The 230686-nt window shown below is 47.4% G+C and carries 224 protein-coding genes, 2 tRNA genes and 1 pseudogene (2 of these 227 cut by a window edge); 52 read left to right on the forward strand and 175 right to left on the reverse strand.

The features are described 5' to 3' along the window. The 3 genes from MJX74_RS07530 to MJX74_RS07540 all read left to right on the forward strand — a co-directional run. On the forward strand, positions 1–365 hold the 3' portion of the coding sequence (locus MJX74_RS07530) for a CoA transferase subunit B (protein ID WP_240222174.1). Its footprint begins 295 nt before the window's first position; only the last 365 of its 660 coding nucleotides appear in the window; the start codon falls outside the window, past its left edge; it ends in the stop codon at positions 363–365. A gap of 117 nt (positions 366–482) precedes the next feature. Next, positions 483–932, forward strand: coding sequence for a type II RES/Xre toxin-antitoxin system antitoxin (gene parS, locus MJX74_RS07535; RefSeq protein WP_240222177.1), 450 nt, complete (start codon positions 483–485; stop codon positions 930–932). Next, positions 932–1393 carry an RES family NAD+ phosphorylase gene (locus tag MJX74_RS07540; protein ID WP_240222179.1) on the forward strand — a complete coding sequence of 154 codons (462 nt, stop codon included), beginning with the start codon at positions 932–934 and terminating at the stop codon, positions 1391–1393. The genes parS and MJX74_RS07540 overlap by 1 nt, the downstream gene beginning before the upstream one ends. Here MJX74_RS07540 and MJX74_RS07545 read toward each other — a convergent pair. Then, a complete protein-coding gene (locus MJX74_RS07545; RefSeq protein WP_240222181.1) occupies positions 1382–2263 on the reverse strand; it encodes an NAD(P)-dependent oxidoreductase in 882 nt (293 codons plus the stop codon). The genes MJX74_RS07540 and MJX74_RS07545 overlap by 12 nt on opposite strands. Before the next feature lie 86 nt (positions 2264–2349). On the opposite strand from MJX74_RS07545, the gene MJX74_RS07550 reads away from it, so the two are divergent. Then, positions 2350–2829 (forward strand): glutathione peroxidase, encoded by a 480-nt coding sequence (locus tag MJX74_RS07550; protein ID WP_240222183.1) that lies wholly within the window; start codon positions 2350–2352, stop codon positions 2827–2829. Between the two features lie 70 nt (positions 2830–2899). Then, positions 2900–3889 carry a 2-hydroxyacid dehydrogenase gene (locus MJX74_RS07555; protein ID WP_240222185.1) on the forward strand — a complete coding sequence of 330 codons (990 nt, stop codon included), beginning with the start codon at positions 2900–2902 and terminating at the stop codon, positions 3887–3889. Between the two features lie 51 nt (positions 3890–3940). On the opposite strand, the gene MJX74_RS07560 is transcribed toward MJX74_RS07555, so the two are convergent. The 3 genes from MJX74_RS07560 to MJX74_RS07570 form a co-directional block, all read right to left on the reverse strand. Further along, positions 3941–4330 (reverse strand): DUF2750 domain-containing protein, encoded by a 390-nt coding sequence (locus tag MJX74_RS07560; RefSeq protein ID WP_092791430.1) that lies wholly within the window; start codon positions 4328–4330, stop codon positions 3941–3943. Between the two features lie 72 nt (positions 4331–4402). Continuing rightward, a complete protein-coding gene (locus MJX74_RS07565; RefSeq protein ID WP_275692701.1) occupies positions 4403–4831 on the reverse strand; it encodes a YqaA family protein in 429 nt (142 codons plus the stop codon). A gap of 4 nt (positions 4832–4835) precedes the next feature. Further along, positions 4836–5255, reverse strand: a complete 420-nt coding sequence (locus MJX74_RS07570) for an MAPEG family protein (RefSeq protein WP_240222187.1) — start codon at positions 5253–5255, stop codon at positions 4836–4838. A 141-nt stretch (positions 5256–5396) separates the two neighbouring features. Between MJX74_RS07570 and MJX74_RS07575 the strand changes: the two genes are divergently transcribed. The 3 genes from MJX74_RS07575 (at position 5397) to MJX74_RS07585 (ending at position 8601) form a co-directional block, all read left to right on the forward strand. Beyond that, entirely contained in the window at positions 5397–5990 is a 594-nt protein-coding gene (locus tag MJX74_RS07575) for a thymidine kinase (RefSeq protein ID WP_240222189.1), read from the forward strand. A gap of 3 nt (positions 5991–5993) precedes the next feature. After that, entirely contained in the window at positions 5994–7013 is a 1020-nt protein-coding gene (locus tag MJX74_RS07580) for an MJ1255/VC2487 family glycosyltransferase (RefSeq protein ID WP_240222191.1), read from the forward strand. A gap of 73 nt (positions 7014–7086) precedes the next feature. After that, positions 7087–8601: a sensor domain-containing diguanylate cyclase gene (locus MJX74_RS07585; RefSeq protein ID WP_240222193.1), complete on the forward strand. Its 1515-nt coding sequence runs from the start codon at positions 7087–7089 to the stop codon at positions 8599–8601. A 53-nt stretch (positions 8602–8654) separates the two neighbouring features. On the opposite strand, the gene MJX74_RS07590 is transcribed toward MJX74_RS07585, so the two are convergent. The 48 genes from MJX74_RS07590 to wecB form a co-directional block, all read right to left on the reverse strand. Beyond that, complete coding sequence (locus MJX74_RS07590) at positions 8655–10763, reverse strand: YjbH domain-containing protein (protein WP_240222195.1); 2109 nt, start codon at positions 10761–10763, stop codon at positions 8655–8657. Further along, positions 10760–11503 carry a capsule biosynthesis GfcC family protein gene (locus MJX74_RS07595; protein WP_240222198.1) on the reverse strand — a complete coding sequence of 248 codons (744 nt, stop codon included), beginning with the start codon at positions 11501–11503 and terminating at the stop codon, positions 10760–10762. The genes MJX74_RS07590 and MJX74_RS07595 overlap by 4 nt, the downstream gene beginning before the upstream one ends. Beyond that, on the reverse strand, positions 11500–12213 hold the full coding sequence (locus MJX74_RS07600; RefSeq protein WP_240222200.1) for a YjbF family lipoprotein: 714 nt from the start codon (positions 12211–12213) through the stop codon (positions 11500–11502). The genes MJX74_RS07595 and MJX74_RS07600 overlap by 4 nt, the downstream gene beginning before the upstream one ends. Positions 12214–12298: 85 nt before the next feature. Next, on the reverse strand, positions 12299–12619 hold the full coding sequence (locus MJX74_RS07605) for a hypothetical protein (RefSeq protein WP_240222202.1): 321 nt from the start codon (positions 12617–12619) through the stop codon (positions 12299–12301). Between the two features lie 125 nt (positions 12620–12744). After that, the gene (locus tag MJX74_RS07610) at positions 12745–14730 is read right to left on the reverse strand and encodes a nucleoside-diphosphate sugar epimerase/dehydratase (protein WP_240222204.1); all 1986 of its coding nucleotides are present in this window, start codon (positions 14728–14730) and stop codon (positions 12745–12747) included. Positions 14731–14825: 95 nt separating this feature from the next. Continuing rightward, a complete protein-coding gene (gene galU / locus MJX74_RS07615; RefSeq protein ID WP_240222206.1) occupies positions 14826–15737 on the reverse strand; it encodes a UTP--glucose-1-phosphate uridylyltransferase GalU in 912 nt (303 codons plus the stop codon). A 75-nt stretch (positions 15738–15812) separates the two neighbouring features. Beyond that, on the reverse strand, positions 15813–16820 hold the full coding sequence (locus MJX74_RS07620; RefSeq protein ID WP_240222208.1) for an NAD-dependent epimerase: 1008 nt from the start codon (positions 16818–16820) through the stop codon (positions 15813–15815). 99 nt (positions 16821–16919) lie between these two features. Further along, positions 16920–18086: a nucleotide sugar dehydrogenase gene (locus MJX74_RS07625; protein WP_240222489.1), complete on the reverse strand. Its 1167-nt coding sequence runs from the start codon at positions 18084–18086 to the stop codon at positions 16920–16922. Positions 18087–18160: 74 nt separating this feature from the next. Further along, the gene (locus tag MJX74_RS07630; protein ID WP_338052267.1) at positions 18161–18355 is read right to left on the reverse strand and encodes an MBL fold metallo-hydrolase RNA specificity domain-containing protein; all 195 of its coding nucleotides are present in this window, start codon (positions 18353–18355) and stop codon (positions 18161–18163) included. A 120-nt stretch (positions 18356–18475) separates the two neighbouring features. After that, positions 18476–18730, reverse strand: a complete 255-nt coding sequence (locus MJX74_RS07635; protein WP_240222212.1) for a hypothetical protein — start codon at positions 18728–18730, stop codon at positions 18476–18478. A 63-nt stretch (positions 18731–18793) separates the two neighbouring features. Next, on the reverse strand, positions 18794–18940 hold the full coding sequence (locus tag MJX74_RS07640; RefSeq protein WP_240222214.1) for a hypothetical protein: 147 nt from the start codon (positions 18938–18940) through the stop codon (positions 18794–18796). Positions 18941–19113: 173 nt separating this feature from the next. Beyond that, complete coding sequence (locus MJX74_RS07645) at positions 19114–19665, reverse strand: sugar transferase (RefSeq protein ID WP_240222216.1); 552 nt, start codon at positions 19663–19665, stop codon at positions 19114–19116. Positions 19666–19700: 35 nt separating this feature from the next. Next, positions 19701–20147 carry a hypothetical protein gene (locus MJX74_RS07650; RefSeq protein ID WP_240222218.1) on the reverse strand — a complete coding sequence of 149 codons (447 nt, stop codon included), beginning with the start codon at positions 20145–20147 and terminating at the stop codon, positions 19701–19703. Then, entirely contained in the window at positions 20144–20431 is a 288-nt protein-coding gene (locus MJX74_RS07655) for a nucleotidyltransferase domain-containing protein (RefSeq protein WP_240222220.1), read from the reverse strand. Before MJX74_RS07655 ends, MJX74_RS07650 begins: the two co-directional genes overlap by 4 nt. A 105-nt stretch (positions 20432–20536) precedes the next feature. After that, a complete protein-coding gene (locus MJX74_RS07660) occupies positions 20537–21478 on the reverse strand; it encodes a UDP-glucose 4-epimerase family protein (RefSeq protein ID WP_240222222.1) in 942 nt (313 codons plus the stop codon). After that, on the reverse strand, positions 21471–22610 hold the full coding sequence (locus MJX74_RS07665; RefSeq protein ID WP_240222224.1) for a glycosyltransferase family 4 protein: 1140 nt from the start codon (positions 22608–22610) through the stop codon (positions 21471–21473). Before MJX74_RS07665 ends, MJX74_RS07660 begins: the two co-directional genes overlap by 8 nt. Beyond that, the gene (gene asnB / locus MJX74_RS07670; RefSeq protein ID WP_240222226.1) at positions 22607–24538 is read right to left on the reverse strand and encodes an asparagine synthase (glutamine-hydrolyzing); all 1932 of its coding nucleotides are present in this window, start codon (positions 24536–24538) and stop codon (positions 22607–22609) included. The genes MJX74_RS07665 and asnB (MJX74_RS07670) overlap by 4 nt, the downstream gene beginning before the upstream one ends. Before the next feature lie 21 nt (positions 24539–24559). Beyond that, on the reverse strand, positions 24560–25636 hold the full coding sequence (locus MJX74_RS07675) for a hypothetical protein (RefSeq protein WP_240222227.1): 1077 nt from the start codon (positions 25634–25636) through the stop codon (positions 24560–24562). A gap of 8 nt (positions 25637–25644) precedes the next feature. Then, entirely contained in the window at positions 25645–26763 is a 1119-nt protein-coding gene (locus tag MJX74_RS07680; protein ID WP_240222228.1) for a glycosyltransferase family 4 protein, read from the reverse strand. Between the two features lie 2 nt (positions 26764–26765). Continuing rightward, the gene (locus MJX74_RS07685; protein ID WP_240222229.1) at positions 26766–27884 is read right to left on the reverse strand and encodes a glycosyltransferase family 4 protein; all 1119 of its coding nucleotides are present in this window, start codon (positions 27882–27884) and stop codon (positions 26766–26768) included. A 1-nt stretch (position 27885) separates the two neighbouring features. Then, positions 27886–29061: an N-acetyl sugar amidotransferase gene (locus tag MJX74_RS07690; protein ID WP_275692702.1), complete on the reverse strand. Its 1176-nt coding sequence runs from the start codon at positions 29059–29061 to the stop codon at positions 27886–27888. Beyond that, complete coding sequence (locus MJX74_RS07695; protein WP_240222231.1) at positions 29061–29828, reverse strand: AglZ/HisF2 family acetamidino modification protein; 768 nt, start codon at positions 29826–29828, stop codon at positions 29061–29063. The genes MJX74_RS07690 and MJX74_RS07695 overlap by 1 nt, the downstream gene beginning before the upstream one ends. A 4-nt stretch (positions 29829–29832) precedes the next feature. Then, a complete protein-coding gene (gene hisH / locus MJX74_RS07700) occupies positions 29833–30444 on the reverse strand; it encodes an imidazole glycerol phosphate synthase subunit HisH (protein WP_240222232.1) in 612 nt (203 codons plus the stop codon). Positions 30445–30463: 19 nt separating this feature from the next. After that, complete coding sequence (gene asnB / locus MJX74_RS07705; RefSeq protein WP_240222234.1) at positions 30464–32368, reverse strand: asparagine synthase (glutamine-hydrolyzing); 1905 nt, start codon at positions 32366–32368, stop codon at positions 30464–30466. A 28-nt stretch (positions 32369–32396) separates the two neighbouring features. After that, positions 32397–33659, reverse strand: coding sequence for a hypothetical protein (locus tag MJX74_RS07710; protein WP_240222236.1), 1263 nt, complete (start codon positions 33657–33659; stop codon positions 32397–32399). Positions 33660–33675: 16 nt separating this feature from the next. Beyond that, positions 33676–34479, reverse strand: coding sequence for an SDR family oxidoreductase (locus MJX74_RS07715; RefSeq protein WP_240222238.1), 804 nt, complete (start codon positions 34477–34479; stop codon positions 33676–33678). 2 nt (positions 34480–34481) lie between these two features. Beyond that, positions 34482–35405 carry a Gfo/Idh/MocA family protein gene (locus tag MJX74_RS07720; RefSeq protein WP_240222240.1) on the reverse strand — a complete coding sequence of 308 codons (924 nt, stop codon included), beginning with the start codon at positions 35403–35405 and terminating at the stop codon, positions 34482–34484. Continuing rightward, on the reverse strand, positions 35399–36196 hold the full coding sequence (locus MJX74_RS07725) for an SDR family oxidoreductase (RefSeq protein ID WP_240222242.1): 798 nt from the start codon (positions 36194–36196) through the stop codon (positions 35399–35401). Before MJX74_RS07725 ends, MJX74_RS07720 begins: the two co-directional genes overlap by 7 nt. Further along, positions 36193–36894, reverse strand: coding sequence for an acylneuraminate cytidylyltransferase family protein (locus tag MJX74_RS07730; RefSeq protein ID WP_240222244.1), 702 nt, complete (start codon positions 36892–36894; stop codon positions 36193–36195). Before MJX74_RS07730 ends, MJX74_RS07725 begins: the two co-directional genes overlap by 4 nt. Further along, complete coding sequence (locus MJX74_RS07735; RefSeq protein ID WP_240222246.1) at positions 36887–37948, reverse strand: nucleotidyltransferase family protein; 1062 nt, start codon at positions 37946–37948, stop codon at positions 36887–36889. The genes MJX74_RS07730 and MJX74_RS07735 overlap by 8 nt, the downstream gene beginning before the upstream one ends. A gap of 11 nt (positions 37949–37959) precedes the next feature. Further along, complete coding sequence (locus MJX74_RS07740; RefSeq protein ID WP_240222248.1) at positions 37960–38592, reverse strand: acetyltransferase; 633 nt, start codon at positions 38590–38592, stop codon at positions 37960–37962. Beyond that, a complete protein-coding gene (neuB, locus tag MJX74_RS07745) occupies positions 38585–39658 on the reverse strand; it encodes an N-acetylneuraminate synthase (RefSeq protein WP_240222250.1) in 1074 nt (357 codons plus the stop codon). Before neuB ends, MJX74_RS07740 begins: the two co-directional genes overlap by 8 nt. 1 nt (position 39659) lies before the next feature. Then, the gene (neuC, locus tag MJX74_RS07750; RefSeq protein WP_240222252.1) at positions 39660–40823 is read right to left on the reverse strand and encodes a UDP-N-acetylglucosamine 2-epimerase; all 1164 of its coding nucleotides are present in this window, start codon (positions 40821–40823) and stop codon (positions 39660–39662) included. Beyond that, positions 40816–41964, reverse strand: a complete 1149-nt coding sequence (locus tag MJX74_RS07755) for a LegC family aminotransferase (protein ID WP_240222255.1) — start codon at positions 41962–41964, stop codon at positions 40816–40818. The genes neuC and MJX74_RS07755 overlap by 8 nt, the downstream gene beginning before the upstream one ends. 8 nt (positions 41965–41972) lie before the next feature. Next, positions 41973–43163: a UDP-N-acetylglucosamine 4,6-dehydratase gene (locus MJX74_RS07760; RefSeq protein ID WP_240222257.1), complete on the reverse strand. Its 1191-nt coding sequence runs from the start codon at positions 43161–43163 to the stop codon at positions 41973–41975. An 8-nt stretch (positions 43164–43171) separates the two neighbouring features. Continuing rightward, positions 43172–44470, reverse strand: coding sequence for a lipopolysaccharide biosynthesis protein (locus MJX74_RS07765; RefSeq protein ID WP_240222259.1), 1299 nt, complete (start codon positions 44468–44470; stop codon positions 43172–43174). Then, complete coding sequence (locus tag MJX74_RS07770; RefSeq protein ID WP_240222261.1) at positions 44457–45584, reverse strand: DegT/DnrJ/EryC1/StrS family aminotransferase; 1128 nt, start codon at positions 45582–45584, stop codon at positions 44457–44459. The genes MJX74_RS07765 and MJX74_RS07770 overlap by 14 nt, the downstream gene beginning before the upstream one ends. 1 nt (position 45585) lies before the next feature. Then, positions 45586–46167, reverse strand: a complete 582-nt coding sequence (gene wbpD, locus MJX74_RS07775; RefSeq protein ID WP_240222262.1) for an acyltransferase — start codon at positions 46165–46167, stop codon at positions 45586–45588. Between the two features lies 1 nt (position 46168). After that, positions 46169–47122, reverse strand: coding sequence for a Gfo/Idh/MocA family oxidoreductase (locus MJX74_RS07780; protein ID WP_240222264.1), 954 nt, complete (start codon positions 47120–47122; stop codon positions 46169–46171). Between the two features lie 17 nt (positions 47123–47139). Then, positions 47140–48417 (reverse strand): Vi polysaccharide biosynthesis UDP-N-acetylglucosamine C-6 dehydrogenase TviB, encoded by a 1278-nt coding sequence (gene tviB, locus MJX74_RS07785; protein ID WP_240222266.1) that lies wholly within the window; start codon positions 48415–48417, stop codon positions 47140–47142. Between the two features lie 18 nt (positions 48418–48435). Next, positions 48436–49356, reverse strand: coding sequence for a Wzz/FepE/Etk N-terminal domain-containing protein (locus MJX74_RS07790; protein WP_240222268.1), 921 nt, complete (start codon positions 49354–49356; stop codon positions 48436–48438). 129 nt (positions 49357–49485) lie between these two features. Then, positions 49486–52242 (reverse strand): SLBB domain-containing protein, encoded by a 2757-nt coding sequence (locus MJX74_RS07795; protein ID WP_240222270.1) that lies wholly within the window; start codon positions 52240–52242, stop codon positions 49486–49488. A 273-nt stretch (positions 52243–52515) separates the two neighbouring features. Then, positions 52516–53544 carry a dTDP-glucose 4,6-dehydratase gene (gene rfbB / locus MJX74_RS07800; RefSeq protein ID WP_240222271.1) on the reverse strand — a complete coding sequence of 343 codons (1029 nt, stop codon included), beginning with the start codon at positions 53542–53544 and terminating at the stop codon, positions 52516–52518. Next, the gene (gene rfbD, locus MJX74_RS07805; protein ID WP_240222272.1) at positions 53541–54404 is read right to left on the reverse strand and encodes a dTDP-4-dehydrorhamnose reductase; all 864 of its coding nucleotides are present in this window, start codon (positions 54402–54404) and stop codon (positions 53541–53543) included. The genes rfbB and rfbD overlap by 4 nt, the downstream gene beginning before the upstream one ends. Further along, positions 54401–54934 carry a dTDP-4-dehydrorhamnose 3,5-epimerase gene (gene rfbC, locus MJX74_RS07810; RefSeq protein WP_240222273.1) on the reverse strand — a complete coding sequence of 178 codons (534 nt, stop codon included), beginning with the start codon at positions 54932–54934 and terminating at the stop codon, positions 54401–54403. The genes rfbD and rfbC overlap by 4 nt, the downstream gene beginning before the upstream one ends. A 93-nt stretch (positions 54935–55027) precedes the next feature. Continuing rightward, a complete protein-coding gene (gene tviB, locus MJX74_RS07815; protein ID WP_240222274.1) occupies positions 55028–56305 on the reverse strand; it encodes a Vi polysaccharide biosynthesis UDP-N-acetylglucosamine C-6 dehydrogenase TviB in 1278 nt (425 codons plus the stop codon). 51 nt (positions 56306–56356) lie between these two features. Next, positions 56357–57361 carry an SDR family oxidoreductase gene (locus MJX74_RS07820; protein ID WP_240222275.1) on the reverse strand — a complete coding sequence of 335 codons (1005 nt, stop codon included), beginning with the start codon at positions 57359–57361 and terminating at the stop codon, positions 56357–56359. A 52-nt stretch (positions 57362–57413) separates the two neighbouring features. Continuing rightward, a complete protein-coding gene (wecB, locus tag MJX74_RS07825; protein WP_240222276.1) occupies positions 57414–58547 on the reverse strand; it encodes a non-hydrolyzing UDP-N-acetylglucosamine 2-epimerase in 1134 nt (377 codons plus the stop codon). 158 nt (positions 58548–58705) lie between these two features. Here wecB and MJX74_RS07830 point away from each other — a divergent pair, with 158 nt between their 5' ends. Together MJX74_RS07830 and MJX74_RS07835 are read left to right on the forward strand one after the other, a co-directional pair. After that, positions 58706–59014: a DUF6170 family protein gene (locus tag MJX74_RS07830; protein WP_240222278.1), complete on the forward strand. Its 309-nt coding sequence runs from the start codon at positions 58706–58708 to the stop codon at positions 59012–59014. A 140-nt stretch (positions 59015–59154) separates the two neighbouring features. Further along, on the forward strand, positions 59155–60711 hold the full coding sequence (locus tag MJX74_RS07835) for a peptide MFS transporter (RefSeq protein ID WP_240222280.1): 1557 nt from the start codon (positions 59155–59157) through the stop codon (positions 60709–60711). A gap of 78 nt (positions 60712–60789) precedes the next feature. Here the strand turns inward: MJX74_RS07835 and MJX74_RS07840 are convergent, their stop codons facing one another. Next, positions 60790–61113, reverse strand: coding sequence for a DUF440 family protein (locus MJX74_RS07840; RefSeq protein ID WP_240222282.1), 324 nt, complete (start codon positions 61111–61113; stop codon positions 60790–60792). Positions 61114–61391: 278 nt separating this feature from the next. Between MJX74_RS07840 and rlmA the strand changes: the two genes are divergently transcribed. The 5 genes from rlmA (at position 61392) to MJX74_RS07865 (ending at position 67956) form a co-directional block, all read left to right on the forward strand. After that, positions 61392–62195, forward strand: a complete 804-nt coding sequence (gene rlmA, locus MJX74_RS07845) for a 23S rRNA (guanine(745)-N(1))-methyltransferase (protein ID WP_240222285.1) — start codon at positions 61392–61394, stop codon at positions 62193–62195. Between the two features lie 373 nt (positions 62196–62568). Further along, positions 62569–65118 (forward strand): TonB-dependent receptor plug domain-containing protein, encoded by a 2550-nt coding sequence (locus MJX74_RS07850; protein ID WP_240222287.1) that lies wholly within the window; start codon positions 62569–62571, stop codon positions 65116–65118. A 126-nt stretch (positions 65119–65244) separates the two neighbouring features. After that, positions 65245–66837, forward strand: a complete 1593-nt coding sequence (locus MJX74_RS07855; RefSeq protein WP_275692703.1) for a flavin monoamine oxidase family protein — start codon at positions 65245–65247, stop codon at positions 66835–66837. Continuing rightward, entirely contained in the window at positions 66834–67448 is a 615-nt protein-coding gene (locus tag MJX74_RS07860) for a c-type cytochrome (RefSeq protein WP_240222289.1), read from the forward strand. Before MJX74_RS07855 ends, MJX74_RS07860 begins: the two co-directional genes overlap by 4 nt. A gap of 13 nt (positions 67449–67461) precedes the next feature. After that, positions 67462–67956: a RidA family protein gene (locus tag MJX74_RS07865; protein ID WP_240222291.1), complete on the forward strand. Its 495-nt coding sequence runs from the start codon at positions 67462–67464 to the stop codon at positions 67954–67956. A 58-nt stretch (positions 67957–68014) separates the two neighbouring features. On the opposite strand, the gene MJX74_RS07870 is transcribed toward MJX74_RS07865, so the two are convergent. The 5 genes from MJX74_RS07870 to MJX74_RS07890 form a co-directional block, all read right to left on the reverse strand. Continuing rightward, a complete protein-coding gene (locus MJX74_RS07870; protein ID WP_240222293.1) occupies positions 68015–69193 on the reverse strand; it encodes a serine hydrolase domain-containing protein in 1179 nt (392 codons plus the stop codon). Positions 69194–69233: 40 nt separating this feature from the next. Continuing rightward, positions 69234–71894: a S8 family peptidase gene (locus tag MJX74_RS07875; RefSeq protein ID WP_240222294.1), complete on the reverse strand. Its 2661-nt coding sequence runs from the start codon at positions 71892–71894 to the stop codon at positions 69234–69236. A gap of 91 nt (positions 71895–71985) precedes the next feature. Then, positions 71986–72597 (reverse strand): hypothetical protein, encoded by a 612-nt coding sequence (locus MJX74_RS07880; protein ID WP_240222295.1) that lies wholly within the window; start codon positions 72595–72597, stop codon positions 71986–71988. Further along, positions 72584–73159 carry an RNA polymerase sigma factor gene (locus MJX74_RS07885; RefSeq protein WP_240222296.1) on the reverse strand — a complete coding sequence of 192 codons (576 nt, stop codon included), beginning with the start codon at positions 73157–73159 and terminating at the stop codon, positions 72584–72586. The genes MJX74_RS07880 and MJX74_RS07885 overlap by 14 nt, the downstream gene beginning before the upstream one ends. Before the next feature lie 35 nt (positions 73160–73194). Beyond that, positions 73195–73821 (reverse strand): TonB family protein, encoded by a 627-nt coding sequence (locus tag MJX74_RS07890; protein WP_240222297.1) that lies wholly within the window; start codon positions 73819–73821, stop codon positions 73195–73197. 245 nt (positions 73822–74066) lie between these two features. On the opposite strand from MJX74_RS07890, the gene MJX74_RS07895 reads away from it, so the two are divergent. After that, entirely contained in the window at positions 74067–75605 is a 1539-nt protein-coding gene (locus MJX74_RS07895) for a methyl-accepting chemotaxis protein (protein WP_240222298.1), read from the forward strand. A gap of 42 nt (positions 75606–75647) precedes the next feature. On the opposite strand, the gene MJX74_RS07900 is transcribed toward MJX74_RS07895, so the two are convergent. From MJX74_RS07900 to ccmA, 10 genes are read right to left on the reverse strand one after another with little or no spacing between them, the layout of a single operon-like run. Next, positions 75648–76427 carry an MlaA family lipoprotein gene (locus MJX74_RS07900; RefSeq protein WP_240222299.1) on the reverse strand — a complete coding sequence of 260 codons (780 nt, stop codon included), beginning with the start codon at positions 76425–76427 and terminating at the stop codon, positions 75648–75650. Between the two features lies 1 nt (position 76428). Further along, on the reverse strand, positions 76429–77631 hold the full coding sequence (locus MJX74_RS07905; RefSeq protein WP_240222301.1) for a tetratricopeptide repeat protein: 1203 nt from the start codon (positions 77629–77631) through the stop codon (positions 76429–76431). Further along, entirely contained in the window at positions 77628–78086 is a 459-nt protein-coding gene (locus MJX74_RS07910) for a cytochrome c-type biogenesis protein (RefSeq protein WP_240222303.1), read from the reverse strand. Before MJX74_RS07910 ends, MJX74_RS07905 begins: the two co-directional genes overlap by 4 nt. Further along, entirely contained in the window at positions 78083–78655 is a 573-nt protein-coding gene (locus tag MJX74_RS07915) for a DsbE family thiol:disulfide interchange protein (RefSeq protein ID WP_068234666.1), read from the reverse strand. Before MJX74_RS07915 ends, MJX74_RS07910 begins: the two co-directional genes overlap by 4 nt. After that, positions 78648–80615: a heme lyase CcmF/NrfE family subunit gene (locus MJX74_RS07920; RefSeq protein ID WP_240222305.1), complete on the reverse strand. Its 1968-nt coding sequence runs from the start codon at positions 80613–80615 to the stop codon at positions 78648–78650. The genes MJX74_RS07915 and MJX74_RS07920 overlap by 8 nt, the downstream gene beginning before the upstream one ends. Beyond that, positions 80612–81097, reverse strand: coding sequence for a cytochrome c maturation protein CcmE (ccmE, locus tag MJX74_RS07925; protein ID WP_240222307.1), 486 nt, complete (start codon positions 81095–81097; stop codon positions 80612–80614). The genes MJX74_RS07920 and ccmE overlap by 4 nt, the downstream gene beginning before the upstream one ends. Next, on the reverse strand, positions 81097–81297 hold the full coding sequence (gene ccmD, locus MJX74_RS07930; RefSeq protein WP_240222309.1) for a heme exporter protein CcmD: 201 nt from the start codon (positions 81295–81297) through the stop codon (positions 81097–81099). The genes ccmE and ccmD overlap by 1 nt, the downstream gene beginning before the upstream one ends. A 2-nt stretch (positions 81298–81299) precedes the next feature. Then, positions 81300–82034 (reverse strand): heme ABC transporter permease, encoded by a 735-nt coding sequence (locus tag MJX74_RS07935; RefSeq protein ID WP_240222311.1) that lies wholly within the window; start codon positions 82032–82034, stop codon positions 81300–81302. A gap of 1 nt (position 82035) precedes the next feature. Continuing rightward, positions 82036–82701, reverse strand: a complete 666-nt coding sequence (ccmB, locus tag MJX74_RS07940; RefSeq protein WP_240222313.1) for a heme exporter protein CcmB — start codon at positions 82699–82701, stop codon at positions 82036–82038. Further along, positions 82695–83393, reverse strand: a complete 699-nt coding sequence (ccmA, locus tag MJX74_RS07945; RefSeq protein ID WP_240222315.1) for a cytochrome c biogenesis heme-transporting ATPase CcmA — start codon at positions 83391–83393, stop codon at positions 82695–82697. The genes ccmB and ccmA overlap by 7 nt, the downstream gene beginning before the upstream one ends. A 65-nt stretch (positions 83394–83458) precedes the next feature. Between ccmA and MJX74_RS07950 the strand changes: the two genes are divergently transcribed. Further along, positions 83459–85396: a flagellar hook-length control protein FliK gene (locus tag MJX74_RS07950; RefSeq protein WP_240222317.1), complete on the forward strand. Its 1938-nt coding sequence runs from the start codon at positions 83459–83461 to the stop codon at positions 85394–85396. Positions 85397–85405: 9 nt separating this feature from the next. Then, positions 85406–85720, forward strand: a complete 315-nt coding sequence (locus MJX74_RS07955) for an EscU/YscU/HrcU family type III secretion system export apparatus switch protein (protein WP_240222319.1) — start codon at positions 85406–85408, stop codon at positions 85718–85720. 13 nt (positions 85721–85733) lie between these two features. On the opposite strand, the gene MJX74_RS07960 is transcribed toward MJX74_RS07955, so the two are convergent. The 33 genes from MJX74_RS07960 to MJX74_RS08120 all read right to left on the reverse strand — a co-directional run bounded on the left by MJX74_RS07960 (position 85734) and on the right by MJX74_RS08120 (position 118013). Then, on the reverse strand, positions 85734–86165 hold the full coding sequence (locus tag MJX74_RS07960; RefSeq protein ID WP_240222321.1) for a DUF2802 domain-containing protein: 432 nt from the start codon (positions 86163–86165) through the stop codon (positions 85734–85736). Between the two features lies 1 nt (position 86166). Beyond that, positions 86167–86661 (reverse strand): chemotaxis protein CheW, encoded by a 495-nt coding sequence (locus tag MJX74_RS07965; protein ID WP_240222323.1) that lies wholly within the window; start codon positions 86659–86661, stop codon positions 86167–86169. A 30-nt stretch (positions 86662–86691) separates the two neighbouring features. Continuing rightward, positions 86692–87510, reverse strand: coding sequence for a chemotaxis protein CheW (locus tag MJX74_RS07970; RefSeq protein WP_240222324.1), 819 nt, complete (start codon positions 87508–87510; stop codon positions 86692–86694). Positions 87511–87513: 3 nt separating this feature from the next. After that, positions 87514–88290 carry a ParA family protein gene (locus MJX74_RS07975; protein WP_240222325.1) on the reverse strand — a complete coding sequence of 259 codons (777 nt, stop codon included), beginning with the start codon at positions 88288–88290 and terminating at the stop codon, positions 87514–87516. A 1-nt stretch (position 88291) separates the two neighbouring features. Continuing rightward, positions 88292–89281 (reverse strand): flagellar motor protein MotB, encoded by a 990-nt coding sequence (locus tag MJX74_RS07980; RefSeq protein WP_240222326.1) that lies wholly within the window; start codon positions 89279–89281, stop codon positions 88292–88294. A 5-nt stretch (positions 89282–89286) separates the two neighbouring features. Beyond that, complete coding sequence (locus MJX74_RS07985) at positions 89287–90030, reverse strand: flagellar motor protein (RefSeq protein WP_240222327.1); 744 nt, start codon at positions 90028–90030, stop codon at positions 89287–89289. Next, entirely contained in the window at positions 90023–91165 is a 1143-nt protein-coding gene (locus MJX74_RS07990; protein WP_240222328.1) for a protein-glutamate methylesterase/protein-glutamine glutaminase, read from the reverse strand. The genes MJX74_RS07985 and MJX74_RS07990 overlap by 8 nt, the downstream gene beginning before the upstream one ends. A gap of 12 nt (positions 91166–91177) precedes the next feature. Further along, entirely contained in the window at positions 91178–93322 is a 2145-nt protein-coding gene (locus MJX74_RS07995) for a chemotaxis protein CheA (RefSeq protein ID WP_240222329.1), read from the reverse strand. A gap of 15 nt (positions 93323–93337) precedes the next feature. Then, positions 93338–94090: a protein phosphatase CheZ gene (locus MJX74_RS08000; protein WP_240222330.1), complete on the reverse strand. Its 753-nt coding sequence runs from the start codon at positions 94088–94090 to the stop codon at positions 93338–93340. A gap of 25 nt (positions 94091–94115) precedes the next feature. Then, entirely contained in the window at positions 94116–94487 is a 372-nt protein-coding gene (gene cheY / locus MJX74_RS08005; protein WP_206109480.1) for a chemotaxis response regulator CheY, read from the reverse strand. Between the two features lie 52 nt (positions 94488–94539). Next, positions 94540–95259 carry an RNA polymerase sigma factor FliA gene (locus MJX74_RS08010; RefSeq protein ID WP_476748531.1) on the reverse strand — a complete coding sequence of 240 codons (720 nt, stop codon included), beginning with the start codon at positions 95257–95259 and terminating at the stop codon, positions 94540–94542. Then, complete coding sequence (locus MJX74_RS08015; protein WP_476748532.1) at positions 95256–96134, reverse strand: MinD/ParA family protein; 879 nt, start codon at positions 96132–96134, stop codon at positions 95256–95258. Before MJX74_RS08015 ends, MJX74_RS08010 begins: the two co-directional genes overlap by 4 nt. Further along, positions 96127–97512: a flagellar biosynthesis GTPase FlhF gene (gene flhF, locus MJX74_RS08020; RefSeq protein ID WP_240222332.1), complete on the reverse strand. Its 1386-nt coding sequence runs from the start codon at positions 97510–97512 to the stop codon at positions 96127–96129. Before flhF ends, MJX74_RS08015 begins: the two co-directional genes overlap by 8 nt. Before the next feature lie 10 nt (positions 97513–97522). Then, positions 97523–99625: a flagellar biosynthesis protein FlhA gene (gene flhA / locus MJX74_RS08025; RefSeq protein WP_240222334.1), complete on the reverse strand. Its 2103-nt coding sequence runs from the start codon at positions 99623–99625 to the stop codon at positions 97523–97525. A gap of 82 nt (positions 99626–99707) precedes the next feature. Further along, on the reverse strand, positions 99708–100835 hold the full coding sequence (flhB, locus tag MJX74_RS08030) for a flagellar biosynthesis protein FlhB (RefSeq protein ID WP_240222336.1): 1128 nt from the start codon (positions 100833–100835) through the stop codon (positions 99708–99710). A gap of 15 nt (positions 100836–100850) precedes the next feature. Further along, positions 100851–101624 carry a flagellar biosynthetic protein FliR gene (fliR, locus tag MJX74_RS08035; RefSeq protein ID WP_240222337.1) on the reverse strand — a complete coding sequence of 258 codons (774 nt, stop codon included), beginning with the start codon at positions 101622–101624 and terminating at the stop codon, positions 100851–100853. A gap of 6 nt (positions 101625–101630) precedes the next feature. Beyond that, the gene (fliQ, locus tag MJX74_RS08040; protein ID WP_240222339.1) at positions 101631–101900 is read right to left on the reverse strand and encodes a flagellar biosynthesis protein FliQ; all 270 of its coding nucleotides are present in this window, start codon (positions 101898–101900) and stop codon (positions 101631–101633) included. Beyond that, positions 101897–102643, reverse strand: a complete 747-nt coding sequence (fliP, locus tag MJX74_RS08045) for a flagellar type III secretion system pore protein FliP (RefSeq protein WP_240222341.1) — start codon at positions 102641–102643, stop codon at positions 101897–101899. Before fliP ends, fliQ begins: the two co-directional genes overlap by 4 nt. Before the next feature lie 8 nt (positions 102644–102651). Then, positions 102652–103164 carry a flagellar biosynthetic protein FliO gene (gene fliO, locus MJX74_RS08050; RefSeq protein WP_240222343.1) on the reverse strand — a complete coding sequence of 171 codons (513 nt, stop codon included), beginning with the start codon at positions 103162–103164 and terminating at the stop codon, positions 102652–102654. After that, positions 103164–103553, reverse strand: coding sequence for a flagellar motor switch protein FliN (gene fliN / locus MJX74_RS08055; protein WP_068234596.1), 390 nt, complete (start codon positions 103551–103553; stop codon positions 103164–103166). Before fliN ends, fliO begins: the two co-directional genes overlap by 1 nt. Positions 103554–103559: 6 nt before the next feature. Further along, positions 103560–104648, reverse strand: a complete 1089-nt coding sequence (fliM, locus tag MJX74_RS08060; RefSeq protein WP_068234595.1) for a flagellar motor switch protein FliM — start codon at positions 104646–104648, stop codon at positions 103560–103562. A gap of 12 nt (positions 104649–104660) precedes the next feature. Further along, positions 104661–105182 carry a flagellar basal body-associated protein FliL gene (gene fliL / locus MJX74_RS08065; RefSeq protein ID WP_240222345.1) on the reverse strand — a complete coding sequence of 174 codons (522 nt, stop codon included), beginning with the start codon at positions 105180–105182 and terminating at the stop codon, positions 104661–104663. 95 nt (positions 105183–105277) lie between these two features. After that, positions 105278–107068 carry a flagellar hook-length control protein FliK gene (locus tag MJX74_RS08070; protein ID WP_240222347.1) on the reverse strand — a complete coding sequence of 597 codons (1791 nt, stop codon included), beginning with the start codon at positions 107066–107068 and terminating at the stop codon, positions 105278–105280. Positions 107069–107219: 151 nt separating this feature from the next. Further along, positions 107220–107675 carry a flagellar export protein FliJ gene (gene fliJ / locus MJX74_RS08075; protein ID WP_240222349.1) on the reverse strand — a complete coding sequence of 152 codons (456 nt, stop codon included), beginning with the start codon at positions 107673–107675 and terminating at the stop codon, positions 107220–107222. Beyond that, the gene (gene fliI, locus MJX74_RS08080; protein ID WP_240222351.1) at positions 107675–109021 is read right to left on the reverse strand and encodes a flagellar protein export ATPase FliI; all 1347 of its coding nucleotides are present in this window, start codon (positions 109019–109021) and stop codon (positions 107675–107677) included. Before fliI ends, fliJ begins: the two co-directional genes overlap by 1 nt. 3 nt (positions 109022–109024) lie before the next feature. Continuing rightward, positions 109025–109849 (reverse strand): flagellar assembly protein FliH, encoded by an 825-nt coding sequence (fliH, locus tag MJX74_RS08085; protein WP_240222353.1) that lies wholly within the window; start codon positions 109847–109849, stop codon positions 109025–109027. Positions 109850–109866: 17 nt separating this feature from the next. Next, the gene (gene fliG / locus MJX74_RS08090) at positions 109867–110901 is read right to left on the reverse strand and encodes a flagellar motor switch protein FliG (protein WP_240222355.1); all 1035 of its coding nucleotides are present in this window, start codon (positions 110899–110901) and stop codon (positions 109867–109869) included. Beyond that, positions 110894–112591, reverse strand: a complete 1698-nt coding sequence (gene fliF, locus MJX74_RS08095; RefSeq protein WP_240222357.1) for a flagellar basal-body MS-ring/collar protein FliF — start codon at positions 112589–112591, stop codon at positions 110894–110896. Before fliF ends, fliG begins: the two co-directional genes overlap by 8 nt. Before the next feature lie 14 nt (positions 112592–112605). Beyond that, a complete protein-coding gene (gene fliE, locus MJX74_RS08100; protein ID WP_240222359.1) occupies positions 112606–112941 on the reverse strand; it encodes a flagellar hook-basal body complex protein FliE in 336 nt (111 codons plus the stop codon). A gap of 116 nt (positions 112942–113057) precedes the next feature. Next, on the reverse strand, positions 113058–114428 hold the full coding sequence (locus MJX74_RS08105) for a sigma-54-dependent transcriptional regulator (protein WP_240222361.1): 1371 nt from the start codon (positions 114426–114428) through the stop codon (positions 113058–113060). Between the two features lie 3 nt (positions 114429–114431). After that, complete coding sequence (locus MJX74_RS08110) at positions 114432–115535, reverse strand: sensor histidine kinase (RefSeq protein WP_240222362.1); 1104 nt, start codon at positions 115533–115535, stop codon at positions 114432–114434. A gap of 119 nt (positions 115536–115654) precedes the next feature. Next, positions 115655–117106: a sigma-54 dependent transcriptional regulator gene (locus MJX74_RS08115; RefSeq protein WP_240222363.1), complete on the reverse strand. Its 1452-nt coding sequence runs from the start codon at positions 117104–117106 to the stop codon at positions 115655–115657. Positions 117107–117218: 112 nt separating this feature from the next. Next, positions 117219–118013 carry a flagellin gene (locus MJX74_RS08120; RefSeq protein WP_240222364.1) on the reverse strand — a complete coding sequence of 265 codons (795 nt, stop codon included), beginning with the start codon at positions 118011–118013 and terminating at the stop codon, positions 117219–117221. A gap of 201 nt (positions 118014–118214) precedes the next feature. Here MJX74_RS08120 and pseB point away from each other — a divergent pair, with 201 nt between their 5' ends. The 9 genes from pseB to MJX74_RS08165 are packed head-to-tail and all read left to right on the forward strand — an operon-like array spanning position 118215 to position 125990. Continuing rightward, a complete protein-coding gene (pseB, locus tag MJX74_RS08125; RefSeq protein WP_240222365.1) occupies positions 118215–119216 on the forward strand; it encodes a UDP-N-acetylglucosamine 4,6-dehydratase (inverting) in 1002 nt (333 codons plus the stop codon). After that, positions 119213–120361, forward strand: a complete 1149-nt coding sequence (pseC, locus tag MJX74_RS08130; RefSeq protein ID WP_240222366.1) for a UDP-4-amino-4,6-dideoxy-N-acetyl-beta-L-altrosamine transaminase — start codon at positions 119213–119215, stop codon at positions 120359–120361. Before pseB ends, pseC begins: the two co-directional genes overlap by 4 nt. Continuing rightward, positions 120358–121053 (forward strand): pseudaminic acid cytidylyltransferase, encoded by a 696-nt coding sequence (gene pseF, locus MJX74_RS08135; protein ID WP_240222367.1) that lies wholly within the window; start codon positions 120358–120360, stop codon positions 121051–121053. The genes pseC and pseF overlap by 4 nt, the downstream gene beginning before the upstream one ends. A 1-nt stretch (position 121054) precedes the next feature. Continuing rightward, positions 121055–122095, forward strand: a complete 1041-nt coding sequence (pseG, locus tag MJX74_RS08140; protein WP_240222368.1) for a UDP-2,4-diacetamido-2,4,6-trideoxy-beta-L-altropyranose hydrolase — start codon at positions 121055–121057, stop codon at positions 122093–122095. Beyond that, entirely contained in the window at positions 122082–123131 is a 1050-nt protein-coding gene (pseI, locus tag MJX74_RS08145; protein WP_240222371.1) for a pseudaminic acid synthase, read from the forward strand. The genes pseG and pseI overlap by 14 nt, the downstream gene beginning before the upstream one ends. A 4-nt stretch (positions 123132–123135) precedes the next feature. Next, the gene (pseH, locus tag MJX74_RS08150) at positions 123136–123723 is read left to right on the forward strand and encodes a UDP-4-amino-4,6-dideoxy-N-acetyl-beta-L-altrosamine N-acetyltransferase (protein WP_240222373.1); all 588 of its coding nucleotides are present in this window, start codon (positions 123136–123138) and stop codon (positions 123721–123723) included. 11 nt (positions 123724–123734) lie between these two features. Then, positions 123735–123992, forward strand: a complete 258-nt coding sequence (locus tag MJX74_RS08155; RefSeq protein ID WP_240222376.1) for a phosphopantetheine-binding protein — start codon at positions 123735–123737, stop codon at positions 123990–123992. Positions 123993–123997: 5 nt separating this feature from the next. After that, positions 123998–125281 carry an AMP-binding protein gene (locus tag MJX74_RS08160; protein ID WP_240222378.1) on the forward strand — a complete coding sequence of 428 codons (1284 nt, stop codon included), beginning with the start codon at positions 123998–124000 and terminating at the stop codon, positions 125279–125281. After that, complete coding sequence (locus MJX74_RS08165) at positions 125274–125990, forward strand: SDR family NAD(P)-dependent oxidoreductase (RefSeq protein ID WP_240222380.1); 717 nt, start codon at positions 125274–125276, stop codon at positions 125988–125990. The genes MJX74_RS08160 and MJX74_RS08165 overlap by 8 nt, the downstream gene beginning before the upstream one ends. Positions 125991–126251: 261 nt before the next feature. Here MJX74_RS08165 and MJX74_RS08170 read toward each other — a convergent pair. The 37 genes and pseudogenes from MJX74_RS08170 to MJX74_RS08350 all read right to left on the reverse strand — a co-directional run bounded on the left by MJX74_RS08170 (position 126252) and on the right by MJX74_RS08350 (position 164115). Then, positions 126252–127404: pseudogene (locus MJX74_RS08170) on the reverse strand (IS3 family transposase). Between the two features lie 289 nt (positions 127405–127693). Further along, positions 127694–128719 (reverse strand): GDP-mannose 4,6-dehydratase, encoded by a 1026-nt coding sequence (gmd, locus tag MJX74_RS08175; protein ID WP_240222381.1) that lies wholly within the window; start codon positions 128717–128719, stop codon positions 127694–127696. Further along, positions 128713–129657 carry a glycosyltransferase family 2 protein gene (locus MJX74_RS08180; protein WP_240222382.1) on the reverse strand — a complete coding sequence of 315 codons (945 nt, stop codon included), beginning with the start codon at positions 129655–129657 and terminating at the stop codon, positions 128713–128715. Before MJX74_RS08180 ends, gmd begins: the two co-directional genes overlap by 7 nt. Beyond that, a complete protein-coding gene (locus MJX74_RS08185) occupies positions 129650–130612 on the reverse strand; it encodes a hypothetical protein (protein ID WP_240222383.1) in 963 nt (320 codons plus the stop codon). Before MJX74_RS08185 ends, MJX74_RS08180 begins: the two co-directional genes overlap by 8 nt. Positions 130613–130619: 7 nt before the next feature. Then, positions 130620–131390 carry a cephalosporin hydroxylase family protein gene (locus MJX74_RS08190; RefSeq protein WP_240222384.1) on the reverse strand — a complete coding sequence of 257 codons (771 nt, stop codon included), beginning with the start codon at positions 131388–131390 and terminating at the stop codon, positions 130620–130622. Then, positions 131387–132469, reverse strand: a complete 1083-nt coding sequence (locus MJX74_RS08195; RefSeq protein WP_240222385.1) for a class I SAM-dependent methyltransferase — start codon at positions 132467–132469, stop codon at positions 131387–131389. Before MJX74_RS08195 ends, MJX74_RS08190 begins: the two co-directional genes overlap by 4 nt. A 92-nt stretch (positions 132470–132561) precedes the next feature. Beyond that, complete coding sequence (locus MJX74_RS08200; RefSeq protein ID WP_240222386.1) at positions 132562–133443, reverse strand: NAD-dependent epimerase/dehydratase family protein; 882 nt, start codon at positions 133441–133443, stop codon at positions 132562–132564. Beyond that, the gene (locus tag MJX74_RS08205; protein ID WP_240222387.1) at positions 133440–134663 is read right to left on the reverse strand and encodes a class I SAM-dependent methyltransferase; all 1224 of its coding nucleotides are present in this window, start codon (positions 134661–134663) and stop codon (positions 133440–133442) included. The genes MJX74_RS08200 and MJX74_RS08205 overlap by 4 nt, the downstream gene beginning before the upstream one ends. Next, positions 134660–135223 carry a dTDP-4-dehydrorhamnose 3,5-epimerase family protein gene (locus MJX74_RS08210; protein WP_240222388.1) on the reverse strand — a complete coding sequence of 188 codons (564 nt, stop codon included), beginning with the start codon at positions 135221–135223 and terminating at the stop codon, positions 134660–134662. The genes MJX74_RS08205 and MJX74_RS08210 overlap by 4 nt, the downstream gene beginning before the upstream one ends. After that, positions 135208–136284: a CDP-glucose 4,6-dehydratase gene (rfbG, locus tag MJX74_RS08215; protein WP_240222389.1), complete on the reverse strand. Its 1077-nt coding sequence runs from the start codon at positions 136282–136284 to the stop codon at positions 135208–135210. Before rfbG ends, MJX74_RS08210 begins: the two co-directional genes overlap by 16 nt. Then, complete coding sequence (gene rfbF / locus MJX74_RS08220) at positions 136284–137051, reverse strand: glucose-1-phosphate cytidylyltransferase (RefSeq protein ID WP_240222390.1); 768 nt, start codon at positions 137049–137051, stop codon at positions 136284–136286. The genes rfbG and rfbF overlap by 1 nt, the downstream gene beginning before the upstream one ends. Positions 137052–137130: 79 nt before the next feature. Next, complete coding sequence (locus MJX74_RS08225; protein ID WP_240222391.1) at positions 137131–138327, reverse strand: glycosyltransferase family 2 protein; 1197 nt, start codon at positions 138325–138327, stop codon at positions 137131–137133. Next, a complete protein-coding gene (locus MJX74_RS08230) occupies positions 138324–139445 on the reverse strand; it encodes a class I SAM-dependent methyltransferase (RefSeq protein ID WP_240222392.1) in 1122 nt (373 codons plus the stop codon). The genes MJX74_RS08225 and MJX74_RS08230 overlap by 4 nt, the downstream gene beginning before the upstream one ends. Further along, positions 139438–140616 (reverse strand): capsular polysaccharide export protein, LipB/KpsS family, encoded by a 1179-nt coding sequence (locus MJX74_RS08235; protein WP_240222393.1) that lies wholly within the window; start codon positions 140614–140616, stop codon positions 139438–139440. The genes MJX74_RS08230 and MJX74_RS08235 overlap by 8 nt, the downstream gene beginning before the upstream one ends. Next, entirely contained in the window at positions 140613–141788 is a 1176-nt protein-coding gene (glf, locus tag MJX74_RS08240; RefSeq protein ID WP_240222394.1) for a UDP-galactopyranose mutase, read from the reverse strand. The genes MJX74_RS08235 and glf overlap by 4 nt, the downstream gene beginning before the upstream one ends. Next, positions 141785–142735, reverse strand: a complete 951-nt coding sequence (locus MJX74_RS08245) for a glycosyltransferase family 2 protein (protein ID WP_240222395.1) — start codon at positions 142733–142735, stop codon at positions 141785–141787. The genes glf and MJX74_RS08245 overlap by 4 nt, the downstream gene beginning before the upstream one ends. 76 nt (positions 142736–142811) lie before the next feature. After that, entirely contained in the window at positions 142812–145610 is a 2799-nt protein-coding gene (locus tag MJX74_RS08250) for a 6-hydroxymethylpterin diphosphokinase MptE-like protein (RefSeq protein WP_240222396.1), read from the reverse strand. A gap of 20 nt (positions 145611–145630) precedes the next feature. After that, positions 145631–145936: a hypothetical protein gene (locus MJX74_RS08255; protein ID WP_240222397.1), complete on the reverse strand. Its 306-nt coding sequence runs from the start codon at positions 145934–145936 to the stop codon at positions 145631–145633. Further along, positions 145936–146373 carry a flagellar export chaperone FliS gene (gene fliS / locus MJX74_RS08260; RefSeq protein ID WP_240222398.1) on the reverse strand — a complete coding sequence of 146 codons (438 nt, stop codon included), beginning with the start codon at positions 146371–146373 and terminating at the stop codon, positions 145936–145938. Before fliS ends, MJX74_RS08255 begins: the two co-directional genes overlap by 1 nt. Positions 146374–146395: 22 nt before the next feature. Further along, positions 146396–147856 (reverse strand): flagellar filament capping protein FliD, encoded by a 1461-nt coding sequence (gene fliD, locus MJX74_RS08265; protein WP_240222399.1) that lies wholly within the window; start codon positions 147854–147856, stop codon positions 146396–146398. Between the two features lie 8 nt (positions 147857–147864). Further along, positions 147865–148245 (reverse strand): flagellar protein FlaG, encoded by a 381-nt coding sequence (locus tag MJX74_RS08270; protein WP_240222400.1) that lies wholly within the window; start codon positions 148243–148245, stop codon positions 147865–147867. 68 nt (positions 148246–148313) lie between these two features. Beyond that, a complete protein-coding gene (locus MJX74_RS08275) occupies positions 148314–149174 on the reverse strand; it encodes a flagellin N-terminal helical domain-containing protein (protein WP_240222401.1) in 861 nt (286 codons plus the stop codon). 218 nt (positions 149175–149392) lie between these two features. Continuing rightward, entirely contained in the window at positions 149393–150220 is an 828-nt protein-coding gene (locus MJX74_RS08280; protein ID WP_240222402.1) for a flagellin N-terminal helical domain-containing protein, read from the reverse strand. A 156-nt stretch (positions 150221–150376) separates the two neighbouring features. Continuing rightward, positions 150377–151243, reverse strand: a complete 867-nt coding sequence (locus MJX74_RS08285; protein WP_240222403.1) for a flagellin N-terminal helical domain-containing protein — start codon at positions 151241–151243, stop codon at positions 150377–150379. 197 nt (positions 151244–151440) lie between these two features. Continuing rightward, positions 151441–152676, reverse strand: a complete 1236-nt coding sequence (gene flgL, locus MJX74_RS08290; protein ID WP_240222404.1) for a flagellar hook-associated protein FlgL — start codon at positions 152674–152676, stop codon at positions 151441–151443. A gap of 2 nt (positions 152677–152678) precedes the next feature. Beyond that, positions 152679–154703 (reverse strand): flagellar hook-associated protein FlgK, encoded by a 2025-nt coding sequence (gene flgK, locus MJX74_RS08295; protein ID WP_240222405.1) that lies wholly within the window; start codon positions 154701–154703, stop codon positions 152679–152681. A gap of 38 nt (positions 154704–154741) precedes the next feature. Continuing rightward, positions 154742–155767, reverse strand: coding sequence for a flagellar assembly peptidoglycan hydrolase FlgJ (gene flgJ, locus MJX74_RS08300; protein ID WP_240222406.1), 1026 nt, complete (start codon positions 155765–155767; stop codon positions 154742–154744). 1 nt (position 155768) lies between these two features. Continuing rightward, entirely contained in the window at positions 155769–156815 is a 1047-nt protein-coding gene (locus MJX74_RS08305) for a flagellar basal body P-ring protein FlgI (protein ID WP_231732099.1), read from the reverse strand. A gap of 61 nt (positions 156816–156876) precedes the next feature. Then, positions 156877–157554, reverse strand: a complete 678-nt coding sequence (flgH, locus tag MJX74_RS08310) for a flagellar basal body L-ring protein FlgH (protein ID WP_240222407.1) — start codon at positions 157552–157554, stop codon at positions 156877–156879. 12 nt (positions 157555–157566) lie between these two features. Beyond that, entirely contained in the window at positions 157567–158355 is a 789-nt protein-coding gene (gene flgG / locus MJX74_RS08315) for a flagellar basal-body rod protein FlgG (RefSeq protein ID WP_240222408.1), read from the reverse strand. A gap of 40 nt (positions 158356–158395) precedes the next feature. Next, positions 158396–159142, reverse strand: a complete 747-nt coding sequence (flgF, locus tag MJX74_RS08320; RefSeq protein ID WP_240222409.1) for a flagellar basal-body rod protein FlgF — start codon at positions 159140–159142, stop codon at positions 158396–158398. A 146-nt stretch (positions 159143–159288) separates the two neighbouring features. Beyond that, a complete protein-coding gene (gene flgE, locus MJX74_RS08325) occupies positions 159289–160641 on the reverse strand; it encodes a flagellar hook protein FlgE (RefSeq protein WP_275692704.1) in 1353 nt (450 codons plus the stop codon). Positions 160642–160660: 19 nt separating this feature from the next. Continuing rightward, positions 160661–161425, reverse strand: coding sequence for a flagellar hook assembly protein FlgD (locus tag MJX74_RS08330; RefSeq protein ID WP_240222410.1), 765 nt, complete (start codon positions 161423–161425; stop codon positions 160661–160663). 10 nt (positions 161426–161435) lie between these two features. Then, complete coding sequence (gene flgC, locus MJX74_RS08335) at positions 161436–161861, reverse strand: flagellar basal body rod protein FlgC (protein WP_240222411.1); 426 nt, start codon at positions 161859–161861, stop codon at positions 161436–161438. Positions 161862–161863: 2 nt separating this feature from the next. Continuing rightward, complete coding sequence (gene flgB, locus MJX74_RS08340; RefSeq protein WP_068234463.1) at positions 161864–162265, reverse strand: flagellar basal body rod protein FlgB; 402 nt, start codon at positions 162263–162265, stop codon at positions 161864–161866. A 72-nt stretch (positions 162266–162337) separates the two neighbouring features. After that, positions 162338–163171, reverse strand: a complete 834-nt coding sequence (locus tag MJX74_RS08345; protein WP_240222412.1) for a CheR family methyltransferase — start codon at positions 163169–163171, stop codon at positions 162338–162340. A gap of 14 nt (positions 163172–163185) precedes the next feature. Next, positions 163186–164115 carry a chemotaxis protein CheV gene (locus tag MJX74_RS08350; RefSeq protein ID WP_240222413.1) on the reverse strand — a complete coding sequence of 310 codons (930 nt, stop codon included), beginning with the start codon at positions 164113–164115 and terminating at the stop codon, positions 163186–163188. Positions 164116–164243: 128 nt separating this feature from the next. Between MJX74_RS08350 and flgA the strand changes: the two genes are divergently transcribed. The 3 genes from flgA to flgN all read left to right on the forward strand — a co-directional run bounded on the left by flgA (position 164244) and on the right by flgN (position 165782). Continuing rightward, positions 164244–164954 (forward strand): flagellar basal body P-ring formation chaperone FlgA, encoded by a 711-nt coding sequence (gene flgA / locus MJX74_RS08355; protein ID WP_240222414.1) that lies wholly within the window; start codon positions 164244–164246, stop codon positions 164952–164954. A gap of 76 nt (positions 164955–165030) precedes the next feature. Then, positions 165031–165351, forward strand: a complete 321-nt coding sequence (flgM, locus tag MJX74_RS08360; RefSeq protein WP_068234453.1) for a flagellar biosynthesis anti-sigma factor FlgM — start codon at positions 165031–165033, stop codon at positions 165349–165351. After that, a complete protein-coding gene (gene flgN, locus MJX74_RS08365) occupies positions 165348–165782 on the forward strand; it encodes a flagellar export chaperone FlgN (RefSeq protein ID WP_240222415.1) in 435 nt (144 codons plus the stop codon). The genes flgM and flgN overlap by 4 nt, the downstream gene beginning before the upstream one ends. A gap of 22 nt (positions 165783–165804) precedes the next feature. Here flgN and MJX74_RS08370 read toward each other — a convergent pair whose 3' ends face one another. Beyond that, positions 165805–166263, reverse strand: coding sequence for an LPP20 family lipoprotein (locus MJX74_RS08370; RefSeq protein ID WP_240222416.1), 459 nt, complete (start codon positions 166261–166263; stop codon positions 165805–165807). Positions 166264–166415: 152 nt separating this feature from the next. On the opposite strand from MJX74_RS08370, the gene MJX74_RS08375 reads away from it, so the two are divergent. From MJX74_RS08375 to MJX74_RS08385, 4 genes are all read left to right on the forward strand, one after another. Beyond that, entirely contained in the window at positions 166416–167555 is a 1140-nt protein-coding gene (locus MJX74_RS08375; RefSeq protein ID WP_240222417.1) for a flagellar assembly protein T N-terminal domain-containing protein, read from the forward strand. Positions 167556–167603: 48 nt separating this feature from the next. Further along, positions 167604–167678 (forward strand) — tRNA-Arg (locus MJX74_RS08380). Positions 167679–168439: 761 nt separating this feature from the next. Then, on the forward strand, positions 168440–168634 hold the full coding sequence (locus tag MJX74_RS21935; protein ID WP_420851391.1) for a helix-turn-helix transcriptional regulator: 195 nt from the start codon (positions 168440–168442) through the stop codon (positions 168632–168634). A gap of 88 nt (positions 168635–168722) precedes the next feature. Further along, the gene (locus MJX74_RS08385) at positions 168723–169103 is read left to right on the forward strand and encodes a hypothetical protein (protein WP_240222418.1); all 381 of its coding nucleotides are present in this window, start codon (positions 168723–168725) and stop codon (positions 169101–169103) included. Positions 169104–169426: 323 nt separating this feature from the next. Here the strand turns inward: MJX74_RS08385 and MJX74_RS08390 are convergent. Further along, a tRNA-Arg gene (locus MJX74_RS08390) sits at positions 169427–169501 on the reverse strand. Between the two features lie 81 nt (positions 169502–169582). Here MJX74_RS08390 and MJX74_RS08395 point away from each other — a divergent pair. Continuing rightward, entirely contained in the window at positions 169583–170497 is a 915-nt protein-coding gene (locus tag MJX74_RS08395; protein ID WP_240222419.1) for a pirin family protein, read from the forward strand. A gap of 69 nt (positions 170498–170566) precedes the next feature. On the opposite strand, the gene MJX74_RS08400 is transcribed toward MJX74_RS08395, so the two are convergent. The 9 genes from MJX74_RS08400 to rppH form a co-directional block, all read right to left on the reverse strand. Next, positions 170567–172597: a site-specific recombinase gene (locus MJX74_RS08400; RefSeq protein ID WP_240222420.1), complete on the reverse strand. Its 2031-nt coding sequence runs from the start codon at positions 172595–172597 to the stop codon at positions 170567–170569. Positions 172598–172680: 83 nt separating this feature from the next. Continuing rightward, positions 172681–173301 (reverse strand): FlgO family outer membrane protein, encoded by a 621-nt coding sequence (locus tag MJX74_RS08405; RefSeq protein WP_240222421.1) that lies wholly within the window; start codon positions 173299–173301, stop codon positions 172681–172683. Positions 173302–173372: 71 nt separating this feature from the next. Then, the gene (locus MJX74_RS08410) at positions 173373–174011 is read right to left on the reverse strand and encodes a FlgO family outer membrane protein (RefSeq protein ID WP_240222422.1); all 639 of its coding nucleotides are present in this window, start codon (positions 174009–174011) and stop codon (positions 173373–173375) included. Further along, positions 174008–174619 carry a FlgO family outer membrane protein gene (locus MJX74_RS08415; RefSeq protein WP_240222423.1) on the reverse strand — a complete coding sequence of 204 codons (612 nt, stop codon included), beginning with the start codon at positions 174617–174619 and terminating at the stop codon, positions 174008–174010. The genes MJX74_RS08410 and MJX74_RS08415 overlap by 4 nt, the downstream gene beginning before the upstream one ends. A gap of 72 nt (positions 174620–174691) precedes the next feature. Further along, positions 174692–175525 (reverse strand): thymidylate synthase, encoded by an 834-nt coding sequence (locus MJX74_RS08420; protein ID WP_240222424.1) that lies wholly within the window; start codon positions 175523–175525, stop codon positions 174692–174694. After that, positions 175522–176340, reverse strand: a complete 819-nt coding sequence (gene lgt / locus MJX74_RS08425; protein WP_240222425.1) for a prolipoprotein diacylglyceryl transferase — start codon at positions 176338–176340, stop codon at positions 175522–175524. Before lgt ends, MJX74_RS08420 begins: the two co-directional genes overlap by 4 nt. An 8-nt stretch (positions 176341–176348) precedes the next feature. Further along, positions 176349–177143, reverse strand: coding sequence for a sulfite exporter TauE/SafE family protein (locus MJX74_RS08430; protein ID WP_240222426.1), 795 nt, complete (start codon positions 177141–177143; stop codon positions 176349–176351). 63 nt (positions 177144–177206) lie between these two features. Then, complete coding sequence (gene ptsP / locus MJX74_RS08435) at positions 177207–179465, reverse strand: phosphoenolpyruvate--protein phosphotransferase (protein WP_240222427.1); 2259 nt, start codon at positions 179463–179465, stop codon at positions 177207–177209. A 35-nt stretch (positions 179466–179500) separates the two neighbouring features. Beyond that, entirely contained in the window at positions 179501–180004 is a 504-nt protein-coding gene (gene rppH, locus MJX74_RS08440; protein ID WP_068234366.1) for an RNA pyrophosphohydrolase, read from the reverse strand. A gap of 380 nt (positions 180005–180384) precedes the next feature. Between rppH and mutH the strand changes: the two genes are divergently transcribed. After that, positions 180385–181062 carry a DNA mismatch repair endonuclease MutH gene (gene mutH, locus MJX74_RS08445; protein ID WP_240222428.1) on the forward strand — a complete coding sequence of 226 codons (678 nt, stop codon included), beginning with the start codon at positions 180385–180387 and terminating at the stop codon, positions 181060–181062. A gap of 6 nt (positions 181063–181068) precedes the next feature. Here the strand turns inward: mutH and MJX74_RS08450 are convergent, their stop codons facing one another. Beyond that, positions 181069–181878: a substrate-binding periplasmic protein gene (locus MJX74_RS08450; RefSeq protein ID WP_240222429.1), complete on the reverse strand. Its 810-nt coding sequence runs from the start codon at positions 181876–181878 to the stop codon at positions 181069–181071. A 187-nt stretch (positions 181879–182065) separates the two neighbouring features. Next, positions 182066–183043: an HTH-type transcriptional regulator CysB gene (gene cysB / locus MJX74_RS08455; protein WP_240222430.1), complete on the reverse strand. Its 978-nt coding sequence runs from the start codon at positions 183041–183043 to the stop codon at positions 182066–182068. Positions 183044–183192: 149 nt separating this feature from the next. On the opposite strand from cysB, the gene MJX74_RS08460 reads away from it, so the two are divergent. After that, positions 183193–183885 (forward strand): sensor histidine kinase, encoded by a 693-nt coding sequence (locus MJX74_RS08460; RefSeq protein WP_240222431.1) that lies wholly within the window; start codon positions 183193–183195, stop codon positions 183883–183885. Between the two features lie 75 nt (positions 183886–183960). After that, entirely contained in the window at positions 183961–184725 is a 765-nt protein-coding gene (locus MJX74_RS08465) for a hypothetical protein (protein ID WP_240222432.1), read from the forward strand. A gap of 64 nt (positions 184726–184789) precedes the next feature. Here the strand turns inward: MJX74_RS08465 and topA are convergent, their stop codons facing one another. Beyond that, complete coding sequence (gene topA / locus MJX74_RS08470; protein WP_240222433.1) at positions 184790–187372, reverse strand: type I DNA topoisomerase; 2583 nt, start codon at positions 187370–187372, stop codon at positions 184790–184792. A gap of 224 nt (positions 187373–187596) precedes the next feature. Between topA and astB the strand changes: the two genes are divergently transcribed. After that, positions 187597–188940 (forward strand): N-succinylarginine dihydrolase, encoded by a 1344-nt coding sequence (gene astB / locus MJX74_RS08475; RefSeq protein WP_240222434.1) that lies wholly within the window; start codon positions 187597–187599, stop codon positions 188938–188940. 63 nt (positions 188941–189003) lie between these two features. On the opposite strand, the gene MJX74_RS08480 is transcribed toward astB, so the two are convergent. After that, positions 189004–190902, reverse strand: coding sequence for an Ig-like domain-containing protein (locus tag MJX74_RS08480; RefSeq protein ID WP_240222435.1), 1899 nt, complete (start codon positions 190900–190902; stop codon positions 189004–189006). Continuing rightward, entirely contained in the window at positions 190862–191245 is a 384-nt protein-coding gene (locus tag MJX74_RS08485; RefSeq protein ID WP_240222436.1) for a hypothetical protein, read from the reverse strand. Before MJX74_RS08485 ends, MJX74_RS08480 begins: the two co-directional genes overlap by 41 nt. A 174-nt stretch (positions 191246–191419) precedes the next feature. Here MJX74_RS08485 and MJX74_RS08490 point away from each other — a divergent pair, with 174 nt between their 5' ends. Continuing rightward, positions 191420–192754 carry a dicarboxylate/amino acid:cation symporter gene (locus MJX74_RS08490; RefSeq protein WP_240222437.1) on the forward strand — a complete coding sequence of 445 codons (1335 nt, stop codon included), beginning with the start codon at positions 191420–191422 and terminating at the stop codon, positions 192752–192754. A 53-nt stretch (positions 192755–192807) separates the two neighbouring features. Here the strand turns inward: MJX74_RS08490 and sohB are convergent, their stop codons facing one another. After that, positions 192808–193803 (reverse strand): protease SohB, encoded by a 996-nt coding sequence (gene sohB, locus MJX74_RS08495; protein ID WP_240222438.1) that lies wholly within the window; start codon positions 193801–193803, stop codon positions 192808–192810. A 95-nt stretch (positions 193804–193898) separates the two neighbouring features. Further along, complete coding sequence (locus MJX74_RS08500) at positions 193899–196256, reverse strand: VolA/Pla-1 family phospholipase (RefSeq protein ID WP_240222439.1); 2358 nt, start codon at positions 196254–196256, stop codon at positions 193899–193901. Positions 196257–196481: 225 nt separating this feature from the next. Between MJX74_RS08500 and MJX74_RS08505 the strand changes: the two genes are divergently transcribed. Next, positions 196482–197225, forward strand: a complete 744-nt coding sequence (locus MJX74_RS08505; RefSeq protein WP_240222440.1) for a YciK family oxidoreductase — start codon at positions 196482–196484, stop codon at positions 197223–197225. A 79-nt stretch (positions 197226–197304) separates the two neighbouring features. On the opposite strand, the gene MJX74_RS08510 is transcribed toward MJX74_RS08505, so the two are convergent. Together MJX74_RS08510 and MJX74_RS08515 are read right to left on the reverse strand one after the other, a co-directional pair. Next, on the reverse strand, positions 197305–198501 hold the full coding sequence (locus tag MJX74_RS08510) for an amino acid aminotransferase (RefSeq protein WP_240222441.1): 1197 nt from the start codon (positions 198499–198501) through the stop codon (positions 197305–197307). Positions 198502–198542: 41 nt separating this feature from the next. After that, the gene (locus MJX74_RS08515) at positions 198543–199253 is read right to left on the reverse strand and encodes a GAF domain-containing protein (protein ID WP_240222442.1); all 711 of its coding nucleotides are present in this window, start codon (positions 199251–199253) and stop codon (positions 198543–198545) included. Between the two features lie 157 nt (positions 199254–199410). Between MJX74_RS08515 and MJX74_RS08520 the strand changes: the two genes are divergently transcribed. After that, on the forward strand, positions 199411–199809 hold the full coding sequence (locus tag MJX74_RS08520) for an SUI1 family translation initiation factor (RefSeq protein ID WP_476748533.1): 399 nt from the start codon (positions 199411–199413) through the stop codon (positions 199807–199809). Positions 199810–200044: 235 nt separating this feature from the next. On the opposite strand, the gene MJX74_RS08525 is transcribed toward MJX74_RS08520, so the two are convergent. From MJX74_RS08525 to MJX74_RS08540, 4 genes are all read right to left on the reverse strand, one after another. After that, positions 200045–201727, reverse strand: a complete 1683-nt coding sequence (locus MJX74_RS08525; RefSeq protein ID WP_240222443.1) for a M28 family metallopeptidase — start codon at positions 201725–201727, stop codon at positions 200045–200047. A 66-nt stretch (positions 201728–201793) separates the two neighbouring features. Then, a complete protein-coding gene (locus MJX74_RS08530; protein ID WP_240222444.1) occupies positions 201794–203098 on the reverse strand; it encodes an amidohydrolase family protein in 1305 nt (434 codons plus the stop codon). 11 nt (positions 203099–203109) lie between these two features. Beyond that, the gene (locus MJX74_RS08535; protein ID WP_240222445.1) at positions 203110–206223 is read right to left on the reverse strand and encodes an amidohydrolase family protein; all 3114 of its coding nucleotides are present in this window, start codon (positions 206221–206223) and stop codon (positions 203110–203112) included. Positions 206224–206244: 21 nt separating this feature from the next. After that, a complete protein-coding gene (locus MJX74_RS08540) occupies positions 206245–209196 on the reverse strand; it encodes a bifunctional diguanylate cyclase/phosphodiesterase (RefSeq protein WP_240222446.1) in 2952 nt (983 codons plus the stop codon). Positions 209197–209305: 109 nt separating this feature from the next. On the opposite strand from MJX74_RS08540, the gene MJX74_RS08545 reads away from it, so the two are divergent. Next, the gene (locus tag MJX74_RS08545; protein WP_240222447.1) at positions 209306–209758 is read left to right on the forward strand and encodes a c-type cytochrome; all 453 of its coding nucleotides are present in this window, start codon (positions 209306–209308) and stop codon (positions 209756–209758) included. A 17-nt stretch (positions 209759–209775) separates the two neighbouring features. Here MJX74_RS08545 and MJX74_RS08550 read toward each other — a convergent pair whose 3' ends face one another. Then, the gene (locus tag MJX74_RS08550) at positions 209776–210426 is read right to left on the reverse strand and encodes a cytochrome b/b6 domain-containing protein (protein ID WP_240222448.1); all 651 of its coding nucleotides are present in this window, start codon (positions 210424–210426) and stop codon (positions 209776–209778) included. Between the two features lie 55 nt (positions 210427–210481). Here MJX74_RS08550 and MJX74_RS08555 point away from each other — a divergent pair, with 55 nt between their 5' ends. Together MJX74_RS08555 and MJX74_RS08560 are read left to right on the forward strand one after the other, a co-directional pair. Next, a complete protein-coding gene (locus MJX74_RS08555; RefSeq protein WP_240222449.1) occupies positions 210482–212833 on the forward strand; it encodes a penicillin acylase family protein in 2352 nt (783 codons plus the stop codon). Positions 212834–213012: 179 nt separating this feature from the next. Beyond that, entirely contained in the window at positions 213013–214167 is a 1155-nt protein-coding gene (locus MJX74_RS08560; RefSeq protein WP_068234305.1) for a chorismate mutase, read from the forward strand. A 28-nt stretch (positions 214168–214195) separates the two neighbouring features. Here the strand turns inward: MJX74_RS08560 and MJX74_RS08565 are convergent, their stop codons facing one another. The 4 genes from MJX74_RS08565 to MJX74_RS08580 all read right to left on the reverse strand — a co-directional run bounded on the left by MJX74_RS08565 (position 214196) and on the right by MJX74_RS08580 (position 217691). After that, a complete protein-coding gene (locus MJX74_RS08565; RefSeq protein WP_240222450.1) occupies positions 214196–214621 on the reverse strand; it encodes a potassium channel family protein in 426 nt (141 codons plus the stop codon). A 124-nt stretch (positions 214622–214745) separates the two neighbouring features. Next, positions 214746–215141, reverse strand: coding sequence for an SMU1112c/YaeR family gloxylase I-like metalloprotein (gloA2, locus tag MJX74_RS08570; protein WP_240222451.1), 396 nt, complete (start codon positions 215139–215141; stop codon positions 214746–214748). Between the two features lie 59 nt (positions 215142–215200). Next, positions 215201–216181, reverse strand: coding sequence for a tetratricopeptide repeat protein (locus tag MJX74_RS08575; RefSeq protein WP_240222452.1), 981 nt, complete (start codon positions 216179–216181; stop codon positions 215201–215203). Positions 216182–216284: 103 nt separating this feature from the next. Next, positions 216285–217691: an MBL fold metallo-hydrolase RNA specificity domain-containing protein gene (locus MJX74_RS08580; protein WP_240222453.1), complete on the reverse strand. Its 1407-nt coding sequence runs from the start codon at positions 217689–217691 to the stop codon at positions 216285–216287. A 162-nt stretch (positions 217692–217853) separates the two neighbouring features. Between MJX74_RS08580 and MJX74_RS08585 the strand changes: the two genes are divergently transcribed. From MJX74_RS08585 to MJX74_RS08605, 5 genes are all read left to right on the forward strand, one after another. Further along, positions 217854–218735 (forward strand): LOG family protein, encoded by an 882-nt coding sequence (locus MJX74_RS08585; protein ID WP_240222454.1) that lies wholly within the window; start codon positions 217854–217856, stop codon positions 218733–218735. A gap of 188 nt (positions 218736–218923) precedes the next feature. Then, positions 218924–219451, forward strand: coding sequence for a Csu type fimbrial protein (locus MJX74_RS08590; RefSeq protein ID WP_240222455.1), 528 nt, complete (start codon positions 218924–218926; stop codon positions 219449–219451). 36 nt (positions 219452–219487) lie between these two features. Beyond that, complete coding sequence (locus MJX74_RS08595; RefSeq protein WP_240222456.1) at positions 219488–220180, forward strand: fimbrial biogenesis chaperone; 693 nt, start codon at positions 219488–219490, stop codon at positions 220178–220180. 36 nt (positions 220181–220216) lie between these two features. Then, positions 220217–222481 (forward strand): fimbria/pilus outer membrane usher protein, encoded by a 2265-nt coding sequence (locus MJX74_RS08600; RefSeq protein ID WP_240222457.1) that lies wholly within the window; start codon positions 220217–220219, stop codon positions 222479–222481. Then, positions 222478–222948 (forward strand): Csu type fimbrial protein, encoded by a 471-nt coding sequence (locus tag MJX74_RS08605; RefSeq protein ID WP_240222458.1) that lies wholly within the window; start codon positions 222478–222480, stop codon positions 222946–222948. Before MJX74_RS08600 ends, MJX74_RS08605 begins: the two co-directional genes overlap by 4 nt. 28 nt (positions 222949–222976) lie before the next feature. Here MJX74_RS08605 and tyrA read toward each other — a convergent pair whose 3' ends face one another. The 8 genes from tyrA to ffh form a co-directional block, all read right to left on the reverse strand. Further along, positions 222977–224110 carry a bifunctional chorismate mutase/prephenate dehydrogenase gene (gene tyrA / locus MJX74_RS08610; protein ID WP_240222459.1) on the reverse strand — a complete coding sequence of 378 codons (1134 nt, stop codon included), beginning with the start codon at positions 224108–224110 and terminating at the stop codon, positions 222977–222979. 1 nt (position 224111) lies between these two features. Beyond that, positions 224112–225170 (reverse strand): 3-deoxy-7-phosphoheptulonate synthase, encoded by a 1059-nt coding sequence (locus MJX74_RS08615; RefSeq protein WP_240222460.1) that lies wholly within the window; start codon positions 225168–225170, stop codon positions 224112–224114. Between the two features lie 234 nt (positions 225171–225404). Continuing rightward, positions 225405–226019 carry a DNA-J related domain-containing protein gene (locus tag MJX74_RS08620; protein ID WP_240222461.1) on the reverse strand — a complete coding sequence of 205 codons (615 nt, stop codon included), beginning with the start codon at positions 226017–226019 and terminating at the stop codon, positions 225405–225407. Positions 226020–226077: 58 nt separating this feature from the next. Then, entirely contained in the window at positions 226078–226437 is a 360-nt protein-coding gene (gene rplS, locus MJX74_RS08625) for a 50S ribosomal protein L19 (protein ID WP_068234280.1), read from the reverse strand. 22 nt (positions 226438–226459) lie between these two features. Further along, positions 226460–227248 carry a tRNA (guanosine(37)-N1)-methyltransferase TrmD gene (gene trmD / locus MJX74_RS08630; protein ID WP_420851394.1) on the reverse strand — a complete coding sequence of 263 codons (789 nt, stop codon included), beginning with the start codon at positions 227246–227248 and terminating at the stop codon, positions 226460–226462. After that, a complete protein-coding gene (gene rimM, locus MJX74_RS08635) occupies positions 227248–227775 on the reverse strand; it encodes a ribosome maturation factor RimM (RefSeq protein WP_240222462.1) in 528 nt (175 codons plus the stop codon). Before rimM ends, trmD begins: the two co-directional genes overlap by 1 nt. Positions 227776–227805: 30 nt before the next feature. Further along, positions 227806–228057 (reverse strand): 30S ribosomal protein S16, encoded by a 252-nt coding sequence (gene rpsP / locus MJX74_RS08640; RefSeq protein WP_027671544.1) that lies wholly within the window; start codon positions 228055–228057, stop codon positions 227806–227808. Between the two features lie 193 nt (positions 228058–228250). Then, the gene (gene ffh / locus MJX74_RS08645) at positions 228251–229618 is read right to left on the reverse strand and encodes a signal recognition particle protein (protein WP_240222463.1); all 1368 of its coding nucleotides are present in this window, start codon (positions 229616–229618) and stop codon (positions 228251–228253) included. 149 nt (positions 229619–229767) lie between these two features. Between ffh and MJX74_RS08650 the strand changes: the two genes are divergently transcribed. Together MJX74_RS08650 and MJX74_RS08655 are read left to right on the forward strand one after the other, a co-directional pair. Continuing rightward, positions 229768–230574 (forward strand): cytochrome C assembly family protein, encoded by an 807-nt coding sequence (locus MJX74_RS08650; RefSeq protein WP_240222464.1) that lies wholly within the window; start codon positions 229768–229770, stop codon positions 230572–230574. A 65-nt stretch (positions 230575–230639) separates the two neighbouring features. After that, positions 230640–230686, forward strand: partial view of an HlyC/CorC family transporter gene (locus tag MJX74_RS08655; RefSeq protein WP_240222465.1) — the 5' portion only. Its footprint extends 1222 nt past the window's final position; 47 of the gene's 1269 nt are visible here — the first part of the coding sequence; its start codon is at positions 230640–230642; its stop codon lies off the right edge, out of view.

The following is a 230686-nucleotide window of genomic DNA, read 5'->3' on the forward strand; positions in this document are numbered from 1 at the left end:
TAACCGTACTGGGTGCGTTTGAAGTGGATCAAAACGGCAATATCGCCAGCTGGATGATCCCGGGCAAGCTGGTAAAAGGCATGGGCGGCGCGATGGACTTAGTCGCCGGTGCACAAAATATCGTTGTTACCATGACTCACGCCGATAAATACGGCAACAGCAAGCTGCTAACCGACTGCACCCTGCCACTAACCGGCGTAGGCTGCGTAAAGAAAATCGTTACCGACTTAGCCGTACTGGAAGTACGCAACGGCGCTTTCCACCTGCTGGAACGCGCTCCGGGCATTTCAGTTGAAGAAATTCAGCAAAAAACGGCTGGTAAGCTGGTTATCGAAGGCAACGTGCCGGAGATGGTGTTTAACTAAGTTGCCGCTTTAACCTGTAAAGGGCGCTAAGATTGTGACGATCTTAGCGCCCTTTTTTTGACCACATATAAATCATGTGATAGCATCAATTAATATCAATTGATGCAGAGGTGCACCATGACAGCATTAGTACGTGAGTTTACTCCTACACTCTATACAGTGCCCAATGTGTGGCAGCAGCTGGGTATTGCTGAGCGCGGGCCTAAACTATATCAGGCGCTGCATGAAGGATTTAGCTACAGCGTGTTTGATAAGTTGTCCCTGGTATCCATGTTAGATAAAAAGCAGTTGGCACAAATATGTCAGTTAGCGCCAGCTACATTGGCCAGGCGGGCAAAGCTGGGTAAGTTTACGCAGGAAGAAAGTGACCGGTTGCATCGTTTTGCTACCGTGCTGGTAGCTGCCAATGCCCTGTTCGATAAAGATATGGTAGCAACTAAACGTTGGCTTACTGAGCCGGTATACGGCCTTGGCGACAAAGCGCCGCTGGATATGCTGGCAACCTCTGCTGAAACGCAGGCGATATTAGATTTAATTGGCCGCTTAGAACACGGTGTGTTTGCCTGATGCAGTTGTATCGCTTAGTGCACCACAAATGGGCTGCACAAGCATTTGACGGCGAAGGAGCAAAACTTTATGGCGGCCGCTGGAACAGCAAAGGTCAGCTGTGTGTCTATACTGCAGGCTCTGAAGCCCTCTCCATACTGGAGATTTTGGTACATTTAAATAACCGTACAGCACTTAAACAGTACAGGCTATTTCAATTAACGATTGCCGCCGAAGAAGTATTATCGGTCAGTCCGGCGAATCTGCCACTGGGCTGGCAACAGCAACCAGCCAGCATCGACACCGCGCGTATTGGGGACAGCTGGCTGGCACAACAAGCCAGCCTGGCGTTATCTGTACCCAGTGTAATTGCACCACGCGAAAACAATATATTGCTTAATCCACAGCATTCGCATTTTAACCAATGTCTGGCAACACTTACCGAACTGGATTTTATGCCAGACCCACGCTTAACGCTTTAATCTGGCCAACAAGCTGGAGGTATCCCAGCGGCTGCCACCCATCTGCTGCACTTCACTGTAAAATTGATCCACCAAGGCCGTTAGCGGCAAATGGCTGCCGTTTTCGCGCGCTTCTGTCAGTGCTATGCCCAAATCTTTGCGCATCCAGTCTACCGCAAAACCAAAATCGTATTTACCTTCGAGCATGGTCAGCGAGCGGTTTTGCATCTGCCAGGAAGATGCTGCACCTTGTGAGATCACCTCCACCACGGCTGCCGCATCTAAACCGGCATTTTGGGCAAAATTCAGCGCTTCGGCCAGGCCCTGCACTACACCGGCAATACAAATCTGGTTTACCATTTTCGCTAATTGGCCAGAGCCTGCCGGGCCGAGCAATTTTGCACAGCGCGAATAACACTTAATTGCCGCTTCGGCTTTAGCAAAATCAGCCGGCTCACCACCGATCATTACCGTTAGTACCCCGTTTTCGGCGCCGGCCTGGCCACCGGATACCGGTGCATCCAAAAAGCCGATACCCTGTTGCTTTGCCGCCTGTGATAGCTCGCGGGCCAGATTGGCCGATGCGGTTGTATGATCAACCAATACTGCGCCTGCTGCCATACCGGCTAATACGCCCTGCTCGCCGTACACTACAGAGCGCACATCGTTATCATTACCTACACAGATAAACACCAGCATCGCACCTTGTGCAGCTTTGGCCGGGGTTTCGGCATAAGCACCACCATACTGCGCAGCCCACTTTTCTGCTTTAGACGCTGTGCGGTTATACACTGTTACCTGATAACCTTTTTGTTGCAGGTAGCCAGCCATCGGGTAACCCATAACTCCCAGGCCGATAAAAGCGACCTTGTTCTCACTATTAATTGACATATTAATGACTTAAAACTGTGACATACTGTGGCGCAAAGCTTACAAAGATATCCGCCCGATTGAAAGCACTTAAATAAGGAAACAGCATGGCAAATGTGCACCAGTACAAGGTAAAAGATGCCAGCGGTAACGAAATTGATCTGAGCCAGTATCGTGGCAAGGTATTGCTGGTGGTAAACACAGCCAGCCAATGCGGCTTTACCCCCCAGTATAAAGAACTGGAACAGCTGCATCAGAAATACAAGGATAAAGGCCTGGTTATACTGGCATTTCCCTGTAATCAATTTGGCGGCCAGGAGCCAGGCTCTGATAATGAAATTCAGCAGTTTTGTGAACTGAATTACGGCGTCAGCTTTCCGGTTATGGCGAAGCTGGCAGTTAACGGCCCGGATGCATCACCGCTGTTTGAGCACTTAAAAGATTCGGCCCGTGGCCTGATGAAAACCCGGGCGATTAAGTGGAATTTCACCAAATTTCTGATAAATAAACAGGGTGATGTAGTTAAACGTTATGCCCCGCGCACCAAACCTGCCAGTATTGCCGCTTCGGTAGAAGATTTGCTGTAACTTTGATCCAGCGCTAAATATAGCGCTGGCATTTGCGCTAAGCTCTATGGCAAATAATGGGAGAGATACCATGAAAGTTGCCGTATTCAGCGCGAAAAAATATGACAGAGACGGCTTCAGCCAGTGGGCTGACAGCAGTTTGCAGTTTAGCTACCACGAAACCAGACTAAATAAAGACAGCGTAAAACTGGCTGCAGGCAGCCATGCAGTGTGCGCTTTTGTAAATGACGAACTTAATGCCGAAGTATTACAGCAGTTATCAGAGCTTGGTATTGAGATGATAGCGCTGCGCTGCGCCGGTTTTAACAATGTCGATCTGGACGCAGCCAAAGTGCTTGGCATTAGGGTGTCACGGGTACCGGCGTATTCTCCTGAGGCTGTGGCTGAACATACTATCGGTATGATGCTGTGTTTAAACCGCAAACTGCATAAAGCCTACAACCGGGTACGTGATGATAACTTTGCACTGGATGGCCTGCTGGGTTTTAATCTGTTTGGCAAAACCGTGGGGTTAATTGGTACCGGCCGTATTGGCCTTGCCACAGCAAGGATACTACGCGGCTTCGGTTGCCAGTTACTGTGCCATGATATTGCACAAAACCCGCACATTGCAGAGCTGGGCGGGCGCTATGTACCACTGGCCGAGCTATACGCCCAAAGCGACATTATCAGCCTGCACTGCCCGCTTACACCCGATACCAAGCATCTTATTAACCATTACAGTATTGGTAGCATGAAAGATGGCGTAATGCTGATCAACACCAGTCGTGGTGCATTAATTGATAGCAAAGCAGTGATAGCTGGATTGAAAAACCGCAAAATTGGCTATCTGGGTTTAGATGTTTACGAGCAGGAAGCCGATTTATTCTTTGAAAACCTGTCAGAGCAAGTGATAGACGACGAAGTATTTAAACGTTTGCTTACGTTTCCCAATGTATTAATAACCGGCCATCAGGCGTTTTTTACCAAAGAAGCACTACAGGAAATTTGCCAGGTAACCAGCGACAATTTACTGGCATTTGCCAGCAATACTGCCACCGGCAATGAATTGGTCAATTGAAAAAGCAGCCCAACGGCTGCTTCTTTTAAAGGCTTTGACACTAAAAATGCCTTAATCTTCCTGCATTTCACTTAACAGGGTTTCTGCCAGCTCGTCTGGCATTACCACTACGCCCGGGCCATCAGTATCAGGCAGCACGGCGATAGCCAGCTCGTCGCCGTTTAAGCCAGACGTCCATTTATCCAGCCAGGTGTCTACATCAACAGCCTGAGCAGTACAATGCGCCCATTCACCTTCAATCCACTGCTCGGCAAGTTCGGCATGTGGCCATACCGGAATACAACGCTCATCTTCAGCGCTTACCAGAACAAAACCGTCTTCATCGGTTAAAATCCAGATTTTTTCCAGATCAGCAACTGCCTGAATAAAATAAGTGTAGCGCTGCTCTGCATCTAAAGCGGTGATGCGTTTAAGCTCTTCAGCCGTTAATTGATAATCCATAAGTGGTTCCTGTTCAGCGAATCAATAATACCGCTAATGATGACGGATCCAGCAGCTTTTTACCATTAATAATTACACCAGCCAAAGGTTACCGAGCCCAATCAATATAGCGTAACGTGCTGCTTTACCCACAAGTACCAGCAACAAAAACACCTTAAATCGCACTTTCAACACACCGGCCACAAAAGTTAAAGGGTCTCCCACCACCGGTAACCAGGCAAATAATAAACTCCAACTGCCAAACCGCTGAAACTGCTGCTGTGCCCGGCTAAGCGCGGCTGCAGACACCGCAAACCAACGTTTATGCTGAAAATTAAGCAACTTAAGCCCCAGGTACCAGTTAACACAACTACCCAGCGTGTTACCTGCCGTTGCCGCAATAAACAACCACAGTGGGTTATAGCCTTGCTGCAGCAAGGCCAGTAGCACTATTTCGCTGGACGCCGGAAACAACGTAGCGGCCAACAGGCCGCTACAAAACAGCGAGAAATATGCCAGCATCTAATCAGTTAACCAACACCTGCCAGGCTAAACGCAGCCAAAGCAGCCATAAGGCCAGGCATCCCAGTAAAAATATGTTAAAGCGCAACCGTACATTGTTACTGCCAATATGCACCACCGTATGCAGTACCCGCAGCAATACAAACGCCGCGCCCAACACTGCATAGCCCAGATCAGCAAATCCCAGCTGCAGTGTAAATAACACGCTGAATAAATACAGCATTGGCATTTGAAACTGGTTATCAAAGTTACGACTGGTAGCAATTACCTGCTCATTGGCACCGGTCAGGTTCATGGTTTTAAATGCGGCTACGGTAATTTCTTTATTTTTAGCCGCCCTAATACGGCGTTTACCCATCAACACCATCACTACACTGGTAAGCAATATCTGCACAAATACCGGCAGCAATATCAGTTTTTCCATTTTATTCTCCAAATTTAAACTGCTCAGAGCTTAATGCAGCCAGGTTAAAGATGCCAGCGTCTTAATTCTGTCATATCAGGCCTTTATATTTCAGGCAATGATATTGCTATACTGCGTTGTCTTTTTTAGTTGGGTGATGCAATGGCGCAATTATATTTTTACTATTCGGCAATGAATGCCGGCAAATCAACCTCTTTACTGCAAAGTGCATATAACTATCAGGAAAGAGGCATGACAGTGGCTATTTACACCGCTGCACTGGATAACCGCTACGGCCTGGGCAAGGTAAGCTCGCGTATTGGCCTGGCGATGGATGCACATATTTTTAATGGCAACTTTAATTTTGTTAGCCATGTAAAGCAGCTTAAAGTACAGGGCCGTTTAGATTGCGTATTAATAGATGAAGCGCAGTTTTTATCCAAAGCTCAGGTTAGGCAGCTAACCGATGTGGTCGACGATTTAAATATCCCGGTGCTGGCCTTTGGCCTGCGTACCGACTTTTTAGGCGAAACCTTTGCCGGTAGCGAAGCGCTGCTGGCCTGGGCCGATAAACTGATAGAGCTGAAAACCATTTGCCATTGCGGCCGCAAAGCGAATTTTGTTGTGCGGTTAGACGAGCATGGCAAGGCCGCAACCGAAGGCTCGCAAGTACAAATTGGCGGCAATGAAAGTTATGTATCCATGTGCCGCGCGCACTTTAAAGCGCTGGTATGGCAGGATCAAGCAACGGAGTAAACAATGAAAATTCTCTATGGTGTGCAGGCAACAGGAAATGGTCATATCAGCCGGGCCCGCGCCATGGGAAAATATCTGGCTAAAGCCGGTGTACAGGTAGATTACCTGTTCTCCGGCCGCCCTGCTGACCAACTGTTTGATATGCAACAATTTGGCGATTATCAGGTCAAACGCGGTTTAACGTTTGTTACCCAAGCCGGTAAAGTTAATTACTGGCAAACACTGCGCCAGGCTTCGATGCAAACCCTGTGGCAGGATATTAAAGCGCTTGATTGCAGCAGTTATGATCTGGTCCTGACGGATTTCGAGCCTATTACCGCGCACGCCGCAAAACAGCAAAAAAAGCGCAGCGTAGCACTTGGTCATCAGTATGCCTTTTTGCATAAAATCCCAATGGAACAGGCTAATCTGATTACCCATCTGATGTTCCGCCACTTTGCTCCGGCACAAATACAATTGGGCCTGCACTGGCACCATTTTAATCAGCCCATCCTGCCACCTATTATCGACGAGGCTGAGCACGACGATGCAGATACAGAAGCAAATAAAGTGCTGGTATATTTACCATTTGAAGATCAACAGCAGGTTATTGGTCTGCTAAAACCGTTAACAGAGTTCCAATTCTGCTTGTATGGCCCCGGGCTGGCTAAAGCGGCTATCGGCCATATACATACTCACCCGCCTGCACTGCACGCCTTTAAAGCCGATTTAGCCCGCTGCAGCCATGTATTAAGTAATGCTGGCTTTGAACTGATAAGCGAAGCGCTGCAACTGCAGAAACACATTATGGTGAAGCCGCTACGAGGCCAGATGGAGCAACAATCCAATGCACTGGCGCTACAACAGTTAAAACTGGCCAGCCACACCGACAGCCTGAGTACCGGCATCATTGCAAAATGGCTCAACGAAAAGCAGCGGCATGGCACAGTAAACTACCCCGACGTTGCCAGCGCTATCTGTAATTGGTTGCTACAAGACCCACCAGGCGAAGTAAACACCCTGAGTAAAACACTATGGAGTTAAAGCGCTAAGGCGCTATTTTTGCCAATACCACCAAATCCGTTATAGTAAAGTATAACGATAAAGTGAGTGCGGCATGTCAAAACAAGACATTACATTCCCACATTTTTGGGCAATCCTTGATGCCCTGCCTACCGCATTGCTATATAAAGAAAACACCAGAGCCGCTGTATTTGCCAATCAGGCAGCGTTAACCCTGTTCCAGTTACCTGCGCAGCAAAATGTGTTATCGATATCACAACTGCAGCAACTGTCGTTGCTCAATCCAGATAACAAACAAGCGTTTGATTTACTGCACAACCCTTTATTACTAGCGTTAAGCGGCACGGCATTACAACAGGTGGTCCAGCTGAACAGCTATGACAACCCGTTATTGCTGCAAAGTACCAGTATTGCCCTGTCGTTTACACTGCACAGTATTAATCTGGTCACGTTGCAACCTGTGGCTGTAAACACCCTGGTACCATTGCAACCTGCATTACCGCCAGAACAAGCAGAAATAGAAGAGGCGCTGGCATTTGACAAACTGATGTCACTTATCTCAACCCAGCTGATTAATGTGCAGGACGACAAGCTCGATCAGCATATTGAACATGCGTTAGCCGCAATAGGCGAGTTTTGCCATGCCGATCGCAGCTATGTATTTTTATTCAATGCCGATTTAACTGAAATGAACAATACGCATGAATGGGTACGCAGCGGCATCAGCTCGCACAAAGCCAAACTGCAAAAAATCCCACAGCAGGCGATGCCTTACTTTTGCCAAAAAATACAGCAGGATCTGGTATTTGCTGTCAATGATGTCACTAGCCTGCCGGCAGAAGCTGCTGCTGAACAGCACGAGTTCAACGCAGAAGATATCCAGTCAGTGCTGTGCTGCGCCATGCTCAACAACGATAAACTCAGTGGTTTTCTGGGTTGCGACATGGTATCGCGACAACGTAACTGGACCAGCAATGATTTACGCCGGATGAAACTGGTAGGCGAAATGATCGCCAATACCTTACAAAATGTGAGTTACCGCCGCTCATTACAACAGATGCAACAGCAACTGCTCCAGGTTAATCTTGAGCTGCAAAAGCAAGCCAGCCAGGATGGCCTTACCGGCATTGCCAACCGGCGGCAGTTTGATACCAGTCTGCAAAGTGAAATCCAACGCTGTGCCCGCAATAACCTGCCGTTGGGCCTGCTATTGCTCGATATTGACCGCTTTAAACTCTTCAACGATCACTACGGCCATCAGGCCGGCGACGATGCATTAAAGTGCATTGCCCGAGCACTGGATAAGTTACCTCGCCGTAATGGCGAACTGGCAGCACGCTACGGCGGTGAGGAGTTTGCTATTATACTGCCCAGTAGCGATACCGATGCCTGCACCCAGATGGCTCAGCAAATACAGCAACAATTGGCAGAATTAGCAATTGCACATCAGGCATCAGATATCGCCAGTGTTGTCACTGCCAGCATAGGCATTGCCGCCAATACCCCCAACAAACACAGCACCAGCGCCGATTTTATCAGCGCCGCCGACAAGGCGTTGTATAAAGCCAAGGCTAACGGGCGTAACCAGTTTATTATTGCCGCACAATAAAACGGGAAGCCAGGCTTCCCGTTTGGTTTTATCAATTAATACAAGCCACAGGCTTAATCATAAAACGGTGATCGCTGCTCAGTGGCGTTAATCAACGTATTAGGCCGGTTCAGTGGCTGGCCACCATCTCTGCCAATTGGTACCCAAGGCAAACGTCCACGTCCTGTAGCAGGGCGTAGCGAGAATAAATCAAAGGGTATTGATAGGTAGAAGCCTTTAGTAAAGCTACCTTCTCCATACTCCGAAGACGACACATTGGTAAAAGCGGCGTAAGCGCCAACGATAATACCGCTGTCAAAGCGCTTAGCAAAATCAACGTTTACGCCTTTATCTTTTGCCAAAAACTGGCCTATGTTGAAGGTCAGTTGGGTATCCGGTAAAAAATCAGGCTTCCAGTACACATTCACGTGGCCGGTAAAGGTTTTATAATCAAAAAAGTCGAGGTCATCCTCATAAGAGCGCTGCCTTACATAGTTAACATCAAAACCAATAGCAAAATTAGAGTCTACCGGGCGATATAACACTTCGCCGCCGACACCGCCAAACATCATCTCCAGATAACCACCATATGCTTGCGCATAAACATCGGGCATTATCTGGTCCTGCCATTGCAAATACAGGTTTTCCATCGACACCGTACTGCGAGTTACATATTCACGTATATAAGTGCGTACCCTGGGTAACGGTGTATTCTGCGCGTCGACTTTATAATTAAACTTATCAAAGTTCTCTAGCAAAGTTACTTTAGCTGCGCCGTTAATACTAAAATTACTGGTTAAACTGTAACCGGCATTCGCTAACACTCCTCCCTGATACATATAAAACGCTTCCGGATTACCAAAGGTTTGGATCCAAAATGTTTCGACACCAGTATAAAAACCTGTCGGATCCGGCAACTCGGTTAAACCAAGCGTTCTGGGCTCTGGCGACTGGCGTACATAAGTTGATTTAACATCAGTATGTAGTGAGTCGTAGCGGGCGGCGCTAATAAACTGCTCTGCATTTACCACTGTTTCAACCATTGGTAAATTTCCAGTATAGGTCACTATCCGATAGGTTTTAATATTAGTTGGCACTTCTGTGGCCAAAATTCGACCTATGCGCTCAATCGCCTCGTCATGATCACGATAAGACACCTGTTGACCATACACTACAAATTCATCGTCTGTCATTTGAGATGAACGCAGCACAAACCCGGCCTCCGTAAACAATGCAGTCGGCAAAGCATCACGGTTGGTAATCTGCTTAGTATCATCTAACTGCTCAGGAATAATACGTGGTGCAGGCTTAACTTTAACCTGGCTAATATTGTGTAAATTCATCGCATAATGCACACCAAAACCTAGTGTATTGCCGCGCTGGTAATTTAAATCAAAATTAAAATCTTTCCAGCGATACACCGCACCAATATTCCAGCGGCTATCTTGTTCAAGTTCACCGGCATAATCACTAGTGTAATTATTACCTTCATATTCCAACTTTAAACGTAAAGGCTGCCATGGCGTTTGGTACTCGATACCGCCAAATAACGAGGCCGGGCCTTTAAAAAAAATATCGTAATCAATTTTGCCACCTTGACCACCGTAACCAGTTGGCCTTTGACAAAAACTATCTTTTATCTCACAAAACGGATTTTTGGTATTATCAGCAGTGCCGAGGTAACCCCAGCCCATACCAAGATGAAAGTCAAAATCGCCCCATTTTTTACTTAAGCTGACAAATTCACTTTCAAATAAACCGGTACCGCCAAAATCACGAAACCCAACAGATACCTGCGGCAAATAAGTACCTTCTTGCAGGACACGAAACTTAACGTCAATACCTTTATCTTTGTAAGTTTGGTTTCCGCTGAAATCTGGGTCATCGCTATATAGCCGTGTACGAACATCAGTGTAGCGCACAGTGGATTCCATCCAGTCAAATAACTGAATACTAACCGACCATAAGCGATACTCTTCGTTATCAGTATAGTTTATCGATAAATCACCAGCTGCCGCCATACGAGCTGTGGGCGTTTGAATCAACCCCACACCGCCATGGGCCATTTGCGACACACCTGAAGGTAATTGCTGCCAGCTATCATTATTATCGGCTTTTGCAACTGAGGGCTGTAACGCCAGACTAACTAAAGAAAGTAAAAACGGAATACGTACAGTAGTCATGGCAACACCCTGTGGCTGGCAAGCTCAAGTAAACGCTTATTTAATTTATCTAACTGTGAACTAAACAGCTGGCTTTGCAGCGGAATAAAAACCTGTGCCCCAGGCATAGCTTCAATATGCGAGTGGTTCCAGTAAGTCGATCCGACAGCCTGCGCTGTACCATCCGGCTGTAGCAGCATTAATTGGCTAAGGTCGGCCAATGCTGTTGGCTGGACAGACACAAGGTAATCAGACGCAGCTGCTGCACCGCGATGAGGTACAGCAACTGCTGAGCTTACTGCGCCAAACAGATAAACACTGGCAGGGCGCTGTTTCAGCTGTAACAAATAAGCACCATTATCAAAACGTGGATTAAGATCTGGCCGTATCCGGGCAAAATCATAGTCTATGGGCATCGCAATGCGTTTACCTAAACGCCAGGACGCCAACTGCCGCTCCAGTGATTGTAGTGTAGTAACAAAATCACTGTCAGCGACATTATTCTGCTTTAGCGCAACTATTTGTTGCAGCAGCAACTGACGTAACTGCTCAGGTTCATCACTATCAAGTTGGTATAATGCTGCCGCCGGCCAGTACCAATTGTTTTGCAATGCCACAGGCGCTAGCACTTCATTTAGTCGCGGGTTAGTATCAAACTGATAGCGGTTGCCATTAATATCTACCGTCACTGCGGCATACACTGACGGCGCAATAAGCAAAGCACTAAAAATAAACTGTTTGAGCATATTCAAGTTCTTCATTGACTACCGCCGGTATTAGTTGTACTTAACTGTGGGAGCAGCCGCCCTATCCGGCTGACATACGTCATAGTTATCGGTTGTGAAAATGGAGACAAAGTCTGCTCACTTTTAATCAAAGTACCTGACTCACTGTCAAACCAAAAATAGTTTTGCCAGTTGTCATCAAAACGCAGATAATTAGCGCTATCTTCATACTTTACATGCTCCACTATCAGGGTGGTATTCATCTGTTGCTGAAAAACCGTCAAGTGTTGCGCCGGTATAATTTCAAAGCGTGAGCGCAGCGCATAACCATATTCACCGTTATGCCAGTCTGCCAAGCGTAACCAGGTAGCATCAGAGCGAATAGAGACTCTACGGCGAACCGGGTCATTAATAGTATTAGTCAGATGCAGCAGGTCATTCTCCAGACCTAAAGTACGTACCAGTCGGCCGTGCTCCATTATCAACATAGCATTATCTGCCGATATCCATTTATGCTGTCCGGCTTCAAGGTGCATCAATACCATTACTGCTTGCGCCCGATCACCGTGCTTTACATAGAGTAAGTCGTATTGTGATTGCTGCACCTCAGCCACACTAAGCTCTGCATTTGGGATATCTGCAAAGGCAAGCTTAAGAGTATCCATATAAGAATGATAAGTACCGGCACAAGCGGTGAGGGTTAGCAGCATCAAGCCACTAAAAACCATTTTAATTAATGTTATCAAGGTGTACGCCTGCTGATTAAAAGTACCAAATAAACCCAAAGCAATAAAAAAGCCGCCTGCAGGCGGCTTTTTTTAAGCAATAAGCTTATATAGTTGAAGTTACTGTAACAGATGTTGTACTAGTAGCCGTACCTGTACCTGTATTGGTTACAGTAGTGCCAGTACAAACACCATTTACCGGCGTACTGCCATCATCACACAGCACTGGTGGCTGAGTTACAGATGTACCACGGTTATTAGAAATAACTGCTGCTGCAACTGCGATACCTACTACACCAGCGGCAATAGTAGTTGTTGCAACACCACCAATAGTACCCTCTTTAGAATCTGCACCACCAGCAACATCCTGAGCATTAACACCAGCACTTAATGCCATTACCGCAGCAGCAATAATTAACTTTTTCATAGCAATTTCCTTAATAAACGAATTTGGATTTCCAGTTAAGTGAAGAGTAACGTAAAGAAAAGTATTACTCAACCCCTAAATGCATGTTGACTGCATTTTTTGCAGCTTACTGTTAACAGTATTGGCTAACAATACTTCTTTGCCGGTGCTGAAGCTACAGCACCTATGCCCGGGGCGGTATTTACTACCACATTCAGCGGCACCGCAACCGGCACGGCTAACTCAAAATCACAACAAGCTTTTACCACCAGATCACTGCTGGCGCAGCTATAATTAAAACCTGCAGGAGCAACCCGCATTAGCTCAATAATTTGCTCAACTGCAAAACTGTCACACAGGGTATCCAATTGTAACAACATGCTTTCCATTTGGCTCCAGCCGAGACACACCTCATCAGCGGCCATAATACGCGGGTGCGCAGTTTCGCGGACGCTTTCTCCAATTAACAGTTCTTCATACAGTTTTTCACCAGGCCGCAATCCGGAGTACTGCACTTCAATATCACCATTAGGGTGCACTTCGTCTTTAACTTCAAGCCCCATAAGGTGGATCATACGTTTGGCTAAATCGGCAATTTTCACCGGCTCACCCATATCCAACACAAATACATCACCGCCCTGGCCCATAGCACCTGCCTGTATCACCAGCTGCGCCGCCTCGGGTATGGTCATAAAATACCGGATAATATCTTTATGCGTTACGGTAACCGGGCCCCCACGGCGTATTTGCTCGCGAAACAGTGGCACCACAGAACCGCTGGAACCCAATACATTGCCAAAACGTACCATACAAAACCTTGTACCGTTTTGCCGCTCTGATAGTGCCTGCAATACTAACTCGGCTAAGCGCTTTGATGCCCCCATTACGTTGGTTGGCCGCACCGCTTTGTCAGTAGAGATAAGTACAAAAGTTTCTACGCCGGAGGCAATAGCTGCTTCAGCGGCATACCAAGTGCCAAATACATTATTACGGACGCCTTCAACGACATTATATTCCACCAGTGGCACATGCTTATATGCTGCCGCATGGTAAACCGTTTGCACTTTAAAGGCTTTCATTACTGTTTCCAGCCTGTTGCGCCGCTGCACAGTGCCCATTAGCGGAACCAACTGAATATCTAATGCATGCTGCTTAATCAGGCCACTTAGCTCTTGCTCTATGCTGTATAAACTAAATTCAGACAGCTCAAACAATACCAGAACTTTAGGTTCAGAGATAATAATTTGCCGACATAGCTCGGAGCCGATAGACCCCCCAGCCCCGGTTACCATCACCACTTTTCCCTGAATATTAGCTTGCATTAGCTTTGCTTTAGGCGCTACAGAGTCGCGGCCCAGCAGATCTTCAATTTTCACATCCTGCAGTTCGTCAATGCGCATAGAGCCATCAACTAAATCACTCATGCCGGGGATAGACTGTACCGGTATTGGCAACTCTTCCAACGCATCAAGCACTTCACGCCGACGCGAACGGCTAACAGACGGCAACGCCAGTAAAATCCGGCTAATATTGTGTGATTTTATTAAGCTTGTTATTTGCGCTGGCGAACCAACAGGCACACCCAAAATAGTAGAGCGGTGCAGCGTGGTATCATCATCAACAAACACTACCGGGTGGTACTGCTCACCATTAATAAGCGCTTGTGCTAACTGGCGTCCAGATGAACCAGCGCCATAAATAAGCACGCGTTCTTTATGGCCATTATTACGCTGCACCAAAAACATCCGCGCCAGTAACCGTAAACCACCTGAGCTAATTAAGGCAAGGACAGCGTAAACAAAAATCAGGTTACCTTTATCATGCACCTTAAACAGACCAAACAATAGCGCCAGCACAAAAGCACTACTTACTATGCCTGACAGCACCGCCCCCAGAGCATGCTGACCGATATAGCGAATAACAGCACGATATAAACCAAGCTTGGTAAAAATGAATAGCGTTACCGGCAAAGTTATAGCAAACGCCAGAGCAACTTCCGGAATATCAGTGCGCTCTTGATGTTGTGTTAGAAAATACGCAGCAAATAAAGAGCTGATCAAAAAAAACATATCAGCTATCACTGAAATTAAGCGTTTTATCGCACGGGGCAACCCCAGCAACCAAGCGAGCATCAACTACTCCAGAGTAACGTTGGCCATTTTGCCAACAACAATCAATTTAACTGGCGCTAGTATAGCACCCGTCCCCACCGTTAATCACGCAGGGCCTAACCTGCTCTATTCAGCAGCCCGGTCAGCCACAGCTTAAAATCCGGCCCCAGATATTTATCACGCAAACCATGTTCAACAAAAGCCTGCATATAACCCAGTTTATTACCACAGTCATGGCTACGGCCGGTAATATGGTAAGCATTTACGGCTTCAGCTTCCATTAGTAATGCAATGGCGTCCGTAAGCTGAATTTCATCACCTGCCCCCACCGGCGTGCGCTTTAAATACTGCCAAATATGTTGGCTAAATACATAGCGCCCTACTACCGCCAGATTAGACGGCGCCTGCTCAACGGTAGGTTTCTCCACTATAGCGGCCATTCTGAAAGACTCACCGCCTTTCATCTGCCGGCCACCCACATCGGCAACACCATAACTGCTTACCATTTCATGCGGCACAGGCTCAACCATTACCTGGCTAACACCGCTTTGTTTAAACAACTGCACCATTTTTGCCAGGTTATCGCGACGTAAATCACAGTCGTAGCCATCAATCAAAACATCTGGCAGCACTACTGCAAAAGGCGCATCGCCCACCAGGGGCAATGCGCACAGCACTGCATGCCCCAGGCCCTTAGCTTCACCCTGGCGCACATGCATAATAGTCACGTCTTTCGGACAAATAGCCTGCACTTCATCCAACAACTGGCGCTTAACCCGCTTTTCCAGCATCGATTCCAGTTCAAAGCTTTTATCGAAATGGTTTTCTATGCTGTTTTTAGATGAATGTGTTACTAGTACTATCTGCTTGATACCGGCCGCGATACACTCGCTTACTACATACTGTATCAGAGGCTTATCTACCACCGGCAGCATTTCTTTCGGTATTGCTTTTGTTGCCGGTAACATCCTTGTACCCAACCCGGCAACCGGAATTACCGCTTTGAGAACAGTGTTGATGTTTTTCATAATGCTTCCAGTTTCAAATTTTAAATGATGAATTAACAGTTCTTATTGTTGAGTTAAAAACTCACGACTAAACACTCAACATCCATAACTGTAATAACCTCTGTACCAATCAACGAAACGCTGCACGCCAACATCAATCGGCGTAGCTGGCTTAAAACCAACGGCCTGTTGCAAATCATCAATATCGGCATAGGTAGCAGGTACATCACCATCTTGCATCGGTAAATACTCTTTCACAGCTGCTTTACCTAAAGCCTTTTCAATTGCTTCGATAAAAGTCATCAGCTTTACCGGCTGATTATTACCAATATTAAATATCTTATAAGGTGCCACACTTTCAGAAGCATCAATACCACTCCAGTTTTTGTTCGCAACTGGCGGTTTAGCTTGAATACGGATAATACCTTCGACAATATCGTCAATATAGGTGAAGTCACGCTGCATCTGGCCGTGATTAAATACTTTTATTGGCTTACCCTCTGCAATAGCTTTAGTAAACAAAAACATGGCCATATCAGGCCTTCCCCAGGGGCCATATACGGTAAAAAAGCGTAAGCCGGTAGTTGGCACACCGTATAAATGGCTATAGGTATGCGCCATCAGTTCATTACTTTTTTTCGTCGCAGCATACAATGACACAGGATGATCTACCCGGTCTGATGTTGCAAAAGGCATCTTAGCATTCATGCCATACACTGAGCTTGACGACGCATACACCAGATGCTCGATATTATGCTGGCGACAACCTTCCAGGATAGTCAGAGTGCCAATCAGGTTACTATCCGCATAGGCCATCGGGTTTTCCAGTGAATAACGTACTCCAGCCTGAGCCCCTAAATGAATAACCCGTTGAAACTGCCCCTCAGCAAACAAGACTGCCATACCTGCGCGATCTGCCAAATCAAGCTGTTTAAAACTAAACCCACTTACCCCTTCAAGTTGCTTCAGCCGATCAAGCTTGAGCTGCACTTCATAATAGTCGTTAAGGTTATCAACACCGGTAACCTCATAGCCCAAAGCCAGCAAACGCTGACAAACATAAAAACCGATAAAACCAGCAGCGCCGGTTACTAAAAAACGCATGTGAACTCCAACTGTAAATTTTGAGTGCTAAGTGCTCAATAAACTAACAACTCAACACTAAACATTCCCAACTTCTAACTCACCACTCAAAACTAATAATTAATCACTGCCAAACAAATCACGGGTATACACTTTATCTTCTACATCCGCCAAAGCATCACTGAGCCGATTAGCCACTATAACATCTGAAATTTGCTTGAATTCAGCCAGATCTTTAATAACGCGTGAGCGGAAAAACTCGTCCTGCTTTAGCTCAGGCTCATATACTACCACTTCAATACCTTTAGCTTTAATTCGCTTCATAATGCCCTGAATCGCAGAGGCTCGGAAATTATCCGACCCAGCTTTCATTACCAACCGGTATACGCCAACTATTTTCGGCTTACGCTTTATAATAGAATCAGCAATAAAGTCTTTGCGGGTACGGTTGGCATCTACAATAGCCTGGATCATACTGTTAGGCACATCACTGTAGTTTGCTAGTAACTGCTTGGTATCTTTGGGTAAACAGTAACCGCCGTAACCAAAGCTGGGGTTATTATAATGCTTACCAATTCGAGGATCTAAGCCTACACCTTCAATAATTTGCCGACTATTTAAGCCATGACTTTCGGCATAGCTATCCAGTTCGTTAAAATATGCCACCCGCATGGCCAGGTAAGTATTAGAAAATAGCTTTATCGCTTCAGCTTCAGTGCTGTCGGTAAATAATACCGCCACATCCTGTTTTACAGCACCTTGTTGCAATAATGCGGCAAAGGTGGTTGCCCTTTCGCTTTGCTCACCGACAATAATGCGTGACGGGTAAAGGTTGTCGTATAAAGCCCGGCCTTCGCGCAAAAACTCCGGTGAAAATATCAGGTTGGCAGTACCAAATTTTTCGCGTGCGGTTTTAGTGTAGCCCACCGGCACAGTAGATTTAATTACCATTACTGCATTGGAGTTTATTGCCATTACATCGGCAATAACGGCTTCAACACTTTTGGTATTAAAGTAATTAGTTTGCGGATCGTAATCTGTCGGAGTAGCAATAATAACAAAATCGGCATCTGCGTAAGCCTGGGTTTTGTCCAGCGTAGCGGTAAAGCTCAGCGCTTTATTCTGCAGAAAATCACTTATTTCTTTATCGTCTATCGGCGATTTTTTAGCGTTTAACAGCGCAACTTTCTCTGGAACTATATCCAGTGCTATTACTTTATTGTGCTGAGCCAACAACATAGCATTTGATAACCCTACGTAGCCAGTACCGGCAATAGCAATTTTCAAACCTGACTTAATACCTGACATAGTTATCCTTAAGTGCCTCAGAACTGAGAACTTGTTTCTAATACGACAACGAACTAGCTGGCAATAATAGCATTAATGCCGAGTTGCAAAAAAGCTTTTTGCAATACCTGCTTTGCATTGTCGTCACCATGAACTAAGCGCACCTGTCGCGGTTTACACAACATGCGCAGCACAAAATTTATTAATCCACCTTGGTCGGCATGCGCTGAATAGCCGCTTAACGTCATAATTTCTGCGCCAATATCGATATACCGATACTCTGACCGTCAATTTCAACATACTGGACATCCCACTTGCAGCAATAACGATAGCGGGTTGTTTAGTTCGGGCTAAAAACTGCACCACATCTAAATGCAGGCGAGGACCGCCTAGAGTATGTCACTGGGTAAAGTTAAGCGGGAGGCGACCCCGGCGCAAAAGCTGTTTGGCCTCGCTGTCCAAGCGTTTTTTAACTCATTGTACGTCTGGGTAAATTTTGCTGCCAGTGGTGAGTCGACAATAATCTGCAACTCATCCCAGCGTAAATGCTGATGAATTTTCTGTCCGCGCAGGTGATGAATAATCGCGTCAAGTCCATACAATAACTCCTGCGTGCGACCAATGCTAAAAGCCGGAAACAACACCGTGATTGTCCTGTAATGAGTGCAACAATATGCTCTAAACGTTTTTACCGCCGGTGACGGTTCTCACGCAGCTTGTCCTGCGGCCTGAAACAGCCCGCAGTCAACCAACAAAGCATAATCGTCACTGATACGGTATTTATGGCTAAAGTCCGTAACACCATCTAAAGCATCATGGTGGGTAAATTGGGGGGAAGTATACAATGTCGACATCCTGTCTCCTTGTTGAGTGTTGAGTGTTGAATGTTGAGTGCTTAGTTTTTAGTTGTGATTTTTGAGTTAGTTTGAGGGGGTATTACCATCCAAAGCCTCAACCAATCAAAATCCTATACTACCTATCGATCAAGACATATATTTTACAAATAATACACACCAACCAATCAAAACTACCTAACCCTATCCCCACTGCCCTTCCCGGCAACTGTCATAAAAATATACTTAAAGTAGTCCGCTACCGAAAGCTGTGCCAGCATTTTTGCGTCTGTCTCGGCTAACAGCTGCGGGGTCGACATATCAATATCGTTAACCTGCGCCAGCCCGGTAATACCGGGGCGGGCATTTAATACACCGCGCTGTTCACGCTCGTTAATTAATTCTTGCTGGTTAAACAGGCAAGGCCGCGGGCCTACCAGGCTCATTTCGCCTTTTAATACATTCCACAACTGCGGCAGTTCATCCAGCTTGCTCTTACGCAAAAAACCGCCAAAAGGCGTTATCGCACTGCTGCTGGCCAAATGGCTGGCAACATGGGCGGTATCCGGTTTCATGGTGCGAAACTTCACCAGGGTAAACGGCTTTTTATGCCGCCCTACCCGCTGCTGGCGAAATATCGGCGAGCCGGTGTCAAATAAACCAATAATGGTTAAGATAACCAGCACCGGAAAACCAAACACCAGGCCAAAAAACGCAAAAATAATATCCAATAAACGTATTAACATAATTCCTCTAAAATTTGCCAGCGACAACTAAACACTCAAAACTCAGCACTAACGTAATCATTCAGCTTAACAACAAGCTGCAGTAACACTTTTGTGTAAGCGATCACTTCTTCTTGTAGTTGCTTCAGATCTTCAACGGTATATTCGTGCACAATTTCATTACGGATATCTTTTACTGTACGAGCAATGTCAGGCGATTCAAGCACGCCTCGTTTTACCGCTCGATTAACGGTATCTATCAAACTGCCAGGTTGCATTAACTCAGCAGTATCTAATGCGCGGTATACCTTATTCAGCAAAATATCTGTTACGCGGGCAAAACGGCTACTCAAATTTTCCAGATCGTCATATTGGTCATCTGAGAGCGCTTGACTGAGGTCAAAGCTTTGGCACTTGTCATAAGACCTTTGTAGCCATCGGCAAGCATCATTAAGTTGTGTAACACACTGTGTGAGGTACTCAGTTGAACTTAAACGGGTCATCCTGTTATCTCCTCAGCACTTTCCCGTATCATCTTCACAAAGGGCTCTGAACCATCAGCACTGCTAACAATATCAATTTTCTGCTCACCTAATTTTTCAAGTATCCGCCACCGGGCTGCTCGTTGCCGTTTTTTATCAAACCCTCCGGACAACACCAACAAATCAATATCGCCACCACCAGCGGAATCATCAACTCTGGAGCCAAATAAAAATACCCTGGCAGACGCATCTTCAGCAGTTATGGCTTTAAATATTACTGTTTTTTCAAACTCAGACAGACGCATAACTTAACCTCCTTAGCCCACTGCACCAAGTTTAACCAGCTAACAAGCTTTTAGCCACAGCCCTAGCCACTCACAACTAAGCACTAAGCACTCACAATTAAAAACTTACCCCTTCGCTGCAAAGCAGCGAGCTATCCCCTCTTCCACCGTTATCGGCGGCGTCCAACCCAGCGTCTGTTTTGTATGACTGATATCTACCTGCAAATTCCCACACAACCGATCTATTACAGCAGACTTCCCGGTAAGCTTGCCGGCCAGTTTAAGCCAACTTACCGGCACCGGCAGCAACCTTGGCTTTTTACCGGCAGCGCGCGTCATCATTTGCAGTAACTCAGTGGTAGATACATCCTCATCGTCGCTAACCAAGAAGGTTTGGTTCGCGGCTTTAGGGTGATCAATGCAAGTAATAATTAAATCGACCAGATTATCCAGCGCAACTAAACTGCGCTTATTGTGGATAGCCCCTAAGGGTAACGGCAGGTTTTTCCGCGCCAACCTCATCATAGCAGCAAAGTTGGCTTTCACACCTGGGCCGTACACTAAAGGAGGCCGGATAATAACAACTTCCATACCTGTTTCAGTTGCTATTTGCCTCAGGCCCGCTTCTGCTTCAGCTTTTGATACACCGTAAGGATCTTGTGGACAAGGGGCTTGCTCAAAACTAAAAGGTGCTCCGGGTTGCGTACTTTCACCGTTAACCTTAACACTACTGACAAATATAAACCGTTTAATACCATTAGCCGCAGCTTGCCTTGCTAGATTAATCGTCGCTGTAGAGTTAACCTCTCTATACAAAGTCAACGGGTCAGCGTTAACCTCTTTCATTACATGTGCTCTGGCAGCAACATGCACAACAACCTCTGCAGTTTTAAAAGCGGCAGAACAGTCAGATATATTGTTCAGGTTACAACTTACAAAAGAATCAGCAAGCTTCGGCCGGGCTCTACCCATTGCAGTTACGAAACAGCCGCGGTTATGCAGTGTATTCAGAACCGCATTGCCTACAAAACCAGTAGCACCTGTAAGTAATACATTGTCTTTAACCATTTTGTGGGCTCTTTAACAACTCTTGATATATATCAAGATGCTTTGCGACAACCGCCAGCACATCAAACTCATTCTCAGCCAGTTCCCTGCCCGCCTTACCCATGCTTTGCCGCAACTCAGCATTGCCGACAAGTTGCTCTATAGCATCTGCAAGTAACGCTGAGTTTTTTGCCGGAACGATAAAGCCATTTACACCATGAATAACTGCTTCTGCGCAGCCCGGATTATCAGTTGTTACTATGGCACGGCCACAGGCCGCAGCCTCAATAAGCACTTTAGGTAGTCCCTCACCATAAAAAGACGGCAATACCACAATATTAGAGGCAGCGAAAACATCTGGTATGTCGGCGCGAAATCCCAGAACCTCCACAATACCCTCTTTGCGCCACTGCTCTAACTCTTTAGCTTTAACCGTATTAGGGTTACCCGGATCTGGCTCTCCTATCAATTGAAATTTAGCTTCCACATTTCTGGCTTTTAATAAACGTGCTGCCTCTACAAATTGATAAACCCCTTTTTCCTTCAGCAGCCTGGCTGCCATTACCACCACAGGTGTTCCGCTTGGCTCAGGTATTACTTTGTAAGTAGTAAGATCTGCACCGGAGCCTTTTATCATCAGGCAATGCTCTTCTTTTAAACCCACCGCTTTTTTTAATACGCTCTTATCAATTGGATTCTGAAAAATAACGCCGAAATTTTTAACTCCTAAAGCAAACTTATAAAGACGTTTAACAAACAGTCTTCTTATTTTTGCCAAAAAACCTTCTGCAACAAAAACCAACCCCAAACCAGATACGGCATAAACCATGTTCTTAATACCCAAGACACGAGCTACGCTTCCGCCATACAGCACTGGTTTAATGGTTACCGCATGCACAATATCAGGTGAAACATGCTTAAATATTTGCCAAATCCGTTTCAGAGTTTTGACTTCCTGCAGCACTCCCCCGCTGCTCCGGTTAAATGGAACAGGGTGCAAAGTAAAACCAAATGAACCCAAAAAATCAAAATGATCTGTGAAATTACAGGCAATATGCACATCATAGCCGGCTTCTTTAGCTGCTATTGCTATAGGTAGGCGATGGGAAATAAAAAACCAATCGACATTCACCAGATACAGAATCTTAGTCATTTGTGATTTTTCTCATACCAGTTTTGAAACATCAAAATGGCCCAAAGCTGATAGTGCCAGTTGCGTGTACCTTCTTGATGTTCTTTCCACATTATTGAGATCACTTCAGGATCAAAAAAACCCTCTTCTTTTAATCTGTCTTTATTTATCAACTGCTCAGCCCAGCTTTTCAGTCCACCTCTCAACCATTCAGCGACAGGAATCCCAAAACCTGTCTTCGGCCTTTCAATCAGTTCTTTAGGCACATATTTATACAGAATCTCACGTAATGGAATTTTACCTTGAGTACCACGGACTTTCTGCTGTAGAGGAATACGCCAGGCTAACTCAAACACCCGATGATCGAGAAAAGGAACTCGTGTTTCCAACGAAACAGCCATAGCAGCCCGATCTACTTTAGCTAAAATATCCCCGGACATGTAAGTCAGTGTGTCTGTTGCCATCATCCAGGCAATGGAGTCCAGCTCTTCAAGCCGGGCATCATTGTTAATAATATTTGAGTTTGCAGCACCAAGAACGACAGTTTCAGGAGCTTGCCAAATGGAGATCAGTTTCAGATATAACTCATGCAGATTAGTCGCATCAATTACATTTGCAGCTTTATGCAATTTGTCGCCTAAATTAGACATCTTATAACTGGCAGGAAGCAGCCTGTTCACTTTATTCCATGATTCTATGGAAACTTTCTTGATAACAGCAGCCATCCACTTTCGACCAAAGAGGGGGACTTTAGATAACCACTTCCATACTTTTTTTGTCATTAAGTAGCGATTGTAGCCACAGAAAAGCTCGTCACCAGCGTCACCAGACAAACACACAGTAACGTGCTTAGAAGCCAGTTCAGAAACAAGAAAAGTTGGTATTTGTGACGAATCAGAGAATGGTTCATCGTAAATAGCTGCTATTTTATCAACAACCTGCAAAGCATCGTCTGCAGTGACGATTAGCTCTGTATGCTCTGTATCTAAGTGCCTGGCAACAGCTGCCGCAAAAACGGCCTCATTAAACTGCTCTTCATTGAAACCTATAGAAAAAGTCTTCACCGGAACGTCAGTCTGACTTTTCATCAATGAAACAATTAATGACGAATCAACTCCACCTGACAAAAAAGCCCCCAAAGGAACGTCTGCCAACATTTGTTCTTTCACAGTGTGTTTTAACACCTTTTCCAAGGTCTTTGTTGCCGTATCACTGTCGTCAAACTGAACCAGCATGTTTTGCTGGATTTTTTCCACAGCATCCCAATAGCACACTTTGGAAAGCAGATTCAGGCTGGTATCAAACTCTAATATCGTTGCAGGTTCGACCTTGTAAACATCTTTGTAGATAGATTTTGGTGCAGGAACGTAATTATAACGAAGGTAATTCGCCAGAGAATCACGATCTATGACCGCCTTAAAGTCCGGATGTGCTCTGAAAGATTTTAACTCAGAACCAAATACAAGAGAGCCATCTGAGCAAAAACCATAGTAAAGCGGCTTTTCACCAAACCTATCACGTGCCAAAAACAATTTTTTATCTACTGTGTCCCAAAGTGCAACAGCAAACATGCCGACGCACCGCTTTAACGTATCAGCTAAACCCCAGACTTCAATTGCAGTAAGCAAGGTTTCCGTATCAGAGTGGCCACGCCAGGAGCGAGGCGCTAAATGTTCCAGCTCCCCCCTTACATCCAGGTGGTTATAAATCTCACCGTTAAACGCAATGATGTAGCGTCCGGTAACCGAATGCATAGGCTGGTGCCCTGCTTCAGTCAGATCTAAAATAGCCAACCGTCTGTGCACCAGGCCAATACCATTTATTTGGTCTGTCCAAACACCGGAACTATCGGGGCCACGGCTGAAGATAGCCAGCCCCATATTTTCAAGCACACTTTCTGAATTGTCAGAAAGCGGCTTGTTGCGCAAAACCCCTGCTAAACCACACATTTGAAAACTCCGTATAACAGGTTAATAACCACGTACGCTGCTCGGCGTAAAATTTAATCGCAAGTAGGTATAATAAAACAGACATACGATAAATGCATAAAAACCTTCTCTATATCTTACCGCCGATCCCGGATTTAAAACCCCAAACGGGTAATGAACAAACAACAACCAGATCGTAACAATAAAAAATATTGAAAAAAGGTGAACATTAAAGCTTTGCCGCCGAACTGACAGCAACATCGCTTTAAGTGATAAGTAAAGAAATGCAAGACAAATAACGAGACTTTCCATAAACGTAAGAAAAAATTGGGGCTTAGATAACGCCTCCCCTAATGTAGGGCCAAAGAATGCTACTAATATCCCGTAAGGTGCATTAAAAAATACGTCGTACTTATTCACCCATATCGTATTTTCTCTGGTACTTCCACCATCAGATTCGAAATGTTCCGGCATAATCAGAGACAGCATATCTATATAGTCCCTGAGAATATAAAGCAACATTAAAGAACAAAAAACAAACAGCAGAAAAACAAAAACCTTGCCAAAGGCTTTGAGATTAAAAAAACCAATAAGAAACAAGTAAACAAACAAGCTTGAAATACCTATAAAGTATTGCGGCTTAAATAACAGGCATAAATAAATTGATACAAGCAGTAACAATTTTTTAGTCACTTTTCTTTTTTCGAAGTGGTCGATAAAGGCAGCTAAGATAACCCCCATAAAAAAAACGGTAACCGATTCTTTAGAAACAATTGAGGTCCAAACACCGAAGCTTGGGAAAGATAGAAAGATTAGAACAGTAATTAATTGATTTTTTGTCAAATTCATCTTACTAAGCGGCAGATATACCCCGTAAACAGAAAGTGACAGAAAAAATAAATGGGCGCCAAACTGGCTTGCAACGCGGGATAGTCCATGTGCAAAAAAGTCCATCATTGCCGTTGAATTATAGATAAAAGACAATTCACCAAAGGTAGGACCGGCAAGATACCTGTCGGTATCACCAAGAATGGTCAAGCGGGAAAAAATAAAAACAGCAAAAAACATGTAAAACACTTTGCTGCAATAATAAAAAAACCAGATTTTGTTAACTTTCATTAGTGTGCTCAGCCAAACCAAATAGTCGAAAAATTTTCAGCCATTTTCGCCAGGCTGTATTTTTCAGCGACACTGCTTCTGCATCGTTTTTTTAATTCTGACCACTGAGCAGCATCACTGTTAAGTTTTGAAGCATCCTGCATGGCCTGAGCGAGCGCCTGAGCATTCTTTGCCGGCACAATCCAGCCATTGTCTTCAACTATTAATTTAGCATCTCCGACATCTGTAGAAATACAAGGTATACCGCAAGCCATGGCTTCAGCCAGAACATTAGGAAATCCTTCATATTCTGAAGACAATACATGCACATCCAAGCAAGACATTAGTAAGGGGATATTGTCACACTGACCAAACAAAACAACATGCTCTTGCAGGCCATATTTAACTACGTGGGCCTTGAGCACCTCGTTGCTTTCATCACAGCCTTTTCCAACAATAATTAATTTCGCATCGGCGCCGGAGTCGTTCAAATAGAGCGAAAATGCTTGCAGAAGATTCTCGTGATCTTTAGCTGCATCAAATCGGGCGACCATACCAAAAACAAGTTGTTTCTCGCCTATATCACCACGCAGAACTTGATTTTTTTGTCCTGGCACAACGGAAAACTTAGCCAAATCATAGCCGTTCGGTACAACCTTAAAATCGCCCCGATAACCAATATTTCGATGAGACCTAATCGCAGCTTCTGCACATGTTACATGAGCCCTTGGCAATAAGCCGGAAAATACCGCGCAGGTTTTCATTACGACCTTAGAAGATAATTTCATCTTTTTAATATCGAAATCAGCTTGTCGCAATCCCCAGAATATATTTTTTTGTCCAGCTAAACGACTGGCTAAACCACCTATAATGTCAGCGTGATATAACCAGGTTTGAACAACATCTGGCTTTGTTTTTTTTATCAAAGAATACAAGGTGTAAAATTTAAAAATGAAATTAAACGGGCTTAAATGCAGACAATCAACTTCGATCCCTTCACTTTCCAACAAAGCCTTGTATTTTCCCGGCCCGGTAAGCGATACAACTTTATGATCTACATCACACTTCGAAAACTTCACTAAGCGATAGAGAACTCCTTCAGCGCCACCGTCGTTCAAGCCAGTGATAATATGCAATGTTTTTTTCATTATTATTCTCCGGACAAGTCCACTGTGTTTACCTCGAGAACGCTGTTCAAAAAGTAGCCGGAGTATCTTTCTATTGTTTGCTCTGAGTAAACTTTCAACCTGGCTTGCTCAGAAAGCTGCTGTCTTAGAGAATCATCATTTAATAATCTCCTGATCGCAGACAAAAGCTCTGAACTGTTGTAGCCAATTAATACTGAGCATGATTCATCAAGGAATAACCTTGTTTCACCTATATCTGTTGCAACAACTACACAACCTGATGCCATAGACTCTAAAACGACCTGAGATGGATAATTTCCAAACTGCTGTAAAGACAAAGAAATTTTAGCTCTGGATAAAATATCAAAAGGGTCGGACGAGCTATACACCTTTGCGCCGGGTGCATTGATTTCCAGGGGGCCTGAACCGCAGATATGCAGATTATACTCGTCCAGTTCTGCAGAAATCTGTTCTAATAATTCGTGACCTTTGTACTTGGTAAACCGCCCTAAAAGTACAATATCAATGTCTCGTTTTTCAGATTCTTTTACTTTAGAAAAGTCTGTGAAACTACAAGGCGCAATCTTAATTTTCCCGGAATCAACAGAGTCAAAGGCAGAGGCATAGGCGTCTTTCACCGCTGGTGATAAACAATCAACGGACAGCACTTTGCTAATCGTTTTTCTGGATAAATACCTATTAAGTTTTGTGGCATTTTTCTCATAGGTTAAGTCGACCATAGCAATAGATATGGGCGCTAAAACATGGCTGAATCTCGTCAGAAAATAGGACACAACATCAGGGTTAGTAGCATAGAAAACGCGATCAAACCGGCCTTTTTGAATTTTTGCAGGTAACCCAAGCAGGCTAAAAACCTTGCCAAATTTTCGCTGAGAAAAAAATGAGCTTTTAACGTCCAAAAATTCAAAATCAACCTGATCGAGACGTAAGCCCAAGGCATTTATTGATTTTAACGCGTCTTTAAAACAAAAAATTGTAACTTTCAACTGCTGTTGTTCAGCAAGATGAAAAGCAAGCCTGACAAATCGTCTTTCAGCCCCACCAAAAGAAGAACCGGCCCATAAAATCAGGGCCAATTTGGGTGGGGTTGCCTGCGCGTATTCTGAAATACCGTTCGCCAATCTACTTTCCTTTCTTCATTGCTTTTACCAAAGCTTTAGGAAGTTTGGAGCGAAGGTTAAGCATAAAATTCCACTGTGACTTTTCACTGCCATAGTCGGAATGAGGTATCTCTTTACGAGCCAAATAATCGGAAAGATGTTGTTCAGACCATCCCATTTTTTTTAAGAAATACTGCTTGTCGTCTCTCAGCTTTTCTTCAGATTCGTAGGCTAAGCCAGATGCTTTTTCCAAAGCTTCCTCTCTGCTCATCTGCCCGGCCATAATCAAAGAAGAAAAGTGCATCAAGCGTTTATCGACGCCAAATTTTTTAGGTAATAAAAACCCCTGGTAAAAACGAGTGAATATGGATTCATAATGTTTATATGGGTAGCGTTTATAACCGTAATCTTTTTCTAAAATAGCTAATGCTTCATCTTTGTTATAGTGCAGATAGTCCAGAAAAGGGATCCATTTTATGCCGCGGACATACTCACACATTACATAATCTAAGGAACTGAATGCCGGAAAAGTTTTTATTTTTTTCACACCAAATTTTTTAGCTATTGAAAAAATATTCTTTTTATCAAACTTAAACCAATTCCAATTGATCGGCATGGACATACCTTCAGTGGCAGAATTACTGCCGGAGAGGATATAGTTAAGTCCATACTTTTTAGCCATGTCATAGTTCACAGCAAGCATAGCGTTGTCATAAAGTAATTCGACATCAATAACATCAGCGTCAAAAAAAGCCTGCATCAGCTTCTTATACTCAGCCCAATTAATCACGTGAGTATGAAGATCTAACCCCAGCGTTTTAACGATGTTGGAAATGTTATTTTGGGCCAGCTCGGCATTCCAGCCATTATCCATATGAACAGCAAGCGGTCTCAATCCGAGCTCGACGGCTTTCACTAAAGTCCAGGAACTATCCACGCCACCAGAAACACCAATAACACAGTCATAGGGTTTTCCCTTGCCGTTCGCTTTTACTCTGTTAACAAAGTCGATAAGACGTGCACTTTTACTCTCAGAGCTCTCAAAAACGACTGCTGACATATTGTTTTTGTAATCAGTACAATAGTTGCAATAGCCATTCTCATCAAAATGGATACCAGCTGCAGATGTGTCCATAAGACAGCGTGTACATTGCTTATAGCTCGACTGAACAGCATTGTTATTACATGCGATATCCATCAATTTTCACCCTTAAACAAAGATTCTAATTCATCATATTTTGGATAGCTGATAAGCACAGCTCTGTGTTTACCGTGATAGACAAAGAAAGCCCCGGCAGCGACAGCATCTGCACCATGCTCCACAGCGTGCTTTATATCGGCAAGAGAGGATATGCCGCCGGTAGCAACAAGAGGAATACTCAGCTTTGACGATGCACTTTTAATAAGGTCTAAATCAGGCCCGGATAAAGTGCCATCTTTATGAACAGCGTTTAGCAATATTTCTCCTGCACCAGCACTTTGAATTCTGGAAAGATAATCCAGCCAATGTTCTGAACAATTCTGTCTCTTCACTGAGTCATAAAGACGAAGTGTACCGAAAAAATTCCGACGAACATCTACCGAAACAGCAACGCTCTGAGACCCAAAACGGGATGAAAACGCGGATATCAGTGATACGTCTGCTAAAGCGGCAGAATGGATGCACACTTTCTCCACCCCTAAATCAAAAAGCCTGGCAGCATGCTCAATAGTTTTGACTCCCCCGCCATAAGTAAGAGGCATAAAGCATTCACTTGCAAACTCTTCAATTAATCTGTAATCAGGCTCTCTTCCTTCTTTGCTTGCACTAATATCAAGCACAACCAACTCATCAACTTCTTTATCGTTAAATATACGAATAGCGTTGATTGGGTCCCCTACATAGCTGGGATTTGCAAACTTCTTCGTTTTAACCAGACCACCTTCATCAAGCAGCAAGGTGGGAATGACTCTGTGCTTCAGCATAGTTTTACAACCCGACAAATTGTTTAATAAGGCTCATACCAAATTTATGGCTTTTCTCAGGATGAAACTGCGTACCGAAAATCATATCCCTGCTTACCGCAGCTGTAATATCACTACCATAATGCGCGGTCGCTAAAATGTCAGATTTGTCCTGACATACAGCGTGAAAAGAATGCACAAAGTAGAACCGGTGTTTTCTTCCGGAAGCATCTGTTGGAGGGATTAATAAGTTCTCTTTTCGAACATCAACTTCATTCCAGCCCATATGAGGAACTTTTAAACCACTGTCTTTATCAAATCTGACAACATTTCCACGAATAAGCCCAAGACCATTACAGTCACCTTCTTCGCTTCTATCGAAAAGCAACTGCATGCCAAGACATATACCTAAAAGAGGAGTACCTGATTCGGCTTTTTGTTTTATCGCATTAACCAGTCCATAGCTGTTAAGTAGCTCCATGCCATGGCTAAAATAACCAACACCAGGCAACATTAATTTCGATGCCTGGTTAATTTCTTCTGCAGTAGATATGCGCTTAGCAACGCCTCCCACTTTTTCAACCATACGGACCACAGAGCCCACATTCCCTAAGCCACAGTCAATTATACTGATCACTATGAGGACTCCATCCTATTTAGTTTACTGAAACGTTATAAATGCCAGACCAGCGCAATAAGTTAAATAGTCGCCACGAGCTTCCATCTAATTTTATAGAACCATCGGCATTACTCATTAATGCAAGAGATTTCTCGCGGTCCAGGAAGTGAAGTCGACTAAAACCATCTTCAAGTTGAGCCGACAACTCTTTGGTTATTGGCAATGTCATGCCCGCTTTAGCTGCGTAGCCAATTTTGTCGCGTCGGTCTAAAATTTCGTCGGGCACTATACCTCGCATTGCCTCCCGAAACAAATATTTGGTTTGCCCTTCTTTCGATACTAAATAGTCTTCAGGCATAGACAATGCGCACTGAACAAAGGCAGGCGATAAAAAAGGAACCCTGTTCTCAATAGACTGCCACATAGCAGAGCGATCAGCACCTTTGAGCTGAGGCGGACAACTAGCTCTGGTTAATTCATCCAACAATTTAGCAACCAGTGCCCTTCCCTTCTGAGGTGTGATTGCAGAGGAAGAACCAGACAAGCTACGAAGGCCAGGTAGCATATTTTTGAATTGAGGTTTAAGTACATCAGCAATTTCAGACCCAAGAAGTGGCATGCCTTTATCAGTAAACTTGACTAAACCATTCAGTCCTTGCAAAAAGGCGATCACCGCAGATTTAGCGGAATTGCCGGGCCACTCAGACCAGCGCTTTAAAAAACTGAACGCTTCTGCGTAGTTATGAGTTTCAAGCAAGCTCTGAATCTTCTGGCCGGGATACCCTTTATAACCAGCTATCACTTCATCAGCACCATGCCCATCCAGCATCACTTTCATTCCTGACGCTTTCGCCAATCTGTAGACGCTAAACTCAGCATAAAAACTTAAACCAGCTAACGGTTCTCCGTGCGCGGTAATGAACTCGGTAAGGTCAGCAAGAGACTGCTGTTCGGAGAACTCTACTTTATGCGACTTTAGCTTGGCTCTTTCTACAACCAGATCAACCCATTTTTCTTCACTAACAGCGGAGCCTGTAGCTATATAGCTGAAGCTATTAATCGGTATATCTTTATCTAAATGCCTAATAGCACAAATGATTGAAGAAGAATCTACACCACCAGACAATGCCGCCCCCACCGGAACGTCACTGCGGAGCTGCTTTTTCACTGACGATAAAAACTCCTCTCGTAGCTCTTCTTTTGCCTGCTCGAAGGTTACAGAACTTCTTTCTGTTAAATCTACAGAAAACCATTTCTTACTGTCGTAAACCAATGATTCGGAAGATTGGTCGTAACGCACAGACATAAGCTCCCCAGGCAACACCTGCTCGATACCGGCAAAGAAAGTATCTGCACTATTGTCGTAGGTGCCGCGAACAAGGTAAATCAGAGCACGGTGTAAGTTCAATTTGGTTTCATTTGGAAGCATTGCCCTAAGGGCATTTACATCGGAAGAGAAGCAAAATGAACTTTTATCAGCCCGATAGTAAAATGGTTTGATCCCGAAAGGGTCACGGGCACAGTATGTAATGCCTGTTTTACTATCATAAATTGCAAAAGCAAACATACCATCAAAGCGTGGTAAACAAGACTCTCCCCATTGCTGCCAGGCAGTTAACAGAACTTCTGTGTCGGTATCACTTGCAAAGGTGTGTCCAAGCTCTTTAAGTTCTTGTCTTATCTCAATGTAGTTATAAATTTCACCGTTAAATACAATCTGATATCTTTGGTCTTTACTTACCATAGGCTGATGCCCTAATGGGCTTAAATCCAAAATCGATAAACGGGTATGACCAAAAAACAACTTGCCGAATGAAGTTTCAACAGTTTCAAGTCCGCGATCATCAGGTCCTCTGCGGTGAATAAGATCTAAGGCTAAGTTACACTTACCCTTAGTACTTTCAAAATCTTTAGTGACGACAGCACCTAATATTCCACACATAAATATCTCGTTAACAACTAATAATTATTTAACGAAAACTTGACTGAAGCCAGTTTTCGAATGAATTCAAACTAAATCCGTTTAAATTCTCAGCAGTTTTCTTTTCGCAGTTCTCATTAATCCATTCTAACAAAGCAGTTTCATCTTGTTTCAAGCACTTAGCAATACCGCGTGATATCTCTTCACTAAATAAGTCTTGATATCTTGCCCCAGGGGCTATCAATGGATTCAAAAGAGCCGATGGAATGTTAAACCATGCTGCTTCAGTCACAATTGAACTGCTATCTGTGATGTGCAGATCGACATAGGACAGTAAGAGAGGCAAAGGAGTGGAACTGGCTTCTTCCCATTCAACATTGTCGAAAGATCCAAATACTTTATCCAGATAATCTTTACAGTCGCTAATGTTATCACTTCGCAACTGAACGGGATGAAGACGAATAAGCCAATTAAACTGGGTTGAAGCAATAATCACGTTCTGTAATTGCTCACAAATAAAGCCATTAAACTCTATATCTTTATAATATAAGCCCTTTAACTCCCATTGTAAGCTTACCAAAATAGTTTTACGACCGTTGTTAAAATGCCTTTTTTTACTAAGTAACTCAGTGACAACATGGTCTTTTTCATTAGGTATAGCAAAACGCTCATACCAGGGGTTCCCGGCACTAATAACTTTGATATCATGTTCGAAGGCCCATGAACTCGCAGCTTTGCAAGAGCCCTCATCCCAACACAGAATGCCGGTTGGAGTAGCTGTTGTAATTGTCTCTGTAAGTTTTTTTGCATAAGGCCAATTATTCACTGCAACAACGCCATGCTGTAAATCATAAATAGGGATAGATAAATTCTTAGCAGCAAAGCATAATTCAGGATCAGGATGTATACCAATAACAAGTTGGGGTTTTACAGCCTCTAAGATTTCAGTCCAAATATTTATTCTTTTCTTATAGCGATACTCAATAGAGGACTCTTTTCCTATAAAAAATTTAAGAAAGTGTCCCATCAATGCTATCGCAAAAAAACGACAGTTAAAAATTTTGGGGTTTCCATAAGCACTATGCCCCCTGCCTTTACTATATGGCGTAGCCAGCGTTAAAAAAGACATATTTTGTTTTATAAGCAAATCCACAACAGAATCAGCAAGTGGTGAATACAATTTATCTTTAAAATTAATACCACAATCTGCATCATGCCGGGTAATCACAACATCAGCTGTCTGCAATGCAGATATCGAGTCACAGAGATAAGCTGAAGAAACCAGCTTAATAATTTTTTTTGCGAAAGTCACACTGGCCACCCTTTCATTACCAGACAGACCATCCACCATCGACGACAATATTCTGGCCTGTGACATATGCAGATAAGTTGGTTGAGAGATAAACTAAAGCACCTTTAAAATCTTCTTCTGTAGCTAACCTTTTTAATGGTGTTCGAGCAACATATCGATTAACAAAACTATCTGGCTGATTCCTGGCGATTCCACCCGGAGTTATCGTATTAACTCTCACATCCGGCGCCAGAACAGTTGCAAGCCAACGCCCAAACTGAGTAATTCCACCTTTACTCGCTGCATATGCAGCGGGATTTCCCATTTTTGTATCATCATACAAGGACATGTCCGGCCCCAAAATACCATAGATAGAGCCAATGTTGATTACAGACGCCTGGGTGCTCTTTCTCAACAAAGAAATGCAACTTTGAACAAGTATAAAAGGAGCGGTCAAATTGACTTCTAACGCCCGACGCCATGTTGCAGCCGTCTGATGTTCAAAGTCAGTAACCCAACCTTCCAGACCACTAGACCCTACAAAGGCAGCATTATTAATTAACACGTCAATGTGACTAAAATGTTTTTCAATCTCACAACAAACACTTTCTAACTGCTTGCTGTCTTCCATATCGACAACGATGTTAACAACCGTCACCCCATAAGTAGCTACCAAACTGTCTGAAACCGACTTTAAGCTATCGGCATTGATATCAACTAAGACTATCGAAGCGCCTAATTCAGCTAAAGTATTTGCTGCAGTTCTCCCTAAATGCCCGGCGCCGCCTGTTATAACGGCAACCTTTCCCTCTAAGGACATCAACTCATTAACTGTTCTCATTATCAAATACCCAAATCTTTTAAGTAAACACGTTTTCCAGTATCTAACGCCTTTCTGCCTGCGATAAGTGTTTGAATCGATAACAACGTTTCGCCAGGATTGATTGCAGGCGTACCAGTACGGACTTGTTCAATAAATCTAAATAGCGTCCGTCTAAATGCAGTGAAGTTATCTCTTATCTGGACAGTCTCACAACTTTTAGTGCCAAATGTACTGAGAGAGAACACTACGACTTCACCGCCTAATGCATTTATCTGACAAAGGCTTCCATCAGCCATCACTAAGTTTAGGGACTCATGTGATTCATAAATAACAGGCTCTACATATAAGGGGGCTGAGAAACCAAGACTGAGAACTGCATCAACCATATGTATGCCATATTTGTTCCATCCATTTATAACAGAAGCTTGAACCAATTTAATTGAGCCAAATTGGGAAATATTCTGACGCCAAGAATCGAGCTCTTGACAAAAACGGAAACCAGAACAGGACATGAGTAAGCCAGATTCGATATATGGTTTGAAAACAGCCAACTCTTCCAGACTCAAGGTAAGTGGTTTATCTATAAAAACTGGTATGCCTTTCTTCAAAAAAGGGATAGCCATGCGACAATGTTCGGCGTAGTCGTCACGAGCTATAATTAGAGCATCTATTTCTCCTATCATATCGACGTATTCGTCAACAATATTCTCTATGAAACAAGCAGCAGCTAATCGGTTTGAAATATCCCTATCCTGTGTCCAAACATGAGTTACACGCGCATCTAGCGTTGCAATTTCCGACTTATCTCTTTTATTTAGATAATTCAAGATGCCTGGCCAACCCGCGTTGGAAAAGAACTCCGGTTCATATCCATTTAATATCGCCGAAAATGAAAATGGATGGCCGTTTCCTTCACTTAGCCCGATGATCCCAACCTTTACCATACGGCCCAACCGCCATCTATGCAGATATTCTGCCCTGTCATGAAGGATGATGCATCACTGCAAAGTAATAAAGCTGCACCTTTTATCTCATGAGCTTTACCCAATCGCCCCATTGGATTTTTGTCACACAATCTTTGCTTAAAAACAGGGAACTGATCGATAACATGCTCAAACGGAAACGGTCCCGGGCTAATACAGTTGACTCTAATACCATCTTTTGCAAGGAAACTTGCCAGATATTTTGTCAGTTGGATAATGCCAGCCTTAGCCGCTCCATAGCTTGGTGGATTTGCCTGCGGCACACCTTCATAAAGACGGTAGTCTGGTGCTACATGGCCATACATTGAGCCGATATTTAATATGACACCTTTAGAGTCCCGCAAAGCCTCTGTCGCGTATTTAATAAGCCTGAATACACCATTGAGACAGATTTCAATGTCATAATTCCAATCTTCATCTGTTATGGAATCCCAGCTATTCTTTTTTCCAGACCACGCACAAGTGACTAAAATATCAATTTTTCCAAATGCTTCTAAACTAGACTGAATGCAGCCTTTAATGCTTTCAGGTTGCGTAAGGTCCAGTTCAACAGCAACTGTATTGACTGTTGGAAATGCGGCTTTTATCTCATCACACTTTTGTTTGCAGCTATCTAAACTTCTACTTGCGATAATGATGTTTGCACCATGCTCAGCCAGCACCTCAGCGATTTGAGACCCCAATAAACCGGCGCCCCCGGTTACCAGCGCAGTTTTACCTTGTAAATTATGCAAATCAGAAATTTTAATCATAATGCTCTGTCCTTTAATAAGGCTGATGCAATCTCAAATTGGATATTGTTATCAATATCTAATGAACGTTCTTCTGGCATGATTACGCTACCTATTTTCCCGAATAATATTGACACACCATCAGAAGGCAATTTGTCGATAATAAACGCATACACAGCACCATTCAGCTGCCATGCTTCAGGTTGTTGCTGCCTCGGCAACCAAGGTATAGCACCTTGTATAAAGGTACAAACCTGCCCATCAATGATTTTCCATGCCCTATGTGGGTTTAATTCTGCTTGGCGAAAAGTCGCTACAGAGTCGTAGCTTTTCATCACTAATTGTTCTATTACATTATCTACGTCATCAGGCTCGCGTAAAGGCGATGTGGGCTCTAACAGCACCAAAACAACAGAAGCATCCCCTTCTTGCCTTAGCGTCGCTATGACATGTCTTATACTGTCTATAACGAGGGAGCTATCCTGTGCAAGCTCACTTGGTCTGGATAAAACTTCTGCCCCAAACTCTCTGCTGACTTCAGCAATCTTATCACCATCAGTCGATACAATAACTCGATCGATATACTTTGATCTTTGCGCAACATCTATCGACCAAGCAATCAATGGCTTTCCAGCCAAATTACGTATGTTCTTATCAGGAATAGACTTACTACCTGCACGAGCAGGGATAACTGCAACAACCTTTTGATTACTAATCATTTTCAAGCCCTAAAGTATTATAATCCCGTTGTGCCTTCTCAAAATCATTAAGTCTGCCGATATCAAGCCAGTATTCATGAATCGGGAACATCAGTACATCGTTCTGCTCTGCTATTGAACGTTCTAACAATCCTGGCATATCAATATGCTCATTTCTGACAACCGACTTACGTAGTTCAGGACTGATAACGTATATACCGGCATTGACAAAGAAACGCTGCACCGGTTTCTCCACCATACTGATTATTCGGTTACCCTCCCCATTGATTACACCAAATGGGACCTGATATTCATAATCGCGAACACACATTGTTGCCGCCGGACTGTGTTTGGTATGAAACTCAAGCACACGTTCAAAATCAACGTTAGTTAACACATCCCCATTCATCAGTATAAGTGGCAAGTCTTCTATATCCGTGGGCAATAAGCCAAGGGCGCCACCAGTACCCAAGGGATCCTCTTCATGTACATAATTAATATTCACATTCCACTTAGCCCCATCACCAAAATAATCTCTGATCATCTCGGGTAAGTAGTGAGTAGATATATAGAAATTGACGAAGCCTGCTTTAGCAAAGCTTTGTAGCACAATCTCAAGGATAGGCTTATCACCTACTTTTAATAAGGGTTTAGGGCAATTATCTGTTAGTGGACGTAAGCGAGTGCCGAAACCGCCCGCCATAAGAAATACAGGATTTTTATATTTAGTTTGCCCGCTAAAACGCTGTAGTGTTTCTAAGCCAACTACTTTAGCTCCATCCAGAACAGGTATGGCCAAAATACCTTTACTCTGCATCAGCTGCACAATCTCTTTACGGGACATACCTGGCTTAATGGTTAAAGGGCTGGGATTCATTACGTTCGAGACTCTGTCGTCCAGCGACAAATTTTTCAGCAACCCCCGTCGAATATCACCATCAGTTACCACCCCAACCAGATTCATTTCTTTGTCGGTGACCAAAGCTATACGCAACGCTTCGGAATCGATAATAGCCAGTGCTTCACGCAAAGAATCGGTTGGCTTTATAAGAATATTTTTCCAGTCATAACTCATTTAACAATCCTTTAAACCAAAAATGGTTTGGCAACATACAACTTTTTGTTGCTGTCTAAATTCTTGATTACCGTAGCGCCTGCGCCTACCATAACATTATCGCCAATTTTAATGCTCTGAATAACCCTTGCACCAGTGCCAATATGCACATAGTCGCCGGTTGACACATCACCGCTTAAGGCAACACCCGGCGCAATATGGTTGTGAGAGCCTATATTACAGTCGTGCTCAACGATGGCCCCGGAGTTTACAATAGTGCCTGCACCAATAATACTGTTGGCATTAATAATAGCGCCGGGCATTACCTGCACCCCTTCGGCCAAACTGCTGTAATCAGAGACTATTGCGCGTGGCGATACTACAGTGACAAACTGATAACCGGCTTGTTTAAATTGCTGGTGAACCCCGGAACGTATATTCCGGCCAGGCAAGGAGCCTATACCATTGACCAGCAGTACCTGATCTTTGTCAAAACTGAATACATCATCATCGGAAGCATAATAAGGTATGCCGGCAAACACCGCCTTATCTGCCGGTTTATCCCTGGCAACCAAGCCAACAATAGTGTGGTTAAGCTGACGCAGCATATCAACCAATACTGCCGCATGGCCGCCGGCACCGAGCACCAGCACAGGTTTACTCAAAAATTAAGTCTCCGGCTTTATAACTACGTGATGCAACTTTGCCCTGAATAGCCCAATACTTGTAAGGGCTATCACCAGTGCCGGGTCTCTTCACTGCCAGATCATCGGCAGTTAACATATGGCCGGAAGCTATATCACGTGCAGCAACTATGCTTTTTCTGGCTGCCGCTTTATTTTTAATTTCTGACGGCCTTGGCCCTTTAATACCATCGCCCAGTGTCAACTCGATAGCACGAATCGCCTGAACCATAGCTTTTAGCTCGAATGGGTCTAACGAGGCTCTATGATCCGGACCTTCCATATTTTTATCCAGCGTAAAATGCTTTTCTATCAAGCCGGCACCACGGGCCACTGCTGCCACCGGTACCCAAATGCCCTCGCTATGATCGGAGTAACCAATAGCCAGGCCAAAAGCTGCAGCAATAGTATCCATTGCCCGTAAGTTAATATCTGCCAAAGGAGCGGGATATTCAGTAGTGCAATGCAATACAGTGACTTTTTGCTTTAATGCAGCTTGACCCTCAACAGAAAAATAAGCAGCCTGAAACGCCTCGACTGACGGCTGTGCATCTGCCGCAGCGGTATAACCAAACGCAATAACGCCAAGTACCGCCTCAATATCTGCCAAGGTTGCCATACCGGTAGAAACGATAAGGTCGCAACCGGTGCGGGCGTGCTGTAACACTAAAGGTGCATTGGTAATTTCACCGGAAGGAATTTTCAACCGTGTTAAGCCCAGATCATTAACCAAAAAATCCAGACTTTCACTGTCAAAAGCAGTCGACAGGAATTCAATACCCAACTTATTACAGTAGGCAACTAACTGATGATGTGCATCATAGCTAAGCTCTAACCGGCTTAGCATCGCCAGTTGTGATTCCTGTTTACCGGTATTGGTAACCTGGTAATCTGCCTGTAACGCTTGTGCTGTTACCAGGTTTTTCGCCTTAAATGTCTGAAATTTAACAATATCAGCACCGGCAGCATAAGCAGCATCTACCAGCTTGAACGCCAGCTGTTCGTCACCATTATGGTTAACACCGGCTTCAGCAATAATGAGCGTCATATTATTCACTTACCTTTACATCGTGGAATGTCTTAACTGCATTAAATGATAAAGATTTTAGCATCTGTATTACCTGGCGGCTGGCGTCACCCTGGCCGTAAGGGTTATGTATTTTCTCATCAACTGATTTATATTCACGCTTTAATGCTATCGAAATCGCGTTGCTAATTGAGGCCGTGTCTGCATCACAATGCAGCACGCTTTTTGCTGCCAGGCGGCCTTTTTGCCGCATGCCAATATTTACCGTAGGTACATCCATTGCCGGCACTTCAATAATGCCACTGGACGAGTTACCTATTACAACTGCGGCATGTTTAATGGCACTAAGGTAACGGGCGTGGCCTAAAGACGGGATTGCCAATACACGCCCGGGTTGCCTGGAGGCATAGGCCTCCAGTAACGGAATAATACGCCGGCCACCATCATCGGCATTGGGGTAAGTGATGATGATCTGCAACTGCGGGTACTGGTCCAATGCTTCCAGCAGAGCCTTAAAGGCGATTTCCGGCTCTTCTGCAGCTAATGTTACCGGATGATAAGTGACAACCGCATAAGGCTGACGCAAAGGAAACTTTAATGACGTTGCCAGCTCTGCAACTGACAAAAAGCTGCCACGTTTAAAATGATCCAGGCCGATAGCACCAACATTAAACACCCGCCCGGGCGCTTCACCCAATTGGATCACCCGCTGCCGATACTCCGCGGTAGCTGTAGCATGTAAATAACTTAACTTGGTAATAGCATGGCGAATAGCATCATCGTATGCACCTTCGGTAATTTCACCACCGTGTAAATGCAATACAGGAATACGTAATATCATCGCAGTTTGTGCCGCAGCAAGTGCTTCGAACCGATCACCCAGAATAACCAGTACATCCGGTTTTAGCCGTGCCAGTGCATCAGCGAAACCCAGCACCCCCAGCCCCATGCTTTTGGCCGTGCCGACAGCAGAGTCTGATGACAGCAAAATCTCTATTTTCTCGTCAATATGAAAGCCGTCTTGCTCTATCTGTTGATAAGTAAGGCCAAACTCCGGCGACAAGTGCATGCCGGATACCAATAACTGCAAAGCTAGTTCTGTATCTGCCTGGATATCTTTCAGCAACCAATACAGCAAACCGTATTCGGCCCGGGTGCCGGTAAAAACTGCAACTTTTTTAGCCATGCTGCGCTACCGGAGAACTGGGTAAGTTAATCAAATGGCCTTCCAACCATTCTGATACCACCAGGCTATCTCTTAAGGCATGTTGAAACATCGGCAGGCGATGCATCAACTTCCAAATTGGCCTGGTCATTACCCCACTGTCATTGGTCACTTTCAGCAGCTGATCACGGCTGGCTAAATCCGGACAAATCAGCGCATTTAGCCAGTAGTTCGACTGTGCATACTCTGGTTCTGTAACAAAGTTAAATTCTGAGTTGGCAAAGTACTGCTGGTATTGCTCTGCAATTTTACGCTTTTGTTGCAAGAAGCTTGGCAGCACTTCCATTTGCGCACAGCCCAGTGCGGCATTCAGGTTGGGTAAGCGATAGTTAAAACCAGGCTCATCATGAAAGAATTCATAAGGATGAGGTACTTTAGCCGTAGTAGTAATATGCTTGGTACGGGCCCCCAGTGCCGCATCACGGCATAACACCATGCCACCACCGCCGGTGGTAATAATCTTATTACCATTAAAGCTCAGCGCACCAAGCTCGCCTATGGTGCCGGTATGTTTACCTTTGTAATATGAACCGAGGCTTTCCGCGGCATCTTCTACAAGGATAATGTTCCATTTTTGACATATCGCTACTAACTCATCGAGTTCTGCCGGATGACCGAAAGTATGCATCGGCACCACCGCACTGATGCGGCGCTTATTGGCTTTATGAAAACAACCGGTTTCATTGCAAAAGGCATTTTCAGTTAAATAGTTGTCTAACGCCACCGGGCATAACGACAAGCTGACTTTGGCTACATCGACAAATATCGGTTCAGCGCCCATATGATATAAAGCATTACAGGTCGCCACAAAGGTAAGCGCCTGAGTAATCACATAATCACCTTGCTTTACACCGGCCATATACAGTGCTGCGTGCAATGCTGCGGTACCGTTTACTGTCGCAACTGCTTTCGATGTACCGGTAAAGCCTTCCATTTTCCGTTCAAATTCATCAACAAACTTGCCTACGCTTGAAACAAAGGTGCTTTCGATTGTTTCACTAACGTACTTCAGTTCGTTGCCGGCAAACGTTGGCGCGTGCAACGGAATAAATTCATTGCTTTGATAAAGCTCACGGATAAAACCAACAAGGGCTGCGCTCATAATAGGGCCTACATCTTACTGTCTAAGTATTTGCCTGTTTCTTTGTGACCAAAGTCAGGGATCATTTTGTGGAACAACTCAACCAATTGAGGTTTGGTCCAGGCTTTTTGCTGCTTCATTTGGGCGATTTCCTGCTCGAACAAGCTAAGCAACTCAGGCTGAAACAGCGGTTCGTTTTTTATTACGCCGAGGTTTTCAAACCTCTGCATATCAAGCACTTCATTGTCGGTAAAGAACTCTTCGAAATCTTTTTCACCGGTAGTATCACTGGAGGTGAACAAGCATGGCCACTTGCCTTGTTGCGGCAAGGTTTTAACCAATTCGCGAGCTTCATCTTCAGTGCTGCAAAGATGCGGCTGATAACCTAACTGCTGTAAATATTTTACGGCAATATCGGCAAAGGTGATTAAATGCAGTGCTTCAGAGAGTTTTGGGAAAAAGATATCGCGGTTCTCGCCAAAAATGCACGACATCAGGCAAAGCTCACCGGATTCTTGTGGTGTGACAAAGTAACGTTTTATGTCATTCGGCGCGACGATTGGCTGACGCTTTTGAATACGCTGGTTAAAACCATGCAACAAAGAACCGTCTGAAAAAGCGACATTGGCAAAACGGGCGGTGGAAATAGCGATATCTTTGCTGCGGCGCATCAGAAACATTTCCATAATACGCTTAGACGCACCCATCATATTGACCGGGTTAGCGGCCTTATCTGTTGACACACAAAAATACTTTTTCACTCCTTTAGCAACAGATTGGGCAATGGTTTTGTCGGTATTAAACACATTAACATCAATCATCCGCATCAGCGTAAAGGCGTCTTTTTCGCTGCGAACATGCTTTAGCGCAGACAAGTTAAGCACATAGTCAAACTCACCGTCAGCTTCGATAAAGGCATCATACTCAACAGAGCCTATATCCAACGCAAAGGTTTGAAAATCACCGTTGATATAACCGAAAGAACTGCGAATATCCCGCACCAATTCGACCATGTTGTTTTCACTGATATCAACTACATGCAGCTTTTTTGGATTGCGCTTAAAAATCTCTTTTGTCACAGCCTGGCCAATAGAGCCTGCGCCGCCTAAAACTAAAAATGAGGATGAAGAGACAATCTCATTTAATTGAAGCTCAAAAGACTTTATATCTGTGGAGAAAAGTGGTGATGTCCGACCTATCATCGCTAATATACTATACATATAAACTCCTAAATCATCCGGCCTGCGCTAAACCAAGGCATTGAATGTCTTCTGGCGGCTAAAAGCCAGGTAAAAATAAATTGAATAAACATAGAAATACAAAACGACAACGCAGCACCTTTTATCCCCATGACAGGCAAAAGCAGCACTAACAACAAAAGATTAATTAAACCAGCACTTATAGTAATCAAGGACAAGAGACCAACCCTTTTCGAATAAAACACATAGTTAGTCACCATCAAATACATACCACCGAATATCTGCCCAGCTACAAGATAACCGACTACATCCCCCGCCGCACTGTACTTTTCGCCGGCGATAAAAATAAGAATGGCAGGGCCAATCAGAAACGCCAACGGAATCAATGCTAAAAGAAAGCCATAATAAAGATAGGTGTATCGAACTATTTTTCCATGCAAATCAGTCCTTCCTGAGCTCAGATTGGAATAAAGCCAAGGCGCAAAAGCTCTGTTGAAAGAGTCAAATATGATGGCTAAACCCATGGCTAGCTGCACAGCAACCATATAAAAACCCGTACTTTCTGCCCCCAGATGCGAGTTTATAAAAAACCTGTCTGCGGCACTGACTAAAAAGGCACCGGAAACGTGTGGAATAAGTGGAACCCCAAACTTTAACGCTTCCTCTAAATAGTCTTTTCTAAAACGCCAAAATGTCAGCAAGCCATCAAACTTTAAAGAACCAAAAGCAAAAAAACCTATAGCAACTGAAGATAATACTATCGCTAAGATGCGGCCATCAGCCCCTTGAGTCAGCGAAACAACAAATAGAAGACTGAGCGTTAAATTTAAAACTGTACGAACAAGTTGGGTAAAACCATAACTGATCGCCTTATTACGAACCTGCCACTGAGTCAGGCGCAACTGAACGACAAAGTCAGCTACACAAACTGCCACAGCCAAATACAACCAGTCTGTAGCCAGACCAGTATAAAAAGACAATTGTTCAGAAAAGGCCGTTAATACGACTAAAACCAGCAACGCTGAAAAAAGTAGGACCTGCATACAACTACCAATAAAAGCGGATAAATCTTCATTTTCCGCTTTGTCATAGTACTTTCGTAAAGCTGCGCCCTGCACACTAACCCCAATAAAAGCCGCCATTGCCGCTATAGTGGTTTGGAACATACCCACAGCGCCATACTCTGCAGGCGACAGAGCCCTGGTTAATATCGGCAATAACACAAAAGGGATTGCCGAATTAATCAAGTTTGATACGAGGTAGATAGCTGAGAGAGAAACAAGGCTTCGCTTAGATTCTCTTCCTGTTTCTTCGCTATTCTGTTGCATTTGCAGTCAAAGTAAACAGCTTACTTAGTACAGTGTTTTGAGTAGCTAGCTCCAGATACGGATGCATAGGTAAGCTAAATACTGTTTTACAAAGGCTACTGGCCACAGGGAAGTCTGCATCTGTGTGATTGAGATAGTTAAAAGCGGTTTGCTGATGCATACAAGTACCGTAGTAAATCATAGTAGGTATGCCTGCACTCTTTAGCTGACTCATCAACAGATCTCTGGACTCTGACTTCAGCGTGTATTGCGCCCATGAACTGAGGTACCCTTCAGGTATATGGGGCGCTTCAAAGTGATTAATTAATTGTGTCGAATAGATAGCCGCCACTTTATTACGGGCTTGCAATTCCGAAGGAAAAGCAGCCAGTTTCTCTAACAAGATAGCAGCTTGTATTGTGTCTAAACGACTATTTAAACCTATACGAACATTGTCGTACTTATCCTTACCCTTACCATGCACACGGTAAGAACGGAATAATGCTGCATAATCGTCGTTGTTAGTGAATATCGCGCCACCATCACCATAACAGCCCAACGGCTTAGCAGGGAAAAAACTGGTAGTAGCAATATCACCAAAGCTACCTGCTCGCTTGCCATTTATTTCACCGCCAAATCCCTGAGCAGCATCTTCGATCAATTTAAGTTGATACTTAGCTGCAATCTTTTCCAGCTCAGGATAATTAGCTGGCAGGCCAAATAAATCGACCGCGATAATCGCTCTGGGCGTTAGCTTGCCTTCTTGCAGTACACGCTCAATTTGCTGCTCAAGATGCTGCGCAGATATGTTAAAGGTGTGTCTGTCTGAGTCAATAAACACCGGCGTAGCACCAGCATAGGCAATGACTTCTGCTGTAGCAAAAAAAGTAAAGGTAGGACAAAATACCGCATCGGCAGGTTTAATATCCAGTACCATCATGGCCAATTGCAGTGCATCTGTGCCGTTGGCACAGCTGATACAGTGTTTGACACCGACGTAGTCGGCCAATTGCTGCTCTAACTGCTCCACTTCCGGCCCCATAATATAAATGCCGTGGTCTAGCACTGCCTGAATACGCTTATCGATACGCTGTTTTAAATGCTGATACTGTGCTGCCAGATCAATAAACTGCATACTAGCCAACCTTACTTAAAGTATTATTTTTCAAAACGTAACGGGTACCGGTATGTTGGCATAGCTCCTCGCCTGCTCCGGATACTGGCAAGTTTAAGCGCTCACCGAACTCGCTCATCCAGCCCACTTGTTTAGCAGGTACGCCAACCATAAGAGCGTAAGCAGGTACATCTTTGTTAATAACAGCCCCTGCACCAACAAAAGCAAATTCACCTATGGTTACACCACACACAATAGTGCAATTGGCGCCAAGTGTAGCCCCTTTTTTAACTAGGGTATCGCGGTATTCGTCTTTACGTTCGATTAGCGAGCGTGGGTTATACACGTTGGTAAACACCATACTGGGGCCACAGAACACGCCCTCTTCTAAATGTACGTTGTCATACACCGACACATTGTTCTGGATTTTGCATTTGTCACCAATAGTGACTTTATTGCCGACAAAAACATTTTGACCGAGCGATACACCTTTGCCAATTTTTGCACCGCTGCAAACATGGACAAAATGCCAGATACGGCTGGAAATACCGATAACCGCACCATCATCAATTATTGCACTTGGATGTACCTGATATTGGCTCATGCTATTTCACCAACTTTGTCACAAACGGATGATAGTCGCCGGTCAGTGACGATATCGCTAAATTTCGTATCTGTGCGACAGTTTCAATAGCGACACGGTTTTCTTCCAACCCAAAACCATTACCCGCCAGAATTTCGCGGTAACTTATAGTATGCAAATCGGTAAAACCATCAGAGAATTCAACAGATTCGCCATCAGCAGTAATAGCGCGGAAAGTGCGCTGACCGGCTGCGCGGGCGTCAATAGGGATATCGTTTACATCAACTGACAAGAACCAGCGCACACGGGCTTTTTCATACTCAAGATAGCCCGCCGCTTTAGTCGGCGAATTGTAATGCACTTTATTGTCTTGCAAAACACCAAATACAAAGTGCAACATATCGTAGAAGTGAACGCCAATATTAGTGGAAATACCGCCGGATTTTTTATCGTCACCTTTCCAGGACTGCAAATACCAATGACCGCGCGATGTGATATAGGTAAGATCGACATCAAACTTATGGCCTGCCGGGCTGGCAGCTACTTTTTGCTTTAACGCTATGATAGCCGGATGCAGGCGCAACTGAAGGATAGTGTTTACCCGCTGTCCGGTTTCTTTCTCAATTTCCAGCAAGCCGTCAATGTTCCATGGGTTTAACACAAGCGGTTTTTCACAAATTGCATCTGCACCTGCACGCAACGCAAACCGCATATGCGAGTCGTGCAAATAATTTGGTGAGCAAATTGATACATAGTCTATCTTTTTCTCCACACCTTGCCGACGTAGTTTATCAACATGCCGATCAAATCGCTCAAACTCGGTAAAAAAATCAGCATCTGGGAAATGGCTGTCAATAATACCCACTGAGTCATTTTTATCCAATGCCGCAACCAGATTATTGCGAGTCTCTTTTATTGCTTTCATATGACGTGGTGCGATATAACCCGCCGCACCAACTAATGCAAAATTTTTCATGTTATAAACTCTATTTGTTAAAACCGAATATCAACCTGTGTTTTATCCAACACATACTTCAAATCATAAATAACACTGTCTGCTTTGCACAATGCCCGCACGCCCCGCCCCCCCAAATCACGGAATTGTTTATGGCCTACTGCAAGAATTACCGCATCGTAACTGCCCTGCTCTGGCTGCTGTACCAGTGTAATGCCGTATTCGTGCTGTGCTTCTGCTGCATCTACCCAGGGGTCAAATACATCGGCTTCAACGCCGTATTCTTTTAGCTCGGCCAGGATATCCACGACTTTAGTATTACGGATATCCGGACAGTTTTCTTTAAAGGTTAAACCCATAATTAATACTTTGGCTCCGGCCACATGCACGCGGCGTTTTACCATGGCTTTTACCAGTTCGCTTACCACATAGCGGCCCATGCTGTCGTTAATACGCCGCCCGGCCAGAATAACCTCGGGGTGATAGCCAATAGCCTGGGCTTTGTGGGTTAGGTAGTAAGGGTCTACCCCTATACAGTGGCCGCCCACCAAACCCGGCCGAAACGGCAGGAAGTTCCATTTGGTGCCCGCTGCCAGCAGTACTTCTTCAGTATCAATGCCCAGCTTGTTAAAAATTACCGCCAGCTCGTTGATAAGCGCAATGTTTAAGTCTCGCTGGGTGTTTTCGATAACCTTGGCGGCTTCTGCTACCCGGATAGAGCTGGCTTTGTATGTACCGGCTGTAATAATACTGCCGTACAGCTTATCAACAAATTCGGCTATGTCTGGCGTAGAGCCGGAAGTGACTTTTTTAATGGTGGTAACACGGTGTTCTTTATCGCCCGGGTTTATCCGCTCCGGGCTGTAGCCGGCAAAAAAATCGACATTATATTTAAGCCCGGATACCCGCTCGATTACCGGTATACAGTCTTCTTCGGTAGCACCTGGGTAAACGGTTGATTCGTAAATCACTACATCGCCGGCTTTTATCACTTTGCCTAAGGTTTCAGAGGCTTTAATCAGCGGGGTTAAGTCGGGCTGGCGGTGCTCGTCTATCGGTGTTGGCACGGTAACAATATAGACATTGGCACGGCGTAAATCGTCCAGATTGCTGCTGTAACTCAGTTTACCGGCTTGTTTTAGCTCTTCGCTGCTTACTTCAAGCGTGTGATCTTCGCCGTTCTTCAGCTCACTGATACGGCGGGTATTAATATCAAAACCTAACGTAGTGTAATGCTTACCAAACTCAACGGCCAGTGGCAGGCCAACATAACCCAGGCCGATAATAGCTAACTTGATGTTACTCATAGAATTCATCAACAACACCTAACAAAACTAATTTTTAGAGAAAAAATAACGCACTAGCACAATCAAGCAAGACAGCCCACCACCAAGAACCGCTGCTATGAGTACTATCAAAGAGCGCCGTGGGCTGTCTTTAGTTTCAGGTACGAGAGGAGAGTCGATAGTCTTGAACACATATTCATCCCGCACATTAGCCAACATTAAAGTTTGCATTTGTTGCTCAATTAATGAAAACAACGTAATCCTTAAATCTGCAACATTGGTTTCAGTGAGCGTTTTATTTAAATAAGCCAAACTACTATGCGCTTCTTCCAATTCTCTTTTACGCATTTCGTCATTAATTTCTTTGATCAGTAATGAAGCCCACTCCTGAGCTAAATAAGGGGAATAGTGTTCTACCGACAGATCAATAAGCCCAGTTTTTATATCTACAGAAACCGTTAGCAATTTTGACAGAACATTAAACGCTTCAATTTTAGAGGGTTTGGCTTCAAATGGAGGCGAGACCTTACGCAACCATCGCTCGTTATCTTTATCATACACTTTGGGATTTAAAAATAACTCGTTATCTTCTACCCCCCACCCTTCAGCAGCCATCAAAGGCACATATAAATTGTATTTTTCAATAAAATAAATGAGAAAATTTCTTGATTTAAGCACCTCTACTGCGATAGCTGATTTATCGGCTCCAACACCAGCACCCAAATTAACGCCAGCCAAAGCGGCCAAGCCGCCTAACTGACCAGGCATTTTTATACCAGAGCTACCGGAAGCCGGTATAAGTAAGGCCTCACTTTTATAGATATTAGGCAAACTCATTGCATAAAATACAGATGAAACTATAAATATGAATGTCATTGCTATGACAAACCACTTGCCACGCCAAATAGCTACGAAAAGCTGACGCAAATCGATTTCGTCGTCGGAAGGGTGGTAACGCTGATCAGTCATAAATTTCCTTTAAAAATGCCTCACTCGTAAGTTGCGAGCGGTAGCTAGCCGATTTGGGGCAGCAACGAGTAACTTGTCTTGGCTTAGAAGCCGGTTACCAGCAGCATCGCTGCTAGTAACCGAACATTGCTAAAATGAATTCAGTGCGGCGATAGCCACTGCAGATTGATAGAAAATCTGCGTTACCTGAGCCCAAAGACTTAAGCTGTCTTTATACTCGGTATCAAGCGGAACAATTATAGTGTCCCCTGGTTTTAACTGGTCGCTTGACACTGCGAACCAGCCTGTTTTTGGCACCATAACTGAGCCATCACCCCGAATAATGTAAGTCCGATCACCATCTGCCCGTTTGCGTAAACCGCCAGCCAAGCCTAAATATTCCTTTAAGGATAGCTTGGCATCAAATCTATGGGTACCGGCATGTTGTACTTCACCAACAATAGTTACTGCGCGGTTTATTCTCGGAACAAATAAACGATCTCCGTTTTCTACTGCCATATCAAAAGCAGGGTTTCCCGCTATGACTTGTTCTAAATTAATAACCAGACGGCCTAATGGTTCTATTTTTTCCAGCTCAGAAATCATTGTCATCGCATCTGTTGGTGATATTTGTGCATTGGCAGCAGAAAGTGCCCGTGTTGCTACATCCGCTTTTAACTGCTCAACCAACTTAGCGTACTGCACCACTTCTTTCTCTTTGACTTGCTGCCGGGTATAGACAGAACCAAATACGAATGCACTTTCAGATACCCCGCCTGCCCTCGCTATAACCTGAGAAAGTGTTTCACCGCGTTGAATAGTATAGGTACCGGGGAAACGCACTTCGCCTTCAATAACTACTTCGCGTTTATCTTCCCAACCTGGGGTACTAAATACGTTCAAACGATCACGATTATGCAAGGCTATATTGTCATCGCCATTGGCCATTGCTTGTCTCAGGTCAAGATTAATATGCTTTACTGTAACACCTTCGAGTTGGGTATCTTGTCTAAGGATACGACTTAACTCTACCCGGCTGACGTAAGTAGCATCGTTCAGGCCACCAGCCGCATTTATCAGGTCAACAACTTTTGCACCGGTCGTTAGAGGATACTCACCTGGCACGCGCACAGCACCGGTTACTGAGATTAATGCTAGATTATTATCTACTCGGGCCTGTAATTTGAGTTGACGCAGCACTGGGTACAATAACTCTGTTCGGCTTAAATACTGCGTTAACTGAATTTTATCGTGGCTATTAAATACACTGCCATAAAGGATTTTTAATTCATCCAATAATAGCTGATCTTGCTGTGTTTTTGTCAGTTCTACATTTTCAAATGCTTGCTGCTCAGCTGCTATACCAACTGGATCTTCAGCTATTAACGAAGGAGGTAGTTCTGACGAAATCACTTTTTCTAAAGCATTGACAGACAGATCACTCATTAACCACCGCTGATCCTGATTATCGTCAATTTTTGCAAGAATAGTGTCCCTTAAATAGAGGTTGAGCTTATTACGGTCAAACATTTGATCGGCATAGTGAAACAGCAATATCTTGTCGCGAGGTGCCAGTAATAAGTCATCTTGCCCCCCTGGGGTCGCCAGCGCCTTTGCCGGGCTAAAATGCAATAACTCACTAATGATGCCCGGTGTTGCTTCGCGTACTATCAATGCATAATTTAACTCTGCTGTTGGCAGTAAATCAGACCAATGATCGCGAATTAAATCAGTTATTCTCATACCCTGGTTCCACGCATAAAACCCGGGACGGGCCGCAGCTCCGGCAACAATAACCTGGTTTTCAATCTGGTCGGATGTTGCGGCTATACGCAATACATCACCATTCTTTACTAATTGCTGCTGCACAGCTTTATCGGTTAAATCCAGATTCTGCAAACTACGCAGATTATTGCTAAAACGCTCAAGAACAGCAGCTCGAGGGTATGCTCCCACTTTTGCTCCGCCTGCCATGTTAAGCAAACTTGAAAGAGTGTCGCTAGCTTTTAATTCATACAGTGCAGGACGCTTCACCTCACCTTTGACCTCAGCCATGGCTTTTACAGGTGCAACAAAAACTACATCACCATTCTGTAAATGGATATCATTGCGACTGTCGCCACGCAGTAATAAATCATAAAGGTCAAATTCTCTGACGGTTTTACCAGCACGTTTAACTGTAACTTCACGCAAACTGCCAATATCAGAGACTCCACCAGCAACAAATAATGCCTGCGTTACCGTAGTAAGCGCTGATACTGCATAAGCTCCGGGGTATTTTGCCTCACCTACAACAAAAATATTGATTGTGCGCAGCGGCCCCATGCTTACCGCGACCTCAGTCCCCATTACTGTGTTTCTTACGCGAGAAGTGATTAGTTCCCGAGCCTGATTAAAACTTAGCCCCCCAACAGAAACTGGTCCTACATCAGGAATAAAAACTTTGCCATCACGACTCACGCTTAGCATTAGTTCACTGCTTTGTTTACCATAAAACTGTATTTGCAACTCATCATCAACACTGAGAATATAATTGTCGGGTACCGGCATAACAGAAACTGGAGCAAAGGTGCTGATTTCTGCATCGAATAAGCGCATACCAAAGCGTACCGGCCCCTTCTCTTTCTTCTTTTTCTTTCCCACCTCTTCCAGCTCAGCTGCTTCACGCCTTGGCTGACTCAATACTTCTGTATTATTGCTTTTATCTACAAGAGTGTTGGAAGAAGAAGTTGCGCGCTGCAACATGGAAGGATCTATACCATACTGCCTAGCCAAACGTTCTTGTTCGGCACGAGGCAACGTTTTAAATTGTTCTAACATAGCAGGCGATATTGCTTGAGCCAATGCGACAATCGGTGTTATTGCAAGAGTAAACGTCAGTAAAAGACTTTTAACAAATTTAAGCACCCGTAAACTCCAGTTTTATTATTGATCTAACCATCTGATTCACTTGTTTCAGAGATATTGTCACTGAACATCAGTACATTACCATCCACTAATTTATGCTGGATATAAAATATCTATAACAAGCGACAGCTTTGACCATAGGGATTGACAAAAAACCAGAAAATTCTATCGTTTTTTTGCAAAATAATCGAATGTTATTGCTTCTTTTCGCGCTTCGACCGTACAGTTGTATTTTTTTCCACCACTAGTCAAGTGTGTTGCCATTTTTTTCAGTTATAATCTGCCATTCAGTTGGAACAGATACCAAAGAACTGTTCTACGCAAGCCACTGCTGAACGTTTCAGCAGGCTGCCAATGCAGCTGTTGCCGGATTTTTGTCGTGTTTACCGCATAACGTATATCGTGGCCTGGGCGATCCGTTACGTGAGTTATAAGTGTTGAGTGTTTAGTGTTTAGTGGATAACCGCGCTGGTGCATTGGCGCTAATTCATCCAAGAGTTCACAGATAGCGTTAACCACTTCTATATTTTGTTTTTCGTTATTGCCACCAATGTTGTAGGTTTCACCCACTTTGCCTTCGGTTACTATCTTGTGCAAAGCCTGGGCGTGATCTTCTACAAATAACCAGTCACGAATTTGCTCACCATTACCATACACCGGTATTGGCTGGCCGCTTAATGCTTTACTGATGGTATTGGGAATAAGCTTTTCTGCATGCTGCCAGGGGCCGTAATTATTGGAGCAATTGCTGATAACTACCGGTAAACCATAAGTACGATGCCAGGCCCGAACCAGATGGTCACTGGCGGCTTTGCTGGCTGCATAAGGGCTGCTGGGCGCATAGGGGGTATGCTCGGTAAAAGCTGGTGCAGTTTGTGTTGCCAGATCGCCATAGACTTCGTCGGTTGAAATATGATGAAAGCGAAATGCCTGCTGCTGGTTGGCACCAAGCGCTTGCCAGTATTGCCGGCTGGCCTCAAGCAAAGCAAAAGTACCGTTAATATTGGTATCGATAAAAGCCGATGCACCGGCGATAGAGCGGTCGACATGGCTTTCTGCCGCCAGATGCATAACCGCTGAAGGCTGATAACGGGCAAATACCTGTTGTAGCGCATTAAGATCGCAAATATCCAGTTGCACAAAATGGTAGCGATCTGATTGTTCAACTTCTGCCAGCGCTGCAGGGTTGGCAGCGTATGTCAGCTTATCCAGATTAACCACGGTATAAGCAGTATTATTAAGCAGATAACGGATAAGCGCTGAGCCAATAAAGCCACAGCCACCGGTGATAAAAATAGTCATGCGTCTCCTGAAGCGAGTTGCTGCAGTCTGGCTTGCCACTGCGGTACTGCGATAGCGAATGTAGCGCAAAATTTATTGCACTCAAGTACTGAGTTGGCAGGGCGTGCGGCCAGTGTCGGCCAGCTTGCGCTGTTAATAGCCTGAAGATTAACCTTAAGCTGATGCGCAGCAAAAATAGCTTCAGCAAACTGGTACCAGCTTACTGCCGGGCTGCCTGCCAGGTGATAAATACCATAGGCTAAACTGCCCTGTTGCTGATAGCGTTGCAACAGTTGCAGCACCACAGCGGCAAGATCACCGGCGTAGGTGGGGCAACCGAATTGATCATTAACTACCTGAATTATCTGGCCACGTTGCGCCAGCTTTAGCATAGTGCGGTAAAAATTATGGCCAAATGCGCTGAATAACCAACTGGTACGCAAAATGACATATTTACTGCAAGATGCCTGTATTACCTGCTCAGCCTGTAACTTAGAGTGGCCATAAACATTAAGTGGGGCTGGAATATCTTGTTCGGTATAGGCTTTCTGGTTACGGCCGTTAAACACATAGTCGGTAGAAAACTGCAGCAGTAAGCTGTTGCACTGCCGACAAAACTCAGCCAAATGGCCAACGGCAGTGGCATTAACAGCAATGCAGGCGGCAGCTTGCTGTTCGGCGTTATCAACTGCGGTGTAAGCAGCGCAATTTATTACTACATCAGGCCGATACTGTGCCATGACAGTAGCAACAGCATTAAGGTCGGTAATATCCAGTTGGCTGCGGCTTAACGCCAGGTACTGAAACGGCTGTTGCTGTTGCAACTGTTGCAGCAGGGCCTGCCCCAGTTGGCCGTTAGCACCCAGTAATAACAGCTTCATGCCAGTGCAGCAGCAAAGCTAGGGGCTGCGGCATCTTTTGCCGACAACAATTGTGGTTGTGCCGGCCAGGTAATGCCCAGCTGTGGATCATTCCAGCAGAAACTGGCTTCATCGGCGGCATTATAGTAACTGCTGGTTTTGTAGATCACATCGGCAACATCTGACAGCACCAAAAAACCATGGGCAAAGCCCGGAGGCAACCACAGTTGCTGCGTATTATGCTCAGATAACACTACGCTCTGCCACTGGCCAAAGGTGGCGGACTCTTTGCGGATATCAATGGCTACGTCATAGATTTCGCCGCGCAGCACGCTGATAAGCTTGCCCTGGGGCTGGTTGCGCTGAAAATGCATGCCGCGCAGTATCCCTTTAACTGAACGTGACCAGTTATCCTGCACTAAAGGCTCTGTGATGCCGGCATCATAATAAGCAGCAGCGCGGTAGTTTTCCTGAAAAAAACCGCGCTCATCACTAAAGCGATTTGGCTGCAACAGTAAACAACCGGCTAAACGGCTAGGTGTAATATTCATTGGCTTGTTGTATTAGTAAAACAGGCGCCGATTATACCGTATCGGCGCTATAACTACTGGTAAAAGCTAGCGGGAAAACTACCCGCCAGACATTTACAGCCGTAAGTCGCTGTCGGCAGCGCTAAGCACGTATTTTAAATCGTATAGCACGCCGCTGGGTTTACTGTAGGCTCTGATGCCCTCAGCCCCCAAATCACGGAATTGTTTATGGCCTACTGCAAGAATTACCGCATCGTAACTGCCCTGCTCTGGCTGCTGTACCAGTGTAATGCCGTATTCGTGCTGTGCTTCTGCTGCATCTACCCAGGGGTCAAATACATCGGCTTCAACGCCGTATTCTTTTAGCTCGGCCAGGATATCCACGACTTTAGTATTACGGATATCCGGACAGTTTTCTTTAAAGGTTAAACCCATAATTAATACTTTGGCTCCGGCCACATGCACGCGGCGTTTTACCATGGCTTTTACCAGTTCGCTTACCACATAGCGGCCCATGCTGTCGTTAATACGCCGCCCGGCCAGAATAACCTCGGGGTGATAGCCAATAGCCTGGGCTTTGTGGGTTAGGTAGTAAGGGTCTACCCCTATACAGTGGCCGCCCACCAAACCCGGCCGAAACGGCAGGAAGTTCCATTTGGTGCCCGCTGCCAGCAGTACTTCTTCAGTATCAATGCCCAGCTTGTTAAAAATTACCGCCAGCTCGTTGATAAGCGCAATGTTTAAGTCTCGCTGGGTGTTTTCGATAACCTTGGCGGCTTCTGCTACCCGGATAGAGCTGGCTTTGTATGTACCGGCTGTAATAATACTGCCGTACAGCTTATCAACAAATTCGGCTATGTCTGGCGTAGAGCCGGAAGTGACTTTTTTAATGGTGGTAACACGGTGTTCTTTATCGCCCGGGTTTATCCGCTCCGGGCTGTAGCCGGCAAAAAAATCGACATTATATTTAAGCCCGGATACCCGCTCGATTACCGGTATACAGTCTTCTTCGGTAGCACCTGGGTAAACGGTTGATTCGTAAATCACTACATCGCCGGCTTTTATCACTTTGCCTAAGGTTTCAGAGGCTTTAATCAGCGGGGTTAAGTCGGGCTGGCGGTGCTCGTCTATCGGTGTTGGCACGGTAACAATATAGACATTGGCACGGCGTAAATCGTCCAGATTGCTGCTGTAACTCAGTTTACCGGCTTGTTTTAGCTCTTCGCTGCTTACTTCAAGCGTGTGATCTTCGCCGTTCTTCAGCTCACTGATACGGCGGGTATTAATATCAAAACCTAACGTAGTGTAATGCTTACCAAACTCAACGGCCAGTGGCAGGCCAACATAACCCAGGCCGATAATAGCTAACTGACTATCTGCAATATTTTTCATACTAAAAATCCTTCGTAAATCCATTTACTTAATATTATTAAAAACCAAAGACTATTGCTGCTGAATATACCATGGCATGGCTAGTTTTAAGCCGTCGCGAATACGATACTCGGGCGCATAACCCAACATGGTTTTGGCTTTACTGATGTCGGCCTGAGAGTGGCGCACATCACCGGAGCGAAATTCACCATATTGCGCGGCTTTGGTGTAGTGAATACCGTTGTCGGCCAGGCTTTGGGCCAGACCATTAAATAACTCATTTAGCGTGGTGCGATCGCCAAGGGCGACGTTAAATACTTCGCTCTGGCTGATATCGGCCAGTGCAGCGCGGATATTAGCCTGTACCGCATTGGCAACAAAACAAAAATCTCGGCTGGTTTCGCCATCGCCGTTAATTACGACATCGTCGTTGGCGATCATGGCAGCAGTCCATTTTGGGATCACCGCAGCGTAAGCGCCATTAGGATCTTGCCGTGGGCCAAACACGTTAAAGTAACGCAGACCTATGCTGTGAAAGCCATAAGTGCGGGAAAACACATCGGCGTATAGCTCGTTGACGTATTTGGTAATGGCATAAGGCGATAACGGCTTGCCGATGACATCTTCGACCTTGGGTAAAGCCGGATGATCGCCATAAGTAGAACTGGAAGCAGCATAAACAAAGCGTTTTACCCCTGCGTCACGCGCGGCCACCAGGATATTTAAAAAGCCACTGATATTGGTGTCGTTGGTGGTAATGGGGTCGTTAATAGAGCGAGGTACGGAGCCAAGCGCGGCCTGATGTAACACATAATCGACACCAATGCAGGCTTGCTGACAGTGCTCCAACTGACGAATATCACCGTTAATAAAGTTAAAGTTAGCCCATTGTGCCGGGCTAACCAGAGATTGCACTTCATCAAGGTTACGCTGATGGCCGGTGGCAAAGTTGTCCAGCCCTACCACCTGATGGTTGGCTTTTAACAGCGCTTCCAGCAGATTAGAGCCAATAAAACCAGCGCAACCGGTAATCAACCAGCGCTTAGGGGCTTGCTGCAAATGTTGCAGAATATCCATATTAAAATTCTCCGTTTGTCAGCTGTGTGTTTTCTGCATTTCGTTTATTAACTTAACGCTCGCTGACATCTTTTCTGATTGCATCAATAATACGCTGACACGCTTTGCCATCGCCATAGGGGTTATGGGCAAAACTCATGCTGTCATAGTATGCCTTATCAGTAAGCAATTTACTTACTTCTGCGACAATTTTTGCCTGGCTGGTACCCACCAGTTTTACTGTACCAGCTTCTACTGCTTCTGGCCGCTCGGTGGTGTCGCGCATAACCAGCACGGGTTTACCCAGTGATGGCGCTTCTTCCTGAATACCGCCTGAGTCGGTTAATACCAGGGTGCTACGGCTCATCAGATAAACAAACGGCAGGTAGTCTTGCGGCTCGATTAAATGCACATTGGCAGCATCTGATAATAAACGGAATACCGGTTCACGCACATTGGGGTTTAAATGCACCGGGTACACAATATCGCAATCGGGGAACTGCTGAGCAATTTGCTTTAATGCCGCACAAATGTGCTCGAAACCGGCACCAAAACTTTCACGCCGGTGGCCGGTAACCAGAATTAACCGTCTGCCGTCTTGACCATAAGGGAATTGATCGGCAAAACGCTGGCTTAGTACAGCGTCGTCTTCTATTTTTGCTACTACCTGCAGCAGAGCATCGATAACGGTATTACCGGTAACGACAATATGTGCCGGATTAACCTGCTCATTCAGCAGGTTTTGTTGAGATGTAGCGGTAGGCGCAAAGTGAAAACGGGTAATAGCACCGGTTAATTTGCGGTTAGCTTCTTCAGGCCAGGGGCTGTAAATATTGCCGGTGCGCAGGCCGGCCTCAACATGGCCCACTGCGGTTTTTTCGTAATAACAGGCTAACGCTGCAGCAAAGGTGGTGCTGGTATCGCCGTGCACTAACACCACGTCTGGCTTAAAGTCACGTAATACCGGTTTAATGTTTAACAGTATGCTGGTGGTTACATCGTATAAATCCTGGCCTGCTTTCATAATTGCCAGATCATATTCGGGTTTGATATCAAATAACTGCAACACCTGATCCAGCATTTCGCGGTGCTGGCCGGTCACACATACGCGGCTGTCGATATCCGTTTGCTGTTTTAACAAATTAACCAGTGGTGCCATCTTTATGGCTTCCGGGCGGGTACCAAAGACGCTGAGAACTTTAATCATCGCAGATCCTTATTCCTATATTGGCGTAAAGCTTACCAAAAGCGCTTTTAAAGCGATAGTCAGAACCGCTAAACTAACGCGCTCTCCGTTAATTCCGACTGAATCATTCATAATTAACCGGAAAGAGCACTAATGCCTGCAATAAAAAGGACCAACCGATGTTATATCTGAACAGCCAGAAAATACCTGAATTAGCCGGCTTAACGTTTGCCCAGCGTATGGAGGTGATCCGTAAAGCTGCTGATGGCCTGCCGGTACCGACCAAAATTACCCTTAATATTGTTAAACTGCTGATTTTAATTCCGTTATTTTTACTCATTGCCAGAGCAAGCGGCTGGGAAATTGTCGGCTACATTGCATTACTGTTAGTTGCTTACCCTGCGATTACCCGGCCATTAACTTTTGCCGTGTGCCGTAAAGATTTTGCCAGAATTCGCCAGCAGCTGTTTGGCCAGCAACCGGCCTAACCTGCATACAACGGTAATTTTGTGGTTTTTATCTGTTAACACCCAGGCAGGTGATGACAAGATTGCTGCACATCTGCATAATCCGCTGAGCTTTGCGCAGCATGCAAGGCACATAATTCTAATAAAACTCTGGGGACTCCATGACTGAATCAAGCACTGTTGCGGCGGCAAATGCCAACCAGCCGCAATTTCTCGGCCATCCGGTCGGGCTTTATGTGTGCTTTCTCACCGAAATGTGGGAACGCTTCTCCTTCTACGGTATGAAATATCTGCTGTTATTGTATTTAACAAAGTACCACTTATTCAGCGACGCCGGTGGCCTTGACGTGCTAGGCAGCTATGCCGGCCTAGTTTACGCTATGCCGGTTATCGGCGGTATGCTGGCAGACCGCTATTTGGGTATGCGTAAAGCCGTTACCTTTGGTGCCATTTTACTGTGTCTGGGACACTTAGGCCTGGCCTATGAAGGTTTTCAGGCTTATGTAGAAAACGGCGTAATTGTGCAGGACACCGGCGCGATACAGGTGTTTTACTTCTCGCTGGCGCTGATCATTATGGGCGTGGGCTTTTTAAAGCCGAACATTTCTACCATAGTGGGTCAGTTGTACGGTAAGGAAGATGCCCGGCGAGATTCAGGCTTTACTATCTTTTATATGGGTATTAATACCGGCTCTTTTATTGCCACCTTACTGGTAACCTATATAGGCGAAAGGTATGGTTGGGGCTATGGCTTTGGCCTGGCTGGCATTGGTATGGTACTGGGTTTAATTGTGTTTTTAGCCGGGCAGAAATACCTGTATGGCTATGCAGAGCCGTCTAACCCTGCCCTGTTGAAAGAAAAAGTATTTGCAGGCCTTGATCGCGAATGGTTGATTTACCTGGCAACCATACCTGCGCTGCTTGTAATGTGGCAACTGGTGCAATATAACCCTGTGGTACATAACACTTTGCTGGGTTTATCCTTTGTGGTGTTGGTGGGTATTATCTGGTTTATGGTTACGCAGTGTACTAAAGAAGAGCGTGACCGGATGATGGTATTAATAGTACTGACCATTTCAACGGTGGTGTTCTGGGCATTGTTTGAGCAATCGGCTTCTTCGATGACCTTGTATGCTGACCGGGTAATGGATCGCGAAGTGTTTGGTTTCTCTACCACAGCAGGCCAGTACGGCGCATTAAACCCAATGTTTATTATTACGCTGGCACCATTTTTTGCCTGGTTGTGGATTTTTCTGGCCAAACGCAATATGGAGCCAAGCACCCCGGTTAAATTCGCGCTGGGTATTATCCAGGCTGGTTTAGGTTTCGGTGCTCTGGTACTGGGTGCGCAGTTCCCTAACGAAGCGGGCCTGGTTGGCGCAGGCTGGATGGTATTGGCTTATATGTTACACACTATGGGCGAGCTGTGTTTATCTCCGGTGGGTTTATCGGCAGTAACCAAGCTGGCAGTGCATAAAGTGGTGGGCGTAATGATGGGAGCCTGGTTCCTGGCTACGGCTTACTCTGAGTTATTAGCCACCCAACTGGCGAAACTGGCGGCGATTGAAGTGCCGGCTGGTGAAACCGTTGAAGTAAGTGCAGCACTGGCAGGCTATACCGAACTGTTTAGTTTCTTGCTTTACGTTGGTATTGGTATTGGTGTATTTATGTTGTGCATCAGCCCCTGGCTGAAAAAACGTATGCACGGCGTGCATTAACGTTAAAAGGGTCGGCACTGCCGACCCTTTTTATTTGCGCTACATAAAGCTAACTTACTGGCCGCGCCACCTTTTAAATTAGTGGCTTCGCCACTGGGCATGACATAAAGAATCATATTTTTCGCGGCTAAGCAGTATGCGCGCCAGCACCATATCGGGGGCGCCGTTTTCGCCGGTTAAACCAATTTGTGCTTCGTAGTGCAGCTCGGGTTCCAGGTCCTGCATCATCATTTCTACCCAGTCTTCACCGGGAATAGCTAAATCGGCATAGCCGCGGCTTTCGTAATGTTGCTGATAAAGTGCATAATCTTCGGCTGACAGGTTTTCTGACGCCAGCTCTTCAAAGATATCAAACGCGTGGTCACATAGTTCGTCCAGCGTCCATAATTCCAAATCTTGCATTGGTGCTCCGGTATTAACATCAGTGTCTTTTTTCAGCTGATACGATGCTGGCTTAGCTGGCCGGTTAGAACCTGCTGCGCACAGCCGAAGAGTGTCTGAGCGAGCGCTTGCGTGAGCGAGTTGCTTCGGCGAGCACAGCAGTGTTGTAACGCAAGGCCTGCTTAACACAAAACAATATTAGCTGCGTAACGGTATTATGGCCGCCATTATAGCAAGGCTTTGGCGAAAACACTGCTGTGCTGCTAAACTAGCGGCCTTTTCCCCAGCCAGATTTCACTATGTACCTGTGCCCGCTTTGCCAAACTCCGCTGATGCTTAGTAATAAGCAGTACCAATGTGCCAACCGCCATAGCTTTGATATAGCCCGTGAAGGCTATGTTAACTTATTGCCGGTACAGCAAAAAAACTCTAAAGATCCAGGTGATAACAAAGATATGATGCTGGCACGGCGCGCTTTTTTACAAGCTGGCTGGTATGCCCCGCTGGCACAGGCGGTAAGCCAGGCTCTGGCAGCAGTAACCCCCAAATGTGTGCTGGATTTAGGCTGTGGCGAAGGTTACTACACCACGCAGTTAAAACAGGCTGTACCCGATGCCGCAGTATATGGGGTTGATATCTCAAAAAGTGCGATCAAATTTGCCGCCAAAGCGGCTGGTAGCGATATCAACTTTAGCGTGGCCAGTGCTTACCAGTTGCCGTTTGCAGCAGATTTCTTTGATGCTGTGGTACGTATTTACGCGCCGTCTAAACCTGAAGAGTTAAAGCGGCTGATAACAAGCGGCGGACATTTAATTACCGTAACCCCAGGACCAGAGCATTTGCTGCAGATAAAACAAGCGGTGTATGAACAAGTGCGCTTGCATAGCGATAGCATCGACAACATTGCGGGCTTTACTCATATTAAGCGCCAGCGTTTGCAATATAACCTGACATTTGAGCACCCTGCCGATGTACTGGCACTGGTACAAATGGTGCCGCTGGCGTGGAAATTTAGCGCCGGACAAAAGCAGCAGTTTGCTGCCAGCCTGCCTGTTATCTGTATCGATTTTCTACTGGATGTGTATCAAAAAGCACCAATTTGATGCAAAACGCTGGTCGCACCATCTGAGCGCGTATTGCCCCGTTATGGGGTGATATTACGCTGCTTTTTAACGGTAAATCATTGTTGTAATACGCATCTGTAAATTTTTTCACTTCTGACCGCAAACTTACTTGTTAACAGCTAGCTTACCTGGATGCCTTTCGGCATCAGCGCCCGTGTCAATTTTGTTAACATAAACCATTTTAAATCTGCCTGTCATAGCTCCTTTAACCATTCCCAAAACAGATACGTACTAATTTTGCGCACAATCTTTGCATTATTGCTACCAAAGCGCAAAAAATGTAACGCTTTTATCTTTTAACACTTTGATAATAATCACTTTTAAATAAAAAATAACTAAGGTGGGAACAAAGATGAACTATAAGAAAAACTCTGTAGCACAAGGCATTAAAGTTGCGCTTTTTGGTTCAGTAGCAATGGCAATGCTGGTTCAGCCGCAAGCGTGGGCACAAGACGTGGCTGAACAAGAGGCTGAAGCAGTAGAGAAAATTGCGGTGGTAGGCTCAAGATCTGCGCCTCGTTCAGTGGGAGAGTCACCGGTACCGATAGACATTATCGGTGGTGAGGAATTTACCAACCAGGGTAACTCCGACATGCTTAATTTACTGAGCACTATGGTGCCCAGTTTTAATATTAATGCTCAGCCAATAAGTGATGCTGCCACGCTGATCCGCCCGGCAAACCTGCGCGGTTTAGGCCCGGATCAAACACTGGTGTTGGTAAACGGTAAACGCCGGCACCGGGCTGCCGTTATTGCCTTTTTAGGTGGCGGTATTTCTGATGGTGCCCAGGGGCCGGATATTTCGGTGATTCCGGCCATTGCTATTCGCCAGGTAGAAGTACTGCGCGACGGTGCAGCGGCGCAATATGGCTCTGACGCCATTGCCGGCGTATTAAACTTTCAACTGAAAAATGCCAGTGAAGGCGGCATGCTGGAAGCCAAATGGGGCGAATATTATGATGGCGGTGCCAGCGACCAGTTTGCCGGTAATATTGGCCTGCCCTTTACTGACAAAGGTTCGGCTAACTTTAGTTTTGAATACCGTACCGCAGATGCTACCAGCCGCAGTGTGCAACGCGATGACGCTGCCGGGTTAATTGCGGCAGGCAATACGGCAGTGGCCGATCCGGCGCAAATTTGGGGCTCGCCGCAAATTAAAGACGACTTAAAGCTGTTTGCCAATATTGAACTGGAGTTAAGCAACGACAAAGAAGCCTATGCTTTTGGTAATTATGCCAAGCGCGAAGTAGAAGGCGGCTTTTACTATCGTAACCCAGCCAGCCGCAGTGGCGTGTACTACGACGGCGAAAACAGAGATAGGATCATGGTTGGCGATTTAACCCCTGATGATGGCATAAGTTGCCCGGTATTGATGCTGGGGGATGACGATATTCCTAATGCGGCCGATCTGGCAGCAATAACCGCTGATCCAAACTGCTGGGCCTTTACCGAAATGCTGCCCGGTGGTTTTACCCCGCGTTTTGGCGGTACAGTTTACGACGCCTCTATTGCCGGCGGCGTAAAGGGCGAGTGGATCAACGATATTATGTTTGATATGAGTGCCACTTATGGCCGCAGCCAAGCAGATTTCAGTATCAAAAACACCATTAACCCGTCGATGGGGCCGGACACCCCGACAGAATTTGACCCCGGCACTTATGTACAAACCGAAATTGGCCTAAACCTGGATATGTTCCGCGAGTTTGATGTTGGCCTGGCGGAGTTTTTAGTGTTAGCCGGTGGTGTGGAATGGCGCGAAGATATTTTTGAAGTAAAAGCCGGTGATGTCGCTTCTTATACCGTTGGTCCGCTGGCCAGCCAGGGCTTTGGTATTGGTTCTAACGGTTTTCCGGGTTTTAAACCAGAGGCCGCCGGGGTATTTACCCGCCGTAATCTGTCGTTTTATACCGATGCCTCGGCCTGGGTAACCGATGATTTAATGCTAAATGGCGCACTGCGTTATGAAGACTTTACCGACTTTGGCGATACCACTAACTGGAAAGTGTCTGCATTGTATAACCTGACTGACAGCATTTCGCTGCGTGCAGCTGCAGGCACCGGCTTTCGTGCCCCCACCATCGGCCAAAGTAAAGTTATTAACGTAACCACCGCCTTTGGCCCGAACGGGCTGGAAGATCAGGCCACTTTACCTCCGGATAACCCGATATCTATCCAAAAAGGCGGTAAACCGTTAAAACCGGAAGAATCAGAAAACTTCTCTTTTGGTACGGTAATGAATTTCGGCACTACGCATGTATCACTGGATTACTACAACATCAAGGTAACTGACCGTTTAAGCCAGACCTCGCCGCTAACGTTAGACGAAGACGATATTGCCGCGCTACTGGCAATGGGCGTAACAGACGCCACCAGTTACTCCAGTATTTTATTTTTTACCAACGACTTTGATACCCGTACACAAGGGGTGGATTTGGTGGTAAGCCAGGATCTGGATTTAGGCCGTGGCCGCAGCAAACTGAACCTGGTGTTTAACTGGAATGACACTGAAGTGACCCTTGATCCGTTAACCACCAACGTAAATGACACCAAGGTACGGCAACTGGAAGATAACCTGCCAAACACCCGTGGCAGCTTGTCATTTACTCACGAGGAAAACAGCTGGCGTGCGCTGGCGCGGCTGAATTACTTTGGTGCTTTCTGGGAAGCGCATTTGGATGATGGCTCGCTGAGCATTGACGAGGGTTCGGCCGTTACCGTTGATCTGGAGTTAGGCTATAAGGTTTTACCGTCGCTGGAATTGGTACTGGGTGCGCAAAACGCCTTTAACAAATACCCGGACGAAAACCCTTACGGTGGTGAAGCAGGTGCTAAATACCCTACTACCACACCGTACGGTTTTAACGGCGGTATGTACTACGTGCGGGCGGTGTATACGTTCTGATGTCGTAGCCATTGCCGTGCCTGATTATTAAGCAGGCACGGCGGCAAAGTACTATTGCTGCACTAGGTTTGCACTAGCCAACGCTTTTACTTACTTAGTGCAGCTTGCCTGCGGGATAAACTAACGATGAGCAACTACTTTAATGCACCACTTACACGGCGCCAGTGTCTGGGTTTACTGGCTAAAGCAGGCAGCAGCTCGGCGGTGCTGGGTGCGGCAGGCATCTTCGGCCTGACTAATGCGCCTGTAAGCGCAAGCCCGGTAATGTTAAAACCGCTACAGGGTAAAAACCGTAAAGTGCTGATCCTTGGCGCCGGGATTAGTGGGCTTACGGCAGCCTACGAGCTGGAACGGGCCGGCTACAGCTGTAAAATTCTGGAAGCATCGCACCGCATTGGCGGCAGAGTTCTGACACTTCGCCATGGCGATTTTATCGACGAGTTAGGCAGCCCACAAATTTGCCCGTTTGACGATGCACCAAACCTGTATTTTAACGCCGGTGCCGCGCGTATTCCGGCGCACCATACCGGCATTTTGCACTACTGCCGCACGCTTGGCATAGAGCTGCAGTTATTCAGTAATCATAATAAAAACTGCTATACCCAGGACGACGCAGCCTTTAACGGCCAGCCGGTACGAATACGCGAATATGAAGCTGATATGCGCGGCTTTATCGGTGAGTTACTGGCCAAATCGGCCACTGCAGGCGCTACACTGGACCAGCCATTTGACGAACAAGACTTAGATAAATTTATTCAGTTTGCCCAGGCTTATGGTGATCTGGACTCAAATTTCACTTATCGCGGCACCGACCGCGCCGGTTATGCTGCCGGTGGTGTTACCAGCCCAGCCATACTAAAACAACCAAGGCCATTACCCGATCTGCTGCGTAGTGACTTTTGCACCGGTGCCATGCATTTTGCTGAAATTGCCGATCAGGCGCCTGCATTAATGACACCAAGCGGTGGCATGGACAGCATCGTAAAAGCGTTTTTACGCCAGCTAACAACGCCCATTCAACTGCATTGCCAGGTCAGTAATATTCAGCTGCAACCCCATGGAGTTGCCGTAACCTACCTGAAACAGGGCGAAAGCTATACCGAACAAGCCGATTACTGCCTAAACTGCATACCAGCCCAACTGGTAAGCGGCATAGAGAATAACTTACCTGCAGATTATGTTGCCATAATGCGTCAGCTGGGCCGCGGCAAGCTGACCAAAATTGGTCTGCAAGCCAAACAGCGTTTCTGGGAGCAGGAAGACATTTACAGCGGCATTAGTTGGACTAAACAAGACATTACCCAAATATGGTATCCACACCATGATGCTTTTAAAGCCAAAGGTATTTTGCTGGGTGCTTACAGCTGGGAGCCGCAGATTTCTGACCGCTTTGCCGCTATGACACATCAGCAACGCCTCGCCACTGCTATTGCACAGGGCACCAAGGTGCATGCTAATTATGCCCAACATATTGAAAACGGTGTCAGTGTTTGCTGGCAGCGGATGAACCATATGCTTGGCTGTGGCGCGGTATGGACAGAAGAGTTACAAAAAACCGGCTTTAAACTGCTGCAGGCGCCGGCCGGTAACCATTATCTGATTGGCGACCAGTTAAGTTTACACCCGGGCTGGCAGGAAGGCGCAGTGCGCTCGGCCTGGCATGCCCTGGCAGATATTGAACGGCGGGAAGCGCTGCGCAGTACAGGAGCCGGGGCATGAATAAAATCTGGCTATTTTTTATGCTGCTCAGCAGCGCTGCCCTGGCAGATTCTAAACAACCCGATGCACAATATTGCCTGGTTTGCCATGGCTCGGCGGCGCAAGGTAACGCTGCGATTAAAGCCCCTAACCTGAGTATTTTGCCCGACTGGTATCTGCGCCAGCAATTCGTTGCCTTTCGTAACAACTGGCGTGGTGGCGCCGCAGACGATGCACACGGCAAAGAAATGCAGGCTGTTGCAAATACCATGAACAACGCAGAAATAGAACAGGCCATTGCTTTTATCCGCCGCCAGGCACCGGTTGAATTATCAGCCGACCTCAGTGGCCAGGCCGACTTACAGCAAGGGCAAAAATTATATCAGCAGTGTCAGGCGTGCCATGGCGCTAACGGTGAGGGCAATGCTCAGCTGCATGCGCCGCCGCTGGCAGGCCAGCATAACTGGTATCTGGTACAACAATTAAGCGCGTTTAAAAACGGCTGGCGCGGCAGCCAGAGTAATGACAGCTATGGCCAAATGATGCGCCAGTTTGCCCAGAGTTTACCCAATGATCAGGCCATAGCTGATGTGGTGGCCTATATTGACAGCTTACCCCTACCCAACCGTTAGTAAGGACAACGCCATGAAACTGAGTTTTTGTTTTGCCGCTGCATTATTTGCCTTTAGCCAAAGTAGCACTGCAGCCGAGATTAAACGCTATCCACTGCCCAATAACAGCAGCTTTCCTATTGCTGCGGCGGTAGAAGTGCCAGCAGGTAAAGCCGTAATATATGAAAGTGGTAAAGTACCGGCACCACTGAACCCTAAAGCGGAAAAAAACAGCGCCGCTTACTGGGGCAATACCGAGCAGCAAACGCTCAGCGTACTAAGCCAAATTGAGACCAGCCTGAAAAGCAAAGGCCTTGGTATGGGCGATGTAGTAAAAATGACAGTATTTCTGGTAGGCGATCCGGCACTGGATGGCAAAATGGATTTTAGCGGTTTTATGCAGGGCTACACGCAGTTTTTTGGTACTGAACAACAACCTAACCTGCCTGCGCGATCTGCGTTGCAAATTGCCGGTTTAGTGGTTGAAGGTATGCTGGTAGAAATTGAAGTGATTGCAGTACGGCCTTAACAAACTGTAGCCAGATCGCAGTATGGTGATCTGGCTGTGTCAAAGTTTATCTGTTTGGCTATTCAGTAGCTTGCTCAGCGTCCCGCTCATGCTGATGAATAGCCGTTAGCATACCAGACCAGAAATAAGTGCCCATTTCATTCATTACATTAGATTCGGCATTAATCAGCATTACCAGACCTAGTTGATGTTCACGCGAATAGGCAATTTCTGCACGATACCCCTTTACCCAACCACCGTGGTAAATAAGCTCGTCCTGGCCAAACTGGTACACCCGCCAGCCCAGCGCATAATGGGCATCTGTCAGGTAACGACGCCACTCTTTGCGTCTTAAATCACGCCGTGTTTTAACCCTTTTAGCGGTAATTTTTTCCAGTAAGCTGTCTGGCAATACTGCCGGGTTATGCCCAAGCTGCGCAATTAGCCAGTAGCCTAAGTCTACCGCACTGGCATTAACACCGGCTGCCGGGCCAAAACGGTAATAACTCTCTGCTACCTTGGTGCTATGCCAGCTACCACGAGCACGCACATGCGGCATAGCGCGGTTTTCTGTGCTGAAAAAGCCATCCAACCCCACCGAGGCCGTTGGCAGTTGTAGCGGCGTAAAAATATGTTCCTGCATCAGCTCGGCATAGGTTTTACCGGTGGTTTGCTGCATGATAGGTTCAATTAAGCTAAACAATACATTCTGATAGCCATAGCACTGGCCGGGGGCACACAAGGGATCAATTTTATTGAACTGCGGCAGGATACGCTCAGGCAGTAAATCTGCTTCTATCAGGTTGTCATAGGCATTGGCCATAACACCGGTGCTTTGTGACAATAAATGTTCTACTTTTAGCTGTTGATTGTAACGCTTACTTTTAAAACTAAACTCCGGTAAATAATGGGTCACGTTATCGTCCCAGTTAAAATGCCCCTGCGCTGCCACTATACTGGCCAGGCCGGCGGCAAAAGTTTTTGATACCGAAGCAATACGAAATACGGTGTATGGATCTACCGGATCTTTAGTACCCAACTGGCGAACGCCAAAGCCGGCGGTAGCAATAATTTTATTGCCGCGCACTATGGCGTAAGCGCCACCCGGAATTTTTTGTTCAGTCAGGTTAGCGGCAAAATACTCGTCAAAATCGGCTACCAGAGGTGCAAGTTCAACCTCAGCCATCACAGAGCTGCTAAACAAACAGGCTATTGCCAGAAAATACTGCCGCACTATTACCCCTCTTCTGCTTACCATTATGCCCGCCTGTTAAATACCGGCGGGCATTGTAGGAGCTTTATTCTGCCTTGCCAAGCCTGCAACGGTAGATCATTGTCAGTAATAACAACCAAATAATACCGAAACTACCACCACCTGAACCGCTATCGCTGCCGCCACCTGAACTTGCCGGGTTCACCGTAATAACGACTTCAGCACTGCTGCTAACGGTGCCGTCATTGGCAGTAAAGCGAAAAAGTAAATGCGTTTGTGCACTTACCGCTGGTGCAGTAAAGCTGGTGTTTAAAGCAGTAGTGCTACTAAGCTTTACCTGGGGGCCGCCGGTTTGCTGCCACTGATAGGTAAGACTGTCGGCATCACTGTCTGTAGCCGTAGCCAGCAATTGCACTGTAGCGCCGCTGCTTACCTGCTGCGCTGAGCCTGCAGATACCACAGGGGCGGTATTGTCATTGCCACAATCGGCATTCACTACCACTGTTTCTATTTGCTGCAACCAGTTTGTAAATTGCTGATCTGTTGGCGGGCACAGATCGGTATCATCAAACCGGAAGTTCTGCATCAGAGTTAGTGCTGTAAAGCTTTGTGGCAAGGTGCCGCTAAGGGTATTATCGCTTAACCACAACGCCCTTAGCTGGCTAAGTTGCCCCAGTGCAGAGGGTACACCACCACTTAATAAATTGCTTTCCAGATATAATCCCTGCAGCGCTGTTAAATTACCCAAAGCCGCCGGGATACTGCCACTAAAACGGTTTGCAGATATATCCAGTAGCTGTAGTACCGGCAAATTACCAAGCTGGGCTGGTATAGTGCCTTCAATAGCATTACTCCATAGCTGCAACCGCTCCAGCTTAGTAAGCTGAGCCAGTGCCAATGGCAGATTACCCTGCAGGCTATTGGAATTCAGATCCAGTTCCTGTAGTTCTGGTAATCCGCCGATGCTGGCCGGTAAAGTGCCAGTCAGGCCATTAGAGGCAAGCTCTACAGATATTACACGCCCGGCACCGCAACTAACGCCATACCAGGTACATGGGGTGTTATTTTGCAGCCAATTTGTCCGGTTTAACCAGTTTTGTCCTGCGGTGTCGTAATATAAATCAGTCAGCGCTGTGCACTCAGCTAACGGAATTTCGCTGACATTATTTACACTGCAGTAGTCGTTATTACGCAGCCGCACCTCAACAGTGCCATCAGGAAATACCAGGCTGGTATCATTACCGGCAAAAGTCCAGCTTGTGCTGTATACGCCGTCGCCACTATTAACATCTGGTGCTATGCCATTGTCAGCCATCACTAATGTATTACCGCCCTGAGTAATATTCACCGGCACACCATTACCATCGCAATTAATGCTCAGCACTTTTAAATCAATAGCGGTATTTGCCGCAAGATATACAACATCGGTTACCGGCAACATACGCCGCTGACGCTGAGCATTAACACAACTCAGTACGCCATTCTGGCCGTTGCCGCTGGCCAGCAATAAATTACCGTTAATAGTTTGCTCTGCCAGCAGCGGATCGGTGGCCGCCTGGCCGGACACGAGTATACGGCCACGTAATTGCTGCATTGTTAGTGCGGGCTCAGCGGCTTTAGCCAATGCCGCTACAGCAGTTACCATAGGTGCGGCCATAGAGGTGCCTGATGCCCTGGCGTAGCCGTTATCCAGATCGGTCGAAATAATGTCTACGCCGGGCGCAGATAAACTTACCCAGTCACGACCGTAGTTAGCAAAGTCGGCTTTATTGCCTTGTTCGTCATGTGCGGTAACGCTGATAATATTGGGTAAATCAAAGGCTGCCGGATAAAACTTCGCCTGGCTGTTTTCGTTACCGGCACTGGCAACAAATAAAATACCAGCATCATTGTGTGCTGCAATGGCGTTGTATAACGCCTGAGAATTAATAGCCGCGCCCCAGGAATTGTTGCTGGCAACGATATTAACGTTATGGTTCAGCTTTAAATCCAGTACATAGTCCAGACACTCTATGGCGTCACTGATAAAACCATCGCCGTTTACATCCATAAAGCGACACGGCAGAATTTTTACGTTCCAGTTAATCCCCGCCACACCGACATTATTATTGGTACTGGCAGAAATAATACCCGCAATAACAGTACCATGGCCGTCTTCATCCATCGGATCAACGTTGCCATCTGCCGGATTTATGCCACGAATATCGTCGATATAGCCGTTGCTGTCGTTATCTATACCATCACCGGCAGTCTCAGCCAGGTTTTGCCAGATATTAGCGGTTAAATCAGTATGTAAGTAATCCACCCCGGTATCGATAACCGCAACCACCAGATCATCGTCACCGGTAGTTTGATCCCAGGCTGCTATGGCATTAATGCCTTTACCTGCACCAAGATGCCACTGCTGAGCAAACCGTGGATCATTGGGAATAGCCGTTTTACGTACTTTATGATCCAGTTCTGCTGCTTTAACGCCGGGCATATTTTGGTATTCAGCGATGGCTTTATCGATGTCAGCACCGCTGGCTAATGTGGCTACCGCCAATTGTGGCAAATACTGATAACGGCGCAATGGCTGCAATTTACTTTTCGCCACACCCTGAACCGACAACAATTGCGGCTCAAAGCTACTGGCGCTCACCTCGGGCTGCAATGTCAGAATAATTCTTACCGGCTGCGGCGCAGCTTCGGCCCAGGCACACAACAAGCCCCAACCGGCTATAGCCAACAAACTATTTCTGAACATATCCCACTCCTTGCTGTAACAGAACTTTCTTCAGCTAATACTACGGGATCTTTGTATAAAAAGTGCAACTCTTTTTTTGATGACCGTAGCCTTAGCTGCCAGAACAATACAAGCCACGGCTAACCGGTTTAATCGCAACCAACTGCCCGGCACTATTGCTGACAAACTCAACCCACTGCTGCTGAGCAAAATCGCTGAGTTTATGCTGTTGCAGGTTTAACTGGCCCAGTAATTGCCGATCTATGCTCAGCAGCAGATCATCACATACTGTGATCTGCCACTGCTCTTCTTGTTGACGTAATAAGCCGGTATGGTAATGAAAAGCCGTGCTACGTTGTTGGGTTGCGGTGTATTGCTGATAAACAGCTGATGGATCAGCCTGCTGCGGCGGTGCCGTCTGCTCAGTTTGCGGTGATAACCTGTGTTGCTGTACCTCTTTATAATGCTGGTCCTGTGTTACCACTATCTGGTAATACAACGGTACCTTTTTATCTAGCGGTTGCAATAAGTATCCCATCAACAGCAACAAGGCACAGCTCATCGCCAACTGAGTATTGCGCCACAACCCCATACCACTGCTGCGTTTTACTGGCCTGGCGCGGCGAACTATTTCACGGCTAACCCGCTGCGGCAGCACATGACAGGCTTTATCATGCTGGTACTGCTGCTGCAGCTTTTGTTCAAATTGTTCAGGCGTTGTCATCTGAGTCTCCGGCCAGTTGCTGTAAAAACTGTCTGGCATAACGTAAGCGGCTTTTTATGGTTTCAGCCGGCTGTTGGGTAATATCGCTGATTTGTTGTAATGAAAAGCCTTCCAGTTGCAACATTACCGCTTCACGCTGAAAAAATGGCAGCAATTGCAATTGTTCGCTGAACAATAATTGCCGCCTGTTGGCATCTAACTGCTGTACCAGGCAGGTACTGGCGACAAACTCGGTTTCAAGCATATCTGCCTGCCAGCGCTGACGGCGGCGTAATTCGTCAATCAGGCAATTACGCCCCACACTGAACAACCAGGTTTTAAAGCTGCTGTTGCCACGAAAGCTGTAAGGTTGCTCAATAAGTTTAAGCCAACATTGCTGGCTGATATCTTCTGCCAGTGCTTTGTCTGATTGCTGCGCCAAAAAGTGGTATAACTCATTGCCATGCAGCGCAATCAGTTTTTCCAGATATGCTGAGCTACCCGTGTCACGGTACAACGCAAATAGCTGCTCTGCGCTGTTATCACTACCAAACCAGCCACTAATAAAGAAGGATAATGCCATTGAACTACTCCTTGTGCTTACCCTGTAATTTCAGCCTAGTCGCTCTGTAAACTGAAATCGAGCTGAACCTGCATATTCTGTTGCTTTACCGCTTTACCATCGACCAGTTGCGGCTGATATTTCCAGCGGCGCAGCGCTCTTACTGCTTCGCGGTTAAACAAGTTTGCCGGCTCTGCTGCAAGCACAGCCACGTCAGTAACCGCACCGGTTTCATCTATAGTAAAACTTAATCGAACCCAGCCTGAGATACCGTCACGCGCAGCTTCTATCGGATAACGCGGCTCAACCCTGACCAGCGGCGCTGCAGAACGCTCGCCACTTTGCCTCATGGTACCCGGGCCACTGCTACGGGGAATGTTTATTCTGTCTATCGGGCCAAAGCCAGGATCAAGATTGGTTGATTTATCAATCGTCGGTTCTGTTTTCGGTAGATCGCGTGGCTTAAGCTCTGGCATCGGCGGCAATACTTTCTTTTCTATCACATCAGACTCTGACGGTGGGCTAAATAGCTCAACCGGCAAGTACATTGGTGATGCCTGCGGCTTTATGCCATCCGTTTTGATCAATTGCTGCATAGCAGCAAATAACAAAAAGGTGATGGTTAATGCCGACACTCCGGCAGAGGCCATTTTTACAGTTTGGTAAGGGGGCAAAGTTTGCATATCAGCTCCTTATTAACCTTGTTAGCAATTAGACGTTTGAGCCAATAAAACGGGGTTAAATTTTTTGCCTTAGCTTGCGAGCAAATAACGGCGCCGCGTGCATACATTAAGCGCTGATCTGATTTTGGTTAATAACGAGTAGACTTTAGTCTTAGTACTACAACAGGTGATTGACAGTACAGCAGAATTTCCGAACACTCAGAAAATAACCTATAGTTTTATTTTTGTTGTGCCATGGGATGCTTATGCAACATAAAAGTACCAAACCTGCTTTGCTGGTGTTTGCTGTTCTGTTGGTGCAGGCAATCAGTTTTGCCGCAACCTCTTCTGCCATATTGGCGCTAACACTGGCAGGCATAATGTTACTGCTGTTTTTCTACTGGCCGGCAGCAGTGAAGCCAGCTAATCATGGCAATAACGAAGCGCTGGCAAAAACCGCAGATAATATTACCGAGGCCACGTCAAAAATGGCGATTGGCGCCGCTGAAGTGTCATTTTATATTGATAGCCTGATTAAAGATATTCAGCACAGCGGTGATGACAGCAGCAAAATTGCTGACGTGAGTAACCGCCTGGCCAGCACCGGTAATGAACTGACCCGCTCATTGCAAAGTATCGGCAGTACACTGCAACAAACCGCTACCGCATCACAGCAGGCAGATACTCTGCTGGAGTCTGGCGTCAATAATATTAAAGCGCTGGTAAAAGCCGTGAGTGATGCAGCGTTACAACTGGCAAAGCTGCGCAGCAGCAGTGACAACATTCAGCGTATTACTGAAGTAATTAATACTGTAGCCGAGCAAACCAACTTACTGGCGTTAAACGCAGCCATTGAAGCCGCCCGTGCCGGCGAACAAGGCCGTGGTTTTGCCGTTGTAGCAGATGAAGTAAGAACCCTTGCCGGCAAAACGGCTACCGCCACTAAAGATATTGCGGCTATGCTCAGTGATATCCGTGATCAGAGCCAGCATACCGCCAGCCAGATGAGCCAACTGCAACAAGCCGGCGAGCAGGTGCAACAGGAATTACTGCAGGTTGCTGCGGGGTTTAACGACATTAACCAGCAGATAGGCGGTTCATCAAAAACACTGGGGCAAATTGAGCAAGTGAGCACCGATCTGGAACATACCAGTGAACAGCTGGCCCATTCCATCGCCAATATCAGCACTGCATTAAAAACGATTGGCCAGAAAGGCGATTCTGTTGCGCAGCAGGCCGTAGAGTTGTCAGTAGAAACCGAAAGTGTTTACCGCGAACTTAGCACCTTAAGCGAACACAGTTTTTTCAGCCCTATTCTAACTGAGGCCAGACAAGCTGCTGATGCGATTGGCCAGTTGTTCAGCCAGGCGGTTGCCGATGGCCGCCTTAGCATGGATGCGCTATTTGCCGAAAAATACCAGCCGATAGCAGGTAGCAACCCGCCAAAGTTTCATACCGGCTACGACAGTTTTACTGATCAGTTTTTGCCGGCGATACAAGAGCCGGTATTAAGCCGGCATAGCAACGTACTTTATGCTGGCGCAGTAGACCGTAAAGGATATTTTCCCACCCATAATAAGAAATTCAGCCAGCCGTTAACTGGCAACTACGACAAAGACTTACTGCAAAACCGCACCAAACGGATTTTTAGCGACCGCACCGGCAGCCGCTGCGGCAGCCATACCGAAACCATGCTATTACAAACCTACAAACGTGACACCGGCGAGATCCTGCATGATTTGTCAGTACCTATCATGGTGAACGGCAGACACTGGGGCGGCTTTCGTATCGGCTTTAAACGCTAAACCGGGCTTGGGCCCGGTTTAGCTAGTGCTGTTTTTCGTTAATTACTCCAGATCGTCGAGTAAGTCATCAAATACACTTTCATCCACTTCAGGCTCTTGCTGTTTTGGCGGATTACCGTCGTATATTTTATACAGCTGGCGCTGGTAGTAGGATTCTTTAATAAAGGCGTAAGGGTCGAGCGACTCTTCCAGCAAATTCTCCATCGACATCAGCTGTTCACGGCTATCTAATGCATTTATTGCCGCTCTGGTAAGAGTAAGTGGTGTATTTAGCAATACCAGAGGAAAATACAGCGTATCAACCAAACCACCAGCCGTATCTCTTACTGTAGTAGGGCCAAGTGCTGGCACCATCAAATAAGGGCCATCGCCTACACCCCACACCGCCAGTGTCTGGCTAAAATCTTCATCCTGTTCTACCAGACCTATTCTGGTGGCCACATCAAACAGGCCAAACAAGCCAAGTGTGCTGTTTACCAGAAAACGACCTGCGCTAATGGCGGCCCGGTCTGGTTTTGCCTGCAGCGTGCCGTTTAAAAAACTGGCAGGTTCACTCAGATTATTGGCGACATTAACCAAACCTTTGCGTGCTGGTTTGGGCACCACTGTCATATAACCCACAGTGGCCGGGCGCAGCAAATATTTATCCAGAATGTCGTAGTTAAAATCCCACAGTGGCCGGTTGATCGTTTCCAGCGGGTCCCGGCTGTCATAATAATTAGCCTGCTGCTGTGCAGCCTGGCTGTTATCAGGCTTACTGGCACAGCCACTCATCAGCAGCATTAAAGGTAACAACGCGACAACACACGAAGATTTACGCATATTAAGGTTCCAGTGTTAACGAAACAGAAAGCAAAGCGTCATCAGCAAACGATAAAACGTCTGAAGCCGTTTGAATATCTCCCGGGCGCTGCTCAACAGTGCCTGACAACGACATACGGGCAATAACCTGTACCTTTTCAGCATTGGCCAGGCTCCAGCCCTGCTGCATAGCCATTTGCTCTGTCAGCATCAGTTGCTGCTCGCCGGAAGGCAACGGAATGCGCTGCACGGCCAACGGGAGCGCTGCTCCCTCGACCGCTTTGGCAAACAAAAACAGGCTGGCGTTTGGGTTAGCTTGCGCCAACGCCGGATCAACATACAAGGTTACGCTAATCTGGCGACCTTCTGGCATTACATCAATATTCAGCTCTGTTAAGCGTTGCTGCACTGCAGCATAACGCGGATCGTCTGTTGGCAGCTGCCGCAACAAAATCTGCCAGGCACTGGCAGCTTCGGTTAAATCACCTTTTTCATAAGCAATTAGTGCCATCAGCGATAACGCATCGGTATTTTCAGCATCACGACTTAATACCCTGGCTACCGCTCGCCCGGCTCTGGCCAGGCTATCGTCATCGCCGAATAAAATCAGTGCCTGAGCATAGCTCAGCAGTAACGGTACACGTTCAGGCGTTAATTGCAGAGCTTTCTCAAAGGCTGCTACCGCCTGCTCCAACACGCCCTGTGACATACGAATACGGCCCAGCAACATCCAGGCTACCGCGTCATCGCCTTCATTGGCTAAGCGGGTACGCAGCGCAAGGGCAAACAGTTCTACTTCCTGATCTGACAACGGCTCGCCCTGGTTTAGCAATGCCCGCTCGCCATACTGGGATAAATTCTGCTGAGCATGCTGCCACTGCTGCAACTGGCGATAGTGGCCACTACTGGCATACACGGCTGCAACGATTAGCAAAGTGAAGCTGAATAACACCAATGGCAAACGCCAGCTTGTTTTTATGTTGTCTGTTTGCTGCAGCTGTTGCTGTTGCAATAAAAACTGGCTTTTCAGCTCTTGAGCTGCGCTGTCAAAATCCTGTTCGGCCAGCTCACCGGCATCACGTGCCAGCGCCAGCAATTGCAAGCGCTCTTCAAATAGCTGCGCCGGAGTTTGCAGAGGTAACTCTTTGCTGCGCCTGGGCCAGAACAAAACAGTGGCACTTAACAACGACATCAGTACAGCAGCAGATAACAACGGCCACATCATGGCTTTTTACTCCGGTAACGTTTAATCAGCTGATCCAGCTCAGTATTCAACTCGCCTTGGGTATCAACGTTTTGTTGTGATTGCTTACTACGCCGGTAAATAGCGGTACCGAGCAATAACGTCAGCATCAGCACTGGTGATAACCATAACCAAAGCGTGTAACGGTTCAACGGCGGTTGATAATGCACAAAGTCGCCGTAGCGGTTGATCATATAATCTAATACCTGCTGCCGCTCCTGGCCCTGACGCACCAGCTCATAGGTTTTTTGCCGCATATCCACTGCCACTATGGCGTTGGAATCGGCAATATTCTGATTCTGGCACTGCGGGCAGCGCAACTCTGCCGTTAAGCTGCGGTATAAATCGCGCTGGCTGTCGTTGTCAAACTGCAGCAACTCCTGCGCATTAAGCACTGTGCTTAGTAACAATAGCAGTATGCCAATAGCGTATTTCATGGCTGGCTCCATTGCTGATACAAAGGTGCCAGTTTGGCACGCCATATCTGCGGGTTAATATCACCAATATGATGCGCCCGCACTATGCCATTACTGTCGATAAGAAAGGTTTCCGGCGCGCCGCTAACACCTAAATCCAGCGACAAGCGCCGTTCCAGATCGAGGATATTAAACTGATAAGGATCGCCGTTTTGCTGCAGTTTCTGTGCTACATCCTGCTGCAATACTTTAAGATTAAACGGTGCATCAAAGGCCGGATCGCGCGGCAGCTCATAATACAAACCGACAATTTTAATGCCCTGTTTGCGCAGTTCGGTCAAATAACCCAGTTCAGCATTACAGGTTGGGCACCAGGTACCCCAGACATTAAGTAAAAAGGTTTCACCGTGTAGTTGCTGCGGCGTCCAGATCTGTTGTGGCTGCATTAAATCGGCCAGGGCAAATTCAGGTAAGGCTTTATTCAGACTGGCTGATTCACGCTCACGCGGGTCGGAAAATAAGCCACTGAGCAAAAACACGGTCAGCGCCAGAAACAACACCAACGGAACATAAAAAAACAGCTTACGCATTAGCTACCTCTTGCTTTGTTGCCGGTGGCATTTTACGCCGGTAGCGTTTATCTGCCAGCGCCAGTAAAGCGCCTAAAGACATCAATAAACCGCCCAGCCAAATCCAGCGCACAAAAGGTTTAACCTGAATACGCAATGCCCAGGCATTACCGGGCAATTCTTCCCCCAAAGACACATATAAATCACGGCTTAAGCGGGCGTGTACCGCCGCTTCCGTCATAATAGTGCGCTGAATACGGTAGAAACGTTTCTCTGCGTGCAAGTGCGTAACATAACGGCCATCTTTACGCACATCCAGCTCTGCAGCCTGGCCGCCATAATTTGCTCCGTCCAGATCATATACATCCACCAGCGTAAACTGATAACCGGCCAGTGTGGCAGTATCGCCTTCCTGCATCCGTACATCGCGCTCTTCGGTGTACGTTTTGGTCATAGCAACACCTATCACCAGCACAGCAAAACCAATATGTGCCAGTGTCATACCATAATGGCTGGCATTAAGCTTGGTCAGCCCCTGCGTTACAGAACCAAACTGGCGCATACGCAGCATCACCTCTGCCAGTGCCGATACGCCAACCCAGGCGCCCAATAGCATACCCAGTAACGCCAGGTTAGCTTGCACACTTTGCATACTGGCCAATACGCCAAGCGCCAGGATCAAGGCGGCTACGAATACCAGACCAAGCGGCTTAACCAATGGCGTAAATTGCTGCTGCTTCCAGCGTACCCAGGGCCCCAAGCCCAGCATCAATGCAAACGGAATTGTCAGGTAATAAAACATCTGATTAAAAAACGGCTCACCGATAGAGATAGAGCCCAGACCAAGCTCTTTATGAAATAACGGAAATAAAGTACCCAGAAACACAATTAAGCAGGCTGTCAGCAGAAATATATTATTACCCCACAGCATCATTTCGCGTGAAAACAGCTGATAGCGTGCCTGCGAGCGTACAGAATTCATCCGCATGCCGTATAACAGCAGCGAACCGCCCACCATCAGCAGCAAGAATACCAGAAGGTACATACCGCGGCCCGGATCAGTAGCAAATGAGTGCACTGATACCAGCACACCGGAGCGCACCAAAAAGGCCCCTACCAGGCTAAGCGCAAAAGCAGCCAGTGCCAGCAGCACTGTCCAGCTTTTAAAGGTGCCACGTTTTTCTGTTACTGCCAGGCTATGAATTAATGCTGTACCGGCCAGCCAGGGCATAAAAGAGGCGTTTTCTACCGGGTCCCAGAACCACCAGCCGCCCCAGCCAAGCTCGTTATACGCCCACCAGCTACCCAGCATGATGCCCAGCGTAAGAAACAACCAGGCTGCCAACGCCCAGGGCCGTACCCAACGAGCCCAAACGCTATCAAAACGGCCGCCCATCAGTGCCGCTATGGCAAAGGCAAAAGCCACAGCAAAACCGACATAGCCCATATACAACGTAGGCGGGTGCATGATCATGCCAAAATCCTGCAACAGCGGGTTAAGATCGCGCCCCTCTACCGGGAAAAATGGCAGGCTGCGCTCAAATGGATTCGACATAAATAACGAGAAGGCAATAAAACCGACGCAGATCACACCCAAAATACCCAGAATGCGACCCAGCAGCAGTAAAGGTAAGGCTTTGGAGAACTGTGCAACTAAGGCTGTCCAGCCTGCCAGCATTAACACCCATAACAGCATAGAGCCTTCATGCGAGCCAAAGCTGGCCGTGATCTGATAATACCAGGGTAAGGTGCTACTGGAGTTTTGCGCCACGTTAACAACGGTAAAATCGTTGGTACGAAAGGCATAAATCAGTGCCAGCATTGCCAGCAAACAAAATAAAAACTGGCCTAATGCCAACGGTTTGGCTAGCAGTAGCATGCGTTGGTTAGCTACAAAACTGCCATACAACGGGATAATTGCCAGTAACAGCGATAAAGCAAAGGCAAATGTCAGCGCCAGCTGACCGGCTTCAACGATCATTCATAACTCCCGCTGACAGGCTGCTGTGACGGCGGTACATGCTTAATACCTTTTAATGCGTCGGCAACTTCCGGCGGCATATATTCCTCATCGTGCTTGGCCAGTACTTCTGACGCCTTAATGGTTGTCGCATCCTGCAACACCCCTTGTGCCACTATACCCTGCCCTTCACGAAATAAATCCGGCAGTATGCCTTCGTATATCACGGTAACCAGCGGGCCGGTATCGACCAGATCAAAACTGACTTTCAGCGAGTCCGGATCGCGTTTAACTGACCCTTCTACCACCATGCCACCAATGCGCAAACGCTGGCCAACCTGCGGTTTTATTTTGCTCTCGCCCAAACCATCAACTAACTGTGATGGTGTATAAAACAGGTCAATATTTTGCTGTAATGCGTAAAGCATCGCAGCCACGGCGCCGGTTAACAAACCAATAACTAACACGATGGCAAACAGGCGTTTCTGACGTCTCGGCTGCATTATTGTGCTTGCTCCTGATACTGCTTAATACGTTTTTCCCGGTCCAGCTTTGCGCTAAGCTGACGCTTAAATTGTTTATGTTGATAGTGACTGTACCAGGCTAAGACAGCCAGCATGACATAGCTGCTACCAAAAGATAACCAGACAAACAGGCCATAACCCCCCATTGCCCAAAATTCTGCCCATGACTGAAAATGCATAATTAATCTCCTGCCAGCGCTTTAACCCAGGGCCGGTGCTGTTCGTTTACCAGTATTGCAGTACGTAACCGCACACACAGCAGCGCCAGCATTAATATTTTAAATGCCAGTATGTTGATCAGCAGTGGCCACAGCATACTTGGATCGATAGACGGTTTGGCAAACTTGGTTATAGACGCGCCCTGGTGCAAAGTGTTCCACCATTCTACCGAAAAATGAATAATAGGCAGGTTAATAACCCCCACCACAGCCAACAAAGAAGCTACCTTGGCGCCGGTTTGCCTGTCTGAAAAAGCACCGCTTAAGGCTATTACACCAAGATAAAGAAACAACAGAATAAGCTCTGACGTTAAACGGGCATCCCATACCCACCAGGTGCCCCACATCGGCTTGCCCCAGGCCATGCCGGTAATAAGCGCTATAGCCGTGTATACCGCACCGATAGGCGCAATAGCCAGTACTGACCACTGTGCTACTTTTACCTGCCATACCAGCGCAATAAAGGCTGCTATCGCCATAGCCGAATAGGTACCCATTGACATAATGGCAGACGGGACATGCAAATGAATAATGCGGTAACTGTCGCCCTGCTGGTAATCAGGTGGTGTAAATGCCAGCCCCCAGATATTACCCAGCAGTAGCAATAGCAGCGCAGCGCCCATTAGCCATGGCATAAGGCGGCCACACAGGTGGTAAACGGTTTCAGGCTTAGCGTAAGGATGCAACCATTTAAACATATCAGCTCACATTTATTTTCAGTGCACTGATCACCGCAACCGGTACCAATGCCAACGCAAATAACAACATCGCCAGCATCACGGCAAGTTGTCCGTGATACGGCAGCGCCATACTGGCCGCTTCCATCGCCGCACTGGCGAATATTAGCAGCGGAATATACAGGGGCAGAATCAGCAGTGCCAGTAAAATGCCGCCTTTATCGGCCGATACCGTAAGTGCTGCGCCAAGCACACTGAGCAAACTCAGCAGCGGCGTGCCCAGCAGCAATGTCAGTAACATAACGATAAAGCTGGGCATATCCACATTCAGCAACAGCGCAACCAAAGGCGATAACAACACCAGTGGTAAGCCGGTGCTTAGCCAGTTTGCCAGCAATTTTGCTAGTACAAATGACAACAGCGGCTGGCGTGACGCCACCAGTTGCTCTACCACACCGTTACGGTAATCGTCTTTAAACAGCCGTTCAGCTGCCAGCAGCACGCTAAGCAATGCTGCTATCCAGATCACACCGGGTGCAATAATACGCAGCAAATTAGGCTCTGGCCCAACCCCCAGCGGAAATAAGCTCAGCACGATAATAAAAAACAGCACCGGGTTTAACCAGTCAGCTTTTTGCCGGGCCAGCAGGCGCAGCTCACGCTTTAAAAAAGGCCCCAGTGTTACCATCGGTAAGCCAGCTCCACAGTGTTAAGACCGTCATACACCATACTAAGCGGCTGGTGCGTGGTCAGAATAATGGCGCCACCGCAGGTTAAGTGCTGCAGGAAAAACTGCTGCAACATTGCAATAGCTGATTGGTCCAGGGCAGTAAAGGGTTCATCTAAAATCCACAACTGGCTGTGGCTGAACCACAATCGCGCCAGCGACACACGCCGCTGCTGCCCGGCTGATAACATATGACAAGGAATATCTTCCAGTCCGGCCAGCCCGAGTGTAGCCAGCAGGGCAAAATCATCGGCCGGCGGCAGCTCTGCCGCCGCGCGCCAGAATGCCAGATTTTCCAGTGCCGTTAATTGCTCATGAATACCGCTCTGGTGGCCGATATAACACAGGTTGGCAGCGTAATCTGTGGCAACATCAGTTACAGGCTGTTGGCAATAAAGCAGTTGCCCTTCGTCGGGAGCGGCCAGGCCAGCAAGCAAACGTAGTAAAGAGCTTTTACCGGCACCATTTTTACCGGCTACTTGTAGCAGCTCACCGGCATGCACCTGCAACGACAACTGCTCAAACAGCACACGGTCCTGCCGGATACAGCTAAGTAACTGAGCCTGCAGCAGCAACTGGCCAACTGGTACAGAAAAGGGCTGATGTTTAATCACTGGCCTCTGGCTATCGACGATAGGAAAAATTGCGCGCATATTACCATATTGACGTCATAATACGAATGCAGCGATAGTACACAGCAGAACAAAACAGGCAAAATATGAACCAGATCAATCTGGATAAGCTTTTTCAGCTTAGTCCGGGGCAAAAAGCTGACCCGGCAGTATTAAAGCTGGTAGTGGCGCAGGTATATCAGGCTCAGGTACAACAACTGACAAACGGCCAGTTTGGCCTGCGGTTGCCGGCAGCGCACGCGCCGCTGCAAATTACCTTACCGGCTAATCTGCCAGCCAATGTGCAGGCAATGCTGCAAGCCAGCGTACAAACACAACCCGGCGCGCAGGCACAAACCAGTGTGCAAACAGCCTTAGCCACTACACCTGGCATGGCAACGCAAAGCCCGTCCCCTCAAGCTACGAGCCCGCAGGCAAATGTGCAGCTGCAATTTTTACCGCAAAGCAATGGCCAGTTGCAACTGATACTGCAGCCTGCCTCAGTGCCAGTTAAGCTGACACTAAGTGTGGCACAAGTGCAGCAACTGTTATCCTCAGTGTTATCTGCCAGTTTGCCCGGGGTAAATCCGCAACCGGCTGCGCTGACACAACTGCCGCTTAATGTGCTACAACAGCCGCAAGGCCTGGCGCTGCAACTTGGCAATGGTGCTGTGGTGCGGCTACCGGCCAATGCTCAGACGGCACTTATGCAACAATTGTCCAACAGCGGCGCCCTCAGCTCATTATCAGCCGATGCGAAAACAACCCCACCACAGGTGCTGTTGGATATCAAAGCAGAACGCCAGCAGCTGGTACTGCAGCTACAAATACAGCCGGTCAATATTAAAGCGCCTGGCACAACGACGAATGTCAACCTGGCAGCGACACCAATAACCCTGACTAAAGCCGAACAAAGCGCTGTACTGCAACAATTGCTGCAGCTGTTTAATCAACCGGTCAGGAGCAGTGCTACCATACCTGTGGCGGCACAACAGCTGTTAAGCCAGCTGTCTGGCGGCGTAAATGCGGCTGCACAACCCTACCAACTGCAATTGCAACAACAGGCCAGCCAGTGGCAATTATTGCTGCAACCGGCAAAAACTTCTGCCAGTGTTACCATAGCGCCGGAGGCTCTTAGCAGGACATTGCAGTTTAATACTGACAGCAGCGGCAATACTGCAAAAGCGCAGGCCAACACACTGCAAATACCGCTGACACCTAATACACAACAACTGGTGCAGCAGGCCTGGCGCCACTTATTGCCATTGATGCCGATGCAGGCAGACACCCTGGCCAGCCTGCCTGAGCTGCCACAAGCGGTGCAGCACATTTTGCAACTGGTACGACACAGCCAGCCGGGAGCTGATAAAGTGCTGTCGCCACAACAGCTAGTAAACCAGTTAACCAGCCTGCTGCAGTTTCAGCCGCTACAACCTTCTGCTACCGCCCAAACCAGTGGCGGTGCATTGGCTGCAGCGATACAGCTACTGCTTGGCCACCTACTGCAAAAACCACTTTCTGCTGCAACGCAGCCAGCGAATAAACCACTGGCACAACTGATCAGCCAACTGGAACCGGGCCAGGCCAGCAATTTGCTACGCCAACTGGCCGGCCATAGCAGCACGCTGCAACAAAGCCAACTGGCTGCACTGGACAATAATAATGCACAAACGCAACAGCTATTACTGCAGTTACCGATGCAACAAGGAGAACACAGTGTGTTTAGCCAACTGCTACTGGAGCAGCGTGAAGCAGACGGCAAGCAAAATGGCGAAAAACAAACGCTATGGCAGCTGACAATGAAGTTTGATTTAAAACAGCTGGGCCAGCTGATGGTGGTAGCAAAGTTACAACAGCAACAATTACAGCTACAGTTTTATACCGACGAAGTGCAGGCTAAGGAGCAAGCTGAGCGCTTTTTGCCCTTGCTTAGTGATCGCTGCAAAGCTCAGGGGTTAGACGTTACGCAGGCAGAGTGTACACTGGGTAAAATACCCGACACCATTTTACCCCGCGCCAACAGCCTGTTGGCGATTAAAGTATAAGGAGCATTCGTGGCAAACGATGGTAACAAAATGCAGCGCAGCGCCACTGCACTGCAATACGAAGGCAAACAGGCGCCTACCGTAACGGCGCAGGGGCATGCAGAGCTGGCAGATGAAATCGTTGCGCTGGCGCGTGAACATGGCGTGTTAGTTCATCAGGATGAGGAATTAAGCAAACTGCTGACTAAGTTGGAACTGGGTGAACAAATTCCACAACAACTTTATATTGTTATTGCGGAGCTGATTGCGTTTTCATATGTGTTGCAGGGCAAGTTTCCGGAAAACTGGCATAATATTCATCAGCGCATAGATATTAAAAGCTGAGCATAACTTAACGCTAGTTTTTTGCCTGGTGCAGATTATACAGCAGTTCAGCTTCAGCACGCGGCAATTCGCATTCGCGAATAATTTCGTCTAAATCGGCCCCCAGCTGTACCATTTTCATCGCCCGGCTGTATATTTTTGACTCAGGATCGGTAAGCTCCAGTGCCTGCTGTTTATCCGCCAGCGCCTGCAGTTGCTGGTTAACGCTGGCTATATTGGCGTCTAGCTGCAATACCCGTTGACCAACCCCAATTACACCGGCTCTTAGCTCTTCTAATTCGTGCCGGGTTTGCCCCAGCTGCTGCGCTTTAAAATCAAGCTGCTGTTCCAGTTGCTGTAATTGATGCTGCCAGTTGTGTTGTATGCGCCCCAGCCACCAGATGGCAGCAAATAGGAGCACTGCCAGCAGCAGTGCGACAGCAATAGCAAACACCGGTAACGTCATATCAGATAGCGCCGATCTCTTCCCACTCTTCGTCACTGAGCAGCTTGTTTAAATCGACCAGTATCAGCAGTTCACCTTCACGGTTAGATACGCCCTGAATAAAACGGGCACTTTCTTCTGTGCCTACATTTGGCGCGGTATCCACTTCAGACTGTTTCAGGTAAACCACTTCGGCCACGCTGTCGACCAGAATACCAATAACCTGTTTTTCTGCCTCGATAATAACAATACGGCTATTATCTGTTATCTCATCCGGCTCCAGGCCAAAGCGGGTGCGGGTATCAATAACCGTTACCACATTACCGCGCAGGTTAATAATCCCTAACACATAATCCGGCGAACCCGGTACCGGAGCAATTTCAGTATAACGCAGCACTTCCTGCACCTGCATCACATTGATACCGTAGGTTTCTTCCTGCAGTTTGAACGTTACCCATTGCAACACGATATCAGCTGAATCGGTTTTCTTTACCGACTGCTTGGTTAAATTGCTCATGCACAGCTCCTGTATAAATCCTTTGTCTGATTATGCACTGATATCCAGACCACGGTTCAATAAATCAATCATAGCGTCCACATCCAGCAGTACACACATATGCTTTTTGATAAGGCCTGCCATCCAGGGCCGCTTACCTTCGGCTTCACGCCATTTTACGTCATCCTGCTCCAGCACATAGGTATTGACCAATGTTTCGCAACATAGCCCCCAGTTGCTGTTGCCTAGCATAATAACATATTGATAGTTTAGCTTTTGCTGCAAACTTTGATCATATTTTTCTGGCATTACCCAGCGTGCGGTATCGACAATACTGATTTTCTGTTCGCGATACAACATCATGCCTTTGAACCACTGCGGTTTACCAATCAGGCTGTTAATTGTGCCTAGCTGATGAATACCACCTAATTCTTTAAGCGGCACTGCCACTTTTAAACCCGCTACATCAAAAAACAACGCCTGAAACCGGCCGTGACGGTAATCTTTTGCCGGAGCAGTCGTAACTATCGCCGGCGGGGGCGGCGCGGGTTGCGACACTGTGCTGATAATACGTTCTGATACCGGCACTGCACGCTGTTGCAGCGCCTGCGACGCTTCGGCCTCGGCGAACTTTGCTTTTAGCGCCGCCATGGCGTTAGTTTCAGCGGTCGGAGAAATAACTGCTGTCGTTTTAGCTACTTTTTCAGTAACAGTTTCTGTCACTACAGCTTGTGCCAGTAATTCATTGAGCTGCTGCTTTTTTTGCTCAGCCATCGCCACTTCTGCAGTGGGTGCTGCGGGCTCTTCTTCAGTTAACAGCGCTGACAAGTAGTGCTGCATTACCTTCTGACTGGCGATTAAATTACTCATGCCTTACTCCGCTGCCAGTTGCAGTAAATACGTCAGCAGGGTGTTGTAAGCAAAAACGCCCCGGCTACCCGGCGCATGCACATTCGGCGGTGTTAATGCCAGGCTGGCGTCACGAAACTTGGTGTCTACCGGTACCACCGCCGACCAGACTTTTTCCTGATATTTGTTTTTCAGCTCTTTATAGGCTTCCAACGACGCCTTGGTCCGCTTGTCATACATGGTGGCAATGATGGTAAAGGCGTAATCTTTTTTCTGTGATGTACGCATTAGCGCCATGGTAGCGATCATCCGCTCCAGGCCTTTTAATGCCAGAAACTCTGTTTGTACCGGTATCAGAATACGGTCACTGGCTGCAATCGCGTTTACCATCAGCACGCCCATTACCGGCGGGCAGTCAATCAATACATAATCATACTCGGTGTTGATTTTGTGCAGGGCCTTTTTCAGCATCAGGCCCATACCACCTTTATTGCCTAACGAGCGGTCCAGTGTAGCCAGCGCCATAGATGACGGCAAAATATCCAGGTTTGCCACACCACTTGGACATAATGACTGCAGAATTTCTTCGCTGGTAATGTCTTTACCACGGATAAAAATGTCGTATACGCTGACTTCCAGCTCTTCTGCGTCAATACCAAAATAATAGGTCAGGGACGCATGCGGATCAGTGTCTACCAGCAAGACTTTATAGCCACGCTCTGCCAGTAAACCGCCCAGCGTTACTGTAGTGGTGGTTTTGCCTACCCCGCCTTTCTGATTCGCGACTGTCCAAATTACCACTTCAGCGTTCCTGTTTTTCTAAAAGTTTTGCATCCGAATTATCCTGGCGCGTGGTAATACGAATACCACCGCCCGGTAGAGCAATAACACGAATGCTACCATCGTCCTGGGTTATCTGCTCAAGTTGCTGCTGCAAGTCCTCAGCCGCGTTATTGTTAGCGGGCTCAGGCTGCACTGGAGCAGCTTCTTCAGGTTGGTAACCATAACGGGAAATCGCAATCACCACTTTACGGTTGGCTGCACGCCCCTGCTCAGTGTCATTCGGACCAAAAGGGTAATACTGCCCAAAGCCTTCAATAGCAAGCCGCTGCGGTGCCGTTCCGGCGCGTTCTAAAATCCGCAGCACTGAAGTAGCCCGGCTGACTGACAACTCCCAGTTTGATGAAAACAGCTCATTGTTAATCGGTAAGTTGTCAGTATAACCCCGCACACGGATAAAGTTACTTATGGGGTTAATAATACGGGTAATTTCACCTAACAGTGTTTGCGCTGAACTGGTTGCAGTTGCGCTACCACTGGCAAATAACAGGCCGCTGTTCAGCTCAATAGTCAGCCAGTTGTCATCCTGTTCTATTTTTGCCAGACCTTGCTCCAGCAAATTAGCCAGTGCCTTTGTCAGTTGTTGCTCAACTGCCTGTAACGGGCTGCCCAGCCTGCGCTCACTGATATCCGACAATTGCCGGGCATCCGCCAGCAAAGTGGGGCCTTTGGCTTGCTCCAGTGAAGTGCCGTACAAATCCAACTCGCTTTGCGGCACTGCATTAGTTAGTACTGATTGTCCCTGCACACCGGTATCTTGCTGCTCAGGCTGTTCAAACATTCGCGTCAGGCTGTCGGCCAGTACACTGTATTGCTCTTCTTTCACTATCGACATGGCATACAGCACCACAAAAAGCGCAAACATCAGCGTCATATAATCAGCGTATGAAACCAACCAGCGATCTAACTGCTCTGGCTCTATTTGTGTGTACTTCTGCTTATGCCGGTACATTGGCGCTAACCCGGATGGTAAGCGGCCAGCTTACGCTTGATATTGCGCGGGTTTTCGCCATGAGCAATAGATACCAGACCTTCAATAATCAGCTCATGGTACAAAGTACGCTGCTGCACCAGACTTTTTAGTTTGTTGCCCACCGGAATAAACACCAGGTTAGCAAAACCAACGCCATAAATGGTGGCAACAAATGCCGTGGCAATGCCCTGGCCTAATAACTGCGGTTCAGAGATATTTGACATAGCCTGAATAAGGCCCAGCACAGCGCCAACGATACCTATGGTCGGGCTGTACCCGCCCATGGCGTCAAATATACGCGCACCACGCAGTAACCTTTCACGCTCCAGTGTCAGTTCTGCGTCCAGTGTATCTTGCAATGCTTTGGGTTCAGCACCATCTACCAGCAAATTCAGGCCTCGGTGTAAAAACGCATCGTGCTCAGCCAGAGCGTCCTGCTCCAGTGCCAGAAAACCACTACCGCGAGCTGCGCTGCCCCACTGCACAATACGCTGCGCTGTATGCTCCAACGGCATCTGCGCCGGGCGGATCACCCAGGGTAATATTTTTAGGCCCAGTTTGAATTGCGACAAAGGGGTTTGCAGCATCACCGCGCCCACTGTACCGCCAAACACAATAAGAAAGGCCGGGAAATGCAATAAAGTAGCCAGGCTGCCACCTTCAATAACAAAGCCTCCGGCAACAGCGATGACTGCCAGCAAAAAACCGCTGATGGCCAGCTTATCCATGTTTTAATTCCGTGATAAGCCGCGCAGCAACTTCATTCAGGCTAACTTCCTCATCCATCAGGCCTGCGGCTGCGATAGCCTGCGGCATACCATAAACCACACAGCTGGCTTCATCCTGAGCCCAGATTCGGGCGCCTTGTTGTTTCAGCAACCTTGCGCCCTCGCGACCATCAGCTCCCATACCTGTAAGCACAATCGCCAGCACTTTATCACTGAAGACTTTAGCTGCAGTGGCAAAGGTAATATCCACACTGGGTTTAAAGGTTATGCGTGGTGAGTCGTCTTCTTTAATCCGCAACCGGCATGAGCCTTCATTGCCCTCAAGCAGCATTTGCTTGCCACCAGGTGCCAGATAAGCCACACCGGGGCGCAGCACATCGTTGTCTTGTGCTTCACGCACTTCGATTTTTGACAGCGAATTTAGCCGCTGGGCAAAAGCGCCGGTAAACGCAGCAGGCATATGTTGAATGAGCACTATTGGTAAGGGGAAATCAGCCGGTAAAGCAGTGATAATACGTTGCAATGCCACGGGCCCACCGGTAGAGGTACCAATGGCAACCAGCTTATAGGTTTTACCGCTGGCCTGAAAAGCCGTGCGCGAACTCACCCGTTCATTTAACTTAGGCCGTTCAAAACTGCTGCGGGTTAATGCCGGGCGTTCTGGCAACCTATCACTGGCAGCAGGTGCCGGGCGAGAAGCCAGCGGTGTGCTGCTGAAAGTCTGACGGCCCAGTGTACGTTTACGGGCTACCGCTTTTACTCTGTCCCGCAGTAGCTGACCGGCCTCGTCTTTGTCGCGGGCGATGTCTTCAAATTTTTTCGGCAGAAAATCAACCGCACCGGCTTCAAGCGCATCAAAGGTCGCTTTGGCACCTTCATGGGTTAACGAAGAAAACATCAGAATGGGAATACGCTGCTGCTGCATAATCTCGCGCACGGCAGAAATACCGTCTAACACCGGCATTTCTACGTCCATCGTGATCACGTCAGGTCTTAGCGCTAAGGCTTTATCAACGGCTTCTCTGCCATTGTTAGCGGTGTCAATAACGTCGATGTCGCCATCCTTCGCCAGAATTTCTGTTAACCGGCGCCGGAAAAAGCTCGAGTCATCAACTACTAACACCCTAATTGCCATAGGTTTCTCTCTTTAGGCGTTTATTTTATTGAAGCGATCAAACTTAATTTTTGATTTCTTCGCATAGTGCTTCAGCAAGTTCGGCACATCCAGAATAAGCGCTATACCACCGTCAGACGTAATCGTAGCTCCGGCCATACCTGGCGTGCCCTGCAGCAACGCATCCAGAGGTTTTATTACTACCTCCTCCTGGCCTATCAGAGAATCCACTACAAAACCGACCTGCTGGGTGCCAATTTGCACTATTACCACATGGCCCTGTTCACGGCGGCGTTTTTTATCAGACCCTTTAACCAGCCAGTGCTCGAGGAAAAACAGCGGAATAGCTTTATTACGCACTACCACTGTCAACTGGCCATCAACGACGTTGGTTTTATTCAGATCCAGATGGAAAATTTCACTTACCCCAGCCAGTGGCAAAGCAAAGGTTTGCTTGCCAACAATCACCATCAGGGTTGGCAAAATCGCCAGTGTCAGCGGAACTTTAATCTCCAGTAAGGTGCCCTCACCCATTTTAGAATGGATATGCACGGTACCGTTGAGCTGAGTAATTTTGGTTTTTACGACATCCATGCCAACACCGCGGCCGGAGATGTCTGAAATTTGTTCTTTGGTCGAAAACCCCGGTGCAAAAATCAGGTTAAACGCCTCAGTGTCAGACATCCGGGCTGCAGCATCAACATCAAGAATACCGCGCTTTATTGCGATACCTTTTAGTTTTTCCGGGTCCATACCAGCACCATCGTCATGGATGGTCAGCAAAATATGGTCGCCAGCTTGTGCCGCCGCCAGTTTAACAATACCAGTACGTTTTTTACCGGCTTTTTGCCGTACATCCGGCATCTCTATACCGTGGTCTACCGAGTTACGCACTAAGTGGACCAATGGGTCAGCCAGCGCCTCAACCAGGTTTTTATCCAGATCGGTTTCTTCACCTTCCAGTACCAGTTCAATGTCTTTTTGCAGTGAACGGGCCAAATCACGTACCACGCGGGGAAAGCGACCAAATACTTTCTTAATCGGCTGCATGCGGGTTTTCATTACCGCACCCTGAATATCGGCGGTCACGACATCCAGGTTGGAGATGGCTTTACTCATTTCCTCGTTTTGCACAGTACCGGATAAACTCACCAGACGGTTACGCACCAATACCAGCTCACCGACCATATTCATAATCTGGTCAAGCCGCTTGGTATCAACCCGTACTGTGGTTTCAGCTTGTGCAGCTTGTTGGGCTGCTGCCTTGTCTGGCGCTGGTGCAGCTGTTGGCGCAGGTGCAGCTTTGGTTTCCTGGGGTTTGGCTACAGCTACAGCTGCAGCTTGGCTGGCGGCAGGTTTGGATTCCACTGCAACCGGGGATTTACCCTTACCATGTAGTTGATCAAGCAGCGCTTCAAACTCAGCATCATCGATTTCGTCGCTTGCTTTTGTATCGTTTGTTTTTGCTTTGTTCGCAGCAGCTGCAGGCGTTTTTTCAGCTTCGGCGGCAGAGTCAGGAATAAATGAGCCCTTACCATGCAACTGATCAAGAATAGCTTCAAACTCATCGTCAGTGATGTCATCACCGGCACTGGCTGCAGGCGCAGAAACCGGCGCAGGAGCTGCTGTGGCTGGGCCTTTCTTGCCATGCAACTCATCCATCATCCGTTCAAATTCTTCTTCAGTGATTTCATCCACTGTGTCGCCCTGCGCAGCACTATCTGCGACCACAGGTTCAGCTTTGGTGACAGGAGCCGCTTTTACCACCGGTGCAGGATTAGAGGCAGATTCTGGCTCACTGTAATGATGCAATGCTTCAAGTACTGCGGCAGAAGCCGGCGTTAAGGGTTGACGGTTTTGCACCTCAACAAACATGGCGTTGATGCTGTCTAACGACTGCAGGATAACGTCCATCAGCTCAGGTGTGACACGGCGCTTACCGGTACGCAGTATATCAAACACGTTTTCAGCACCGTGGCAGGCATCAACCAGCTCGGTCAGTGACAGAAAACCGGCACCGCCTTTTACGGTATGAAAGCCGCGGAAAATCGCGTTGAGCAAATTAGCATCGTCGGGATTATTCTCCAGTTCTACCAGCTGTTCCTGCAATAGTTCGAGGATTTCACCGGCTTCAACCAGGAAGTCCTGCAGTATATCCTCATCCATATCAAAGCTCATGCAAAGACACCTCTGTTAAAAACCCAAACTGGATAACAAATCGTCGACATCATCCTGACCGCTTACCACGTCGTCACGCTCTGCTGCATCAATAATAGGCCCTTCAGCTTCATGCGCCTTGGGCTTACTTTTTGCTGGTTTAGCTTCTGCAGCTACCATCATACTGGATTGACCAAAAGCCGTTAGCAGGCCAATCAGACTTTCTTCTACTTCGCGTACCAGTTCAATTACCCGGCGTAAAATCTGCCCGGTAAGATCCTGATAATCCTGTGCCATTAACACATCTGTCAGTAGAGTGTTTAATGTGCCCGAATCAGTATTTGCCTGCAGTAAAAAATTATCCAACGTATGGCACAGCTGTTTAAACTCACCAAGCTGCAGTTGGCGCTGCATTAACTTTTGCCAATGCGGCTGAATTTTACCCAGTTGCTGGCTGAGTTGATCTGCGATTGGCAGGCACGATTCCACTGCGTCCATCGTGCGATTGGCGGCCTGCTCTGTCATATCAATAACATGATTTAACCGCTTTTTCGCATCTGGAATATCTTCTTCTAACAGATTATTCAGTGAGGGATCTATCTGGAAATTCTTCAGTGAGTCGTGCAGTTGCCGGGTAAGCTTACCCACCTCGGCAAATAATTCTGACGAACCTGGTACAGCCAGTTGCTGTACCATTTGATTAGCTGTTTCGTTTTCGCCCATCTCAAGGAGCTGCACCAGCTCCCGCGCTTGGTCCAGAGAAATTACAGGCGCCGTAATCGCAGACATGGCATCACTCCTTTGTCAGCTACGGTTAGCCGATCCGTTCGAATACTTTAGCCAACTTCTCTTGCAAGGTTGCAGCCGTAAAAGGCTTCACAATGTAACCATTAACACCGGCTTGCGCCGCGGCAATGATCTGTTCCTTTTTCGCTTCAGCAGTAACCATTAATACCGGTATATGCTTTAACTTGGCATCGGCGCGAATAGCACGCAATAAATCGATACCCTGCATACCTGGCATGTTCCAGTCTGTGACTACGAAGTCAAAATCGCCGTTTTGCAGCATAGGCAAAGCGGTGCTGCCATCGTCAGCCTCTGACACATTGGTAAAGCCAAGGTCACGCAACAGATTTTTTATTATGCGTCTCATGGTTGAAAAATCATCAACCACAAGAATTTTCATGTTTTTATCCAAAATCCCCTCCGACGAGATATTACTTTTATCTCAGGATAGCTTACAACCAATCCTGCATTCTGGCTTTCAATCTGACCAATGCCTGACTATGAATTTGACTTATTCGGGACTCGCTGACATTAAGCACTGCCCCAATCTCTTTTAAGTTTAGCTCGTCATTATAATACAGAGAAAGCACTAAAGCTTCCCGCTCTGGCAAATTACTGATTGTTTTAACTAAATCTTGGTGGAAGCTTTCATTGGCCTGAGATTCATACAAATGATCTCCTTCTGTATCGCCTGAGGTCACTAGCACATCCTCGGAAATACCTAAGTCTTCTATACCAATAATACGGCCACTGCTGATGTCGCTGAGCATATGATGGTATTCATCTAAAGATATATCAAGTTTTTCAGCAACTTCAATATCTTTTATATCACGCCCATGTTGCGACTCAAGTTCAGCAATGGTTTCCGCTATCAGCCGGGCATTGCGATGCACCGAGCGCGGTGTCCAGTCGCCACGACGCATTTCGTCCAGCATAGCACCGCGAATACGAATACCAGCAAAGGTTTCAAAACTGGCCCCTTTACTGCCGTCAAAGTTTTTTGCCGCCTCAATCAGCCCAATCATGCCAGACTGAATAAGATCGTCTACCAGCACGCTGGCAGGTAACCGGGCCAGCAAATGATAGGCAATACGTTTTACCAGCGGCGCATGGCGCTCGACCAATTGTTGCATATGGTCAACACCGCCATAAGCAGCAAGTTTACTGTTCACACTAGCCCCCGGTCAGCATGTGGTTGCACCAACTGTTCGAGAAAGAACTCCAGGTGTCCCGACGCTACAGCGGGCAAAGGCCATTTGCCCGCTTTCAGTGCCAGGCTTTTAATTGCCATGCTCGCTGGCGTTTTCGGAAAAACTTCAATAAAGGCTTTTTGCTTACGGGCTGCTTTGCGCACATTTTCATCGTAGGGGATGATGGCAACCAATTCCAGGTTCACATCTAAGAAACGATCTGTGACCCGTGTCAGCTTGGCGAAAAGCTCCTGACCTTCTTTTAGACTGCGCACCATATTGGCCACAATTTTAAATTTTTCTACGCCATGGTCTCGGCTGAGGATCTTCATCAGCGCATAGGCATCTGTAATAGATGACGGTTCATCACATACTACTACCAACACATCCTGCGAGGCACGGGAGAAGCTTAACACCATATCCGAAATACCGGCGGCAGTATCAACCAGCAGTACATCTACTGGTGTTTTTAATTCACTGAACGCCCGAATAAGGCCAGCATGTTCTGCTGGTGCCAATTCCGTCATATTTTGAGAGCCGGATGTGGCGGGGATAATTTTAATACCAAAGGGGCCGTCGATAATTACATCATCCAGCTCAACTTCACCTGATAACACATGCGACAGGTTTTTTTCTACCCGCAGCCCAAGCATGACATCACAATTGGCTAAACCCAGGTCAGCATCCAGCACCAGCACCTTTTTCCCCAGTTGGGACAGCGCCATGGCGAGGTTTAGCGACACGTTAGTTTTACCTACGCCGCCTTTGCCACCTGTAATTGATATTACTTTTACCATCTGCTTATTCATTTTTCTCAGGCCACTGGCTTGATCATCAATATTTTCATGACTATGCATAGGTTCCTTCCGCGCGGTTCATGCCGTCGTTATACCACTGATGAACCGTACTACTTTGCGCGATACGTAACGTTTCTGCCTGTTGTACCAGCGTTTGCGCATGAGCAACAGCTATATCTTCGGGTACCCGCTGACCGTTGGTCAGGTAGCTAACCGGCAACGCATTCTGAATAGCAACATTTATAACTTCACCCAAGCTTAAGCATTCGTCAAGTTTGGTGAAAATACAACCAGACAAGGGAATACGTTTGAAATGCATTACGCTTTCCTGCATAACCCTTGCTTGCGATGTCGCAGACAATACCAGATAACTTTTTATTTTGACACGACTATTGTGTACCAGAGATGCAAGTTTTTCTGCCAAACGCACATCACGCTGGCTCATTCCGGCAGTATCTATCAGAATAAGTTTGCGTTGTTGTAACTGATTAATTAACAGCGCAAGCTCGTCACTGTCTTTAGCCTGCTTTACCGGGCAGCCAATAATGCGGCCAAAGGTGGCCAGTTGCTCAAAAGCACCAATACGATAGCTGTCGGTTGTAATTAGCGCTACCTGATCAGCGCCATGGCGCTTGGCAAATTCTGCCGCCAGCTTTGCTACTGTAGTCGTTTTTCCTACGCCGGTTGGGCCTACCAGTGCCACTACGCCGCCGCGGCGTAAAATGTCATCGTTGGTTGTACTTAGCTGGCCGGCCAGTAACTCCAGCGCGGCATCCCAGGCATCGGTGGTATTAAGATCTTCCGGCATAAAGCAAGCAAGCTGATCAGCTACCTGCTCAGATAAACCTAATTGCTGCAAATTCTCAATCACCAAGGCACGTACCGGCTCACGTCGTGCCAGTTCCTGCCACATTAAACCTGATACCTGATGCTGTAAGAGCTGGCGCATTGACAGCATTTCATTGCGCATCGCATCCATTTGTTGCTGTAGCAGTTTGGCTTGTTGATCCTGCTGTTTGGTTAGCTCAGTAAATTGCGTGGTGCTAACGCCTGAGTTCACTGCGGCATTAACGCCGGAACTTTGACGCTCAAACTGAGTTGCAAGCTGCACATCTTTTTTCTGTGCTGTGCCAGCAGCAGGCTGAGTACTTTTTTGCTGTTTAATCATTTGCCGCGCCAGCAGGGCTTTTAACGAGTCTGCCGGAGCTTCTGTTTCGTCGTCATCTGCTACGGTAACCTTAAGGCGTGGCTCAGTGCGTTTGGGCGCAACGGCGGCAGCTTTAGCAACAGGGGCTGGCTCATGGTCAATCGCCGCGACTATCTCAACGCCTTCGGCTACTTTTTTGTTTGACAAAATAATGGCGTCAGCCCCAAGGAATTCTTTTACTTCCTGTAATGCTGTGCGCATGTCTTTTGCTACAAAGCGTTTGATTTTCATGAGTTAACTCCTAGTTTGCCTGGCCTATAACGCTGACAATACGAATTTGTTTATCGTCGGGTATTTCCTGATAAGACAATACCCGCAGTCCTGGAATGGTGTACTTCACGAATCGTGCCATTACTGAGCGTAAAATTCCTGACGTTAGCAATACTGCGCTGTCGCCGCTAAGCTCCTGGTTCTGATGCGCATCCTGCAGCGACTGCTGAATACGGTCAGCCAGGCCCGGTTCAATACCGGCACCATCATTGCCCGCAGCCTGCATCGACTGGTGCAGCATCTGCTCCAGCTCGGGCGCAAAGGTAATAACCGGGATTTCTTTGCGGCTGCCACCCACTTCCTGCACGATAAGACGGCGCAGCGCAATACGACAAGCAGCAGTAAGCACATCAACATCCTGGCTTTTAGCACCATATTCCACCAGGGTTTGCACTATGGTGCGCATATCGCGGATAGGTACGCCTTCCTGCAACAGGTTTTGCAGCACTTTAACCACTGTGGTCAGTGCCAGCGTATCCGGCACTAAGCCCTCTACCAGTTTGGGTGAATGCTTAGCCAGCATGTCCAGCAGGTTTTGTACTTCTTCATGGCCCAGTAAGCTGGCAGCATGATTGGTTAAAATCTGGCTTAGGTGCGTAGCCACCACTGTTGCAGCATCTACCACGGTATAACCCAGAGTTTGCGCATGTTCGCGCTGATCTTTGCTAATCCATACCGCATCTAAACCAAACGCCGGATCTTTAGTGGCAATGCCTTTAACAGTGCCAAACACCTGTCCGGGGTTAATCGCCAGTTCGTTATCGTGGCGCAGTTCGCCTTCTCCACTGGTAACGCCCATTAACGTCATACGGTAGCTGTTGGGCTCTAAATCCAGATTGTCACGGATATGCACGGCAGGAATAAGAAAACCCAGCTCTTGAGATAATTTCTTGCGCACACCTTTAATACGGCTTAACAGTTCACCGCCCTGGGCTTTGTCAACAAGCGGAATTAAACGGTAACCCACTTCCAGGCCGATGGTATCAACGCCCTGTACATCATCCCAGCCAATTTCTTTAACCACATTAGACTCAACCGGCGCAAGCTCTTGCGTATTGCGGCTGACCAGCTCAGAGCTTTGTTTTTGCTGGCGTTTATTCATAATGTAGGTAACGCCACCCAACACAGCCGCCATAGACAAAAAGGCAAAGTGCGGCATGCCCGGCACAATACCAATAATTACCAGCACCGAGGTAGCGACAGTCAGCACCTGAGTAGTACCCAGTTGCGCCACCATCTGCGTGCCCATTTGTTCAGATTTATTCTGCCGGGTTACCACTATTGCTGTACCGATAGATAGCAGCAGTGCAGGGATTTGGGCTACCAGGCCATCGCCGATAGTCAGCAAGGTGTAAATTTCCAGCGCATTGCCAAATGCTAAGCCGTGCTGCACCATGCCGATAAACAAACCACCGACAATACTGACCACCATAATCACAATACCGGCAATAGCATCGCCTTTAACAAACTTACTGGCACCGTCCATTGAACCGTAAAAATTGGCTTCACTGGTCACATCATCACGCCGAACCCGCGCTTCTTCCTGGGTAATAAGGCCTGAGTTCAGATCGGCATCAATGGCCATTTGCTTACCCGGCATCGCATCCAGCGTAAAACGGGCAGATACTTCTGCAATACGGCCGGCGCCTTTGGTAATTACAATAAAGTTAATAATCACCAGAATAATAAATACCACCAGACCTACAGCAAAGTTACCGCCGATAACCACCGAGCCAAAGGCTTCAATAACTTTACCGGCAGCGGCCTCGCCCTGATGCCCTTCCATCAGGATCACCCGGGTACTGGCAACGTTAAGCGCCAGACGTAAAATGGTGGCAATAAGCAATACACTGGGGAAAACAGCAAAATCGAGCGGACGCAGGCTGTAAATGGTAACCAGCAGCACCACTAATGCCAGCGCGATATTAAAGATAAACAGCATATCTAACAGCAATGGCGGCAGTGGCAGTACAATCATCGCCAGTGCAGCAAGAATAAGCAGCGGTGTAGCTATACCTTTGGCATAGGCTAAATGGGTGCGGTCGAACTTATTAAAAACACTGGCTAACTGCATGACAACCCTGACAGTAAATTGGCGCGATGCAGCTGTTCAGCAAGAAGCGTTCCAACACTAGAGCGGGCAGCCTCAGCTGAACTTAATGGCGGTAATCTTCCGGAATTGGCAACTCTTTGGCCAGCGTTCTTGGCCGGCTACCTTTGCCTTTTTTATACATTTTCAGCTGATAAACATAGGCTAAAACCTGGGCCACTGCAGCAAAAAGTTGCTCGGGGATAGGATGGTCAAGCTTAGTGGTGTAGTAAATAGAACGCGCCAGTGACGGAGATTCAATAACCGGCACTTTATGCTCATTACCTATTTTGCGGATATGCATTGCTACTTCATCTACCCCTTTAGCCACGACAACCGGAGCTCGGAATTTGCCCTGATCATATTTTAATGCCACCGCGTAATGCGTAGGGTTAGTGACGATAACATCGGCTTTGGGCACTTCCTGCATCATGCGTTTCATCGACATTTGCATCTGGGTGCGGCGAATACGCGCCTTTATTTGCGGATCACCTTCGCTGTTTTTATGCTCGTCTTTAATTTCCTGCAGTGACATTTTCAGTTGTTTTATATGATTCCATTTTTGGTATGGTGCATCGACTACCGCAATCACTGATACGCTGGCGCATAAGCCAAGAAAAAGCCAGGCTAAGAAGTACAGGGCTGATTCAATATTATTCGGCTCACTCATCAGAGACAGCGCCATAATGTCAAAAAAGAATATCTTCAGCAGCAGATACGCAATTCCTATCACTACAATTACTTTGAGAATGCTTTTTAGCAGCTCTACCAGCGCCTGCAGGCCAAACATGCGTTTAAAGCCTTTTAACGGGTCCATTTTGCTGGCTTTGGGCCCTGCAGCCTCCCAACTAAAGTTAAAACCACCCAACAAGGTATTACCGATAAAAGCTGCAATCAGAATAATAATGAATATACCTGCCAGCGGCGGTGCCAATTTTTCGCCCACAGCCCCCCAGGCGGTAAACATAGAGTTGGTTTCAAAAATATCTTTTGGGTTTAGCTGCAACATACGCTGGCCAACATCAAGCACTGCCATTGCCAGCATTTTGCCAAATACCAGCAAAGAGGCTGCGCTGCCAATTAACACAAAAGCAGTGCCTAAATCCTTGGAACGGGCAATCTGGCCCTTTTTAGCTGCGTCTTCCAGCTTCTTGGAGGTGGGCTGTTCGGTCTTTTCGGCGCTATCATCTGCCATTGCAGAGCCCTCCGCCTAGCAGCCAATCAGCCGGCAGCTGTAATCTATCGCGTGCTGCCACTGTTTGTCGTAATGAAATAAGAAGGTGTCCAGCGTTAACCACAAGATGATTAAACCGGCCAGCATGGTGATAGGAAAACCTATCGAGAAAATATTCAGCTGCGGTGCGGCACGCGTCATAATGCCAAAAGACAGATTGACCACCAACATAGACACAATCGGTGCCAGTGCTATTGCCAGGGCGGTAGCAAACATCCAGCCGGCGAATTCGATCACAGTCCAGTAACTGGTGACCTCCCACCACTGGCCGTTAATAGGCAGCGTGTCAAAGCTAAATACCAGCATTTGGATCATGATTAAGTGGCCATCAAAAATCCAGAACAGCAAGGTAGCCAGGATCAGATAAAATTGGCCGATAGCTGCCACATTAACGCCACTGGCCGGGTCGACCATAGACGCAAAGCCCAGACCGGTTTGCATGGCAAGCAATTGCCCGGCAATAACAAAGGTGGTAATAAACATTAATGAAATAAAGCCCAGTGCAAAGCCAATCAGCAGTTGCAGCATCACTTCAAGTATCATCTGGCCAGACATTAAATCCGGGTTAGCTACCGGCGGCAGTGTCGGCATAATGATCAGCGTGATCATCAGCACCAGGCCGGTCTTTATCCGCATGGGTACATTACGCACACCAATACCGGCCATAATCAGGAACATACCGGTAACACGACACATTGGCAGCAGGTAATCTGCCAGAGTCTGCATCAGTACATTCAGCGGAAATTCCATTGTGCTTTAGCCCACAACCGTTGGAATGCTTAAAATCAGTTCGTTGGTGTATTCCATAATAACGCGGGTAAACCAGTGGCCGCCATAAATCAGCGCCAGCAGCGTAACAATCAGCCGTGGTAAAAAGCTTAATGTTTGCTCGTTAATAGAGGTTGCTGCCTGGAAAACAGCGACGATCAAGCCAACAAACAACGACGGCAGAATAATGGCGCTTACCAGCAAAATTACCAGAAACAGCGCATCACGCAGCACATCGACAAAAACCTCCGGGCTCATGTGCCTACCCCATAGCTGGTGGCGAGCGTCCCCATAACCAGAATCCAGCCATCAACCAGCACGAACATCATCAACTTAAAGGGTAACGAGATAATCATCGGCGATAACATCATCATACCCATTGCCATCAGCACGCTGGCTACGACCAAATCGATAATCAGAAAAGGAATAAACAGCATAAAACCAATCTGAAAGGCGGTTTTTAGTTCGCTGGTTATAAAGGCCGGCACTACTATTGTAATCGGGTAATCCTGCGGCGAGGCCGCAATTTCCAACCCGGCAATCTGGGCAAAGGTGTCTAAATCTTTCGTGCGGGTCTGGTGCAGCATAAAGCCTTTAATAGGTATCAGCGCCGCGTCAAGTGCCTGCACCGGCGTAATGTCTTCGCTCAGGTAAGGCTGAATGGCCGTGTCATTAATGTTTTTAAACACCGGCGCCATAATAAAAAAGGTCAGAAACAGCGTAATGCCGATTAAGACCTGGTTAGACGGCGTTTGCTGCAAACCTATGGCCTGGCGCAGTATGGCCAATACCACAATAATGCGGGTAAAGCAGGTCATCATGATAACGACTGCAGGAATAAAACTGAGCGCAGTCATCAGCGCCAGTACCTGCAGCGTTACACTGTATTGTTGGGAGCCATCGGCTCCGGTAGTTACCGTAACAGCCGATAAGGCACCATTATCAGCCAGAACATCGGGGCTTAGCAGTATTACCAGCACCACGAACAACAGTCGCAACATAGCTCACACTATTTTTTCAGGAACGATTGCAACTGTGTATGAAAGTCTGATGCCAACTTTTCTTCAGGTAGCGGATTTTCCAGTTCAAACAGTAAATTTATGCTGTGCGCTGTGACACCTAAAACACGTTGTTTTCCTTGCATTTCAACAACTAACAATCGCTCTTTCGGGCCAAGCGGCATGGTGGAAATAATTTTTATATGTCTGCTGCCAGGTAAGCGCAACGTCAATTTTTTGAACGCCCAGCCCAGTGTAAGCACTATGGCTACCACTATCGCCAGCGATAACGCCATTTTCCCCAAGCCAAGGCCTGCCGACGGGCGCTCGGCAGGTGCTTCGGTTTTTAGCGGTATAGCTCGCACAGGCTGCGGTTGTGCTGACGGAAGATCTGGTTCACTTTGCGCTACAACCTCAGCTTTGGTTGTACTCTTGGTTTGCGCAGCGTCGTCGTCAGTGCTTTGGGCCAGCCCCGTCAGCGGTATTAAGGTGCAGCAGAGTAACGTAACAAGCAATAATCGCATCAACGTAACTTCTTAATCCGTTCAATCTGGCTAATAACGTCAGTCAGGCGAATACCAAACTTGTCGTTTACTACAACTACCTCACCGTGCGCTATCAGGGTGCCGTTAACCAGCACATCCAGTGGTTCACCGGCTACACGCTCCAGTTCAACCACCGAGCCCTGGTTAAGCTGCAACAAGTTGCGGATACTTATTTTGGCCCGCCCCACTTCCATAGAAATAGTGACCGGGATATCTAAAATAGTATCCAGCTTACGTTTTTCATCTACCGTGATATCGGCTTTTTCGTCACGCAGCTCTTCCAGCTCAACAGCTTCTGCACCATCGGTGCCTTCAGCTTCGGCCATGGCAGCAGCCCATTCGTCCATGGTGTCTTTATCATCAGCCATTTTTTGTTACCTTCTGTCGCGATCTGACAGGTTCAGATCGGCTTCTAACTCGGAAATATCGGCATCGCTGTCAAGGCGCCGCCCACCTTTAGTAAACACATGCATCTCAGATTTTGCTGATTCCGGCCGTTTAATTTTTTCAATAATTTTCAGCGCAGCATGTTCGCGCGAACGGCCCAATTTAGCTCTGTAGGTTGGTAAATCTTCAACCAGTACCGTGATATGGTCCGGCATTTCTATCGGAATAATATCACCGGCCTGCAACTCCATAATTTGCCGCAGCGTTAAATCGACATCCATCATTTTGGTGGTTAAATCCACCTTTACATCCATAATTTCGTCACGCAGAGCCTTGCTCCAGCGTAAATCGGTGTCTTCTTTGTCACTTTGTACACCGGCATCCAGCAGCTCGCGGATCGGTTCCAGCATGGAATACGGTAAAGCGACATGGAAATCACCACCGCCACCGTCCAGTTCAATGTGGAAAGAGCTGATTACCACCACCTCAGTGGGGCTGACAATATTGGCCATTGCCGGGTTAACTTCAGAGTCCAGGTATTCGAATGACACATCCATTACCGGCGCCCAGGCTTCTTTATAATCTTCAAAAATCAGCTTCAGCAGCATCTGAATAATACGCCGCTCGGTCGGGGTAAACTCGCGACCTTCAATTTTGGCATGGTAACGACCGTCACCACCAAAGAAGTTATCCACCAGAATAAATACCAGCCTGGCTTCCATGGTAATAAGGCCGGTGCCTTTAAGTGGCCTGAACCGCACCATATTTAAACTGGTCGGCACAAACAATGTGTGCACGTACTCGCCGAATTTGATCATCTGCACGCCGTTAATTGACACTTCAGCTGTGCGGCGCATCATATTAAACAGGCTGATACGCATATGGCGGGCAAAGCGTTCGTTTACCATCTCCAGCGTTGGCATGCGACCACGTACAATACGATCCTGCGACGAGAAATCGTATTCCATGGCAGAGCGGCCCCGGCCTTCACCGGAATCGTCTATTTCCTCTTCTTCGACGTCATCAACACCATGCAACAGCGCATCAATTTCATCTTGTGACAGTAAATCGGTCACGGCTGCTCACTCTTATTGCATCACAAAACCGGTGAAGAGAACTTCCTCTACCACCACCGAACCCGCGACCTCGATCATCGCCTGCTGTAAATCACTTAGTGCTTTGTTTTTCAATGCATCACGCCCAGCAACAGTGACCAGTTCATCAGCATTGGCAGCGCTGAAAGTTTCCAGCAAACTGCCTTCAATCAGCGGAATATGCCGCATCGCGATGGTTTCATTGTTAGTACCACGCACCAGCAACTGCACTTTAATTTGCACCATCCGATCACGTGACGCGCCGGGTACATTAAACACAAAAGGCCGTGGCAGTGGTACATACAACGCCGAGCCCTTTGCATCTGTACCGCCTGGGGCGCCTGCTGTATCAGAAGCACCATCTGAAGCAGCTCCGGCATCGTTACTATCTGAACCACCAAAGAACATCAGGCCGACAACAATCAACACCACCACCAGTACTGCACCACCACCCAACAGAAGCCATTTTTTCTTACCTGAACCTTCTGCAATAACCAGATCTTTTTCCGCTGCCATGCCTGTGCTACCTGTTAGTTAAAGTGCCATTATTATGCTCATCTGTGGTGGCCAATGTAAATCATCGTTACCGAATTAACCGCCACTATTGGCCGTTAAGCATAATAATCCACCAGCCTATCGGATGTTTTCACATTAACTTGCACGGTGTCTGAAGTTGCATCCGGCGTATCGTCTGCTGTTTGTTTACCGTTTCGCCCCTGATTATTGCCATCACGCTGCGCTAACTGCCGCTCTTGCTGCGACTGCTGCTGTACCTGACCTTCTGTTAACTGAATGCCCTGTTGTTGCAGCATTTCTCTGAGCCGGGGTAATTGCTGCTCTAATAATTCTTTTGCCTGCGATTGCTGCACGATAAACTGCACCGACGCCTGATCCTGCTGCATATCTATTTTAATTTGCATCTGACCAAGCCCGGCAGGATCAAGCCGGATTTCAGCGATCTGAATATTTTGCCGTACCATCAGAGTGACTCTTTCACGCAACTGCCCTGCAGCATCCTGTTGCAGTAAATTCAGGCTTTGCTTTAACTGTTCAGCCAGCGGCCGTGCTACCGCCTGAGCAGCGCCAGCTTGCTGACGTTGCTCTGCCAACTGAAGTGCACTGCTAAATGCCGTATCAACGCGCGCTGCTGAGCTGACATCTGCCGCCACTTTGGCTGTTGCGATACTGCTATCAGCCATCTCTGTTGCAATATCGGCTGGCAACTGGGCATTATTATTCTGTTTAGGCCCTTGTTGCTGATTCTGCTGCGACGAGTTCTGTTGCGACGGGCTTTGTTGCGAGCCATTTTGCTGCTGAGCATCATGTTTAGACGCATTTTGCTCAGAACCCGCCTTAGCACCCGCCTGATTATCCGCTTTATCAGATGCAGCTGTCAGCGACAAATTACCGCCCGTCGACGTGGTATCGGTTTTGCTGTTATCTTCCGTACCGGCAGCCGTTACTGTTTTGGCATCGGCCTGAACCGCAGACTGGGCGACAGAGCCTGCCTTTATACTGCCATCGTCTGTTTTGCTATTATTGTCATCAGCTTTAGTACCTGTCTCTATCGCTACTTTTACACTGCTGTCTTTTATGTTGTTGTCTTTACTGTCGCTGTCATGGGTATCGCTGCCAAAACCAGCCTCTTCTACAAACTGAGCAACGGCAGCACTTTTAGCATCCCCCTCAGACTCAGTAGCGCCCGCCAGCACAGCTACCGGCTGAGCTTCACCTTTACCACCGGCGGAGGCTTGCGTTTTATCGGCTACCTTACCCGCTTCAGAATCCCCTGATATCTGGCTGTTTACTTTTGCCTGCAGCTCAGTGGTGGCCGTATCCGTTATTTCGCTGGCAGACTGGGCCAGTTGTTTTGCAGCGTTGGCAACCTCTTTGGCATCAATTTCAGTCTGGCTATTACCTTGCGAAACAGTAGCTGGCTCGCCTTCAACATCGTCGGTAGCGGTATCAACAACGGCAGCATCAGTATCACTGGCATTGCTGTCAGTTTCAGGCAACTTGTCTTTAAGCGCTATCTGCCCCAGCAAGCTGGATGTCAGCAAGGAGTCTTCATCAGCGCCTGCTGCGCTCTCGTTTTCAGTATTCTCCGCATTTTCTGAATTCTCAGCGTTTTCTGCACTGGCTGCAGTATCTTTAGCATTGGCAGCAGCTAGTAATGCCTGGCTGACCCCACTTAGCACGCTGATGCCGGCAGGGACATGCCGTAGCTTAGCGCCGGACAGGCTATTTGTTGCCGGTGACGTTATGCCGTTTAGCACCTCACCAAACCCCAGTCCAGAAAGTTCTGTGCCAGCCTCTGCTGCAGAGTCTGATAGTGCGCCATCCAGCCGCAGCGCGCTGTCTGCGGTGGTTGTCAGCATTGATAATTGTATAGCCTGCACCATTTTTATTCCCCTGACTGACCACTGCGATCGGGCGTTTACTGCGCCGTTAGCGGGTTAAATCTGTTGTGTTAAAACCGATATATTCAGTTCCCTTCAACTACATTCAAATTTCAGGCCAATATGAAACGAACTTCTGTACGGCATAAGCAAGTTAGTACATCTGTGGCTCATTGCGGTTGCGCATAAATTGCTGGCTGGCGTATTCATCGGCATTTTTTTGCTCTTGTTTCAGCTGCTTTAATAACTCAGCTTGTTCGCCGCGCTGCACCAGTAACTCCATGGCCTTACGTTTTTTCTGCATCGCCAGCCAGTTTTGTTTGCGTTGCTCTGCAGCAGCTTTAGCCTGATGTAACGCCCAACCCTGCTGTTGTATTGCTTGATCAAGCTTACCGATAAAGCTGACAAACTGGGTGTACTGCCGGCTTTGTAAACCGGCAGCGCCTTGCTGCTGGCTCTGCTGAATATAGTCGGTACGGTAATTTGCCAGGCCCTGATATTTCTGTTCAGCCTGCTGGTAAAACTGCTGGGCTTTGACAAACTGCGCCTGCAGTTTTTCTTCACGCTCTTTTTGTATTTTAATCAGCATGGCAAAGCGGTGGTTAATCATCAGGTATTACTCCTTGCAGCGGCCGGAACCAGCTGATTAAGCCCTTGCAGGCTGTCGTCGTAGGTCACAACGTCATGCATTCCCTGCTGCAAAAAGCGGTTAATTCTTGGCATCATGCCGATAGCAACATCCAGTTGCGGATCGCTGCCGCGCACATAAGCCCCGATGGCGATTAAGTCTTTGCTTTGCTGGTAGCTGGCATACAGCTGCTTTACCGTACGTGCCATTTGCTGATGCTCCGCACTGGTTACCGCCGGCATAACACGACTAATGGATTTTTCTATATCTACCGCAGGAAAATGGCCGGCATCAGCCAGGGTACGTGACAACACGATATGGCCGTCAAGAATGGCGCGTGACGCATCGGCAATAGGGTCCTGTAAGTCATCGCCTTCGGACAACACAGTATAAAATGCCGTTATAGAGCCCTGGCTGCCACTGCCGTTACCGGCGCGTTCAACCAGTGCCGGTAATTTGGCGAATACCGATGGCGGATAACCTTTAGTAGCCGGTGGCTCCCCCACCGCCAGCGCAATTTCACGTTGTGCCTGAGCATAGCGGGTAATAGAGTCAATCAGCAGCAGCACATCCATACCCTGATCTCGGAAATACTCGGCTACCTGTACCGCGGTTTCACAGCCTTTTAACCGCATCAGTGGCGACACATCGGCTGGTGCGGCGATCACAACCGAGCGCTTTTTGCCCTCTTCGCCCAGAATTTCATCAATAAATTCTTTTACCTCGCGGCCACGCTCGCCTACCAGGCCTACAACGATGACATCAGCCGAGGTACCGCGGGTCATCATGCCCAGCAATACGCTTTTACCCACACCAGAGCCCGCAAATAATCCCATCCGCTGGCCTTTACCCACAGTAAGAATGCTGTTGATAGCCCGCACGCCGACATCCAGCGGCTGTTTAATTGGCCGGCGGTGCAAAGGATTAATAGGTTTGGCTTTAGCGCCACCAAATTGCTCAGCGGCAATAGGGCCTTTGCCGTCCAGCGGTGCCCCTGCGCCATCAATAACCCGGCCCAGCAGGTTAAGGCTAAGCGGTACGCCTTTAAAATTAAGCAACGGCGTTACGCGCGCACCGGGAACAACACCGGATACATCATCTTTGGGCATCAGATAAATACGATCATTGGCAAAACCGACCACCTCCGCCATAATTTCGCCGCGGGCAGTCTCTACCGAGCAAGGCTGGCCGATACCCGCACTGCAACCGGTGGCTTCCAGCGTTAACCCCACTACACGCACCAAATGGCCGGCGACAGCAGGCCGCGAGCTGTGTACATAACGCTGTTGCTGTTGCAGAAACTGGCTCAGGCTTTCGCTGTTTGCCATAAGTTAGTCTCCGGCCGGTGCATCAGATTGGCTTTCATGTTGCTCCAGCTGAATAAAATGCTCCAGGCTGCTTTGTACCCGCTGTTGTAAACTACGGTCGACGCTGGACTGGCTACTCTCTACCTTGCAGCCTCCCTGCGCCAGCAGAGGCTCAGCTCTTAATTGCCAGTTACGCTGCGCCAACTCATCTTGGGTGTAACTTTGCTCAACAATGGCTAAATCCGCCGGGTTAAGTTTTATTAGCAACTGCCCGGCTTGCAGCGGCAGTACTGAGGTAGCCTCAGAGATAGCCTGCAAAATAACCTCTGGATTGGTTTTAACTTCAACATTGATCACCGCCTGCGCCATAGCCAGGCTTAATTGCAGCAGTTGTTGTTTGACCTGTTTATCTATGCTGGCCAAAGGTTGCTGCAATTGATCCAGCAATGTACTTAGCTGTACCAGCTTGTCATTCAGTTCGGTCTGGCCATCTGCCAGGCCTTGTTTTTTACCTTCAGCCTGCCCCTGAGCCAGGCCATCCTGCTGGCCTTGTTCACGGCCTTCGGCATAACCTTTACTAAAACCTTCGTCTTTACCCTGACCAAAACCCTCGTCGTAGGCTGCCTGGCGGATTTGCTCGATATCATCTGCTGTCAGGGGCTTGATTGTCAGCTCTTCATCTTCATCTGCTTTACTGGCTTTGGCCTGAGGCTGCGTTTTATTCAGCGCATTAGTGCGGAGGCTATCATGCACCGGCGTCATATCAGGCGTTTGCCAGTGCTTGATCAGCTCATCAGTTTCTTCGTCGGGCGAAAACGGCCTTTTGTGCTTAAATGCCTCAGTGCTCATAGTACTACCCGCTCTGTTTAGACGAAGTCATCGCCACCACCACTGCCCAGCATAATTTCACCGGCGTCAGACAACCGGCGCGCAGCAGACAGTATTTCTTTTTGTGCAGTTTCAACATCACTTACCCGCACCGGCCCCATGGCCTCTAAATCGTCCTGCAGCAGCTCAGCGGCACGTTTCGACATATTTTTGAAAATCTTCTCTTTTAAATTTTCATCCGTGCCTTTTAACGCTTTCATCAGCACATCTTGCTGAATTTCGCGCAGCAGGGTTTGAATGCCACGGTCATCAACGTCAATCAGGTTCTCAAATACAAACATCAGATCCTGTATTTGCTGTGCCATTTCTTCGTCGTGCTCACGGATAGAATCCATCAGCTGGCCTTCAATATTGGTATCCATATAGTTAAGGATATCAGCCGCCGCTTTTAAGCCGCCCATTTTCGCCGTTTGCGCGCCGGCCTGACCGGCAAACTGTTTCTCCATAATCTCGTTTAACTCCTGCAGTGCTGCCGGTTGTACTTCTTCGAGGTTGGCAATGCGCATGGTTAAGTCCAGCCGCACTTTTTCCGGGAACTGAGATAAAATCTCTGCCGATTGCTCCGGTTCCAGATAAGACAAGACGATAGTCTGAATTTGCGGGTGCTCGTTGCGGATAATATTGGCTACCTGCTTCGAGTCCATCCATTTCAGTGAATCCAGGCCTTTAGCACCGCCGCCCAGTACTATCTGGTCAATCAGGTTAGCGGCTTTCTCTTCACCTAAAGCGGCGGTTAACGCGCGCTTGATAAACTCTTCGCTTTGGAAGCCAATGGTGCTGAAATTCTGAATTTGCTCGATAAACAAGCGATGCACCGCCGAGATTTTTGCCTGGTTCAGATCGGTCATCTGCGCCATGGCCAAACCGACTTTCTGTACTTGTTTGGGCTCTAAGTGTTTTAAAATTTGCGCAGCATCTTCTTCTGACAAACTCAGCAGTAAGATGGCGGCTTTTTCAACACCGTCCAGTTTACCTACGTCAAACGAAGGCTTTGTTGCTTCTATGCTACTCATCTTCAGCCAACCAGTTTTTCACTACCAGAGAGGATAATTCCGGCTCATTTGCCACTAAAGCCCGAACTGCGCGTAATAAATCGTCATCACCATGTAAGTCCGGCAGCATTAGCGTGCCATCCGGGGCAAAACCTACTGCGTTCTCGTCAAATGTTGAGCTTAGCATGTCGATAGTGTCGTCGCCCAAATCCAGCCCGCTGGACAGGGCATTATCATCATAGGTATCTTTGGTGTCTTCAGGGTAAATCAGTTTCTTCAACATCGGCCGCACAATAAAGACAATCAGTACAATGATAATCAGCCCGCCAATAACCAGCCGCACGACTCGCAGGAACCATTCTTCCTCATAAAAATTAGGTGTTTCAGTCTCGATAATGGCTTCTTTCATAAATGGCACCGAGATCACTTCAATCATATCGCCGCGCTGCGCATCAAAGCCAATACCGCCTTGCAATAAGCGGCGAATATTGGCCAGCTCTGCCTGGGTGCGTGGCTCAGGTTCGCCATCAACTGCCGCTGCCGGTTTATAGTCAATCGCCACTGATACGCTTAAACGGCGGATCACCCCGCTTTGCTGGGAAATATGGCTGATAGTGGTATCCAGTTCGTAATTACGGGTCGCTTCTTTGTGATTACGCCCGGGTACAACCGGCTGTGCATTGCCGCCGCCCGTTGCCTGTTCAGGAATGGCAGAGTTCATCGGTGGCTGGTTAGATAGCGCCCCGGGTATACCGGCACTTAAACCGCCGACGCTATTTTCTTCAATGGTCATTTCGCTGCGTACAGCAGGTAAATCCGGATTAAAGCGTTTTTGGGTCTGCTCTGTGGCGGTAAAATCCATCAGCAAGTCTACCTGGGCAGTATAGTTACCATAGCCCAGTACCGGCATTAAGATAGAGTCGACTTTTTGGCGGTATTCTTCTTCACGGGTGCGCTGCAATTCATATTCTTTGCGGCTACGGGCAGAGTTGGCATCCTGGGATCCACTGTTTAATAAGCGGCCGTTCTGATCAGTAACCGTTACCCTGGAGGGCGATAAACCCTGCACAGCAGAAGCAACGATATCGACGATGGCATCCACTTCGCTGTCGCGCACCATTGTGCCGCCGCGGGCGGTAACCAATACCGTGGCCGAAGGCAGTCTTTCTACCCGGGCAAACACATTTTCTTTTGGAATAGCCAGTAATACCCTGGCGCGGGATATGCTTTGCAGCTCTTCAATGGTGCGGGCTAATTGTTGTTCACGGCTATGCTTTAACCGCTCCATCTCCAGGCGCTGGCTAACACCAAAACCGCTGTCTTGCAGCAAAAACTCGGTACCGCTGGATGGCTCTTTGGTCAGGCCAGCGCGGGACAACGACAATTTGATACTCTGAAACTCATCTTCCGGTATCAAAATAGTATTGCCTTCCAGTTTATAACTGATTTTTTGTGCATCCAGGTGATCCAGGGTTTGGATCAATTCCTGTGTTTCAAAGGTGCCCAGTGGCCGCATTTCCGGCTCGCGTGCCCACATGATAATCAGAATAGCAATGGCCAGACAGATAGTCAGCGCGACAATCAGGGTGATCTGGCGCACCAGATCCATGCCGCCCAAACTGCCGACAAAACCCGGTTTTTGTTCCTGCTGCTCACCGGCACCGTATTCGGTGTTGGTGAGTGCCAGCTCGGTGGATTGATTTTCAGCCACAGCTTATTCCTCCGTTATACCGGCATCGACATTATGTCTTTGTAGGCTTCTACCAATTTATTGCGCACCTGCAACGTGGCTTCAAATGCCAGTGAGGATTTCTGGCTGGCGATCATTACTTGTGCCAGCGATACATTAGGATCGCCCATTTCCACGGCAGTGCGCATCTGGCCGGTTTCCTGTTGTAAGGCATTAACATTGCTTAAAGCGTTTTTCAGCATATTGCCAAAGTCACTCTGGCTGGGGTTAACTTCAGCGGTATTTTTCAGCTTCAGCTCGCTGCCAACGCCGCGGGCCTGGCTGGCCAGCGACTGCATTTCGGCGTAAAGGGCCTGCCCTTTGATATTCATAGCGTCACCTGTCAAAAATTTGCTGCTAACACGATTAGCTAATGCAAAGCAGGAGTTATGCCAAGTTTTAGTTGTTTGAATTTAAACGGAAAAACCCTCATAGCGAGGGTTTTATATCAGGCGGGAAGATCTATTCCATGCTCTTTCATTCGGGCCAGCTTATAACGCAGGGTGCGATCGCTGATGCCAAGCCTCTCAGCCACGTCTTTACGCCGGTTAGCGCAGGCTTTCATCGTGGCCAGAATAATGCGGTGCTCCTGCTCATGTACGCTGGCTTTAAAACCGGCATTGGCATCGTCTTCATCTGCCATATTGCTCACGGCTACAGACAGCTCGTTATCAGCGACAGCCGGTGGCAGCATATCTGCCTGTTCCAGCAAAATGTCGTCAGTATCAATACTGTCGCCCTGACAAATAATTAAGGCTCGCTGTATTACGTTATCCAGCTCACGCACATTGCCCGGCCAGCTATAGCGGCTTAACCGCAAAGCTGCCGCGTCAGTTAAATGTGCCACTGCCCGCCCGGTTGCCCTGCAATGACGCTGCAATAAATGCTGTGCCAGCGGCACTATATCGGCTGGTCTTTCGCACAGCGCCGGCCAACTTAACGGAAATACATTAAGCCGGTAGTATAAGTCTTCACGAAAGCGGCCCTGCTCCACGGCTTGTTTCAGATTGCGATTACTGGTGGCCAGCACCCTTACCTCCAGCTTAATGGTTTTGCGGCTTCCCAGGCGTTCTACTTCACGCTCTTGAAGCACCCGTAATAACTTGGCCTGCAGGTTTAAATCCATTTCGGTAATTTCATCCAGCAAAATGGTGCCATGCTGGGCCTGTTCAAATTTACCCGGACAACCATTTATTGCGCCGGTAAAGGCGCCTTTCTCATAACCGAATAAGGTTGATTCAAGCATATTTTCCGGAATTGCAGCACAGTTTATCGCGACAAAAGGGCCACTGCTGCGTTCAGATAGCTGATGAATATAACGTGCCAGCACCTCTTTGCCCGAGCCGCTGGGGCCGGTGATCATAACACTGGCATCAGTGCGGGCCACTTTGGCGCACAATGTCAGTAGCTGTTTACTGGATGGAGCAGCCACTATGGGCTCAAAACTGGCTACTGGTTCTGCGGTGACATAACGGCCTACGGTATTAAGCAACACTTCCGGTGAAAACGGCTTGGCCAGATAATCAATAGCGCCAAGCCGGATAGCCTCCACCGCAGCCTGCACAGTGGCATAGGCCGTCATCATTAACACCGGTATCTTCGGGTACTGCTCGCGCAAGGTTTTTAACAGCGTAAGGCCTGAAGCCCCCTGCATCTGAACATCGCTTATAACCAGTTGCACACTTTGCTGCTTTAATGTCAGCAATGCCTGCTCGGCACTGTCTACAGCACATACCTGATACTGTGCCAGCAATAAGGTATCGTGCAGTGCTTCGCGCAAACCGGCATCATCTTCTACTAGCAGTATATGTTGGCTCATCTGCTATTCCCCGCTAACTGATTGCTGTATCGGCAGCAGCATTTCAAAGCAGGCGCCGTGCTCTGTCGGAATATAATGCACAGAGCCCTGATGCGAATGCGCTACCGCCTGCACCACTGCCAGGCCTAGGCCTGTGCCCTGAACACGGCCCGTAACAAAGGGGTCAAACAGGGAGTCACGCAATGCCAGTGCCACACCCGGGCCATTATCGGTAAGGCGCAGCGCTAACATACCGCTATGCTGTTTGCTGGGGGCGATATCAAGCGATATTTGAGTATCAGGCCCTGCTGCCTGAATGCTGTTTTGAATAAGATTTTGCAAGGCACCGCACAGCGCATTCTGGTTACCCAGTAAACAAAGTGCTCTGTCGCTGCAATGCAGCGATAAGCGGGTATTATGCTGTTGCAGCAGTGCTTCAATACTGGTGTTTAACTGCTCAATAAGCTGACTGAGCGAAAAACCTGCTACTTGCTGCGCACTACCAGAGCGGGCAAACAACAGCATATCGCTTACCTGTTGTTCTAAATCCTGTAAACGCGAGAGTAGTTTTTGCTGAAACTGCTGCTGCACCTGCAACGTGGCCCTTGGGTTAGCCAGGTTCTGGGCATAGAGTAAAGCAGCAGATAAAGGTGTACGGATTTGATGAGCCAGCGTCGCCATCATTTTACCCAAAGTGGATAAACGCTGCATATGGCTAAGGCGGCTCTGCAATTGCCGGGTTTCAGTCAAATCTGTCAGCATGATAAGCTGCCCAGCCTGCGAAGCGATAGCGCCCTGTGCCAGGGTACTGATTTGCAGCTTAACCCGCCGGCCATCTTTAAGTGACACTTCCAGGCCATCATCGCTGCGCGGGCGAAAACAACGGCTGATAACATCAAGCCAGCGTTGCCCGGTTAGTGGTTCGCCAAGCAATGCCATGGCGGCAGGGTTGGCCTGATACACCACTCCACGCTGATCCAGCAGGATCACCGCAGCAGGCAACGCCTGCAACACGGCATCATAATGAGCTGACGGCAGTAACTGCAGTACAGCACGCCCGCTGGCGGCTACCGCTGCAGTATCAGGCAGAGCGTGCAAAGAAAAGTCGTATGCATTGGCCGTTGTCATAATTACCCTTAAACATTGCGTTATCGCTTAAAGGTAATGCAGGCACTATGCCAGATAAATTAATATATTTTCAATAACTTATAGTGTCAAAAGCCTGACACTGCAGTAATTAGTCGTTATTACTCGTCTTTGCCAAGGTTGTATTTACGCATTTTTTCAACCAGCGTAGTGCGGCGCAAACCCAGCACCTCTGCAGCACGGGCAACAACAAATTCGTGCCGCTCCAGTGCCTGAGATATAAAGCGGATTTCCAGCTCAGCCAGATATTCTTTCAAATCCAGCCCCTGATCAGGTAACTCCTGCAGGCCGTCTGCCACGGCAAAAAATCCGGCATTGTCAGTTTCATCTTCGTCATCATCCGCTGACTGAAACATTTCGTTCAGTAAATCACGCTCCTGCAAACTTTCTGGGTATTGCGGTACATAGCTTTCTATATCCAGATGGCGGTATTTCGGTGGCAACTCAGCAACATCTACCACCTGGTCCGGGTACATAATAACCATCCGCTCCAGCAAATTTGCCAGCTCGCGCACATTCCCCGGCCAACTGTGTAATTGCAAGCTTTGCATAGCATATTCAGTAAATTTAACTTTGGCCTGGCTGTATTTTTCCTGGCGTTGTAGCAGCTCACTGATCAGCAGCGGTATATCGTCGCAACGTTGGCTAAGTGCAGGAGTATCTATAGGAAATACATTTAAGCGGTAGTATAAGTCTTCCCGGAAGCTGCCATCATCGATCATTTGCTCTAAATCACGGTGCGTGGCGGCGACAATACGCACATCTGCCTTAATAGGCTGGGTGCCGCCTACCCGTTCATAAGTCCGCTCTTGTAATACTCTGAGCAATTTCACCTGCATATTTAACGGCATGTCGCCTATTTCATCTAAAAACAGCGTGCCGCCCTGCGCCAGCTCAAAGCGACCTTTGCGAGTAGAAATAGCACCGGTAAAAGCGCCTTTTTCATGGCCAAACAATTCACTTTCCAGCAGCTCTGCCGGTATAGCGCCGCAGTTGATGGGTACAAAAGGCCCGCGCGCACGGTTAGATAATAGGTGAATATTACGTGCCACGACTTCTTTGCCGGTACCTGAAGGGCCAAGTACCAGCACATTAGCTTCGGTTTTTGCCACTTGTTGGATAAGGAAGCGGACTTGCTGCATAGAAGCAGACTTACCCACCATACCATCAAATTTTGCCGTGTTGTGCTGCTTATGCTGCAGCGGTAACAAACGATGATACTGCTGACTATCACGCAGTAGCTGAGTTAAAGAAGTATAAGAGAACGGCTCACTAAGCAGGCCCACAGCATTGGCATACTGCAGCAGTGGCTGCAGTGGTTCACCCAACAATAAAAACGCCGTTGCAGGATAACGTAACAGAAGATCGGCATGGAGCTGGCTTTCCAGCGCGCCCAGCAGCACCACTACCGGCTCCTGATTATTCAATCTGACTTGCAGTGCTGCTATATCCAGTATCTGGTGCGGCTCATTAATAAAACTTAATACTGTACTGAGCCGGCTGCTGCGGCTGCTTTGTTCATCAACGATATACAGAAAAGGATTATTTACCATGCCACTGCTTTTATTATGCTTTTGATTGCATTGTACTTCGCAAAGATGAGCTTGCAAGGTAATACGCTATTTTTTTGACACTGTGTCAAAAAAATAGCGTGGCTTTACTCTGTTAACTAAGCAGGTTTAAAGCCTGTTGTTGCTGCATTCTGGCCTGCAGTGAAACACTGACCGAAGTATTAGCCAAAATATCAGCCGCCACCTTGTCACTGCTGGCACGGGCAAAATCTAAATCTTCAATCCGGCTACGGGCCGCTGACTGCGCAATTTGTTGGCCATTTAAATTACTGGCTGCAGAGCTAAAACTGTTAATAGATGCGCCAGCGTCGGCTTGTAAACCACCAATATAGTCCAGCGATTGCTGAATATTACCCAGCGATGCCGCAGCGCTGTCGGCTGAGGTTAAATCTATACTAAAGATATTCTGTGCGGTTAAACCGGAGGCAACATCTGTTGTGCCAAAACTGAGGCTGCCAGAGCCAGTACCAAAACTCAAGGCACCATCCTGATCGAATAACTTTTTACCGGCAAACTCTGTTGTGTCAATGACCTGCTGAATATTAGCCGTATACTGATCAGCCTCAGCCTGCAGTGCAGCACGATCCTGAGCATTGTAAATCCCATTGCCAGCGGCAACAGCCAGCCGGTTTAACTCGCCAAGGTTGTCGTTAATACCTTGCAGCCCTTGCTCGTATACCCGTGCCAGCGAGATACCATCATACAGGTTGCGCTCGCCCTGAGTGTTAGCGTTAATACTACTACTCAGCTGATTGGCTATCTGTAAACCGGCAGCATCATCGGCGGCGCTGTTTATCCGTTTCGCTTTAGCCAGCTTTTTTAACAAGCTGTCTTGCTGTAACTGGGCCTGATTTAAGGCATTTAAACTGCCGGGAGCATTAAGTTTCATCTTGGCACCACTTTGTCGTTAAAACTGGTTATAGTTTAGTCAAAGCGACGATAAACCGCTATTAATTAAATCTGCGTAAAAACTAAGCCGATGCATTAGTATTAAAGTGTTTGAACTGAATATGTTAGCTCTTGCGGCACAGTTTATGCTAATGTCATTTTAAACAGCATTTCGTACACAAGTGGTTCCCGAGGGCAGCTTATGTTTAACGGCAAAACAATTTTAATCACCGGCGGTACCGGCTCATTTGGCCACAAATACACCGAAACCCTGCTGGCACGCTACAAGCCGAAGAAAATCATTATTTATTCCCGCGACGAACTTAAACAGTACGAGATGCAGCAAAAATTTAACCAAAACTGTATGCGCTACTTTATCGGCGATGTACGCGACGCCGAGCGTTTGCGTCGAGCCATGCATGGTGTCGATTACGTTATTCATGCTGCAGCGTTAAAGCAGGTGCCGGCGGCAGAATATAACCCGATGGAATGCATTAAAACCAATATCAACGGTGCAGAAAATGTTATTAATGCGGCGATTGATTGCAACGTAGATAAAGTGATTGCATTATCAACCGATAAAGCTGCCAACCCGGTAAACCTGTACGGTGCCACTAAGCTGGCTTCCGATAAACTGTTTGTCGCGGCAAATAATATGGTGGGTGCAAGCAAGCCGCGGTTTTCAGTGGTGCGCTACGGTAATGTGGTCGGCTCGCGCGGGTCAGTAGTGCCGTTTTTTCAGCAGCTGATTGACAAAAAACATGACTATATTCCGGTTACCCACCTGGAGATGACACGATTCTGGATCAGCCTGCAACAAGGCGTCGACTTTGTGTTAAAGAATTTTGAGCGCATGCTCGGCGGCGAAATTTTTGTACCAAAAATCCCCTCCATCCGCATTGTCGATTTAGCCAAAGCGATGGCACCGCATTTACCGGTGCAAGAGGTCGGCATTCGCCCCGGCGAAAAGCTGCATGAGATGATGTGTCCGGGCGATATGTCGTATCATACCTTTGAATTTTCTGATCACTTTGTTATTGCACCGGCAATTAAGTTTTTTAACCGCAGCAATGACTTTTCCAGTAATGCTCTGCAAGAGCAAGGCAAACTGGTCACACCGGGGTTTCAGTATGTGTCTGATACTAACCCTGACTTTCTCAGTGTGGAACAAATGCGTCAGTTTAATCAGGAAGCTATGCAGTGATCCCCTATGGCCGTCAGCACATTACTCAGGCAGATATTGATGCAGTAACTCAGGTACTGCAAAGCGACTTTTTAACTCAAGGTCCAGCGGTGCCTGCTTTTGAGCAGCGCTTTTGTGAACTGACCACCGCGCAGCACGCCGTAGCAGTAAATAGCGCCACCTCCGCCTTACATATTGCGTGTTTAGCGCTGGGTGTAGGGCCCGGCAGCAGGGTTTGGACTTCTCCTATCAGTTTTGTTGCTTCAGCCAACTGCGCGCGTTACTGCGGCGCCGATGTCGATTTTGTCGATATAGAACCAGACAGCGGCAATATGGCAGTAGATAAACTGCGGCAAAAACTGGAGCAGGCACGCAGCACTGATACACTGCCACAGGTGGTAATACCGGTGCACTTAGCCGGTGCCAGCTGTGATATGCAGCAAATACATTATCTGGCCAATGAATTTGGTTTTAGTATTATCGAAGATGCCTCGCATGCAGTGGGCGCCAGTTACCATGATGAACCAGTGGGCAATTGCCGCTATAGCGATATCACTATATTCAGCTTTCATCCGGTAAAAATTATCACTACCGCTGAAGGCGGTATGGCGTTGACTAATAACAGCGTATTGGCCGAAAAAATGCGTCTGCTCAGAAGCCATGGTATCAGCCGCGATGACAGCCTGATGACAGAGCCCGCACACGGCGCCTGGTATTATCAGCAGTTGCTGCTGGGCTTTAATTACCGTATGACAGACATTCAGGCTGCACTGGGTTTAAGCCAAAGTCTGCGTCTGCTGCCGATTATTCAGAAACGCCAGTTGTTAGCAGCAAACTATAACCGCTTGCTGGCTGAGCTGCCTGTCGCCTTACCGGCACTGGATGATATTAATATCAGCGCCTGGCATTTATATACTATCCGGCTGGATGATAAAACCAAACGTAAGGCGGTATTTGATAGCCTGCGCGAAGCCGACATTGGCGCGAATGTACATTATATTCCCATTCACACCCAGCCATATTACCAACAGCTGGGTTTTGACTGGGGAGATTTCCCTGTTGCGGAAGATTTTTATGAGCGAATTATCAGCCTGCCGATGTTCCCAGAATTAACTGGCGAGCAGCAGCAATACATCGCTGACACCTTAACGGAGTTGCTGCAGTGAGGGTAGCAATTATTCCTGCGCGAGGTGGTAGTAAGCGCATTCCACGCAAGAATATTAAAACCTTTTGCAGCCAGCCTATGCTGGCTTACCCCATTTTAACCGCCTTACAAAGCGGCTGTTTTGACAAAGTGTTAGTGTCTACCGACGATAAAGAGATTGCCGCAGTAGCTCGTGAATACGGCGCTGAAGTACCGGCTTTTCGCCCGACAGCGTTGGCGGATGATCACACCGGCACCAGTGCGGTTATTCGGTACGAATTAACGCAGCTATTGCAGCAAGGCTTCGCCATCAGCCACTGTTGCTGTATTTATGCCACTACCCCGCTACTGACAGCAACACTGTTGCAGCAAGCCTGGCAGCAGCTAAATAATGAGCCTGAGCTAAATTATGTTTTTTCTGCTGCGCGTTTCTCGTTTCCTGTTCAACGAGCACTGATAACCACTGTGCAGGGCGTGGCTGCGTTTGATCCAGCCAGTATCAGCAAAAGATCGCAGGATTTAGTGCCTACTTTTCACGATGCCGGCCAGTTTTACTGGGGGCGCACTGACGCATGGCTTGGCAATAAACCGGTTTTTGGCGATAACAGCAAAATGTTGGTGCTGCCGGACCATCTGGTACAAGACATAGATACTCCTGAAGACTGGCGCCGTGCTGAACTGTTGTATCAACTGCTGCAACAGGAAGCGCCCTAACGTGAAAGTCCTGTTCCGTGCTGACGCTTCAGTCAGGCTAGGCTCTGGCCATGTGATGCGCTGTCTGGCGTTGGCTGAGGAGCTAACAGCGCTTGGCGGCGAATGTCATTTTGTCTGTCGTCAGACCGATGGCGACCTGAACGATGTTATCAGCCAGCTAGGATATCCGCTTTATAAGCTTACGGGTGCAGCTGACGAGCAACAGGACGCCGCCCAAACCCTGCAACAACTTACGCAAAGCTACCAGTTGCTGATTGTTGATCACTACGCCCTGGCGCAGCAATACTGCTCAGCACTGCGCCAGCGCTGCAAATATATTATGGTTATTGACGATCTGGCTAACCGGCTGCATGACTGCGATATGCTGCTTGATCAAAACCTGTTGCCACAGGCTGAACAACGTTATGCTGAATTAGTACCGGTACATTGCGAAAAATTGCTTGGGCCGCGTTTTGCCTTGCTTCGGCAGGAGTTTTATCAACCGGTAAAACATCGTCTGCCTAATCATATTCTGATTGGCTTTGGCGGCAGCGACGAGCAAAATTTAACCACCATGGCAATTAAAGCGCTACAACAATTAAAGCCCGGGCTGTTTACGGCCGATATAGTAATAGGGGCAAATAATCCGTGGCGCGCTGATATAACGCAGCAGTTAGCGTGCCTGCCCAATTTGCAGTTGCATGTGCAATGTAACTACATGGCAACCCTGATGTACCGGGCACGACTCATGCTTGGTGCGGGTGGCGCCAGTCATTGGGAGAGGTGTATTTGCGGCCTGCCAGGTCTGGTTGTTACCGTTGCCGAAAATCAGCAGGCGACAACGGCTTATCTCGACCACCTTGGCGCTTGTGTCTGGTTGGGTCAGGCTGCTGAAATGTCAGCAGAGTTCTTTGCAGAGCAACTATGCTATTACCTGTCCCAACCGGCACTGTTAGACGATATTGGCCAGAGTGCCGCCGGCATAGTGCCGGCGGACGCTGGTACACCACTGGTAGCTAAGCAGGTTTATGCAATGATTCGAGGGTTTAATGGCAGTAATTAAACTGGGCCAACGTGCGATAGGACCGGAAGAGGCGCCATTTATTATCGCAGAGCTGTCGGGTAATCATGATCAGTCTTTAGACAAAGCGCTGGCGATGGTAGATGCCGCTGCAGCTTGCGGCGCTGACGCCATTAAAATACAAACCTATACAGCAGACAGCATGACGCTGAATATTCAACACGGCGATTTTGTTATTCAGGACCAGGGTAATCTGTGGCAGGGACAATCACTTTATCAGCTATATCAGCTGGCCATGACCCCTTGGGACTGGCATCAGGCTATTTTTGCTCGGGCAACACAACACGGTATGCTGGCATTTAGTACGCCCTTTGACCAGACAGCCGTCGATTTTCTCGAACAGTTAAATGTACCCTGCTACAAAATTGCCTCATTTGAAAACAGCGATCACGCATTACTCACTGCAGTAGCTAGAACCGGCAAACCGGTGATAATGTCTACCGGTATGGCAACACAAACCGAGCTGGCTGAATCGGTAGAGGTACTGCGTAAACACGGTTGCAATCAGCTTATCCTGCTGAAGTGCACCAGCCACTACCCGGCCGATCCGGTTGATGCCAATCTGGCGACAATCCCGCATTTAGCCCAGCTGTTTAACTGTCAGGTTGGTTTATCTGACCATACTGCCGGCATCGGTGTAGCCGTTGCCAGTGTGGTGCTGGGCGCAACAGTCATTGAGAAACACTTTGTGCTAGACAGAAGTGAAGGCGGCGTTGATGCCGAATTTTCCCTTGAGCCCGATGAATTTTCCGCGCTGGTGCAGGAGTGCAACCGCGCTGCGGTAGCGCTGGGTAAAGTCACTTACGGCGGTACAGACAAAGAGCAGGCCTCGCGTAAATACCGCCGCTCATTATATATTGCCGAAGATATGCAACCGGGTGAAATCTTCACCCCGGCTAACTTACGTTCAGTGCGCCCCGGCTTGGGTCTGGAGCCGAAATACCTGCCAATGTTGCTGGGTAAACCAATTAAAAAGGCGGCGGCCAAAGGCACCGCGATGAGCTGGGAGTATCTGTAGCACTATGGTGGCAGCAAAGCAGTATCCCGTCAGTCAGTTTCGCCCTCTAACTAAGGCCGACCTGGAGCTGATATGGCAGTGGCGTAACCAACCGGATATCCGTCGCAATATGCACAATGACACGCCGATTAGCTGGCATGAACACCTTGCCTGGTTTGAGAAGCTGAAGTTCGATTTAAGCCGTAACTTCTTTGTGTTTTATCAGAATGAACGGCCAATAGGTGTGCTTAACTTTAACCAGCACAGCAGCGGCGTGCTGGAATGGGGCTGTTATCTGGGTGAAACCAATGTTTGGCCAGGCTCCGGGCTGTTGCTGGAGATTGCCGCACTGGACTATGCGACGATGCAAAACGCACAGTACAGCCTATATGCTGAAGTGCTATCTTTTAACCAAAGCGTGCTAAAAATGCACCAGCTATTTGGTTACCAGCCTTTACCCGACTTACCGGGCAAACACAGAGATAATCAGCCTTATCAGGTAAAAGCGTTTCACTACCCGCTGGCCGACTGGCGTGCCAACCGCGACGCCGTATTAGCGCGTTTGCCAAAGCAAATTGCTGCAGCGGCCAGTTTTATTCAATTTACTCAGTAGCAGGTTTTAACGTGGAACTGGAACATACTATTCGCCAAACGCTGGATCAGGTTGCCATCATCGCAAACTGTCAATTGATTGATAACATCAACGATGACACGGTACTGCTGCAAAGCGGGCTCGACTCGCTGGGCTTCGCGATGCTGGTAGCGCAACTGGAAGAAGATTTAGGCATAGATCCGTTCAGCCAGCTGCAAATAGCCGTTTATCCACGCACTTTTGCCGAATTTGTCGGCGTTTATCGCCAGACACTGGCAAACGGCAACTAAAACCAATGAATCTGCTGCAGCGGCTGCAACAAGCGAACTATAACAGCACTGCCATCAGCGCCGGGGCTAATATCAGCCATACACAGTTGATAGCGCAAGCGCTGCAACTCAGGCAGCAATATCCGGCACTGCAACATCAGGCTATCGCCCTAAGCTACACCGACCTGAGCACTTTTACCTGTGCCCTGTTGGCGTTTGACGGCTGGTGCCGGGCACTTTATCTGCTGCCGGATAACACGCTTAAACTGCCAGAGCAGGTTATCTGCTGGCCTGAAAACACCCCAGCCGGAACTGCAACGCCCACAGCAGAACCTACCCACTGGTATTTGGCAACATCCGGCACTACCGGTACGCCCAAATGGATAGCGCATTCATTTACCAGCTTAAGCCGCGCCGCTAAAGCCTCAGTACAAAGTGCGGCATTGCACTGGGCATTATGTTATCAGCCAAGCCGTTTTGCCGGGCTGCAGGTGCTGCTGCAAAGCCTGCTGTCCGGTGCAGTAATAACCGACTGCAGTAGCGGTGATGCGCAGCAGCGTTTTAACCTGATGCTGCAACACAGTGTGAATGCGGTATCGGCCACGCCCTCTTTGTGGCGACAGTTACTGATGACAGCGCAATTAAGCACACTGCCCTTGCAACAAATAACGCTGGGCGGTGAAATTGCCGATCAGCCCTTACTTGATACACTGGCAGTGTTATTCCCAACTGCCCGTCTGCTACATATTTACGCCTCTACCGAGGCCGGTGTGGGTTTTGCCGTTGCCGATAAGCGTGCTGGCTTTCCGGCCAGTTGGTTAAATCAACGTCACAGCAACCTGTTGCTTAAAATCGATGCCAACCAACATTTATGGTTAAAGCCGCCACAGCAGCCTGATACCGGCCTGGCGTCTGATGCTGATAGCGATGGCTATCTGGACAGCAGCGATTTAGTCAGTATTGTGCAAGACAGAGTTATCTTTCTGGGGCGTGCCAGCGGTGTTATTAATGTTGGCGGCAATAAAGTACACCCTGAGCAGGTAGAACAGGTATTGTTACAGTACCCTGCCGTGCGCCAGGCAAAGGTGTATGCCAAAGCCAGTAGCGTCTTAGGCCAGTTAGTTATCGCAGATATTGTTGTCGACACCGGTACTGACAGTAAAGCACTGCAAGCTCAGTTGGTACGCCACTGCCAGCAACAACTGGAGCGCTATCAGCTGCCAGCCCGGTTTAATATAGTCAGCAGCTTAGCAACCAATGCGACCGGTAAGTTAAGCCGTAAGGCCGACGTAAAGGAGCATCATGAGTAAATTAGTGATTGTTACCGGTGCCAGCCGGGGTTTGGGCTTAGCGATATGCCGCCAATTGCTGCAGGCCGGTTATAGCGTACTGGCGCTGGCCAGAAGCCAAAGCGATGAGTTAACACAGCTACAACAGCAAGGCTTACACTTTTGCGCAGCTGATTTATCTGAACTGGATAAGATCCCCGCCCTTTGTAGCGAACTGACTAAGCAATACGGCCGACCTTATGCGCTGATTAACAACGCTGCTGTTGGTTATGATGGTGTACTTGCAACGATGCACAACACTGAGATAAATAGCTTACTTAACCTGAATATTCAGGCACCTATCTTGCTTAGTAAGTACTTGCTAAGGCCAATGTTGTTAAACCAAAGCGGCCGTATCGTCAATATTTCGTCGATTATCGCCCGCACCGGTTTTAACGGCTTAAGCGTATATGCCGCCAGTAAAGCGGCACTGGAAGGTTTTAGTAAATCTTTAGCCCGTGAAGTTGGCAAAGCCGGTATCACAGTAAACTGCGTGGCACCGGGTTATATGCAAACCGAGATGACGCAAAGCTTACAGGGCGATAAGCTGGAAAGTATAAAACGGCGCAGCCCACTGGGCCGGCTGGCCACGCCAGATGATGCAGCCGGTGCAGTGGTGTATCTGCTAAGCGAACAAGCAGCGGCGATAACCGGCACAACTATTATTGTTGATGCGGGAAGTACTGCTTAACCCCGCTTTCCATGTTTTAGATAACATTTCTACATAAACTTTAAAAATCTAAACCAATTCCAAGGTTGGCACCTTATTTGCTTAAATTTAGCACCTAATTAAGGGTGATAAAATAAGTTCTTTAAAGGAATAGTTATGATTTTAAAATCACTGCCTGCTTTTATTGTCTTTCTTATAATGTGGTCAGGAAAATGTCTGGCTGCCCCAATTGTCATAGAATCTTCTTTTGACTATAACAGTGAAGGATGGGGACTGTAGTGGTCAACTAATTCCGGACAGTAAATTAGATAGATCCTCAGCTTTTGCCGGTGGCACACCATCGTTGAATTGATGTGGCCTGCGCCAGTTGTAATAATCCATCAGATAAAAACTAATATCCCGCTGTGCTTCTGCTTTGCTCATATAACCCGTTACCGGCACCCATTCAGACTTTAAGCTTCTGAACAGTCGTTCCATGGGGGCATTGTCCCAGCAATTTCCGCGACGGCTCATGCTTTGAGTCATGCGATAACGCCATAATCTTTGTCGGAATAAGCGGCTGGCATACTGGCAACCCTGGTCAGAATGGAACATCACACCTTGTGGCCTGCCTCGTTGCTCATACGCCATATCCAGTGCTTTAACCGCCAACTCTGCATCCGGTTTGGCCGATAATGCCCAGCCAACAACACGACATCTAAAACCACAGCTAAATAGTGCCAGCGGCCTTCTGCCCAGATGTAGGTAATATCACCGCACCACACGCTATCAGGTGCGCTGACATCAAATTCCCTTTCCAGATGATTAGGGATGTCCGGTCGTTCAACTTGCGCTGTTTTATAGCGATGAGGGCCGGGTTGCTTACTCGCTATCCCGGCCTCTCTCATCAGGCTCATGACTTTAAAACGGCCTATCTGATAACCCAGCTCACACATCATGCCGAGCAGGCTTCTGCTGCCGGCAGAGTTCCGACTCGCTTTAAACAAGGCTTTGATTTCACTACGCTGCTCTAAGCGCTCAACATTGATTTGCTTGCTAAGCTGCTTATGCTCGTAATAGCTGCTCGTGGGCACATCAAACATGTCACAGACCATGTCTACCGCTTCATGTTCTCTTAACTGGTCTATCAGCGTGTACGTTCGAGCTCGTCTGACATTAAGAGTGCGGTAGCCTTTTTTAATATGGCTTTTTCCCGCTCCAGCCTGTTCACTCTGGCTTCCAGCTCCTGAATCCGCTGCTGCTCCGGCGTCAGAGCTTTAGCCTTGGGGGTTACTCCACCGCGCTCTTGCTCAAGCTGCTCTACCCAGCGGCGAAGTGCACTCTCACCAACACCAAGTGACTTAACTGCTTGTGCAATACTGTAGCCCTGGTCAAGCACCAGACCGGCAGCATCACGCTTAAATTCTGTTGAAAACGTACGACGTTGTTTTGCCATTGAACACCTCTCCTAACGTGGTAATCTTACCACCTAAAATGGTGTCCGGTTTTATTAAACCACTACACACATTTTATCGACAGAATGCCCAAAGGTAGTGTCATCGTGTTTGATGAGCTGAATGAAGAAGCCTTCCCGGGCGAAACGCTTGCCGTACTTGAAACAATAGGTGTAAGAAATCTGAGAATCCAGAGCTTTGCATTTGAACCAAGGATCTCTTATGCCATTTAGAATAATCGGTAACATCAGGTGGCGGCTGTTCAACGATACAGCCGCGATTTAACGCTATTTAAACCTGTTGTCGTTTTAAATCAGCCTGAACCATTAATTCACACAGAGTTTGCACCGACGTATCGCTCTGCCATCCAAGCAATCTTTTTGCTTTATCTGCATTTCCAATCAGCAAATCAACCTCTGCGGGACGAAAAAACTCCGGGTTTATTTTGACGAGTTGCTTGCCTGATTTTTTACAAAAACCGACTTCATCTACACCGCTGCCAGAAAAATCGATATCTACCCCGATATATTCAAAAGAATAGCGAATGAAATCACGTACAGATTGCGTTACCCCCGTTGCCAACACAAAGGTCTCAGGCTCATCATGCTGAATAATGTTGTACATCCCCTCTACGTATTCCTTTGCATATCCCCAGTCTCTTCTTGCATCAAGATTGCCAAGTTCGAGGCAGTCGAGTTTACCGTACTTAATCCTGGCTACCGCATCTGTTATTTTCCGTGTGACAAACTCTATTCCACGCAGCGGAGATTCATGATTGAACAAAATACCACTACTACAGAACATACCGTAGGCTTCTCGGTAATTAATTGCCATGCAGTGGGCGAATAACTTGGCTGCACCGTAAGGACTGCGCGGATAAAAAGGCGTAGACTCATCCTGCGGCACCTGCTGTACTTTACCAAACATTTCTGAGGTGCTGGCTTGGTAGAATCGGATCGATTTATCGACCAACTTGACAGCTTCGAGTAAATGCACTGGGCCAATCCCCGTTACCAGTGCTGTTGTTAAAGGCTGCTTGAAAGAGGTACCAACATGGCTTTGCGCGGCCAAATGATAAATTTCATCAGGCTTTATTTCATCAACCAGACGGATGCAGTTTGATAAATCAGTCAAATCTACTTCGACCAATTTCAAACGCTCACTGCCATATACATTGAGCTCCGCTAACCGCCAGAAATTACTGGTACTGGTTCGCCGGTAAGTGCCATACACCTGGTAGCCAAGGTCTAGCAGAAAGCGGGTAAGATAAGCTCCATCCTGACCTGTTATCCCCGTTATAATTGCTTTTTTTACCATGGATAGCTCCAGTCTAATTGCGAAAGTAAAGTATCTGAAATTGCGGCACGTTCTTTTATCATCACTTCAAAGTCACTCTGCGTTTTTAAAATCGCAGATGTTCTGTCAGTAACCAAGTGACTATTGTATCTGAATAACTCCATTATTTTCCTGACATATAATTTCAATAGCGCCAGCAAATTAGCATCTGAGAACTGTAACTCATTAATGACTTCAGCCATTGAATCCATTAAAAACTCAGCAGGGCTAGTTTCATGAAAAAGTCTGTAGATAAAAGGAGAATTAGCCGCTGAAAAATAGTTTTGCGTAGCTGATTTTCGCCTGTAAACCTGACAATCAGCTCTAAATTGAAATTCGCCCTGATTTAATAACCGCATCATCATAAACCAATCACTAACGGGTCTATCATTCAAGCTTAGAATGGCAGTTGCAACCTGCTCCCGGCGGAATAAACCATAACACCATTGATTTTCACAAGGGTCAGTTAAAAAGCTGTTCAGTCGACAATGCCACTTTCCTGACAATGGACGATTTGACCTTGCCGCTCGTTGCTGCCCGTCCGGATGCAGAAAAATTGTAGCGCCGGCACAAAAACCTTCGTCACTATTGTCTAAGACCTCTGCCAATTTGTCATAATATCCATCGCAAACATAATCATCTGTCGCCAGCCAGGCAAAATAATATTCACTGCTATTAAGATAAACGTCCTTGAAATTTTCTGCAGCACCAAGGTTTGAGTCCCTTTTATGAATAGCAAAATTGACGTCAGGATAGTCCTCCGCTATGTGCTGTATAACGGAAAGACTGTCGTCAGTTGAACTGTTATCGAAAAACACTAACTGTTTTATACGCTTTGATGTGAGCGCTGATTGCACAGCCTGCTCTATCATAGAGGTATTATTGTAATTGGGCATGCCCAGTGAAATAAACCTAGCCAAAAATCACCTCCTGAAAGAAGGTCGTAGATACTTTCTTCGGAGTACGAGCTAATGACCAGTTGTATATATATTTCTTTAGGTTATTCACATGCTCAATCTCATTAATACACTTATCAATATGACCCACTGCGGCAGAGAAATCAGGCGGCAGAATCCAAGCCCGATACTCTTCTGGCAGATCAGTATTATCAAATAGTGTTAACGGAACAAAACACGGAATATTACGCCCAAGAAAATTAGTCAGAGCACTGGAGTTGAGATTATCTGCAGACAGAATAATAGCGGTATCCATCCGATCCAAGAGTTGATGAAACGCATCCTGAGTCAGATATTCGTTATACAACTCCAAACTGTTCGGCAGAGGCGCTTCAGGTTTATAACCTGCAGCATGAATAATACCGGTAATTCCTATTCTTTCCTGTACTGAGTCGAGTAGTCCTATCAGCGCAGGTAAATTTTTGTTGCTTCTGGCATGTCCGGCTGTACCAATACTGCAAACTTCTTTCAATGGCTTATACAAAGGCTCGTGGATATATACTGGCAAAGGTGTAATATGAATCTTGTGACTGACATCTTCAAATCCAAGTATTCCAATATGCTTCAGTGAGTGCAGTACTATCGTGTCTGCATTTACTTTAAGCCAATTTCGAATCAAGAACTCTGCGGTATTATCAACGCTTAGGTGACTAGCCACGTTATGTACTGTCCATATTATCCGAACGCCTATCTGCTTCATCTTTTCGAGGCGTTCAACAAAGATAGTTGCAGACAGCATAGGATTATCTGAGTGTTTGATCACTGCATCTTCCCAATGCAGATGAAATATATCACCGCTTTGAAACGGCAAATGGCGGTTCCAAACGATAAGTTCTACGCCAAAGGCCGCAGCCTCAGAATATAAAAGTTCGGTATATTCGTTTGTCTTGTAATGCGGAAAATAAAATATTTTGGTCATGGCTACATTATGCCTTGACTCGTCTTAGCCATGCTCCGGGCCAATGGGTAATATTGTTCTCCAAGTGGCTCTCATTAAACGGCCAAATAGGTTGCTCCAGACAGAACTCGGGATGGGCAGCAGCAAAATCAACAGCCGCATTACGAGGGTTGTCATGCGCCCATTCAGCTTTTCCTCTGGGGGCTGTAGTCAAATCGTACATAATACCGTCGGTGGCGACAATATAAGAATCGGTCGATACCAAATGTGCGTATGCGCCCAGCTCTGCCATCACATGTTGATAGCTATGATCAGAGTCAAGGATAATCAGTACTTTCTCATCAGGGGCGATCATGGAGCTGACTTTGCTGACTAACGTTGACTCAACCGAACTGCCCTCAAGTAAAGTAATGCGATGGAACAGAGGATGTTTCTCAATTTCAACCCTGTTATGGTGCCGAATGTCTATATCGATCCCTATCACCCGGCCTTTGCCGATAGCCTGCATTAAGCTTGCATAAAAAATCAGTGAACCGCCATGCGCAACGCCTGTTTCAATAATTACATCCGGTTGAATGGCATAGATAACTTCCTGAATTCGTAACATATCTTCCGGTAGCTGTATAACAGGACGGCCAAACCAGCTAAAGGTGTATTGATACTTTTGATCCCAGCCAACCCTTACCCACTGACGGGAAATAACTTCGAAAGCTTGTTTAGAATACAAAGGTAAAACTTGTTCCGCTCCATTATCGACAACAGTCAGAGTGTCCAGATCCGTATCCAATGTAATTTTCATGTAATACTCCATTCGTGCAAGGTTACGTTTAGTCCCTCTGCAGCCAGCAAGGTTTGGATTTCCTCACGATAGTTCGGGTTCATTAAAATGATATGCTCAATTGCATACTGCCTGAGCTGAGAGGGCGCGATAATTTTATGCCCGCTACCCGGAATGTATTTCCCTTGCTTATTCGGGTTAATGTCAACTACAGCATCTATCAATTGCCCAGACGTATCAACCAAATGTGCTAAGGTTGCGCCTTTAGCACCTGCGCCCCACAATGCAACGTTGCCCTGTCTTTTTAACTCAAGCAATAAGCTGGTCAACTTAGTCTGCAACTGCTGATCGGCCTCTTTATATGCTTTAGCCAAGTGCACTGTATTCGTTGCATTAGTGGAGACCGTTTTAGGTGTTTTATTTGTTGCTTCCAACCACAGATATTGCCCGTTAAATACATGATGAACAGAATTAACCGAGAAGCCTGCCAATTCAAAAGCAGTGCGTAGAGAAGATACACTGAACAATGAGCAATGTTCATAAAAAAAGTCCCAAACAACTTTATTGCTTAAGATCCAATCAATACAAGGCGTTTCGAAATAAATACGAGCATCAGGATTGCTGATTACGGCGCGTTGAATAGTTTGCAAAAACGGCAAAGGATCTGGCACATGCTCTATAACATGGCGGCATATTACGACATCTGCCTGTATGTCAGTACAACTGTCGTCATAGTAACGTCGTCTGAAAATTAATCGTCCGTCCAAGCTCGTTTCTGGACCGACATAACTGGGATCAAAGCCATAGCCCCTTATATTAGCGTCAGGGTATGACACTAATTTCTGCAAAAAGTGGCCTTTGCCGCACCCAACTTCCACTACGGTACAATTACGTACCCCTTGCTGTTCAACCAGTTGCTCAACCAACTCATCCAGATAACGTTCGAAAATAGCAGAATGGCTCTGAGTATTATCGTACTGATCTCCGTATGCCAAAAGGTTTAGGTCAAAGCCACTGTTATATACAAAACCACAGTTTAAACAGAGCCGCAGTAGCAGTTCGCCTTTAGCGCAATTTTCTGCCTGATACTGAGTCGCCATCATCAAGTTCTGGTGCACAGGTACCTGATGCCGCTCCAACAGACATTCAGTATCAACCGACGAACAAACCGGGCATAGACAGTTTGGCAACATTACGCCTCCGCTAGCAATTGAGAGAGCCCCGCAGGCACACTGAATACAGGTCTCCAGCCAAGCGAACACAACTTACGATTTTCGCCGGCCAGATATCTGGGTTGTTTGCCATTCACCACTGCAACCTGGTACCAGGGCGAGGGGTCACGACCTAAATAGCTACTAAGATGTTCAACAACTGTTTTTAACTGCAGCGGTGCTGAGCTACAAATATTATATTCACCACTTTGATTCGATTTGAGCAGTGTAAGTAATGCCGCCGCTACATCACTGACATGAATAAAATCACGATACGCCTCCAAATCTACAGTAAAGGCTTCTGTATTCTGAGATAATGCCCGGATTAGTGATGGAATTATTCTACGTGAATCCTCACCTGCACCATAAGGTAGAAATACCCTTCCCCAAATACAACTCACATGGTGTTGTGTACAATATGCTCGCATCAGCCTGCGAGTCGCATCCTTTGCCACGCCATACAGCGTTGCTGGCAGTATAGGTGTATCAGTTTCGTCACATAACGTCTCTGACCAACCATATTCTGCACAGGTGCCAGTGACAACCAAATGCTTACCGCCTGCATTAACAAAGGCTTCCAGCAAGCGACAGCTCGCGTAGACCCATTGAAAATTCAATGGGGATTGCCAGAAAAGGCCGTGTTCCGCGTACCATGCCAGGTGCAGTAAATGACTACATTCTGCCTTGCTGATCTTTAGGCTCAGCTCATTATCAGTTAATAAGTCTGACGAGATAAATTGCTCCGGAGAAAGTGCATCAGGTTTGGTTTTACCTAGTACGATGAACGGTATTTGCTGCTGTTGCAACACAGCCAAAACATACCGTCCGATAAAACCTGTTGCCCCCGTAAGCAGAACTTTCATAAGATTCTCAGTTCTGGAACTGCGACCACAAACCTTACTCCCCTTACGGCCATGTTTTGCAACTGCGTCGTAATTTCAGATGTAATGTTCCATGGCAGTATAAGGATGTAGTCCGGCTTTTCCGCCAAAAGCAATTGAGGATTCTTTATCGGGATATGGCTGCCAGGCATAAATTTTCCTTGCTTGGAAGGCGCGGCATCATAAACCACGGGAATATCTGCCACCGTAATACCAGCGAAATTAAGCAAAGTATTACCTTTGGCCGCTGCACCGTAAGCCAGAAGAGTTTTGTTTTCACTTTTGCATTGGCTGACAAAGGCTTTAAGCTCATCCGCTATTCTTCGAACATGCTTTTGAAAGTTAATATAAGGCTGTGCGGTCTGTAATCCTGCTTTTTCTTCTTCCTCGAGAACAAGCGCAACCGAACTATCAACCTGATAATGACTATCAGTATGGCTCAACCAAACCCTTAGGCTTCCGCCATGTGTTAATAGTTTTTCCACATTTATAATGCGTAAACCCGCTGCAGAAAAGACATTTTGAACGCTGTACAAAGAAAGGTAAGAGTAATGTTCATGGTAGATGGTATCAAACTGATGCAATCTGAGAAGGTTAAGCAGATGCGGGAACTCAATGCTAACCTGCCCCTCAGCAGCCAATAGTTTCTTGATCCCCTTAGCAAAATCATTAATGTCCGGCACATGCGCCAGTACATTATTGGCTATGATCAAATCAGCCTGACGATATTGCTGACATAATTTTTCAGATAGCTCTGTCGTAAAAAACTCAGAAACAACCTCTATGCCCAGCTTTCTTGCAGCCTCAGCTGTTGCTTGCGTCGGCTCAATGCCCAAACATGGGATGGCTTGAGCAAGATAATTCTGCAACAAATAACCATCGTTTGATGCGATCTCAACCACGAAACTATTCGAATCTAATGCTAATTGTTGAATCGAACTGTCTGCAAACTGCCTGGCATGAGCTAACCAGCTAGCGGATGTCGATGAAAAATAAGCATAGTCAGCGGTGAACAGCTCATCAGCCTTTGTGAAGTCTTCAGTTTGCACCAACCAACAGTGCTGACAAACCCAGACCTTAAGCGGATACGCTTTTTCATTAGCAAATTGCTCAGCACCAGTTAAATACGCATTCGAGGGCGGCATTATCCCCAGGTCAACCATAGGTAAGGAAAGCTCACACTGACAATGTCGGCATCTCATAACATAATTCCGTCAAAACTGTGACCGAGCAGCGGAAAGTTAGCATCTCGTTCTGATAATAGTGTTATCGGCAAAGGCCAATTTATTTTTAGTACAGGGTCATCCACCCGGCAGCCGCCTTCGTACTGCGGCTGATAATCTGCGGTATGCAAATACAGTAACTGGCTATCGTCCTCAAGTGCTTGAAAACCATGAGCACAGCCAGGTGGAATAAGCAGCATATTATTGCTTTCTGCTTCTAATTCGATACTAACGTGCTGACATAACGTCGGTGAGCCATGCCGTAAATCAACGACTACATCAAATACTTTGCCTCTTATACAGCGTACCAATTTGTACTCCGCTGCAGGAGAGTGTTGAAAATGTAAACCCCGCGTCACGCCTTGAAGCAGATTAACAGAGTGGTTGATCTGCCGGATAACAGCACCACCCATAAACAATTTTAATGTTTCGGCACAAAACCAGCGGCTGAAAAAACCTCGTTCGTCGCTAAAGCGTTCTGACGTAATGCAGTACACTCCATTTAGCTTTGTTTTAGCTGCGGTTAGCTGTTGGCCCATACTAACCCCTGTTGTTTTGCATCTTGGCAATACTGTCGCAATTGATCACCTGTAATAACCAACTTATGGTTATAAAAATTCCGATACCACTGTGCGGTGTAATGTGCACTTTGTTCAAAACGCCATACAGGCCGCCAGTTTAGCTGACGCTGCGCTTGTTCACTGTCTAACATTAGAAATGACATTTCATTAGGTTGTGGCTCTGACTCAGCCTGCCAGTTAAGCGCAGGCCAGTGTTGCTGCATTTGTCGGAGCACCACCTCTACCGTTGCGCACTCAGAAGTATCAGGCCCAAAATTCCAAGCCGCAGCTCTGCCTGACTGTCCAAGCAAAAGGCCTTGCGCCAGACAAAGATACCCTGATAACGAATCAAGGACGTGTTGCCAAGGCCTCACAGCTTCGGGGTAACGAACTTTTAATGGGGAACCGGCGTGAGAGGCCCTGACAATATCAGGAATTAGTCTGTCTTCAGCCCAATCGCCTCCGCCTATAACATTGCCGGCTCTGGCACTGGCTAACAATATTCCCTGTTGTTCAAAAAAGCTGCGTCGGTAGCTTTGGATCACCAGTTCACAGGCAGCTTTAGATGCACTGTAAGGGTCATGACCACCCAATGGATCCTGTTCTGAAAAATTAACACCTTTGTTATTGTTTTCGTACACTTTATCCGTCGTAACTGCAACGATGGCTTTTACAGATGATATCGAACGGCAGGCTTCCAGCACATTAACTGTTCCCATCACATTCGTTTGCCAGTTATCTGCGGGGGCCCGATAAGACGCCCTGACCAGAGGCTGCGCAGCTAAATGAAATACGAGTTCAGGCTTGGTTTGCTGCAGAAGCGATTTCATCATCTGAGCGTTGTTGATGTCTGCCTCAACACTGTTGATATTCAAATTCAACAACTGCCAGTGATTAGGATACGTAACCGGCTGCAAAGAGACACCTGTCACATCTGCACCAAGGCGCTTTAACCAGTAAGCCAACCAACTACCTTTAAAGCCGGTATGGCCTGTCAGCAGTACTTTTCTACCGTTAAAAATACCGTTAAATAATGACATTACCATACTTTCCAGGGCGCTTTATCTTGTTGCCATAAATGGTCAAGCTGGTTTTTGTCACGCAATGTATCCATCGCATGCCAGAAACCTTTGTGTTGATATGCATTTAATTGCCCCTGGCTGGCTATCTTCATAAGTGGCTCAGTTTCAAAACTATCTGCGTCGCTACTCAGGTAATCAAACACCGAAGGTTCCAGTACGAAAAACCCCCCGTTTATCCATGCACCATCACCAGCGGGCTTTTCCTGAAACTGCTGCACAAGGCCAGCACTGATATCCAGGGCACCATAACGCCCCGGAGGCTGAATAGCAGTTACCGTGGCTTTCTTGCCAGAGGCTTTATGCTTAGTAATTGTTTCCTGAATATTAATATCTGAAACACCATCCCCATAGGTAAAACAAAAAGTCTGATTTCCAACATACTCCCTGACACGCCTTAAACGCCCACCAGTCATACTGTGCTCGCCAGTATCTACCAAAGTTACGCGCCAAGGTTCGACATGTTTCTCATGAACCTCCATTGTGTTTGAGCGCATATCAAAAGTGACATCTGACATATGCAAGAAATAATTAGCAAAATACTCTTTGATGATGTATCCCTTGTAACCGAGGCAAATCACAAAATCATTAATACCATGAGCAGAATAAATTTTCATGATATGCCACAGAATAGGTTTGCCACCAATTTCAATCATAGGCTTGGGACGCAGATGCGATTCTTCACTGATACGAGTACCAAAGCCCCCCGCAAGAATAACTGCTTTCATAAGCTGATTGACTCTCCTGCCATTTTATCGACTACAAACTTTAACCGGAACATAGCTTTATAAACCTATGATATATAAATCAAAATGCATACATCTGACTGGCTTTTGCAGTATAAGGAGTTAAGTCACTCTGCATAGATGCAAAGTGATGATCCGTCATTGCCACCAGTAGCTCTACTCTTTGCCAGTCTTCAACCATTAACTCAGCCGCAGGGCGGCTATCACCAAACATAGTATTGACACGCTTGGTTTTATCTATCAACGTGATACCAGCAAAATTCTTGCCATGATGACCAATGAAAAACTCGGTATAGGCGTTCACGCCAACCAAAGCCACATACCGAATATTGTTACGTTGGCAATACTGTACCAACCTGGAGCATCTGGACTGTAGTTGATACAACTGACGGTACTGCTGATAACAATAATACGGGTGATATAACCATGCCAGTAACTGATATTGGTCAAAATCAGGCTCGGGCCAGGTTTTTAAGCGCTTATGGGTCAGGATATATGCAGCATAGGCTGCAGTTGCTTTTAAACTGAAAAACCGCCGGTAAGCAATCAGGAATTCACGCGAAAACTGGTAGTTAAGATCTCTCGACACCATACCGACATTTCCTTCTGCAATATGCCGCCAGGTTAATGCTGCAGGTATAAAACCGATGTAAGAAAGAGCCGCGGTAGCTCTGAGTACAAAATCCCAGTCTTGATGGCCTTTTAGCTGCTCATTGAAACGGGTACTTTTTGCGTGTTCAGCTTCAACAGTGATACAACTAGACTGAATACCGCCGTAGCGATTGACACAAAATGAATACTCAGCAGCCGTTTGACCTATTTGTATCGGCTGAAGAGGTAAAGCTGGCTCGGGGTTGTTATTACGCACATTCGAGTAACGATGATAAAACAGTTTGCAGCCTGTATGCTGTTTGATAAATTCTTTGCACTGACTTAGCTTGGCAGGCAACCATTCGTCGTCGGAATCAAGAAAACAGATATATTTGCCTGTTGAGGCTAAAATTCCCTGATTTCTGGCATAAGCACCATTGTGGTTTTCCCGATAGGCAATCAGCTTGAGCCGGCTATCGTTTAGCTCACTCACCAACTCGGCAATAGCTGTGCTTATATCTGGCGCAGATCCATCATCTACTATCAAGACTTCAAAACTCTGATAATCCTGTGCCCGTACCGATTTCAAAGCTCTGCGTAACGGATCTACCCGGTTAAATACCGGGATCACTACGGAAAAAACAAGTTCCCGCTCGATAACACTCATGCTTTATGGCAAACCAGAATGGTAAAGGCGCCTTCATGACCGGGTTCAACCACGCCACCATGCGGATCTTTTTGCTGATACCGAGCAGCCACCTTGAAACCTGCAGCACGCACCAAGTCAACAAACTCCTGTACTGTATAATGCCGGATATGATACTGAAACTTCTCAGCATCAAAAGGCATGACATCCTGATTTGGCGTAGAGACAATCAAGGTTCCACCGACTTTCAATAGCTGATGGAATTTCTGCAATAATTCCAGATCGAACGCTACGTGTTCAATTGTTTCAAAGGATACTACAGCATCAAAAGTTTCAGCTTCTAACTCCAGCAATCGGGCATCAGCTTGAATAAACTCAGTGCCTTCGGATGCATAATGTTGTCTGGCATATTGGATAGCGCCTGTGTCTATATCTACACCAACTACCCTGCATTTCAACGCATCAGCCAGTAATGCTGAACCATAGCCTATGCCGCAGGCTAAATCCAAAACTGCTGAAGGTTGCAGCAGTACAAGCTGATCTTTAGCAAAAGTATAACGATTAATATGATCAGGGCGGATCCCCGCTAGGCTTTTGGCGATTTGACGTTCGCCTCTTTGCATCGTTTTTAGCCCCTGCCCGATCAGGATCCCAGCAGAAACCTTTACGGCCACCTCTGTAAAACCTGCTCTTTCAAGCAGAAAGTGTAACCGGTCACTGCTGTAAGCTGATTTGAATGTGTCCGGGTACGCCGAATCATAAGTCGTTTGTGTCGGGTTACCTAACTTCTGTGGGCCAAATAATCTGGCAAAAGCTTGCCGGGCATCTGAGTCCGGCGAGCGAATACTATTTTCATCCCATACAGCATTTTGCCATTGCAAAACGACTGTATCAAAATCCTCACATATAATTTCTATAGTTCCGCCTATCTGCAAAGTGTTAAATACATCCAGCAACACGGTGTCGGCTTCCATGGTGGTCAGATACTGCAACACGTGCTCAAGCCGGATGTGTCGGACATTCTCATAACAGCGGGACAACTCCCAGCCAAGAACAGACAGGCTCTGACGCCCGGAATTCTCATATACCAGAACAGAAGGCGCTTTATCGATACAGATTTTAAGCTGTAATTCAGTCATAGAATAAATGTCCAAGATTGGAAAAACGTACAAGTTTGGCTTGTTCAGGTCCAAATTCTGTTGTGCGGTACTGCCGGGCAATTATCGCTTGAACAACACGTAGCGGGTCAGCCCTGTTGTTATTTAACAAGCAATCTCCATCTACTTTAACCTGTTTGCCGAACAAAGCCGCCTCAAATAACACTGATGAATTAATTCCTCTGACCAAAGCAGCGTCGGCAATCAGATCTAGCGTATCTGCAGAGCTAACAGCTGCACCATAAAATTCATAGTTACTTGCATATAGGTCTTTGGGATGCACCTTAAAAATAACTTTATCAGAACCATGCTGCGACAAGACAAAATTTATATATTGCTGCATACCGTTAACGAAACGAGAGTGGTTCTGTATATTGGTATCGGAAGCAATTTGCAGTGGCACAAAAACGTAGCCTTTATCCCGGTTTTGTCTAGCCCGAAAAAGTTGATAACGGTAGTGCTGTGTCATTTCAACATCAAGCGCTGTTAACCAACTCAAATCATCTGCTCGTAACTGAGAGGCCAGATTAACGCCAGTTTTATCAAAGTAGAAATGTTCAGCCTGCGGAAAAAAACCACACTCCGCATAGGTGACAGGAACAGTATTTAACTGACATTGTGCCAGAAAATCTTGATAAATACGCTGGCTGCCATTCCAGACTATGACGGCCCTTGCCTGACGAAGTAAATCACTCTGATGTTCCTCCAGAGGATGAACACAACGCCAGCTCAACCCCTTTTCTGTCAGATGTTGGCGTACTGGAGACAGCCACTGAGCTTCGCTAACCGCGGTGCCGATACCACAAAACAGGACATCGACCGTGTTGTCGCAGGGATAATCCAAAGCAGGAGATTGAACCCCAAATTTGGCACATTGCACAATATCGCTGACATCAATAAACCGTTGTCCGGCTCTAAGATGAGGCTGCCAACGTTCGATTATTTCCAGTTGAAAGGTATCAGTCCCCAGCACAAGATAGTCGACGTCGCTAATTGCCTGCTCAGGTTTGTTAGCGTCGAGCAAGGCCTGGGGTAAACGGGTATTTGTTTGCTGCAAAGTGTTCAGCAAAATTTGCACAAACCCCCCTGAGCCAATAACTGCATAGTCATGCTGATTTAACTCAGCGAGACGCCAGCAGCGTACCCCGCTCATATCGGTTTTCCATGCTGTTCAAATAGCTGCTGGCTGATTTCCAGTGCATTAGCCACTGCGTCATCCATATTAAAGTATTTATACTCTGCCAGCCTGCCAAGAGGAATTAGCTGAGGATATTGTGCCGACAGCATTTTGTACTTTTCGAACCGCTGCTGGTTATCCGCAGTAAATACCGGGTAGTAAGGAATATTTCTTTCAGGATCGTTTTTATCGTAATCCTGAGGGTATTCAGTAACGATGGTGGTGCTATCTGATGGTTCAGCCAGAATATGTTTAAACTCGGTAATACGGGTAAAGTCAGGCGCATTAGGGTAGTTAACGGTGGTTGCCGTCTGAAAATAAGGGCAATCAAGCTGCCGGAATACAAACTGTAACGATCGGTAAGGCAATTCACCAAACTGATAAGCAAACAGCTGATCAAGCATACCGGTGTAAATCAGTTTGCCATTAAAAAGTTCGCCATCCAGCCAGATTTGCCCCTGTTCCAGTTTGATCCTTTGCAAAGCATTCTGCTGTAGCTGCACATTAATATTTTGATGTGACAATAAACGGCTAATCAGTGCCGTGTAACCTGCAGCTGGAATCGCCTGGTAGTTGTCGTGAAAATAACGATCATCACGGCTTAATACCACCGGCACTCTGGCAAGTACTTCAGGGGCAATGTCTTCTGCTTTAATACCCCATTGGCGCATGGTGTAATTGACAAAAATATTCTGGTAAATCCAGTCAGCTAATTCACGTAGTTCTGGGTCGGCAGTCTCTCGTAGCTTAAGAATAGAGACTCGGGTTCCTGCGCCATATAAATCAAGCAGCTTTTTCTCCAGCGCAAGCGCTTGTTCTGCCGGATATACCAGATGTAGCGAGTTAAGGTTAAAAGGCAAAGGAATTAACTGTTCCCCTACTCTGGCCAATACCTTATGCTGGTATGAGTGCCAGGCGGTAAAACGTGACAGATACTCCCACACTAGTGGTTTAGAAGTATGAAATAAATGCGGACCGTATTGATGTACTGTTATGCCTTGTTCGTTCTTCTTGTCAAAACAGTTGCCCGCTACATGCGAGCGTTGCTCCAGCACCAACACCTTCCACCCCAGCTCGCCAGCGAGCCGCTCTGCCATTACTGCACCAGAAAAACCTGAGCCAACAACAATGGCCTGATAGGTGCTCATGATAACCAACCCAACAACTGTTTTACCTGCTCAGGCTGCTGCCGTTTTTGATAAGCGTCAGAATGCCTCTTATCAAAGAACTGCGAGTTCACGGCTGATAATTCAATCATTTGCAAGAACAAATCGGGTTCACCCGCTCGTAAAAAATATAATGCTGCAGAAAAATACACATGATTGATGCCAAGCTGGATAACTTCGTCAGACACACCAAACTGTTTACCTAAACGACAAGCCGCTGCCAGTTCATCGGTCACTTTTAACCGGCGTTGGTGGCTTTGTTGTGTCTGAGCACCAAAGCTATTGCTATGAATACGATAACGCCCTAACGGTGTATTCAGCCTGTCTATGCTGCCCCCCAGTAAACCAACATTCATAATCTGCCATGGGAAATCACAAATAATCTGGCAGCCATGTTGTAGCGTCTGAAGTAAAGATGCATGGCGGCGAAACATTATGCTGCTGGCTTGCAAAAAGACGGTATACCGAATCAGATGGGTAATATCTGCTTGCTGCGGAATATAATGGTAATTGTAATATTCGCTGGAATACCATTTCAAACGCTGACCTGTTGCACTATCGAACATCTCTGACTCATGATAAACCATGCTACAGCTGGGGTGCTGCTCCAGGTAATTTACCTGCTGCTGTAATTTTCCCGGTAAGGCGATATCATCACCATCAAGATAAGCAATATACTGGCCTTTAGCCGTTTCGAGCAGGCGATGCATCGTTCCTACCAGCCCGAGGTTAATCTCATTGCGTAGCACTACCAGATTGGCAAAAGCCGGTTGCAAATAGCAAATAACATCATAAGTGTTGTCAGGCGAGGCATCATCACAAACAATAACCTCAAAATCAAAATCTGTCTGCTGAGCAAGAATACTTAACAAACATTCGTGTATGTAGGGCGCCAACTTATATGCTGGAACAATAACAGATAATTTCATAGATGCTCTCAGATCTGAAAATCCCATCGTCAGGTGTTTTATCGGCCAGTCTGACTATCAGCTTTAGCGTTCTTTGCTAGAGAGCGACCTGTGTAGTATCAAACTTAAATGGCTCGGCAATAAACTCCTCAACCGCTTTTTGCAGATAGTCGCGCCACACACTAAGTACCTGATTAAAGCGTCGGAGTTGCTCTTCTGAGTCGTTTACAGGTAGCAGTTTAGTTAACACACTTAGGAAATACATAGTACTGCCGTTGAATAGCAACATGGTCAGATTACCTTTTTGCTGCACGGAGCTACGCAAATGCAACCATTGTTGGCTGATAATATCGCGGGCCTCCGCCAATGACGCAACAGGAGTTTCAATCAATTTGCACCACTGATCTATCGTCATTCGTAAATATTCCAGATTGTAATGCTGCAAAATATTCTCAACACTCGAGGAGTAGTGTTGATAAAACAGTACATTAAACATGTCGTTAAGAAGCTTTGCTGGCTGATCCGGTACATCACGCAACAAAATATTGTCTGGTAGAAGTGGCGTTGCCCCGCTAATTCTTGCGCCATTACTGCAATTGTATACATCAGTTTTTTGCTGATGAGCGGCAATTACGTCTTCAATCAAGCGGCGCGAAACATCAAACTCCGGTTTGGTATATACCGTAGGCTGAAAGTTACCGGGGATAGGAATACCATCACCATGCATTTTTTTATAGTTGTAAACCTCTTTGCCATCAGCTTTGTAGTATGCCGAGTGCTTAGAATGGTGCTGCGACACATTTGCATAACCTAAATCAACACCAAACAAATAAATATGCTTAAAACCGGTTTTTAGTACAAAGTTTACCACTAAGTTTGACACTGTTGGGTAAGCAAACTCTAACGCCTCGGTATCAAACCCTGCTTGTTTAAGGGTAGACTGAAATAATACCGTAGAGGCTTCACCTTCTTTAAATACCAGATATACATCCTGAAATAACGCTGCAGTATCAGGATGAATACCATTTACAGATAACAACTTGATGCTTTTCAGATAGTCGCGATCTGGCACCTGTGTAACCCAGTCGTAGGTTGAACGGTTTTGCTCTATTTCTGCATGAATGTCGGGTTTAATGCCTAACGTATACAGTGCTTTAAGCGCAGTACCGCAACTGATAAGCATAACCTTGTCGCGATATTCCCGAATGTATTCTATACAGTCATCAAGGCTTGGCCCATTACCGACAATAAAAACCGGGATATTTTGCGCAGCGTACACAGGTAATGTTGTAAGGTTTTTTAAGAAATGATGATTGGCTTGCATGCTGTGTGCTGTATGGGCAATGCCATAACGCACATGATCAAAATACTCTCCTAATGCCAGAATAACTCTTAACTGACTACGTAACATGCGTACAGCTTGAGCAAGCGCTGGTGTGTAGTAGCTGGTCATCATATAAGTATCAGCTATCGCATAAGCACCACTATGATAAAATTGTTCAGCAAAGTCAGCGAAATACTCCTGACCGGTTCCGCCGATATTCAGATAAACCCGGCGGCCGTTTTTATCTGCGGTTTCCAGCACCCCGGCCCAATCGGTAACATACAAGCTGGCATAAAAGAAATCAGTGTTAGGTTCGCAAAGGTATAAATTATTTACCTCATGTTGCTGTAACAACAGCTCCAGATGGCACCCCAGCACTATGCCAAATACAATTAAAGAATTAACCTTGCCGGGTAATTCCTGTTGATGATGCTCAATGTCAGCGAATATTGCCTGTAACTCTTTTATCGCCTGATAATGCACATAATGACGAAACTTCCAGGTTACGGTTTGATTAACCATGATGTCGTCTTTTGCTGGTTGCTTTATAAACTGCTGTATTAACTCGGCAGATTCGTATTCAATATCCAGATAAAACGTAGCCTGACGCCGAATGTGCTGCACATTAACAGAGCCGTCGCTTTGATTGATAAGCTGCCACCGCATTGGTTGGTATGCAATAAAGTTCTGGTAGACGTCTGGATACAGCTTTGCAATTGCTTGCATATTCCGCTCAAAACAGAGCCTCTGCTGTGCTGTATATTCAGTGCTGTAAACCTGGTTTGCCAGAATATTCCCCGGACGCTGAGGTAAAAAATCCTGAGCATGTTCAAAACCTAGAAACTGGTAGCCGTGTTTAAACAATTGTTGTGGTTTACCGGAGTTTGTTGTCAAAAATTCAAACACTTCGTCACTAACTTTATGAGCAATATGTCGATATAAATACACTTTTTGCATATCGGCAGATAAAGATAGCAGCTCAGCCAAATCTGCAGTGACACTCGTACCGCTATTACCTATCTGAAATGAGATTTGCGTACCTAAAGCCTCTGCTAGCTCAAAGATTTCTGTCCAATCAATAGCCTGAACAGAGCAGAGTAAAAAATCGGCTTCTGGCTCATAAATAACTAAATATTTAATTCGTACATTACGCAGTAACTCTGCAATGTGGTGACCAAGCCCTATACCAAACACCATAATGGTATCAACAGCTACTGGTAGTGCTTCAGTTTGAAGTTGCTGGTTGGCTAATTCAGCTGTTGAAGTAAGGCTGGTATAAGGCGCATACTGCCAAAAGCTCTGTGCTTCTGCTACAGCTTCGTCTGAAGGGCGCTCGCCGTATAACACCCGCCCCGTAGTACAATCAGTAATATTCATCTCACCGGCGCGTGTGCAGAATATAAAATACTGTGTAGCAACACCTTGAAGTAACGGAAGTAAAGCAGGCTGATACTTTCGAAATGCAGCGATATTTTGTGGCAAGCGTTGCTGAATGTGTGCAGAGAGGTGCGTTTCAAGCTGTTGCTGCTGTAGTTGATCCTGCAACAACTGATTATTTATATATTTAAGCATAACGGCCTTATCGAATTATACTAATTATTCTCGCTGTAGCCCTGCTTTGCTTTTTTACCTTTTTGGATTGTGATTAATTCAGCAGCAACAGCCAGTTTTGCTGCTGACAGTTTATCTATAAAAGTATTCAGCCAGTCAAGGTTTGTCTGAAGAAAACCAGCATATTCCGCTGTCGTCATTTGCCCTGGCTGAGCGTTACTTATGTGCTGGTTATAGATCTGCGCCAAAACCTCTAATTCTTCTACCGGTACAGTGCTCTCAGTTAGTAAAGTATCCATCTGAGCACGCAGTGTTGAAGCTAGCAGAGTTGGTTCAGGCTCAGACATCAGGCACCTACAGCCATTGGTTGTTGTTTCTGAGCCTGCAGTTGATAACCTTTTTCCCTGTCAGCAACCGGTATTTGATCCCATGCTGATTTAACCGTCAACAAAATTCCCAGTATATCGTTCAACTTATCAAGACTGCTTTCACGACTGGCTAGCACAAGGTGGTTTATCATAAAGTCGTATAAAGACCAAAGATTTTCAGATATCTCGCCACCTGCATCCATATCTAAAGAACCCTGTAATGCACTAATGATGGCCATGGCTTTAGAAATAGTGGCTGATTTAACAGCAAAATCTTTGCGTTCAATAGCGCCCTTAGCTTTAGCGATATTTTCCAGCGCGCCCTGCATTAGTAGCTGGATCACACGATGCGGATCCGCAACGGCTAAATCATCTTTAATACCCACAGCTTTATACGCTTTCACACCATAACTCATATCAGATAACCTCTTAAATCAGCTAAGACTTATTTGTATTAAACCCAGGTAAGCTAGTAAGCTGAGACGTCACAGCTGAAGCAGTTCTTTGCATACCGCCTAACAGTGAATCCAGCGCTACATATCTTTTACGCAGGCTTTTTTCGTAGTTATCCATATATCGGTTAGCAGCCTCTAAAGCTTTAGCATTATCTTCAATTTGTTTTTTCAGCGATTTTTCTCGAACGTCAATAACGCCGCCGCCTTTATTAAAATCAGTAATAAAAGAGTCTATCTGTGTTATCAGCCCGTTATCGCCACCAAACACTTTAGCAATACTGTCGAAGTTTTCGTTCAAGGCTGCATCAAACCTCGACTTACCGGATTCGCTGCCAAATTCTGTACTGGTGGATATTTCCAACTTACCGTTTTTGTCCATGGTAATACCCAGTGCATACAAAGTAGACAGCCCACTATCTGCGTCATCTATATTACTGCCCAGCATTCCTCTTAGCTGCCCCATAATATTACGGGGCAAAGAATCGCCGGCAAGTGCACCACCTTCGGCAGTTACGGTTTTGCCATCAGAGCCCAACGTTCGAAACTTAGTCAGGTTATTAACCTGATCGACTAAAGCATTGTAACTTGTTATAAAAGCGTTGATATTTTCTTCAACAGCTTTCTTATCATAGGCAACATCTAAAGAAGCGTTGTTATTTTCCGGCGTTATAGCTTTAACCGTGATATCAATATCCTGAATAGCATTTTTAAACGTATTGCTGCTGCTTGTCGCAAGGATACCATCAATTTCGATGACAGCATTTTGTGCTATTTGTTTTTGCTCCATCACCTGTGTAGCACCAGTGGGCACTGTTGATATACGATCTAACTCTGCATTATTATTACTAACAACCAGATCATTACCTTCTCCGGTGATATCAGAAGTAAATACCAGTTTGGAGCCGACACCACCACCCGCATTGACAATATTGACATTGACACCAAAATTGTCGCTGCTTTCGTTAATTTTGCGGCGTAGCTCATTGAGCGTCATACCTGCGGTTACATCTATATCGAAGGTTTTGTCACCTGCGGTAAACGATAGCGTGCCATCCGTCGTACTGACAACGTCTGTTGCCGATGTAAACGCCATATCTTGCGTCTCAAAGCGGCTACCTGACGCCAAGCTGTTAACTTTTATATCAAAGCTGCCAGCTGCGGCGCGGTTTGAAACTGTAGCTTCAATGTAGGTTTTATTCTCTGTGGGTTGAACAATAGTGGCCTTACGAGTATTAAGACTTTCACCACTGAGCTTTTTGGCAGCATCCTGGAAAGCAGATAAAGCGGATTTAAGACGACTCACTCCCGAAAGAGACGACTCAAGCGTGGTTTTCTGCGTATTAATCCGGCCAAGCTTTACATCACGCTCGGTTTTAACGAAGGTTTTAACCAGCTCTTCCAGCGGTAATCCAGAAGCTGAGCCTAAAAAATTAATACCGGACATAATAACCTCTATACTTTATTGTCGATTAACAGGCCAATAGACTGCCCCATTTCTTCCTGTAACCGTTTAATATCTTGTGCAACTTTCAATAATTCTTCAGATGGTATCTGTTTTATCAGCTCGTCTGTCTCATAGTCTATCACTTTAATCACTGAACGACCTGATACGTCATCTATTGAGAAGCTTAATGACCGTTGCTCCAACGATACCGCCTGATTTACTACGTCAACGGCTTGTTGTAATTCAGTCTTACTGATTTCAGTAACAGGCTTAACTGTTTCCGATGCCTTAACCTGCTCTGGCTCAGCCTGGGCCGAACGCGTAGAGGGTTTATCAGCAACTGGTATATAGCTTGCCACTGACACATTATTTGCACTAATGCTGCTCATATTCAGCCTCCTTATCGGCGCGCAGGGTGAGAACTTTTGGCTTAATTCTCACCACTACGCGTATTAGTTTAACCCAATAAAGATAAAGCTGCCTGTGGCCGCTGATTTGCCTGCGCCAATACAGTTGTACTGGTTTGTTGCAGAATCTGCGTACGGGTCAGCTCCGCCGTTTCTTTAGCAAAATCTGTATCACGAATACGGCTGCGGGCAGCGGATACGTTCTCAGATATATTGGTTAAGTTACGAATAGTTGCTTGAAAACGGTTTTGTGTAGCACCTAAATCGGCACGTTTACCATCAACCGCTTTAATTGCAGCATCGATAGCTGTCATTGCTGCAGAGGCGCCAGTGACTACACCTCCTGTGAATGCCAAACCACCCGCACCTGCAGCCCCCAAGCCTAAACCATTAGCTGTCCAACCATTAGCGCCACTACTGGCTCTGATATTAACATTAATAAAGTCATTCGATGAGGCTTGAGCACCTACCAGTACCTTAGTAGAAAACTCGCCTGTTAAAAGTTTTGTACCACCAAACTCTGTGGTATCTGCGATACGGGTAATTTCTATTTTTAAAGAACTGAATTCTTTTTGTAAAGCGGCAACGTCATCGGCATTACTAATACCATTTTGCGCCTGAATCGCCAGCGTGCGCATACGTTGTAATGAAGTGGTCATTTCATCAAAAGCACCTTCTGCTACCTGGGCCAGTGAAATACCATCATTGGCATTACGCGCAGCCTGATCTAAGCCATTAACCTGGCTGGTTAAGCGGTTAGAGATTTGCAAGCCAGCGGCATCATCCTGCGCACTGTTAATGCGAAAGCCTGAAGATAAACGTTTAAATGCAACATCCAGTGAGTTGCCAGAATTAAATAACTGACGCTGAGCATTCAGCGACGAGGTATTGGTATTTACAAATAAAGCCATGAGTCACTCCTTAGTTGGCAGTAGCGGTGCTACGTTCAACTGATGTTTAAAATACGGTTATCCCGTTAATTGAGCCAAGCTGCAACTTGACTTAACCAGTATTTCGGCCGTGAACTCATATACTTTAGGAAAAAAATAACTTTATTTAAAATATTTTCCCCGGATTTTAAAATACTATATATATCAAGAAGATAAACCACACTGGCAGTGGTGTTATTTTAGCCCGCCAATACACTTAGTGCAGCCTGTGGTCTTTGGTTTGCCTGCGCCAGCACCGTAGTACTGCTTTGTTGCAGTATTTGCGTTCTGGTTAGCTCTGCAGTTTCTTTTGCGTAATCGGTATCCCGAAGCTGGCTGCGAGATACCGACACATTCTCGCCAATATTACTGATAGTACGCAAGGTGCTGCCAAGTATATTCTGCTGCGCTCCTAAAGCAGTTCTGACATTATCGGTAAGCATAATAGCACTATCAAGAGCGGCAATAACTGTGTGTGGCTCATCATCAGCGAAGTTAATACTATCAATATCCAGCCCGGTATCTGCAGTACTAAAGCTATGATTTAAATTAACCGTGATAGTTTGCCCTGCATTGGCACCCACTAAAAAGTTACGGTTGCCAGCCGAGCCGTCTAACACTTTTAAACCACCAAACTCAGTATTTGCCGATATTGCCTGTATTGACTCTCTAAGCGCACTAAACTCTTTTTGCAGCGCTTCAATATCATCAGCGTTATTAATGCCATTGGCAGACTGAATAGTTAATACCCGCATTTTTTGCAGTGCGCCGGTAACTTCGTCCAGGGCGCTGTCAGCGACCTGAATTAAAGAAATAGCATCACCGGCATTACGCGCGGCCTGCTCAAGCCCGCCAATCTGAGTAGTTAAACGATTTGAAATAACCAGGCCTGCGGCGTCGTCGGCAGCCCGGTTAATCTTAAAACCCGATGCCAGTTTTTCAGAACTGCTGCTTAAACCTGAAGTTGCCTGATTTAATAAACGCTGAGAGCTTAAAGACGACTGGTTAGTGTTAACAAGTAAAGACATATGCCATTTCCGTTTCGAAATTGGAAGTGCACACCCTATCGGGTATATTTATCCGTTTAAAATCTATCGGCAAAACAAGCTCTAACTTTAATTTTTTGTTTTATTTCAAAAAGATAAAGCCACCATAAGGTGGCTTTATTTTCAAGACGGATAATATTAACCCTGCAGTAAACTCAGTGCAGCCTGCGGCCGCTGATTTGCCTGCGACAATACAGTAGTACTGGTTTGTTGCAAAATCTGCGTGCGAGTTAACTCCGCAGTTTCTCTAGCAAAATCAGTATCACGAATACGGCTGCGGGCAGAGGATACGTTTTCCGACACATTTGTTAAGTTACGGATAGTCGCCTGAAAACGGTTTTGTACCGCACCTAAATCGGCACGTTTACCATCCACCTGTTTAATGGCAGCATCTATCCGGGCCATAGCTGCCGAAGCGCCAACCACAGCTCCCGCAGCAAAGCTTAAACCGTCAGCAGCACCAGCAGCACCCAAACCTAAACCTGCTGCCGTCCATCCATTAGCACCGCTACTGGCTCTGATATTAACATCAATAAAGTCGTTCGCTGAGGCCTGTGCACCTACCAACACTTTAGTAGAAAACTCGCCGCCTAACAGCTTGGTACCACCAAACTCGGTAGTATTAGCAATACGGGTAATCTCTATTTTTAATGAACTAAATTCTTTTTGTAATGCGGCAACATCGTCGGCATTACTGATACCGTTTTGCGCCTGGATGGCCAAAGTGCGCATACGTTGTAATGACGTGGTCATTTCATCAAAAGCGCCTTCAGCTACCTGCGCCAGTGAAATACCATCATTGGCATTACGTGCTGCCTGATCCAGACCGTTAATCTGGCTGGTTAAACGGTTAGAGATTTGTAAGCCTGCAGCATCATCAGCAGCACTGTTAATCCGAAAACCAGATGATAAACGTTTAAATGCTACATCAAGCGAATTACCAGAGTTAACTAATTGACGCTGTGCATTTAATGACGATGTATTGGTATTTACAAATAAAGCCATGGTGGTTCTCCTGCTACTGAGTTCGGTATTGGCAACCACCCGTTAGTTGGGCAGTTGCTATGTTTCGCGTTAATTATTTATCGGAACCGGAGAGGAAAACTTGAGTAGATTTTTTGCTTTTTTAATTTTTTAACTAATTGATTTTATTTTTAAATAAAAGCTAAAGTCGGCGGCAAAACCGCCGATAAACAGCATTTTTAACGTATGTAGTCAAACAAACTGACGCCGGACACCTTGACGAAGGTATTGGAAATAGCCTCTAGCGCAATTTCCTGCTTGGTAATTTCTGTTAGTGCCGCTGCGTAATCCACCTCAGAGATATCCGCCCGGTAGGACTTATTATTAATGGTCAAATCTTCATTGGCACCAAATACGCTGTCCAGTACATTTATCCGGCCACCAATCGTGGATAGAGCACTATCAATATTCGAGGCGGCTGAAGTAATCTGATTCACCGTATCGCCAATAATCTGGGTAAAATCAAAGTCGGATATAGCGGGGTTTTCTAGCGCTTTAATAAACTCATCTACGGTAGTCAGCATATTCTTTTTCTCTGGCGGCTGCAAAGAAAAGTCTACCTGCCCTGGCACAGCTGCTGCCCCATTTACATTAATGGATAAGCCATTAAACTGGATAGAAGCATTAGGCGTAAAAGCGCCCGTTACCGGGGGCACTAAAGCAGCGCCATTTCGCTGAATTTCATACGTCGAGGGTGCTGTCAACACCACACTGAAATCGTTGTTTGCTGGCGTCAGACTATCATAATTTTGTTTATAATAAGCATCGAACTGCCCCTGATCTGCCACCGCAATAGTGGCGCTGGTTGCGCCCCCGGCACTTATTACTGCTGGTGTAGTTTTAAAGCGGGCATCGACATTTTCAAACACAAACTTACCACTGTCATTGCCAGGCAACGCAATAGTCGGTGAAATTTGTAGTGCTTTTTGCCCATCGTCGCCCTGAAACTCATAAATACCGGTAGCGTTATTCAGGCTGTAAGTTTGTTTTTTATCCTGATAGCCGGAGAAAATATAGCCACCTTCAGCATTACGACTGTTCATTAAATCCAGCAACTCAATCTGAATGTTTTTTAGCTCTTGTGCCAGCGCGCCCCGCTCAGCCTCAGTGTAGGTAGCATTACCCGCTGCAATTGCCAACCTGGTTACACTGTCCATTGACGTACGCATATTGGTTAATACGGTCTCTTCCAGCGCCAGATTATTCTTTAGCAGCACACTATTACTCTGGAATTGCTTCACTTGTTCCAGATTTTGATCTAACACTAACATTTTTGCTGACGCGGCAGGATCATCAGCGGGTGTCAGAATACGGGTTTGCTTAGTCAGCTGATCCTGCGCCCGGTTCATTTTGTTCTGAGTATTTAACATACCGTCTAAGCCGGCATTAAATTTCATATTAAAAGATAATCTCATCACTACCTCACTGCCGATAATAGGGTGTCAAACACCGTTTGCGATGTAGAAATAATTTGTGCCGCTGCCGCATAGGTTTGCTGGAACCGGATCAGGTTAGATGCCTCTTCATCCAGACTAACGCCGGACAGTGATTCATACCAGGCTGTTGTTTGCTCTAATAAAGCTTTACCGGCTGCTTCATTGTTGCGGCCCTGGCTGGTGCGCTCACCAATCAGGCTAACCATATCAGCATAAGACTGATTAAAATTTACTGCATTAGCACTATCAACGCCGGACAATGGGTTTAATCTGGTTTTTTGCGCAGTTTGTAATGCTGACAACGCTAAGCCATTGCGGTTATCGTTAAACCCCCCGTCATTAAAGCTGATGCTAAAAGTATCGCCCACACTGGGAATACCTGTAACGGAGAAATCAAACCCGGGGTGAGGGTTAATACCTGATTGAGCAAAAATGTCCTGATACTGGTTCGAGCCAAAAGCCGCAGTTGCCACCGGATTACCTAAGTTGTCCACTATTTCAAAGGTATCACCGCCAACGTATGTCATAGTCCAGGGGCCGTTATTCAAGCCCGATGGCGAACCAAAACCATAATCCGGTAAAGCAGTTGGTGTAGTATCCGTTACGGTTAGCCCTTCAATCTTTGCGTTACCCAGATTATTTACTGAAAAATCGGCACGAACTGGCGACGCCAAAGCAATATCTTCGGGCCTGGTGGTTGCCAGAGTTAAGGTTCTCGATGCTGTACTTAAGGGTTTTAGTTCAAACCTGTCCCCCACAGCCGGAGTACCTGTCAGCGTTATTTCCAAACCGTATAAGTCATTACTGGCATCAGCAGAATTGATAGTAGCCGGAAAGCCACCCACTGGCACCACTTTATCTGAGCCAACAACTACTTCGCCTTTTGCATCCAGAGCCTGGATCCGCACAGCGCCAGCTTCCACAGTTAACAGAAAGTCGTTCGGAGGCAAATCTTTGCCTTTTCCTGCCTCTATAGTGACACTAACAGCACCGGCACCGGCGTTGTTGGAAAATGCAAAACCACTGCTAACCGGAAGGTTAAATAAGTTTCCGCCAATTTCACCGTTTAAGTTCATACCCAAACGGTTTTGCGTGTTCATAGCGTCGGTCATTGACAACGCTAACTGCCCAAGCCGATTCTGGGTAGGAACCAAAATTTCTTCACGAAACTTTAGCAAACCACCAATTTTCCCACCAAGGTCTTCGATGTCAATATCGCGCTCCACCGAGGTACGGCCGGACAACTGCAGTTTTAAATCACGTACAGAAGGATCCGGGCTGCCACGCAGCGAGACCAGATTAAACTCGCCGCGCTCAACCACCAACGACTGCCCCGTCGCCAGAAACACCATTTTCTCGCCATTGTCTGAATCCAGCGTACGGATCTCAACCATTTCAGATAGTTTCTGAATGGCAAGATCGCGTTTATCCAGTAAATCCAACGGCACTGGTCGGCTATTGCCGGTACCGTATGATGCGATTTCCTGATTCAGGCTGGCGATTTGCTTAATATAAGCATTGGTCTCGCTGGTGTAGATGTCCAGTTGCTGATTAACAAAATTATCCTGATCCAACACCAGGCTGGACAAGGTATTAAATTTATCCAGCAGGGCTTGAGAACTGCCAATAATTAGCTGGCGATTGGCCAGTGTGGCTGGCTCATTGTTAGCAATCTGAAACTGTTTGAATAAATCATTAACACCGGTAGCGATACTATTGGCCGGGTTCGAGAACAGGGCATCTACCCGGTTGGCTTCAGCAACATATTGCTGGGCATAGCTGTAGTTAGAAGTATCACGTCGCAGTTGTTTAAGGGTAAATTCACTGATTAAACGCTCAGTGGTGCCTTTACCTACCCCCAAACCAAGCCCCTGCGACTGAAATTCTGTGCGCTGACGCACGTAGCCTTCCGTATTAATATTGGCAATGTTGTTACTGGTGGTATTAAGCAAAGCACTGTTGGCCAGCACAGCCGAAGTACCAATCTTAAGTAAGTTATCTGACATTGCTCTCTCCACCAACGCTAAAGGCAGCGCCTAGTTTGCTATTCATCGGCGCTATCACTGTAATCTTGAGTAGCGTCTTGCTCCTGACGCACCTTATCAAAGGCAGTGCTTTGATATACCGCCATAATTTTTTGTGCATAGGCGGGGTCTGTGGCATAACCTGCCGCCTGTAACTGTTCAAAATAAGCTTTAGTGTCGCCGGTAGCCTGCACGGCATCCTGATAACGCGGGTTTTGTTTAATAAAGTCGGCATAATCACGCAGGCTATGCTCAGGTGAAGTATAAGAGCGAAACTTTGCCTGTTCTTTTTTAGCAATACCGGCTCGGTACTCCAGCGTGTCTACCACTGCGGTTTCACCCTGCCAGCCATTGTTGGCTTTAATACCAAACAAGTTAAAACTGCTTTCGCCTTTTGCCGTTTTTATCACCCGTTGGCCCCAACCGGTTTCCAGTGCAGCTTGCGCAATCAGCGCCAGAGGGTCTAAACCCAGCGCTTTGGCTGTCTCACGCGCGGCCGGTAGCAGGGTGCGGACAAACTGCTCCGGGCTTGCCACTTGCCAGGCTGGTTTTACACTATCTGGCTGCGCGGTGGTTATTTTAGCGGGCGCTGGCACGGCGACTGTTGTGGCGCCCCTACTCTCTTGTTGTGTATCAGTCTGAGCATCTATCTTTACTGCTGGCAAAATATAACGCGGCATATGCAGCGTTTTGGGTTCACTGAGCGCAAAGGTGCTATCTGCTGTCGCTTTTTTGCCCAGTGCCGGGCTTAGTTGCTCAACCAGCAAATCAGCCAACCCCAGAGCGCCTTTTTGTGCCAGATCGGTTGCCATTTGGCTGTCATGCATATCGCGGTAGAACTTGGTGGTCTGGCTGTTCATCATGCCTTCCACTTCAAACGCTTCGTTGGCTTTACGCATACTGCTTAATAACATACCGAAAAAAATGGACTCAAACTGTTCAGCCGCCTGACGCAACGCTGCCTTTTCATCTTTACCGGAATTGCTGCTTATTTGCTGCAGACTGCTCAGGTCATGATAAGACACATTGTTTGGCGTCAGGCTCATCTTAAATCACCACCAGTTCGCCATGAATGGCACCGGCCTCTTTTAATGCCTCAAGAATCGCCATTAAATCACCAGGTGCAGCACCCACCGCATTTACCGTGCGAACCAGATCATCCAGTGTTACGCCGGGGTCAAATTTAAACATACGGGATTGCTCCGGGCGCACGTCAATAATGGTATTTTCCTCAATCGCAGTCTGGCCTTCGCCAAACGGATTAGGTTGCACTACCCGGGGGTTCTCAGCAATGGTTACGGTTAGACCGCCATGTGTCACAGCTGCCGGAAATAAACGCACGTCTTTACCAATAACAATGGTGCCGGTGCGGGAGTTAATAATAATTTTTGCCGCGTAATCACCTGGCTCAAAGCTAAGGTTTTCCAGCGTTGACAAATAAGACACGCGCTGGCTGATATCACGTGGTGCCCGCACCTGTACAGAAGTTGCATCCAGCGAGTGTGCTGTGTCCTGGCCGATAAAGTTATTAATGGCCTCAGCTAAGCGCTTTGATGTGGTAAAATCAGACCGTTTAAGGTTAAAGGTAATAAAATCGCCCTGGGCAAAAGGCGTGATAACTTCCCGCTCTACAACCGCACCATTAGGGATGCTACCTACGGTAGGTGTATTAACTAGAATGCGCGAGCCATCAAGCCCTTCAGCACCAAGGCCACTAACAATTAAACTGCCCTGAGCTACGGCATATACGTTGCCATCCAGCCCCACCAGAAAGGTTTGCATTAACGTGCCGCCACGTAAACTTTTGGCACTGCCAACCGAAGATACCGTGATATTAAGTGACTGGCCCGGCTTGGCAAAAGCCGGCAACTCGGCATGTACGGCAACTGCCGCGACATTTTTAATCTGTGCTTTCATATTAGCCGGTAAAGTAATGCCAAAATTACTTAACATGGTACGAAAGCTCTGTTCAGTAAAAGGACTTTGCTCACCTGTTCCAGGCAAGCCTACCACCAAACCGTAACCGACCAGTTGGTTAGAGCGCACGCCTTCCACATCTGCGACATCTTTAATACGGGCAGCACTGGCTGTCATGCTGAGTAATAACAGCGCTATTATCAGGCTGGTGTGTAAAATACGGCTCATAGCTGTGCTCCTAGAAAGGCCATAACGGGCCGTTAAAGAAACGGCTTAACCAGCCCGGAGACTGGCCATTGTGATGCGCACCCGTGCCACTGTACTCAATACGGGCATTGGCAATTTTGGTCGACTCAACAGTGTTGTTCACATCAACGTCCTGTGAGCGGATCACCCCTGTTAAACGGATATATTCTTTACCGGTATTTAGTGTCAGCCACTTTTCACCGCGGATCACCAGATTGCCATTGTTAAGCACCTGCAACACATTCACCGAAATATTGCCTACCAGGCTGTTGCTCTGATCGGCTTTAGAGTCGCCCTTGTAGTCGGATGTTGAGTCAGCGCCAAATTGCAGCACATTACCAGCAACAGACACATTGCGGCCACCGAGCCCAATCATCGGTTCAAACGAGGTTGAACTGTCTTTTTGCATCTCGGTTTTGGCATTTTTACTGGCCTGTGTCCGCTCTTTTAGCACCACAGTAATAATGTCACCCTCGTGGCGGGCCTTATTATCTGAGTACAAGGAATTCGAATAGTACTGCGCAAACAGCGAACCGTTTTGCACCAACGGCCGTGAGGCAGGCTCTGGTGCCAGCGGTGCAAAGTAAGGGTCATCAGCCGTAGGCACCTCCATTGAAGCACAGCCGCCCAATACCAATGCACAAGCGATAAAAGAAATAAGCTGTTGCATAAATACCTCCGGTTACAGCTGCTGAATAGCAAAGCTGAGCATCTGATCTACCGATGAAATAACTTTAGAATTCATCTCGTAAACCCGCTGACTTTCAATCAGGTTAACCAGCTCTTCTGTAACGTTAACGTTAGAAGTTTCCAGCGCGCCCTGCACTATAATGCCAAGGCCCTCAAGGCCGGGAATACCCTGCACCGGATCGCCACTGGCTCCGGTTTCACGGAACAGATTCTGGCCAATAGGTTCAAGGCCAGCCGGATTAATAAAGTTGGTTACTGTAAGCTGCCCTAGCACTGCCGGCTCACCTTGCCCTGGCAACTGCACTGACACCTGACCATCCTGTGATACGGTAATACTTTGTGCATCCGGCGGCACTACTATATTCGGTTGAACCTGATAACCGGCGCCAGACGTCACCAGGTTACCTTCATCGTCAACAGTAAACTGGCCATTGCGGCTGTATGATACCGTGCCGTCTGGCATCAGTATTTCAAAAAAACCATGCCCCTGAATCATCATGTCCAGACTATTGTCTGTCGTAATCATATTGCCTTGAGTGAAGTTTTTCTGCGTTGCCACAACCTTAGTACCGGCACCAATCATCAGACCATTTGGTAATTCTGAGTTTTGCGACGACGCACCACCAGGCTGATTAACATTCTGGTACAGCAAGTCTTCAAAAATAGCCCGGCTCTTCTTAAACCCCACTGTGCTGGCATTAGCCAGGTTGTTTGAGATCACCGAAATATCGCGCTGCTTAGCGTCTAAACCGGTTTTACTGATCCATAAAGCTGGATGCATGTTTGCCTCCCGGGCCTTAGCCCATTATTTAGTCAGGCTTTTAACCCGTTATTCTCAGTAACTGATTTTGCTGCTGATCCATCTCTTCAGCGCTTTTCATCATTTTTACCTGCAGCTCAAACTGACGCTGCAGGCTAATCATATAAGTCATCTCGCCAACGGCATTAACGTTGCTGGTTTCTATGGCACCTTTAAGCAGGCTGACATTAATATCAGCTTCCGCCAGCTGGCCATCTTTGCGCCGGAATAAGCCGTCATTACCTTTTTCCATTTCGCTGTTCAGTGGCCTTACCAACTTTATTCTGCCTGCTGCCACCATTGCATCTGCCGGCGCGCCTTGAGGCAGTACACTTACTGTACCGTCCAAAGCAATTTCAACTTTAGCCAGCGGCACTGGCAACTGAATAGGGCCATCGTCCCCCATTACGGCTAAACCATTGGTTGTTTCCAGCATGCCAAAAGCATTAATCTGCAAGTTACCTGCTCGGGTGTATGCCTCGTTACCATCCGGTGCCTGTACCGCCAGCCAGCCTTCGCCTTGAATAGCCACATCAAGCTCACGCTCTGTCATAATGATCGCGCCAGCGTCAAAGTTTTGACCTGGCTGCTCAGTCAGTGAAAACACACGGGTTGGTAAACCTTCACCAAACGCCTGCATAGCACGAGCTTGCTCAAAATCTGCTTTAAAGCCAACAGTGCCGGTATTAGCCAGATTGTTTGCCCGCACGGCAATGCCATTCATATTTTCTTTGGCACCGCTCATAGCGATATATAACAAGTGATCCATAACATGCTCCGCCTACTTTATCTTCGATTACTTAAGCAAAATTGATGCCATAAAAAAGCTGAGGGCGGTGGGAGTGTATTAAGTAGCACTAAAACAGCAGATAAAAAAACACCACCCGAAGGTGGTGCGTTATAACGCCATAAAGTTTAGCGGATTTGTAACACGGTTTGTTGCAAGGTACTGTTAACTTCCAGCGCCCGGGAGTTAGCCTGAAAGTTACGCTGCGCACTGATTAAATCAACCAGCTCAGTAGTCAGGTTAACGTTTGATTGCTCCAGTGCTGACGAGTTGATAGCGCCAAAGGTATTGTTATTCGCTTGGCCACCAATTGGTTCACCGGAATTAATGGTTTGCTTCCACGACGTATTGCCTACCTGTTTTAAACCCTGCACATTAGCAAAGCGCACTAAGGCTACCTGGGCTAAATAAGCCGAATCACCATTACTGTAGCTGGCCAGTACACGGCCAAAAGAGTCAATATCCACACCGGTTAAGCTACCAACGGTAGTACCATCCTGGCTTAAGCTGGTTGGATCAAAAACCGCCGCAACCTGGGTTGGCAGCTTAGTATTTGAGGGGTCACGGAAGTTAACTACGATGTCTGTTTGATACTGGGCACCGTTATCAAGATAACCATTATTCGGATCATTCAGCTCAGCAAAAGGTATTCTTAACGTTGGCACCGCTGGCGTAGTAAGCATATTGCCACTGGAATCGAACACTAAGTTATCCCCTTGAAACCAAGAATTAGGGTTACGTGTAGCCGGAGGCGTCGGAGCAGGTATAGTAGGATTTGCAGTAGCGTCATCCCATACTACAAAGGTCTCCCATTCGGAGTTTGCCGGTGGCGCGGTGGTGGTGCGGCGAAAGTACATCGAAGCAGTATGAGGCGAGCCCAAACTATCATATACCGTTATCGATGTTGAATGGTTATAGGTTCCTTTATCGGTCGGGTCAAATGGCAACCCATCTGTTGCCAACTCTTGCGAGTTTAGGTTCATATTAATAAAGATATTGTTTGTTGCCCGCGGTGCACCGGCGGTGGTGGGTATAGTAATAGGCTGTGTGGTACTTAAACTGACCGACTGGTTTTCGCCATCCAATGGATCCACGGCAAAGCCCTGCAAAAAGTTGCCGTTATTGTCGACAATAAAATTATCTTTATTCAGTTTAAAAGCACCGCCACGGGTGTAGGTTAAATCCCGCGACTGCATATCTGGTGTTAAAGCAAAAAAACCTTCACCGGTAATCGCCATATCCAGCGAGTTATTGGTAAATTGCAATGAACCCTGGCTAAATTGTTGCGCCACCATAGAGGTAGTTACACCATCGCCTACTTTCGTGCGGCCGGAAGAGAACACTGACGTAGCATACACATCGGCAAATTCAGCCCGCGACTCTTTAAAACCGGTAGTATTAACGTTAGCGATATTATTCGCTGTTACATCTAAATCTTTTTGTGCAGCGGCCAGGCCGCTTAGTGCGATATTAAAACTCATAATTCACCTCAGCTCACTATTAACCGTAAGAAACTTCTAACACATCACCTAATTTAACGGCGCCAAGGCCAATCAGGTTTAACATAACTCCGCCACCAGTACCGTTCATACTAACGCTGCCTACCGGGGTATAAACATTCACCGGCAAACTGGCGTTGGTACCGTCGGCATAACTGACATCTACTTTAATTTTGTATACACCGGCTTTAACCCTGTCGATAACCTCTTCGTCATCGCCGTCAGCCGGGATCTCATCCCCCTCTGCATTGCTGCCGCCAGGTGACGCGCCGGAGCCGGTATGAGTGCCATCCCAGACAAACTCGTTCTTCCCAACCTTTGGATTGTCCACACTAAATGATTGTATTAGTTCACCTTTTTCATTCTCGATGCTAATTTTCATTCTATTTGCCGGTTTATCCAGCTCAATATTGCCTCGGGCTAAAGTTTCACCGGTAAAGACAATTTCATCCGATTGCGTTAGCACACTGCGGCCAACCAGAGACGAAGCCTGCAATGCCTGGTTTGACGACATACTTTCTGCAAAGCCTTTAAAGCTTTCATTAAGCTGCCCAATGCCATCAGCCATAGTAAAATTGGTCATTTGAGCAATCATCTGATCATTTTCTACCGGCTTGGTAGGATCCTGATATGCCAGTTGCTGGGTAAGCAAGGCAAAGAAATCAGATTGCGTTAAAGCACCGTTGTTTTTGTCTGGTACCTTTTTATCGGCATCCCAATACATGCCATCCAGTGCAGTATTGTTATTTACATTGCTAGTAGTCATTGTTACGCCCTTAGTTTGCCTGGCCTAAGCGCAAGGTGCGCATAACCATTTGTTTTGCCGCTTCAGCTGTTTGCACATTGGTTTCATAAGAGCGCGACGCCGAAATCATGTTCGCCATCTCTTCCATAATATTGACATTAGGTTTGTAGATATAACCATTCTCGTCTGCCAAAGGATGATTTGGCGAATACTCCACGTTCAGTGGCGCATCTGACTCAACAATGCCCAGCACTTTCACCCCAACACCGTCATCACCCTGCTGGCGCTTTGCCTTCGACAAATCAGCGGCGAACACTGCATGCCGGCCGCGGTAAGTTTGCTCTACGCTGCTGCTGACACTGTTAGCATTAGCAATATTGCTAGCGGTGGTGTTCATGCGCACTGCCTGTGCGGTCATGCCACTACCGGTGATATCAAAAATTTTGTAAGAACTCATGGTTATTGGCCTCCACCGGTAATGGCTTTTTTCAAACCGCTGATCCGGGAATTCAAAAATGTCATGCTCGCCTGATACTCCAGACTATTTTGCATAAACGCATTACGTTCACGATGAATATCGACACTGTTACCGTCGCCGGTATCAGGCTGATCAGGATTGCGAAACTTAGTTTCATGCCGGGCAGCAGTAGAAATAGTAAAGTGCTGCTCATGAGTGCGGGCCATAGCGCCAGACTGGCGAGACTTTGCGTTGTTCAGTGCCTGCTGAAAATCCAGATCGCGGGCTTTATAGCCCGGCGTATCTGCATTAGCGATATTTTCGGCCAGCACCTGAGCACGCTGATCGCGGACCAGCATGGCTTCAGGGTGCATACCAAATGCTTTTTCAAAACTGATTGCCATTTTTTTGCCACCTCTGATTAAGCGATGGCAAATGAAATGCAAAACTCAGGCCAAATATTGCTATTAAGCCTATTAAGTTTTCTTACGGTAGATAATACCGGGGTTGCAGCGGATCATTTCAAAATCAGCATTAATACTGGATAAGGATTCCGACGCACCGAGGAATAAATAGCCGCGCGGATTAAGGGATTGGGCAAACTGGCGGATAATTTTTGCCTTCACATCGGCAGAAAAATAAATCAGCACATTGCGGCAAAAAATAATGTCGAACTTACCAAGCAAGGTGTAGCTATCCAGCAGGTTAAGGTGGCGGAAACTCACATTTTTGCGCACGTTGTCTTTAACACGCATCATACCCTTGCCGCTGTCTTCAAAAAACTTGCTGCGCCGCTCAGGAGATAAACCGCGTGACAGCGCTAAACCGTCATACTCAGCACGCTGGCAGTGCTCCAGCATAGTGTTAGAGATATCCGTACCCATTATATGAACACCCAAACTAAAAGCACCAGGCCGGCTTTGTTGGTACTCCAATGCAGTCATGGCAATAGAGTAAGGCTCCTGCCCGCTTGAACTGGCTGCTGACCACATTTTGACAGTGCGGCAGGTTTTTTCCAGCTCGGGAAATATCTGTTTTTTTAACAGTTCATAAGGATAAGTGTCACGAAACCACAAGGTTTCGTTTGTTGTCATCGCATCTATTACAGCTGAGCGTAACTGCCGCTCAAACGGGCTTAGGGTTTTGCTAACCAACTCAGACAAGGTGGCTAAACCAAATCTTTGCATTAACGGGGCTAAGCGGCTTTTAACCAGATACTGTTTATTGTCGCCCAGCACAATGCCACACTGCTGCTCGAGAAAATCCCTGAACAGCACATACTCTTTATCGTGTAAGTCTTTATTTGGCACTGTTAATCCTTAACTCAGTCGGTATGCAGCCACTTCTGTACAGACTCTGCCAGCTCATCCGGATTAAATTTTGCAATAAAATCATCTGCACCCACTTTTTGGACCATCTGCTGATTAAATACACCGCTTAGCGAAGTATGCAGTATTACGTGCAGCTTTTTCAGTTTAGGATCAAGTTTAATTTCTGCCGTCAGGGTATAGCCATCCATTTCCGGCATTTCAATATCAGAAATCAGTAAACCAATTTTTTCAGTAACTGACTCATTGCAGCTTTTTGCCACATCTTGCAAATAATGCAGCGCCTCGCGCCCGTTCATTACCAGGTGCATCTTAACACCTAGCCCTTCCAGCGCACGCTTTACCTGATTACGCGCTACTGCTGAATCATCGGCAATCAGAATAAGCCGCTCGCCCAGGTCTTCGCTGATACTGTGGGTATTAATATCTGCGCTGATGGTGGTTGGCGAAGGTGAAATTTCTTCCAGAATTTTTTCGACGTCCAGAATCTCTACCAGCTCTTTATCAATTTCTGTTACCGCTGTCAGGTAGCTTTGTTTGCCGCTGGTGCCTTTTGGCGGCGGCATTATCGCTTCCCAGTTGATATTGATAATGCGCTCAACCGAGTCTACCAAAAAACCCTGCACCGAACGATTATACTCGGCAATAATAATAAAGCTGTTTCTGGTATCTTCAATCGGTTTACCGCCGGTGGCCAAACTTAAATCGATAACCGAAATGGTTTGACCACGAATATGTGCAATGCCCCGGACAAACTTATTGCGTTTTGGAATAGCTGTAAGTGGCGGGCACTGCAACACTTCACGCACTTTAAATACGTTAATGCCATAACGCTGGCGCCCTCTTAGCTTAAACAACAGTAATTCCAGCCTGTTCTGGCCAACTAACTGTGTGCGCTGATTTACCGAGTCTAAAATACCGGCCATCTGCCGCTCCTCTGTAATACTATCCGGATCGATTCTTGCTTTAACACCTGTCACAGACGGTTATTTGACACTGCCAAGTCTGGCCCTGATGTTATAACCCTTAGCGTGTAAAGCATAGCCGAAACCTTATGAAAAAGTACGAAAATTTATTTAAACAAATACTTACCTGCGTTACGCTGCTTGCAGCAAGCCCTTTAGCAGCGCAGGACGACGTTAGCAGCTACTCAGCGGCTCAGTTAACTGAGCAGGCATCTGCGTGGTTGCAACAAGAGCTGGCCGTAACACCTGATAGCGGTACTCAACTACAGGTAAGCCCGTTGGACGACAGAATAGGCTATAAAGATTGTCACGAACCGTTGCAGTTTTCACTGTCTCAGCCACTTACCCAACGCCAGAATACAATACAAATCCGTTGCGGTGCAGCACAGACCTGGCAACTGTATGTACCTGTACGAATTGAAGAAATCGTACAAACGGTAATTTTGACACAAAATATTGCTACCGGCAGCCTGATCACTGCCGATATGCTGGATATCGCCAGCCGCGAACGCCGTTTTTTACGCGGTAGCCTGGTCAGTGATACTCAGCAAATTATCGGTGCAAAAACCCGGCGGGCAATGTCTATTGGACAAATTATCACCTTGCAGGATCTTTGCCTTGTCTGTAAAGGAGATGTTGTTACAATATCAGTCAGCAATAGTGGCTTAAATGTGGCAGCAACCGGAATAGCACAAGCCGATGGTAGCTTAGGTGATGTAATAAGCGTGCTTAACCGCCAATCAAAGCGGGCTATAACAGCAGAAGTGATTGCAGTAAACCAGGTTAGTATTAAATTTTAAATATTAACTAAAGTTTTGTAGTTTAACGCCGTTAACCTATGCATAAGGAACTGTATTAAGGTGATGAGGTACGAGCATGGCTATTAATATCAACAACTTGCAGAATAGTCCGCAAGTAAAAACTGACAAAGTTGAGCAAAATGCCCAACGTCAGCAGGCTACTGTGCAGCAAAATGCCAATCAGGCAGCGGCACAAAAACAAGATTCTGTGTCTATTACGCCCCAGGCACAACAATTTTCTAAACTGACCGAAAAAGCCAGTAACAGCAGCGGCATCGATCAGGAGAAGGTTGATAAAATCAGACAGGCGATTACCGATGGTAAGTACAAAGTGAATGTTGAACAACTGGCACGGCGTATAGTACAGTTTGAAAGCGAGTTATTTGGTAAAAAATGACAACCGCCAGCAACGACATCATCGCCTTATTAGATCAGCAAGAGCAGCTACTGGATGAGCTGCTTTTGTCTTTGCGGCAGGAAATTGCCGCCCTTGCCAGCCGCGATATCGCTGCGCTGGAAAACATCATTACGCTTAAAACCACTCAGCTACAGCAATTACAACAGAACGATGCCTTACTGGCCGCCTGCGCTGATATTGATGAGCAAAAACAACAGCCCTGGTTTAAACAAAAAGTGGCCGCGCTGGATGTAAAGCTGGAAGAGTGTAAACGGAAAAATGATATTAATCAGCAAACACTGGAACAAAGCCAGCTTACACTGGCCAGATTTAAAACCGAACTGCTGGCCAGCCGGGGTAAATCAGGCCTGACTTACACCAGCAAAGGCAAACCTGCAGTAGACAGTAAAGGTAAAGGCATTAAAGCCTGAACCACGCTCAGTCCATAGTTAGTCAATAATAACGTACACTTTTAATCGTTTGTCTTGGCTGGGTGTTTTGATACAAGTGATACACCTGCTCAAAATCCAGTTCCAGCTCCGTCACATATACATCATCAATAGCATAGGTTTTTATCACCCGGGCGCCACTTATCACACCTTTTACCGACGATGACAAATGTTCATCCTCAAGCACCATAGCGCGTAGCTGATTAGTCGCGTCAATTTTTTGTCCATATACCACTTCAGTCAGTTCACGATAAGCATCCAGCTTCGATGCTTTCATCGCCTGCAGCATTTTGTGTTCATTGCTGTCGCCATGCTGCACACTGATCGGCGCATAACCTACTGCAGTTAACACCGGAAAGGCATCCGGCTTTGCCGGCGCATACTCAACATGCCGGTTTACCAGCGAAGAGCAACCCGCTGCTAATACGGCAGTTAACACTACTAAAGTGTGCCACGCTGTCATTTTATTCTCCTGCAGCACAATAAACTTACTGTGCACTAAAAGTTAGCTGTCAAACAGAATTAGCAATATTCACGCCATAATTTAATAGCGCTTTAGCTTAAGGCATACATTTTGCTTAGTTATCCGCAGTGCCAATTTATTGCAGAGTTTATATGAAACTTTACCCATTTATCGCTGTGCTTGCTGTAACCCTGTTCAGTGCAAACTGTACAGCAGACTGGTATGAAGCAACCGGGCAGGCCGTTATTGAACAAGGCGATATAGACTCAGCCCGTCAGGCAGCTATTGAAGATGCGCTGAAAAGAGCAGCATTATTTGCAGGCGCCAGCCTAAGCAGCACTCAGCAACTTATTAATGGCATTTTGCAGCAAGAACAACTGGGTGTAGTCAGCAATGCACAGATCCGCAAACTACAGCTGTTATCTGAAAACCAACACAATAATATGCTGACAGTAACACTACGCGCAGATATCACCCCACAAATAAGCAACTGCAGCGGCAACCCATACCGTAAACCAGTATTACTAAGCCAAATTCAGTTGCAGGCCCGCCAGGACGCTATATACGGCGAATTATTTGATCTGGGTGAACACAGCACCACCCAGTTAGAGCGCCACTTACGCGATTACAGCCCCACCGCCACTATAAGCAGTTTACCGCAGGAAATGCCATTGCAGTATCTGGCATACCCGGCAACTGAACAACTGTTTAGCCAGGGGTATCAGTATGTTATAACCGCGCGTATCAACGACATGTCTCTTGGCCAAACCACCAGCCATTTCTGGCAAAAAGATTTAAAACAGCGCTACTTTGCTATTGATGTAACGCTGTTTGATCTGTTCGAACAAAACATAGTGTACCAGCAGGAATACCGCACCAGTGCCAGCTGGCCCTATAAAAGCCACAACACGCCAGCCAGTCACAGCCAGGCGTTCTGGCAAATGCCTTATGGCAGTAAAGTCGACAAACTGCTGCAGATCATCGCCGCAGATATGCAACAACAGTTGCTATGTAAGCCGCTGTTGAGTGCAATAAAGCAGGTAAGAAAAAATGAAATTATGCTCGATCTTGGCAAACTGCACGGCTTGCAGATTGGCGACGAATTACAGTTGTTCCAGTTACAACGCCACCCCACTACACGGGGTGTGAAACGGTTGCTACAAAGCCAGCTAAACCTCACCATTACAGAACTGACAGAGCGAAATGCCTGGGCCAGCACTGATAAACAAGAGTTACTGCAGCATATTCAGCCGGGCGACGTGGTAAGTGTACGTAAAAGCAGCGGTTACTAAGTATGCAGGTTCCCAACCCCGGCGCACTCTGTTAGAATTTCGCGCCGTTGCCCCATAGTTAAATGGATATAACGGCCCCCTCCTAAGGGGCAGTTGCAGGTTCGATTCCTGCTGGGGCAGCCATAACCTCCAAACAGAAAGTCCAGCCAAGACCAACAAATTTAAAAATCAATATAGAATCAGCAACTTAATAAAATAATAGTGCAACTTAGTACAGGACCGTTTGGTAGAATCCGCCACGGGATGTACTACAGCATCGTCAGTGCATTTTCTGTAGTACTAAGAGAGTGCTCATGCCCAAGAAAACCAAGCTGCTGAGTGACACACAAGTCCATAATCCCAACCCAAAAGAAAAGTTATATTTCTTGTACGACAACGGTGGCCTGCAGCTCGGTATTTCGTCCTCAAGGAAGCAGCTTACAATAAAGCAAAATACATTGAGCGCAGAACAAAGCTTATGGAATGGTGGAGCAACCGCATAGAAGAAGCCGCAACCGGAAACCTAAGTTTGGCAGCAGGCAAAAAGAATCTTTTTCTTGTTGGGTAGTTACCTAGTCCCCGAAAGGCTGCATTTTAGCGGCTTTTTTATGCCGAACCGTAACCGAACATTACTGAATTACACTCTATTTAATAGAACAAATAGAAATAAGTAAAATATTTCAGAATAAGTACTGGAATAAAAAACAGTAGTCTAATTAGTAGATCCAATTAAATATTAATAACTTACACCTGCTGATTTTATATCAGTGATGATATTTTGTCATCACTATCAATAACTTAATAAAAAACTGTAGTTTGAAGTTTTTTAAAATACCACGTAGGATTCTGTAAGGCCTCTGGATATTGATAAGAGGCTTAATGTAATTAATTAATGAGGTCTAAAAATGAATGTAATTAAGTTGCGAGAAGTTTTGAGGATCACAAAATGCAGCAAATCATTTTGGCACGGACAAATCGAAAACGGCACAGCGCCTAAACCAATAAAGCTTAGTGATAGAGCCGTTTCCTGGGTAATAAATGACGCTACGGAATGGCTTGAGCAACGCATCAATCAAAGCAAACAGGATACCGCAGCATGAGTAACACAGAAATGAAAAAGGTCAGTATGCAACTTGCCGGAAGCACTGACCTTTTTTTAAACCTATTCAATTGAAAAGAGGTTAACACATGGAATTTAATTCATCTAAACAGCAGAGGCAAGCGAAATCTAGACTAAATAGACTAGTGCCAACCGATGTAGAGCAACTAATTAGCTTATTAAAGCATAATGAGTACAACGCTTATCTGAGAGTTATTGCGGCGAATCAAGGCATAGCAACTGACCAGCTATCAAAGTTCATCAAAAGCAATAACCACCACAACGCCAGCCAATACCTGAATGAAATGCTCATTCCGCTTGGTTTTGTAATCGCTAAATTCCGTACAGACAAACCGAGCGTTTCCTGGCGCTGGTATCTGATGGAAGTTAAACGGGCTTTACAACTTGGTATTGATAAGCGGCTAAGGCTGAAAATTTTCTGCTTGCTGGAGGCTGCCAACGACCAATAAAACATCGCTAGAGGCGATGGCGGAAGCTGGCATTGCGCCAGCTTCACAACTTACACAAGTAATAATGGCAAAGCGATCAGTGGTCCAGCAATCAGACTGCAAATGGAGCGAAATTCTAATAAATTAGCGGCTGTTTTTGTCCACTTGGTTATGGTGAAAGCGCCAACAAGCAAAAATTGTTGTTTGCGCTGATAACGCCCCCCACAAAACTTAGAACTAACTCAAGCCGAAGAAGCAGCAAAGCTTGCTAGCGCTTTTATGGTTTACCCTAACCATATGTAAGCTTCATTTCAAACCAAACACTTGCCTACACTGCATTTATATGGCTGCCCCAGCAGGAATCGAACCTGCAACTGCCCCTTAGGAGGGGGCCGTTATATCCATTTAACTATGGGGCAAACTTGATTTTAAAATCTTTAATGTCCATTCTGGGGTTAAGTAATCTTTAACTTAAGATTGGCAACTAAAAGGCATTACAGATGAGCATTGAAACAGAAAACACTGAACTTGAATGCGATATTAATCAGGGTTGTGACGCTATTGAGCTGATCATACAACCGCGTGAAACCGATTTAGGTGAGTTTAAGGTTAAGCGCACTTTACCTACCCGGCAGCGTAAAATGGTGGGGCCCTGGATATTTTTCGACCACATAGGGCCGGCTGATTTTGCACCCGGTAGCGGTATTAATGTGCGGCCGCACCCGCATGTTAACCTGGCAACCGTTACCTACCTGCTTGAAGGTGAAATACTGCACCGCGACTCGCTGGGCAGTTACCAGACCATTACGCCAGGTGATATTAATTTAATGGTGGCCGGCCGTGGTATTACGCACTCAGAGCGCGAGCGGCCAGAAGTGCGCAGCAGCGAGCATCGCCTGCACGGTTTTCAGCTTTGGCTGGCTCTGCCGGTACAAGATGAAGAAATTGAGCCAGCGTTTTATCACTACCCTGAGCGCGATATTCCGCGAAAAACCGTTGATGGTGTCGCACTGAGGGTGCTGATGGGCGAAGCCTATGGCGTGAAATCGCCGGTAAAAACCTATGCCAATACACTGTATATTGAAGCGCATCTGCAACCAGGCCAGTCGCTTACATTGCCCGATTGCGAAGAGCGCGCGGTATATGTGGCCAAAGGCCAGTTACAGGTGAAAGACACGCAAGTGCCTGAGTTTAGTATGGTGGTGTTTTCTGCCGCTAAGGGCGTCACTATTACCGCTAATCAGGACAGCAGAATTGCCATTATTGGCGGCGAAAATGTCGGCCCGCGTTTTATCAACTGGAACTTTATCTCCAGCCGTAAAGAGCGTATTGAGCAAGCAAGGCAAGATTGGGCAGCAGGCCGCTTTGCTAAAGTAGTGGGTGACGAAGAAGAGTTTATCCCGTTGCCGGAATAATACCTGGCTTAAGCCGGTGCTACCGCCAGACACACAGCGTCTGGCGGGGTATTTAATTAAGGGGTTGTTTCAGTGTTTATTTGCTGCTTTGCTATCGGTTTTATCAGCTTCAGCCAGCGTTTGGCGTATCATATCGACCGGAAAAAACACCTGCAGAGGCTGCTGTTTTGCTTGCTCCCAAAGGCTTTTAAGCAGTAAACGAAACCGGCTTATTTTGGTGCCGCGCGCCCGTAGTGCAATGGCCAGTGCCAGCGTAAAGCTGACCCACAAATTAACAAAGCCAATCAGCAATACAAACACCAGATGCAGCAAAAAATTCAGTATACCTATTTCACCGCTTACCGCGCTGTAACCTAAATTAGCCGAGGAAAACGCCACATGGCGTATATCTAACGGCAAACCGGTTAAATAGCCCAGATAGCCGGTCATGCCCAGTAACACACCAAAGAAAAAGTTACCGGCCAATGCGCCATAGTTGTCATGCAGATAATCGGCAAAACGCTGCCGGCGACTGTCGGATAACAGCCGTTTTAATAACGGGTGATGATATAACCGTAACCTCAGTTCAAGGCAATTGGCCCGGTTATCAAAGAAGCCAGCAATAATACCGGCACAAAACAGCCAGACACCGGCAATAGCGGCATAAAGCAATGCCAACCCGCTAACCGGTGACAACGACTTAAGCTGGTACTGCACCATCTCAGCATTAAGTAACGGTGTGCTGGTTATCACTAGTGTAAGCAAAGCAATACTACTGGCCAGCAATATGGCACTACTGACATTGCCCCATACTGCTGCCCACTGCGAGCGGTTTACGTCGATTAGCAAGCCGGCTAATTTGCGATTTACGGCGCGGCCGTTTTCTCCGCGCTCGACTTCCTGTGCAAAACTGGCGGCTGTCATCGCAGGTTGTTTGGTGGCGATGGTAAAGTGCAGCATATGCACCAGCACAAAACCGAGGCCGTAGTTCAGGCTAACCAGCAGCGATTTTTGCAACGGGCTGAAGCCCTGGCCTTCGAGATAAATTTTGATCAGTGCCATCAGTGCAATAATAACCCCGGCGCCTGCGGCAGAGCGCATCAGCGTAAAAAACTCAGTCCGGGTGCGGGTAATATAGTGCTCACCATGGCCACTTTTATTGATGGTGATACTTTTTGACAACATTTGAGTGCTGCTGCGCCACAATGCAGAAATACTGTTGTGCTCGCCGCTGGCTTCAACCAATACCATTAGCATAACCTGCACTTTTACCGGTTGAGTGTCGGCATCACTGGTTAATACCTCCAGCAGCATGTCGATACGATCCAGTGTTTGCTCCAGCCGCTCCAGCAGATGTGCAACCGACACTGAGCTGCCCACACCGGCCCCCCGGCGCCTTAAGCGCTCTACCTGTTCGCGGGACTGCTGCATCATGACCTGCAAATGCGCGGTATCATGCAGTGCAGCACCTGGCTCCATCAACTGGCGGCGGCCACTTTCAACAAACAGATTCATTTCGCGGCTTAGCGCAATAAATGGCGAATCGATACTGCTCAGACGCCGATCAAGCCGCATCAGATCAGGTTCAATTTCTTCCGCAGCAACCCAGATAGCCAGCATTTCCAGCGCGTATAAGCTTTCTTCACGAAAGTGCGCGGTCATTTTTTGCAGTACGGCGCTGCTGGTATGCTGCGCCACTATACTAAAGCAGGCCAGCATGTCGTCTTTATTGAGTTTATGCAGCCAACGGGCGTCACTTTTACCGTCACACATTTGTACTAATACATCAGCGAAATCATTTTGATCGCGTGGTGCCGGATTAAAACGCTCGTATAGCCTCGAGCCCATTTCACGCAAGAAACCAGAGCGGGAAAACAAGCCCAGATTAACCAGTGCCGGGTAAATATTTACCTCGCCCAGCCAGTTAAATAGTACTTCGCCAATTTCTGCACTGTGGCGGGGGTTATTTTGCAATGCATCACGTAATTTCGCCGCCCGTTGTGCCGGCTCAGTACCAAACTCACTGTAACTCAGCCAGTCGATCATGGTACTGAGTAAAGTCACAGGACACCGCTGCGCCGACAGGCTTCTTACCAGCGCTACTGCGCTCAGTGTATCCATGCATGTTCTCCGCTGCTTACGTATCCGGCGCTGATAATACCCGTATTAGGGTGCAAAACGCCAGTTTAGCAACGGATGAATACCTATGGCGAGGCAATATACGCCACAGCAGCAGCCTGACTGAGCACAGCATCAGGAATATGCACCTGCCCAGTGGCAATAACCGTTTTATGCTGTAAATGCACTACACGCACATTCACTACGATACCGCCGGCATCTTGCAACAAGGTGCCTGTCAGTACGTAACTTATATCCTGTGATGAGTCCAGGTAGCGGCCACGGCTTAAGGCAAAATCGCCCTGCGGGGTGACACGAATTTGACGGCCCACTTTAATATCGGCCACTGATACGCCAAGACGCTGTAAATGCACATAAAGATGTTCAGCTAAGTGGTTTCCAAGTGCATTGCTGTTATCTAGCTGATGGTCAAACCACACCAGCGAGCTGATTGCTACCGCCTGTTGTGGCGGCGTGTAATGCATGGACATCATCAGCTGTAACGCCAGATCTGCGGCATAATCTGATAGCGGTTTGGTGTTTATTCTGGCAGTAACAGCCGGTAAATAATTGCCGTTATTGCCAGGCAATATCACATGCTCTGGCAATGGCTCTGCGGGGGGAGCTGTTTGGCTGTTAGGGTCAGCAGAGTTCCACTGACAACCCGACAACAGCAATACGCCACTGCATACAACCCATAATTTCATTACAACCCCGGCCTGATAAACTGTTGATTAAACAGGTATCGGCAACTTACAGGGTTTTCTTTAATCCTAACTTAGCCTTGTTTTAACTGCAGCTTGTCGTTACCGCTGCGTTTAATAATAGCCTGCACTACCGGTTGTGGCATAAAAGTACGGGCGGCAGAAATAACCTGCTTAGTGCCAATGTGGATTAGCCTGGCATTGACCAGCACACCTTGCTTGTGGGCCGTCATAGTGCCGGTAACCACATAACGGATGGGCAGCTCGCCGCTTAACTCAGTAAAGTCGCGACTAAGGGCAAAATCGCCGCTGGGTGTTACGCGGATAAAATCAGTAGCTTTGTAATCCAGCACCGGTACCCCAAACTTATGCAGATCATAAATCATGGCTTCGCTCATATGGTTACTCAGCACACTGCCCTGATCCAGGCCGGTATCAACAAAAGCAAAATCTGTTACACCTACCATGCCGCCCTCTTCCATCTGACGCTGACTGGACATCAGCTCATGCACCAGTGCACGGGAATATTCGTTCGCCGTCAGCATCGGCTGGTTTTCTGCTGGTGGTGTCACAACAGAAGCCAACTGGTAATCTGCCGCTGTATTTAACCGTGAGCTGCGCTCAGACGCGGTAACCACACTGCTTGGCTGCTCTGGTTGTCTGGCGCAGCCAACCACCAGCGTCAGGCCGACGATAATTAATAAGGCTTTCATTTTTGCTCTCCTGTACGGTCCTGCCGGTAGAGTTTATCACCGCGTTTGCCTACTTGCTGCTGGCTCCACAATACGTTATGTGGCACATAACCGCTGGCCGCGGCCAATACTTGTTTATCCACAATACTGATCAGCCGGGCATTAACCAGATAACCATCTTCCATTGCGCTGTAAGTGCCCACTAACAGGGTATCGGCATCACTGGCGCTTTCTATATCACTAAGCTGGCGCGATAATGCCTGCTCATGATCACCGCCCAGCAATAACTGCGCGCGTAAATGGTAGTCATATACTTTAAGACCGCGCTGGCGGGCATGTGCCAGCATGCTTTCACTAAGTTGATTAGCCAGTTGTTTTTCGCCAGCATCAGCATCAGACAGCGACAACGTATTAACCGGTAAAAAAGAGGCAACCGCAATTTGCGGGGCCACATGGTAAATACCATTCTGCTTTGGCAACTGAGCAAACAAGTTGTCTGCCAACTGTTTAGTATAGTAATGCAGTGGATATTCACTTAGCGCTGGCTGATTTCTGGATTTAGCAACCGGCTCTGCACTGCTGCAACTTAGCAACAGGCAGGCCAGCACAGGATAAAATATCACTTTCATACGCAACCTCGGCATAATGTCTGCAGAAGCTAAGCAAAATACGCGCCATAAAAAATGACAAGCTTTTGGCACTCAGATAGCGACGGGCGCCTTAATATGCGGATGCGCCTGATAATTTTGCAGCGTAAAATCAGCAATAGTAAAAGCAAAAATGTCTGTTATCGCCGGGTTAAGCTGCATTTGTGGTAACGGATAAGGCTGGCGTGCCAGCTGAGTTTCTACCTGTTGCAGGTGGTTTAAATACAAATGTGCATCGCCGAAAGTATGGACAAAGTCTCCCGGTTGCAAACCGCATACCTGCGCTACCATTAGTGTTAACAAGGCATAACTGGCAATATTAAATGGCACACCCAGAAAAATATCGGCACTGCGCTGGTATAGCTGGCATGACAACTTGCCGTCATTAACGTAAAACTGAAACAGCGTATGGCAAGGCGGTAACGCCTGCTTGCCCATGGCGGCATTTTCTTTTGGCGACACTGAAGTATCAGGCAGCAATGCCGGGTTCCAGGCGCTGACGATCAAACGGCGCGAATCCGGGGTGCGTTTAATATCAGCAATAAGCTGGCTTATCTGATCAATCACCCTGCCGTCTGCTGCCTGCCAGCTACGCCACTGCGCACCATAAACCGGCCCCAGCTCGCCTTCTGCAGTGGCCCATTCGTCCCATATCGACACACCATTGGCTTTAAGGTATTCAATATTGGTTTCACCTTTTAAAAACCAAAGTAACTCGTGAATAATAGAGCGCAAGTGGCATTTTTTAGTGGTGATCAGCGGAAATCCCTGCTGCAAATCAAACCGCATCTGATAACCAAATACACTGATAGTGCCGGTACCGGTGCGGTCAGTTTTTTTATGGCCGTGCTCTAGTACATGGCGCATTAAATCAAGGTACTGTTTCATACTTTTACTACCTGCTTAGCAGCTTTGTTGTTATGCACATAGGCAAAAATAATCAGCCCTACACCGGAGATGATCATCGGTAACGACAACCACTGCCCCATCGACATGCCCGCCGACAAAACGCCCAGATGCGCATCTGGCTCACGGTAAAACTCGACAAAAAAACGCGCGCTACCATAACCGGCCAGAAATAAACCACCCAGTGCCCCTACCGGCGGAGAAAAGCGCCGGTACAGCATAATCAACACAAACAGTACTACACCTTCCAGCGCAAACTCATATAACTGTGATGGGTGACGCGGTGCAGACCCGGCACCGGGAAACAATACACCCCAGGGTACATCAGTTGGCCTGCCCCATAACTCGGCATTAATAAAATTACCTAAGCGACCAGCGGCCAGGCCAAGTGGAATAAGCGGGGCAACAAAATCGCCTAATTGCAGATAAGGCTTGTTATTCTTGCGGGCAAACCAGGCCATTGCCACCAGCACCCCCAGCAAACCACCATGGAATGACATACCGCCGGTCCATATTTTAAATAAATACAATGGCTCCTGCATAAACAGCTCAAACTGATAAAACAGCACATAGCCAATACGGCCGCCAAGTATCACACCTAAAAAGCCAATAAATAATAAGTCGCTGACTTGTTGCTCCGTCCAGCCTGAGCCCGGTTTTTTAGCTGCCCGGTTGGCCAGCCACCAGGCAATGGCAAAAGCAATAAGGTACATTAAGCCGTACCAGCGCAAGCTTACCGGGCCAACAGAAAATATCACCGGATCAATTTGTGGAAATGTAATATAACTTGCTGACATAACTACCCTTAACTCAAAATCATTTTTGCGGATACTAACAACAGAAACACCCCAAATACCCGCTTCATTGCCAGTACTGGCAAGCGCTGGGTCAGGCGTGCACCAATAGGCGCCGTAAATACCGATGTCAGCACTATGCCACATAGCACCGGCAGGTAAATATAACCAATAAAACCCTGCGACAACTCATAATGTTGCCAGCCGGAGATAACGTAGCCCAAAGTACCAAAAAAGGCGATAGCAATACCGCTGGCAGCCGCACAGCCTATAGCCCGGCGCATATCTACCGAAAAGTAGTTCAACACTGGTACAAACAAGGCTCCACCACCAATGCCCAGCAAGCTGGCAATGCCGCCCAGAGCTGATGAAATCAGCATAATAATACCATTATGGGGCAAGGCTTTTTTGCCCACGGCTGAACGCGAGCCCAGCATACGTAGCGCCAGCAGCAATACCGCAATACCGAAAATAAGCTGCAAGATATCGCCACTGATATTATGCGCCATATAACCGACAAGCCAGGCCCCCACTGCAGAACCGAGCATAATGGTACCCGCCAGTGACCAGGGCACATTGCCCCAGCGATGGTGCTCATATACAGAGGAACTGGCGGTAACAATAATGGAAGCCAGCGAGGTGGCAATAGCGACCAGCATGGCATGCTGTGAGGTCACTATATCAAAAGCAGGTAGCAACATAACCAGCACAGGAACGACGATAAGGCCACCGCCAATACCCAGTAAGCCGGCAAAAAAGCCGACTACAGCTCCCAGCACAATTGAGATTAGAACAACAGTAAGCACAGGCTTCTCTTCAAGTTTAGTGACGCAGCAGTATAACAGGCTGGCCAGATAAAAAGATGGATATCAGGCACGTAACTGGCTTAGTAATTGTTTTTGCTCTAAAAACCGCTGCACTTGTAACCGCACCTGTTTTGCCGACTGACATGCCAGCACCTGCGGCAGTAACAAGGCCAGCTCAGATAACTCTACCCGGCGCAGCAGCCATTTAATTTTTGCCAGGTTGCTGCTGTTCATACTAAAGCTATTGTATCCCATCGCGGCCAGCAACAGGATACCGGCCGGCTCGCCCGCCAGTTCGCCACACACACTGGTAGGAAACTGCAAGCCCTGCGCCTGCAAACTAAACTGATGCAAGGCCCTGAGCACGGCCGGGTGCATGGCATCATACAGGCTGGCTACACGCGGGTTATTGCGATCTACCGCCAACAGGTACTGGGTTAAGTCGTTGGTACCAATAGAACAGAAATCCACCTTACGGGCTAACTCTGGTAACTGATACATAATCGAGGGCACTTCAATCATCACGCCGATTTTAGGTTTAGGCAGCTCAATGGCAAGCTCGTCACTTACCTCAAAGCTGGCTTGCTTGATCAGCCGCACAGATTCATCTACTTCAGCAAGATCGGAAATCATCGGCAGTAAAATATGCAGATTATCCAGCGCCAGATTAGCTTTTAACATGGCGCGAATTTGCACCAGAAAAATCTCCGGGTGATCCAGAGTCAGCCGGATACCGCGCCAGCCCAAAAACGGGTTTTCTTCCACAATACTAAAATAAGGTAAAGCTTTGTCGCCGCCGACATCCAGCGTGCGCATAACAACCGGCTTGGTAGGATAGTTTTCCAGTACCTTACGGTACAGCTCTATCTGCTCCTGCTCGGTTGGAAAACGGCTGCGCATAATAAACGGAAACTCAGTACGGTACAGGCCAACGCCATCGGTATACACCGGGTTAGTGGTCTCCAGTTCAATTGCCAGGCCGGAATTTACCATCAGGTTAAATTGTTTACCGCATAATGACTGTGAAGGCTCGGCTATTTCAGCCAGATAACGGGCGTTTAGCGCCACATCTTCACTGATTAACCGTTGATACTCTGCACAAATGGCCTCTACCGGCGACAACAAGATATGGCCCTGATAACCATCCACTATCAGCCGCTGCCCTTGCCAGTGCAATAATGGCAGCTCGCTAACGCCCATAACAGCAGGTATACCCAGCGCCCGCGCCATAATAGCAGCGTGTGAGTTTACCGAGCCTTTTAGCGACACTATAGCAACAAGCTGCTCGCGGGGGACTTCTGCCAGCATGGTAGCAGTAACGTTATCGGCCACTAATACCACTTTTGCCGGCAGTTTAATTTTGCGCTGCTCAGTATCAAGCAAATTATTCAGTACCCGTTGCCCCAGATCACGGATATCAGTACCGCGTTCACGCAAATAAGCATCGTCCATGTCGTCAAACTGGCGGGCAAACTTTTCTACCACCCGTTTAAGGGCACTTTTGGCACACCAGCCCTCAGCAATTTGCAGCTCTATTTCATTACCTAAACTGGCCGCATCCAGCAGTTGATGATAAACATCAAAAATAGCCAGTGCATCAGCCGGTAGATGGCCACTCATACGCTCAGCCAGGCGGTTAAATTCTGCTTTGGTAATCTTCACGGCACGATAAAAATGCGCCAGCTCTTTTTCCGGATCATCAGCACGTTTTAGCGAAATGGCGTTAAAGTCATTCGCCGGCTCCAGCACAAAGGCTTCACCAATAGCAATGCCTGGGGCACCGGGCAAACCTTTTAACTGGCCGGTTTGTGTCTGGCTGGGGCTGCTTTCACTGGCAGCCTGGCGCATTTCAGCATTGGCCAGCACTGATGCTAACTGCGCGCCTAATGTCACCAGAAAAGATTCTTCGTCTTCGTTAAACACCCGTTCTGCAGCTTGCTGAATAGTCAGCACGCCAAGCACTTTACGGTGATGGATAATAGGGCAACCAAGAAAAGCAGAGAAACGGTCTTCGCTTACCTCAGGGGTAACTTTAAAGCGGGGGTGTAAATGAGCTTTGGCAAGGTTAATGGGTTCTTCGCGCTGGCCTACCCAGCCAATTAAACCTTCAGAGAAACCGATGGCAATATTGCCGATGGCCTCCGGGTTTAAACCGTCAGTGGCCATCAGCATAAATTGTTGTTGTTCATAATCAGCAAGGTACACTGAGCAACATTCTGTTGCCAGTGCCTGTTTTACGCTCGTGACTAAGCCAGCTAATGCATTTTGAAGCACTGGCTCTTGTGCTACATCCTGAACAATTCGCCGTAACTGGCCTAACATAAGAGCCTCGTCGTCACAGGTACTATCCTGCTGAGTTAACTTTTCTTCTTGCCTTCGCGGCGTATAAACGGCAAAGCGACCGGAGCAAACTCTTTCATGACTTTTCGATAAACTTCACGCTTAAACGCCACCACCTGCCGTACCGGGTACCAGTAACTGACCCAGCGCCAGCTATCAAACTCCGGATGAGTGGTTTTAAGTAAGTTTACATCTTCGTCAGCGCAGGTCAGTCGTAGCAAAAACCATTTTTGCTTCTGGCCAATACACACCGGGTTGCTGTCTTTGCGGATTAAACGTTTAGGTAGTTTGTATCTTAACCAGTGCTTGGTTGTGGCAATTATTTCCACATCTGCGGCACTAAGCCCTACTTCTTCATTTAATTCGCGAAACATGGCTTGTTCAGGTGTTTCACCGTCATCAATACCACCCTGTGGATACTGCCAGGAATGCTGACCATACCGTTTTGCCCAAAACACCTGTCCCTGGTGGTTACAAATCACTATGCCGACATTGGCCCGAAAACCTTCGGCATCGATCACACAAACCTCTGGCGGATCACAAATCACTATGCCAAAGATTCTTTCATAAAGTCGCTACTTCGGCAAACGGTATTTTTACCACACCTTTTACACAGTTATCCACAGTTAAGCTATTGCGGCACTCGCCAATGTGCACTTTTTCACAGGTACTGTTGATAAAACTGTGTATATCACTTAGTTAGCCATTGCATAACTTACTATCGCAAAAAAATGTCAGGCCTAATCACCGGGCATTAATTAATAAATTCAATTGGTTATTCATTATCAGGCGCTAATAATTTTATAATGCTGCTGTGTGTAAGTTGGTTTGCTGTGTTTTTAAGCAGCCAAAAGCAGCAAAAAATGCTAGCGTTATCCGGTATTTGCTAAAGGCGACGATCATGTTTACTCCACCGGCCTCATTAGAAGAATTGCTGGCACGCTGCCAGGCACTGGCAGGGCTGACTCTGGGGCAAATTGCTGCACAAGCACAGTTGCCCGTTCCGGCTAACCTGAAAAAAGATAAGGGCTGGGTTGGCCAGTTACTGGAACATGTGCTGGGTGCTAGTGCTGGCTCTAAAGCTGAGCCGGATTTCCCGCAATTAGGGGTTGAATTAAAAACCCTGCCGATAGACCGAAACGGCAAACCGCTGGAAAGTACCTATGTTTGTGTCGCGCCGCTAACAGGTGTGGCCGGGCAACAATGGCATGAATCCTGGGTGTGTCAGAAACTGCAAAAAGTGTTGTGGTTGCCGGTGCTGGCAGAGCGGCAAATTCCGTTACCCGACAGAATGACCGGCACCGCGTTTTTGTGGCAGCCAGACCCACAGCAGCAACAGGCACTGCAGCAGGACTGGGAAGAACTGATGGAGCTTATCAGCCTCGGTGGCATACATAATATAAAAGGCGCTACCGGCAAAGTACTGCAGCTGCGCCCCAAAGCCGCCAACAGCAAAGCCCTGACCAATGCCGTAGGTGCAGAAGGAGAGCCGATCCGCACTTTGCCACGGGGCTTTTACCTTAAAAGCAGTTTCACTGCCAACCTGCTGCAACAGCAGTTTGCTCCGCAACCTGGCTAGTTTTAGCTAGTTACGGTATTTATCGACAATCTGGTTGTAACGGCCGTTGTCGCGTAATTGGCCCAACCCGGCATTAAACTGCGCCACCTGCTCTGCTGATACCGATACCTGGCTGAACATAACATAAACATCTGAACTGCCCAGGCTGATATTGTGCGCCTGAATATACTTGTCCAGGCCCTTGCGCCGTAATATTGCAGCACCGACAAAGCTATCCTCCAGCAGGCCGTCTATTTCTTCATCCAGTAAGCGCGCCATATTCAGCTCACTGATAATGGCGCCGACAAACAGTGGCCGCAAATTATCATCTGCATATAGCTCAGCCACTTCGTCACCATAATAATATTCATTGACTACCCCTACCTTATGCCCGGCAGCAACAAATTCTTTTAAGCCGGAGTAAGGCAAACCGACCTGCTCTTTGCGAACATACAACTGAAAACGCTCCTGGCGGTAAGGCTCTGAGAAAAAAGCAAACTCTTCCCGCTCTGCAGTTTTAGATGCTCCCAGTACAAAATCGACATCACCATTTTTCAGCAGTGTCAAAAGCTCAAGCCAACTGCCCTGCACCACATCCAGCGTGCAGCCCATATCCGCAACAACATTTTGTACCAGTTCAACATCAAGCCCGGTAACGGTATTGCCTACCGTCATATATTGGTATGGCTCCCAGGCATCTAAACCCATAGTAAAACTGCATGGTATAGCCGGGGAAGGTGTTTCAGTGGCTGCAACAGACATACTCGGTTCAGATGCAGGTTTACAACCCGATAACAGTAAAAATACGACAACGACCAACAGCATGTAAGTTTTCATATTACACCTCAAGGCGTTATGTGACGCCCTAAGCGTAGTGTATAAGCCTAACTTATGCACACCTGATCAGATGATGTTATTGCTAAAGTGTATTGTGTTGCAGATATTAAGATGAGTGTGGCGCTACCGCGCCAGGCAAAAACCAGCCAAGCTGCTGTAATACCTGGGTGCGGCCCAAAGCAGCAAATCAGCGTACCGGTAAATCAAAGCGGGCAAACATGCGGTCAATCTCTTCCTGATTACGCAGCATATTGGCTTTTTCTACCACATCTTTTGTCAGATGCGGAGCAAAACGCTCGATGAAATCGTACATATAGCTGCGTAAAAACGCGCCTTTGCGAAAACCGATTTTCGTAGTGGAAGCGTCAAACAAATGACTGGCATCTATCGCTACTAAATCTTTGTCCAGTGTTTTATCCATCGCCATAGAGGCAATAACTCCAACGCCAAGGCCCAGACGAACATAGGTTTTAATAACATCGGCATCGGTGGCTGTAAACACAATTTTCGGCTCCAACCCCTTAGCAGCAAAAGCTCTGTCAAGCTCAGAGCGGCCGGTAAAACCAAATACGTAGGTCACTATCGGGTGCTGCGCGACATCTTCTACAGTAATTTTTCCACCCAACTGCAGCAACGGATGATCCTGGCGCACTATGACGCTGCGGTTCCAGTGATAACAGGGTAACATCACCAGATCGCTGTATAAATGCAAGGCCTCTGTGGCAATAGCAAAATCGGCATCACCGCGCGAAGCCGCTTCAGAAATTTGTTGCGGCGTGCCTTGATGCATATGCAGCGACACCTTAGGATATTTATGCATAAAGCCACTGATCACCGGCGGTAATGCATACCGTGCCTGTGTATGAGTGGTAGCGATATTCAGTTTACCCTGATCCGGCAATGTGTGCTCTTTGGCAACCGCCTTAATACTTTCAACTTTTGCCAAAATTTGCTGGGCTATATCAATAACATCTCGCCCGGCGGGGGTGACATGTGTCAGATGCTTGCCGCTGCGGCCAAACACCTGAATACCCAACTCATCTTCCAGCATACGCACCTGTTTACTGATACCGGGCTGCGACGTATACAGGCTTTCAGCGGTAGAGGAAACGTTCAGATTGTGGTTCAGCACTTCAACTATATAACGCAGCTGCTGCAATTTCATGTGTCACTGGTCCGGTAATGGCATATCATTGTTCAATATACCTATATGGCAGGATATTCCAACTAATTTTTATTTATCTGCTTACTAGAACTAATAGTAGCTAAAACAGGCTACGCGCGCGCATTGCCTGCGTACTTATCGGAGGTTACATGACATCAGATGTTCAGGCCATAGACTTTGCTTCTGTATTGGCCTCTACCGTGCATGATATGAAAAACTCACTTTGCATGCTAATACAGTCTACGGAGTTTATTCAGCAGGAAAGTACCCAGCTATCAGAGCCGGCAAAAGATGAACTGGCCCGGCTTAACTATGAAGCTAACCGGCTCAACTCCAACCTGCTGCAGTTGCTATCGCTGTACCGCTTAGAGCGTAACCAGCTGCCGGTACAAATTGATCAACACTACATTTCCGATCTTATTGAAGAGATTTTACTTAAAAATCAGTTTTATACTGAACAGCGTGGTTTTTCTATTCAGACAGAGCACGCTGCTAACCTGCACTGGTTTTTTGACTACGATCTGATATCAAACCTGCTGAACGATGCGGTCGCCAATGCGCTGCGTTATGGCAACAAACATATTTTACTCAGGTTTGAGCAACTGGCAGACAGATTACAGATAGAAGTGCATGATGATGGCCCCGGCTTTCCGGAGTTTATGCTAAATACTGACGCACTGGACATGAACACACCCGATTTAACTAACAACCACACCGGACTTGGAATATTTTTTGCTAAGCTTATTGCTAAAGCCCATGGCAATAAAGGCCAGTATGGCGCGGTTGAATTGTTCAACGGTGGTGTCTATAACGGTGGCGTACTCAGGGTCACTTTACCCTGAGTAATACAGATAGCTGTTATTTCAGTTGTTTTGTGATTAATATGAGTTGTAGAACCTGTCCATAATGAGGTTGGAATGCTGGTAACCTTGATCATTACACTGATAATTGCATTGGTAATTATTGCCGTTATTGTCAGTGCTATTCAGCAACATAAGGAACGGCTGGCAACGCTAAAACGGGCAGAATACAGCAAGTTACGTGCTGTACTGGAGGACAGTGAAGAATTATTGGTAAATTCTGCCAATGTGCCATTATCACCCGCTGTCAGCCAGATGCTGCTAAAACGTGTCGCTTTTACGCTGCGGGCCATGGTTGAACTTGAACCAGGCGCACGCGATCTTAAACAACGCTTGCAGGAAACTGAAAGCCAGTTAACCAGCAGCCCCCCCGACAGCGGCACGCCGGCTGAATCAGTCACACTGCCAGACAATGACCAGCAACTGATAGGGATGATTAAAGGCATAAAGCGCCTGCGCACTGTACTGCGCGGTGAACATGCCAGGGGCAATGTTGATACGCAGATGGTGATCCAGGAAGATCGTCGCATGGAAGTGCTGCAGCTTCGCATTAATGTTGAAAGCCAGATGAAACGCGGTAATCAGGCCCGTACCAATAATATGCTTGGCTCTGCCCGGCAGTACTTTGAGAAAGCACTAACTGCACTGACAAATACGCCCCACCAGGACGACTACACCAGCACCCGTAAATCTGAAGTGCTGCAGGCACTGGAAGATATTGCTACTCAGTTAAAAGAGGGTAATGTGCGGGATCGTGAGAAGAAAGAAGAAAAAGAAAACAAGGATTTAGACGAGCTGTTTGCGCCTAAACGCAAATGGTAACACTGATAGTGTTATATGAAACAGGCCGCTAATGCGGCCTGTTTTTTTACTGTGGGGAATACCCTTATTTGCTAACCACCCATTTGCCATTTTCATACCAGGCAGACCAACCGGAAGCTTTGCCGTCTTTTTCCGACATCACATATTGCTGCTTGGTTTTACGGCTCCAGCGTACTATTGCCGGGTTACCATCGGGATCTTTTACCGGCGCATCGGCCAGATAATAGAACTTCGGCGATAACTGAGCGCGGTATTTAGCTAACTCTGCCACTAACGGCGCCCGGGTTTCACGTGATTTAGGGAATGTAGATGCCGCCATAAACAACCCTGCAGCGCCATCACGCAGTACAAAGTAGGCATCTGACTTTTCACATTTCAGCTCGGGCAAGTGCACCGGATCTTCTTTTGGCGGCGCAGCCTCGCCATTTCGCAGCAGCTTACGGGTATTTTTACAGTCACTGTTAGTACAGCCAAAATACTTGCCAAACCGGCCTGATTTTAGCTGCATATCGCTGCCACACTTATCGCACTCAATTAGTGGGCCATCGTAGCCTTTAATTTTGAAACTGCCCTGCTCCACCTGATAACCATCGCAAGCCGGGTTATTACCACAAACATGCAGTTTACGCTGCTCGTCAATCAGATAGCTGTCCATGGCAGTGCCGCACTTAGTGCAGCGCTTTTTCTGCCGCAGTGCTTCGGTTTCCATTTCATCTTCGTCGCTGACACTCACTGCCACATCACCTGAAACCAGATTCATTGTGGTAGTACAGCGCTCTTTCGGTGGCAGGTTATAACCTGAGCAGCCTAAGAATACTCCGGTAGAGGCCGTACGAATGCCCATAGGACGACCACAGGTTGGGCAGGCGATATCGGTAAGCACAAACTGATTAACGCGCATGCCGCCCTGCTCAGGGTCATTTTCAGCTGTTTTCAGTTTTTTATAAAAATCACCATAGAAGCTATCGAGCTCTTTGCGCCACTGCGCCTGACCATTGGCGATGTCATCAAGCTTTAACTCCATATTGGCGGTAAAATCGTAATTCATCAGGTCGTTAAAGTTCTCAACCAGCCGATCGGTAACAATTTCCCCCATTTTCTCGGCGTAAAAACGCTTATTTTCTACCCGGACGTAACCACGCTCCTGAATAGTTGAAATAATGGCTGCATAAGTAGAGGGCCGGCCAATACCACGTTTTTCCAGCTCTTTAACTAAGCTTGCTTCGCTAAAGCGGGCAGCAGGCTTGGTAAAGTGCTGAGCGCTTATCAGCTGTTCCAGGCTTAGTATTTCGCCTGGTTTAACGTCAGGTAAAACGTTGTCTTCTTCATCTTTACGCTTCACTGCCGGTTGTACTTTGGTCCAGCCATCAAAACGTAGCACCCGGCCCTTGGCTTTAAGCTCAAAATCACCGGCCTTAACAATAATATTGCTTACGTCGTAAAGCGCTGGCGGCATCTGACAGGCCACAAACTGACGCCAAATCAACTCGTATAATTTGCGGGCGTCAGCTTCCATATCAGCCAGGCTAGATGCCAGTACGTTAACATCAGATGGCCGGATAGCTTCGTGCGCTTCCTGCGCATTAGCTTTGCTGCCATAACTTAACGGCTGTTCCGGCAGATATTTTTTGCCAAACTGTTCAGCTATATAATCGCGACAGGCAGCAACCGCATCGGCACTTAAATTAGTAGAATCGGTACGCATATAAGTAATGTGGCCAGCTTCATATAAGCGCTGTGCCAGCATCATGGTTTTCTTTACACCATAGCCCAGCCGTGTGCTGGCAGCCTGTTGCAAAGTTGAGGTAATAAAAGGCGCCTGCGGCTTGCTGCTGCTGGGTTTATCCTCACGCTCCTGCACGGTGTAACTGGCTTTATTTAACAGCGCCAGGGCAGTATCAGCCTCAGTTTTGTTTACGGGCCTAAAGGCTTTGCCTTGCTGTTTAGTGACATCCAGTTGTAATGCTTGCTTAGCTGCCGTGTGCGTATCAGCAGCTATAGTCCAGTATTCTTCCGGCACAAAGGCTTTAATTTCACGCTCACGCTCTACTACCAGGCGCACCGCAACCGATTGTACACGGCCGGCAGATAAGCCTCTGGCGACTTTTTTCCATAGCAAAGGCGACACCATAAAGCCCACCACGCGGTCTAAAAAACGGCGGGCTTGCTGGGCGTTTACCCGGTCGACATTCACTTCGCCGGGTTCTTTAAAAGCATTTTGAATGGCATTTTTGGTAATTTCGTTAAATACCACACGTTTAAACTTTTGCTCTTCACCACCGATAATTTGCTGTAAATGCCAGGCAATAGCTTCTCCTTCACGGTCTAAGTCCGTTGCCAGATAAACGGTGTCAGCTTTTTCTGCCAGCGCTTTTAGCTCTTTCACCACTTTTTCTTTGCCGGGCAAAATTTCATAGCGGGCTTTCCAGCCATGCGCGGGGTCTATACCCATACGGTCGACCAGTGCCTGGTATTCTTTCTCTTCTTTACTCAGCGTTTTACTGGCAGCAGATTTTTCTTTACTGCTGCTGGTGGGTAAATCACGAATATGACCTACGCTGGACTTTACGACAAAGTCATTACCGAGGTATTTGTTAATTGTTTTCGCTTTTGCCGGTGATTCGACTATAACCAGTGATTTCGCCATCTTAATCCCGAGATCCCTAACATTTTGTGCATGCCAACTATGCTGCTTTTTTAACGTATATCCGTAAACCGCAGTTGTGACAAGTGAATAAACTCATTATTATGCAAACCAGCTCATTTTCAGAGCTGCCTGGCGAAACCTTCGCCAATCCAAATGAAGCATCCTCAAGCGGCCGCAAAAATAATAAAAACAGTGCCCTTTCCAAACAAGGATATAAAGCAAAAATGAAATACTTTGAAGCAAACTTCGATGGGCTCGTAGGCCCAACCCATAACTATGCCGGTTTATCTATCGGCAATGTTGCCTCACTATCTAACGCAAAAAACAGTTCCAGCCCGCGTCAGGCTGCCAAACAGGGCTTAAGTAAAATGAAGGCCCTGCATGACCTGGGTTTAGTGCAAGGTGTGCTGGCACCACAAGAGCGGCCCGATCTATACACCCTGCGCCGCCTTGGTTTTACCGGTACAGATGCACAGGTAATTGAAAAAGCCGCCAAACAAGCCCCGGCGGTGTTTAAAGCCGTTTGTTCAGCCTCCAGCATGTGGACAGCCAACGCGGCCACCATATCACCCTCTGCTGATACTGCTGATGGCAAAGTGCATTTTACCCCTGCCAATCTTACCAACAAATTTCACCGCTCACTTGAGCCTGTTACTACAGGCAAGATTTTGCAGGCAATGTTCCGTGATACTCAACATTTTGCGCATCATACACATTTACCGGACAATGATCACTTTGGCGATGAAGGTGCCGCGAATCATACCAGACTTTGCAGCGCTTATGGCAAGCGCGGGGTTGAACTCTTTGTATTTGGCCGTTATGCGTTCGATAGCAGCAAACCGGCGCCACAGCGTTTTCCTGCCCGCCACACGCTGGAAGCGTGCGAAGCGGTAGCCCGGTTACATGGTTTAAATGCAGAGCACGTGGTGTATATGCAGCAAAACCCTGACGTGATTGATCAGGGGGTATTTCATAATGATGTTATCGCCGTGGGTAACCAGAATGTACTGTTTTACCACCAGCAAGCCTTTATCGACAGCCAACAAAAGCTAACCGAATTGCAGCGTAAGTTTGGTAATGACACAGAGCTGCATCTGATTGAAGTAAAAGACAGCGAGGTTTCTGTGGCAGAAGCCATTAGAACTTACCTGTTTAATACTCAGGTGGTAACGTTACCCGGCGGTGAAATGGCCATTATTGCGCCAACAGAATGCCAGGATAGCCCCGCAGTGTCGTCCTATCTGGCCGCGCTGACAGAGCGTAATACACCGATAAAACAAATCCACTACTACGATGTGAAACAAAGCATGCGTAACGGCGGCGGCCCGGCCTGTTTGCGTTTGCGCGTAGCGATGAGCGAGCAGGAAAAACAAGCCGTAAACCAGAACGTACTGATGAGCGATGCGTTGTTTACCCGGTTAAATCAGTGGGTAGATAAACATTATCGTGATGAGATTTCCGAAGCCGATCTAGCCGACCCACAGTTGCTGCTAGAGTCCCGCACAGCACTGGATGATTTAACCCAGATTCTGGATCTGGGTTCGGTGTATCAGTTCCAGCAAGAATAAACTTGGTGAATTAGAAAGAAAAAAGGGAGCTGATTTAGCTCCCTTTTTTGGTTACGCATTTTATCAGTTTGCTATTGCACAACTAGTAGCAACGCCATAGGGGTTAGCAGCAGGAGCTGACGTCTCGTTAGTGGTATCTTCAGATGACACCGGTAAACCATAATTACGATAAGTCACATTCTCAGTGCCGGCAGCAAAACCTGATACCTGTAGTCTAACATCCAACCAGGCTCCGACATCCTGAGGGTAAGTAACATTAAACACTGCTATCCCATTCTCATCTGCTATAACAGTTTCAGGGACCGTTACCGGATTTCCTGGTGTTAATAAACCATCTCCATTGATATCCTCTCCGGCATCGATAATACCATTTAAGTTTGCATCTTCGCTTACGCAATCAAGTGGCAAATTGTTTGCATCACGAACAGTGACAAACGGGATCCAGACCTTAAAAGCTGCGGGCGCTGGCGGAGACTCAACCCAATACCCTTTCCTGTATGCAACCGGCGCAAGAGATACATTGAGCGACTGATTCTGTACGGGGTTGCCTGAACTATCCGTTACGATAATAGAAAACTCTTTTGCATAAGTGCTGATGCTGGGTTTAGTAATAACGTTACCCGTACCAAAACGGAAAAACAACGTGCGTTTACCAACGGCAATGTCTGTCTCGTCCGATATAGCGTTGTTGTTTTGCAATGCCGCTTTAATGACCAGATTCAAGCCTTCAACACCGGCTCCGGTATTAGTGTCAGCTGTAAACACCGTAGAAGCTATGCCTTGAGAGTTGGTTACAGCCGTTCCGGTGCTAATTACGCCACCAGCGGCATTATCCAGAGAAAAAACAACAGTCTGGTTTTTTACCGGGTTATTGTTAACATCACGAACGATTGCACGTATAGCGCTAGACTCGCCAGCACCAATCTGAGCAGGAAATGCCTGCGTTTCAACTTTTGTCGGGTTAACAGCAACGAACTCTACTACCTTCTTCGCGCTGACGGCATCCTCACCTACTCCACCAGTTGCACTGATTGTCGCCAGGCCGGCAAATTGCGAACGTACAAAAGTTTGTGCTAAACCATTAGCGTCTGTAACATCCTGAGCAGTTACAGCACTACCCAGATTAGCTGCAGCATCAGCAATTGCACCTCGGGTAGTATTAAATACAATATTTTCACCCACATTAGCTGCGCCGTTAATCAACCACTCCACCTCAAGTTCCTGAGCAGTATTCAGATTAACTTCCAGTATTTCAGCTTCATTTGCGCCAGCCACAAATGCAAACTCATCTGCGCTGACGTTCAGGGTTATTGTGCTGGTTGCGCCTAATGCGGCAACAGTTAATGTATCAACACCAGAATTCACTGCGGTATAAGTAAAGGTGGCCTTGCCGGCAGAGCCAGCAGTTGCCGGACTGGTATCGCTTAAGGTATTACCCAGAGCTGACGTCACTTCAATCTCGGTGTTTGCAATGCCAGTATCATTTGAGTCTGTTAAAAATACGTCTATTGAAGTCGTATCGCCCAAGACCACAGAGTTAGGTGCTGCCACTTCAATTGAAGTGCCAGACACTGCCACAGTTAACGGTGACGTTTGCTGTTGCACGATTGCAGTCACGACAATATCACGATTGTTTTTGTTGGTTTGAGTCGTCAGGGTAGCCTTCGCAGTACCGTTAGCAGCAGTTACCGCATCAACCTGCACTAATTCTCCGGAATCACTTGCGAAAGTAACAGGAACGCCAGCGATTACAACGTTATTGGAATCACGAACCAGTGCCGTCAGTTCTACTTTAGCTGACGCACCAGACCCTAACAGCAAACTATCCGCAATTAATGCAACAGATCCTACCGTCACATCAACCTGATCACCACCATCACCGGCAGAGTTGAAACCAGCATTAGCCGTTGCGTCACCAAAATTAGCGGATACGGTACGTACCCGCACCGCTTTTACTGCCAACCAACAGGCTGATAGTTGCTACGCCGTTGCTATTAGTCAGTGCAGTACCAGCAGTACTGCCTAAAACAGCCAGCTCGGGATCGCTAAGTGCGAAGTTGATAACCTGATTCGCAATACTGCCGCTATTCGTTGCAGTTAACGTTGCCGTTATTGTTAATGGGGTTGCCTGGGCTAGTGCTGTTGAAGCAGTGCCTGCAGAGTTAGTTAACGTTACGGCTAAGCTGTAAACCGGTGTGGTGTTGCCACCGCCTGTACCGCCGTCAGAGTCAAGAGTACCACCGCCACCGCAGGCTGCTAACATAGTTAAAAGCAGCGCAACGATAAGTTGCTGAACGTTTCGCATTAAAACTCTCCCAAGCTGTTTTTTTATTATATAGTTTTTGTTAATTCTGTATCTTAAACCATTAATCTGGCAAGCGTGATAGCAATTTATAAAAAAAAACCAGCACAATCTGCCTTTCCAGAGGCCAACCTGTTAGGCTTAGAAACATTGCTTAATTAAAACTAGTCTGATGTTATGACAGGAAATAAAAAACTTGGGTTAACTGCCCGTATTGTAATTGGTATGGCGGCAGGTATTCTGGTCGGCTTTTTCTTCAAATGGCTGCTTGCAGGTCAGGATGAGCGAATACTGCATATTCTGGGTATGGAACTGCCCCTTAAAACATTCTTTATTGATGGTATTTTTCATATTGGTGGCGAGATTTTTATAGCCAGTTTAAAAATGCTGGTTGTGCCGCTGGTATTTGTCTCTCTGGTGTGTGGCACCTGTTCGCTGTCTGACACCTCAAGCCTGGGCAGGCTTGGTGGTAAAACTATCGGTCTTTACATGGTAACAACAGCTATAGCCATTACTCTGGCTATTTTTGCTGCCTTGCTGATAAACCCGGGCAAAGGCGTAGAAATGCAATCTGATGCCAGTTTTGATATCAGCGAAGCGCCGCCGTTATCCCAGGTATTTATTGATATTTTCCCCAGCAATCCTATTGAATCTATGGCCTCGGGCAATATGCTGCAAATTATTGTTTTTGCTGTATTGTTTGGCCTGGCAATGGCATTAAGCGGCAAGGCCGGTGAACGGCTGGCAGCTGTTTTTAATGATCTTAGCGAAGTTATTATGAAGCTGGTAACACTGCTGATGAACCTGGCCCCCTATGGCGTGTTTTTTCTGATGGCAAAACTGTTTACTACCCTTGGCTTTGAAACCATTGCAAGCCTGATAAAGTATTTTGGCGTGGTAATGACTGTGCTGATACTGCATGGTCTCGTCACTTATGCTGTGATACTAAAGCTGCTTACCGGCCTGAACCCGTTAATTTTCTTCCGTAAAATGCGTGACGCAGCTCTGTTTGGTTTTAGCACCTCCAGCAGTAATGCCACTATGCCGGTTACTATGGAAGCCGTAACCAAAAAGTTAGGGGTTAAAAACAGCATAGCCTCTTTTACCGTGCCGCTTGGCGCCACTATCAATATGGACGGCACAGCAATAATGCAGGGGGTGGCTACGGTATTTATTGCTCAGGTTTTTGTAGTGGATCTGACATTAACCGACTATTTAATGGTAATAGTTACTGCCACGCTGGCCTCTATCGGCACCGCAGGTGTACCTGGTGTAGGTTTAATTATGCTGGCAATGGTGCTGCAACAGGTTGGTTTACCGGTAGAAGGTATCGCACTGATTATTGGCGTTGACCGCTTACTGGATATGACCCGCACCGCAGTGAACATCACCGGCGATGCGATGGTGTCATGTATTGTGGGTAAAAGTGAGAATGAGTTCGACGTTAATGTTTTTAACGACATTAACGCCGGAAACAAAGAAGAAAGTGTCGATTTTCATCATCTGCGCTAACCGCAAAACTATCCATCTGCGCTAGTCGCTAAGCAGGCAGTTAACTCTGCCTGCTAACCTATCCTTGATTGCTGCATCAGTTTTTGCCACCACACCGATAAAATATTTGCCGAACCCATACCGACTTTTTCGGCAATGCCTTTGCGCAGCTGATACCGTACCTGAAACAGATCACGCTGTGGCATTTGTGACAATAAATAAGCGTCGCTTGTCTGAATTTCATCCACCAGTTTAAGCGGCAAAGCCTGATAGCCAAACCAGTGCTCACCGGTGGCAACCTGATCTATATCCAACTGAGGCCGATGATCCTGCACAAACTGTTTAAATAACTGATGCGTTTGCTCCAGTTCCTGCTGGAACTTCTGCCGCCCTTTGTCATTGTTTTCACCAAACAGCGTTACCGTGCGTTTGTACTCTCCGGCAGTGAATTGCTCAAAATCGATATGGCCTTTTTTTAATAACTTATTAAAGTTAGGTAATTGTGCGATAACGCCGATAGAGCCAACAATGGCAAAAGGTGCCGCCAGGATTTTATGACCAATACAAGCCATCATATAGCCGCCGCTGGCAGCAACTTTATCAATAGCTACAGTCAGGCTTACCTCAGCTTTGCGCAAACGGTCAAGCTGCGATGCTGCCAGGCCATAGCCGTGCACTACGCCACCACCGCTTTCCAGACGCAGTAATACTTCATCTTCCTTGCCGGCAACCGCCAGTATTGCTGTCACTTCTTCGCGCAGAGACTCTGCCTCACGTGCATCCATACTGCCATGAAAATCAACCACAAACAGCCTGGGTTTTGTTTCTGCCTTTTTGCTCTGCTGTGTTTTTTGCCAAAGCTTAAACTGTTTTTTATCCAGCAACTGCTGCTGCATATCTTCAGTTACGGCTTTGTACTGCGCAGTTAAATCGGTAAACTGCAGCTGGCCTTTTTTCGGCCTGGCTTTACCCGCAGCGGCACCGGCGATTAAACCGATAATTACAGCAACGGCCGCTACCAGCGTTGCCGCTTTGGCCAGAAACATCCCATATTCGTATATAAACTCCAAGATAGGCTCCTTAATAACGTTTTGCTGCATTGTAACGGCTTTGACAAAAAGAAAAAGCCCGGCGAACCGGGCTTTACATGATAGAACAGTACAACTTAGTTAGCTGGCACTAATACCGCCGGGTTAGCTACAACCACTGCTGCGCCCTGAGTAGCCAGGAAGGATGCTACGTGAGTTTGCATTTCAACCGTAGCTGCTGCACTGCCAGCCGCTGGATCAAGTAACGAGCTGTGAGCGCCGGCCGTAAAGCGGGCAATAACATTGCCTGCCAGTTGCTGTGGCCCGGCAACAGCGTTAATAGCAGTTGCACCCAGCAGTTTAGCCAATGGCTCAGTACCGCCCAAAGGCATACCTACCGTCTGATTTGGAATAACGCGGTCAGAGGTAGCCGAGTTAATACCCGAACCTATTACTTCTGAAATGTACACCGGTGTCTCGCTGGCAACTAACAACTGAGCATAGTTGTTTGGATCACCTGCATCGGTAATAGTCTGCGCAGCAAAGGCAAACTGGGAAATAGTAGCCCTGATAGCAGCCAGAGTTGCAGCTGTACTTTCGCTTTCAGCCAGGCTGGCTAAATAGGCATCAACATATTGCGCGGCACAACCGGTAAAGCTGGCAGGATTGGCCGCCACTGCCATACAAGGGCTTTCATCTTCCAGGTAGTCAACAAACCCCGCTTTTAGAGTTTCTGCCCCCAAAATAACGCTGGCGCGGATTAATGCACCAAAATTGGCAGACTCAAGCAGGAAATTGGCTACCGCACCACCTGGTACAGATAAAGCAGCAGATTTCATATTGTATGCCGCATCAACTGCAGTAATACCTGATGATGTATTGGCAACTGCCACCGCTGACGAGCCAGTGATAGAGCCCAGTGACATACCCAGCAGCTGAACATTAGCCATATTCAGGTTAATACCTTCAATGCTGTTTAGTGCCAAACGCAGCGCCAGCGTATCAGCGATACTTTGGCGCAGGTTATCACGGGTAACCAACAGGTTAGACAGGTTCATATATACAGTGGCATTGCCATTTGCTACACCACAACTTTCACCCGAAGCATTAATACCGGTAAAACCACGTGAACCATGTAACGGCTGGTCAATCGCTACTGTGGCAAAACCCTGCTGAGTTAACGCTGCAGTAACCGCCAGCATATTTTCTTTGCAAGAGGTAATACCGTGCGCCATTATTACTACCGGCCAGCCAGCTGCAGGCGCCGGTGCATTTGGCGCCGTCATAATAACGTCAACCGATTCATATGAATTGATTTTTGGGATCGGGTTAAATTTCGTCAGGTGCCGGCGGCTGTCCAAACCAAGATCACGTAGCTGCACAGCCTGCTGCGCCGTTAATGCCATACAAACACCATCATTCTGAGACTGTGCAGCAGAAGGAATAGTACCGGCAGGCGCCTGTGCCAAAATAGCGCCGCTATCGCAAGCTGCTGTCCAGCGCGTATTTAATGGCGCTGAAGTTGCTGAAGCAGTTTGTGCCCCTAAATAATAAGGCAGATTAAAACTGCCGCTGTACAGCATCACATTAGCAAAAGACGGATTACCGGTAAACGGTGTTCCCGGAATACTTGATACCGCCCCAACAGCGGCCACTTCAAGTGCAGAAGGTGCGTAAGGTGAACCCTGAGCAGCCATCAATGATTTTACCGTTGCCAGCACATTCGAGATCGATTGTGTAGTCATTGCCGCCGTATAAATAATACTGTCGCGGTTAACGCCTTCAGCTTCGATAACGTCTTCAAAACTATTAATCAGCTTTTGTAATGATAACTGCGCTGGTGTGCTTAACGGCAGCGTTTCGTCGTCTTGTTTGACCAGTTCATAAGATGTTGAAGGCGCAACAGAGTTACCATTATTATCTTCAATTAATGACGTCAATACTGTCATATAAGTGGTAGCGGGCTTCAACGGCCGCAGTGGCACAACAGCTATGCTGTTACCACTTACAGCAGTCACAAAATCCTGACCAAAGGTCAGCTCTGCGACTACCTGACAAGCAAAGCCCTGGTTGGCTGTTCTGCACTCTTCTACTGCTGAAGTAGAACCCTGCATGACCACTTCAAACAGCCGGACTGCACCGGGCTGCTGCACTGAGCTGGCTTCTAAAGCCGCGCCAGGAGCTATATCTACAGCAATAGAATAAGGGCTTTGGGTAGACCAGCCATCTAATGCACCTAACGCAACCTGTGGGTTAGTGTAATCAGGCTCTGTGCCAGAGTCAGTGGTTAACGTGCCATCCGTTGTACCTTGAAATAATAAATCATTTGGCACAGACAGCCTTGGTGTGGCGGCACCCGGATCGAATACTACTCTGGAATATGGTTTAACGGTGTTGTCGCCGGTATCTTGCTTAATATCATCTAAAGAATCACCGCCACATCCGGTTAAACCCAATGCAACCGCGACAGCCACACTCAGTGTCAGCTTATTCATAGTTTCTCCCCTATCCTGTCTCTTATTTTTTATATGCAAAGCAAAAACTTACCTTGCTTATTGGAAACCTGTTGTACATATAGCCTGTAACAGCTACGACCAGTTAAAGTTAACTCAAACCAGGCAAAATCGCTAGCTGAAAAATACAGAATAAACGAAGAAAGGTGCAAATAGCGCCGTTTGGGCGTATGCTTTCGCCGTTTTTGCAGCAACAGGTGACATTTTATGCACAATTATCAAGCAGCTACAGATGCATTAAAAGACAAAGTAATTTTAGTTACCGGTGCCGGTGATGGCATTGGTAAAGAAGCGGCGTTAACCTATGCCCGTTTCGGTGCCAGCGTGATCCTGCTGGGCAAAACAGTCAGCAAGCTAACTGCGGTTTATGATGAGATAGTGGCCAGTGGTGGTAAAGAGCCAGCCATAGTGCCGCTTGATTTAAAAGGTGCTACCGCGAAACATTACCGCGATATGGCTGCCACTATTACCGCTGAATTCGGCAAACTGGACGGCGTACTGCACAATGCCGGTATTCTGGGTGTGCTAAGCCCGTTTGAACATATTGACTTGCCCACCTGGCAAGACATTATGCAGGTTAATGTCACCGCGCCAATGCTGATGACACAGGCATTAATGCCGGTACTAAAATTATCCGCTCAGGCATCTGTCGTTTTTACCTCTTCCGGCGTTGGCCGTAAAGGCCGTGCGTTCTGGGGCCCTTATGCGGTGTCTAAGTTCGCCACTGAAGGCCTGGTGCAGGTTATTGCAGATGAGTATGACAACAGCACCATACGGGTAAACTGTATAAATCCGGGCGCTACCCGCACCAAAATGCGCAGCCGTGCCTATCCGGGTGAGGATGTTAACCTGTTAAAAACACCGGCAGATTTAATGTGGCTTTATGTTTATCTGATGAGTGACGACAGCGTTACTGTTAACGGCCAGACGATCGATGCACAGGTAAAATAGCAGCATAGCAAAACGGCCCCTTTCGCTGTAAGGCGAAAGGGGCCGTTTTCATTTACTCACTTTGCTGTATAAAACCAGCCTAGCCTTTTAATACTGTTGCCACTGATTTAGCGAAGTAATTAATATTGCTGTGGTTTAAACCAGCAATACTCACGCGGCTTGAACCCACCATATAAATGCTGAACTCGCTGCGCAGGCGGTCAATTTGCGCTTTGTTAATACCTAAAAAGCTGAACATACCGTGCTGCCGGGTAATAAAGCTGAAATCCTGCTGTACACCTTCAGCGGCCAGAGTGTCGATAATCAGCTGGCGGTAGTTGTTAATGCGATTACGCATTTCAGCCAACTCTTCATGCCACAAGCTGGTTAGCTCGTTGCTATCAAGAATATTGGCAACAATAATGGCACCATGTGCCGGTGGCATAGAATAAATGCTGCGCACTACACTTAACAGGTTTACTTTGGCAACATCAGCGACTTTGCTATCTACTGCAACGATAGATACCGCACCAATACGCTCACGATACAGGCCAAAGTTTTTTGAGCACGAACTGCACAGAATCATCTCATCAACGTTATCTGCCAGATAGCGCAAGCCTTTGGCGTCCTCATCCAGGCCGCTGCCAAACCCCTGATAAGCCATATCTACTAAAGGCGTAAAACCACGCTCTTTGGCGATATCAGTAAAACGCTGCCACTGGGCAAAGGTTAAATCCATCCCGCTGGGGTTGTGGCAACAAGCATGCACCAGCACTACATCGCCAGCCGGCACTGTAGCAAGCTCGGCAAACATAGCGTCTTCGTTCAAGCCTTTGGTGTCATAATCGTAGTACGTGTATTCTTTTACATTCAGGCCAGCGGCTTTAAACATAGAGATATGGTTAGCCCAGGTTGGGCTGGTTACCCAAATGGTCGCATTCGGGTTGGCTTTTTTAATAAACTCAGCCGCTACGCGCAGTGCACCTGTGCCGCCTGGTGTATGTGCTGTAGTAACACGGTTAGCCAGCAATACTTTGTGGCCAATGCCAAACGCCAGTTTTTCGATATGGGCATTAAAGCCCAAATCACCGGCCATACCGATATAGGTTTTGCTGTCTTCCTGCTTCAGGCGCAACGCTTCTGCTTCTTTTACGCACTTCAGTACCGCCGTATGGCCTTGCTCGTCTTTATACACCCCTACGCCGAGGTCTACTTTGTTCGGGTTTGGGTCTTCTTTATAGGCTGCCATTAAACCTAGAATTGGATCGGTTGCCACCGGTTGTAACTGAGCAAACATAGTGTTCTACCTGAGTTAAAGTTGCATGAAAAAAGCTACGGTTATGGTAAATACGCCGGCACGGATAAACATACCGCCACCAGCAAAGCCAAAGCATCCGCCGTAAATACGTTTTTATTAAAATCTTCTGCATCGACAATGCCGGCTATTTTGCCTGATTGGTTAAACAGAGGCAAACAGGCCTCTGCCTGCACTTTAGGATCGCAGGTGTAATATTCACCACCTTTGCCTAAATAGGCCGCTACATCATTAATGACCTTGGCTTTGCCGCTTAAACCTACCGTGCTGTTATTGCTGATTTTGGCAAATTCGCTATTTAACGGAAATTCAGCGCGCGATGGCGCACCATAATAAGCCAGTTTTACCAGCACCGGCTCACCGGCATCGTTGCTACGGGCCTGATAAATACCAAACCAGTCCAGTGCAGAATGTTCACGGTAAAATGCAGCAATAAGGCTTAGTTGCGCAAGTGTGTGTTGATTGGCCGCGTTTTGCCCACCCAGAATTGCCGTTAAATCATAGGGATCATCAGCCAGTTGACCAAACAGCGAGCAAGCACCGCCTTCGCCTAACTCCGGCACTTTATATTGCCATTGCACCGCAGGCGCAGTTGCTGTTGTTAAAAAAGCCTGCAGCTCGGTTTGGCGCTGTTGTACTTTTTCAGCAAAAGCTGCTTGCGAAATATCGCCCAGATACGCCTGTATGCCGGCGCGTTCAACATAGTCTGATACAGAAACAGCATCTCGTGACATTATAGCCATCCAGATTTCCAAAAATTGACAAACATTCTACCAGAAGCGGTTAAAAAACCAAGCCAGCTGGCAACAAGTTAAGGAAATTGTTGCCGCGGCTTAAGTGGATGTTTAAGCTGACAGGTGTGTAAAGTAAGCGAAGTAAGCGAACCCACTTATGGCAGGCAATAAAATTTCTCTGGCCGACTGGCAGGCCAAAATGAACCCGGCAGGTGCAACTGCTGCAGTAAAAGACGATCCTAATCTGGTGTACAGCACCGACAGCGGCAAAATAAGCACTAAGCCCGCTGCCAAACCTGTTACAGAAGCTTTTGCCGATGGCGCAGTGCGCATAAGGCGCGAAACCAAAGGCCGTGGTGGCAAAGCAGTGCTGACTATTAGTGGTATTGCCAAACCGCATGACGAACTTGTAGCACTGGCAGCGAAACTGAAAAAGAAATGTGCCTGTGGCGGTGCAGTAAAAGATGGCGTGATTGAAATTCAGGGTGATAAACGCGAGCTGGTAGAGCAGTTATTACAGGCCGAGGGTTTTAAAACTAAATGGGCCGGTGGTTGATAGACGCAAAAGTGCCGGTTCATTATCTCTCAGCGAGAAGAGAACCGGCTTGCTCTAAGCTAACCGTTGAAGGCATGGATGCTGACAAATTCGTCAGGAACGAATTTGAACAGCTCCGCTGGCCCACCAGGTGAACTTCAGGATGAAGTTCATAATCGAGCCCCCACGGACGGGTTTACGGCGCGTTAGCGTGAGCAAACCGGTTCGAGTCCGGAGCACAAAACGTTGTGCGGCCTTACTTCACCGCTTCACGATTATACGGCTGGCCAACGGCGCCGTTAAAAAAGCTGTCTTTTAACCAGTAAGGCCGCTGCGTGGTGTTGGCAATATCCAGCGCAATATTAAAGTTAATATTGGCAAACACCGCACCAGCGTCATAGCGGATTGCACCGTAGTCTTTAATCAGGCTGGGAATATCATCTGATGGCTTATGATAGTGCTTGGCAAAAAAACTGGCCCAGATTTTACCGCCGTCCTGCTTTGGGTCCTGCGATTTAAAACCGGTCATTAAAAATACTGCCGGTACGCCTTTTTTCACCAGGGTGTAGTGATCTGAGCGGGTAAAAATAGCCTGCTCCGGCATAGGATCTGCGCTTAGCGCTATGCCCTCTTTCGCCGCGGCGTTTTCTACCACTTTACCAAGCGAAGAATGGTTAGCACCAAAGGCTATCATATCGGCAAACGGATATAACAACACTGGCATATCCAGGTTAACATTCGCCACCAGTTTATCTATTGGCCGGGTGGGGAAATGCGCGAAGTAATCGGCGCCGAGCAAGCCTTTTTCTTCACCGGTTACCACCACAAACAAAATCGAACGCTTTGGTTTTACCGGCAACTGAGCAAACAAACGCGCGGTTTCCAGTAAGATAGACACACCGGCAGCATTATCCATGGCGCCATTATTAATTTTATCTTCGTTGCGTAAATCGTTGCTGTAGCCAATATGATCAGAATGCGCCGTGACCACAACGTACTGGTCTTTCAGTACAGGATCCGAACCCGGTAATACCGCAATAACGTTAGGGCTGGAAATATCTTCATGGCTGCTGTTACGGCTTAAGGTAGCCGATACACCAAGCTGAAACCCCACAGGGTTCTGCTTGTTTTCCAGTTGCGTAAAAATATCCGCCAGCGATTGCGGCGCTTTGGCAAACAGTGCAGCAGCGGCTTCGTGGTGCAAGTAGGCTCCGCCTTTCAAATCAGGGAAGCTGTCAGCCGGCGTACCATCGGCTTGCAACCACTCCATGCCGGGCGTGTTTAAATACAACAGGCTATTGGCATAAGGTCGCACTTTTTCCTGTACCGGGGTATGCACGGTAATAATACCTACTGCACCGCGCTCCGCTGCTAAACGGGTCTTCTGGCTGCTTAAGTGCGCGGCTTCTTCGCTTGGCAGGCTGTCCGGGCGGCCAGTTAGCAGCACTACTATTTTGCCTTTTACATCCAGATTAGCGTAATCATTTAAACCAAACGCTTCCGATACCATGCCATAACCGGCAAACACCAGCGGTGCGGTAATATCGGTTTGGGTGTACTGCAAACTCGGGCCGGTAAAAAAGGCTTTGGGGTAACTAAGCGGTGTATCTTTGCCATCGGCATGCAGGGTAAATTTCGCGCTTTCCTGTGCTAAACGCGCCTGGCGCAGCGGCACTCGCTGGTAATAGCTGCCATTATCACCTGCTGGCTCCAGACCCAGTGCCTGTAATTGCGTGGCAATATATAACGAGGCAATTTCATGTTCTTTACTTCCGGTTTCACGCCCAGCCAGCTCATCTGCTGCCAAAAACTGCATATGGGCTTCAATAGCTTTAGCGCTTGCCGCCGTAGCAGAGGGCGCCGGATCTGATGACTGCGTAGCAGCACAACCGGCTACTACAGCCAATAGCAACGCAGCGGGTATAAATTTGCTTTTCATAGGGTTTCCTTTAAAAACAACAGTGCCAGCATGAGCTGGCACTGACTTAACGGCAACAGATTCAGCTTAGTTTATCCGTTGCTTATATTTGTCGTGTAACTGCTTATGGCGGTTGTTTAAGTCAACTTCGCGGCCATCAATCCACAGGTGGGTGACCTTATGGCCGAGATAGTCGAAAATATCGCCGTCAGACACTACTAGGCTGGCAGCTTTGCCCACTTCAATGCTGCCAATTTTATCGGCAACACCGGCAATTTGCGCGGCATTAATGGTAACAGAACGTAACGCCTGCTCTGGTGTTAACCCAAAGCTGATTGCCTGGCCGGCTGCAAATACCAGATTGCGGGTATCCCAGTAACCATCAAGCGACAACGCGTAGTTAACACCGGCATCCTGCAAGGTTTTCGGCACGGTAAACGCCTGGCTGTAGTTTTCATCGCCACGGCTGGGTAAACCATAAGGTGCGGTGTAAATAACAGCCACTTTGGCAGCGGCCAGTTCGTCGGCCAGGCGCCAGCTGTCGCGGCCGCCAACAATAGTCAGCTTAAGGCTGTACTCTTTAGCCAGCAACATAGCCTGGCGAATTTGCCGCTCGTCATCGGCATGCACAAACAGTGGCCGTTTGCCTTCAAACACGGTCAGCATTTCATGCCAGCGCGAGTCTACACCTCTATTTAACCCGGCTTGCTCAGCATCGTAATACGCTTTTGCTGCCTGAAAATATTGCTGCAGTTTAGCCAGTTGCTCAGCATTGGCTTTACGCACTTCGTCGGCAGGTTTTGGGTTCCAGCGCGAGCCCAGCGTACTGGCATTAGGCCAGCGCACATGCAATCCGGTGCCGTCAGCCACTACTGCATCCTGATAATTCCACGCATCTAACTGCATCAGGCTGGACTGGCCCATCAACATACTGCCGTCCGGGTAAATCATGCTGTAGGCAAAACCGTTACTGCGAATGGTTGGGATAACTTCCGAGTCGGCGTTGTAGCCCACTTTAGCTTTAATATCCGGGTTAGTCTGGGTTACTTCACGCGAGTCGTCGGTAGAGCGCACAGCCTCTATTTCAATTAAGCCCAGCTGGTTAGCCAGTGCTATCAGGCCCGGATACAGGTGTTTGCCATCCAGAGCCAACACCGTTGCACCTTGCGGCGCGTTCAGATTTTGGCCAACAGCCGCAATTTTACCGTCCACAATTAATACATCACTGTCGGTTTTTACACCATCGGTTACGGTATGAATTGTCAGGCCGGTTAACAGTAACGGGCCTTCGGCAGCTTTACCCGGCACCATATCGTGCGCCAGTGCTTGTGTGCCGCTCAGGCTGCCCGCTAAGGCAGCAAACAGGCTTAAACAGGTTTTAGAAAGTTTCATGCTGCTGCTCCTTAGTGTTTGTGGCCATGGCTGTGAATATAACTGCCGATGTTCCACCAGTCGCCCTGATCTTCACAGTGCCATTCTGGTTCATCCTGCTTATAAGCATCTTTGCTGCCGGCTTTAGCGCTGTCATCTGCGCTCAGCACTTTTTGGATCAGCGCAGTTTTTTCAGCTTCCAGCTGTTGTTGCAGTTGCTTGTCAGTATTGATATCGAAGTACTTAGTACCTTCAATCCAGGTTTGTTGTGCCTGGCTGTATACCGATAGCGGATGGGTGTTCCACAACACAAAGTCGGCCTGCTTACCGGCTTTAATTGAACCGGTAACCTTGTCTATTTTTAGCTGTATCGCCGGGTTAATGGTGACCATTTTCAGCGCTTCGTGCTCGTCCATGCCACAGTACATTACTGATTTCGCCGCTTCCTGATTCAGGCGGCGCTGTAAACCGGCGTCGTCTGAGTTAATGCTGACATTCATCCCTTGCTCGGCCATTAAGCAGGCGTTAGTTGGAATAGCATCCTGAACTTCCATTTTATACGCCCACCAGTCGGCAAAGGTAGAAGCGCTGGCACCATGGGCCTGCATTTCTTTGGCGGTTTTATAGCCTTCCAGAATGTGGGTAAAAGTGGTGATGTTAAAGCCCATTTCATCGGCCAGCTCAATCAGCATCAGAATTTCTGACGCCACATAAGAGTGGGTATGAATAAAACGTTGCTTATCCAGAATTTCTACCAGTGCTTCTAAGCGGTAATCAATACGTGGCGGCGCGACCTGCTCGCGCTGGCGTTTAGACAGTTTGTCATAAGCTGCCAGTTTGGCTTTGTATTCTTTGGCGGCAACAAAAGCATCACGAATGGTGGTTTCAACGCCAACACGGGTTTGCGGATAACGCTCGGTAAATGCATCGCCCCAGTTAGATTGTTTAACGTTCTCACCCAAGGCAAACTTTATGCTTGGCGGTGCGGCTTTCATTTTCAGGCCCTGAGCATTTTCGCCCCAACGGAACTGAATAACCTGAGCCTGGCCACCAATAGGATTGGCACTGCCGTGCAGCAGCTGCGCGGTAGTAGTACCACCGGCTAAACCACGGTAAAGGTTAATGTCTTCCGGGTTTATTACATCAGCAATACGCACCTCGGATGTTACTGCATCGGTACCTTCATTGACACCGGCCTCAATAGCGACGTGCGAGTGCTCGTCGATAATACCGGGCGTAAGGTGCATACCGGTGCCGTCGATAACGTCAAAACCACCTGGCGTACCCAGGTTTTTACCGATTTTATCGAACTTGCCGTTGCGCACTATCACGTCGGTATTTTCAAGGATACCGTCTTTTTCTGCTGTCCAGACTGTGACATTTTTAATATGCACATTCTGTTGTTTAGCTAAGGCCGGTAAGCCGTAAGCACGGTTGGGGAAAGTTAATTTAGACAGCATCACAGTGTCAGGCTTGCTGGCTACGGTTTTGGCCGGGCTTTCTGTCAGCGGCTGGCGCTGTGCCGTTACCAACTCGGTGCTGCTGCCAAGCTGCCATTTACCTGTCAGGCTGTTATCCGCTAACTTGCCGCTAAACTGCGCTACCTGCTTATCGCCGGTAAGCTCAGCCAGATTCAGGTTAAACTGCAACAGTTGCTGCTGGCTGTGAATATGCTCTAACTTAACGCTTTTTGCTGCAGCGCCGCCAGCCTGTAACACGGCAGAGCCACTGAGTTTATCGGCATGGCCGGTTAAGGTAACTTTAACAGCCTTACCCGCAACAGACAGCTGGTAATCACCGGCAAAGTCTACCGGGGTTATGGCTTTAATGCTGTGCTGCTGGCCACGCACCCAGGTGGCCACAATTTCACCATCAGCAAATAAATCGCCGCTGGCCAGCACTAAATCGGCCTGATAACCTGGGGCAATTTTACCCAGCTTGTCGGCTACGCCGCTTAACCGCGCAGGTACTGTGGTTAATGCAGCCAAAGCGGTGTCGGCAGATAAACCATACTGCACGGCTTTGCGTAAATTAGGCCAGAAGTCCTTGGTGTCTTTTAACTTGTAGGTTGTTAGCGCAAAAGGCACGCCAGCCTGCGCCAGGGCAGCAGCGTTTGCAGGTGCGCGCTCCCAGTGGCGTAGATCGGCCAGGTTTACATCCAGCTGATCGGCAACCTGCTCTACCGCAGGCGCCGCAGGGAAGTTAAGTGGTAAAATAAGGCTGCGCCCGGTGGCTTTAATTTCATCCAGCCGCACATATTCAAAACCAGAGCCAACCATAGCGGCGTTATTCAGCTTGAACTCGTTTAACAGCAAGTGCGCACGCAGTAACGATCTGTCGTCACCGCTTTCAAACACTGCGCCTTGCTGGTTAATATTGGCCAGGTTTTGCAGTGCCACATTAAATTCAACCGGCTGGTTAAAATAACGCACATCAGTTTTACCGTAAGCCTGGCTGTACCAGTTGGCATCACTTAATGTCTGGCGGATAAGCGCCATACTGCCCATCAACGATGACGGATAACTTTGCTTTGACGTGCCTTTGCTAAAGGCCATAAATTGCGGGCCATCAGCTTTTAGTACCAGTTGATTTGGTAAACCTTCACCTAAGGAGCTGACAAAAGCCTGGCCGCGGAAAATACCATCAAATCGGGCTGACTGCGCGGCAGTAAAACCGAGCTTGCGTAAAGCTTCTGCCGCTTTGGCATCAGGCTTAAATTCTCTTACCCAACGCTGCTGGGCATGAATGGCGTCATTGCTGGCATTGCCACCTTTGCGCTCATTTTTATACACCGGCGCATCACGATAGCTGCCGGGCTTGGCTGGCTTGGCTGCCTCAATACCATATTGCGTATAAGGGTCGATAAAGCCCGGATACAGCGTATAGCGGCTGGCATCAATTTGTTGATACCCCGCTGGCACCTTTACACTGGTGCCTACCGCACTGATGCGGCCATCGGCAATTAATACGGTGGCATTTTCCAGTTTTTTACCGGGTTCGGTATAGACCGTGGCACCGGTCAGGGCGATTAAATTGGGGGTTTTATCCTGGATACCTTGCAAGGGGCTGGTCTGGTCGGCGTGGCTACTGGCGGCAAATACCGTCAACAGCGCTGCGCTTAACAGCGACAAACGCTCTGAAGTCATAACATGTTCCTGAATTAAGGGTTAACTGTTAACAACATAGTTCAGGCGACTAAGCTCCTGCTCAGCCAGTGGCATGCTGAAGTAGTAACCCTGAACCTGGTAGCAAGCATTTTTTCTTAGAAATTCAACTTGTTCGGCAGTTTCTACCCCTTCTGCTACTACGCGAAGATTCATCTTCTGCGCCATAGCGATAATCGCAGCAACAATATCCATATCGTTACGATCACCGGGAATATCTTTGACGAACGAGCGATCTATTTTCAGCTCGTCTACCGGAAAACGCTTTAAATAACTAAGCGAAGAATAGCCTGTACCAAAGTCGTCGATAGATAAAGACACCCCGAGACGCTTTAACTGATTTAATTGGTTAATAGCCGCATCGGTGTCACCCATCAACATACTTTCAGTAATTTCAAAGATTAAAAACGCCGGGTTAGCGCCGGTGCGCAGTATAATACGCTCGACAATTTCCGGCAGGTTATCATCCTTAAACTGCCGCACAGACAAGTTAATCGACAAGGTAACATTGTGGCCGCGGCTATGCTGGCGTGATAAAAACCGGCAGGCTTCCCAGATAATCCACTCGCCAATTTGCACAATCAGCCCGGTGCTTTCGGCCACGCCAATAAACCGCAGCGGCGGCACCAGAGTATTATCCGGTCGTAACCAGCGCAATAAGGTTTCATAGCCAACAATACTGTTATCGCGAATATCGATTTTTGGCTGGTAATACAGCAGAAACTGATGTTCACGGATGGCTTCACGCAATTGGTTTTCAATCAGCAATCGCTCATTGGCCGCTTCGTTTAGGTCATGGCTGAAAAAGTGGAAGGTGTTTTTACCGCGGGCTTTGGCTTCATACATGGCTAAATCAGCGTGTTTTAGCAGCAATTCTTCTTCTGAGGCATCTTCCGGCGCTACTGTAATACCAATACTGGCACTGATAGACACTTCATGGTTACCCAGTTTTACCGGTGCAGCAAAAGCCTGCTGTAAATTAGCGGCAATGCTGGATGCCTGGCCCCGGTCGATAATGCCGCTTAAAATCACAGCAAATTCATCACCACCCAGCCGGGCAATAGTGTCTTCTTCACGTAACCGGCTGATCAGCCGCTTGGCCACTTCTTTTAATAATTCGTCCCCGGCATCATGGCCCAGGGTATCGTTAATGCGTTTAAATTCATCCAGGTCAAAATATAACAACGCAAAACTGTAGTAGCCGCGGTGCGACATGGCGATGGCTTTACGCAACTGGTCACGGAAATAACTGCGGTTGGCCAGCCCGGTCAGCACGTCGTAATAGGCTAGTTGCTCCATCTTTTTCTGGCTTTGCTTAATAAAAGAGATGTCCTGCATGGCACAGACATAGTTACTGATACCGCCTTTTTCATCACGGATAGGCGCTATCGCCAGAGACACCCACAACTGGCGCTCAGCATGCTGCAACAACATATCACCACGCCAGTGTTGACGCTCAGCCAGCGTTTGCTGAATTTCCTCTGCCACGTGGTGCATTTCTTCGGCAAATAAGCTGCCAAGCGGCTGTAACTGTATTTGTTCTGTTGTAGTGCCAATCATCTCGGTCAGAAACGGGTTAGCGTACTCAATACGCAGCAACTGATCGGTTAACACTATACCTGAGCTGGAAAAAGACACCGCTTTACTCAGTTTTCTGGCCGAGCGCTCGGCCAGTTCTTTCTCTTCAATGCGGGCATTTAAACCACTGACTAAGGTAGATATTTCATCCGACATACGGCCAAACGCCTGATTAAGCAAACCTATCTCATCGTTTTGTGTATCCAGTTGTACCTGTTCCATATCGCCGCGTGACAGGCGGCTGATAGCACCAGACAAACGGTTGATCCGCTTTAATATAAAATGATAAATAACCAGTTGTAAAAACAACGCTACCAGCAGTGCCACGGCAGTAAACACCAGCACCAGCCGCGAACGTACTGAACTAAAAGCAGTAGAAATATCGGCTTTATCAACATAAACACTCACATACCAGTCTGCGCGCTCGACAACATTTGTCGCAATAAGCTTTTCCGGCGCCAGGGCCTGCGCCTGCATAACTTGTCGTGGGTTGGCCGCATACTGGCGCGCATACTGGCTCAGGCTGTCGGCACCGGTTTCATCTGCCAGCAAAGGGGTGTTCATTGGCGGATCGGCACGCAAAAGCTGCCAGGCAGAACTGATAATCTGGCCCTGGCTGTCAAAAATCATACTATGACGGCCTTCCTGGCGCGGCAACATAGCCAGAATATCCTGCAGAATAAAATCCGTACCTGTAACACCAACGAACTCATCATTGACATAAACCGGAATGATCAGGCTGGTCATCCATTTTTTCCAGATATTGTCGTAATATAGTGGTGTCCAGCGTGGTTGGCGTGCCGGGTTTTGCTCTGGTGTGGCAATGCTGTAAAACAGATCCTGATTAAAATCATGCTGGCTGCTTACCTGCAGCGCCCAGTCAGCGGGTGAAATACGAATAAACTGTTCTTTGGAAATAAAATAGAAGTTAAAAAACTCCTGTAGCATCAACGGTGAAAGCTGCTGCCACAGTAAGGCCGTTTTATCAAACAAGCCGGCGACACGGGCATTGTAGTTTTGCGCGGCGACAAAAGCGCCGGAGTAATCATCCTGCACGCGAATACTGCCATCAGCAGCGGATTTTATCGTGGTCGGCCCCGACAGCTGTGCCATACCAAGGCTGCGGCTTATCACCTGGTTTGCGGCAATGGCTTTTTGCTCTTTTTGCAAAAAGTTTTTATTCAACTGCAAGGCATGGTTTGCGGCACTGTGATTAAGTGCGACTTGTTGTTGTTCGAATTCATTGGCTTCCTGCAGCAAAATAACCGCATAGCCTATGGCAAAACCGGCAGTAACGATGGCAAGAAATACCACCAGCGCAAATTTGCGCCCCAGCGAATCCATTCCTGTTGGTTTAATAAAGTTTACGTCCTTCACCACTCTGCCTGATTTTGAAAAAACTATTGATTATTGGCAAGATATCGCTTTCTATAACGATACGATGCAATCATTATTGCATGTTAATTCATCAAAAGAGAATGAAACAATGAAAAAACCCCTGTTAGCTGCCGTTTTAGTATCACTACTATCTACCTCTGCTTTTGCCGGCAGCGCCTTTACTGAAGCCAAAGATAGCGTGAAATACCGTCAATCTGCATTCCAGCTGATCCGTCATAATATGGCCGACATTGCCGATATGCTAAAAGGCGACGTCAGTTACGATGCAGAGCGTGTCAACAAACGCGCTACCGCTCTGGCTACGCTAACAACCTTACCATGGGAAGCTTTTACTGTACCAGGTGCCGAACAAGGCGGTGGCGATGCCAAAGCTGATGTGTGGAAAAACCTCAGCGATTTTCAAAGCCGTGGCGAGAAGCTGGCAACGGATGCACTGGCATTAAAAACGGCGGCTGACGGCATGGATCAGGCTGAAGTACGTAAAGCCTTTGGCAGCTTTGCCCGCAACTGCAAAGCCTGCCACGACGAATACAAAAACTAATAGCAATATGGCGCTGTTTACAGCAGCGCCAACAATTTATGCCCCTGCCAGAAATACAACGCCACTAATAACAAGCCAAACAGAACAAAATAAACGCCACTATGTTTTACGCCGCCAGTATAGGTACTTGCTGCATTGTCTTTGCCGGTAACCATCACCCACAGCACATTGTGTACCCGCACACTGTGCCAGATTGCCGCAACAATATGCACAGCAACCGCCGCCAAAAGAATATTAATATTAATCTTATGAATATCAGAGGCAATATCTACCCAGCTTGCCGGTAACAGGCGCACCAGTGGGCCGTCACTCATATAACTATTGTCAAAGGTAGCCAGCCCGGTGAGCAGTTGCACCAGTACCAACACAATTAGCAGCACTATCATATAAAAAGACGCCGGATTATGCCCTTGCACAGCATAAGGCTTACGCAGGTAATGCACAGCCGCAGCAGGTGTGGCGGCAAACTGGCTAAAACGTGCGGTTTTACTGCCCACAAAACCCCAAACCAGCCGTGACACCACCAACGCCAGCAGCGTATACGCCAGTAACTGATGCTGCGCTATTAAACCTTCTTCACCGGTGTACCACAACCCGGCCAGCAACAATACCTGGCTCCAGTGGAAAAACCGGACGGCAAAATCCCAGACTTTTACTTTTTGTGACATTGTGCGTAGTCTCCGTTATGCTAAGTTTTTGATTTTATACCAGAGACACAAAAAGATGAATTGGTGGAAATGGATCCTTGCCATATTAACCTTATTGCTGGCCCTCGCCGCTGCGGCAATTTACGCCGTGCTATACCTGAGCTTACCAAGCTATGATGGTAACCAACCAAGCAGTATCAGTAATACCGCCAGGCTGGAGCGTGATGCGCTGGGTTATCTTAGTATCCATGCCGCAAACCGCAGCGATGCCGCCTTTGCGCTGGGCTTTGCGCATGCGCAGGAGCGGTTCTTTCAAATGGATCTGCTGCGCCGCAATGCCGCCGGCGAACTGGCCGAACTGTTTGGCAAACGCGCTTTAAAGGCCGATCAGGCGTTGCGCCAACACCGCTTTCGCAGCCGGGCCACCCAGGCTTTGTCGGCACTGCCTGCTAAGGATAAGCAGCTGCTGAGCAACTATAGCCGTGGCGTTAACGAAGGCCTCGCGGCCCTTAGCATGCCGCCGTTTGAATACACCGTGCTGCAGCAAACACCAAAACCCTGGCAAGAGGCTGATTCGTTTTTAGTTATTTACAGCATGTATCTGGATTTACAGGGCAAACTGGGCCGCGACGACTATGCAATGACCATATTAAAACAAACCGTGCCGGATGAATGGTATCGTTTTTTACAGCAACATTCTGATATCTGGCAGGCCGCGATAGATAATAGCCAGATTGAAGCCATACCTATGCCCGCCTCAACCTACCCACAGCTGTTAACTAACAGCCAGAGTGCCTGCAACCTGTGTGAAGTAAAAGATGCCACCGATATTGGCAGCAATAACTTTGCCGTAGCCGGCAGTTTAACCAGCCATGGCAGCGCTATATTGGCTGACGATATGCACCTGAGTATTCGTGTACCCGGCACCTGGTATAAAGCCCAGCTAAACTGGCGCGACGGCACACAACTGCGCACGGTTTCCGGCCTTACGCTGCCCGGCACCCCCGCTGTTGTGGTGGGCTCTAACGGTAATATTGCCTGGGGGTTTACCAACAGCACCGCCGACTGGCACGATCTGGTTGCCCTGCAACTGTCAGACGATGGCAAACGCTACTTAACTGCCGACGGCTGGCAGGCACTGGAATATGTGTACGACACTATTAAAGTTGCTAACGGGCCTGATCAGCCCTTGCAACTGGCTCAAACCCGTTGGGGGCCGTTGGTGCGCTTTGGCGACAGCCCGGCTTATGCTTTACGTTGGGTAGCGTATGATATTGAGGCGGTTAATTTTAACCTGCTGCAACTGGAAACCTCAGCAACAGCGCAAGAGGCCCTGCAACTGGCACCACAGGTTGGCATACCCACGCAGAACCTGCTGGTGGCCGACAATAAAGGTAATATTGGCTGGAGCCTGATGGGCCGTGTGCCTAAACGCAACTTGCCGGATCTGGATACCGCACAAGACTGGAGCAACGCTGAATACGGTTGGTTTGGTTATATAGCGCCAGATGCGCAGCCACAGTTATTAAACCCCGACAGTAACCGGCTATGGACGGCAAATTCGCGTGTTATTGGCGCAGCTGACTATCAGTTAATTGGCAATGGCGGTTACGACTTAGGCGCCAGAGGCTGGCAAATTCAGCAAGGCCTGAACGCGTTAAGTAGTGTCGATGAACAGGCCCTGCATAACATTCAGCTGGATAACCGTGCACTCATGCTGGAGCGCTGGCAACAGTTGTTGTTAGAGGTGCTGGACGAGGACACTGTTCAACAACATCAGTTGCAGTCATACCGTCAGCATGTGCTAACCAGCTCACAAAGTGCCAGTGTTGATGCCGTGGGTTACAGCCTGGTACGGGCGTTTCGCCAGCAATTACTTGAGTTGCAGTTTGCCCCGCTGTCAGCGTATCTGGAGCAGCATGGCGCCCGTAGCCGGGATTTGAAATACTCACTGGAAACGCCACTTTGGGCCATGTTACAACAACGTCGTACCGATACCTTACCGGCAAGCTTCAGCAGCTGGGACGAGTTACTGCTGGCTGCCGTGCTGCAAAGTAAGCAACAACTGCAGCAGGACAACGGCAGCATTAACCAGAGTAACTGGGGTTATATTAATCAGGCCCGTATAAACCACCCATTGTCTGCCGCCATACCGCTGCTGGGCGGCTGGCTTAATATGCCCGCCACCGCGCTTAACGGCGACAGCCATATGCCAAGAGTACAGCGGCCGGGTTTTGGCCAGTCGCAGCGCATGGTGGTAGCACCGGGGCAAGAACATAAAGGTATTTTAACCATACCGGCAGGTCAGTCTGGCCACCCGCTGTCGCCGTTTTATCGTGGCGATCATCAGTACTGGTTAAACGAAGTAGCCTTGCCGTTTTTACCCGGCGAGAAAAAATATCAGCTGCTGCTGACACCTCAGGGTTGACTTTAGCCATCCAGACGGACTATGTTAGACGCCATGAAAATACTTAATACCGCGCTCAGCTTTTTTCGCTTTACCACCTTACACGGGAGGCGGTGAGCTGCGCGCGCAGTAATACCTGAAACCTCCCACACCGGGAGGTTTTTTTTTGCTTACTTTTAGCTCAGACAAAGAGAATTAACATGGAACTGGATGAAATACGCCACGCAATATCTGACACCGACAAGCAATTGCTGGCTTTATTATCAAAACGGCGGCAGCTGGCACTGGCTGTAGCTGACGCCAAACTGGCACAAAACAAACCGATACGTGACCAAAAACGCGAGCAAGAGCTACTGCTGTCGCTGATTGAGCAAGGCAAACCATTGGCGCTGGACGCCCAATATGTAACCCGGCTGTACCATGTCATTATTGAAGATTCAGTACTGCAGCAACAGGCCAAAATTCAGGGCCAGCTAAACGGCACCAACAGCCCGGCAGTGCGGGTGGCTTTTCTGGGCGGCCAGGGCTCATACAGTTACTGGGCGACACAAAAGTATTTTACCCGCCGCGCCGAGCGCATTATTGAGCAAGGCTGCGACAGCTTTAACGAAATAGTGCAGGCGGTTGAAACCGGCCACGCTGATTATGCCTTACTGCCGATTGAAAACACCTCATCGGGCAGTATTAACGAGGTGTACGACTTACTGCAGCATACCCGGCTGTCTATTGTTGGCGAGCTGACTCACCCTATCGCCCACTGCCTGCTCGGTTTACCGGGTACAGATTTAAGCAAAATCCGCCAGGTGTGCGCTCACCCACAGGTTATTGCCCAGTGCAGCCAGTATCTTTTAGGTTTGTCACAGGTGAAAATTGAATACTGCGACAGCTCTTCCGACGCCTTTAACCGCATTAAGCAGCAGCAAGACCCAACAGTGGTTGCCATTGGCGGTGAAGAAGGCGGCCAGCTATACGGTTTGCAAGTGCTTACCCGTGATCTGGCTAACCAGAAAGACAACGTCAGCCGTTTTATTGTAGTAGCGCGCAAACCGGTGACAGTGGCCAAAGCCATACCGGCGAAAACCACTTTTATTATGTACACCGGCCAGCAACCGGGCGCGCTGGTAGATGCGCTGCTGGTGTTAAAGCAACATGGTATCAGTATGGGCAAACTGGAATCGCGGCCTATTAACGGCAACCCGTGGGAAGAGATGTTTTACGTTGACGTGTTTGCCAACCTGAACGACTACGCCATGACGCGGGCACTGGAAGAGCTGAATAAAATCACCAAGTTTATTAAAGTATTGGGCTGTTACCCCAGTGAAGATATCGAGCCAACCCAGGTCACTGCCGGCTGATATGGCAGAGTAAGGGGCTTCGTGCCCCTTAATGCGTAATCCAGTAGCGCTGCATTTCAAAAAATAAAAAAGACGCCGTCCAGGTAATCAATACCAGCCCGGTTAACGATTCAATGCCGGTTAAAAAACGTAAATCCCCCATCGGCACTATGTCACCAAAGCCTACAGTGCTGAACACCGTAGAAGAGAAATAAACGCAGTCCATCACGCTGCCGTTAAAATTACCGGTAAGTTCTCCCCAGCCTTCAGCGTTGTGCATCAAATAGTACGCCAGGGCAAATAGCCAGATTTCAACCATATGTGCCACCAAAGCACCAAATACGCCGAACACAATTTTATAGCGGTGTTTTATCTGCATTTTCGGGATAGTTGAAGATAAGCGGACTAAAAATTCGTAATGCACCAGTACTGCTGTCGCAACAACCAAACAGTTAATCAAAACAACATAAAACATGTTATACCTCAGTCCGTTACAGCCTTGACCAGTGATTCGTTGAATACCCAACCCCAAGGGCGATATTTAACTATAGAAGGTGTCGGCTGATCATGGGTAACTCGGTCACCTAAAGCCCCGTGCATCAACGCTGATACAACTCCAGCGGCAGGCCGTCGGGGTCTTGAAAGAAGGTGAAAGGCTTGCCGGTAAATTCGTCGATGCGGATCGGTTCTACCGCTACGCCGTTTTGCGTTAAGTAATTGGCAAATTCTGCAACGCTCTCTACCACAAACGCCAGATGGCGCAGGCCTTGTGCTTCGGGTTGGCTTGGCCTTGGCGGCGGGTTTGGAAAGCTGAACAGCTCAAGCTGGTTGCCGTTTGGCAGGGCTAAATCCAGCTTCCAGGAGTCGCGCTCGTGGCGATAATTTTCGGCGATAACGGTTAAACCCAGTAGTTGAGTATAAAAGCGTTTTGAGACTGCGTAATCGCTGCAAATTATCGCCACATGATGAATGGCACTAAGGATTGGTCGTGGCATAAAAAAGGCCCTGATATTCTGACAAAGCACTGACACAGCAAGCTAAGGCCCTAAGTGTATCAGAGCAGCTTTTGCAGCTCACTCTTTAACTCTTTGTCCTGTGTTGATGCCTGCAGCGGTTTTAAAATCTCCTCTGCTTTAGCTTGTTGCTGCTGCGCTATATATAACTGGCCTAAACGCAATTTTGCCCAGTCGATATTATCGGCTGTTGGCTGCTGTGCGATAAACTGCTGCAAAGCGCTAATGCCCTTATCAACAGCTATGCCGCTTTTTACTGCCGAGCGACCAATTTGGTATAGCGCCTGTGCTTGCGCAGCGGCGGCTTCGTCATCGTTTGCTGGCATGGTCAGTGCCTGGTCAAATAATGCGACTGCTTTGGTGTGCTGATCTGCGCGGGAAAACGCCACACCGCGCTGCAGGTAGGTTTCCGGCCGCTGCGTTAGCAGCTCATCTTTGGCTAAAAGCGCATTAAAAACAGCGTCATCCTGCAAATCAGACGCATTTAACTGCAATAAAGCCCCTTGTAAGGGATCAAGGGGTTTTAACTGCTCAGCCAGTTGCAACGCTTTGTCTTTATCACCACCGGCAATACCGGGGGCCTGGGCGAGAAAGCTGCCCAGCGCAATATAGCTGCGCGGGTTATCAGGAGCCAGTTTAAGCGCCGCTTCATAGGCTTTTTTGCAGCGCTTGGCATAACCCAGCGCACTTAACATACTGGCAGAGGATGCCTGGTTGCAGCTTATCGTGGCATACCAGTGCTGGTAGTCAGCGTTATTGCTATCAATCTTCACGGCCTTTTCCAGCAAGTCTTCTGCTTTATCTGCGTTGTTTAACAGGGCTTCGGTTTGCCCCAGCAAAGCCAGCAGTTGTGCATCTTTGGTCTTTTTAGTGACTAAAGGTGTTAGTAATGCCTTTGCTGCCTGCATATCTTTGGCTTGCCATAAGGCTTTAACTTGTGCGGTTAATGCCTGTGGATCTGTAGAATTGGCCAGCACGCTACTGCTGAGTATCAGGCCGGAAAAAAACAGGATGCTACGCATGGTGCTGCTCCGTATCGCTCTGCGACAATTAAGTAGCAAACACTATAAGGCACAGCACAGGCGCTTTACCATAGGCTAAAAGTAACAAAATATATGTTAACGCTTATAATTCAATAACATCGCCTTTGGCCGGAATATTTGCTGCTATACCAAGCTGCGCTAATTCCTGCTGCAGTGCCTGTTGTGCCTCTGGCTCGCCATGTACTAAATAAAACTGTGGCTGCCCGCCAATGGCCTGTGCCCAGTCTAGCAGTTCACTCTGGCCGGCATGCGCCGAAAAGCCACCAATGGTGTGCACTTTGGCTTTTACCATTATCTCCTGACCAAACAGCTTTACCCGCCGCTCGCCATCTACCAAACGCCGGCCTAAGGTGCCCTGCGCCTGAAAACCAACAAAAATCAGGTGGTTCGAGCTTTTCCATAAATTGTGCTTTAAATGATGCACTATACGGCCACCGTTACACATGCCACTGCCGGCAATAATAATGGCGCCCTGGGTTACACGGTTAATTGCCATCGACTCTTCCACAGTTTCAGTCAAGCGTAGCATTGGCAGTAAATCTTCCAGCAGCATGCCTTTTTTAAAACCAATGGCAACCAGATCTTTTTGGTCCAGGCTGTGCAGGTAGTCATTATAAATATTGGTAATGCTAATGGCCATTGGGCTATCAAGAAACACCAGCCGCTGTTTTAACCGGCCCTGATGGTGCAGCAGGGCAAGGTAATACAAGATTTCCTGTGAGCGGCCAAGTGCAAAGGCCGGAATAAACACATTACCGCCGTCTTTATTGGCTTGCTCCAGCGCTTGTGCCATTTCGTCCAGCGAGTTGTCGATATTCTGGTGGTTACGGTTACCGTAGGTGCTTTCCATCAGCACGATATCGGCCTGGCCTATGTCCGTCGGGTCGTGCATCAGCACAGTAGCTGGGTTGCCTAAATCACCGGAAAACACCAACTTGCGTATAGCTTTACTACCCTTAAGCCACAATTGCACTATGGCTGAACCGAGAATATGCCCGGCGTCGGCAAATTCCAGCTCTAACCCCGGCAGTGGCGTAACACGCTTTTTGTAGCTGACTGTTTCACACAACTGAGCTACGCGCTCGGCGTCGGCTACTGATAACACCGGGTCTTGCAGTTTTTTACCCGAGCGCGCCGCTTTTTTGTTTTGCCACTCCAGGTCTTTTAAGTACAAATGCACCGAGTCTTTTAACAATACCGGCAGTAATCCGGCCGTGCCGGGGGTGCAGAGTATTTTACCGTCAAAACCACGCGCTACTAACAATGGCAACAAGCCGCTATGGTCAATATGAGCATGGGATAAAATCACCAAATCAATATCTTTGGGCCGAAAAGCGAAATGAAATTTGTGCCATTCGCGAATTTGGTCAGCGCCCTGCACCATGCCGCAATCGAGCAAAATCTGCAGGTTATTAAAACGTATAAGGTAGCAAGAGCCGGTAACCTGCTGAGCGGCACCGATAAAACTAAGAGTGGCAGAAAGAGGCATTGGGGTATCCTTGTCAGTTAACTCACTTTAGTTATACCGCAACAGTCAGGCTTAAAGGTTAGCCTATATCAAACAAGATGTTGGTTTTAACATTTTTCCACTTGCCGATTATCTGTATAGTAAGTAGCTAAAGTAAGCAGCGTTAGCTTTCAAGGAGCTGTTATGACATCTGATCCGCATCAACTACACGAACGTCATCTGGCATCGGCGCAGCAGTCTGTCGACGCTATTGCCAAACTGCAGGACCACAGCTCTTACCGGCTGGCATTTGCCGATAATGAATTTTTAATGCAGGACGAGCTGCGCCATGTACGGCTGCAACTGGAATATTTGAAGCCACAGCTGGTGCTGGAGCAGCACAATATTACCGCTACCATAGTGGTATTTGGCAGTGCACGCTTTTTATCACCGGATCAAGCCAAAACCGCAGTAACACTGGCAGAAAAGCAGCTGACAGAAACCGATACTGCACCAAACCAGCAGGCACTAAAGCGGGCTAACAAACAGTTAGATAACAGTAAATATTACAAGGCCTCACAGCAGTTTTCGGCGCTGGCTACCCGCTACAGCTGTTGCAACCCCGATTGCGCCATGACCATTATCAGCGGCGGTGGCCCCGGCGTGATGGAAGCGGCCAACCGCGGCGCTATGGATGCCGGCGGTGATAGCATAGGCTTAAATATAGTGCTGCCAAGAGAGCAGCAGCCCAACCCGTACATTACGCCGCAGTTTTGTTTTCAGTTTCACTACTTTGCTATTCGTAAAATGCACTTTTTACAACGCGCACGGGCTTTAGTGGCCTTTCCCGGAGGTTTTGGTACTTTAGATGAGCTGTTTGAAACCTTAACCCTTATTCAAACCAAAAAGGCCGCACGTGTGCCGGTCATTTTGTACGACAAAGCCTTCTGGCAAAAGTTGATTAATTTTGAGCTGTTGGTAGAAGAAGGCGTGATCAGCGCCTCAGATCTGGAGCTGATCCAATACGCTGATACACCCGAGCAAGCCTGGCAGCTGATATTGGATTACTATCATCTAAGTGCATAGCAGGTAACTAGAAACACAACCGGCAATTGACGTAGATAGTTAATTTCGGCCGTGTCGATTACGGATAAATTTTACCTTAAAGTGATATTTTTCTGATATTTGCCCTCAGCAAGTATTTAAGCTTTATTTATCCGTTTTCACTGCCTATCAATTAGTACTGTTATCTAAGCAAGTTAGGGACAAGCCTGATGTTAACAGTACTAAACAAGCCTGCTGGCATATTGAAGAGCAAAACTGCATCTGCGTGGAGCAAGACTGCATTGGTAGTATTAATGCTCAGCCCGTTGGCTTATGCCGATACCGTAACCACTACGTTTAATGTCAGTGCCAATGTCGTCGATGACTGTCAGGTTAGTGCAACCAATATCGATTTTGGTGACTACCGTGCCGTAACTGCTGCCGACTTAGACGCTAATTCTGCCGTTGCCGTGCGCTGCACCCTGGCAACGGCTTATGAGATTGGTCTGGATCAGGGACTTGGTGGCGTTTCGGTAAATGACAGAAAAATGCTGCAAGGCGCCAATGAGCTGAGTTATCAGTTGTTCAGAGATCCGGCTCGCACCCAAAACTGGGGGAATACGCCAACCACCGATACCGTGGCGGGCACCGGCACCGGTAATAGTCAAAATTTTCAGGTGTATGCACGTATCCCATCCAATCAAAACGTGGCAACCGGTGCCTATACTGACACCATTACAGTAACCGTTACCTTTTAGGTACTTCGAGTGATTTCGTTGCGACAAGGTTGCGGCATGCTGCTGTGCTATTGCGGGTTTACCTACGCCAATGCTGCATTTGATGTTTCCCCTATTCGTTTGCAGTTATCACCAGAAACCCCCAGCGCCGCGCTAACCTTGACTAACCGCACGGACAGGCCCAGGCTGATTGAAGTTAATACCATGTTGTGGCAAAGAACAGAAAATCAGGACATTTACAGCCCTAGCAGAGACATTCTTGCCAATCCGCCGGTATTTGAAGTCGCGCCGTACTCTACGCAAATTGTAAGGGTTGGGCTAAATAGAGCAACACCCGCCGCAACAGAACGCAGCTATCGCGTGTATTTAACCGAAGTCGCTATCAGCCAACCACAGCAGCAACTTCAGGTTGTGCTATCTATCGGCATACCGGTATTTATTGCACCCGCAGCCGGTGAGAAGTATCAATTGCATTGGCAAGCCAAAGCAATAAGTAACAACATGGTAGAACTGACTGTGCGCAATACCGGCAATAGCCATGTTCAACTGGAACAGCTGACATTTTATTCCCCTATCAGTACCGGTTACCAAACAGCAGAAAGTGTTGATTACCGCTCACACCAACGCATTTTCCCTAAAGAATCACAACGCTGGCATATTGCCCTGAGCAGTGAATATGCCGAATTAAGTTTTCGCTACCACAGCGCTCAAGTAACTGGCGAACATACGCTACAAATACTGGGGCGTTAAACGATGCGCCTCTTTCGGGCTGGGTCACTCACTGTAATGCTATACCTTTTCACCGCGCATGCCGATGAACCAAGGCCCACAGCGGATACAGTAGAGTGGCGCTGGTTAACATTGTCACTAAATGGCCAAACACAAGACAAGGCAGTTAAATTATTGTACTACCGACAACACTTTTATATGCAGGAAGCCGATTTACAACAATTACGCCTGAAGTGGGACCTGCTTGAGGTGCTGTACTATGACGAACTAAATTATTATCCGCTGACAGAGATGGATAATGTTTCCGTTGAAATGCAACAACAAAGCCAGCACTTACAACTAAACGCGACACCGGCGGCGTTTGAAGCTTACCGCAGCCGATATCAACACCTACAGGCAACACCGGACAGTCTCATAGGCGCTTATGCCAACTATGATGTCCAAACACAATATAGTGATGGCGGTGCTACACAGGCGGCTTTAGTTCAGTTAACAGCTTTTTCCGGCACCGCTAACTTTACTAATACAGCCACCTATAACAGCAGTAGCCCATCATCTTTGCTGCGGTTAGATTCAACCTTCATGCTTGATAACCCGGCTAACCGTAGCCGGTTTTATCTGGGCGACAGCTATAATCAACCGGGGCGCTGGGGCCGGACAGTGCAATTTGCTGGTGTGCGCTACAGCAGCAACTTTAGTTTGGATCCCGGCTTTGTGACGTACCCCTTACCGTCAATCTCAGGTGAGGCTGTATTACCCTCTTCAGTAGATATTCTGATTAACAATGTCAGGCAGCACCAGCAGACCGTGCCGCAGGGCCCGTTTGAGTTACAACAATTCCCAGCCATTACCGGCAGCGGCGAGCTGCAGCTACAGGTCACTGATATCCTGGGCAGAACAGAAACATACAACCAGCCATTCTATATTGCCAGCCAACTGTTAGCTGAGGGCTTGAGTAGCTTTTCTTATGAGGCCGGCTGGATCCGGAAAAACTATGGCCTGCGCAGCAATGATTATGACCGCGCTTTTATGTCTGCAACCCACCGCTACGGTATTAACAACCGCATTACTACTGAATTACGTACCGAACTGAGCCGCGATCATCTGGCTGCCGGCGCTTCCTTTAGCTATCTGCTGGCAGATTATGCCGTTGCCGATATCACTGTCGCAGCCAGCAAAACCGATGATGCCTCCGGTACGTTGTGGCGTGGCGGCCTCAGCAGACAAAGTCACAACTTTAGTTTTGGTTTTTATGCCGCTTACGCCAACAGGTCTTTCAGCGCGCTGGGGCAAACGCCTGCAGTTGCTCGGTTACGCAATGAATTAGGTATTAATCTCGGAGCACCGTTATTTTCCGGCAGCAGCCTAGCGGCAGCTCTGATCCGGCGCAAACAATGGGACGGCGACGATTTCAGCTTACTATCAATAAATTACAGTCAGCGCGTAACCGACAAGCTGATGCTAAACGTGTCGGCCGGTAAAGCCATTAACAACAGCAATGACTATACTATCGGCCTAACCCTATCTCGCTACTTTGGTAGCCGTGACAGTGGGCAGATTAACCTGCGTCATGAACAGGACAACACCCGCAAGCAACTGCAAGTGCAGCGTAATCTGACAATGGGTGACAGCTTTGGATACCGGCTGCTGGCAGAGCAGGCGAAACAAAACTGGCTTGACACTGAATGGTTATTACAGCGCAGCAATGGCTTATATCGCGCTAACGTGTCTTCGTTTGACGGCCAGGCAGCCGCGCGGCTGTCCGCCAGCGGCAGTATTATTTTGCTTGATAACAGCTTACATAGCACCAGATGGATTTCAAACAGCTTCGCTCTGGTTAATGTCGGTGACATCGAAGGGGTAAGTGTAATGCTTGAAAATCAGGTAGTTGCTGCAACCGACAGCAAAGGTAATGCTTTAGTTACCGGATTAATGCCTTATGACAAAAATTATCTGTCGATAGAGCACAGTCAATTGCCCATTAATACCTCAGTGCAATCGCTTCAGCTCAGTGTTACACCAGCGATTAACGCCGGAACTATAGCAAATTTTCACCTGCGACGGGGCAAAAGTGCCGTCGTCAACCTGTACCGTCCTGATGACAGTGCGGTACCAGCCGGTGCTCAAGTGCGGATAAACCAGCAACAACGTACTTATCCTGTCGCCAGCAACGGCAAAACATACCTGGAGCAGTTGCCCTCTGAGGCCCTGCTGCATGTCACTTGGCAGGAAAAGCAATGCTTCGCTACTCTGACCTTAACTGAAACCAACGAACCAATCCCCGACCTTGGTACTATTTACTGCCGGGATTCCGCACCATGAAATGGTCATATTCAGTTCTTGCAGCCGCGCTGTTATTCAGCAGCCAGGCAGAGGCTATATATTCGTGCAGCGTAAGTACCACAGGCCTGAACTTCGGCCAGTACCGCCCGTTTAACCTTGTGCAACAGGATAACAATGGTAATATCGCCGTATCCTGTCAGTTGCTGCAGGTAATAGGCTTATTAGTCAGCTATGAAATTCGCCTGTCTACCGGCCAGTCCGGCAGTTACAGCACAAGGCGATTAAGCAGTGCTGGCAGCACTTTAAACTACAACCTGTACCGTAATGCGGCCAGAACCAACGTTTTTGGTAATGGAACAGCAGGTACAGTATTTATTGCTGACGGCTATTTGTTAAGTATCGGCGTAATTACCCGTAATTATCCTGTTTACGGCCGAATTCCTGCCGGGCAGAACGTTCGTGCCGGTAGTTATACCGATGTAATTACTATTACCGTTACTTATTAATATGTGCAGACAAAAGCCAGCTGGATAATCAGCTGCGGCTGTCGGCAGCTTTTTGCAGCAGCTGTTTACTCTCTTGTAAAAATTGCCCGGCCAGCTCACCAAAAAACTGCTGCCCTTTACCAAACTGTGCCATTAAACCGGCTTTATCTTTGGCTTTAAGTAACTGCAACAGTGCGGTAAAGCGCTGCTGATAGCGCTCCAGCAAAGCAGCCACTTCGCAGGATGACAACATAATATCGGCATACAGCTCGGCGTTTTGCGCAAATAAGCGCCCTACCATCGCCAGCTCTAACCGGTATATTGGCGAGCTGAGTTGCAACAGCTCGTTAAGATCGGCGTTTTCATCGGCTAAATGCACACCATATACCAGGGATGAAAAGTGGCGCATCGCCTGAATTAGCTGCATGGCACTGTCGTGCTCAGGCGCCTGTTTTATTGCCAATTCGGCGCCCCAGACATTAAGCTGCTTTAGCAGCCACTGGTACTGGTTTTCATGCCGGCCATGGCAAACTACCACTACCTGTTTTACCAGATTGGTAATGTCCGGGCCAAACATCGGATGCAGCCCAACAACCGGGCCTTTGTGTTGCTGCAGCATGGCTTTAAGCGGCTGTTGTTTAATACTGGTAATGTCTGCCAGTACGCAGTCAGCCGGTAATGCTGGTAGCTTATTAATTAACTGTTCGGTTAAGGTAATTGGCACCGCCAGCAGCACCAATGCTGCCTTAGCACAAATAGCCTCCGCCTGCGGCCAGTCTTGCTGCTCCAGCACCACAACCTCGTAACCGGAGCGCTGAAAAAGACTCACAAAACGGGCGCCAAGCGCACCGCCACCACCAACGACAACCACCTTGCCACCGCCATCGCGGCAACACACAAAGCCGCTTTCCTGGGTTTGGTATGACTCGCGCATAATACGGCGCAGCACATCTTCAGTTAAGTCTGCCGATACGCCCAGTGCCAGGGCTTGCTCACGCCTTGCACTTAACAGCGCCTGTTCGCGTTCAGGTACATATACCGGCAAAGCGAATTGCTGCTTTATTTTACCTACCTGAGCGGTCACTTTAGCGCGCTGCGCCAACAGCGCCACCAGCTGGCTGTCAATGCTGTCTATTTGCTGACGCAGTGGCGCCAGTGCCTGCTGTGCTGTCAGATCTGTCATTTCAGGCGGCCACCACCATAGGCTGCATTTGCTGATGAATACTTGCCAGTAGCACTGCTGTCGCTTCCCAGTCGATACAAGCATCGGTTACTGATACACCGTACTTTTCTGCTCTGCCGTCAATTAAATCCTGACGGCCGGCAAACAGATGGCTTTCCAGCATAATACCGATAATGGCGTCGTTACCGGCCAAACGCTGTGCCAGTACATTGTGCGCGACCTCACCCTGGCGGTTGTGATCTTTATTTGAGTTACCATGGCTGCAATCAACCACTATGCCACGCGGCAGGTTCAACTTATCCAGTTTGGCCAGCGCTTCGCCAATGCTTTGTTCATCATAGTTAGGCTTGGCACCACCACGCAAAATAATATGGCCATCGGGATTACCGGCAGTTTGCACTAAGCTCACCTCACCGCGCTGATTAATACCAATAAAGCTGTGGCCACTGGCGGCAGATTGCAGGGCGTTTAGTGCTATATTTAAATTGCCGTCGGTGCCGTTTTTAAAACCAACCGGCATCGACAAGCCACTGGCCATCTCGCGGTGGGTTTGCGACTCTACAGTGCGGGCGCCAATGGCTGACCAGCTGATTAAGTCAGACAAATACTGCGGGCTGATAGGATCCAGCGCTTCGGTGGCGGTAGGCAATTGCATTTCTACCATTTTCAGCAACAGCTCGCGGCCCCAGGTTAAGCCGGTTTCCAGATCGAACGAATCGTCTAAATGCGGGTCATTAATAAAGCCTTTCCAGCCCACTGTAGTACGTGGCTTTTCAAAGTATACCCGCATCACAATGTACAGGCTGTCGGCATACTGCAGCTGTAGCTGTTTTAATTTTTGCGCATATTCAATCGCCGCTACAGGGTCATGAATGGAACAGGGCCCTGTTACCACTAACAGCCGTTTATCACGGCCATGCACGATGTCGGCAATGATATTACGCGCCTGCTGCACAAACTGCGCGCCCTGCTCTGACAGCGGCAATACTCTTTTTAATACTGCCGGTGGGCTTAACGGCTTTTCTGCCACTATGCGCAGGTCGTCTACTATTTTACTCATGCTAAAACTCCGGTGTGCGGTGTTGCAGGCATTAAGCATAGGTAAAAACGCTAAATTTGCTAAGCTGCGCCCCTACGTAAACTTTAATATACAACACGTAATTATTTAAATACGATTTTCGAATAGTAAAGATCCTAAAGCAGCGCGTCAACCCATTGCAGACCAATAAAATCAAGATAACAGCAAATAGTTACACCATAGAAAATACGTATATTTAAGTGTACAAAAAAACCATCAACCGGGCTGCTGCAGTTGCTGATAAGCCTGTTGCAGTAAAATAAATTGCTGCTGCTCACCACCTCGATCCGGATGTAGCTGTAATGCCTTAGTGCGATAAGCTTTTTTCAGCTGTTGCGGCGTAAATGAAGCGGGCAAACCGAGCAAGGCCAGTGCTTGGTTATGCGCCATAGCATTTACCTGTACGGTTGGCCGTTGTAGTTGTTGCCAGAAAGCGTCAAGATGCTGGTCAAGTAATTGCTCTGTCATGGCATAAAAGTTCTGCCAGTTAAGATAATAGTCTTGCCGGCCGGCATCGGAGTCTGGCGGCAATGCTTGCGTTAACGGCAGTAACTGTAATTTGGCCAGGCCAATGGCTAAATAGCCGTGGCGCTGCGCCAGCCAGTGCTGCTGAATGCGGTATAACAAGTGGTACAGCACAAAGTGTTGTTGAAAGCGGGCAAGATCAGCGCTTTGCAGCGTATCGCTGTGTAGTTTTAACCCCAGCCGTGATAACAAATACTGCTCTTCTATCGGGCTGTGCGCCGGCGTAAACGCCAGGATCAGGCTTTCCAGCTGGCCTTGCAACAAGTTAAGAATGGCAGTGCTAAGCGGGGCTTGAGTATCGGTCATAGGATGCACTATGCCAAAAAGAAAAAAGGCCGACAAGTGTCGGCCTTTTAAGGGTAGCTTAGTTAAGCTTTTCGCGGATACGCGCTGATTTACCTGAACGATCGCGTAAGTAGTAAAGCTTAGCACGGCGAACTGCACCACGACGTTTAACGGTGATGCTGTCTACCATTGGGCTGTGCGTCTGGAATACACGCTCAACACCTTCGCCATTAGAGATTTTACGTACAGTGAATGCAGAGTGCAGACCACGGTTACGTTTGGCGATAACTACGCCTTCAAAAGCCTGCAGACGAGTTTTATCGCCTTCAGTTACTTTTACCTGAACTACGACAGTGTCGCCCGGCGCGAACGCTGGAACGTCTTTCTTTAACTGCTCGTCTTCAAGCATTTTGATAATGTTTTGGCTAACTTTGCTCATAACAATCTCACTTTACCTGGAATTAACTGTCTTCTTGCTGCCCCGTCCGGCACTCTTGCTGATGTTCACGTTGGAACTCAGCCAGTAACCGTCGTTGCTCCTCAGTCAGAGCCAGGAGATTTAACATATCCGGTCGTCTAAGCCAGGTTCTCCCAAGAGACTGCTTTAAACGCCAGCGTCGTATATTTTCATGGTTACCACTCAGTAAAACTGCTGGTACCTGTTTGTCTGATAACACTTCAGGCCTTGTGTAGTGTGGACAATCCAGCAAACCGGATGCAAAAGAATCCTGCTCTGCTGACTGCTCATGCCCAAGTACACCAGGTACTAAGCGCGACACTGCATCTATCAATGTCATCGCTGGCAGTTCACCGCCACTTAACACGTAATCACCAATTGACCATTCTGCGTCAATTTCGCTTTCTATTACGCGCTCATCAATGCCTTCATACCGGCCAGCTACTAACAGTAGCTTAGAATACGTCGCCAGTTCAGTGACACCTTGTTGGTCTAATTTGCGGCCTTGCGGCGACAAATACACCGTGTGTACACCTTCTCCTGCAGCGTGCTTAGCAGCGCGTATTGCGTCACGTAGCGGCTGCACCATCATCAGCATACCTGGGCCACCACCATAAGGCCGGTCATCTACAGTGCGATGCTTGTCCGTTGTGAAATCACGCGGGTTCCAGCATTGCAGTTGTATAATACCTTGCTTTACAGCACGGCCGGTTACCCCATATTGCGTTATTGCCTGAAACATTTCCGGGAATAAGGATACAACCCCTAGCCACAGCTTAGTGTCATCCGGCATTAAAACGCGGGATCCCAGTCTACGATAATGCGACGTTCGGTTAAATCGACGCTTTTAATCACGGTATCGGTTAAAAACGGCAACAACCTTTCTTTCTGACCAAATGCATCGGTACGGTTGGCTTTAACTACTAAAACGTCGTTAGAGCCGGTTTCCATCATGTCGGTTACTTCACCTAAGTGGTAGCCAGCCTCGTTTATTACTGCTAAGCCCATCAGGTCTTTCCAGTAATAGTCACCGTCTTCTAACGAAGGCAGTGCCTGGCTTGCTACGGCAATTTCAGCATTTACATACTGCTGTGCCAGATCCCGATCATTGACGCCGTCCAGTTTCGCTATCAGGCCATTACTATGGCGCTTCCAGCTGGAAACCTGCACTGGTTGCCAGTTACCCTGAAATTTAATTTGCCAGGGTGTGTAATCAAAAATCCCTTCTGGGAAGTCGGTGTAAGCGTTAACTTTCAGCCAGCCATTGATGCCGTAAACTGCACCAAATTTGCCAAGAACGACTAAATCTTTCTCACTCAAGCTGACTACTCCACACGACCTTTAAGCTAATTAAGCAGATGCTTTCTCAGCAGTTTTTACCAGGTTTGCCACGCGATCACTCAGTGAAGCACCTTGTGCTACCCAGTGATTAACGCGGTCCAGGTCCAGACGCAGTTTCTCTTCAGTACCGCCAGCGATTGGGTTAAAGAAACCCACGCGCTCAATAAAGCGGCCATCACGAGCAAAACGGCTGTCCGCTACCACAACTTGGTAAAATGGACGCTTTTTTGCGCCACCACGTTGTAAACGAATAGTTACCATAAGGCCCTCTAATTTTATCGTTCAGGTTTTATCAAAAATAACAAAGCCCCCCAGTCAGACCGAAGGGCTGCAGCATTTTACTGATTTGGGGCTCAATTGCAAGGTATTTCGCGGCTTGGCTGCTATTGCAGCGTTATTGCGTGGATAAATAAAACCCCGCACTACGACGGGGTTAAGTAAGCATCTTTGCTGCTTAACGCGGCGGCAGCATACCAGGCGGCAGCTTACCGCCCATACCACGCATCATCTTCATTAAGCCGCCTTTACCCGACATTTGCTTCATCATCTTCTGCATTTGGGTAAACTGTTTCAGCAGTTGGTTAATATCCTGCACCTGAGTGCCGGAGCCGGCGGCAATACGTTTTTTGCGTGAACCTTTAAGCAAATCCGGAAACTCTCGCTCTTTGGGCGTCATCGAGTTAATAATGGCTTCCATTTTTACAAACTGTTTATCGCCCATCTGGTTCATAGCGCCAGCGGGTAAATTTTTCATGCCCGGCAGTTTGTCCATCATCGACATCATGCCGCCCATACCGCGCATTTGTACTAATTGCTCACGAAAATCTTCTAATGAAAAGCCTTTGCCTTTCATCATCTTCTGCGCCATTTTGGCAGATTTTTCTTTATCTACTTTTTGCTCAAGCTCTTCAATTAAGCTCAGCACATCACCCATACCCAAAATACGCGATGCCACCCTGTCCGGATGAAACGGCTCTAGAGCATCAGTTTTTTCACCGGTACCTAAAAACTTAATCGGCTTGCCGGTAATATGGCGGATAGACAACGCAGCACCACCACGGGCATCACCATCGGTTTTTGTTAAAATGACCCCGGTAAGCGGTAAGGCATCGTTAAAAGCTTTGGCTGTGTTGGCAGCATCCTGGCCTGTCATGGCATCTACCACAAACAAGGTTTCAATAGGTTTTACTGCAGCATGTAACGCCTTTATTTCGTCCATCATGTCGCTGTCGACATGCAAGCGACCCGCAGTATCGACTAACAACACATCAAAAATGCGGGTACGGGCATAAGCAATAGCCGCATTAACAATATCAACGGGCTTTTGTGAAATATCGCTGGGGAAAAACTCTACGCCAACATCTTTAGCCAGTGTTTCCAGCTGTTTAATCGCTGCCGGGCGATAAACGTCGGCAGACACTACCAACACTTTTTTCTTTTTACGCTCGGTTAAAAATTTAGCCAGTTTACCTACAGAGGTGGTTTTACCGGCACCTTGCAAGCCTGCCATCAGCACTACTGCTGGTGGCTGCGTATTCAGTGTCAGCTCTTCATTGGCCTCGCCCATCGCCTCTTCTAAAGCTTTGCGGACAATTTTCAGAAATTCCTGGCCAGGTGTCAGGCTTTTGCTTACTTCCAGCCCAACTGAACGCTCTTTAACGTTAGCAACAAAATCACGTACTACCGGCAGCGCTACGTCGGCCTCAAGCAGTGCCATACGTACTTCGCGCAGCGTATCTTTAACGTTGTCTTCAGTTAAACGGCCCCGGCCGGTAATGTTTTTTAGCGTGGCGCTTAAACGATCAGAAAGATTTTCAAACATGGTTTTTCACTCGACAGCCATAATGCGTCCGATTATATCAAACTCAAGCGGCAGAAGCAGCCGTTAAGAAACTGTTGAGCGCAGCTATGGGCTTCCGGCAAAAGTTGCAATACAATGGTTGGCCATTAAAACAAAAGGAAATGCTGCTAATGTCTACGGTGCCGTTAACTGCGCTGGCCTTAATTGCCTATCTGGTTGCTACCGGCTCGGTATTGCTGCGCATTTTTCACCCGCAGGGGCCGCATTTTAAAACCACCTTTAGTGCAGCCATTATTGGCCTGGTGCTGCATATGCTGGTACTGGTCGCCATGTTGTTTACTGAACAAGGGCAAAATTTCAGCTTGCTGAATGTCAGCTCTCTGGTGTGCTGGCTTATTACGGTGGCGATAACGCTTACAGCCCTGCGTACGCCAACTATATTGCTGTTACCGGTTGTTTATGGCTTTGCCAGCCTGGTGCAACTGGCCGTGCTTACCTTACCGCACAGTGTGCAACTGCAGCACTTTGAGCAAAATATTATATTGCTACTGCATATTATGCTGGCGTTTATTGCCTACGCTATTTTAATGATGGCGATGCTGTACTCGTTTCAGGTTAGCTATATCAGCAACAGATTAAAGCAGAAAGACTTTGCCGCTATGACACGGCATATGCCGCCTTTAGTACAAGCCGAAGTGTTACAATTTCGCATTCTGCTGGCCGGCACTATACTGCTGGGGCTGGCCTTGTTGGTTGCTGCGGTTTTTATGGATAACTGGCTGGCAAAAGATAACCTGCATAAAAACGTGTTCAGCCTGCTTGGTTTTGCTGTTTTTGCCGTGTTATGTTGGGGCCATGCCCGCAAGGGCTGGCGCGGTAAAACCGCTAACATTTTAACTGTCACCGGTGCAGCCTTGTTAACACTTGGCTATTTTGGCAGCCGCTTTGTACGCGAAGTGCTGCTAAATACACTTTAATTCTTGACTCATCTGCTACTTCGTAATATCAAGTACAGGTGTTTGGCAATACGGGTATTTAACTCTTGGACGACATATCGACGGGTACGCTATTTATCATTCTTGGCGTGCT

Origin of the sequence: Rheinheimera hassiensis (assembly GCF_022436675.1) — a bacterium.
Taxonomy (GTDB): domain Bacteria; phylum Pseudomonadota; class Gammaproteobacteria; order Enterobacterales; family Alteromonadaceae; genus Alishewanella; species Alishewanella hassiensis.

Excerpts from the sequence above, each read along its gene's own strand:
- MJX74_RS08460 (WP_240222431.1), top strand. The coding sequence starts at position 183,193 with ATGACATCAGATGTTCAGGCCATAGACTTTGCTTCTGTATTGGCCTCT.
- wbpD (WP_240222262.1), bottom strand. The coding sequence starts at position 46,167 with ATGAGCCAATATCAGGTACATCCAAGTGCAATAATTGATGATGGTGCG.
- MJX74_RS08120 (WP_240222364.1), bottom strand. The coding sequence starts at position 118,013 with ATGAAACTTAATGCTCCCGGCAGTTTAAATGCCTTAAATCAGGCCCAG.
- MJX74_RS08160 (WP_240222378.1), top strand. The coding sequence starts at position 123,998 with ATGAATCTGCTGCAGCGGCTGCAACAAGCGAACTATAACAGCACTGCC.
- MJX74_RS07900 (WP_240222299.1), bottom strand. The coding sequence starts at position 76,427 with ATGCGTAAATCTTCGTGTGTTGTCGCGTTGTTACCTTTAATGCTGCTG.
- MJX74_RS07780 (WP_240222264.1), bottom strand. The coding sequence starts at position 47,122 with ATGAAAAATTTTGCATTAGTTGGTGCGGCGGGTTATATCGCACCACGT.
- MJX74_RS07595 (WP_240222198.1), bottom strand. The coding sequence starts at position 11,503 with ATGAAGAACTTGAATATGCTCAAACAGTTTATTTTTAGTGCTTTGCTT.
- MJX74_RS08210 (WP_240222388.1), bottom strand. The coding sequence starts at position 135,223 with ATGGGCCAACAGCTAACCGCAGCTAAAACAAAGCTAAATGGAGTGTAC.
- asnB (WP_240222234.1), bottom strand. The coding sequence starts at position 32,368 with ATGTGTGGAATATTAGGTGCTGTCGTCACTAAAGATTTTGAAAGTACT.
- tyrA (WP_240222459.1), bottom strand. The coding sequence starts at position 224,110 with ATGACAGATCTGACAGCACAGCAGGCACTGGCGCCACTGCGTCAGCAA.
- MJX74_RS08330 (WP_240222410.1), bottom strand. The coding sequence starts at position 161,425 with ATGACTACTAGCAATGTAAATAACAATACTGCACTGGATGGCATGTAT.
- MJX74_RS07910 (WP_240222303.1), bottom strand. The coding sequence starts at position 78,086 with ATGAAATACGCTATTGGCATACTGCTATTGTTACTAAGCACAGTGCTT.
- wecB (WP_240222276.1), bottom strand. The coding sequence starts at position 58,547 with ATGATTAAAGTTCTCAGCGTCTTTGGTACCCGCCCGGAAGCCATAAAG.
- MJX74_RS08110 (WP_240222362.1), bottom strand. The coding sequence starts at position 115,535 with ATGACAACGGCCAATGCATACGACTTTTCTTTGCACGCTCTGCCTGAT.
- MJX74_RS07585 (WP_240222193.1), top strand. The coding sequence starts at position 7,087 with ATGTCAAAACAAGACATTACATTCCCACATTTTTGGGCAATCCTTGAT.
- cheY (WP_206109480.1), bottom strand. The coding sequence starts at position 94,487 with ATGAAAATTCTTGTGGTTGATGATTTTTCAACCATGAGACGCATAATA.
- flgN (WP_240222415.1), top strand. The coding sequence starts at position 165,348 with ATGACAACCGCCAGCAACGACATCATCGCCTTATTAGATCAGCAAGAG.
- topA (WP_240222433.1), bottom strand. The coding sequence starts at position 187,372 with ATGGCGAAATCACTGGTTATAGTCGAATCACCGGCAAAAGCGAAAACA.
- MJX74_RS08375 (WP_240222417.1), top strand. The coding sequence starts at position 166,416 with ATGAAACTTTACCCATTTATCGCTGTGCTTGCTGTAACCCTGTTCAGT.
- MJX74_RS08195 (WP_240222385.1), bottom strand. The coding sequence starts at position 132,469 with ATGGCGACTCAGTATCAGGCAGAAAATTGCGCTAAAGGCGAACTGCTA.
- MJX74_RS08600 (WP_240222457.1), top strand. The coding sequence starts at position 220,217 with ATGCTATACCTTTTCACCGCGCATGCCGATGAACCAAGGCCCACAGCG.
- ccmE (WP_240222307.1), bottom strand. The coding sequence starts at position 81,097 with ATGCAGCCGAGACGTCAGAAACGCCTGTTTGCCATCGTGTTAGTTATT.
- flgM (WP_068234453.1), top strand. The coding sequence starts at position 165,031 with ATGGCTATTAATATCAACAACTTGCAGAATAGTCCGCAAGTAAAAACT.
- MJX74_RS08560 (WP_068234305.1), top strand. The coding sequence starts at position 213,013 with ATGGAACTGGATGAAATACGCCACGCAATATCTGACACCGACAAGCAA.
- flgF (WP_240222409.1), bottom strand. The coding sequence starts at position 159,142 with ATGGATCACTTGTTATATATCGCTATGAGCGGTGCCAAAGAAAATATG.
- MJX74_RS07660 (WP_240222222.1), bottom strand. The coding sequence starts at position 21,478 with ATGGTTAAAGACAATGTATTACTTACAGGTGCTACTGGTTTTGTAGGC.
- MJX74_RS07905 (WP_240222301.1), bottom strand. The coding sequence starts at position 77,631 with ATGATGTGGCCGTTGTTATCTGCTGCTGTACTGATGTCGTTGTTAAGT.
- flgA (WP_240222414.1), top strand. The coding sequence starts at position 164,244 with ATGAAAAAGTACGAAAATTTATTTAAACAAATACTTACCTGCGTTACG.
- fliG (WP_240222355.1), bottom strand. The coding sequence starts at position 110,901 with ATGAGTAGCATAGAAGCAACAAAGCCTTCGTTTGACGTAGGTAAACTG.
- trmD (WP_420851394.1), bottom strand. The coding sequence starts at position 227,248 with ATGCCGGATGACACTAAGCTGTGGCTAGGGGTTGTATCCTTATTCCCG.
- MJX74_RS07650 (WP_240222218.1), bottom strand. The coding sequence starts at position 20,147 with ATGACCCGTTTAAGTTCAACTGAGTACCTCACACAGTGTGTTACACAA.
- MJX74_RS08620 (WP_240222461.1), bottom strand. The coding sequence starts at position 226,019 with ATGACCGATACTCAAGCCCCGCTTAGCACTGCCATTCTTAACTTGTTG.
- lgt (WP_240222425.1), bottom strand. The coding sequence starts at position 176,340 with ATGTCAGCAAGTTATATTACATTTCCACAAATTGATCCGGTGATATTT.
- parS (WP_240222177.1), top strand. The coding sequence starts at position 483 with ATGACAGCATTAGTACGTGAGTTTACTCCTACACTCTATACAGTGCCC.
- MJX74_RS08605 (WP_240222458.1), top strand. The coding sequence starts at position 222,478 with ATGAAATGGTCATATTCAGTTCTTGCAGCCGCGCTGTTATTCAGCAGC.
- rplS (WP_068234280.1), bottom strand. The coding sequence starts at position 226,437 with ATGAGCAAAGTTAGCCAAAACATTATCAAAATGCTTGAAGACGAGCAG.
- MJX74_RS07645 (WP_240222216.1), bottom strand. The coding sequence starts at position 19,665 with ATGTTAATACGTTTATTGGATATTATTTTTGCGTTTTTTGGCCTGGTG.
- MJX74_RS07570 (WP_240222187.1), bottom strand. The coding sequence starts at position 5,255 with ATGGAAAAACTGATATTGCTGCCGGTATTTGTGCAGATATTGCTTACC.
- flgG (WP_240222408.1), bottom strand. The coding sequence starts at position 158,355 with ATGCATCCAGCTTTATGGATCAGTAAAACCGGTTTAGACGCTAAGCAG.
- gloA2 (WP_240222451.1), bottom strand. The coding sequence starts at position 215,141 with ATGCCACGACCAATCCTTAGTGCCATTCATCATGTGGCGATAATTTGC.
- rfbD (WP_240222272.1), bottom strand. The coding sequence starts at position 54,404 with ATGAAGCTGTTATTACTGGGTGCTAACGGCCAACTGGGGCAGGCCCTG.
- rfbB (WP_240222271.1), bottom strand. The coding sequence starts at position 53,544 with ATGACTATTTTTATCACCGGTGGCTGTGGCTTTATTGGCTCAGCGCTT.
- MJX74_RS08575 (WP_240222452.1), bottom strand. The coding sequence starts at position 216,181 with ATGCGTAGCATCCTGTTTTTTTCCGGCCTGATACTCAGCAGTAGCGTG.
- MJX74_RS07835 (WP_240222280.1), top strand. The coding sequence starts at position 59,155 with ATGACTGAATCAAGCACTGTTGCGGCGGCAAATGCCAACCAGCCGCAA.
- rfbG (WP_240222389.1), bottom strand. The coding sequence starts at position 136,284 with ATGTCATTATTTAACGGTATTTTTAACGGTAGAAAAGTACTGCTGACA.
- MJX74_RS08395 (WP_240222419.1), top strand. The coding sequence starts at position 169,583 with ATGAGCATTGAAACAGAAAACACTGAACTTGAATGCGATATTAATCAG.
- MJX74_RS07970 (WP_240222324.1), bottom strand. The coding sequence starts at position 87,510 with ATGAGTAATTTAATCGCCAGTCAGAAGGTAATGCAGCACTACTTGTCA.
- MJX74_RS08530 (WP_240222444.1), bottom strand. The coding sequence starts at position 203,098 with ATGAAACTTTCTAAAACCTGTTTAAGCCTGTTTGCTGCCTTAGCGGGC.
- MJX74_RS07980 (WP_240222326.1), bottom strand. The coding sequence starts at position 89,281 with ATGTACCGGCATAAGCAGAAGTACACACAAATAGAGCCAGAGCAGTTA.
- MJX74_RS07730 (WP_240222244.1), bottom strand. The coding sequence starts at position 36,894 with ATGATTAGTAATCAAAAGGTTGTTGCAGTTATCCCTGCTCGTGCAGGT.
- MJX74_RS07755 (WP_240222255.1), bottom strand. The coding sequence starts at position 41,964 with ATGAGCGCAGCCCTTGTTGGTTTTATCCGTGAGCTTTATCAAAGCAAT.
- fliE (WP_240222359.1), bottom strand. The coding sequence starts at position 112,941 with ATGAATATCAAAGGGCAGGCCCTTTACGCCGAAATGCAGTCGCTGGCC.
- MJX74_RS08185 (WP_240222383.1), bottom strand. The coding sequence starts at position 130,612 with ATGACCAAAATATTTTATTTTCCGCATTACAAGACAAACGAATATACC.
- pseB (WP_240222365.1), top strand. The coding sequence starts at position 118,215 with ATGTTTAACGGCAAAACAATTTTAATCACCGGCGGTACCGGCTCATTT.
- MJX74_RS08485 (WP_240222436.1), bottom strand. The coding sequence starts at position 191,245 with ATGCGAAACGTTCAGCAACTTATCGTTGCGCTGCTTTTAACTATGTTA.
- MJX74_RS07690 (WP_275692702.1), bottom strand. The coding sequence starts at position 29,061 with ATGGATATCGCATGTAATAACAATGCTGTTCAGTCGAGCTATAAGCAA.
- MJX74_RS07790 (WP_240222268.1), bottom strand. The coding sequence starts at position 49,356 with ATGACTGATCAGCGTTACCACCCTTCCGACGACGAAATCGATTTGCGT.
- flgH (WP_240222407.1), bottom strand. The coding sequence starts at position 157,554 with ATGCAACAGCTTATTTCTTTTATCGCTTGTGCATTGGTATTGGGCGGC.
- MJX74_RS08370 (WP_240222416.1), bottom strand. The coding sequence starts at position 166,263 with ATGACAGCGTGGCACACTTTAGTAGTGTTAACTGCCGTATTAGCAGCG.
- MJX74_RS07715 (WP_240222238.1), bottom strand. The coding sequence starts at position 34,479 with ATGAGAACAGTTAATGAGTTGATGTCCTTAGAGGGAAAGGTTGCCGTT.
- MJX74_RS08545 (WP_240222447.1), top strand. The coding sequence starts at position 209,306 with ATGAAAAAACCCCTGTTAGCTGCCGTTTTAGTATCACTACTATCTACC.
- rlmA (WP_240222285.1), top strand. The coding sequence starts at position 61,392 with ATGTACCTGTGCCCGCTTTGCCAAACTCCGCTGATGCTTAGTAATAAG.
- MJX74_RS08230 (WP_240222392.1), bottom strand. The coding sequence starts at position 139,445 with ATGACTGAATTACAGCTTAAAATCTGTATCGATAAAGCGCCTTCTGTT.
- MJX74_RS08070 (WP_240222347.1), bottom strand. The coding sequence starts at position 107,068 with ATGGTGCAGGCTATACAATTATCAATGCTGACAACCACCGCAGACAGC.
- MJX74_RS07920 (WP_240222305.1), bottom strand. The coding sequence starts at position 80,615 with ATGATCGTTGAAGCCGGTCAGCTGGCGCTGACATTTGCCTTTGCTTTA.
- MJX74_RS07640 (WP_240222214.1), bottom strand. The coding sequence starts at position 18,940 with ATGTCGACATTGTATACTTCCCCCCAATTTACCCACCATGATGCTTTA.
- MJX74_RS07575 (WP_240222189.1), top strand. The coding sequence starts at position 5,397 with ATGGCGCAATTATATTTTTACTATTCGGCAATGAATGCCGGCAAATCA.
- MJX74_RS08520 (WP_476748533.1), top strand. The coding sequence starts at position 199,411 with ATGGCAGGCAATAAAATTTCTCTGGCCGACTGGCAGGCCAAAATGAAC.
- fliI (WP_240222351.1), bottom strand. The coding sequence starts at position 109,021 with ATGGCAAACAGCGAAAGCCTGAGCCAGTTTCTGCAACAGCAACAGCGT.
- MJX74_RS07995 (WP_240222329.1), bottom strand. The coding sequence starts at position 93,322 with ATGAGCTTTGATATGGATGAGGATATACTGCAGGACTTCCTGGTTGAA.
- fliS (WP_240222398.1), bottom strand. The coding sequence starts at position 146,373 with ATGAGTTATGGTGTGAAAGCGTATAAAGCTGTGGGTATTAAAGATGAT.
- ccmD (WP_240222309.1), bottom strand. The coding sequence starts at position 81,297 with ATGCATTTTCAGTCATGGGCAGAATTTTGGGCAATGGGGGGTTATGGC.
- MJX74_RS07935 (WP_240222311.1), bottom strand. The coding sequence starts at position 82,034 with ATGTTTAAATGGTTGCATCCTTACGCTAAGCCTGAAACCGTTTACCAC.
- MJX74_RS07590 (WP_240222195.1), bottom strand. The coding sequence starts at position 10,763 with ATGACTACTGTACGTATTCCGTTTTTACTTTCTTTAGTTAGTCTGGCG.
- MJX74_RS07675 (WP_240222227.1), bottom strand. The coding sequence starts at position 25,636 with ATGAAAGTTAACAAAATCTGGTTTTTTTATTATTGCAGCAAAGTGTTT.
- flgB (WP_068234463.1), bottom strand. The coding sequence starts at position 162,265 with ATGGCAATCAGTTTTGAAAAAGCATTTGGTATGCACCCTGAAGCCATG.
- neuC (WP_240222252.1), bottom strand. The coding sequence starts at position 40,823 with ATGGCTAAAAAAGTTGCAGTTTTTACCGGCACCCGGGCCGAATACGGT.
- MJX74_RS07865 (WP_240222291.1), top strand. The coding sequence starts at position 67,462 with ATGAAACTGAGTTTTTGTTTTGCCGCTGCATTATTTGCCTTTAGCCAA.
- MJX74_RS08590 (WP_240222455.1), top strand. The coding sequence starts at position 218,924 with ATGTTAACAGTACTAAACAAGCCTGCTGGCATATTGAAGAGCAAAACT.
- MJX74_RS08000 (WP_240222330.1), bottom strand. The coding sequence starts at position 94,090 with ATGTCTGCGATTACGGCGCCTGTAATTTCTCTGGACCAAGCGCGGGAG.
- MJX74_RS08205 (WP_240222387.1), bottom strand. The coding sequence starts at position 134,663 with ATGAGATGCCGACATTGTCAGTGTGAGCTTTCCTTACCTATGGTTGAC.
- MJX74_RS08555 (WP_240222449.1), top strand. The coding sequence starts at position 210,482 with ATGAATTGGTGGAAATGGATCCTTGCCATATTAACCTTATTGCTGGCC.
- flgJ (WP_240222406.1), bottom strand. The coding sequence starts at position 155,767 with ATGAGCCTGACGCCAAACAATGTGTCTTATCATGACCTGAGCAGTCTG.
- MJX74_RS07830 (WP_240222278.1), top strand. The coding sequence starts at position 58,706 with ATGTTATATCTGAACAGCCAGAAAATACCTGAATTAGCCGGCTTAACG.
- MJX74_RS08525 (WP_240222443.1), bottom strand. The coding sequence starts at position 201,727 with ATGAAAAGCAAATTTATACCCGCTGCGTTGCTATTGGCTGTAGTAGCC.
- MJX74_RS07965 (WP_240222323.1), bottom strand. The coding sequence starts at position 86,661 with ATGAGCAATTTAACCAAGCAGTCGGTAAAGAAAACCGATTCAGCTGAT.
- MJX74_RS08305 (WP_231732099.1), bottom strand. The coding sequence starts at position 156,815 with ATGACAGCCAGTGCTGCCCGTATTAAAGATGTCGCAGATGTGGAAGGC.
- asnB (WP_240222226.1), bottom strand. The coding sequence starts at position 24,538 with ATGTGTGGTTTAGCAGGGGTTTTGCGCAACAAGCCGCTTTCTGACAAT.
- MJX74_RS07770 (WP_240222261.1), bottom strand. The coding sequence starts at position 45,584 with ATGCAGTTTATTGATCTGGCAGCACAGTATCAGCATTTAAAACAGCGT.
- MJX74_RS07580 (WP_240222191.1), top strand. The coding sequence starts at position 5,994 with ATGAAAATTCTCTATGGTGTGCAGGCAACAGGAAATGGTCATATCAGC.
- MJX74_RS08580 (WP_240222453.1), bottom strand. The coding sequence starts at position 217,691 with ATGCCTCTTTCTGCCACTCTTAGTTTTATCGGTGCCGCTCAGCAGGTT.
- MJX74_RS08165 (WP_240222380.1), top strand. The coding sequence starts at position 125,274 with ATGAGTAAATTAGTGATTGTTACCGGTGCCAGCCGGGGTTTGGGCTTA.
- flhF (WP_240222332.1), bottom strand. The coding sequence starts at position 97,512 with ATGAAAATCAAACGCTTTGTAGCAAAAGACATGCGCACAGCATTACAG.
- flgK (WP_240222405.1), bottom strand. The coding sequence starts at position 154,703 with ATGTCAGATAACTTACTTAAGATTGGTACTTCGGCTGTGCTGGCCAAC.
- MJX74_RS07565 (WP_275692701.1), bottom strand. The coding sequence starts at position 4,831 with ATGCTGGCATATTTCTCGCTGTTTTGTAGCGGCCTGTTGGCCGCTACG.
- rpsP (WP_027671544.1), bottom strand. The coding sequence starts at position 228,057 with ATGGTAACTATTCGTTTACAACGTGGTGGCGCAAAAAAGCGTCCATTT.
- fliR (WP_240222337.1), bottom strand. The coding sequence starts at position 101,624 with ATGGAATTTCCGCTGAATGTACTGATGCAGACTCTGGCAGATTACCTG.
- MJX74_RS07545 (WP_240222181.1), bottom strand. The coding sequence starts at position 2,263 with ATGTCAATTAATAGTGAGAACAAGGTCGCTTTTATCGGCCTGGGAGTT.
- flgC (WP_240222411.1), bottom strand. The coding sequence starts at position 161,861 with ATGAGTTCTTACAAAATTTTTGATATCACCGGTAGTGGCATGACCGCA.
- fliH (WP_240222353.1), bottom strand. The coding sequence starts at position 109,849 with ATGAGCACTGAGGCATTTAAGCACAAAAGGCCGTTTTCGCCCGACGAA.
- MJX74_RS08385 (WP_240222418.1), top strand. The coding sequence starts at position 168,723 with ATGGAATTTAATTCATCTAAACAGCAGAGGCAAGCGAAATCTAGACTA.
- MJX74_RS07555 (WP_240222185.1), top strand. The coding sequence starts at position 2,900 with ATGAAAGTTGCCGTATTCAGCGCGAAAAAATATGACAGAGACGGCTTC.
- MJX74_RS07765 (WP_240222259.1), bottom strand. The coding sequence starts at position 44,470 with ATGCAACAGAATAGCGAAGAAACAGGAAGAGAATCTAAGCGAAGCCTT.
- flhB (WP_240222336.1), bottom strand. The coding sequence starts at position 100,835 with ATGGCAGATGATAGCGCCGAAAAGACCGAACAGCCCACCTCCAAGAAG.
- rfbC (WP_240222273.1), bottom strand. The coding sequence starts at position 54,934 with ATGAATATTACACCTAGCCGTTTAGCCGGTTGTTTACTGTTGCAGCCA.
- MJX74_RS08255 (WP_240222397.1), bottom strand. The coding sequence starts at position 145,936 with ATGTCTGAGCCTGAACCAACTCTGCTAGCTTCAACACTGCGTGCTCAG.
- pseI (WP_240222371.1), top strand. The coding sequence starts at position 122,082 with ATGGCAGTAATTAAACTGGGCCAACGTGCGATAGGACCGGAAGAGGCG.
- MJX74_RS07860 (WP_240222289.1), top strand. The coding sequence starts at position 66,834 with ATGAATAAAATCTGGCTATTTTTTATGCTGCTCAGCAGCGCTGCCCTG.
- glf (WP_240222394.1), bottom strand. The coding sequence starts at position 141,788 with ATGAGCACCTATCAGGCCATTGTTGTTGGCTCAGGTTTTTCTGGTGCA.
- MJX74_RS07620 (WP_240222208.1), bottom strand. The coding sequence starts at position 16,820 with ATGCGTTTTTTAGTAACCGGCGCTGCTGGTTTTATCGGTTTTTATGTT.
- ptsP (WP_240222427.1), bottom strand. The coding sequence starts at position 179,465 with ATGTTAGGCCAGTTACGGCGAATTGTTCAGGATGTAGCACAAGAGCCA.
- fliL (WP_240222345.1), bottom strand. The coding sequence starts at position 105,182 with ATGGCAGCGGAAAAAGATCTGGTTATTGCAGAAGGTTCAGGTAAGAAA.
- MJX74_RS07540 (WP_240222179.1), top strand. The coding sequence starts at position 932 with ATGCAGTTGTATCGCTTAGTGCACCACAAATGGGCTGCACAAGCATTT.
- MJX74_RS07760 (WP_240222257.1), bottom strand. The coding sequence starts at position 43,163 with ATGTATAGTATATTAGCGATGATAGGTCGGACATCACCACTTTTCTCC.
- MJX74_RS07665 (WP_240222224.1), bottom strand. The coding sequence starts at position 22,610 with ATGACTAAGATTCTGTATCTGGTGAATGTCGATTGGTTTTTTATTTCC.
- MJX74_RS07985 (WP_240222327.1), bottom strand. The coding sequence starts at position 90,030 with ATGGATAAGCTGGCCATCAGCGGTTTTTTGCTGGCAGTCATCGCTGTT.
- MJX74_RS08650 (WP_240222464.1), top strand. The coding sequence starts at position 229,768 with ATGTCTACGGTGCCGTTAACTGCGCTGGCCTTAATTGCCTATCTGGTT.
- MJX74_RS07695 (WP_240222231.1), bottom strand. The coding sequence starts at position 29,828 with ATGCTGAAGCACAGAGTCATTCCCACCTTGCTGCTTGATGAAGGTGGT.
- neuB (WP_240222250.1), bottom strand. The coding sequence starts at position 39,658 with ATGACGCTCATTATTGCTGAAGCCGGTGTTAACCATAATGGTGACGAA.
- MJX74_RS08225 (WP_240222391.1), bottom strand. The coding sequence starts at position 138,327 with ATGAGTGTTATCGAGCGGGAACTTGTTTTTTCCGTAGTGATCCCGGTA.
- tviB (WP_240222266.1), bottom strand. The coding sequence starts at position 48,417 with ATGAATTCTATGAGTAACATCAAGTTAGCTATTATCGGCCTGGGTTAT.
- MJX74_RS07840 (WP_240222282.1), bottom strand. The coding sequence starts at position 61,113 with ATGCAAGATTTGGAATTATGGACGCTGGACGAACTATGTGACCACGCG.
- MJX74_RS08595 (WP_240222456.1), top strand. The coding sequence starts at position 219,488 with ATGCTGCTGTGCTATTGCGGGTTTACCTACGCCAATGCTGCATTTGAT.
- MJX74_RS08490 (WP_240222437.1), top strand. The coding sequence starts at position 191,420 with ATGACAGGAAATAAAAAACTTGGGTTAACTGCCCGTATTGTAATTGGT.
- pseH (WP_240222373.1), top strand. The coding sequence starts at position 123,136 with ATGGTGGCAGCAAAGCAGTATCCCGTCAGTCAGTTTCGCCCTCTAACT.
- gmd (WP_240222381.1), bottom strand. The coding sequence starts at position 128,719 with ATGGTAAAAAAAGCAATTATAACGGGGATAACAGGTCAGGATGGAGCT.
- MJX74_RS08420 (WP_240222424.1), bottom strand. The coding sequence starts at position 175,525 with ATGAAACAGTACCTTGATTTAATGCGCCATGTACTAGAGCACGGCCAT.
- MJX74_RS07605 (WP_240222202.1), bottom strand. The coding sequence starts at position 12,619 with ATGAAAAAGTTAATTATTGCTGCTGCGGTAATGGCATTAAGTGCTGGT.
- MJX74_RS07560 (WP_092791430.1), bottom strand. The coding sequence starts at position 4,330 with ATGGATTATCAATTAACGGCTGAAGAGCTTAAACGCATCACCGCTTTA.
- MJX74_RS08405 (WP_240222421.1), bottom strand. The coding sequence starts at position 173,301 with ATGAAATTATGGGTTGTATGCAGTGGCGTATTGCTGTTGTCGGGTTGT.
- MJX74_RS07720 (WP_240222240.1), bottom strand. The coding sequence starts at position 35,405 with ATGGTAAAGGTTGGGATCATCGGGCTAAGTGAAGGAAACGGCCATCCA.
- MJX74_RS08535 (WP_240222445.1), bottom strand. The coding sequence starts at position 206,223 with ATGACTTCAGAGCGTTTGTCGCTGTTAAGCGCAGCGCTGTTGACGGTA.
- MJX74_RS08615 (WP_240222460.1), bottom strand. The coding sequence starts at position 225,170 with ATGAGTAAAATAGTAGACGACCTGCGCATAGTGGCAGAAAAGCCGTTA.
- tviB (WP_240222274.1), bottom strand. The coding sequence starts at position 56,305 with ATGAAAAATATTGCAGATAGTCAGTTAGCTATTATCGGCCTGGGTTAT.
- fliD (WP_240222399.1), bottom strand. The coding sequence starts at position 147,856 with ATGTCCGGTATTAATTTTTTAGGCTCAGCTTCTGGATTACCGCTGGAA.
- MJX74_RS08250 (WP_240222396.1), bottom strand. The coding sequence starts at position 145,610 with ATGCTTAAATATATAAATAATCAGTTGTTGCAGGATCAACTACAGCAG.
- MJX74_RS07680 (WP_240222228.1), bottom strand. The coding sequence starts at position 26,763 with ATGAAAAAAACATTGCATATTATCACTGGCTTGAACGACGGTGGCGCT.
- cysB (WP_240222430.1), bottom strand. The coding sequence starts at position 183,043 with ATGAAATTGCAGCAGCTGCGTTATATAGTTGAAGTGCTGAACCACAAT.
- MJX74_RS08200 (WP_240222386.1), bottom strand. The coding sequence starts at position 133,443 with ATGAAAGTTCTGCTTACGGGGGCAACAGGTTTTATCGGACGGTATGTT.
- MJX74_RS08550 (WP_240222448.1), bottom strand. The coding sequence starts at position 210,426 with ATGTCACAAAAAGTAAAAGTCTGGGATTTTGCCGTCCGGTTTTTCCAC.
- MJX74_RS07950 (WP_240222317.1), top strand. The coding sequence starts at position 83,459 with ATGAACCAGATCAATCTGGATAAGCTTTTTCAGCTTAGTCCGGGGCAA.
- MJX74_RS07655 (WP_240222220.1), bottom strand. The coding sequence starts at position 20,431 with ATGCGTCTGTCTGAGTTTGAAAAAACAGTAATATTTAAAGCCATAACT.
- mutH (WP_240222428.1), top strand. The coding sequence starts at position 180,385 with ATGTTTACTCCACCGGCCTCATTAGAAGAATTGCTGGCACGCTGCCAG.
- MJX74_RS08400 (WP_240222420.1), bottom strand. The coding sequence starts at position 172,597 with ATGGATACACTGAGCGCAGTAGCGCTGGTAAGAAGCCTGTCGGCGCAG.
- ffh (WP_240222463.1), bottom strand. The coding sequence starts at position 229,618 with ATGTTTGAAAATCTTTCTGATCGTTTAAGCGCCACGCTAAAAAACATT.
- MJX74_RS07855 (WP_275692703.1), top strand. The coding sequence starts at position 65,245 with ATGAGCAACTACTTTAATGCACCACTTACACGGCGCCAGTGTCTGGGT.
- fliJ (WP_240222349.1), bottom strand. The coding sequence starts at position 107,675 with ATGATTAACCACCGCTTTGCCATGCTGATTAAAATACAAAAAGAGCGT.
- MJX74_RS07550 (WP_240222183.1), top strand. The coding sequence starts at position 2,350 with ATGGCAAATGTGCACCAGTACAAGGTAAAAGATGCCAGCGGTAACGAA.
- MJX74_RS08280 (WP_240222402.1), bottom strand. The coding sequence starts at position 150,220 with ATGTCTTTACTTGTTAACACTAACCAGTCGTCTTTAAGCTCTCAGCGT.
- MJX74_RS08115 (WP_240222363.1), bottom strand. The coding sequence starts at position 117,106 with ATGGTAAATAATCCTTTTCTGTATATCGTTGATGAACAAAGCAGCCGC.
- ccmB (WP_240222313.1), bottom strand. The coding sequence starts at position 82,701 with ATGGTAACACTGGGGCCTTTTTTAAAGCGTGAGCTGCGCCTGCTGGCC.
- MJX74_RS08415 (WP_240222423.1), bottom strand. The coding sequence starts at position 174,619 with ATGAAAGTGATATTTTATCCTGTGCTGGCCTGCCTGTTGCTAAGTTGC.
- MJX74_RS07725 (WP_240222242.1), bottom strand. The coding sequence starts at position 36,196 with ATGATTAAAATTTCTGATTTGCATAATTTACAAGGTAAAACTGCGCTG.
- MJX74_RS08500 (WP_240222439.1), bottom strand. The coding sequence starts at position 196,256 with ATGAATAAGCTGACACTGAGTGTGGCTGTCGCGGTTGCATTGGGTTTA.
- MJX74_RS07735 (WP_240222246.1), bottom strand. The coding sequence starts at position 37,948 with ATGAGTTATGACTGGAAAAATATTCTTATAAAGCCAACCGATTCTTTG.
- MJX74_RS08270 (WP_240222400.1), bottom strand. The coding sequence starts at position 148,245 with ATGAGCAGCATTAGTGCAAATAATGTGTCAGTGGCAAGCTATATACCA.
- MJX74_RS08190 (WP_240222384.1), bottom strand. The coding sequence starts at position 131,390 with ATGAAAATTACATTGGATACGGATCTGGACACTCTGACTGTTGTCGAT.
- MJX74_RS08350 (WP_240222413.1), bottom strand. The coding sequence starts at position 164,115 with ATGGCCGGTATTTTAGACTCGGTAAATCAGCGCACACAGTTAGTTGGC.
- MJX74_RS08585 (WP_240222454.1), top strand. The coding sequence starts at position 217,854 with ATGACATCTGATCCGCATCAACTACACGAACGTCATCTGGCATCGGCG.
- MJX74_RS08505 (WP_240222440.1), top strand. The coding sequence starts at position 196,482 with ATGCACAATTATCAAGCAGCTACAGATGCATTAAAAGACAAAGTAATT.
- MJX74_RS07880 (WP_240222295.1), bottom strand. The coding sequence starts at position 72,597 with ATGACAACGCCTGAACAATTTGAACAAAAGCTGCAGCAGCAGTACCAG.
- MJX74_RS07960 (WP_240222321.1), bottom strand. The coding sequence starts at position 86,165 with ATGACGTTACCGGTGTTTGCTATTGCTGTCGCACTGCTGCTGGCAGTG.
- MJX74_RS08015 (WP_476748532.1), bottom strand. The coding sequence starts at position 96,134 with ATGCATAGTCATGAAAATATTGATGATCAAGCCAGTGGCCTGAGAAAA.
- rfbF (WP_240222390.1), bottom strand. The coding sequence starts at position 137,051 with ATGAAAGCAGTTATTCTTGCGGGGGGCTTTGGTACTCGTATCAGTGAA.
- MJX74_RS08465 (WP_240222432.1), top strand. The coding sequence starts at position 183,961 with ATGCTGGTAACCTTGATCATTACACTGATAATTGCATTGGTAATTATT.
- galU (WP_240222206.1), bottom strand. The coding sequence starts at position 15,737 with ATGAAAAACATCAACACTGTTCTCAAAGCGGTAATTCCGGTTGCCGGG.
- MJX74_RS07885 (WP_240222296.1), bottom strand. The coding sequence starts at position 73,159 with ATGGCATTATCCTTCTTTATTAGTGGCTGGTTTGGTAGTGATAACAGC.
- MJX74_RS08105 (WP_240222361.1), bottom strand. The coding sequence starts at position 114,428 with ATGAGCCAACATATACTGCTAGTAGAAGATGATGCCGGTTTGCGCGAA.
- fliN (WP_068234596.1), bottom strand. The coding sequence starts at position 103,553 with ATGGCTGATGATAAAGACACCATGGACGAATGGGCTGCTGCCATGGCC.
- MJX74_RS08515 (WP_240222442.1), bottom strand. The coding sequence starts at position 199,253 with ATGTCACGAGATGCTGTTTCTGTATCAGACTATGTTGAACGCGCCGGC.
- fliO (WP_240222343.1), bottom strand. The coding sequence starts at position 103,164 with ATGCGATTATTGCTTGTTACGTTACTCTGCTGCACCTTAATACCGCTG.
- flgL (WP_240222404.1), bottom strand. The coding sequence starts at position 152,676 with ATGAGATTATCTTTTAATATGAAATTTAATGCCGGCTTAGACGGTATG.
- MJX74_RS07895 (WP_240222298.1), top strand. The coding sequence starts at position 74,067 with ATGCAACATAAAAGTACCAAACCTGCTTTGCTGGTGTTTGCTGTTCTG.
- MJX74_RS07850 (WP_240222287.1), top strand. The coding sequence starts at position 62,569 with ATGAACTATAAGAAAAACTCTGTAGCACAAGGCATTAAAGTTGCGCTT.
- MJX74_RS08450 (WP_240222429.1), bottom strand. The coding sequence starts at position 181,878 with ATGAAAACTTACATGCTGTTGGTCGTTGTCGTATTTTTACTGTTATCG.
- fliP (WP_240222341.1), bottom strand. The coding sequence starts at position 102,643 with ATGTTGCGACTGTTGTTCGTGGTGCTGGTAATACTGCTAAGCCCCGAT.
- MJX74_RS07870 (WP_240222293.1), bottom strand. The coding sequence starts at position 69,193 with ATGGTAAGCAGAAGAGGGGTAATAGTGCGGCAGTATTTTCTGGCAATA.
- MJX74_RS08235 (WP_240222393.1), bottom strand. The coding sequence starts at position 140,616 with ATGAGCGGGGTACGCTGCTGGCGTCTCGCTGAGTTAAATCAGCATGAC.
- MJX74_RS08275 (WP_240222401.1), bottom strand. The coding sequence starts at position 149,174 with ATGGCTTTATTTGTAAATACCAATACCTCGTCGCTGAATGCTCAGCGT.
- flgE (WP_275692704.1), bottom strand. The coding sequence starts at position 160,641 with ATGAGTTTTAATATCGCACTAAGCGGCCTGGCCGCTGCACAAAAAGAT.
- MJX74_RS08565 (WP_240222450.1), bottom strand. The coding sequence starts at position 214,621 with ATGTTTTATGTTGTTTTGATTAACTGTTTGGTTGTTGCGACAGCAGTA.
- MJX74_RS07820 (WP_240222275.1), bottom strand. The coding sequence starts at position 57,361 with ATGGATATTCTGCAACATTTGCAGCAAGCCCCTAAGCGCTGGTTGATT.
- fliQ (WP_240222339.1), bottom strand. The coding sequence starts at position 101,900 with ATGAGCCCGGAGGTTTTTGTCGATGTGCTGCGTGATGCGCTGTTTCTG.
- flhA (WP_240222334.1), bottom strand. The coding sequence starts at position 99,625 with ATGCAGTTAGCCAGTGTTTTTAATAAGTTCGACCGCACCCATTTAGCC.
- MJX74_RS07915 (WP_068234666.1), bottom strand. The coding sequence starts at position 78,655 with ATGCGTAAGCTGTTTTTTTATGTTCCGTTGGTGTTGTTTCTGGCGCTG.
- MJX74_RS08245 (WP_240222395.1), bottom strand. The coding sequence starts at position 142,735 with ATGAAATTATCTGTTATTGTTCCAGCATATAAGTTGGCGCCCTACATA.
- MJX74_RS08285 (WP_240222403.1), bottom strand. The coding sequence starts at position 151,243 with ATGGCTTTATTTGTAAATACCAATACATCGTCATTAAATGCACAGCGT.
- ccmA (WP_240222315.1), bottom strand. The coding sequence starts at position 83,393 with ATGCGCGCAATTTTTCCTATCGTCGATAGCCAGAGGCCAGTGATTAAA.
- MJX74_RS08510 (WP_240222441.1), bottom strand. The coding sequence starts at position 198,501 with ATGTTTGCTCAGTTACAACCGGTGGCAACCGATCCAATTCTAGGTTTA.
- MJX74_RS07610 (WP_240222204.1), bottom strand. The coding sequence starts at position 14,730 with ATGCTCGCTTGGTTGCTGGGGTTGCCCCGTGCGATAAAACGCTTAATT.
- astB (WP_240222434.1), top strand. The coding sequence starts at position 187,597 with ATGAAATACTTTGAAGCAAACTTCGATGGGCTCGTAGGCCCAACCCAT.
- MJX74_RS07990 (WP_240222328.1), bottom strand. The coding sequence starts at position 91,165 with ATGGCAATTAGGGTGTTAGTAGTTGATGACTCGAGCTTTTTCCGGCGC.
- MJX74_RS07890 (WP_240222297.1), bottom strand. The coding sequence starts at position 73,821 with ATGCAAACTTTGCCCCCTTACCAAACTGTAAAAATGGCCTCTGCCGGA.
- MJX74_RS08410 (WP_240222422.1), bottom strand. The coding sequence starts at position 174,011 with ATGAAAGCCTTATTAATTATCGTCGGCCTGACGCTGGTGGTTGGCTGC.
- MJX74_RS21935 (WP_420851391.1), top strand. The coding sequence starts at position 168,440 with ATGAATGTAATTAAGTTGCGAGAAGTTTTGAGGATCACAAAATGCAGC.
- MJX74_RS07875 (WP_240222294.1), bottom strand. The coding sequence starts at position 71,894 with ATGTTCAGAAATAGTTTGTTGGCTATAGCCGGTTGGGGCTTGTTGTGT.